Here is a 216,202-nt window from a genome sequence, read left to right as displayed (position 1 = left end):
GACTTGATATTTTTTTGTACCCGAAGGTACTTGAGATATCAATCCTGCGAGTGCCCACACAGATTGTCTGATAAATTGTTAAAGAGCAGTGAGTTAGGCGCTTTCGCTTGCTAACTCGAGGTGGCGTATATTACGCTTTCCTCTTTCAGAGTCAACCCTTAATTTCAGGATATTTGACTCTCATCGCCGCCGTTACTCTGTGATGTTGTTCACATGTTCCGTGTCGATGGAGGCGCATTATAGGGAGTTATCCGGAGGCTGCAAGCCTAAATATACGTTAATTTGACTGACTGCTGCAATCCCCAGCAAAACCCCGCCTTATACGCAGTTACACACAAAGTTATCCACAAAACTGGCCAGCATCCCATTCATTTGCCCACCGCAATGCTACTAATCTCTTCATCAGCAACATAAGGAGTCACGTTTTTATAGTAAACGGCTCAAAAGTGTTCTTAGTAAGCAAAGCCGAGTTTATAGAGTTCTGCCGCGAGTTTGCCGTCCCCGAAACTTCTTTCTATATATAGAAGGAACAATAAGCTTGGCGCAATGGTCGTACCCGAATTGAAACTACATAAGGTTCCTGAAGACGCGATTCGCTGAACCCATGCTAAATAAAGGAAGCGTTGCAAAGTATCAGTGCGATAAAATATTTGACCTGCACGCTATGTGCCAGCTATCTACATTTACTGTAGCAATGTTCGCAGTAGGTGACTGCCGTTCAACGTGTCTCCAATTGGCGCGCCTATCTACTGTCCACGGCTTTGGCGTTTTTCCAGAACAACCGCTCGGATTCAATCAGTGTCAAACCACCATTATATAGATGAGGTATGAGCTGGCTGTAATGTACCGGGTTGTTTTTGAGGGAATAGCTTTGTGCAAACCCCAAGCAATAAGACGTTATGGAATCTGCCTATTGGGAATTGCTGCGCTGGGCGACAGTCGATGAGCATAACCAGATTATGGCGGTGAGGAACAGTCAAATAGTAATAGATTGGTTTTGAGGTAACCTCTTTGATGAAAGCCTGTCCGGTAGTCTCATCGTAGGCAGAGACACTTCCATCTTTGTTCCTTTTTGTAAGGGGGTTTCCAAATATCCAGTTGTTACCCATTAGATTCACCTGGAATTTCTGTACGAGGTCTCGAACAGACACCTTCATTTGCGGCGTCGGCGAACACTACGTCCAGAACCGCTGCGACAAGTACATTTTCATAGGGCCCACAATAGGCTGCTGTTTCAGGGTCAAGCCAGCAGCTAAGTGAAGTTGCTTGAAATAGTGAGTACCGATTCGTATCTTCAGAGCCAGTTGGAAAGCGTCGGCTTTATGGTTAATCTGAGTCGCAAGTCACGTTACCAGGCCAGAACCCGCATGCCTGATTCGAATGGGTAACAAATAATTCAGTTAAATTTGCTAAGCCCCTTATATTAAAGGTGAGCAGACGTTTTATATTACTGTTGAATATATAACGCTCATATTTAACAAAGGGCGAAGAATCTTTAATAACACCTAACAAAGAAAGGTGATTACTTATGGGTATCGAACAGAAAGAAAACGGTAATTACGTAAGCAGCCATGAACCTTTTAAGGAGCATAGCTACGAGTGGCAGGCTCAAAATGCCCGTAATGACTCTTATCGAAATTCAAGCGCAACTCCTGAAACTAAATCTCCTCCCCTCACCCCTCTCACCAGTAATACAGGAGGACATTCAGCACCAGTTGCGATGCCGCTTCTACTATCGGCCACAAAGTTTTATTTCTTTTTCATTGTCGCGATTTGGTTGGTCAGCATACCAGCCTTTAGATCGATGACTATCATGACAGATGCATACGGGTGGGTTTTCCCTGTATCGCGCTTTTGCGTCTTCATTCTTAATACGATTAATAGCACCTTCATGTTCCCAGTGAATGCCTTAACAGAGTATCTGAACAGTTCAGGCTTCTCTTTATTTCTGTGGCCTTTCCTCTACATCACCTTTGCATGTGGGCTGCTCAAGAAATTCTGGCCGAAGATTAAAAAAGTCTTCCTTGTGTTTGCAATCTTCTATATCGGGATTGGCTATGTCCCGATTATTCAGAACTGGCAACTGAATACGCCGGGGGATGTCTACATCATGCAATGCAATGCCAAGTACACCTGTTAATCGAGTCTTTGGTGGGCCAGCACCGGCTGGCCGGTTCCATCGTCACTTCATCCCGTCACCCGAGGAGCTTTATTCAAGTGTTATCACTTATCGGCTTACAGGAAACATGATCGCCAACGAACATCAGCTCACGGCCTCCATTCAGATTTTGGATCTTTTCTAGAATGGTGAGAGCCTGCAGGAATAAAGGGGCGAGATGAAGAATACAAGCTATATGAGTATTTCATTCTGTAATGGCCATCGTTTTCAAGTTTTCCCAGTATCGATTTTCCGCTCCGAACAGCTCAACCCCCGAAAGCTGGACAAGTATTCATCTGGGCGGCTGATTGTTAAGCAAAGTGGTGCGCTCCTGAACGAGTATATTTGTACTGGCACAATGCCAGGAACCGGGAGTGTGGTGACGACGGATATTGCGAAGCCGGGGATTTATGCAGAGAACCCGGCTCATTGATTGTGGATAGTTATGCCAAGTAGCAAGCCTCGCGCCTCAGCTGTATTTCAATTTACTCTGGATGAACGAATCCGCATGTTCATTTCAGGGACGTTGATCGTGACTTGCATCTTGTACGTCGGAACAGACATTTCGCAGGAGTACGCCCACGCGGCGGTGAACTCCAATATTCCAGTTCCAGAAGGGATAACTGAAATTACCAATATTGTCGGAGGTGCCACACCCCCTGTCGGTTGGCTGGCTGTCAAATTCGGCGAGTTATTTAGCTGCGTACCTTAGGTCAGAGCCGCTAACTCAAATAGAGGAAAATACCCTACTCTTTATTTATGATTAACTACTTCAGGAAAAATTTTAAAGAAAATCGCCATCAGTAATCTTTTCTAAAATCAGACATTAATGCCAACCTTTTCATCAATCATTTAGTTTTAGATTCATTTATGTTCATCTCCATTTTGTTTTTTTATGAAAATGGAATTAACATTACGATCACGCTAATAATATACCACTTCCATAAACCATTTATCGTCATTGCTCTTTTCCCTTAGGTACATTAACTTACAAAATCCTGCGTATAATGACCTCTCCACCGAATGACGAGCTGTTCATTATAATGGTATACATGCGTTCATTTCCTGGTATTTCCCTCCGTCATATGAGTCGCTATAACTAACCTCATAAAGGCGCCAACATATCTTCGAAGGAGTGGATCATGAAAGTGCTCAATAAAAGACAAATATCTCTGGTGAATTGTTTAGCTCAGGAGAACGGTTGGCTAAGTACGGCCCAGGCAGCAAAATTCCTTGGCATTTCAGTGAGCACGCTTAGACGGGACGTAGATGCGATTAACGACTTTTTCGCTGATAAAGATAATTCCATACTCTGCAAACCCGGCTTGGGCATGAAACTGGATGCTCACCGAAGAGTGTCTTTACCGGTCGCATCCCCAGATGAACATGTTGCTAACATACTAAAAAGTAAAAGACTCGTTGGCATCACTACTGATTTACTGACGCACTCGCCAACGCCATTATCCATTAGTTTTTTGTCAGAAAAGTATTTTATTAGCCGCTCTTCTATCGTCGAGGACTTAAATAAAATTGATAAATGGTTGGGCAGTTTTTCCCTATTGATGATAAAGAACCATACGGGAACGCATGTTGAAGGTAATGACTATGATATTCGCATGGCTCTTAAGGAGATCATAACGCATAGTGTTTTATGTAATTATCAGATGACCGATAGTCGAATAGACAGATTTTCTCGCGTACAGCTCATAAAAGAGTTTGGTAGAGAAAACGTCGCAAACTGTATAAACCTAATCGTTTTTATAGAAGATGAATTAGCATGTGCAATCAGCGAGCCATATTACACTAATCTTTTTTCACACTTGCTGGTCACGATCAGACGTATGGAGAAAGGTCATCATATAGCCAATGATCGTGTTCAGACTCATGATAATAAGGAATGGCAGGTTGCCCTAAAAGCAATAATCTGGCTTGAGAAAAGATATACATTTTGCTTTCCAGAGATCGAAATCAGCTACATTTACCAGTATCTGATTTCATCCGGAAAGCATCCGGCCCAGGCCAACCTTCCGGATATAGGTTTTCAAGACAAGGAAGCTATAAGTTATGCCATAAGCCTGACCAGTGACCTCTCTCAGTCGCTTAAATATGATTTGATATCAGACAAAGCGCTGTTGAACTCTCTGGTCATGCACATCAAGCCAATGCTAAACCGGCTAACTTACCGAATAATTATTCATAATCCTCTTCTTGATGAGATCAAAAAAGAATTCGCTGAAGTTTTCACTGCTGTCAGAAATGCAACTATGAAAATAAATAATTACTGTAAACACGATCCCCCTTCAGAGAATGAGGTCGCTTATTTAACCGTTTATATTCAGGCCGCAATAGAAAAGGTTAAAGAGAACAAAAAAATTATTCTTGTCTGCTCCAGCGGAGTCGGCACATCGCAACTTCTATATAGTCGGATCACCAAAGCATTTCCAGACTGGGAGATCATCGATATCGTACCCGGGAACAGGCTTAAAAAAACGTTATCTGAAAAGAAGTGTGACTTAATAATTTCAACGATACGGATAGAGGAAATGATGATCCCAGTGGTCTATGTATCCGCTCTTTTTTCAGCAAAAGATATCATTCGTGTAACGGAAACGTTGTTCATCGAACGTAACCCTCAGGAGAAATAGCATGTTAGATAAAATAGTTTTAAGCGATCTATTAAATAAAGCTTGCGTGATAACTGACATGCAGGCGAATAGTAAGATGGATGTCATTGAACAACTGACACAGTCTTTATGCGAGCAAGGCATAATCGATAATAAACAAGGTTTTATCGATGACGTACTTGCAAGAGAAGCCCTAGGTTCAACGGGTTTCGAAAATCAGATTGCTATTCCACATGGTAAATCCCGATGGGTTAAAGAAACAAGAATAGCCGTAGCCAAGCTGAAGGAAACCGTCGACTGGGAAACTATGGACAGCTCCGATGTACGGCTGGTGATTCTTTTTGCCGTCAAAGAAGTCGACAGCGGAGCGGGGCATATAAAAGTCCTAGCCAGAATTTCTATTGCATTAGGAGATGACGACATCGTTGAAAAATTACTTAATGCCAACTCACAAGAGGAACTTTACCGGTTAATTATAAGTAATACCCGGGAGTAGCATCTTCACAAGGAGAACAAAATGAAAATAATTGCAATTACCGCCTGTCCAACTGGCGTTGCACATACATACCTTGCAGAAGCAAACCTTAAAAAGAACGCCTGTAAAAAAGGCATCCCTTTACTTGTTGAAACTCATGGTGCTGTTGAAAGTGAATATACCTTTACGGATGATGATATTAGGCAGGCAGACATTGTTTTAATTGCTGCCGATAAGGTTATTGACACCTCACGCTTTAATAATAAAAACATTATTCGCGTCTCGGTGACGCGTGCAGCGAAAAATGCATCCGGCTTACTGGATGATATTGTATCGGGCAAGTTACAGCCCGAACGGCATATTGAGTCAGCTATAACGGAAAAACAGCCCCAAAAGAATACGGATAAATCTTTCGTTTCTCAGATTTATATACATCTTATTACTGGGGTTAATCTGATGATCCCATTCGTGGTTGCCGGAGGCATACTGATTGCCCTGAGTTTCTCATTTGGCATCACCGCTGCAACGCCAGGTGATCTAAATTTCAGCCCTGTTGCAAAAATGCTTTCTGATATCGGGGGCGGCGCCGCTTTTGCACTGATGCTTCCCATTCTTTCGCTTGGCATCAGTAAATCGATTAGCGGCAATATGGGCATGGTATCAGGGGCCGTTGGCGGCATGATGGCGATACAGACGGGTTCGGGATTTCTCGGAGCATTACTAGCCGGATTCCTGGCTGGATATATCACGCTGCTTATCGTGAAATATATCAATCTCCCTAAATCCGTGGCAGGCCTGAAGCCGATACTGATCGTCCCGTTACTGAGCGTTTTTATTACTGGTGCGCTTATGGTGCTGGTGATTGGCGAGCCCATTAAGTTTCTTCTCGACTCGCTAACCTTATTCCTTCAAAACCTCGGGAATACCAACGCGACCATTATGGGGCTTTTGATAGGCATGATGGTGGCCTTCGACATGGGTGGACCGCTGAATAAAACCGTATGTATGTTTGCTATCGGCCTGATGTCGACAGGTATCTATGAGCCGATCGCCGCCTGCATGGCAGCCGGCATGGTACCGCCGTTAGGCATTGCGCTCGCCACCACGCTGTTTGGTCGTAAATTTACCCATCAGGAAAGAGACACCGGCAAAGTCACCTATGTCCTTGGCTTGTCTTTCATCACGGAGGGTGCAATCCCTTACGCAGTAGCGGATCCGCTACGCGTCATCCCCGCCATTGTTGCAGGATCCGGGCTCGCAGGTGCCCTCTCTATGGCGCTGGGATGTGCGTCACGAGCCCCGCACGGCGGCGTATTTGTCATGTTTATTCCGAATGTGATTACCAATGTTGTTGGCTATATCGCTGCCATTGCTGCAGGCGCGTTACTGACTGCCCTTATTCTTCGTTTTATTAAGAAAGACAGCCCTGAAACTGTCCAGGAGATGTAACCATGCTTATGAATATGAAAGATGTTTTATCCGTAGCTCAGCAAAATAAATTTGGCGTTGGGGCGTTTAATATTGCCTCTGCCGAGTTCGCCAGGCTCGTCATTCAGGTTGCAGAAAAACTTCGTTCACCCGTCATTCTTGAAGTTCATCCTGATGAGCATGAATTTACCGGGGATGATTTTATTTACTATCTCCGCGAACTTGCTATTAAGGCAACGGTACCCGTCGTTATCCATCTGGACCACGGGCAGACACTGGAACAGGTTATGCGGGCCATACGCACCGGCTACACATCCGTCATGATCGACGCCTCAGCCCTTCCACTTGAGGAAAACATTGCGATCACCCGTCATGTAACCGAAGTGGCTCATGCTGCCGGAGTATCTGTTGAAGCTGAACTAGGTACCATTGGCGTGGCAGAAGGCAGCAGCGAAGGCGGGCATGCTGAAATCCTTTATACCGATCCACAGCAGGCTGAACAGTTTGTGAGAGAGACAGGGATTGATACGTTAGCGGTTGCGATTGGAACGTCACACGGGTTATACCCAGCAGGAAAACAGCCGAAACTGGATATCGAGAGGCTGAAAGCCATTAAGCAGCGTCTAAGCATCCCTCTGGTCCTGCACGGTGGTTCAGGTAATAAGGATGCTGAGGTGGCAGAATCTATCCAGCACGGTGTTGGCAAAATCAACATTTCCAGCGATATGAAAAAAGCATTCTATGTTGCTCTTGAAGAAGAACTGAAATCAGGAAGTCACGAACCTAACGCTTTATATCTTAAGCCAATTGACGCTGCGAAGGAGATTGTGGTTCACAAGATGGATTTATTCTCCTCCATCGGTAAGGCGGCCCTTTACAGCTAAGAATTCGGGGCGATTCAATAAGGGAGCCTTTACAGGCTCCCATCGGGATCACACTTTTCATTCTTGGGCATTCACTTACAAAAATCAGGTATTATCATTTCCCCTGTTAATACCTTTCAACTCGCCCCGAGGCTTAGATGCTGGAGAATGTAATCATCCGATAATCAGTTTCCCGACCTTTTCAGGCCGGACTGATTATCAATGCGCCGAAATCGAATGCGGACACCGCTGCGTGTTTGCACGTTTTGCACATGATGATTAAACAGATTTTCCAGTATGAGTTTATCCCGTCAGGAACAACGTTCCTTACACGTTCTCGCCAAAGGTGGACGTTTTACGCATGTCCGCGATACCTCCGGCCGCATCACTGTCGTTGAATGCTACAGCCGCGAAGGGCTGCTGCTCATCGGTGAACCGTACTAGCATCAGGTCTCCGCGACGGAAGAGATCACCCAGGCCTGTGGCGTCTAATCTGTGGCTGACTTCCTCACCCTGCCCGACCTTATCGTGTAAGTATCCCTGTAATCCGTGCCATTCACTTTTAGAGATCTTCCGACATACTGATTATGTCACCTGTGGAGATCGCTATGCGTAAGATCCGATTCGAAGTACTCCTCCAGCATAGGCAATACTTTATTTCGCATAATCCGCTTGAGCCTTTCGAAGGCCAGTTCTTCGTCCTCTTTAGCCTGTACAACTGGAATGAAAAAGGCATGGCCCAAGGTATGTTCTCTGTCGTACAACACCTGAATGCGGTCATTAAGGGTCTGCAACAGTAGTGGTAGATCAATGCCTTTGACGACCGTCTCTTTCAGAACCGTGATATCAGGCAGCATCGCTTCAAACTCGAATCGGCGACGAAGGGCGGTATCCAGTGCGGTGAGCGAACGGTCAGCGGTGTTCATGGTGCCGATTAAATAGAGATTGTTCGGTACGCTGAACGAGGTAGAAGAGTAAGGCAGCATCACGCTAAGCGCCTCCGGTTCCCCGAAACGTTTAGAGGTTTCTATAAGGGTGATCAGTTCGCCGAAGATTTTGGAGATATTGCCACGGTTAATTTCGTCAATAATTAGAACGTAGTTCTGACGTTTTTCAGATACAGATTCCTGTGGGTTGGAAGGCAAACCTTCCTGTTTAATCAGATAATTAAGGATACTTCGTACATATGACGGATTGTGTACCTTTGCCTGAGGGTTTTGGTAAACCAGACTGATATTCTTGAGGTATGCATTGTAACCCTGCCCTAAATCCTCTTTTTTCGATTGCGACGGAAAGATACCAAAGGTGGTCTGGCTCTTGTAAGCCAGTTGGAAGGCTTTACCCTGCTGCGTTTCAAGGGTAATGCTTCCACTCTCAACTAAACGTTCTTGTAGACGGGCAAGCGCCTCGTCAAGCTTCTGCTGAACACCGGCGTGACCAAAAGCAGCATCTTCACAAATTTGCTTAAAAATGCCCGCTTTGATTTCGTAGCGCACATTGCCGTCGTCGGTGGTCTCTGCTCTTAGCCCTTCGATAAACTCTTCATAGCCAAAACTCTGATGGAAGGTAATAAAACGCACACGCTTTTCGGCAATCAGGCGGTCATAAATCTTTTTCAGCTCGCGGCGTTTTTCGTTCTCATCTTTACCTTCCTGCAGCGAATAGGCTACTGGTTCAACTGAACAGCGTTTCATGGGCAAGCAGCTGGTTCTGGTTATTGAGGTACAGCACGATAAATTCCTCGCGCTCAAGGGTTCCCATCTTGAGCCTGAGCCAGTCGCGAGCAGCCTGTGTGGAGGTGAATGCCACACCCGGTTCGCGCAGATGGTGGTCAAGCAGACTCAGGGCTCGCTTAATGGTGCGCTGTGAGGTCAACGGTAGTTCTGGCGTAAACAAGGTCAGTTGTTTCTCCATGGCAAAACTCCTAATCAATGGTAGTAAGGATGGCACTGGATTCGGTACGGAGACGTAATGGGTGTATTCGAGCAGGCAGATGGCAATACCTGTGCGAAATGTATGAGGATACGAAGCCAGTAATGAACCAGTGGTTCATACCCAATCAGAGTGTTAAAAATAAAAAATCCCGCAATCCAGTGAGGATGCGGGAGAATGCATAGGGATAATATCTATCTGTAATTATTTAGAAAAATGGATATTTATCGAATTCTATAATGAGATTTATCCCTACAAATACTTCTTGGATATGATCGTCCGCCTTGTGCTGTGAGTTCAACCGATGGATTCAATATTCAGTTGTTGGAAAATCTTGAAATGTAAGTGATGCAATAATGCGGTGTCCGGATTGACCACCGCACTAAAATTACTCGGTAATACGTGAAACATGTTCCGCTGCAGCTTCATTCGCGCGTAGACAAGCTTGCGCCAGACTTTCACCTTGTGACAGTGCGTTGCACAACACGCCAACAAAACAATCCCCCGCTCCGTGAGTACTGACTAATACGACAGGAATCGCTGAAAGGGAGCTGGCGGGCTCGCCCTTCAACCCAAATGCCACACCGTGCTCACCGGCAGTAACCACCACTGCAGGAAAACGTTCGCACAATCTCTCCGTCGCGGTACGTGCAGAAGCCAAATCAGTCACGTCAATTCCGCTCAAATCCCGTGCTTCCACGCCGTTAACAACCAGAATATCGATGTTACTTTCCAGTTCCTGGTTCATCATTCGCGCGGGGGCAGCATTCAGACACACCAGAACATCATGATGATGGGCTTGTTGTGCGGCGCGAACATTTACAGATTCAGGCACTTCATTTTGCAGAATGAGCAGTTGAGTCTGATCCCATAATGCTGAATCACAAAAAGCGCTTTCAGGAATATGATTGTTAGCGTTAGAAACCACCACTGCGCCATAATCTCCTTCGGCATCACTAATGGCGACACTCATTCCAGATGGAACCTGTTCAATGGTTGCCAAGCGACTGATATCAATGGCATTGTCCTTGAGGACATCGCTTAAAAATATTCCATTAGTATCAGCCCCAACCGCGCCTACAAAAGCAACCTGTGCGCCGGCCCTTGCAGCGGAAACAGCCTGGTTCCCACCTTTACCGCCGAATTTATAGTGGCAACCACTGCCAATAACGGTTTCACCTTTTTCCGGGCGATGGTGCGCCTGTAACATAATGTCGTAATGCAGACTGCCTGTGACTACTATTTTGCTCATGCTAGTACTCTCTTAAATCCTTGACCGCTTGCTGCGTTTTCATCAGGTTTCTTTCCGCTTTCTTCAAATCCTTTTTGGCGATAGCGACAAACAGCGCGTCCAGGATATTGAGCTGCGCAATACGCGATGCGGCATTTTCCCCGAGCAGATGCGATCCTTGTGATGTGGAGTTGAGCACCACATGCGAATTGTGCGCAATAGGTGACTCAGCATAGTTAGTAATGGCAATTGCTTTGGCACCGTTGCGGGTAGCCAGTTTAATCGGGTCATTCACGGCACGTGTGGCACCGGAGTGACTAATTGCAATAACCACATCATCGTCAGACAAAATAGCGGCAGACATCAGCATGGTATGAGCATCGTCATGCACTGACGATTTAATACCAATTTTCAGAAGCTTATGCGACAAGTCACGTGCGACGGTGGCCGAACCACCGACGGCGTACATATCGATATAGCGCGCTTTGAATATGATATCAGCCGCACGATCGAAAGCCGCAATATCGAGTATTGAACTGGTTTCCTCGATTGCCTGGATTGATGTCCGAAACACTTTTGCCAATAATTGTTCCGACGAATCCTCAGGCTCAATTTCCGCATGTAGATTAGCTACTTCAGAATGGTTGTAATAAATCAAACTGCTTCTGAAATCACGAAAACCGGAAAAGTTAAGTTTCTTGGCAAGTTTTACTACCATCGCCTCAGAAACATTATTCTCCTGAGCAATTTCTTTTAACGACGTTTGCTCAGATAAATTGGTTTTTAGCGTGATTGACTCCACAACCTTTTTCTCCAACGGAGTCAGATGGGGCAATCTCATACGAATTTGAGCACCAATCGCTCGTGGGTCCAGGTTCATTATTTGCCTCGTGTCGCTCTGTCAATCAACATCGCTATGATAATAATAAGGCCTGTAGCAAGCAATTGATAAAAAGCCTGGATATTCAACAATGTCAAACCATTACGTAATGCCCCGAGAATTATTGCCCCGATAATTGTACCGAGTACGCTACCTTTGCCTCCCATTAATGAAGCACCACCAATCGCAGCCGCAGCAATAGCATCAAGCTCCCATAAATTTCCTAACGTAGGTTCAGCAGCCCCCAGGCGTCCAATTAAAATAAGTGCAGCGAGTGAAGCTAATACACCAGAAAGAACATATACAGTGACTTTTGTTCTTTTTACCGGCACGCCTGCCACACGCGCAGCTTCTTCATTCCCACCCACCGCAAGAATATACTCACCCAGAGGGGTCTTATTCATAACCACCCATAAAATAAACGCGATAGCCACCACGATAATAATTGGCATAGGAATACCAAATACCAGTCCATTTATGACATTGCGGAACTCCACTGGAATACCAAATATTGGGTTACCATCGGTGAAAATCAGTGCAATAGCACGAAACAGTGACAAACCACCCAGAGTTACAATAAAGGGTTGTAAGCCAGCATAAGCGACAAGTGTTCCGCTGAATACTCCACATAATGCGCCGATACCTAACGTCGCCATTACGGCTAACGGAACCGGAACACCCGCGACCATCAGTGTAGCACCCAACACTGCTGATAGTGCAGCTGCAGGGCCAACTGACAAGTCGATACCTCCTGAGATGATAACCAGCGTCATGCCGAGAGCGATAATGGCGTTAATTGACGACTGTTGCAGAATGTTAAGCAAATTGGGTAAAGTAAAAAATACCGGTGATAGAAAAGAAAAGGTGACAATAATAATTAATAAACCAATAAGCGTCCCGGCATCACGCACGTTAAATTTAAAATGTGATGTAACTGGGGTCGCTGGCTGTGTATTACCTTGTGTCATCATGATGAGTAACCTTAAAGATAAAAGGGAAAAATTAATTTTTTACGTCCAGATCGTTGATGGCGAATCGGGCAATATTTTCCTCTGTAATATCCTTGCCATGTAATTCTCTGGAAATTCTACCTTCGCGCATAACCAATACGCGGTCAGAGATGCGGATTATTTCCGTCATTTCAGATGAGACAACTATTATCGCCTTTCCCTGCTGAGCCAGCTTTTCAATCAGATTATAAATTTCTGATTTGGCACCAATATCGATACCACGGGTAGGCTCATCAAAAAGAAATACTCTGGCGTCGGCGGCAACCCAGCGACCAATAATCACTTTTTGCTGATTGCCTCCGCTTAGTGTGCCAATCGGCTTTTCAATATTCAGCGGGCGTAACTTTAAGTCAGTCATTACATCAGTCGCGACCTGATTTAATTTACTTTTCTTAATCAGCCCACCTACAGAGAATTTTCGCATTGACGGTAGGGCGACATTCATTTTGACCGCACGTTCTTTAATGATGCCTTCCTTTTTGCGGTCTTCTGGTACCAGCCCGATACCAGCACGAATGGCATTGGCGATAGAGAGTTTTCCCAGCACTTTGCCTTCTATTGCTAACTGCCCACTGGTGGATTTATCGATACCGGCAATCAGCTTCAAAAGCTCAGTGCGTCCAGCACCAACCAGTCCGGCAATGCCCAACACCTCGCCCGCGTTAACCTTAAAACTGGCATTGACGACGGCTTTATCTCGACCAAGGTTTTTGACTTCCAGCACCAGCTTTTCAGTAGCATAAGAATTGTGCTGTACCTTCTCAATTTTACGTCCCACCATTTTGGTGACGATGGTCTCTTCCGTTTCATCGCAAATGTTAACCACGTCGACCTGCCTGCCATCACGCATAATGGTTGCACGGTCGCAGACTTTAAAAATCTCATTCATTTTGTGCGACACGTAAATCAGCGCCACATTCATAGATTTGAGATCGGAAATCAGCTCCGCCAGCCGGTCAAATTCACGTGGTGTCAGGCTGGATGTTGGTTCATCCATGGCGATGATTTTCGCATCATCAAGCAGTGCGCGGGCAATTTCCACGATCTGCTGTTGGGATACTTTGAGATTCTTAATCGGTTCGTTGGGATCGATCGTGGGATCGAGGCGTTTAAGAATCGTCATCGCCCTTGCGTACTGGGCTTTCTTGTTAACGAACAAACCTTTGTATCTGGTTAATGGTCGGCCTAAAAACATATTCTGCGCAACGGAGAGTTCAGGAACGTGCTGCAATTCCTGGTGGATCATGGCAATACCAGCATGGCGCGCAGACAGCGGGCTTTTCATCTGAATAACCTGACCTTCAACACAGATCTCACCGCTATCCGCAGCCCTGACGCCGGACAGGATATTGAGCAATGTCGATTTCCCAGCGCCATTTTCGCCAATTAGCGCATGTACTTCCCCACGTTTAACTGAAAAATCAACGTCCTGAACAGCAATGGCATTGCCATAGGTTTTGGTGATACTGCGCATCGTTAAACAAAACTGTTCCATACACCCTCCGTTGCCTGGCTTTATTGCTGTTTCAGCAGTTCACGTAGTTTGTTGTTATCTTTGGTGGAGAATGCATCTGCATTTTCTTTAGTGATGAGCGCCTGCGGAGTTGAAACTACACGAGAGATTTTCTGCCCATCAATCAGACGCAGCATCACTTCCATGGCAACTTCACCCGTCAACACCGGGAAGCTATCCACCGTGCCAGTCAACTCTCCGCGCTTGATGGATGCATAAGCATCAGAAATGCCGTCAGTGCCGAAGACCGCAACCTGGGCAGATTTATTAACCGAGCGCACGGCTTCAACGACACCCAACGCCATGCCGTCGTTATTTGCGTAAAAGCCAATTAAATCAGGATGCTGTTGCAAAATAGTGGCGGCGGCATTATAGGCACGCTCGCGGCTCCAGTTTGCCGGAATACTGGCGACAAGCGTAAATTTACCGTTGGCGGTAATAGTCTCACGAAAACCGCTGGTGCGCTGGCCTGCGGCATATACACCCGGTTGCCCTTCGATAATGGCTACTTTGCCACCTTCAGGGTGGTGTTTGATGAACCAGTTCGCGACCCGGACACCGTTATCTTTCTGCACATTGCCCACATACCATGCAGCAGTTGGCATGACAGCATCGTTCACGTTGACGACAGGAATTCCTTTGCTTTTCGCGGTTTCCCAGGCAGGTTGCAGATTGGCATCAGTTTGCGGTGACACCAGCAGGCCATTAAAACCTTGAGAGAGAAGGGTTTCGGCAATTGAAAGCTGACCTAGCTGATCGTCTTCATTTGCCGCAGCCTGATAAGCGACGGTAAAACCATTTTTTTTCGCTACGTTTTTGTAGCCTTCACCCAGCGAGCGCCAGTATTCATTGGTTAATGTTTTCGATACGCCGCCAATTTTCAGCTTACTGTCGACGGCGGGCATCGGGCCATATTTGCTGGTAAGCTCTGTCCAATCTGTACGATCAGGTTCGGTATCAGAATGCAGTGGTGGAAGTTCCGCTGCGTAAAGGCAAGAGCTGAATAAGGTAGAGGCGAGTACAGAGAGTAATTTTATTTTCATCTTTTGACCTTCAATGTTTTTGTAGGGGTATAACACCGGTAGCTTACGAATCAGCGAGCCAGCATGATGTCATTCACTATTTGCTGTGATGTAACAGCATCCTGACGCGCGATCGCATCTGATAGCTCCGGGTTGTTGTTGAGTTTTTCACTCAGTTTTAAAAAACGTTTGACGGTCGCGATATTGGTTTCAGCTTCGCGTACCGGATCAAGACCACTAGCGTCCGGGAAGGTATCGAAGTAATACGCACCCTGATAACCATCGCGCTGCATTTGCCAGATAAATTCCAGTGTTGCACGAGGATTGACTGAGCCAACCATCAGACCATCGTCACGTTTTCCCCAGCCGTCGTTCAGATCAAGACCCAATAAACGTGAGCGACGTGCAACCATTGCGGCAGCGTAAGCCGGGATTTCGTTGGCGAAAAGTACGTGTGCAAAATCAAGCGTAATGCCCAGATTTGGTGACCCCGCTTCTTCTACGGCTAACAGGCAGGTAGTGACGTTCGGGAAGATACTGTATGCACGAGGTTCATTGGGCTTATATTCAATGCTGATATCAACATCCGGTGCGTATTCCGCTACTTCACGTACTGCGCTGACGGCATCTTCCCACATCTTTTTGTAATCAGCCTGGAAGCAGTAATCAAAGCCATCCTGACCCATCCAGAGTGTCATTAATTTGGCCCCAAACTCGCGCCCTGCATCAATACCTTGTTTAGTCAGCTCAATGGCTTTGCGGCGAATTTTTGCATCCGGGTGAGTAAAGGCACCGATTTTGAATTCAGGAGCATCCCAGCGCATTTGCATTCCGTTAACCGCAAGGCCAGCAGCTTCAATGGCCTGGCGCATGGTTTTAACGTCAGTTGTCATATGCTGGGGATAGTTTAAATCCAGGTGAGTCAAGCCTTGCACCGTTCCGGCGCGTTCAATCATTTGCAGTACCGACGGTTTACCCTGCAAATCAGGCCAGTAAATATGTGGTCCGGAGGCAAAAGAGTTCAGGCGTGTAGCAAATTTCAATTCTGACATGGGAAGTCCTTCCTAAATTGAACTGTAAAGTACTTTCTTTCTTCACAATAATTCGTAAAGTAATGATTTACTATCATTGGGAGACTGCTTCCGCAAGTTAATTACGTCGTGGGGGAGGAATTTTGCGATGCTATTCACGAAATCAGAATGGCTGGGGGAGGCTTTGACGAGGCGTAAGGCTCGACTGAATATCTAAGTCTTATGATTTTTAAAAACTATAGGATATTAGTGCGAGAGATTCTTTATCGATGCTGTCGAAATGAGCTACGCCCCGGCCACAGATACACAACAAGCAATCGAGCTCATTCTGTAAGCATACCCATTTTAGTTCCACGCACTTTTTGAGATTTCCGGTTTCTCAGCCATCAGCCGGTACTCTTCCGGTGTCAGGTTATTCAGGGATTCATGGGGCCGCTCACTGTTGTATTCGTTCAGCCAGCGTTCCGTTATTTCCCGTGCTTCGTTCAGCGTTCTGAACAGATAAAAATCTAGTATTTCGGTCCGGTATGTTCGGTTAAATCGTTCGATAAACGCGTTCTGCGTCGGCTTACCCGGCTTGATAAATTCCAGCATCACACCATGCTCTTCAGCCCATTGCGCCAGAGTCAGTGAGATCAGTTCCGGCCCATTATCCATCCGCATCTTTAGCGGATATCCACGGTTTGCCACTATCCTGTCCAGCACACGGACGACGCGCTGCGCCGGGATATTCAGGTCAATTTCGATAGCCAGAGCCTCGCGGTTAAAATCATCCACGACGTTGAAAGTCCGAAAACGTCGGCCACATGTCAGTGCGTCGTGCATAAAATCGATGGACCAGCTCTGGTTCAGAGCCTCCGGCGTGGCCAGCGGAGCCGGATTGCGTACCGGCAGACGTTGTTTGCCCTTGCGAGGAAAATTCAGTTTCAGCAGACAGTAAATACGGTGCACGCGTTTGTGGTTCCAGACGAGCCCTTGTCTACGAAGCACCTGAAAAAGCTTCTTAAATCCGTATCGCGGATAGCGTTCTGCCAGTTCAGTCAACGCCAGGATCACCGGTTCATCACGCCGGGTATCGGGCTGATAAAAATACACCGTCCTGCTCAGCGAAACTGTCCTGCATGCCTGGCGGATGCTCATGGAAAATTGTGCAGTCAGATAGCTGACAAGCTCCCGCTTTATCGCTGGTTTTAGAGCTTTTTTTCGATAACGTCCTTCAGCGCCCGGCATTCCAGACTCAGATCGGCAAACATCTGCTTCAGACGACGATTCTCGTCCTCAAGATCTTTGAGTTTTTTAATATCAGCCGCTTCCATCCCGCCATATTTCGCCTTCCAGTTGTAGTAGCTGGCTTCGGAAATAGCGGCCTCGCGACACACATCTTTGACGGTGCGCCCGGCTTCGACAGACTTCAGAACGGCGATGATCTGGTGCTCGGTGAATCGGATCTTACGCATAGCGATCTCCACAGGTGACATAATCAGTATGTCGGAAGATCTCTAAAAGTGAATGGTACGGATTACAGGGATACTTACAGCCTCACCTGTCGCTTCAGCACGCAGTTCCACAATTACTTAATTCCTCACTCATTCAACCCGCGTTATTTTCGCCCTCCCCCTTCCAGCCTGACGGTCGAACTCCCGCGCCTTCATGCCCCATCGAGCGGGGTATCGCCGGGCCGGGGCTGCTGGCCCGTGTGCTGAGCTCAAAGTATGCAGAGCATACCCCGCAGTATCGCCAGTCAGAAATATACGGTCGCCAGGGTGTGGAACTGAGCCGTTCACTGCTGTCGTACTGGGTGGATGCATGCTTCCGGCTGCTGTCACCGCTGGAAGAGGCGCTTCAGGACTATGTCCTGACCGACGGCAAACTCCATGCCGATGATACCCCAGTGCTGGTGCTGTTGCCGGGTAATAAGAAGACGAAGACCGGGCGGTTGTGGACATACGTTCGTGATGACCGCAACGCCGGGTCAGCGCTGGCACCGGCCGTGTGGTTCGCCTATAACCCGGACAGAAAAGGCATCCACCCGCAGACCCATCTTGCGAAGTTCAGTGGTGTGCTGCAGGCGGATGCATACGCCGGGTTCAACGAGCTTTAACGCAATGGCCGGATAATGGAAGCCGCCTGCTGGACTCACGCCCGCCGTAAAATCCACGATGTGCATGTCCGAACGCCATCGGAGCTGACGGATGAAGCCCTGAAGCGTATCGGCGAGTTGTATATCATCGAGGCGGAAATAAGGGGAATAGCGGCAGAACAGCGCCTTGCCGAACGTCAGCAGAAAACGAAGCCACTGCTGAAATCACTGGAAAGCTGGCTGCGTGAAAAGATGAAAACCCTGTCGCGACACTCAGAGCTGACGAAAGCGTTCGCATACGCCCTGAACCAGTGGCCGGCCCTGACGTACTATACAGAAGATGGCTGGCGGAAGCAGATAACAACATCGCTGAAAATGCCCTGCGGATGGTCAGTCTGGGGCGTAAAAACTGGCTGTTATTCGGTTCTGACCATGGTGGTGAGCGGGGAGCACTGCTGTACAGCCTGATCGGGACGTGCAAACTGAACGACGTGGATCCAGAAAGCTACCTTCGCCATGTGCTTGACGTCATAGCTGACTGGCCGGTCAATCGGGTGATGAACTGCTCCCCTGGCGCATCTTACTGCCAACTGAGTAGCCCTCGTTCGTCAATACGGTTCTCGCTGTACGCTTACGTTTTGTCATGAGTCACCTCTGGTTGAGAGTTTACTCAGTTAGTCGTGTGTCCACTATTCGCGGGTAGGATCAAATTTAGTCTCCAAGATTTCCGGTGCGATCCACTCGCCATTGAAGCGAAAAGATGTCTATAAATCACACACTACAGAGTTACTTGTAACATGTAATACAAGCGCCGCCCCCTTCTGCTAGATCGTACATCGCGTCCATATCTAATGTGTCTATGAGCATGCTTTCATCCACCATCGCATGCATACCTAGTCGACGTTTCCGTTCTCGTTGTTTTTTCTTTTCGAAACGAGCTTTTACCTTCTCGTGGTTTTCCTTGATTTGCTTGATGCGCTCTGGGTCTTCCAGTGTTTCTAATGGTTCATTCGGTCCCATCCAGAAAAAAGTTTCGCCATTCGCGCTAGTCTCAGCTCTTTTTTCATAAGACTTAGCTTCTTCAAAGGCTTCTGGATGCTCTTCACGTAGGCGTACCCATTCGATTTTTCGTTGGAAGAAGCAGAATGTGCAGCCAGAACGAGAACGCCATTCATAGTATTTCGGCAAACCAAGTCCAGCACTCTCGAGTATGTCGAGTACGCCCTGCTTTTTGATGCCGTCCTCAGCAAACGGCATTTTGATGATGAGATCTTTTTGATTCTCATTGGGGCGATAACCATCACGCCAAGGTTCATCCGCGCGAATACCGACATAAGAAACAACCTCATAACCATCGGTGAGGAAAGGTCGAATCCATTTCTCAAATGGTTCGAGTTTCATACGGATGGTACACCACCGTTGCTGTCCTGCGGGTAGAAAATTATTGTGTTGCTCTAACCAATAATCGAAACCTTTTTTATCGTTAATATGCAAAATCGGTTTACCTAGCACAATTTCGAGTTGTTCTAGGTACTCATAAACTTCAGGTAATTCTTTGCCTGTATCAGTAAAGAAATACTCCATATTGAGTTCAGGATAATTCCTTGCCATGTAAACAGCGAGAGCAGCACTGTCCTTACCTCCTGAAAGACCAAGGACATGTTTTACCTTCCGTTCATTACTCATGAGTGATACCTACGTAATTTAACTTTTCGCTTCGAGCGACTTTCTTAGTAATTTCTGTAAGATATTGATCTTATAGAAATCATCCAGATCAGAAAGTTGGTTTTCAATGGTGTTCATGGTGCTTTGCAATTCATCTGTTTCAATAACTCTAACTTCTCGTTTAAATGAAGTCAGCTTGCCATCGTCATCTTCTAATACCAGAGAGACCAGTTTTGTCTTACCAGAGTTAGCGGTATTTCCGTTGCTATGCTGCGACTTCACTACGGTCAAAAAGTCTTGTGCGTAATCACTGATTTTGTTTGAGGCAGTTTGAAGAATACCTTCGTTCCAGTTCTGTTTTCCGCGTCCGATGACGATTTGAATCATGCTCTCTAACCACTGTAGCAATCCAGTATCACTTTTAGCGAGTTCCCTAGCGAAAGCTTTTAAGCGCAAGTCACCTGAGTTTTGCTCTACGTATTGGCACATTTGAGCTAGTTCTTCACCATTTTCCGGAAAAATAGTTTTTACTTTCGTCTTTATTACAGCCAGCATTTGCTCGTGCTTTTGTCTGAGAGTCTTAAAACAGTCTTCCAATAGATCAATTTGACTAGTGAAGTCATTAGCCCCAAAGGTTATCAACTCTTCACGCAAATCTTTGATAAGTAAAGTGTGTGGATCATTAGCTTGTAAAAAAAGATCTCTTATTCTCAAATAGGTTTTATTGCGCTTATCATTATCTGGAACTATATGGTGCGCGTTTTTTACCCACTGTGGCAGGTTATGTATGGTTGTCACCAATGGTGTTGCGACAGATAAAATGTTATTTGAAATGTTCCGGTTGGTTTCTGCTGCAGCGAAAATCGCGAGGTTTTGCAGCCACTCTTTTTCATCGTTTTCCAATACAATGTATTTCGCGGCAAGATCTCCAGGGTTCTTAATCAATTTATGGACATAGTCACTATCTGGCTTTGCGATAAAGGAAAATTCGCCAGACATATCTTTTTCATAGTATGCGATTTGCTCGCCCATTGATTTCAAGAAAGCGAGCAGGAAGATCGGAATAACCCCTCTAGTTAAACCAAAGGGGGCTCTTGCCCATAATTCGGCGATTTCAGATAAATTGGCCCCACTGCCCTTGCGATCTTTCAATCGTTGTTCCGCTGCGGCGAACAGGGCATTGAGCTTTTTATCCAAGTGATCTCTGAACCAATGCTCCCCATTTTCACCTTCAGCCGAGTGAATCGAAGTGTTTTTTAAGCAACTGATATACATGGACTTCTCTGGCGGGAAACCCTCAATACCTAAATCTTCGCTATCCTCTTTATCAAGCATGGCTTCAAGGAGCTTTTTCAACGCAGAAACTGCGGTGCCCGACAATTTGTTGCGGTTTACAAGCTCGTTGAGGATTTTAGGCGTTTGGTGAAATATGCTATCAGCAGCAATGGTTGCTATTTCACTGATGGTCTCTTTGTCAAACACCACACCATTGTGAATCCAAAGCGCATTATTGAATGCAGAAGTTAGAGCACTTTCTAAGGTAGACTCGGCATTAAATGTACGTGCTCTAAACTCTTCCCGAGCAACTTTATCGTGTGTAAGGGCAGCCCCGGTTATTTTGTCACTTTTGATGAGATCTAATGCGTATTTTTCATTTGCCAGGCTAATGATTTCACTCGCATTAGGTGCGCATGCGATAATCAGTGACTTGTCATTTCGCGTCAGTTCCATCAGTCGCTCTTCCGATTCTTCTTTTAGTAACAATAAGAAGTCTGCGAATTCACCATTTCGAGAAGTGATCAGCGTATTAATCTCGATATGGCTGAGTTGCACTGCTACCGTTTGAGCAGCCCATCGCAACGTACCAAATTCATGGTAATGGCCTTTAGCAATAACTTGGGAGCTAAAGTTGATACGCTCAATCGCTTCGTGGCTGTTATGAAGTTGATCAATTTTTTCCTCAACTAAACCAGCAATATCAAGATCAGAACCTTCAAATACTACCCACGAAGATAGGTATTTTCTAAATACAATACATGAGGCTTCTTTTAGCTGTTGTAAACACACATTGAGCTGTTCTTGCTCTGTGATCTCGGTTGCGGTTAGCAGTAGCTTCTCAGTTGCTGTCAGGTTTGCAGGCTTACCAAACAGGGTAATCAAAGCGATGGCTTTGATTAGTTGGATACATTGCGGTGAAAAGTCTTGCTTCAAGGCTTTTCTGATCGCATCAGCCGCGGTCGCCCAAGCATGGCCATCAGGAGATCCCAAAATAGCGTGCTCCATATTGGCTTCTAGATAATCCCATAGATGGCTAAGATCATATCGAGCGTTTTGGTCACTTGTTTGCTGTAAGAAAAGTTGAAAACTGAACTGTTCGTGAGAATTCAAAAAACTAAAAGTACTGCGTTCGTTTTGACTAAATCGTCGCTTGGCGATAGGTCCTAATAATAAAGCTGTCAATGGGTGAAGCGGAGTACATTGTTCCAGTCGGCTAAGCAGAAGCTCTTTACGCTGTTGCTTATCGTCAAGAGCATCTAGTACGCATTGAACTAACTGATCACTACTGCTTTGCGGCAATGTTGTTTTTATCGAGTTACTAATCAGTGCAACCGTTTCATCGGTTGATACGTTATATAGGATGTCGCTATAGCGCCCCTGAATCTTAGCCCATTCGTCCTGGAGTTTAGTGCCACGTTCTTTAGCGTATTCACTAAATGCCTGGTGCAACAAACCTAGAAAAATAACCGGTGTGTCGATTCGGGATAGCTCTTCTGCAATATCTTGGAATAAGTGTAAATCACCACCACTTCGATTAATGTACTCTAAGCTTTTACCCATCTCATCTGCGATGATGAGTACACCATCGACGTATGGAGCAACATCTTCAAAAAGCGCTTTCCATGTCCTAATGAGCTCCCTGTCACTTTCAACGTTCGCATTGCGGTACTTTTCCAGTAGTACACTGACTTTAAATGTCTTAGGGTGTTCTTCGAGAGCTCTAAGAGTCGCATTCCAAAAGGATTCGATCGGACCACTCACTCCACCTACGGAGCGTATTTGCAACCAACCCTCTTGGTAAGGGGGGCTCTCTTCTAATAGCGTTTTTGACTCATCATTAATGGCATTGAGTGCTGAACTACGAATATCAGCGTCAGCATGGAGCAAGCCAGCCAAAAGCAGTGCAACTGTCGATTTACCAGAACCGTAGGCGCCTGTAAGTGTGAAGGCGCTTTGTCCAGTTTGTCCGTACTGCCGAAAGAGTGTTTCTAAGGTTGCTTGTGCAGTTCCATGGTAGACCAAACCAGGGAAGAAATCGGCGCTCAAATCACTATCGATACGGGTAGAACGTTGGTGGCGTGTAGCGATAGAGTATTGTTTACTAAGAGTCACTCTGATTTTTCCTGTGGTTTATAGTAATTTTCAAGATACTGGCTTGGGTCGATACTTTGGATACTATCGGTCTCGAAAGAATGTTGCACTTGCCTTAAACCTTGGGTATCAGTCCAAGCAATTTTGCCTTCGGTCAGTGTTTCGACTTGATCAAGTTTGTCACTAAGTCCAGCTGAGGATAAACGGAATACTCGCCCCGGAGAGCCTATATCATTCAGTAGTACATCAAAAGACAACGTGTTCACGTTGCTGCTCTTGTGTTTTCGCTTTATGTAGTCAATGAGTGCATAGGTAAAGATCTCAACAGGTAATGAAGGGCGCCGAGAGAGTTCTGCTAGATAGTTTTTTGCATCTTCTTGTTTTAGCAAATCAAGCTCTGTGAAAGGTGAAGCAAAGCTGTCTTCATTGATTTTTTTCGATTGCAATGACTTATGCGCATACATTTGCAACAGACAGTCGATATCTTTATTTAATGTCTCTTCGGTTAGATCTTTTTCGTGATTAGTGAGTGCATCTTTAATTTCATTCGCTAAAAAGTCTTTTTTTACTTTTATTCCATTGAAATAATTGAAGAAAAATCTTTGTGCATTCAGTTCAGCTTTGTCTGAATCGATGGATTGCAGTAGCCAATGTAATAACCAGACCGTCCCGATCTTATCAAGGTATTCGTCATATGCAGTCCGACCGTCTTTATGAGTAAATAGCTGCTCCGCAAGCGCTGTCAGTTTATGAGTTTGTTCTTTATCATCATCGGATGTCACTAAGTTCAGTGCACGGATCCAGTGCCGGACTGAAAGCACCATATTTTTACCCATACCCATTGATTGCATCTGTTGCTCTATATTCGACTTACTTGAGAGGGACTCACCTTTTGCAACTTCTTGAATAATTTTATAAATCCATCCGTAACGGATAGGAAAAGTTTGATGTCCGGAGAATTTCAGTGTCGTAGATTCGATGCTCAATGTAATTACCTTGCTTCTGAATTGGAGATTTCATCCAAACGGATGACTTAATTGTATCAGAAGGTCATTACATCGAATAGCTATAATGCGGGTCCTTTATGTGCACTAAGTAGAGATCTATACACATTAGAAGAGATGGAATTCACTTAGTTTTAGTGTTACAATATATTTATTTTTATATTAAAATCATATGCTTAGGAAGGGAGTTTATGCAAAAGTCTCTGGAAATTTTTAAAGCAGAGCCTCAATCAGTTTTTGATGTCATCTGCACACGAAAAACTACAGGCTTTTATATGCCTGCTTATCAGAGACCATACTCATGGGAAGAAAGCCATATCAGAGATTTATTTTCTGATTGTGAAAACGTGTTTAGAAACCTTCTTGACTCACAAGATGCGATTATTTTCCTCGGTTCCATATTGAGTGTTGATGATAGTTCTGCGCTGACGATTTATCCATTAATCAAAAAAGATAAGCCTACGGAAATCAAACTTATCATTGATGGTCAACAGCGTCTTTCTACTTTGATGTTGATAATTCTCTGTCTCAATGAAAGATTGAGAATTCTTATGCCGAGTTTAAAGAAAGCGATTCATTCAGAACAAGACGAAGAAATCAAAGAGGTTCTTGAGGAATTACGTCAGGTAGTCTCGCAATTAGAGATTGATACATCAAATACGGTTATAGAGACAACTGCAGACCACGAAGCATACAAATATCTGCCTAAAATTATTCGTTCGCAAGTCGATTGCTGGGGAAGAAGTGAGAAGAAGGCGCAATATGATAGTCCTGTAGCTGAATTGTTATATTCCTATCAACGTCACATTGTTGAACAACGCGATAGCTCGGTGTTTAAGCCTTTAGATTTATCATTGATGAGTGCTTCTTCGAAACGTGTAGTAAACAACGTTAAGGAGATTAGGAAGCAGCTTGACTGTGTACAAAAAGGGTTTCAATTTAAATCACCTGACGGTGAAATTGAAGAAAAAATCAATATCAGCGATTTAATTGATCGTGAAACATTAGAAGTATGTCTGGATTTTCCTATCGATCAAGATTTAGCACAAGCTTCTGAATTGCACTCTAAAGTTGCGGAAGTAATTTACATCGTCGCGTTTGCGAAGTTTTTGCTTCACCGAGTTTGCCTTACATACGTCGAAGTCAACAATGAATCTTATGCATTCGACATGTTTGAAGCTTTGAATACTACTGGGGAACCCCTCACCGCCATTGAAACATTTGTACCAAAAGTAGTTGAATTCATCGGGTACCAACGCAGGAACGGAACTCCCGAAGAAGAGCTTGAAGCATCGATGGAGGTTCTTAACTCTATTACTGGGCGCTTTGAAGATATCATTGAAAGTAAAGAAAAAAATCTAAAAACTAAAGCATTAATTCTAGCATTTGTTCGTGCTTATGAGGGTAAAGTAAAAGTCACTAGTTTAAGAGACCAGCGTAATGCAATGCTCAAGAGTTATGAAAACTGCAGAAATGACCTTAAAGATGAATACTTATCTCAACTAGCAACCACTGCGAACTTTTTGTTCGATCACTGGCAAATAGCATTGCCCGATGTTAAGGGTTTAGTGGAGTCCAACTCTCAGGAAATTTCTAATCTGTGCCTTCGTTACCTTGTAGATATGAAGCATGACATCGTTCAAAGCCTATTAGTTCAGTTTGTACTGATTGATGAGAAATATGAAGTAACAGGTACGGAATATTCAGATTTTGCAAAAGTGCTTAAGTCCGTTACAGCGTTTAGCGTTCTGTGGCGAGCAATGAGTGGCGGAGCTGATGGAATTGATACAATTTACAAAAAATTATATGAACGTGGAGTGAGCGCAGATGCGAACGGGTACCAGTTGAAGGACGGTTCACTGACATCGGATCGGTTTAACTCTGATGTCATTAACAAATTTTTCAGAGCAGAACTTACAGAGAAAATTTTAACAAAAGGTTCTCCAAAAGAGACTGTAGATGAAAAATGGCTTGATATCTGTTCGAAACTGCAGACTCTAACAAACCCGAAGAGTATCAAGATGTTGCTCTTAGCAGGTTTGCATGGGGTAGAACTTAAAGGTGTTGATCACCTGATTTCAAATAAACCGAGTACTAACTATCTAACTACCACGATGTGGGAATTAATTTCTGGAAGAAACGCCATTAAGAAGGTTTTCAAGGGTGGTTCTACAGAGGGATGGAGTGATGAGGAAATCGCTAACCCAGAAGTTTACAACAAGATCGGTAACGTATTAATTGATGCACGAGACGGTGTTTCCAGCTCCCCCCCACCGTCTTGGTATAATCTCAAGCAACATTTACTTCAGGCTTTAGCAAACGAGTCGATTAATGATATTGAAGATATCTTATCAGCAGATTGCCATCTTTCTGAGCAGGCTAAACGCCATGCTTCAGTCTTGATGCTGGAGAAAAAATTTGGTGATATTACGTTTGCAGATAAATGGGAAAAACAGCAGATTGATGAACGAAGTTCATTACTACTGATTAATGCATGGCGCAACCTTACACAATGGCTTGATTGGGAGTAATCATGCAGTTTTCAGCCCTTGGACTCAAAGCTAAGTATGACTCAGATGAAGAAAGTATACTGGAATGTGTACATATTCCTTTGCTTGCTCACGCACATCGCTATGACAGAGCAGTGGGTTACTTTTCTTCAGATGTATTAGTTTCGGCAGCACAAGGACTGGATAAATTTGTTTATTCCGAAGGAAAAATGCGCCTTATCATTGGGAATCCGCTATCTGACGATGAGTATGAGGCGGTGATGGTGGGGATATCCAACCCTATTAAAGCTCAATCACTTCAACTAGCAGATTTGTTGCTTAATAGTAAAGAAAGAAACCTGAAGCTGTTAACCTATTTGGTGGCAAAAGGACTGCTTGAGATTAAGTTTGCTTTTACTCACAAAGGCATGTTCCATAAAAAGATAGGGATCTTTTATCAGAATAGCGAAACCATTGTCTTCAGCGGTTCAGCGAATGAAACTATAGCAGGACTGTCTAAGTATAACTCTGAGGAGGTTTCTCTATTTTTCAGTTGGCTTCAATCTTTTGAAGATTATGGTCAAGTAGAAGTCGATAATTTCAATACTCTTTGGAACAATAACAAGAAGCGGTCGAAAGTTGTTGCTATTGATTCAGAAGCTTACCAAAAAATCCAGAACAGTGTTGATCCTGAAGTTTTAAGGAAAGAATTATTCCCAGAATCTCTTCCGCCACAGATAATCAAACCGTTTTTCTCGTACAGCTTCCCAAAATCGGAACAAGAGCTAACAAAACTAAATATTGAAACAAAAACTCCTCGCAAGCCTCTGAAGGTGAAAGGTAGATCGTTTGAGTTATTTCCACACCAAATCGAAGCGATAGATAGCTGGCGAAAGGCTGATTACAATGGTTTGTTTAAATTAGCCACTGGTTCAGGTAAGACATTCACATCCATCTCTGCGATGGTTGAGTTGTATGAAGAGCGTCATAAGAATGGTGACGCAACTTTTGTCATTATCAGTGTCCCTTATATCGAATTGGCCAATCAATGGGTAAAAGAGTTAGCCCCTTTCAACGTCATCCCAATTCAATGTTACGATAGCTCTGATAATTGGGCTGCTGCATTGGATACAAAACTGTTGCGTTTTCGAACTGGAACTTTGGATTTTATCTGTGTTATTGCAGTCAATAAGACTATGGCATCAGAATTGTTTCAGTCAAAGATTGCCAAAGTATCATTCGAAGATATGTTGTTAATTGGTGATGAGTGCCACCACCTTGGTAGCCAAGGCTATTTCGATGCTTTGCCTTCAGCTCGTTATCGAATTGGGTTATCTGCGACGCCTTTTCGAACAGAAGATGATGAGGTCGAAGGGTCGCCTTTCCCTGATACAATCAGACAGAATTTACTTTCATATTTCAAAGGTATTATAAGTGAGTACTCGCTGAGTGATGCCATTAAAGACGGGATACTATCTCCTTACCGTTATGACCTTGTCCCGGTTTATCTTGATGAGCAAGAGCAAGAAGCCTACGAAGATTATTCAGCAAAGATTCAGAAGCTTATTCTGAGAGCAAAGTCGACAAAGTTATCAAGTGATGAACAGTCGATGTTGACCAATCTGTGTGGTGCGCGAGCAAGGGTACTGGCCACGAGTTCAGGAAAGTTACCGGCATTGCTCTCCTATTTGCGGAATCATCCTGCGTTGTCATTAACACACTCGTTAATCTATGTGGGAGAAGGTTCGGCGCCAGGAGATAAAATTCCATATATAACGAAGGTCACCAACTGTCTACATGAGCATGGTTGTAAGGTTTCCAAGTTTACTTCGCAAGAAACTTCGTCAGAGCGACGTAGGATTATGGATAGTTTCAAAGAACAACATATCGATTCTTTAGTTGCCATGAAGGTACTGGATGAAGGGATCGATGTGCCGGTGTGCAGAAGTGCATTTATCTTGGCAAGTACTCGTAACCCAAGACAATATATACAGAGAAGAGGCCGTGTTCTTCGAAAAGCAGTAGATAAAAATGAAGCCTTAATTGTGGACTTTGTTGTTCTCCCTTTACCAGGCGTAGTAAATCAATTCAGTCAGAATTTACGTCGTGCTGAATTGGAGAGAATAGATGACTTCAGGTTAACAGCCATAAACCCCGAAGAAATTGACAAAAGAATCATTGAATTAGGAATCTATTAATGGATCTTAGCGCATTAAAAGTCTTATTAAAGGAAATTGATAAAGATACACAGCTTGCTCATGAGGATTACTCCAATAAGTCCGCTATTCACAAAGCGGCTTTACAGGTCATGCAATTTGAGAAAGAGCTTTATTATGGGGATTTGGTGCAAGGTCGTCATCTCCAGAAGATAAAAGATATTATTGAGATTAATGCGGAAGATATCGTAAATGAAATTAATAAAAGTTGAGATAAATAACTTTCGCCAATTTTATGGTAAACAGGCTATCGATTTTGCCGTGGATCCTGAGCGCGGAGTTACGCTAATTCATGGAGAGAACAATGGTGGTAAGACAGCGTTGCTTAATGCTCTTCGCTGGTGTCTCTACGAGGAAACCACTGAAAATTTACTCGATCCTAAAAAACTTCTTAACAAGCATGCTGAAGCACAAGGTAAGAATACTTTCAGTGTATCTATTCAACTAGAGCATGAAAATCGCTTGCTTGAGGTTAGACGAATTCAGGAAAAAAATAGTGCTAGCAGTAATTTGCATGTTTATGAGATTGAAGATGGTTGTTATGCTGAAAAGGCTGAAGAAAACCCGAATACGTTAATCAATACCTTTTTACCAAAAGAGATGTCTCAATACTTTTTCTATCAAGGCGAGGGTACGGGCACTTTAAGTAGTCAAAATGATTTCTCTCACATCAAAGATGCTATAGAAAAAGTTTTAGGATTGACTGTTGCTAAAACCACACTTAGGCACTTATCTAGTGTAAAAACAAGTTATCAAAAAGATCTCAAGCAGTATGATACAAACAGTGAAATTGAAACTTCTTTGTCAAACAAAGATAATTTGGTTGCAAGTTTAGAGCGCGACAAAGCACTACTAGCACAAAAGCAAAGCGAGTTGGAAGTTGCGGAAAAAGATTATGAAAATCAAGTAGGTAAACTTACTCGTTTTGACAAGACAGCCATTGAAGACAAACTAAAGCTTCGCCAACAAAAATCAGAGTTACTTAATGGCTATGAACGACAGCGAAAGCAGTTATTGTCTGAAAAAATCACAAAAACGCCGGCTTGGGCATTGAGTACATTTAGCCAACAGCTTGCTGCAGCCGATCTTTCAGCAATCAATACTGAAGAACTTAATAAGTCACTACGTTATACCGTAGATAAACAATTATTACGTGAGATTATAGATAGTAACGAATGCATCTGTGGTACTCACATCGGCAAAGACAGCTCGGCAGTATTACTTTTAGAAGAACTTGGCAAACATGCGGTTGACCCTGACCTCAAGCGCCGTTGGGGGTTAGCGGTCAAGTTGCAAGAAAAAATGAGTAATCAATTACTCCCCAAAGCCAGTATGGAAAAGTTATTAGCGGATATTGATAGTCATGAAGACAATATGCAGGAGCTTGAACACAGCATAAAAGACTTAAGTCATACAATTATTGAGTCTGATATTGATGACATTAAGATTATCGAACGAGCAAAAGATTCTGCAAAATCTAAATGTAGCCAACTAAACGGTCAGATTCCGCAGTTGGAACAGAGCATTCGTAAAAAAGAGATTGATATTAAAGATATTGATCGCCGTGTAATTAGCTTGTCATCAACTCAACCTAAGGCTCACAAAGTTCGTGATTTGATCATAGCGACAGAAAAGATAATCGAATTATACGAAGAGGCTTTGAACTCCTCACAACATGGTGTTGAGCAAATTTTATTGAAAAAGATGCAGTCTTTGTTTAGTCAAGTCGCTTTTAACGGTTATACGGTTCAAAAAGATTCTAAAGAATCGGGCGGAAGTTTCACATGGTCAATAGTGGATAAAGAAGGCAAACGCGCAGCCGCGGGTAACGGTTATCAAGCTATGCTCGCGATATCGTTTATTGTCGCGCTAATTGAGTTCTCGAAGGTACGTGCTAATAACAAGCAGCATCTACTTACACCAGGAACAATTGCTCCATTTATTGCAGACTCGATTCTTGCTTTTATTGGTCCAGATAATGGTAGAGAGCTTGTCCGTTACATTGCAGATAAAGTAGAACAATCAATATTTATGTTTTCTCAGGCCCAGTGGACTGAAACGCATACCGACAAGGGAATTCGGCATAAAGTAGGCAAGGAATATAATCTCGTTCAACATACAGTGCTGACCGAGGACGAATTTAAAGGTCAGTATCCGACACAGCTTACAGTGAATGGTAAGGACTATGAGGTTGTGCGCTTTGGCAGTGATTTTGACAAAGTAACCATTGAGGAGATTCCATTCCATGGCTGAAATTATTGACTGGCGTAAGCTATCTGTTCGCCGGGATTCCCGTTTTGAATCCTTAGAAGAGCGATTTTGCTCTACAAAAGGTGCAAAAAATGATTTCCAAGTCTTTGGCACAGTTAAAGAACTAATGGTTTTCGCTGCGTTGGTTGGTTATCAACTTGATGACTATCAGCCACTTGAGTCCAAGGTAAACACAACGCCGATTTTGTTGGATACTTATGCGACGACAGGGCATGACGCTTATATATACCTTATTGCACTAGCGAAAGAACCGTCACTAGACATTCTCAAAGATGAGCATTTAAGGAATGCTGTTGGCATCTTTGAGGCATATTGCAACAGTGGTTTAAAACACATTGATAGCTGGATAATGAATAATATTGGCGAGTCGCAAGTGACCAATATATTATTTAATCAAACACTCGAGTACTTAGTTGAAAATGAATAATTACTTCGACTACGCCGCGTCGACACCGGTTTCTCAGCACACTTTAGAAGCTATGAGACCTTGGGAGACTGAAAATTTTGCGAATGCTTCTTCTGCGCACGAAGCAGGAAGAGCGAGTTTTCAAGCAATCCAACAGGCAAGAGAGCTCATTGCAGATAAAATAGGTGCCCTTCCAAGTGAAATTATTTTTACAAGTGGTGCTAGTGAAGCGAACAACCTAGCGCTAAAGGGTATTGCTTTCAAAAACTTTGATACCAAAGGCCACATCATTACCACAGCAATAGAGCACAAATGTATTCTCAATACCTGTGCATTTTTAGAGTCGCTCGGTTTCGAAATTACCTACCTATATCCTGATCAGAGAGGCCGCATATCACCTTCTTCACTCGCGGCAGAGATACGGAGCAACACTATTCTTATTTCAATCCATCATGTCAATAATGAGCTAGGGACAATTCAGCCCATCGAAGACTTTGGAGTAATAGCCTTTGAGCACAATATTCCTTTTCACACTGATGCAGCACAGAGTTTTTGCAAGTGTGATATTGATGTGGATGATATGAATATCGATATGCTCTCTTTATCCGGACACAAAATCTATGGCCCTAAAGGCATCGGAGCGCTTTATGTGCGTGATGCTCGAGATTCAGAATTAGTTCCTCTTATCCATGGCGGGGGACAAGAGGCTGGGTTACGTGGCGGCACATCACCTACTCCCTTGATTGTAGGGCTAGCAGCAGCAGTAGAATGTTACCCCACGCAAGAGAACCCAATCGAACATCAGTTTCTGGAACTCATAGCGCAATTTGATTTTACAAGAAACGGTGGGGACGCCGTTGTACCGACAACCTGGAGTGTGACATTCCATTCGGATGAAGAGGTAAAGCGCTTTACGAATGATTGTCCCTGGCTTATATCTCAAGGATCTGCATGTAATGCGCTTTCAAATGTGGCCTCTCATGTACTAACAGCAATTGGGATGTCGGAAGAGGTAGCACGGCGAACCTATCGCATCAGTCTCCCACCTTATAAGGTTAGCGATGAATTATCTTAAATCCGGCCACCTGCTTTCTTGCAAGCGCTAATCGCTCTTCAAATACTTGTCTGTGCAAGAAGACCTCACTTGTCACTATTGTCCCCAAGAGCTTTGAAAGTCGATTATCAAAGCTCTTCTGCTTTGCATATTGATCGTGTTTGCTATCAAGTAGCAAATGCTTATTGAGCAGCGGTGGGCAGCGAGATTCATCGTGATAGTAAAAAAAATCTATGTCTTGATCGGACATTTTTATTTTGATTCTTTCTACCAAATAAGGTACCGATTTATAGAAATCATCGTAGTGGGTCAACGTGAGTTTCCCGGAGTTAATATGTATTTTGACCAAGTCGACTCCATCGTCGATCTCTCCGTACAGTTGTAATGCAGCTCCCACGTAAACACGTAATAAAAGTGGTAACATATCGATATAATTCTTATGGAAAATAAGAGAATGTCCCTCATTGAGAATACTTGCGGGCAATTGTTTGTGTGCCTTTATACACTGCTCCCCGATTAACTGCGTATCAGCTATCGCAAAAAGTAGTTCTGTAGCTAGATTATTTGCCGTTCGATAGTCATCAAATAAGGCTTTAATATCACGTTTTAAACTTTCAGGCTGTTGAGTATAAGGTCTTCTTTTCTCAAATAACCCCATAGCAAAGTATATAAGTAGGTCTTCCTTATGAGATTTCTCCGCATTAGTAAAATCACGTATATCAAACATGTCTTGAAGCAAACCGAAGACTTGTTTATGAGACCCAATCAAACATCTCACCTCTTCGGAACGCTCGAACTCATCATTTGCTGGTATACGACCAAGCTCCAGACACACATTCCAAAAGTCACTAAAGAGCTCGCCGTTTTGGGTAATAATAAGTTTTGCTCTATCTTTACTCTCAATGGGCTGAGGAGAACTGAGTTGCTGCCAAGTATGGTGCCTCTGGTATTTACTCTGAAGATAACGTTGTTCTTCTAACTTATCTTTGAACACATAAAAAATGCCAGGAGCTACGGCAATAACATCTTCTTGCAAAGAGCGTTCTAAATATCCCTTAAACTCTGATTGCGCATAATACTTTTGGAAAGTATTTCTGGAAGTAATAACACCATCCTTATAGGGCTGGAACTGTGCGATATACGACTCATTTGCCAACATAATGGATACGACAAGTATCTTGTCCGCTAACTCCCAAGCGCTCAAGAGCGCTTCGAGGCGCTCATCTTGATCCTCAATGACATTAAGAACAAACCCTAAATTCACAATATCAGAAGTTACTTTGTCATTGTCAGGTGAAAATACCGGATCCCAACCTAAAGCATCAAGGCCATGAGCCTCAAGTTCCCTAAGATCATCTCCTCGACCGCATCCATAGTCAAAAATAGAAAACGGGCCATCTAAATAGCCTTGCTTGGCTAACGTCTTCATCGGCCCGGATAACTCATGGCGAACAATAGCGGTCTTATAGCGATCGATGCTAGCTTCTGCAGCGTTAATGCTCAGGAGTTCATCATCTGCTTTTAACAACCGCCCATCGACTAAATGGTAACCTTTTTTCTTAATCAAATTAAGCCAAGAGCGTTTGAATCCTATCGTCCGAGTGTTTTCGTACAAACCAGCTTTTTCCCCTTCTTTTGTAAGAGAAGAGAAGTGCTCATAGTAGTCACTCTCTGGCAAAATCATGGTTTCCTTTCGGTGTAAGATAGGCGGGTTATCAGAAGTGCGATAGCAAGTTACTTTATGACTTAGCTTGCTTAAATCTACATTCAGGCTCTGTTCAAGTGCAGGATACGAGTCACTATAAAAATCGGGATAGTTGAGTAATGATAGGCGAAATTCGTTCTTAAAAAGCTTGATTAGGTTCCATTGATCATCAGGCAAATTCAGTGCTAGGGCAACGGCTGGTATAAATTTTTGCAATTCAGGTGGGAGCTCAAGCATGGCATCTCTGTGCAAGTACAACGCGTCAGGGAGTTGTTTTCCTATTTGCACCTGTTTGATAAGCTGCTTAAATGATTGGAAGTCCATCTTTTAGTAATAGTTCCAGTTTGCAGAGCTAGGTAGATGATTATTTTAGCAGTATTGCTTAATGATTAAACAGAACATGTCAATAATTCTGCGTAACTCCCCCCTCTCGTCAATGAATCACCAACCAGCCTCACCCTAATAAGGCTAGTCCATCAGTTTTAATTAGATAGATATAACAAACAATTCACTCAACATTACCACGATTGGTCTTCGCATAATCAAACGGCGTAATCCCCTTCTTTCTATTAGCATCCAGATACTCAGCCCACCATTGCAACATCAGCCTCCTCTCCCCTAGATGCTCGGCCTTATGAATATAAGCCGCACGCACAGAGTTACGTTCCATATGGCTCATCTGCCGTTCCACCGCATCCCTCGACCACAATCCCGATTCAATCAGCGAACTACACGCCATAGTCCTGAAACCGTGGCCGCAGACTTCAACCTGCGTGTCATACCCCATCACCCGTAAAGATTTGTTAACCGTGTTTTCACTCATCGGTTTACGAGGGTTATGATCGCCAATAAAGATCAGTTCATGATCGCCACTGAATGTCTTAATCTGCTCAAGAATCGACAGAGCCTGTCGGGAAAGCGGTACCAGATGGGGCGTACGCATTTTTGACCCACGCTGCGAGTGCTTTACTCCTTCGATAGCTTCTCGCTCAGCTGGAATCGTCCACATAGATGTTTCAAAATCGATCTCTGTCCAACGGGCAAAACGCAGTTCACTGGAACGAATAAAGACGAGGAGGGTTAGCTCAACGGCAAGGCGAGTTAAAGGCCTACCGGTATAGCTGTCAATTCTTTGAAGAAGCTCAGGGATACGTTTCAATTCAAGAGCAGCTCGATGCTGTCTGTTACTTGAAGCAACGGCACCCACCATTTCCTGCGCGGGATTATAGTCAAGCAAACCGCTCTGAACGGCATAACGCATGATTGCAGTAGTTCGCTGCTGTAGCCGGGAAGCCACTTCTAGTCGCCCCGACAGTTCTACAGCTTTAATAGGAGCTAACAGGTCCCGTGTTTTTAGTTCGGCAATATTACGTTTGCCAATGGCAGGAAAGAGGTTGTCTTCCAGGCTTTTCAGCACACGTCGGCTATGTTCTTCCGACCACTTTTTATTTGTCGCATGCCATTCAACAGCGAGCTCTTCGAAAGTGCGTGCTTCTTCCAGCTCAACCTTATCATTTTTCTTTTTGTCTCCCGGATCGATGCTGTTTGCCAAAAGCTTACGAGCTTCATCGCGACGAGCTCTGGCATCAGCAAGAGATACGTCAGGGTAAACCCCTAAAGCCAGCATTTTTTGCTTTCCGTCAAAGCGGTACTGAAGACGCCAGTATCTTGAACCATTTGGATGGACGAGAAGATGCATACCGTTGCCATCGGTCAGCTTGTATTGCTTATCCGTTGGCTTGGCTGTTCTGACTTTGATATCTGTTAGAGCCATGCTTATCCCCTCCCTGTTGGTACAAGCATTATCGAACCGGAAATACCATCATCTGTACCAACATGTGTTAGTAGATGTACGTTGAAGTCGGTTGACCTTGAGAGAGTTAATATAGCGAGAAAGGTAGGTAAATGCTGGATTTTAGGCATAAAAAAAGACCTCGGTTGAGGTCTATTTACATACATATGGTGCCGAAGGCCGGACTCGAACCGGCACGTCTTTCAACGGTTGATTTTGAATCAACTGCGTCTACCGATTTCGCCACTTCGGCACGAAGAGGTATGCGGAAAACGTTGTGGATTATACCTGTAGCTCATCACCTTGCAAGCCCCATTCTACCTTCTGCGTGCTGAGTGCTGAAAAAAACAACGAATCTTCAGTCTGTTGTACGTTTGAAGCCTCACAAGGGGATTAATTGACCTAATCACAACATCTAAATAACTATTAAATCTGCAACTCCCACCACTGGTTTTCCCCAGGCATCATGATAGTCTTTCAAAGATAATCCCCTTCGGAGATAGCACCCGTTTATGATACGCCTCGCTGTTATTGGAACTAACTGGATCACCCGTCAGTTCGTCGATGCTGCCCACGAGAGTGGCAAATATAAACTCACCGCGGTCTACTCCCGCTCGCTGGAACAGGCGCAAACCTTCGCCAGTGATTATCCGGTGGAACATCTCTTTACCGACCTGGATGCGATGGCGAAGAGTGACGCCATTGATGCAGTTTATATCGCCAGCCCGAACTCTCTGCATTCCCCGCAAACTCTGCTGTTTCTCAGCCATAAAAAGCATGTAATTTGCGAGAAGCCGCTGGCGTCTAATTTGCGTGAAGTGGAAGCGGCGATTGCCTGCGCGCGTGAAAACCAGGTGGTGTTGTTCGAAGCGTTCAAAACTGCCAGCTTGCCGAACTTTATCGCGCTGCAACAGGCGTTGCCGAAAGTGGGTAAGATCCGCAAAGTGCTGCTCAACTATTGCCAGTATTCCTCGCGCTATCAGCGTTATCTCGATGGCGAGAACCCAAACACCTTTAATCCGGCGTTTTCCAACGGCTCGATTATGGATATCGGTTTTTACACGCTGGCGTCAGCAGTGGCGTTGTGGGGCGAGCCGTATTCGGTTCATGCTACCGCCAGCCTGCTGGAAAGCGGTGTCGATGCGCACGGTTCGGTGCAGATGAATTACGGCGATTTTGATGTGAACCTGCTGCACTCAAAAGTCAGCGATTCAACTATCCCAAGCGAGATTCAGGGCGAAGCCGGTTCACTGGTAATTGAGAAAATCTCTGAATGCCAGCGCATCACCTTTATTCCACGCGGCGGCAAACCGCAGGATCTGACGCTGCCACAGCATATTAATACTATGCTTTATGAAGCCGAAGTCTTTGCTCGTTTGGTCAATGACAACGAAGTTAACTATCCAGGGTTGATCACCTCACGCTCCACAGCGTTACTGAGTACGGAGATCCGCAAGCAAACGGACGTCAAATTCCCGGCGGATGATGTCTCTACGCAGTTACCGGCGTAAAGGTGTGTAAAAGCGGGGTAGCAGCATGTTGACGGATTGTAGCAATCGTAATATTTTGTTACCCGCAAAGGGGAGTAACTTCATTGTCGGTTAATCGTCATTACGGTGTGCAAACACCCGGTTACCGAGCAATACGAATGGCTTTTTATACAAAAAACCATTCCGTGTTGTAAGTGAGACCTTGCCGGAAGGCGAGATCCCTGTTGCAAGCATTAGCGGCTGGCGTCTTCCGACGTTGGCCGTTTTTGTTTTTATAGGAATAATTTTATGAATAGTGTCGGCACTCCATTACTGTGGGGCGGTTTTGCCGTCGTGGTCGTCATCATGCTGGCTATCGACCTCCTTCTTCAGGGGCGTAAAGGCTCGCACACCATGTCCATGAAGCAGGCGGCCGTCTGGTCCCTGGTCTGGGTTTCGCTTTCTCTGCTGTTTAACGCAGCATTCTGGTGGTATCTCACCGGGACATCTGGCCGTGAAGTGGCGGATACACAAGCTCTCGCCTTCCTCACTGGTTATCTGATTGAAAAAGCGCTGGCGGTGGATAACGTCTTCGTCTGGCTGATGCTGTTCAGCTACTTTGCTGTACCTGCTGCGTTGCAGCGCCGTGTGCTGGTTTACGGTGTGCTGGGCGCGATTGTGCTGCGTACCGTTATGATCTTCGCGGGTAGTTGGCTGATTTCCCAGTTCGAATGGCTGCTTTATGTCTTTGGCGCGTTCTTACTGTTCACCGGTATCAAGATGGCACTGGCGAAAGAAGATGAAGGCGGCATTGGCGATAAACCGCTGGTGCGCTGGATCCGTAGCCACCTGCGCATGACGGATAAAATTGAAGGTGAGCACTTCTTTATTCGTAAGAACGGTATTTTGTTCGCCACGCCGCTGCTGCTGGTGCTGATTCTGGTTGAACTGAGCGACGTGATTTTCGCGGTCGACAGTATCCCAGCAATCTTCGCAGTCACGACTGACCCGTTCATCGTGCTGACGTCGAACCTGTTTGCAATCCTTGGGTTGCGTGCGATGTACTTCTTGCTGGCTGGCGTGGCTGAGCGCTTCTCGATGCTGAAGTACGGTCTGTCGATTATCCTGGTGTTCATCGGCGTGAAGATGATGATTGTCGATTTCTACCATATCCCAATCGCTATTTCGCTTGGCGTGGTGGGCGGTATTCTGGCGTTAACGTTAATTATTAACGCTATCGTGAATTACCGTAACGATCAGAAAAACATGGCGAAGTAACCCTTCCCGGAATGAGAGAACCCCGTCAATGGCGGGGTTTTTCTTTTTATAGCGCCAACTGTACGAAGTGTTGCTAATGTCACATATTTGTTAATATTTGGTTATAAAATCTAGCCTGCACCGAAATAATCAGTGATTACTACTTACTACCTTGCGACATTTCCTTATACTCGGCCAGGCAAATACATTTCTTTACATCCGGTCAGAAAAGTACCTCAGAGTACAGACACAGGATGGGACGACATACAACACAGGAAGGTTATTCATGGCTACACAATCTCCGGGTATTCTTAAACGCCTGGCACAAGGCAGTCTGGTCAAACAAATTCTGATCGGACTGGTGCTGGGTATCGCACTGGCGGCAATTTCAAAAACTGCGGCAATCGCCGTCGGTCTGCTCGGGACATTATTCGTTGGGGCACTGAAAGCTGTCGCACCGGTTCTGGTTCTGATGCTGGTGATGGCATCTATCGCGAACCATAAGCACGGCCAGAAAACCAGCATCCGTCCGATTCTGGTGCTCTATCTTCTGGGAACATTCACTGCCGCGTTAACTGCTGTGGTTGTCAGTTTCGTGTTCCCTTCTACCTTGCATCTGGTGACCGGCGCTACCGATATCACGCCACCATCAGGCATTGTGGAAGTTCTGCGCGGCCTGTTGCTGAGCATGGTTTCTAACCCCATTGATGCATTGCTGAAAGCCAACTACATCGGGATTCTGGTGTGGGCTGTGGGTCTGGGCTTTGCTCTGCGCCACGGGAATGAAAGCACTAAAAACCTGATTAATGATGTTTCTGATGCGGTGACGTTCATCGTTCGTGTCGTGATTCGCTTCGCCCCAATCGGTATTTTCGGTCTGGTGGCATCAACACTTGCAACGACGGGCTTTGAAACGCTGTGGAGCTACGCACAACTGTTGCTGGTATTGGTTGGCTGTATGTTCGGCGTGGCGCTTGTCATCAACCCACTGCTGGTGTTCGTAAAAATCCGTCGCAACCCGTACCCACTGGTGTTCGCTTGCCTGCGTGAGAGCGGCGTAACTGCTTTCTTCACCCGTAGTTCTGCGGCTAACATTCCGGTGAACATGGCGCTTTGTGAGAAGCTGAATCTGGATCGCGATACTTACTCGGTTTCCATCCCATTGGGCGCAACCATCAACATGGCGGGTGCAGCAATCACTATTACCGTGCTGACGCTGGCTGCGGTGAACACTCTGGGCGTGCCAGTTGATTTACCAACCGCACTGCTGCTAAGTGTGGTGGCGTCGTTGTGTGCTTGCGGAGCTTCTGGTGTGGCAGGTGGTTCGCTGCTGCTGATCCCACTGGCATGCGGCATGTTTGGCATACCGAATGAGATTGCCATGCAGGTGGTTGCAGTCGGCTTTATCATCGGCGTGTTGCAGGATTCTTGCGAAACCGCACTGAACTCCTCTACCGACGTGCTGTTTACCGCAGCGGCTTGCCAGGCAGAAGATGCACGTCTGGCAGACAATAATCCGTTACGCGGTTAATACTCAAAGCTCCCTGCCCTTCGTGGCGGGGAGTTATCCCTCTTGTTGCTGGACCTCTTTTTCAACCTTAAACGGGTCAATGCCCCGCCGTTGCATCCGCCAGAAACGAATGATATTCAGGCCGTTCATCACCAGAAAACTCCCTTCGATTAACGTTCCGCCAATCGACCCTAGCCAGAAATTATGTGTCACCCAACAAGCCGTGGAGCACCACATCACACAACGAGTGGTTAGCCCTTTGCAGCGGAATAATGCCCAGGTACTGGCTACGGTTCCGGCAATCGGCAGTAATTCCATCGCATGGTTAAATTTAGCCAGACCCAAACCCAGTGTTAACGCAATGAAAATGCTCATCACCCATAGGCTCCGCGTACGCAGGGAGATAACGGTACGGATTGCGTTGAGTTCAGCACTCATGCCTGCCGGGCTGGCGCCCATCAAGAAGAAGTGAATACCGATGATGGCGCTGTAACCCGCCAGTTGTAGCTTGAAGCGCCGCTCGTCGCGGTTAATGAACGTGGTAATACCAACCACAAAGGCGAGAACCCCGACGCCCTGGGCAACCCAATACGCGGTCATGACAAATCCTTGTGAGTAAAAACGAGGCGAAAAAAAACGGCATTTCGAATATCAAAATGCCGTTTCATGGTAGCACCTGAGACGCTATTTACAACGTAACGCCGCTCTTAAAGATGGCTAATTCGCGGAAATCATTACGTTCATTACAGGTCTTTTTGCCGTTAGCGATATCAACAATAGTGTCGATAAACTCTGTCAGCAGTGTATTCATGTCGCTGCCGTGCAGCAGTTTGCCTGCGTCAAAATCAATCCAGTGCGGCTTTTTAGTGGCCAGTTCACTGTTGGTTGCGATTTTAACTGTTGGCACAAAACCGCCGTATGGTGTGCCACGACCGGTGCTGAACAGCACCATATGGCAACCTGCTCCAGCCAATGCACTGGTAGCAACCGCATCGTTACCCGGTGCGCTTAACAAGTTCAGGCCAGGCGTTTTCAGGCGCTCGCCATAACGCAGGACATCGACAACCTCGCTCTCACCGGCTTTTTGCGTACAGCCGAGGGATTTTTCTTCGAGCGTGGTGATACCGCCAGCTTTGTTCCCTGGTGATGGGTTCTCGTAGATCGGCTGGTTGTGTTCGATGAAGTACTGTTTGAAATCGTTCACCATGGTGACGGTTTTTTCAAACGTTGCTTCATCGCGGCAGTGGCTCATCAGAATGCGTTCAGCACCAAACATTTCCGGGACTTCTGTCAGCACAGTTGTGCCGCCGTTAGCCACCATAAAGTCAGAGAAACGGCCCAACATTGGGTTCGCGGTGATGCCAGACAGGCCATCGGAACCGCCGCACTCAAGGCCGAACTTCAGTTCGCTGATTTTACCAGGTTCACGTTTGTCGTGACGCATGACTTCGTACAGCTCTTGCAGTTGCTCAAGGCCGGCTTCAACTTCATCGTCTTGCTGTTGGCAAACCATAAACTTCACGCGGGATTCATCGTACTCACCCAGCGTTTCACGGAAGGCGCTCACCTGGTTGTTTTCACAACCCAGGCCAATCACCAGCACCGCACCCGCATTTGGGTGATGCACCATGTTTTGCAGCATGGTACGGGTGTTAACGTGATCTTCACCCAGCTGTGAACAACCGAACGGATGGCTGAACAGAAACACGCCGTCAATATCTTCGGCGTCGTGATTCTGTTTCAGGAAACGGTTCTGGATCTGACGCGCGATGCCGTTTACACAGCCCACGGTTGGCAGGATCCACAACTCGTTGCGCACGCCTACTGAGCCGTTTTCACGACGGTAAACGCTCACATCGCGGTCCGCAGCCTGGCTTGCCAGAGACTGGAAATCAGGTTGATAGCTATACTCATCCAGATCGTTCAGATTCGTACGCGCATTGTGTGAGTGAATGTGCTCACCGGCTTCAATCGTTGCCAAAGCATGGCCAATTGGTAAACCGTATTTAACGACGTTCTCACCTTGCGCAATGGTAACCAGCGCAAATTTATGGCCACGAAGCACCGGCTGGCGCAGAGTCACCTCTACACCTTCAACGGTAACCACTTCACCTTCAGCCAGGTCCACTAACGCAACAGCGACGTTATCTTGCGTATGGATCTTAATGTATTGCATATCAACCTCAGAGCCTGATTAGTTCAGTTCAATGCCAAAGTAGTCTCGGGCGTTGTTAAAGCAGATGTTTTCCACCATTTGGCCCAGCAGATTGATGTCAGCTGGAGCTTCGCCCGCTTCAACCCAACGGCCAATCATTTGGCACAGGATGCGACGGAAGTATTCGTGGCGGGTGTATGACAGGAAGCTACGGCTGTCAGTCAGCATGCCAACGAAACGGCTCAGCAGACCCAGTTGCGCCAACTGCGTCATTTGACGCTCCATGCCATCTTTCTGGTCGTTGAACCACCAACCGGAACCAAACTGCATTTTTCCTGGCATACCTTCGCCCTGGAAGTTGCCAATCATGGTGCCCAACACTTCGTTATCGCGTGGGTTCAGGCAGTACAGAATTGTTTTTGGCAGTTCGTTGTTTTCGTTTTGCTTGCTGAGCAGGCGAGAAAGTTCTTCAGCCATTGGACGGTCGTTGATGGAGTCAAAGCCCACATCAGGTCCCAGCAGTTTGAACTGGCGCAGGTTGTTGTTACGCAGCGCACCAATGTGGTACTGCTGAACCCAACCGCGACGGGTATATTCCGCAGCCAGCCAAACCAGAACCGCAGTTTTGAACTGTGCAACTTCGTGCTCGCTTGGGGTTTCACCAGAAAGACGACGCGCAAGGATGCCATCCAGAGTCGCTTCGTCAGCTTCGGCGAACAGCACCACGTCTAATGCGTGGTCGGAAACTTTACAACCATGTTCAGCAAAGTGATCCAGGCGCTTGTTCAGTGCAGTTTGCAGATCAGAGAAACGGCGAATGTCGGTATCAGACACTTCAGCCAGTTTGCCCATGTACTCAGCAAAAGTAGCTTGTTCAATGTTGAACGCTTTATCCGGGCGCCAGCTTGGCAGCACTTTGGTTTCAAACGCGTCGAGCGCGATTTGGCGGTGGAAACGCAGATCGTCAATTGGGTCATCAGTCGTACCGACCATTTTCACGTTCATCTGCTTCATGATGCCGCGCGCAGAGAAGTTGTCCTGAGCCAGCAGTTCATTACATTCGTTCCAGATTTCATCAGCCGTTGTTGGAGACAACAGTTTGCCAGTGATACCGAATGGACGACGCAGTTCGAGGTGAGTCCAGTGATACAGCGGGTTCCCGATAGTGTGCGGAACAGTTGCAGCCCAGGCATCGAACTTCTCGCGGTCAGACGCATCACCAGTACACAAACGCTCTTCCACACCGTTAGCACGCATTCCACGCCACTTGTAGTGATCGCCTTTTAACCAGATGTCATACAGGTTTTTGAAGCGGTAATCTTCAGCGACTTGCTGTGGCTGTAAGTGGCAATGATAGTCGAAAATAGGCTGGTCGGCTGCAAACTCATGATACAAACGGCGGGCAAATTCGGTATCAAGCAGAAAATCTTCAGTCATAAACTGGGCCATTGTAGGGTTCCTCTGTTCATAGCAGTTCGATGCTTGCGCATAATGCAAATAAAGTTATCACACCAATTTCTGGAGGCCGAGTGGATTTTTGTGGTATCCGTCACAAAAACCACACTTTTATTGTTAATATTGTGTTTAAAACAAAGCCGCATCCCGCGCCAGTTCTGGCCTGCAAGCCCCTACCCCCTTGGAGTGAGCTGATCGACACTTTTGTGATATCACTCAACTTTTGAAGCTGTATGACAAGTTATCTTTCTGCCGTCGCAATACAGATGTAATGGAATTACTTCAGACGCTGATATCAATAACAGCGCATCACGGTACGGAAACCGGAATTGCCACAGGCAGTTTTTTACATATGGCAAGGTACGGGTCGTACCGGGTGATACCCCCCGGATATGAACCCCTTAATAGAACAAACGCTCTGGCAGCAGTGCCGGACGTACGACCGCATGATGTGCGGTTGTTTATAAGACGGGATGAAATTCAAAATGCGAAAGATTCAAGGCTTGCGCTGGTACATGATAGCCCTGGTAACCATGGGTACCATACTGGGTTATCTGACACGTAATACGATTGCGGCTGCTGCACCGACTTTGATGGCAGAGCTGCATATTTCCACTCAGCAGTATTCCTACATTATCGCTGCTTACTCAGCTTGCTACACCATCATGCAGCCTGTTGCAGGTTACGCGCTTGATGTTCTGGGTACGAAAGTGGGCTACGCATTCTTTGCTGTCGCATGGGCAATTTTCTGTGGTGCAACTGCACTTGCGGGAAGTTGGGGTGGTCTGGCAATCGCTCGTGGTGCCGTTGGTGCTGCTGAAGCGGCTATGATTCCAGCTGGCCTGAAAGCCAGTAGCGAATGGTTCCCGGCTAAAGAGCGCTCAATCGCCGTTGGTTACTTCAACGTAGGTTCCTCTATCGGCGGCATGATTGCTCCACCATTAGTGGTTTGGGCGATTGTGATGCACAGCTGGCAGATGGCTTTCATCATCTCCGGTGTGCTGAGCTTTGCATGGGCGATGTGCTGGTTGATTTTCTACAAACACCCACGCGATCAGAAACGCCTGTCTGAAGAAGAACGTGAATACATCATCGGTGGCCAGGAAGCGCATCACCAGACTAACAACAGCAAAAAAATGAGCGCCTGGAAAATCCTGCAAAACCGTCAGTTCTGGGGTATTGCTCTGCCACGTTTCCTTGCTGAACCAGCCTGGGGTACTTTCAACGCATGGATCCCATTGTTCATGTTTAAAGCTTACGGCTTTGACCTGAAGCACATCGCGATGTTTGCCTGGATGCCAATGCTGTTTGCTGACCTGGGTTGTATCGTTGGCGGCTACCTGCCACCAATCTTCCAACGCGTATTCGGTGTGAACCTGATTGTTTCTCGTAAACTGGTTGTGACCATGGGTGCGATTCTGATGATTGCTCCAGGTACTATCGGCCTGTTCACCAGCCCGTACGTTGCAATCGCTCTGCTGTGTGTTGGCGGCTTTGCTCACCAGTCACTGTCTGGTGCTCTGATCACTCTGTCTTCTGACGTGTTCGGTCGCAACGAAGTGGCAACGGCGAATGGCTTGACCGGTATGGCTGCCTGGACTGCGAGCACCATGTTTGCTCTGGTTGTAGGCGCACTGGCAGATACCCTTGGCTTCAGCCCACTGTTCGCTGCACTGGCAGTATTCGATATCCTCGGCGCTATCGTTATCTGGACCGTGCTGCAAAACAAACCAATCAGTGAGTTGAACGACTCGAAAAAAGCGAAGCAAGCAATAGCATAATCGGTGTCTCAAATTTGTTTACAAAGCCGCCCACGGGCGGCTTTTGTGTATCTAGAATGTGGAGCCAAACTTTGAAAAGTGGTATAACAAATAAGGTTACCCGCAGGACCTTTCCCGGAGCTACAGATGGAAGTTATGGAACCACGTCGTCTTTATCAGCAATTGGCAGCTGAACTTAAACAACGCATCGAAAACGGTGTTTATCTGGTTGGGGAAAAACTCCCGGCAGAGCGCTTTATTGCTGAAGAAAAGAACGTGAGCCGCACTGTAGTTCGTGAAGCGATTATTATGCTGGAAGTGGAAGGCTACGTTGAAGTACGTAAAGGCTCTGGCATCCACGTAATCGCCAATCAGGCGAAGTACACCAACCTTCCTGATGAACAATTTGAGTTCGCAAGTTTTGGGCCATTTGAGCTGCTGCAAGCTCGCCAGTTGATTGAAAGTAATATCGCGGAATTTGCGGCCACTCAGGTGACCAAGCAAGATATCGTCAAACTGATGGAAATTCAGGAAATGGCGCGTAACGAGGAAAGTTTCCGTGATTCCGAGTGGGACCTTCATTTCCACACTCAAGTCGCGCTGGCCTCACAAAACAGTGCGCTTGCCGCTATTGTGGAAAAAATGTGGAGCCAACGTATCCACAACCCATACTGGAAAAAACTTCACGAGCACATTGATAAACGCACTGTGGACAACTGGTGTGAAGACCACGACCAAATTCTTAAGGCACTGATTCGTAAAGATCCACATGCCGCTAAACTGGCGATGTGGCAACATCTGGAAAATACCAAACAGATGCTCTTTGATGCGACCAGCGATGATTTCGAATTTAACGCCGATCGCTACTTATTTGCAGATAATCCGGTCATTCATCTCGATACTGCCGCAAACGGTCAAAAATAGTTATTTTCCCGCGCGAGGGTAAGCAAACCAACCAATAGTGTCAGCGTTTGTAAATACCCTCGCCAGCCCCTCAGCGAGTCATCAAAATCAATCCTCAACAAAGCGCAAATACTGTGACGCATTAGACAGAGCTTTGTTACAATTAGATGCAATTTCACTGTCGGTGTTAGCTTTGCTAATAACCTACCCAGTCGCATTCACACGGAGTTGTGGCGCGTATGGGTAATGAGCTGTGGATTGTAGGCGGCAACTACACCAAGCATAAATACATCAAGCCGCGTTCTACCAGGCTGACTTTGATCAGCGGTCTTAACCGATGTGCCAGGAACACTGAATGGAACTTCTCTCGCAACTGTTGAACGCTCTCTGGAGCCAGGATTTTGAAACGCTCGCCAATCCAGGAATGATTGGCATGCTTTATTTCGTCTTGTTCATGATTTTATTCCTTGAAAACGGCCTTCTGCCCGCAGCCTTCCTACCCGGCGATAGTTTGTTAGTTTTGGTCGGTGTGCTGATTGCCAAAGGGGCAATGGGTTTTCCGGAAACTCTACTTTTACTGACAACCGCCGCAAGCCTCGGCTGCTGGCTTAGTTATATTCAAGGGCGTTGGCTTGGTAACACGCGAATAGTGCAGAACTGGCTATCGCATCTTCCCGCGCATTATCACCAGCGTGCACACAACCTGTTCCATAAACATGGCTTGTCTGCATTACTGATTGGTCGCTTCATTGCTTTTGTTCGTACCCTGTTACCAACTATTGCTGGTTTATCTGGTCTGAACAATGCGCGTTTCCAGTTCTTCAACTGGATGAGCGGCCTGTTATGGGTACTAATCCTCACCACGCTAGGATATCTGCTCGGTAAAACGCCGGTATTCCTGAAATATGAAGATGCATTGATGTCCTGCCTGATGCTGCTACCAGTCGTGTTATTGGTAATTGGTCTGATCGGTTCGTTGATTGTGCTTTGGCGTAAAAAATACGGTAACCGCAGTTAAGAGGGATAACGATGAAAACACATTTTTTTCGTGGCCTAAGGGCCACGATGTTGATTGGCGCAATTGCCGCAGCCTCGATACTGATATGGTCGGGAATGCAGCGCACTGAGTCCACACTTGAGATTCGCTCCAGCCAACAAGGCATCAGCATGCCTGACGGGTTTTATGTCTGGCATCACCTTGATGCCAACGGCATTCGCTTTAAAAGTATTACGCCTGACAACAATTCGTTATTGATAAAGTTTGATTCGAGTGCGCAAAGCGAGGCGGCTAAAGCCGTATTGTATAAAACGCTGCCGCATGGCTACGTCATCGCCCAGCAAGATGAAGATGACAGCGCCAGCACATGGCTTACGCGTGTGCTCAACGAAAATATCCGCATCGGTTAACCCTTTCCTGCAATCCTAATTTGCTAACGGGGATTGGGTTTTTACTCGATTTCTGACTATGCTTGTTTTGATATAAATCGCTACAAATCATCATATTCGTATAATTTCTGGATTCTATGTGTAGGTTAAACCCTAAATAATTCGAGTTGCAGCCATATGCGGGGTGAGTAAATGCAGTCCCCCAACGGCTTGAAGTATGAAGGGTATAAACGTGCATTCACAATGGAAGGTCTATCATGAACTATCGTACCGTATTGGCTATCGCCCTATTGTCTCTGACGTCCGCAGCGCATGCTAGCTCGCTGTGCAGTGAAAAAGAGCAGGATATTCAGCGAGAAATTGGCTATGCGGAGAAACACCAGAATCAAAGCCGTGTCGATGGGCTTAACAAAGCGTTGAAAGAAGTTCGCTCTAACTGCACCGATAGCAGTTTACGCGCGGCTCACAAGAAAAAAATCAACGAACAAAAAGCTGAAATCAACGAGCGGAAAGCAGATCTTAAGGAAGCTCGCGAAAAAGGCGATGCTGATAAAATTTCAAAACGGGAACAGAAACTGGCTGAAGCTGAACACGAGCTGAAAACTTTGCAGGCTCGTGATTACTAAGTTCAAGGATCAACCTCAAACACCTGGAGAGAACCATGTCAAAAGATACTACATCAGAACATTTGCGCGCTGAGTTGAAATCCCTGGCAGACACCCTTGAAGAGGTGCTGAGTGCATCGACGGATAAGTCAAAATCCGAACTTGAAAAGCTGCGTGGTAAAGCTGAAAAAGCACTGAAAGAAAGCCGTGTACGCTTGGGTGATACCGGTGATGTTATTGCTAAACAAACCCGTGAAGCCGCCGCGAAAGCTGACGACTATGTGCGTGAAAATCCATGGACCGGTGTTGGCATTGGGGCGGCGATTGGCGTCGTACTCGGTGTTCTGCTGACGCGTCGTTAATTATGCCTGAATCCCATCAACCTCAAGGTCCAGGTAAAGGCGTCCTTGGCATTGGCCAGCGCCTTGTCACTATCATCGTTGGGATGGTGGAAACGCGTGTGCGGCTTGCAGTAGTGGAACTGGAAGAGGAGAAAGCACATCTCATCCAGTTACTGCTGATGCTTGGGTTAACCATGCTGTTTGCTGCATTTGGCTTAATGAGTCTTGTGGTGCTGGTTTTCTGGGCCGTCGAGCCGCAATACCGCCTGAACGCCATGATCGCGACAACAGTCGTTTTGTTGGGTCTGGCTTTCATCGGTGGTATCTGGACTCTGCGTAAATCGCGTCAATCCACCTTGCTGCGCCATACTCGTCGCGAGCTCGAAAACGACCGCTCGTTGCTGGAAGATGACAAACTATGAGCAAACGCGAGCTAGATAAACGCAAAGCATTTTTACTCAGCCAGATTCAACAACAACGGCTGGATTTAAGTGCAAGCAAGCGCGACTGGCTTGAAGTGACAGCGACTTATGACAGAAGCTGGAACACATTGATTAGCCTACGCCGGTACGCAGTTGTCGCCAGCAGCGTTATGGCTATCTGGACAGTGCGCCATCCAAGCTTCCTGATGCGCTGGGCAAGGCGCGGGCTAGGTGCCTGGAGTACATGGCGCCTGATTCGCAACACAATACAGCCGCAATCGCATTAGTACCCAACGCCGCCTGAATAGGCGGCGTTTTTATTAATCAGTAATATTGAAAAACATCGACAGTTTTCCTTGCTAACAATCCCTTAACGTCACGTCTATTATCCTCTCCATCAACCGCAGTCACCGGTAACTACCGGAAACTGCAAAGACAAACATCCCTGGGCTGATAGCACCCACAAGAGATTCGCTGGAGAGTAAAATGAAAAAATTAGATGATGCAGGTGTTCTGTTAGCTCGTGTCCTGATGCCGATTCTGTTCATCGTTGCAGGTTGGGGCAAAATTAACGGTTATGCCGGCACTCAACAATATATGGAAGCGATGGGTGTTCCTGGGTTCTTGCTGCCATTGACCATTCTGCTTGAGTTTGGTGGCGGCCTGGCGATTCTGTTCGGTTTCTTTACTCGCACCACAGCAATTATCACCGCAGTGTTCACGATTCTGACAGCGTTCTTGTTCCACGGTGATTTCAGCCAGGGCATGAACTCAACCATGTTTATGAAGAACTTCACCATCGCCGGTGGCTACCTGTTGCTGGCTATCTTCGGACCAGGTGCATACAGCATCGACCGCATTCTGAAGAAAAACTGGTAAGGCTTCTATACTGATTAGAAGTAAAAGCGAAGGTTAATACCTTCGCTTTTTTGTTTTTAAGGCTCACGAGGAGAATGAAATGGGACAATTAATTGATGGCGTCTGGCACGATGTCTGGTACGACACCAAATCCACTGGCGGCAGTTTCAAACGCTCAGAGTCAGCTTTTCGCAACTGGTTGACGGCGGATGGTGAACCCGGCCCAACCGGTAAAGGTGGTTTTGCTGCCGAGAAGGATCGCTACCATCTCTATGTTTCACTCGCCTGCCCCTGGGCTCATCGCACATTAATCTTGCGTGCGTTAAAAGGCCTCGAATCTTTTATCTCTGTTTCTGTGGTTCACCCGCTCATGTTGCAGGATGGCTGGACGTTTGATGATGATTTCCCAAACGCTACCGGTGATGGCTTATATCAGCATGAATATCTCTATCAGCTCTATTTACAAGCTGACTCAGATTACACCGGGCGCGTTACCGTACCTGTTTTATGGGATAAGAAAACGCAGACTATCGTCAGTAACGAATCCGCTGAAATCATCCGTATGCTCAATTCCTCGTTTGATGCGCAGGGTGCTCGCGCTGGGGATTATTACCCGACGGCATTACGTAGCCAGATTGATGAGCTAAATAGCTGGATTTACGACAGCATTAATAACGGCGTATATAAAGCCGGTTTTGCCACGTCTCAAGAAGCTTACGATGAAGCTGTCACCAAAGTATTCGAGTCTCTGGCACGCGTTGAGCAGATCCTCGGGCAACATCGATATTTAACTGGCGACCAGCTTACCGAAGCGGATATTCGTTTGTGGACCACACTGGTGCGTTTCGACCCGGTATATGTCACCCACTTTAAATGCGACAAACACCGCATTAGTGATTACCTGAATGTGTACGGATTCTTGCGTGATATCTACCAAATGCCGGGCATCGCTGAAACTGTCGACTTCGGGCATATCCGCCACCATTACTACCGCAGCCATAAAACCATTAACCCTACCGGGATTATTTCCATTGGTCCCGCTCAGGATTTGAATGAGCCTCACGGGCGCGACGAACGGTTTAACAAGGGTTGATAAAATTCATATGAACTATGATTTACGTAAAATCTATTCACGGCTATTCTTGAAATAGATCGCTTACAGATCAAGTGATTGATAAAAAATCAAGGCGGGCTACAAATGGATTGGTATTTCAAAGTTTTAAAAAATTATCTTGGCTTTAGTGGACGTGCACGCCGCAAAGAGTTCTGGATGTTCATTCTGGTCAACCTTGTGCTCACCGTGGTTTTAAGCATTCTGGACAAGATGTTAGGACTGCGGATTGCAGGGGATGAAGGTCTGCTGACAACGGTTTACGGCGTACTGATTTTTCTGCCTTACTGGGCCGTACAGTTCCGGCGCCTACACGATACCGATCGTTCAGCCTGGTGGCTGTTACTGTTGTTAATACCGTTGGTGGGTTGGTTGATTATTCTGGCGTTTAATTGCCAGAACGGCACGCCTGGCGAAAACGATTACGGCGCGGATCCAAAGCGCCTGGATACACGATTCGTTAGTGAATAATAATTTAAGAATTGTGGCGGGTAGCGCAGCGCTTTCCCACCCAACAAACTCACTAAAATAGGGTGGAGCAGCGCAAAAGCTGCCCACCCTTTTTATTTCAATAATTTTGGAATTTCACGCAGGCACCAGGCTTTTGCTTCGCCCATGCTATCGCGTCGCCACGCCATGATAATGTCAATTTCATTGGTGTATTCAGGGCTCACCACACGTAGTCGCCCTTCAGCAATGTCCTGCTCGACCATCGGATAAGGCATCGTCGCTACACCCAACCCGGCCAGCAATGCCTGGCGTTTGTCTTCCATGCTACTTACCGTAAGACGCGGCTGTTTATCCAGTAACTGCACTGTCAGCACAGGACGTTCCCGTGCGGTATCAGCAACCGCGATACCTCGATACTTCACGCGCGTCACCTCTGAAAGCGGCTCCGGTTCATTATGAATCGGGTGATCAGGTGCCGCGACATAAACGCTCATCACCTTATACAGCTTGCGTGAGTTAATCTCAGATGAAGAACGGAAGTGCATATCCGGAGCAATCACAATATCCGCCCGACCTTGCTCTAAACGTTCCCATGAACCGGCCAGTACTTCAGTAATAATCGACAGCTGCGTGTCAGCTTTACCGGCAAGTTTTTCCACCAGCGGATACAGCTTCGCCGTCGGCACCAGAGCCTCTGTAACAATGGTGAGATGCGTTTCCCAACCACGCGCCAGTGCTTCGGCGTCAGTGGTAAGTTTTTCAGCCGCTTCGAGCAAAACTCGCCCGCGTTCGAGCAACATACGCCCGACGTTAGTAAATTTGGTGCGATGGCCTGAGCGGTCAAACAGCACAACATCCAGCTCTTCTTCCAGCTTCTGCATGGTGTAACTCAGTGCCGACGGTACACGCCCCAACTCATCAGCAGCAGCGGCAAAACTCCCACGCCTATCAATTGCGTCCATGACCCGCAATGCCTCTAGCGTCAATGCTCTCTCTTTAGCCATCTCGTTCTCATTCAGGAAATTTGAACATACCAAGCAGATTAACTGGCTAACAATGCAGCGTCCAGAGCTTTACCATGGGTACAGTGTAAAAAGAGGTCAAGAAATTATGATTACGCCAAGAACTGCCAAACAATGCGGGAAAGCGGACTATGGATGGCTCCAGGCCCGCTATACCTTTTCCTTCGGTCACTATTTCGACCCGAAATTGTTGGGCTATGCTTCGTTGCGCGTACTCAACCAGGAAGTGTTAGCGCCGGGCGCGTCATTCCAGCCACGAACCTATCCGAAGGTTGATATTCTCAATTTGATTCTGGAAGGCGAAGCGGAATACCGCGACAGCGAAGGCAACCACGTTCAGGCTAAAGCGGGGGAAGCACTGCTCATTTCCACCCAGCCAGGCCTCAGTTACAGCGAGCATAACCTGAGTAAAGAGAACTCTCTGACGCGGATGCAGCTGTGGCTTGATGCTTGCCCGGAGCGCGAAAATACGCTGGTGCAGAAAATCACGCTTACTGATGAGTCACAACAATTACTGGCCTCACCGGATGGCAGCAAACAGAGCTTACAACTGCGTCAACAAGTATGGATTCACCAGATTGAACTGGAGAAAGGCCAGCAGCTCAGTTTCCAGCTACATGGCCCGCGTGCTTATTTACAGTCAATTCACGGTACGGTCCACGCTGTAACGTCTGCCGAAGAAAAAGAAGGGCTTACCTGTGGTGACGGTGCTTTTATCCGTGATGAAGCTAACATTACGCTGGTTGCAGATACCCCATTGCGTGCATTGCTGATAGATTTACCGGTCTGACCAGTGTCGACAATGGATAAACAGGAGTCATCAGTGAGTAAGAAATCAACAGCGAAACGAAACGAGAAAATAGCACTACAACCTGCTGTTGCAGCAACTGTTGTGGCAACAAATCCGCAAGCTGAAATGAGCTATGACGATATGCTGACCGAGCTGGAAGCAATTGTCAGCGAAGCTGATATACGTCTGGCAGAAGAAGAAGGCTCTCTCTAATCTCCCCCCGGCTAGCACCGGGGAGTTTTCCCCTCACGAGAGACGGTTTACACAAGTTTCCCCATTCTCAATCCCCAATTGATAAAGCGTAAACGGTGTGTGTTTTTCAATAAGCGTTGCCAGTTCAGGCGAATGGCTGGTGAGCCAGATTTGCGTGTAGCGACTCGCCTCGGCAATCAGACGTGCCAGCGCAGGCAACATCTGCGGATGCAGGCTATTTTCCGGCTCATTTAGTGCAATAAAATGCGGCGGACGTGGGCTTAACAACGCCACGGTCAGGCAGAGAAAACGCAGCGTGCCATCAGAAAACTCAGCCGACTCCAGCGGGCGGTTAATGCCCTGCCGGTGCATCATCATCTGGAAACGTCCGTTACTGTTATCACAGAAAAATGTGCATTCCGGAAATGCCTCAGCCAACACCTCGAACAGTAACTCGCTATCACCAATCTCAACGATGGTCTGGAAGGCAGCGGCCAGATTCAAACCATCGCCAGACAGCACGGGCGAGCGATATCCCACCTGTGGCAAGCGCAACCCGGCTCCTTTCGTGATATCGAACTCATGGTAGAAACGCCAGTTACGTAGCGTTTCGCGGGCGCTGGAAACTTCAGGGTAAAGATGTGGCTCGCCAAGCTGGCCGAACAACGATTCGTTTTCGTAGAGCGTGGCGGCGTGCGTGACTTTCTCACCGTTAACATCGTTGAGAAAAACGGCCTGGTTGCGACGATGCATAATTGACGAAGAAGGCCGGCGGCGAAAACCACTCAGCCAGATTTGCTCTTCTTTTACGATAGGATCGAGATCGAACATAGTTGGGTACGGTAATTTGTCCGGGAAGCCGACCTGCAATTCGTATTCAAAGTCGTCGGTATCTACAGCGAGTGTCATACGCCGTGGCGCACTGGCATATCCTTTGGCGCGGGAGCCTGCCCACATAACCTTTTGGATCCCACCTTCATCAGACAGCCAGTGTGACAACTGCCCCATCGCCGCGCCGTGGATCAAATGGATTGCTTTATAGATATTGGATTTTCCGCAACCATTCGGGCCGAAAACAACATTGAGGCGACCGAGATCGATAGAAAGTTTGCGCACTGAGCGGTAGTTGTCGATGTAGATGGATTTGATCATGGCGGCGTGGAATCCGGTGATGGCAGGAGTCGTATTATGGCAATTGTTCTATATATGCCCTAAATAATTCGAGTTGCATCGCGGCGGCAAGAGAACAAGTGCCGATGAGCTTACTCCAGTAAGCGATTTGGGCGAGTGAGCGTAGCCAACAATGAGGCGGCGCAAAGTATGACGGGTAAAAACAAAAACCCCGCCGAAGCGGGGTCATTGATGAATGGTTGAAGCTGACCGATAAGCCGGGTTCTGTCGTGGACAGTCATTCATCTAGGCCAGCAATCGCTCACTGGCTCAAGCAGCCTACCCGGGTTCAGTACGGGCCGTACCTTGTGAACCCCTATTTGGCCTTGCTCCGGGTGGAGTTTACCGTGCCACGGACTGTTACCAGCCGCGCGGTGCGCTCTTACCGCACCCTTTCACCCTTACCTGATCCCGCTTGCGCGGGCCATCGGCGGTTTGCTCTCTGTTGCACTGGTCGTGGGTTACCCCCCCAGGCGTTACCTGGCACCCTGCCCTATGGAGCCCGGACTTTCCTCCCCTCCGCCCGTCTCCTTCCGAAGAAGGACGACGACGAAGCGGCGACTGTCTGGTCAGCTTCGGCGCGGATTATAGAGGGTTTGCCCCCCCATGTCACGCATGCTTAACGAGTGATGTTCATCCCAATCTCAACGGTTGCTGCAATATCACGCGAAGCACGGTAAATATTATCGAACGCATTTTTCAGCGCTTCTTCCAAAGTACCGATGCTATTGAGCACGCTAAACACGGCATCAATTCCGTACTGATGAACAATAGCGACATCACTGGTCAGCGAACCGGCAATCCCAATCACCGGTTTGTGGTACTTTTTGGCGACCGCAGCCACGCCTACCGGGACTTTGCCGCGGATACTCTGACTGTCCATACGCCCTTCGCCCGTCACCACCAGCGAGCAATCGTGAATATGTTCTTCAAGGCGCAGAGCTTCAGTCACTATCTCGACTCCGCTACGCAATTCTGCGCCGAGAAACGCCATTAATGCGGCACCCATGCCACCTGCCGCACCCGCTCCCGGGGCATTTTTAACATCGATGCGTAAATCTTTTTTTATCACATCCGCAAAATGGGCAAGATTGGCATCCAGCTCAAGAATCATCGCTTCATCGGCCCCTTTTTGTGGCCCAAAAACACGTGATGCGCCGTTGTCACCAATTAATGGATTCGTCACATCACAGGCAACGTTAATCACACAGTCAGCCAAACGGCTATCGAGGCCTGAAATATCAATGCTGTTCAGGCTCATTAAACTGCCACCACCGTGACTAATTTCTTTACCGACAGCGTCACACAGTTTCGCGCCCAGCGCCTGCACCATGCCCGCGCCGCCGTCGTTAGTTGCGCTGCCACCAATGCCGATAATAATATTGCGCGCACCGTTATCCAGTGCCCGTAAGATCAGTTCACCAGTACCGTGCGAAGTCGTAATCAGAGGATTGCGGTTCACGACTGGCACCAATGCAAGCCCACTGGCTTCAGCCATTTCGATAAACGCGGTTTGCCCGTCACCGGACATTCCCCAGTACGCCGTCACTGGCTCGCCCAGCGGCCCGGTCACTGTCGTGGTGATTTTCTTGCCCTGCGTGGCACTGATCATGGCATCGACCGTACCTTCCCCGCCATCTGCAACCGGGACCGATATATATTCCGCATCAGGAAATATTTCGCGAAATCCTTTTTCAATGGCCTGCGCCACATCAACCGCTGAGAGGCTTTCTTTATAAGAGTCGGGTGCGATTACGATTTTCATAATGTGTCCATGCCAAAAAAGTGCCGAGAAAATCGGGCATCCGGGGATGCCCATCTCTTTTATTTGCTGACTTCTACTTTCGCCAGTTTTTCGTAGTAGCACGCGATTGCGCTGTGGTCGTCATTACCGTGGCCATCTGCGCGCAGCGCTTGCATCATCTCCATCACCGCAGCAGTTAGCGGCAATTGCGCGCCGACACCGTGTGACGTATCCAGCGCGTTCGCCAGATCCTTAATGTGCAGATCGATACGGAAACCGGGCTTGAAGTTGCGATCCAGAACCATCGGCGCTTTCGCTTCCAGAACGGTGCTGCCCGCAAGGCCACCACGAATCGCCTGGAAGACTAATTCCGGGTTCACGCCCGCTTTCGTTGCCAGCACCAGTGCTTCAGACATCGCAGCAATGTTCAGCGCCACAATCACCTGGTTTGCCAGTTTGGTCACGTTACCCGCACCGATATCACCGGTATGGACCACAGAACCCGCCATCGCTTTGAGCAGGTCGTAATACTTGTCGAAAATCGCTTTATCACCGCCAACCATGACGGACAGCGTGGCTTCGATAGCTTTTGGCTCGCCACCACTCACTGGCGCATCCAGCATATCGATGCCTTTCGCTTTTAGCGCTTCGCTAATTTCGCGGCTCGCCAGCGGCGCGATAGAACTCATGTCGATAACGACGGTGCCCGGTTTTGCACCTTCGATAATGCCGTTTTCGCCCAGAGCGACTTCTTTAACGTGCGGGGAGTTCGGCAGCATGGTGATAATCACATCACACTGCTCAGCAATTTCTTTTGGCGTCGCTGCAGTTTCGGCACCTGCCGCGATAACTTCAGCAATCACCTCTGCATTACGGTCGGCAACCACCAGCGAATAACCGGCTTTGATGAGGTTTTTACTCATTGGTTTGCCCATGATGCCCAGGCCAATAAACCCAACTTTCAGTGTCATAATTCAGTCTCTCTTTTTAAATGGTGGTTATTTTTTAAAAGAATCAGCCAGTTTCTGTGTTGCTGCGCGGAAGCAACCTAAGTCGCTACCAACGGCGACAAAGGTCGCACCCCATTCCATATAACGGCGCGCATCGGCTTCAGCCGGTGCCAGAATGCCGGCTGGTTTACCGTGCGCTTTAGCACGGGCAAAGATGTGTTTGATGCAATGCTGCACGTCCGGGTGTGAAGCATTACCCAGATGGCCTAATGCCGCAGCAAGGTCACTTGGGCCAACGAAGATCCCATCTACGCCCTCGGTTGCAGCGATGGCATCAACGTTATCAACACCCTGCTGGCTTTCGATCTGCACCAGAATCGTGATGTTCTTGTTGGACTGCGCGAAGTAATCCGGCACGGTGCCAAACATATTGGCGCGGTGTGAAACGGACACGCCACGAATACCTTCAGGTGGATAGCGGGTTGAAGAGACCGCCAGAACCGCCTCTTCCTGTGTTTCCACAAACGGGATCAGGAAGTTATAGAAGCCGATATCCAGCAGGCGCTTGATGATCACCGGGTCGTTGGTTGGAGCGCGAACCACCGCAGCACTTTCGCTGCCTTTAAGTGCCATCAACTGCGGGATAAACGTCGTGATGTCATTTGGCGCATGTTCGCCATCCAGCACAATCCAGTCGAAACCTGCCAGACCCAGCACTTCGGTGCTGATAGGATTGGCGAGCGCAGACCAGCAACCAATTTGAGTCTGATGTGCTGCCAGTGCAGCTTTGAATTTATTTGGGAAAACGTTGGTATTCATCTGTTGCCCTTATTTATTCAGTTATCTGTTGAGAGAATTACTTCTGCAATTCCATACGTTTAATATCGCCAACTACGAACAGATAACAAACCATTGCCATCAGCGCCGAGCAGCCAACAAAGATCAGCGCCGCATTGAAGGAGTGAAGTTCAGAAACCAGGTAACCAATCACCAGTGGAGTCACGATAGACGCTACGTTGCCAAACACGTTGAATACGGCACCGCACAGGCCAACCATCTCTTTTGGCGCGGTATCTGCGATAACCGGCCAGCCCAGTGCGCCGAAACCTTTGCCGAAGAAGGCGAATGCCATCAGCGTGACAACCAGTGCCGTGCTTTCGGTGTAGTTACACAGAATGATGGTTGAAGCGAGCAGCATCCCGAGCACAATCGGTATCTTACGAGCTACGGTCAGTGAGTAACCGCGTTTGATTAACGAATCAGAGAATACGCCGCCCAACACGCCACCGGCGAAACCACACAGCGCCGGGATGGAAGCGACCATGCCTACTTTCAGAATCGACATACCTTTATCTTGCACCAGGTAAATCGGGAACCATGTCAGGAAGAACCAGGTGATGGTGTTAATAAAGTACTGACCGAAGAACACGCCCAGCATCATACGGTTAGTCAGCAACTGCTTGATGTAATGCAGTTTTGGCCCTTCAACTACGGCACCTGGTTTTTTGTGGTCCATATCAACCACTGCGCCACCTTTGGTGATGTAGTCCAGTTCTTCTTGAGACATACGCGGGTGGTCAGTCGGGTTATGGATAAACTTCACCCACAGGAAAGTCAGCACAAAACCGATACCGCCCATCACGGTAAACACATGCTCCCAACCCCATGCAAAGGTCAGCCAGCCAAGTAATGGAGAGAACAGTGCTAATGAGAAATACTGCGCGGAGTTAAAGATGGCAGAAGCAGTGCCACGTTCTTTCGTTGGGAACCAGGCCGCAACAATACGGGCGTTTGCCGGGAATGACGGCGCTTCCGAGAATCCGAGCATAAAACGCATGATAAACATGGAGATACCCGCATACGCCAGCGGTACCATATCAACAAAGCCTTGCATGAACGTAAACAGAGACCAGAAGAACAGACTGTAGGTATAAACTTTTTTCGAGCCGTAGCGGTCAAGTAACCAGCCGCCAGGGATTTGCATTAGCAGGTATGCCCAACCAAATGCCGAGAAAATATAGCCCATTGAAATAGCGCTGAGTTGTAATTCTTTAGCAACTTCAGTACCCGCAATAGAAAGAGTGGCGCGATCGGCGTAGTTAATCGTCGTGACAATAAAGATAATTAATAATATTAAGTATCGTGTGTTCTTACCTTTTTTCGACTCAACTGCTGTATCCAAAATCATTTTCTACATCCTCTGTTGCGGGTACTTAATTCAAGGATTTTTATTTATATAAAGCAGTATTTCACGGATATATTTTCGGGATAATACTGCTCTCTGAAATTAATCTGGTGTTTGTCATTCGCAACACAGTATAGCCAGCACAGAACAAATGGACATTAGGCATACGCCCAATAGATAACACTTTAAAAGCCAAATAATTAAACTTATGCACATGTTTGTGGGGTGTATTGCACAATTTCATAGATAACTCTGCCTGGTGGGCAATGCCTCGTAATATAAAGTGATCTCGCTCACATTTTTATTTCTCACGGCCTGACATTCTTTATTTAGCTTGTGAGAAGTCACGATTAGAAAAAATTCTGGAGAATAGCGGCAATGTCGAATATTGAAATTAAACAACAACCCCCTGGTTCTTTTTATATAAAAGTTCATGAGACAGATAATGTCGCTATTATTGTTAATGATAATGGGCTGAAAGCTGGAACCCGTTTTCCGGATGGATTAGAACTTATCGAACATATCCCTCAAGGGCATAAAGCTGCACTGGTTGATATCCCGGCGCATGGTGAAATTGTTCGTTATGGTGAAGTGATTGGCTATGCGGTGCGTGATATTCCACGCGGCAGCTGGATTGACGAATCATTAGTTGAATTGCCAAAAGCGCCGCCGCTCCACACTTTGCCATTAGCCACGAAAGTGCCCGAGCCACTGCCGCCGCTGGAAGGTTATACCTTTGAAGGTTATCGCAATGCTGACGGCAGCGTCGGCACCAAAAACCTACTAGGCATCACCACCAGCGTGCATTGCGTTGCCGGTGTGGTGGATTACGTCATCAAAATTATTGAACGTGATTTGTTGCCGCGATACCCGAATGTCGACGGTGTCGTGGGCCTGAATCACCTCTACGGTTGTGGCGTGGCGATCAACGCCCCTGCCGCGGTCATCCCTATTCGCACCATCCATAATATCTCCCTGAACCCAAACTTTGGCGGCGAGATTATGGTGGTGGGCCTGGGTTGTGAGAAATTGCAGCCAGAGCGCCTACTGGAAGGCACCGATGACGTGCAGTCGATTAATGTTGGTGATGCCAGCATCGTGCGTCTGCAAGATGAACACCACGTCGGTTTTAAATCGATGGTCGATGACATTCTTAACGTCGCAGAGCGCCATCTGGTCAAACTGAATCAGCGCCAACGCGAAACTTGCCCGGCATCTGACCTGGTTGTTGGTATGCAATGTGGCGGCAGCGATGCGTTCTCAGGCGTCACGGCTAACCCGGCGGTCGGTTATGCCTCTGACCTGCTGGTGCGCTGTGGTGCAACCGTCATGTTCTCTGAAGTGACCGAAGTGCGTGATGCTATTCACTTGCTAACACCACGTGCCATCAACGAAGAAGTGGGTAAGCGCCTGCTCGAAGAAATGGAATGGTACGACAACTATCTTGATATGGGTAAAACCGACCGTAGCGCCAACCCGTCCCCGGGCAACAAAAAAGGTGGCCTGGCAAACGTGGTGGAAAAAGCGCTTGGTTCAATTGCTAAATCAGGCAAAAGCGCGATTGTTGAGGTGCTTTCCCCTGGGCAGCGCCCAACCAAACGCGGCCTGATTTTCGCGGCAACGCCTGCCAGTGACTTCGTCTGCGGCACACAACAAGTGGCTTCAGGCATTACGGTGCAAGTGTTCACAACCGGACGCGGTACGCCATACGGTTTGCTGGCAGTTCCGGTGATTAAAATGGCTACGCGTACCGCACTGGCAAACCGCTGGTATGACTTAATGGATATCAACGCCGGCACTATCGCCACCGGCGAAGCGACAATTGAGGATGTCGGCTGGGAACTGTTCAAATTTATCCTTGATGTGGCGAGTGGCCGTAAGAAAACCTTCTCGGATCAGTGGGGATTGCATAACGCGCTCGCCGTTTTCAACCCAGCGCCAGTGACCTGATACCCATCACACTTCAAGCTGCAGATGCGTTGGCTGCACCCGTGCGCCCCGGTCACATAGTTTACTATGCTCCCGGGGTCTTACGGCTTGGCCGCCTTTCTGCAACTCGAATTATTTTGGGTATTCTTATTACGGCAATGATTGCCTCACCCCGGCACTTTCTCGCGACAAACCTTCAACACTAACTGCCGCAGCCAGCGATGCGCCGGGTCTGCTTCCGAGCGCGGATGCCACATTAAAGACACCGTAATCTCATTGGTTTTCACCGGCAGCTCAAAAACATAAAGCCTCGCTTCACCTGAATTGCCATTCAACCCCGGCTGGTTCAGCAGGAATGTAGCTGGCACCAACGCCACCAAATCCGATGCCTGAGCCACCGCAATCGCCGCGGGAAACCCCGGCACCATTGCCGCAATTTTGCGTTGTAAATTCAGCTCTGCCAGCAGCACATCAACCGGGCCAGTTCCTCGTTCATGACGGGAAACCACTACATGCCCCAATTCGGCATACTTCGCGGCGGTAATATCTTCCTCTTGCTCAAGCGGGTGGCCTTTCCTGACTACGCCGACAAACTTATCCCGATAAAGCGCCGTTAATCGTATTTCTGGGCCCATCTCCCCAAGTACACCGATCTCAAGATCAATTAAACCTTCACGCAGATACTTTGCTGTTTTCTCTGGCTTAGGCATAAAGCGCAGTTGGACTAAAGGCGCGACAGCGGCTACCGCAGCAATCAACGCAGCACCAAATATCTCGATAAACCCGGCGTTAGTACGCAGGGTAAAACTGCGCTCAAGTGTTGCAAGATTAAAAGCATCCGATGAAGGGCGAAGTATCGCTCGGGCTTCAAAGACGGCATTTTGCGTGCGCTCACGAATCTCTTCAGCGTAAGGAGTCAGCACCATATTACGCCCTGCCCGCACCAGTAGCGGGTCGCCAGTGGTATCGCGCAGGCGGCCTAATGTTCGGCTCATTGCCGAGGCGCTTAACCCCAGGCGACGCGCAGCCCCTGACACACTTCCTTCGGCCAGAAGCACATCAAGAGCAATAAGTAAGTTCAGATCGGGTTCAGTCATAAACTCAATACTAGCGCGCGCGTTAAAATGAGAGAAGGCGTTTAGTGCAGGTTATTAATGCAAATGCTGCGCCTTCCGCCTTATCTCTAGTACAGCTATATTTCTGGCATACCCAAGCGAGAGAATTAAAAAATGGCACTATTTTCCGACCAGCCAGGCGATGAAGGTTTGCCTGGCCGTAAGCGTGGCTTAGCGATGGCCGCCGTCATGACCATGACGACCATGGCCGTGTTTGACGGCTCGATGATCAACATTGCCTTGCCGCAAATCGCCCGCTCGCTCGATGCTTCATTGAGTGCCACCGTTTGGGTATCCAACGGATATTTATTATCTGCGGCGATGACGCTGGCAATATTTGCCGCCCTGTCCAGCCGCATCGGATTTCGCTCGATTTTCGCCTTCGGTCTTGGCCTTTTCACGCTGGCCTCTGTGGGATGTGCGCTCTCATCCTCACTGGATATGTTAGTTATCATGCGGGTTTTGCAGGGTATTGGTGGTGCGGCAACATTAAGCATTGGCCCGGCGATACTGCGCTCAGTTTTCCCCAATCGCCTCTTGGGGCGAATACTTGGCCTGAACGCGCTGCTGATTGGCACTAGCACTGCCATCGCGCCGATTCTCGGGGGCACGATTCTTTCCACGTTGAGCTGGCAATGGCTGTTTGCGATTAATATTCCGCTGGGCATAATCGCTTTATTACTCACGCTGCGTGTTATTCCCAATAACCCGGCGTTAAAACGCGAACCATTCGATTATGCCGGAGCCTTACTTTCGGCAGTTGCGTTAGGCGCATTGATTATGGCCGCAGATGCATTTACCCATCCCGGCAACGGTGACCTGACCACTGCTGTGATTTTCGCGAGCATCGCGATTCTCACCGGCCTTGCATTTATCTGGGTTCAGCAGCGCGTGACTAAGCCGTTGCTTCCGCTAAATATCTTTTCCTCTTCGCGGTTTTCGCTGGCGGCACTGACTTCACTGGCTTCGTTTGTCAGCCAGGGCATCACGTTCATTGCCTTGCCGTTCCTGTTCCAGAGCGTTTACGGGTACAGCGCGTTGGTTTCAGCTCTGCTATTCACTCCATGGCCCATCGGTATAATTCTGGCGGCACCTCATGCCGGACGCCTTGCAGACCGTTATTCGGGAGTTATCATCTCAACCGTTGGGTTGTGTATCTTTGCCGTTGGTCTCGCACTGTTGGCGATGCTGCCGGAACACGCTCAGGCGTGGGATATTTGCCTGCGTAGTTTGATTTGCGGAATAGGTTTTGGCTGCTTCCAGAGTCCCAACAACAGAGAGATGCTGTCCAATGCATCGCGTGAAAACAGCGGATACGCCTCCGGCGTGCTGGCAATCATGCGCACCTTCGGGCAGTGCCTGGGCGCCGCGTTTGTCGGTGTGATGATGTCGATTTATGCGCAGAACAGCGCGGTACATTTCAGTTTGTGGATGGCAGTTATCGCAACGGTGTTAGCGATTATGCTGAGTGTGAGCCGCTTACGGGGGTATAAGTTAGCTAAGGTGTAGTCAGATAAGGCCAACGTTCAATTTCGCGTTGGCCTTCAATAACAGATTATTCCCCAACCAAAACCACTTCAATGCCACCTTTACGCAACCCGTTCAGGCTCTCTTCAGGAATACCAGCATCCGTAATAACCATATGAATGCGTTGGGTATCAATGATCTTATGCAAGCTGGAGCGGTTAAATTTACTCGAATCCGTGACCACAATAATACGCTCGGCCACTTCACACATCCGGCGGTTAAGACGTGCTTCATCTTCGTTATGGGTACTAACACCACGCTCAAGATCAATGGCATCCACGCCGAGGAACAGCATGTCGAAGTGGTAGTTTTGCAGCGATTGATCTGCCTGATCGCCATAGAATGACAACGACTGGCGGCGCAGGTGCCCGCCGGTCATCAGCAATTCCACACCTTCAGCTTCAAGCAGTGCATTCGCCACGTTCATGCCGTTGGTCATCGCAATCACTTCCTTATGGTGGCGCATATGACGCGCAATCTCATAAGTTGTGGTGCCTGAGTCAAGAATGACACGATGACCTGGTTTGATGAGATCCGCCGCTGCACGCGCAATGCTGCGCTTGAGCGAAGTATTCAGAGAGCTTTTATCCTCAACGGTCGGTTCAACCGCAGCAGTTCCCGAATCGCAAACTAGCGCCCCGCCATAAGCTCGCACCGCAACGCCTTGCTTTTCCAGAAAAGCCAGATCGTTACGGATCGTCACCGTCGAGACACCAAAAAATGAGGATAGATCATTAACCTGCACGCTCCCTTGTTGGCGAAGACGCTGAATGATCTGCTCACGCCTTTCACTTGTACCTGTTACACGCTTGTCCGTTGCTGCGTCGGTATTATTCATAAATGATCCTTTCATAAAACCTTTCGTTTCATTTCACTTCGCCTATTAACACCTTTCTTTTCGCGGAAAGCAAGCCTTTACATCGCGTGCTGCATTCACTGCTATTGTGTCAAATAGACTTTCATTATGTTTCTTTTGAGAAACAGATCTCAATTCTATTATCTTTCGTTTTGTTTTTATCGCACGATGCATCACTATCAAATGAAACAAATCGAAAGACAAGTAGATAGACAACCCATACGGAGAGGAAAGTGAAACATTTAACCGCGTTTGTGGCCGACCATAAACAGGATTCACGATGTGGCATTTTTGCCGTTTGTTCAGCTCACCCGTTAGTTCTCGAAGCGGCGATGCGCCATAGCCGGGACGAAAAATCTCTCTTATTAATAGAAGCAACGTCTAATCAGGTCGATCAACACGGCGGCTATACCGGAATGACACCGGAAGACTTCCGTGGTTTTGTCGAACAAATGGCAGATAAATATCACTTCCCACGCGAGCAACTCATTCTGGGGGGTGATCACCTGGGTCCAAATCGTTGGCAGGCTCTGCCCGCAGAAGAAGCCATGCGTAACGCGGACGAGCTCATCCGTTGCTATGTCGCTGCGGGTTTCAAAAAGATCCATCTCGACTGCAGCATGTCTTGCGCAGATGATCCGGTTCCGTTGACCGATACCATTGTTGCCATGCGTGCCGCCCGGCTTGCAAAGATCGCAGAACAAACTTGTATAGAAAAATTTGGTGCTTCTGATTTGGTGTACGTTATCGGCACTGAAGTTCCGGTTCCTGGTGGCGCGCACGAAACGCTGGCGGAACTTGCCGTCACTACGCCATCGGCTGCCAAAGCCACACTCGAAGCCCATCGCCATGCGTTTGAATTACAAGGTTTGAGCGACTTGTGGCCACGCATTATCGGGCTGGTTGTCCAGCCAGGTGTCGAATTCGATCACACGCAGGTCATTGATTACCAACCTGAGAAATCACTGTTCTTAAGCCAGATGATTGAAGCCTTCGACACCATGGTGTTTGAAGCGCACTCCACCGATTACCAGACGCCACAAGCCTTGCAGCAACTAGTGCAGAACCATTTTGCGATTTTGAAAGTCGGCCCGGCACTGACCTTTGCACTGCGTGAAGCACTGTTTTCATTAGCCGCTATCGAGCGCGAATTACGCCCGGCACATAAATGCTCCGGGCTTCGCGATGTTCTTGAAAGCGTGATGCTTGAGCAACCTGAATACTGGAAACACCATTATCACGGCAATGACAGCGATCGCCGTCTGGCACGTGGATACAGCTTCTCCGACCGCGTTCGCTACTACTGGCCAGATCATGACATTGGCGAGGCGTATTCAAGACTTCTTACCAACCTGGCTGGTGAATCCATTCCTTTGCCACTGATCAGTCAGTATCTGCCACTTCAATACGCTAAGGTCCGTGAAGGAAAAATCGCGGCAACGCCGCATGAACTGATTATCGACCATATCCAGGACGTGTTGCGCCAGTACCATTGCGCCTGTCTTGGCACACAACAATCCAAATAACACAATGATAATAAGAGGAAAATAATATGCCAAACATTGTATTAAGCCGCATTGATGAACGACTCATTCACGGCCAGGTTGGTGTTCAATGGGTCGGTTTTGCTGGTGCAAACCTCGTCCTTGTTGCCAACGATGAAGTCGCAGAAGACACAGTGCAGCAAAACTTGATGGAGATGGTTCTGGCTGAAGGGATAGCCGTACGTTTCTGGTCACTGCAAAAAGTTATCGACAATATTCACCGTGCAGCAGACCACCAGAAAATCCTGCTGGTTTGCAAAAATCCGGATGATTTCCTGACCTTAGTGAAAGGCGATGTGCCTGTTACGCGGATTAACGTCGGCAACATGCACTACGCAGAAGGCAAACAACAAATCGCGAAAACCGTCTCTGTGGATGAGCAAGATATTGCTGCTTTTAATGGCTTACAAAAGGCTGGAGTAGAATGTTTTGTTCAGGGTGTGCCGACGGAATCCGCTCAGGATCTCTACAAACTCCTCTGAGGTATTTTCTATGGAAATTAGCTTATTACAGGCATTAGCGTTGGGGATTCTGGCCTTTATTGCCGGTCTGGATATGTTCAACGGCCTGACGCACATGCACCGTCCTGTTGTATTAGGGCCGCTGGTTGGTTTGATTCTTGGTGATCTTCATACCGGTATTTTATGTGGCGGTACGCTGGAACTGGTTTGGATGGGGCTTGCGCCACTTGCAGGCGCACAGCCACCAAACGTGATTATCGGCACCATCGTCGGCACCACTTTTGCTATTACCACTGGCGTGAAACCTGAAGTTGCGGTCGGCGTCGCCGTGCCATTCGCCGTTGCGGTACAAATGGGGATTACCTTCCTGTTCTCCATCATGTCAGGTGTGATGGCTCGCTGCGACCAAATGGCGGCGCAAGCTGATACGGATGGCATTGAACGCGTTAATTATCTGGCCCTTCTGGCCCTCGGTACGTTCTATTTCTTGTGCGCGTTTTTGCCCATCTATTTTGGTGCGGAACATGCCAAAACCGCGATCGATGTTTTACCCACCCGCTTAATTGACGGCCTGGGTGTGGCAGGCGGCATCATGCCAGCCATCGGCTTTGCCGTGCTGCTGAAAATCATGATGAAAAACATTTATATCCCCTATTTCATTCTCGGTTTTGTGGCTGCTGCCTGGCTAAAACTGCCGGTGTTGGCGATTGCCGCTGCCGCATTAGCAATGGCGCTGATTGATTTCTTACGCAAAGACCCGGCTCCACAGCAACCTTCCAGCGTTCAGAAAGAGGAATTTGAAGATGGCATCTAATATCCAGACTTTGCCAGATACAGACGTTACGGAAACCTCCCTGACTAACGGCAACGACAACATCTATGAAGACCAGAGCATCGGTGTAGAGTTAACCAGAAAAGACATCAATCGTGTGGCATGGCGCTCCATGCTATTACAAGCATCATTCAACTATGAACGTATGCAGGGGTCCGGTTGGCTATATGGCCTGCTACCCGCACTCAAAAAAATCCATACCAATAAAAGCGACCTGGCGCGTGCCATGAAAGGCCACATGGGGTTCTTCAATACTCACCCTTTCCTTGTGACCTTTGTTATCGGCATTATTTTGGCGATGGAACGCTCAAAGCAGGATGTGAACAGCATTCAGAGCACGAAAATTGCCGTGGGTGCACCGCTGGGAGGGATTGGCGATGCGATGTTCTGGCTGACCTTGTTACCTATCTGCGGCGGTATCGGGGCGAGCCTTGCCTTACAAGGTTCAATACTCGGCGCTGTTATCTTCATCGTGCTGTTTAACGTCGTGCATCTCGGCCTGCGTTTCGGTCTTGCGCATTACGCTTACCGCATGGGTGTGGCCGCCATCCCGCTAATCAAAGCCAACACTCGCAAAGTCGGTCATGCCGCGTCTATTGTTGGGATGACGGTGATTGGCGCGCTGGTTGCAACTTACGTTCGCCTGTCCACTACGTTGGAAATCACAGCGGGTGATGCGGTGGTGAAACTGCAAACGGACGTTATCGACAAGCTGATGCCGGCCTTTTTACCACTGGTTTATACCTTGTGCATGTACGCGTTAGTGCGCCGTGGCTGGAGCCCGTTGCGCCTTATCGGTATCACCGTCGTTCTGGGTGTTGTTGGGAAGTTTGCCCACTTCCTGTAAGTAGCATCCTGTAAGCGAGATAAAACAATATGTTAAGTATTATTTTAAGTGGCCACGGTGGTTTTGCCTCCGGGCTGGAAAAAGCGATGAAACAGATTCTTGGTGAGCAAGAGCAGTTTATCGCCATCGACTTTCCAGAAACCTCTTCAACGGCGCTGCTCACTTCGCAATTTGAACAGGCTATTGGCGCATTAGATGACAGTGAAGGGCTGGTGTTTTTAACTGATTTACTCGGTGGCACCCCGTTCCGCGTCGCTTCCACCATGGCATTAGAACAGCCGGGCCGCGAAGTGATTACGGGTATCAACCTGCAACTACTTCTGGAAATGGTACTGGAACGCGACGGTCTGAGCAGTAAAGAGTTCCGCCTTCAGGCGCTGGAATGCGGCCATCGCGGATTAACCAGCCTGGTCGATGAAATGGGGCGTTATCGCGAAGCAGAGGCGGTCGAGGAAGGAATATGACCAGGCTACTGCGAGCCAGGCGCGTTCTCACCGAACAAGGCTGGCTGGACGATCACCAGTTACATATTGATAACGAAACGATTGTCGCCATCGAACCCATTCCTGCGGGAACGATGGCGCGTGATGCTGAACTGTTGTGCCCGGCGTACATTGATATTCACGTTCACGGCGGCGACGGGGTTGATGTGATGGACGACGATCCTGGCGTCCTTGCACGGCTTGCGATGCACAAGGCACGCCAAGGTGTGGGCGGCTGGCTGCCCACCACCGTCACAGCACCGCTTGCCAACATTGAAAGCGCGTTGCGGCGGATCGCAGAGCGCTTTTATCACGGCGGGCCTGGTTCAACCGTGCTGGGCAGTTATCTCGAAGGGCCATACTTTACGCCGCTCAATAAAGGCGCTCATCCGCCAGAGTTGTTCCGCGAGCTGAATATTGCCGAGTTGGACAGGCTAATCGCCGTGTCGCAAAACACCTTACGAGTGGTAGCACTGGCACCTGAAAAACCGGAAGCACTCGAAGCAATTAAGCACCTTAAAAACCGGGATATACGGGTCATGCTTGGCCACAGTGCCGCCAGTTACGAGCAAACCCTTGAGGCATTTGATGCCGGGGCCGACGGGCTGGTGCACTGCTTTAACGGCATGACAGGCTTGCATCACCGTAACCCTGGTATGGTCGGAGCCGGGTTAAGCGATAAACGGGCCTGGCTGGAACTGATTGCCGACGGGCATCACGTTCACCCTGCCGTCATGAATATTTGTTGTAGCTGCGCGAAACCTCGCGTTTTGTTAATAACCGATGCCATGAGTGCAGCAGGTATGCCTGATGGCGACTACTCGATTTGCGGATACCCGGTGACAATGCGTGAGGGGATCGTACGCACTGAAAGCGGAGGGCTTGCGGGAAGTACGCTTTCGCTTGATGCCGCGGTGCGAAACCTGGTGAATGACGTGGGCGTTTCTGCCGAAGATGCCATTCATATGGCGTCGCTGCACCCCGCAAAAATGCTCGGTTTAGATAACGATCTAGGTTCGCTGGTGGTGGGAAAACGCGCCAATATGATTGCGCTTAATTCCCAGTTAGGTCTTCAAAATATCTGGATTAATGGCCAGGTTCTCCCCCTGTAGTACTTTCGTTGCTTCTCACTTTTGTCTGTCGCCTGCCCCGCGACAGACCTTTCTTTTCCTTTCGTTTAAAATCATCCCAACTATCCATTATTTAAAAATAATCATTTAAATCAATAAAATAACCAAAATGGATCGTTTTTCGGATCACATTTTTCGTTTTATTGTTTTTCTTACATTGACCTTTCGTTTTCTTTTCTATAGATTTTATTTAAGCATAAAGTTGAGTAAATGAAACAAAACGAAAGATTGTCCTGTACTGCTTTGTGCTACTTCCGATGATCTTGCACTGCTAAGGACTGAGTAATGAGCGAAACCCAATCAGCCTGTCTTTCCGGCACATTAACCTGGACTGAAAAAGAGATCCGCCAACAGCCGGAAAGCTGGATCCGATCGTTAAAAAATATCGGTAATCAACGTAGCAGCATCAACGCATTCCTTGATCCTTTGCTGCAAAACACCTCGCTAAAAATTATCCTGACGGGTGCAGGAACCTCCGCATTTATTGGCGATATTATTACGCCGTGGCTATCGCGCCACACCGGGAAAAACTTTGTTGCAGTACCGACCACCGACCTTGTCACCAACCCGCTTGATTACTTATCCGAGCAGGAACCGACGCTACTGGTTTCTTTTGCCCGCTCCGGCAACAGCCCGGAAAGTGTGGCGGCGGTCGATTTAGTCAACCAGGTGGTGAAGGATTGCTATCACCTGATCATTACCTGCAATGAAGCCGGCAGTCTGTACCAGAACGCCGCGACCAGCGGTAACTCACATGCACTGCTGATGCCACCGGAAACGCACGATCGTGGCTTCGCCATGACCAGCAGTATCACCACCATGATGGCAAGCTGCCTGGCCGTGTTTGCACCGGATGTTATCAACAGCAGCACTTTCCAGGATGTGGCTAAGCGCTGCGAAGAAATCATTGCTTCACAAGGTGACTTAAGCGAAAGCGTGTTCGGTGATTTGCCTTTCAAACGTGTCGTCTACCTCGGCAGCGGCGGCTTGCAAGGTGTTGCGCGTGAATCTGCACTGAAAGTTCTGGAACTCACTGCAGGGAAATTGGCGGCATTTTATGACTCCCCAACCGGGTTCCGTCACGGTCCTAAATCACTGGTTAACAACGAAACGTTAGTTGTGGTCATGATTTCAAGCCACCCGTATACCCGCCAGTACGACCTTGATTTACTGGCTGAGTTGCGCCGCGACCAACAGGCCCTGCGCGTCGTTGCTATCTGCTCGTCACCTTGCCCGGAAGTCGAGTCGGGGCCACATATCTGGCTGCCACCTTCCCGCGATTTCATCGACGTTGAACAGGCTTTCTGTTTCCTGATGTATGCGCAGATTTTCGCGCTGACGGAATCCGTCAAAGCGGGCATTACCCCTGATACCCCTTCCGCAAGCGGCACGGTAAACCGTGTTGTGAAAGGTGTCGTTATTCATCCGTGGAAAGGCTGAGAGGATTACAACATGAGCATTATCTCCACCAAATATCTTCTGCAAGATGCGCAAGCCCGTTGCTACGCCGTCCCTGCGTTTAATATTCACAACGCAGAAACTATCCAGGCGATTCTGGAAGTCTGCAAAGAGATGCAGTCGCCAGTGATTCTTGCGGGCACTCCGGGCACTTTTAAACACATTGCTTTTGAAGAGATCTTCGCATTGTGTGAAGCCTATTCAGAAAGCTATGACATGCCGCTGGCACTGCATCTTGACCACCATGAATCACTGGCAGATATCAGCCGTAAAGTGAACGCCGGGGTGCGTAGCGCCATGATAGATGGCAGCCACTTCCCGCTTGCCGAGAATGTGCGTCTGGTGAAATCAGTAGTCGATTTTTGCCACCGCCATGATTGCAGCGTGGAGGCAGAATTAGGCCGCCTCGGCGGTGTGGAAGACGATATGGATGTCGACGAAGAAAGCGCCTTCCTGACCGACCCACAAGAAGCACGCCGTTTCGTCGAACTCACCGGTATCGATAGCCTCGCGGTTGCCATCGGCACGGCACACGGGCTTTATACCAAACGCCCAAAAATTGATTTCCAGCGCCTGGCTGAAATTCGTGAAGTCGTGGATATTCCGCTGGTTCTGCATGGCGCAAGCGATGTGCCGGATGAATACGTCAGACGCGCCATCGAACTGGGCGTGTGCAAAGTGAATGTCGCGACCGAATTAAAAATCGCCTTTGCCGACGCCGTGAAAAAATGGTTTGCCGAGAATCCGGAAGGCAACGACCCGCGTTACTACATGCGCGTCGGAATGGACGCGATGAAAGAAGTGGTGCGCAGTAAAGTCACCGTTTGCGGCTCTGCAAATAAATTAATTCCTGAAACTGAAACAACGCTTTAAATCCTTTCCCTTCAGGGCATTGCCTGCAAATGCGGGTAATACCCTACGTTTGAAAACACCCTGACAGGAAACTCAGATGAATAGAATGATTAAAAGCTCGTTATTACTTTTACTGGTCAGCAATGGCGCATTTGCTTCCGAATATCTGCTCAATAACAACAATATCTCCATCTCATTTGACGACACCAATTCTGCGGTTTTAATTAAAGACAAACTTACCCAGAGTAAACTCGCCCCCAAAGAGTTGTTCTTTCTAACACTACCGAATGAAGATGTTATTCACGCGGCGGATTTTAAAATTAAAAGCGTCAGCCAGAAAGATGACTCTATTCATATCGAATATGACCATAAAGATTTCGCCGTCAGCGTGGCGTTGAATGTCCTTAAAGGAAAATACGCCAGTATCGACTACACGATCAAAGCGAAAGGCAAAGCGCAAGATGTCGCGAAAATAACCTTCTTCCCGACAAAAGGGCAATCACAAGCGCCTTATGTTGATGGCGCGATTAATAGCTCACCGATTATTGCTGACAGCTTCTTTATACTGCCGGAAAAACCTATCGTTAATACCTACGCGTATGAAACGACAACCAACCTGAATGTCGGCCTGAAAACGCCGATTAAAACCGATGCCCCCGTTACCTTTACTACCTATTTCGGAACCTTTGAGGCGACAAACCAACTACGTCGAAGCTTCAATGAATTTATCAATGCCATGCGCCCGCGCCCCTATAAGCCCTATCTGCATTACAACAGCTGGATGGATATTGGTTTCTTCACCACCTATACCGAAAAAGATGTGCTTAACAGGATGGATGCCTACGCTGATGAGTTGATTAAAAAGCGTGGCGTAAAACTCGATGGCTTCCTGCTGGATGACGGCTGGGACGATCGTACCGGCAAATGGCTATTTGGCCCGACGTTCAGCAATGGTTTTGGTGTCGTAAAAGATAAGGCCGATAGCCTGCATACTTCCGTAGGTCTTTGGTTATCACCGTGGGGTGGCTATAACAAACCGCGCGACATTCGCGTTTCTCACGCCAAAGAAAATGGCTTTGAAACCGTCGACGGGAAATTTGCGCTCTCTGGACCGAATTATTTCCGTAACTTTAACGAGCAGATTATTAAGTTAATCAAAAATGAACATATTACCTCGTTCAAACTTGATGGCATGGGCAACGCCAATAACTGGATTAAAGGCAGCCAGTTTGCCTCTGATTTTGATGCGTCGATTGAACTCATCAAAAATATGCGAGCGGCGAATAAAGACCTGTTTATTAACCTGACCACCGGCACCGATGCCAGCCCATCCTGGCTGTTCTACGCCGATTCAATCTGGCGCCAGGGCGATGATATTAACCTGTACGGCAAAGGCTCACCGGTTCAACAATGGATGACCTACCGCGATGCTGAAACCTACCGTTCCATTGTGCGTAAAGGTCCATTATTCCCGATAAACTCACTGATGTATCACGGGATTGTCAGCGCGGAGAATGCCTATTTCGGCCTGGAAAAAGTGCAAACCGACAGTGATTTCGCCGATCAGGTCTGGAGTTACTTTGCTACCGGAACCCAGTTACAAGAGCTGTATATCACGCCATCAATGTTGAACAGCGCCAAATGGGACACGCTCGCTAATGCGGCTAAATGGTCGCGGGAAAATAGCGCAGTACTGGTCGATACCCACTGGATTGGTGGCGACCCAACGGCACTTGAAACTTATGGTTGGGCATCGTGGAGCAAAGAGAAAGCTATCCTCGGCTTACGCAACCCGTCAGACAAAGAGCAAAGCTATTATCTGGATTTGACGAAGAGCTTTGAAATCCCGGATGGCGAAGCGACAAGTTTCACGCTCAAACCGGTCTATGGTGCGAATGCCACACTTCCAAGTGATTACACCAAGCCTGTTATTGTGACGCTGAAACCGCTGGAAACACTGGTCATTGAAGCCACACCGGTTGCCGCGAAGTAGGGTTTGTTATTGTGCATAAAACAAAAAACCCGCGAAAGCGGGTTTATTAATTTGAGAATGTTAGGGTCTCGATTTTGCGCTTATCTTCAGCAATCAGCACGATACCAAAATGCTCAACATCTGGATGAACACTCCAGATTTTTTCTTCAGGGATGCTGATCCCATCATAAATAGCTTTCGTCCCGTCATAAGGGAAAAAGAGGCCTGCATCGGAGTCGAGAATGAATACGGACAGAGCATTCGAACTTTTCGCAATCTTCTGCCACAAAGCTTTCCCGCCTTCATACTGTGTATTATCACTCATTAAAATGACACCGCATTTGAGAACCAAAGCTTCATATAATTGCGTAGCGAAGCCAAGTTCCTGATAGCGCCTATCAACACAAACGCCTTCCACTTGAAGTACGCTTGAATCTTCCCAAAAGCGCTCTACTGAAATGACATTATCACCAATAGCTTTTTGGTTGTTCAATTCCAACATAGCAACGGCAACATGCCGGGGCTCGCCACTCACATCTTCTAATTCAGCTTTCACAATAGAAGCGCGAGGTGTTTTTTTATCGAAGATAATAAGGTAACGCTTTTCAGCGATGGTTATTTCTTCAATCACTTCAAACGAACGCGCAATCGCTGAGGCACTATAAGAAAGAGGCATCACTATCATGTTTGAATCCCCACGAATCAACACCGGCATAATTTGCTCATCCTGAACAGACTAAAGTATGAGCAAACTACCATCGCTTATTTAAACCACACTAACAATACTGATACCTGTAATGACAGAGTGCGAGCCTGCTCGGGAAACGCTATTTCTCGCTGTTTTCTAAAGCATATTTATACAGTGCATTTTTCTTCACACCGTGAATTTCAGCCGCCAGTGCTGCAGCCTTTTTCAGAGGCAGTTCGGTTTGCAGCAGAGCCAGAGTGCGCAGCGCATCGGCTGGCAGTGCGTCATCGACAGGGGCTTTGAAGCCTTCGACAATCAACACCATCTCACCTTTGCGGCGGTTTTCATCTTCTTTAACCCAGGCAGCCAGCTCACCAATCGGTGCGCCGTGAATCGATTCCCAGGTTTTCGTCAGCTCGCGCGCCAGCACCACATAGCGTGATTCACCGAGCACAGCGCATATATCGTCTAAACTATCGAGCAGGCGATGCGTAGACTCATAGAAGATGAGCGTACGTGGTTCTTGCTCAATGGCTTTGAGTGCATCGCGACGGCCTTTGGATTTTGCAGGAAGAAAACCTTCGTAGCAGAAGCGGTCAGAAGGCAAACCAGCTGCACTTAATGCAGCAATCGCGGCACATGGACCTGGCAGCGGCACCACGCGAATACCAGCTTCGCGACACGCACGCACCAGATGGTAACCAGGATCGTTAATTAATGGCGTTCCTGCATCAGACACGAGCGCGATGCTTTGCCCTTCTTGCAGCTTTGCCAGCAGGGTTTCTGCTTTTTGTTGCTCGTTATGATCGTGCAATGCGAACATTCGCGCATTAATCGCAAAATGTTGCAGCAGCAAACCGGTATGGCGAGTATCTTCGGCGGCAATCAGGTCAACGCTTTGCAACACGGCTAATGCCCGCTGTGTGATATCGCCGAGGTTACCGATGGGTGTCGGAACGATGTAGAGCGTGCTGGCAGAAATAGCCGCCGTTTCGAGTTGTTTCATTGTTTCATCCGTATTGCCGATTTAATATTGAACACTGAGATAAAAATTACACTGGATACAGAATGGTACCGTCTAAATTTATTCGTTCTAAAGCCGGGCGTTGTCTGCCTGTTATGTTGGCCGCGCTCATATTCGCCGGCTGTACAACTAAAGCACCAGACCAGTCTGCTGCCCATGTTCAGGGCGAGGCGACTGCTGATTCAGCGTATTACCTGCAACAAATGCAGCAAAGTAGCGATGATAGCAAGACCACCTGGCAATTACTCGCCATTCATGCGCTGTTAAAAGAAGGCAAAACTCAGCAAGCCGTTGATCTCTACAATCAACTGCCAAAAGAGATGAATGAAGAACAGGTGCGTGAGCAGAAGTTACTAGCAGTCGAGGTGAAAGTTGCCCAGAAGGATTTTGCTGACGCCAACGCGCGCCTGAGCAAAATCGAGCTTTCTACACTCAATAAAAACCAGCAGACTCGCTACTACCAGGCGGTTATCGACGCAAGCCAGAACCGCCCGTCGCTTGACCTGCTGCGCGCGTATATTGCACAAGAGCCAATGCTGACTGGCCCTGCGCATCAGAAGAATATCGACGGTACATGGCAGGCACTGTCTCAGATGACCCCGGAGCAGATGAATTCGCTGGTCATTAATGCCGACGAAAACACGCTGCAAGGCTGGCTGGATCTGCAACGCGTCTGGAACGATAACCGTAACGATCCCGAAATGCTGAAAGCCGGTATTAAAGACTGGCAAACGCGTTACCCGCAAAACCCAGGTGCGAAAACGCTGCCAGCTCAGCTCAGTAATATGCAGAATTACAAACCTGCCTCTACTGAAAAAATCGCCCTGTTGCTGCCATTAAGTGGCCAGGCCGCTGTATTTGGTCGCACTATCCAGCAAGGTTTTGAAGCGGCGAAAAATATGGGCTCCGCACCAGTCGCACAGACTACGGCTCCGGCGCAGGTTGCTGATACCAACGGGCAACCGGTTGACACCACTCAGGCCGCATTGCCGAAACCTGCGGATCCAAATATGGTTGCAAGCCCGGCTGCGGCATCGGTTGATGATTTAACTCAACAGCCTGACGCAACGCCAACAGCTCCGGCCCCGCAAGCGGCTGCGCAAACACAGCCAGCTGCCGCTGCCGCAGCTCCAGCCAATCCGGCTGCGGAAATTAAAGTCTACGACACCACCACACAACCGCTGGCTCAGATACTCGCTCAGGCCCAGCAAGATGGCGCAACGATTGTTGTCGGTCCATTGCTTAAAAACAACGTCGATCAGTTAGCAACGACAACTTCCCCGTTGAATATCCTGGCGCTTAACCAACCAGAAAACGTGCAGAACCGTGCAAATATCTGCTATTTCGCCCTGTCGCCAGAAGATGAAGCGCGTGATGCAGCCGACCATATCTGGCAGCAAGGCCACCGTGCTCCGCTATTGTTGGTTCCGCGTAGCGCCCTCGGCGATCGCGTCACTAAAGCTTTTGCCGATGAATGGCTGAAACTCGGTGGTGGCACGGTACTACAGCAGAAGTTCGGTTCAACTGCTGAGCTAAAACAAGGGATTAACAGCGGTTCAGGTATCGCGCTGAGCGGCACTCCGGTTAACGCCGCAGCCGCTCAACCGGAAGCTGTGACCATTGGTGGGCTGACAATTCCGGCTCCACCAACAGATGCACAAATTACGGGTGGTACTTCCGGCGGCGTAGATGCAGCCTACATCGTTGCAACGTCAGACGAAGTCGCATTGATCAAACCAATGATCGCCATGCGTACTGGTAGCCGCAGCCCAGCGCAACTGTATGCCAGCTCGCGTAGCTCTCAGGGTGTAAGTGGCCCGGATTTCCGTCTGGAAATGGAAGGTTTGCAGTTCAGTGAAATCCCGATGCTTGCCGGCAATAATCCATCGCTGATGCAGCAAGCACTGGGTAGCGTAAATAACGATTACTCACTGGCACGTCTTTACGCCATGGGCGTGGACGCGTGGTCACTGGCAAATCACTTCTCTCAAATCCGCCAGGTCCCTGGCTATCAGGTGAATGGCAATACCGGCACGCTTTCTGCAACCCAGGATTGTGTCATTAACAGGAAGTTAAATTGGCTGCAATTCAGTCAAGGTCAAATCGTTCCGGCATCCTGACCCGACAACAAGCTGGCGCGCGCTACGAATTAGAAGCGCGCCGCTTTCTTGAACGCAATGGACTGCGTTTCATCGCCGCAAACGTCCATTCTCGCGGTGGCGAAATCGACCTCATCATGAAACACGGCAGCGTTATCGTCTTCGTAGAAGTGCGATACCGCCGCTCAAACCACTTCGGTGATGCCGCCGCAAGCATCACTCGCCGTAAGCAACAAAAATTATTACACACTGCTTCGTATTGGTTAGCCCGCACATCAGGAAGTTTTGATACTGTGGATTGCCGTTTCGATGTGTTAGCCTTCACCGGCAATGAAATAGAGTGGTTAACCAACGCGTTCACCGCAGATGTTTAAAGTAACCAGGTAAACTAACGTGCTCGAAAGAATCAAAGTCTGCTTCACGGAAAGTATTCAAACCCAGATTGCCGCAGCGGAAGCTCTGCCAGATGCTATCTCCCGTGCAGCAATGACACTGGTTCAGTCTCTGCTTAACGGCAATAAAATCCTTTGCTGTGGCAACGGCACGTCTGCGGCCAACGCCCAACATTTTGCCGCCAGTATGATCAACCGCTTTGAAACTGAGCGACCGAGTTTACCTGCTATTGCACTTAATGCTGATAATGTGGTCTTAACCGCGATCGCAAATGATCGTTTACACGAAGAAGTGTATGCAAAACAAGTACGTGCCCTCGGTCAAACCGGTGATGTTTTACTCGCCATTTCGACCCGCGGAAACAGTCGTGATATCGTCAAAGCGGTAGAAGCCGCCGTCACGCGCGATATGACTATTGTTGCACTAACTGGTTACGATGGCGGGGAATTGGCCGGGCTATTAGGGCCACAGGATGTGGAAATTCGCATCCCTTCTCACCGCAGCGCGCGCATTCAGGAAATGCATATGCTGACGGTAAACTGCTTATGCGATCTGATTGATAATACGTTATTCCCTCACCAGGACGATTAAGGAGTACAGATGAAGGCATATAAGCCACTTGCAGTCCTTATTACCGCACTACTTCTACAAGGATGTGTTGCTGCCGCAGTCGTGGGTACCGCAGCAGTCGCCACTAAAACGGCGACAGATCCGCGCACAGTCGGTACTCAGGTTGATGATGGTACGCTGGAATTGCGCGTAAATAGCGCGCTCGGCAAAGACGAGCAAATCAAGAAAGAAACGCGTATCAACGTGAGTGCGTACCAAGGCAAAGTACTGTTGGTTGGGCAGTCGCCTAACTCCGAACTCTCATCGCGTGCCAAACAGATTGCGTTAGGCGTTGATGGCACCACAGAGGTGTATAACGAAATCCGTAACATGGCGCCAATTGGCCTGGGAACGGCGTCTAACGATACCTGGATAACGACCAAAGTGCGCTCGCAACTGCTGGCAAGCGACCAGGTAAAATCGACGAATGTGAAAGTCACTACCGAGAACAGCGAAGTGTTCCTGTTAGGTTTAGTCACTGACAGAGAAGCCAAAGCTGCGGCAGATATTGCCAGCCGCGTCAGCGGTGTGAAGCATGTGACGACCGCGTTTACGATGCTGAAGTAATCCTCCACGGAAGCTGTCTCTTGGTCATATCTCTGTGAGTCGCGAGACAGTTCCGTTCACCCGATATTCCGTGTTTCATATAGCCACTGTACCGGTGAACGTCTTAGGGTGGCCGCCGTCGCCACCCTAAGAACCCGGACTCCCGGCAAATCAATCGCCGCAAGCGGTAAACCTCCATTTTGCCTCCGTGTCAGGGTCGGTTGCGATTCGTTCCCGACGATCGCGCCCTCCAGCCGTTCCCGACGGCTGGACCCTGCCACCTGGAGTCAAAATGGAGGCGATTGAAGCCGGAACCAAAGGTCAACGTCAAAGGATAAAAACCACACCGAGCCGGTTTTGACCTTGTTCCCGGTATAAATTGCCCCAGTGTTCTCCATAAGTCAGGGTGGCGCCGTCGGGAACGGCGCCAGTGAGCGATCGTCGGGAACGTGTCGCGAACGGCCCTGATGTTGGGGATAAGCTGGGGTTTACCGCGCAGCGGCAATTTAATCACCGGGCGACGGGGTCGCCAGGGGGATGTCGTTATCCCACTGGCACGTTCACCGTTTGCAGGAATGAAAGAGATAACTGAACGCACAGGTGAACGGAAAATCAACGAGGCTCAAAGATCTCACCCTAACAAAATGCCCGGGTGAGTTGTGACCAAGAGACCACTCCCATACGGGAGAGGCTACTCCCCTTAAAACCTGCTCAAACAATCCATTGCCACGGCTTTAAACTCCTCAAAATTCTTACTATCGCGTAAACGCGGCATCGCCCTTTCGCGCAGAAACGTGACAAACAGATCGTAAATCGCCATCGCCTCTTCATACTCACTTTTGCTGATTGCTAGCAGGAAGATGACGTGCGCCGTCTCATCTCCCCAGCGAATACCTTGTGGTGCAAGCACGGTGTACACCACGGTTTTGTTCGCCATCAGCCCCAATGAGTGAGGCAGTGCAATCCCCTCACCCAGCACGGTGCTGACAATAGCCTCGCGCTCGACCACAGACGGATAAAAATCAGCCGCAACATAGCCTTCTCCTTCAAGCTGCTGGCAAAGCGTGCTGAACAACTCCTGCTGAGTCATCGGCTCATCAACAACGCGGAAATGGCTGGCATCAAAGAATTTTTCCAGCATGTATGGGCGCGTGCGGTCCACCAGCACCAGTTTGCCCAACTGCTCAAGTTGATACTCTGTCGGGAATGGCGCCACCACCACAGTGGGCTTTTGTTTATCGCTAATGCGCGCCGTGGAAATAACAAAATCCTCTTCCACGCCGTCGAGTTGTTCATAATCTCGCAGGGAAATGATCCGCGTGACCTCAATTTGGGGATATTTACGCAGCAGCATCGCCTGAATCATGCGTACCGTTGAGTTCCCGGTATCACAAACCAACAGCACGCGTGGATGGCGCTGATAACCAATGTTGTAGTGCCGCTCAAGCCCCACCCCAATATGCAGCACCAGGAAACCAATTTCGTTTTCGCTAATCACATAAGGCGTGTATTTCCCCCAGCTCGACACCGCCGCAAGCGTCATGTCATAAGCCATCGGGTAGTGCTGTTTAATATTGCCTAGCAGGGGATTAGGAATATTTATCTGATAGCGCACACGGGTAATCATAGTTTTGATATGCGTGAGCAAATCAGCATGAAGCTGCTTATCGGTTAGTAGGTTGTAGTTATAGTTGTTGTTGATAAAGCTCAGAATGTAATTCACCAGCGCTTCATCGTCGTCAGCACTGATAGCGCTCGCCGCTACCGCTTGTACCTGGCGCGAGGCAATATGAACTTGCAGCCATTGTTCTTCCGCCTCGGAAAGCGCTTTACCGGCAAGCTTCTGTAACAGTACGGTGATTTGTTTTGCGGCTTCACGCACAGCTTCGTCTACATTGTCGGCGCTAAATTCCGGCAGCGGGTAACCTTCGCTGATACGGCGAACCGCAACGGCGCAATATAAACGGATAAACTGTTCACCTTCGTCAGTCAGGCGGATACGGCAGCGCGTAAAACAATTGTGCAGTTCTGCCGCCAGTTGTTCTGGCACGCCTGCATTGAGCACTTCTTCAGTCAGCAGTGGATTTTCGCAATCTTCCTGCGTGAGTTTCCAAAGTAGATCGGTCAGACAAGCACGCACCGACATTTCACTGCCAAACAGCTTCATTCCGTGGCGCGGGCGGGTTTCAATCGTCAGGTTGTAGCGCGCCAGCCAATCACGAACCTCAGCCATATCGCTTTGCAATGTCGCACGGCTAACAAACCACTCCTCGGCCAGATCCTCGAGTTTTAATGAGAAGGCAGACGTCAGAAAACGAACTACCAGATAGCGCACACGCTCCGGTGAGTTGCGCGGAATACGCAGCTGGCGTGAAGGCTGCTGCTGGAGTTCTTCATACAGCGCCGGATCTGCAATATTGAGCTGATACCCCGCTCCGCGATTGAGGACAAACTGCGCGCCATGCCCGACCATCAGCGCATTTAAAGCGGTGATATCCGCGCGCACGGTGCGGGTAGAAACCGATAATCGCCGCGCCAGTTCATCCTGGAGCAGCGTCTCGTTTTGCAGCATTTCAAACAGTTGGGCCAGACGTTGGTTTGGGAATCTCACTGCCGTTTCCTTTCGTTAATCGGGCGCAGCACCTGTCAAAACCATCTGTGACGGGCTGCCAACCGCAATGTAATCCTCAACAAAATTCAGTTTTCCAGTCGGCTGCGCCACGCTAAAACGCGCGATGTTATCGCTGCGCTGATTCATCACGTACAGATACTTTTCATTATGGCCGAGCGTTAGCGTGCGCGGGTAATCACCCCGCGTCCAGACGTGCTCCACAAGCTCCAGCCTGCCATTCGCGGCAACGCTGAAATGGCCGATGCTGTTGTGCAAACGGTTCGCCACATATAGCTGTTTCCCGTCTCTACTTAGCACCAGACCCGCAGCAAAGTTGGTTCCTTTGAACCCCTTAGGTAGTGAGGAAATGCTCTCGCCCTCGGTTAGAGTTCCTTTGACTACATCAAGTTGGTAGTGGTAAGCGTAGAAGCCTCTTCGTTAATCAGCCACAGGCCATCCCCTTGTGGGGTGAACACAAAGTGGCGCGGACCGGATCCTTTCGATGAAGACTCAATGAAGGGAGGATCGTTTGGCGTGAGTTTGCCGTGGGTTTCATCGAAACGATATTGATAGATCCGATCGAGTCCAAGATCGGTAGTAAAGACGAATTTACCACTGGGATCGGCGGCGATCATATGTGCATGCGGGCCACTGTGGCCGCTGGCCGCAAAACTGCCTTCCACGGCGGCTTCTGGTTTTTTGGCGCCAGTAGGCCCCGTATCCTGTTGAATATCCGTGGCCTGGTCCAAGTTGCCATCGCCCTTCACGGGCAATACGGCGACGGAACCGCTGCCGTAATTCGCCACCAGCAAATGCCGCTCGTTCGGCGTGAGCGTGAGATAGACCGCCCCCGCGCCGCCCGATGAAACCTGATTAAGTTCAGTAAGATTGCCATCATCCCCAACACGCAATGCTGCAATCACACCGTTTTCAGTTTCGCATGCCACATACAGCGTTTTACCCTCTTTCGAGGCGGTGAGCTGCGCGGCATTTGGCAGTTTACTGACCAGCGTTTTGCGGGTCAGCGCACCGGTTTCGGCATCGACATGAAAACGGTAAATTCCTTCACCATTTGGGTTGTAGGTACCTACCCAGGCGAATTGCGTTTGTGTTGCGGGCATTGATGATCCTCATTGTTATCAGGTTTTAGCCAACTAACTTCTTCGTCATATCCAGCAAAGTACGCACATCTTCCGGACGCGTATTACCGCTCGCTTTATCAATAATTGAGCTGTAAATATGCGGAATGATCTTACTCACTCCCGTATCCAGCGCGATCTTCAGGATTTCTTCGTAGTTCTCAAGATCGATCCCACCAGTCGGCTCCAGCCAGAAATCGTGTTTTGCACAAGCCAGCGCTACCGCGCGGAACTCATCACGGTATTTCAGGCCATCCATCGGGAAATATTTGATTGAGCTGCCGCCCATATCTTTAAGCAACGCGATAGCGGTATCTACCGGCACAATCCCGTCAGAGGAGACTGAGCTTAGCGGACCGGTGGATATTTTCACCATCCCTACCATTCCCGTTGGAGAAACCAGGCCATTGACCACGCTTTCATTTTGCCCAAGCAACGCGCGGCTTGCACCCACGCCGGTAAACACCTGGTTTACATGCTGCGGCTGCACATGGCGGGAGATTTCACTCACCATTGCCGACTGGTTTGGGTCACCCGCGCCGAGGCCAACGGACAACGCATTGTCGATAAGCGCCGCATACTCGCGCATATCCGCCACGGCAGTTGCCACATCCGGGTAATTTTTAGAAAGCACGCCGACCAACACATGGCCTTCTGCGGCGTCATAAATCTCTTTCGCGTTCTCTTTCGAGCCAGCCAGCACGTTCAGGCATACACGGTCGCGGTAAAAATTCGGGGTCAGTTTCATGACTGCTTCTCCTTGCTTACCAGTGCGTTAATGCAGTGATAAATGATCTCTAACTGCTGCGGGCTGACGCTACGCACATCGGCTTCGATAATCCCTTCGTTGGCTTTGTAGCCACGGAAGAAAATCGCATAATCGCCCTGTTTCAACGCGCTCACCAGCTCGCTGGTGCTGATGCCGATAACCGCTTCATCGAACTTAATCTCGGTACGCGCAATATCTCGCCCTGCAGCATCCCACACTACACGTGCACTCACGCCATCAAGGGTGTTGAGGCTCTCGATAAACGGCGTCATTTTTTCGACCATCTGTGCGCCGCTTTCTTTGGCTGCCGTTAAATAGTGTTCGATGGCGCAGGTCAGGCCAAGAATGCCCTCTTTGCCGACTTTCATGGCGCGCCCAATGCCGCCGGTTTGCAGTTTCACCCATTCAACGTACTGCGCTTTACCAATCACCAGGCCGCTGGTTGGCCCTTCAATCGCTTTCGCACCGCTGTAAATCACCAGATCCGCACCTGCACGGTAGTAGCACTGCAAATCTTCTTCTGCGGCAGCATCAACAATCAGCGGCAGGTTATGTTTGCGCGCCACGACCACGGCCTGCTCAACGCTAAGCATGCTTTTCTGTACCGAGTGGTGCGATTTGATATACAGAATGGCGGCGGTGCGCGGGGAAATTGCCGCTGCCAGTTGGTCGGCTGAACATTCGTTGGCGTAACCCGCTTCAACCACTTTGCCGCCACCGAGATTCACCATGGTGCCAACCGGTGCGCCGAAGTTCACGTTGTGGCCTTTCGGCAGCACGATCTCGTTGTTTTGAAGGGGTGCGGCGTGCAAGTTTTCAATCAGCCAGGCGTTGTCTTTTACCAGTACAGCCGCCACGGATTGCGCGATCCCCGCTGATGCACAAGAGACAACTGTCGCGCCTTCTACATCGAGCAATTTAGCAATGTATTCCCCGGTTTTGTTCACCAGGTCTTTCATTTCAAAGTAATGATTCATGCCGGTGGTCACAGCTTCGACCACTTCCGGGCGCGGGGTAGAAACACCGAGCGCCGTCATGCGGCCGGAGGCATTAATGACTTGTTTTAAATTGTATTTCTCATAAATCGAAGACATGTTCTTCCTTCCCTTGTTCGGTAACAAACCACTTCCCGGCGCGAACGGCGGCAAGTGCCACCAGCAGTTGTTCACCCTGGAGAGTCTGGCTTTCTGAGTCGGTAAAGACCGTCGGCTGGCGGCGTTGAGTAAAAATGGTCAGGTCGCCATCAAGGCCAACGGACAAGCGCCCTTTACTGGCCAGGCGTAAACCATCGGCGGCATGAGCGGTAACACAACCAATTACTTGTGGAAGTGACATACCAATGGAGAGGAATTTAGACATCACCACGCCAAGGCTATGCACCGGGCCGTTAATGCGGTTGCGGCAGTAAATATCGGAGCTAATGGTGTGTGGCAGAATCCCTTTGCTGATGGCGATTTTCGCCACTTCAAAGCTGAAACTGGCGGAGCCGTGTCCCACATCGAGACGTACGCCACGTTGTATAGCGTTGGAAATGGACGCTCGCAATTCACCGGCAGGCGTCAGAATGCGGTTCGGTTTGCCGTTGTAGCAGTGGGTAATGATGTCGCCAGTTGTCAGCAAATCGGCAATTTCGTCGAGGTCTGGCGGGTTATTACCAATGTGTACCATCAGCGGCAAATCACCGTTTTCGCGCTGAATTTCTTTCGCGCGCTCCAGCGGTTTAATGCCGTTGGCACCGACGACGCTGCTGCTCATGCGCGCTTTGATGCCGACGATAAAACCAGGGTGGCGCTTTACCGCGTCACGCACGGCGACTTTGTCGATATTCGCCATATCCGACAGTTCGTTCTGCGCAATCAGCCCAACGCGGGAAATGTTCAGTAACGCGTAAACATCCGTCGTGGCTTTGCGAGTCAGCTCGTAAAACTCATCAATATCATCAGCACCCGTGCTCCCGGCATCAACAACCGTAGTGACGCCAGTATTTATACCGATGCTGTCAGGGTCGTCGTGATAAATCGGGGATTTTTGGTAGCAGTGGACGTGAGAATCAATCCAGCCTGCACTGACATAATATTCGCCATTGAGCTGGCGCACTTCTTTCGCCTCACCCATGATTTCGCCAAGTGCGGCAATTTTTCCGTCCTTGAGCGCGATGTCGATAACGGTGTCATCCACCAGACACGCGTTGCGCAGGATTAAGTCGAACATGGTTTTCTCCTTCAGAAAGATCCCGTAGCCGATTATTAGGGGAAGTTCAGGGAATTGGTTCCCGGAGGGATGCCAAGCCCTGAAATCGCCCCGGGTATCTCCAGCCCCCGCTTCGGCCTACAAAGCAATCGGGAAGAATGCCCCAAACAGCATTGCGCCAAGAATCGCACCGCCGGTAATCGGCTTGTTCCACAGATAAAACAGCAGAGAACCAATCAAGGATCCGATACCAATCGGAATAGAAGCGGTCATTGCGCTGAGGATAATCAACGGGCCAAGGAAGCGGCCGGATGCGTTACCCGCGCCCATCATGACGTCTGCCCCGTAGGTTGAGTTGCTCTGGTTGACGGTGAATTTACGCGCCAGAATAATCAAATAACCAATCGCCAGGCCAATCACCAGCCCCGTCACCAGCGATGCCGCAAAGTTTGCGACCGGGAAGATAATGCCCGCGCCGAGTAACAACGCCGGAACGCCAAGACCTACGCCGGTTTGAATCGCCCCGCCGATATCCAGAATCCCGACCAGCGAACCTTCAATGATGCGGGCAAACAGGAAGCTGGCACCAAACGCGGCGACTGCGCCATACACACCGGTATCAATCCCGGCACGCAGCATGGAAACAAACGCCACTTCGTTGAATGCGCCAATGCCGTAGAGGTAATACATGTGTGTCCCGGCGAACACGCCGGAAGAAAGCAGGCCAACGAAAATTGGGAATGACCAGTCGGCGTACCAAAAACCTTTATTCGTTTCCATCACAGGCTCCCTTATTTTCCGCTCATCGAGTTATGGATCAGACTGAGCCAGTCCGGCACGGTCAGATGGAAGGATTCGATCATCTTCATATCGAAGCCACGGAAGAAGCCACTCAGCACAAACAGCGCGATAATCGCCACCATCATCACTTTGGTGACGTGGTTCCAGCCGCTCTCTTCCACGCCTTTACCAATCAGGATGCCCAGCACCAGGCCTGGTACGGCGTTGCCCATAATCAGTTGCGCACAGCCACCGAAAATAGTCGCCCAGAAGCCTGATTTTTTACCGGCATCAATCGCTGCCAGCCAGAAAATCACTGGCATGATGATGGTCACCAGCAAGTTCGCCGCAGGGACCAGCACTTTGACTGCGGTGACCTGTAATGCTGCGGGAACGGCAGACGCGGTAGTGTTAAGGAAGGCCACCACAATCATGCCGATGATGCCGCACGCGACAGCCATCTTGCGCGGATCGTGCAGGGTCTCAGCCACGTTGCGATTTTTCATCATCAGCGCAGCCGCACCCCAGTGTGGGATAATGCGGTGGTCAACGTCCTGAGTGAAAGCACCCGCCGCAACGGACGATGCCCAGGCGTTGAAGAAGAAGCCTAAACCAAATGAGAAGTGTGAAGCCGGGTCGCCTTCGCAGGAGTTCAGCTCGCCGAGGGTACGAAAAGCGCCCATACCTTGCGTGGTCGGCGCATGAAACATACGTGCAGCCCCGGCGCCCACTCCAACGCCAACCAGACCGCCGATGATCAGCGATTTTATTAATATAATTAAGAACATCTGTCTGTCCTTTCTGTGTGATTTTATTGGGGGATGAAGTCTACTTTGTCCATATTGATGGCCGTCACACTGACCGCAACATCCAACTCCACGCTGAACATCTGTTTTTCACGTTTCAGAAAGAAGAACAAAAAGGCCTCTTTCTTGACCTGTACTCGCGCCTGAACAACCTGCACATCCTGTGGCTCAATACGCAGTAAAATGTGGGGAGATGACTTCATAACCGAGCCCTGAACATGATTCAGGGCATCAGCAAAGGCCTTGGCTTTCGTGTCGCCACGACCTTTCACTCTCACCGTTTCGGAGAAGTGTTCTTTCATACTTAGTTACCGTACTTCTTAGCCCAGGCCAGAACTAAGCGCTCGCCCAGCTCTTCTTTATCCATAAAGCCGAAGCCCAGCACGTTGTTGCCTTCGTTGATGGCGGTGACGCCCTCTTCAACTGAACGCATGCCGTATTTGGCTTTGTAACCATGTTTGGTTTGCGCGGTGATGGCACCTGCGCCGCCGCTGCCACAAAAAGAGATGCCGAATGTGGCATTTTCAGCTTTCATCACATCGCCCAGTTTCATATCTGCGGCAACACCAGGAATAACCACGGCACGGCCGCCTGCTTTCTCAATCCCTGCTGCCACTTTCTGGCCTTTACCCAGGCGGTCGCCGATCACTACGGTAATTTGTTCCATTTGAATCTCCTGATTATTCAAAGATTGTCTTTCGCGACTTCGAAATGCACTGACAGCAACCACGCCTCTTCAACCGGCAGATTGCCAAACTGCTCCACGACTGCTTTTGCCATTTCCAGAGAGTCATCAGAAATTTCCTCGAATAGGCTTTCTTCAACTTCTGGCAACGGTTCGCCGGTCAGTGACCGGTGCGCCATGGCGCGAACGTGGGATGTCAGCATCTGTTCCTGAACTGCGTTTGGCGTGATGTTTCGGCCTTCCAGCAGCGTCCTGATAAACGCCAACACTTGCTCCGTAAGTTGTGTGGCGTCGGTACTTCCGGCGTCATTAACCTTTACCGCTCCGTTATTCACACTGCATACCTCGTTTACTGATATGGCTCTAAGGTATCGGCGAGGGTTAGAGGTTTGTAGCGAGTTGTTTTCCACTTTGAAGTGGAAATCCCGGAGGCAAGAGTGATATGCGCCACAAAAAGTGGCCGATTCATGATAATTCGCTGGCTTAATGTGATTACAGTCACGCATTAACGAGGGCGAATCTATTGGTGACAGTGATAGTTTTTGAGCGAAATTGTGATGTGGGGGTGGTTTATGGGGAAATATTGGAAAGAGTTATGGGTGGGGGATTGGGAGTTGGTTGGGTTGGCTGGGGTTAGATTAAGACTGAGATACCCAGGGCAACCACCAGGTTTGGCGTGGGAACCAAATCCCGGTGTTTCCTCTAATTCATTGGCTTTAGTGAATAGCGTTATCCAGGGAATTGTAGGAGAAGGATTTATAGTTCTTTCGATGGATTTGGTAGTACAGGCATAATCAGGGAGTGACAGTCGCTTAAGTCCTGTGAGTTCAACGGGTCGATGCAACGCTATCCTTAAACAAGGGGGGCGTTGCCATGAAACGCAGAACGCGTATTTACTACACGCTACGTGGCAATGCTAACGTCAAACTGATTCTGCTCTGAGGATTCCGACATGACCACCTTTCATCAACTTACTGCCACCAGTCTGCGTGGCCAGCTCATCTCTATGGCTGACTACGCTGGCAAGCTGGTTCTGGTGGTTAATACCGCCAGCCATTGTGGCTTCACGCCACAATACGCAGGCCTTGAAGCACTCTACAAGAAGTACGCCGCCCAGGGTCTGGTGGTGCTTGGTTTCCCCTGCAACCAGTTCGGTAAGCAGGAACCCGGCGGCGCCGACGAAATCGCGCAGACCTGTCATATCAACTACGGCGTGAGCTTCCCGATGTTCGAGAAAGTGGAGGTCAACGGGGCAGCAACGCACCCGTTGTTTCGTTACCTGAAGAATGAATTACCCGGTGTGCTGGGTGGGCGAATAAAGTGGAACTTCACTAAGTTTCTGATCGGACGCGACGGCAAACCACTCAAGCGTTTTGCTCCTATCTCCACCCCGGAGAAAATGGAAGCCGCAATCCTTGCTGCACTTGAAATCAAAAAGCCCCTGTAATTCAAACTATTCCCTTTTAGATATCTTCCCACTGGCATAAAGCCGAAATTATTGCCTCGCTGCATAAGAAAGGCTTTTCGCTGGATACTCTCTCAAGAAATTGACGAAAATACTGAAAAACGAGGTGTGATATGAGCTTTTTTGACGACCTGAAAGCGTCCCTTGAAGAAGCGGTCGACATTAAAAATGGCGTTCAATCTCCCGCCCGTGTCACCCGTTATGAGATCGCTGATGTTAAGGCAATCAGGGAACAGCTGAATGTATCGCAGAGTGAGATGGCCAAGGCACTTGGTACTAGCGTTGATACAATCAAAAGCTGGGAGTCCGGAAGGCGTAACCCAACCGGGCTTGCTGCAAAAGTGCTGGCAACTATCCAGGCTAACCCTGCATTCTTCCAGGAATTAGCTGCGCATTAGTGATTGGCGGGGAAAATCCCCGCCAACTTTAATCTATTTAACCAGACCCATGCTCTGTGGCAGTGCCATGGTGATAGCCGGTAAATAGGTTACCATCATCAGAACAATCGCAATCACCGCAAAGAATGGCAGCAACGGTTTAATCACGCGCTCAATCTTAATATCCCCCACCTTACAGCCGGTAAATAATATTGGCCCTACCGGCGGCGTAATTGTGCCAAGCGATAAGTTGAACACCATCATGATACCGAAATGTACCGGGTCCATTCCAAACTGCATGCAGATTGGCAGGAAGATTGGGGTGAAGATTAATACCGCAGGTGTTGGGTCCATAAAGGTGCCCACCAGCAGTAATACCAGGTTCATAATCAGCAGAATAACGATGAAGCTATCTGTTGCAGAAAGTAAACCGGAGGCAATCAGCGCAGGGATTTTGGTAAACGCCATGACCCACGACATAATCGACGATGCCGCCAGCATGAAAATAACAATCGCCGTCATTTTCGCGGTCGCGAGGAATATCTTCGGCAAATCATCCATTTTGATATTGCGGTAAATAACGCCGAGCACCAGCGAATAAACCACCGCAATTGCCGAGGCTTCTGTTGCGGTAAACACGCCCCCCAGAATGCCGCCGATAACCACAACAATCATCATCAGGCTTGGAATTGCATCAAACAGAATGCGTAACGTTTTGCCTTTATCCGCAGAACGGTCGGCTACATAACCCCGGCGTTTTGCAATAACCCCGGCGACAATCATCACCCCCAGGCCCCACAGAATGCCAGGCACATAACCCGCCATAAACAGCGCGGAAATAGACACGCTGCCTGCAACCGTTGCATAAACAATCAAAGAGTTACTAGGTGGGATCAGCATACCTGTTGGTGCAGAAGCGATATTCACAGCGGCACTAAACGCCGGGTCATACTGCTCTTTTTTCTGAATTGGCGACATGATGCCACCGACCGCTGCCGCAGATGCCACGCCTGAACCACTGATGGAGCCAAACAGCATGTTGGCGACGACGTTGGTTTGCGCCAGAGGCCCCGGCAGGAAATTACTGATCAATTTTGCACAGTTAATTAAACGAATGGCTATCCCGCCATTGTTCATTAAATTCCCGGCCAGAATAAAGAAGGGAATGGCTAATAAGGCAAAGGAGTCGAGGCCGACAAAGACGCGCTGGGCAGAGGTTAATATCGCGCCATCGAACGGTAAAATAAGACACATCGCGGCGAAGGATGAGATCCCAATACTAATACTAATTGGCGTTCCCGCTAGCAGCAGAATAAATACGCCGCTAAACATCACCAGAGCAACAATAATTGCAATATCCATATCGACACCCAATCAATCTTGTTTCGAAGAGAACTTTCTGAACAACCCATATTGGTTATACAGACAATAGAACAGCGTCAATGCACCGCTCAGCGGAATCGCAATGTAGATAATGCCGATAGGGATTTGTAATGCGGAGTCGAGCTGCGCCATCTGGCGGCTCATACCGATATAACCACCGATAGTCAGCACCAGTAATGCAAATACTGAAGTGGCTAACTCGCCAACAATTTCCAGAGAAAGGCGCAATTTACGCGGCATTTTATCGCGCATAAACGTAATAGCCATATGCTCACGCAGGCCAAAAACATATGCCCCGCCAATCAGCACCAGCCAGATAAACAAATAACGCGCCAGTACTTCACTGACCGCACTCGGGCTATTAAACAAATAACGCGACGCCACCTGCCAGGTCACCAGTAACGTCATTAAACCAACAATCAGAATACACAGATAAGACGCAGCTTTATCCACGGCCTGTTTTACTCGTGTGACAAGCGAATAAAAATCAGATTTGGATGCGGGTGCTGAGGGGGCGGATTGAGCAACTTTCATTTTTATCTCCACGGGGGACCCGAAGATCCCCCAAACTTCAAACCTTATTACTCGGCCATCTCACGAATTTTTTCGTACAGCGCTTTTTGTTCCGGGGTGGTCAACATGGCTGATTGCAGCGGTTTGCAACGTTCCTGGAATGGTTTGATGTCCACTTCGGTAAAGACTGCGCCGTTGTCTTTCGCGGTTTGGCGTGCGCCATCAAGGGCTTTGTCCCACAGCTCAAACTGAGTCTGGGTACTCTCTTTAGCCAGTTTGCGGAACAGCTCGCGGTCGCTTTCATCCATCTTGGCGATGAAGTTTTCATTAGCGACTAGCAAATCAGCCACCATGACATGACGCGTTGCTGAGAAATACGGAGCAACTTCGTACTGCTTCAGGTCGGCATAAGTGATCTCGTTGTTTTCAGCACCATCCAGCACGCCTTGCTGAATCGCTGAATAGACTTCACCTTGCCCCATCGGCACACCGGTTCCGCCCATGCAAGACAACATTTTGATCATGGTGTCAGACTGCATTACACGGATCTTTTTACCCTGCATATCGGCCGGGCTGGTGACTGCGGCGCCTTTGGTGTAAATACTTCGCGCGCCTGCTGTGTACGCGGTAATAACTTCAAAACCGGTGCCTTTGGTGGAAGCAAACAGGTTATCGAGCACGCCAGAGGTAAACACTTTGCGCTGATGTTCCGGGTTGTCGTAAACGTACGGCATCGCCAGAACAGAGAAGTTTTTATTGAAGTTTTCGACCAGTGGGTTGGCGACGACCGCCATCTGAATCGCGCCAGACTGAACCAGTTCCAGCGAAGCACGCTGGTCACCTAACAGTTCGTTAGGGTGAATTTCAAGTTTGTAGCGGCCATTAGTCGCCGCTTCCAGTTTATCGCTGAAAGAGACTAATGCTTTGTATTGTGGGTTGTTTTCAGACTGGTTAAACGCTGTTTTCAGGACTACAGGGCCTGTTGGCGCTGCGTCATCTCCACATCCGCTCAGTAAAATTGTCGCCGCAACGGCGGTAGCAACCAGCGAAATTTTTGGCAAAACATGTTTGAAATGCTGCATCCTTCAGACTCCCTTATCCATGATTTCGGTTCGGTATTATTCCGTTTGGAAATCATTTACACACCAAACCCACGCAGAATGAAACGTTATTTTATTTAAAAAGAACTTTTGATTCATTTTGCTGATGAGATCTCAAAATTGCAGAATTTTACGCTCAAAAATCGTACGATTAATGAACTATTTTCGGAAGGATAAATGGCGACTGCCAGAAACAAGGCGAGCACAGACAAGATCTGAGTCAGTGAAGCAGCAACGGTTTTAGGGTACTTTATGGCAATCTCGCTGGGTGAAACATTCGGAAACTTAATGAAAATAGATGCAGAAATCACCTTCCGTAAACTCGAGATTTTTATGGCGTTTATGGAAAAGGGGAATATCGCCCGTACCGCTGAAACGCTCGGTATTAGTGGTGTAAGCGTCCATCGCGCGTTGCATACGCTTGAAGAAGGCGTGCGCTGTCCGCTGTTTATCCATAAAGGCCGCAACCTTGTGCCACTGCCGTCGGCTTACACTCTGCTAGAACACAGCCAGGAAGCGGTGGCATTGATGGCACGGGGTATTGCAGAAACGCGCCAGGCAGCGGGGGTTGGGCAAGGACGATTGCGCATCGGTACGCTCTATTCGTTGACGCTCGAAACCGTTCCGCGCCTGATTATGGGGATGAAACTGCGTCGCCCTGAGCTGGAGATGGACCTGACCATGGGCTCCAACCAATTGCTACTCAACATGCTCGAAGACGGCGTACTCGACGCAATTCTGATTTCTATTTCGGAAAGCGAAATCGACCGTAACCGCCTTGAAGTACTCCCACTTTTTCATGACGATATTTTCCTCGCGGCGACCTCTTCTTTCCCGCTCGATACCAGCAAGCTGGCAGATTTACGTGATTATCGTGATGAGAAGTTTGTTTCGCTCGCGGAAGGTTTTGCCACCTACAACGGTTTCCAGGAAGCGTTTCACATTGCCGGTTTTGAGCCAGAAATTGTTACGCGAGTGAACGATATTTTCTCGATGATAAGCCTGGTGCAGGCGGGTGTGGGGCTGGCGTTAATGCCGGGACGTATGAAGAAAGTGTATGAAAATTCGGTGCAGTTGCTCAAACTTGCCGAGCCGTATCAAATGCAGCAGTCCATCGCGATTGTCTTTGCCCGAAACCGCGAACTCGATCCAAACTTGCTGGCGCTCGCCGCCGAAGGGCGCATGTACGCCCGTTCGTTTATAGATACGCCTAACGCGCCGCTTTAACGCGCTCGGCAAGACGTTGAATCAAGGCTACATTGCTTTGCTCACGGCACAACATATCCCCTTCGCGGAATGCCTGGCGGGTCAAACCTGTCAGCACACTTCCCGGCGGCATTTCGATTGCCAGACGAACATCGCGTTCGTTAGCGGCGATCATCGCATCGCGCCAGCGCACGGTGCGCGACATATTTAGCGCCAGATCATCTGCGATCTGTTCCGGTTGCCATAGCACGCGCGCGGTGCTGCCGCTAAGGTAAGTACAACGCGGGCGAGTCAGTGTTACATCAGCAAAAGCCTGCTGTAGTTTGAGTGCCGGTTCATGCAGCAATTCGCAGTGCGATGGCACGCTAACTGCCAGCTGTTTGGCTTTTTGCGCACCCGATGCCAGCGCTTTGTGCGCCACGGCAGCCATCTCGTCATCGCGCCCGGCAATCACGATTTGCTGCTCGGCGTTAATATTAGCGATAAACGTTCCGCTACCTTCCACCAGCCGCTCAACCTGGCTCAATTGCAGGCCGGTGATTGCAGTCAGGCCATAACCTTGCGGGTACGCCTGCTCCATTAAATCACCACGCAATGCCACTAAACGCAGCGCATCTTCAAAACCTAACGCCCCTGCGACAACCGCCGCCGGAAAAGCACCAATGGATAGCCCGCAGACCATATCTGGCGGCACGCCGTTATTCTCAAGTTCTTGTGCCCACGCAACGCCTGCAATCAGCAAGCAGAGTTGGACTGCACGGGTATGCTTAAGGGATTCAGGGGCATCAAGCCAGTCGGTTTCATCGCCTAAAACTGTGCGAACTCGCGCTAAAATGTCGCCATCTTGCGGTAATGCCTGCAACATGCCAACACGTTGTGTTCCCTGCCCGGGAAAGGTGAAGAGAATTTTCATGCTTATCCCTTTTGCATCCATGGGTCACTAACTAACTGCGGCCCGCTGCTTGCTTTCAACAACACACGTCCGTCACGCAGCCATTCTGCCAGCGCAAACGCACCCTGCGGCGTTTCGATTTGCGTATCGGCGCGGCACAATAATTGGCCGATAACCTGCTGCCATTCGAGCAGCAATTTGTGCTCGACAGGCTCAGGGCAACGAATGATTAAATCGAGATCGCTATCCGCATGCAGCACCGGAACTTCCGTTGCCAGCGCATAACCAACACTGCCGGTAATGCCCCAAACCCAAGGCCACTCACGCAGTGCCAATTGAATAGCCCCCTGAACAGGCGGCATTGAAACAAACGGGGATTTGACTAAGAGTTCGCGTGCAGCCAGTGATTCTGGGGAAACGACGCGTTTAATCTTTGCGGCATTCACCCAACCGGCTGCACGCTGGTCGCGGCGCATTCCACGAACACCTACCGGAATGCGCCCTTCATGATTCACATCACGCCGCACCACCACTGGCAGAGCTGGCCGCCACTGGCTTGCAACCCACTCTTCACTCACGCCTTCAAGCGCGTTGCTTTCGCTAAGCCAGAGTAAGTCGTGTGGGCGTGGTGTGTCCATGTTTTACATTCCTGAAGTCAGAGAGATAAACAGCGGTAAAGACAGGATAGAGAGCACGGAGCTAAGCAGCAATACTGCCTCTGCATCCGGGGACTGCACACCGAAACGGTTGCCGAACACCACGCCGAAGAAACCCGCAGACAGTGCAATCATCAGGATCGCGGTGATAGCAATCGGGCCGCTCAGACCCAACGCCATCACGATACCCCAGGCGATGAATGGCTGAATCAGCAGTTTGGTGATAGTCGCGGTGCAAACCACGGTGTTGATTTTCAGCTTACGGGCAGAAAGGATCACACCGGTCAGGAACAGCGCCGCAGCCGTTGCTGACATGCCTAATGGTTTGATAGACGACAGCAGCAAGTCAGGCATACGAATGCCGATTGCTGACAGAATCACACCCAGCAGCGGGCCCCAGACGATAGGTTTTTTCAGCGAACGCCACATCAGAACAGGCAGCATCGCCAGTGTTGAACCAGCAGCTTCGCCAGCAGCACGCGCTTTTTCACGCTCCAGAATCATCAGGCAGAACGGTGTCATCAGTACGGAACCGCAGGCGATAGAAACCGCAACAGACAGCGACGTTGATGGGCCTTCACCCAGCACGCTACCCAGAATTGGCAGGCCAAGTGCAGCATAGTTTGGCAGTGCTACGGTCAGCGTCAGTACCGCCGCATCTTGTGGCGATTTTTTGAATACTTTGGTCGCCATGAAATAGATGGCAGCGTAGGTGATCCACATCGCCAGAACCAGCACCACACTCATTGGTGACTGTTTAACGATACCTTCCCAAGGGGTCTGAACCGTTGCGCTAAACAGCGCAGCAGGCAGGGCGAAATCCATGACAAAGATATTGAGCAGGGAAACATTTTTGTTATCGACCATCTTTGCTTTGCCGGCGAAAAAGCCGAGCAGCATGATGACAAAAATAGGAGCAAGAGCATGAACGATCACGTAAGTCATAACTTCACCTGTAGTTAAAAAAGAATTCAAGCACGTTCGCGATAGTTATTATTTTTCAGACGGTTATTTTTTAGTTGGGCACATCAAGTGTGCCCATTATTGACTGTCTGGCAGGTCTGTCTGTAATACGTTGGTGATTTACCAGGCCGCGCGCATACGCTCACGAACCAGTGCCGAACTGTGGCGATTTTTCGCATTCAGTCGGTTTTTCAGCGTGTTATCCGTGCGAGCTTCGCGGACTGCGGTAGCCAGCGCTTCATTCACTTTGCCCATATCGCCTGCTTCTGGCGCTTCAGGGTTCGCGATATCAAGTAACGCGGATAACAACCCCAGGGTTTCGTAGTTGCTGATGTCGTACGCCATCGGAGGGATGGTCGCCGCCAGTTTTTCCAGCGCCTCAACGGTACGCAAGGTGATGCGTGCCGCAGACTCTTTGCCCATTGCGTGGATCATCACGCCGGAATCGTTGAACGCAATCAGGCGGTTAGCCTGGTAGCCGTGTGCCAGGAATGCACCGGACATCGCTTTGCCAACAATCAGGCCAACAACCGGGTGACCTGCCAGACGTGCATTGGCGTAGGCCGCTGCGGCCCCCGCTAATGCCTGGTGGATACCAAACGCTTCTTCGCGACGGCCATAAGCCTGGCTCGGTACGTCGATAACCGCCACAATGGCGCGTTTCTCTGACTTTTCAGCATCTTCAGCGATGGTTTCGCTTACGACTTTCGCCAGCGTCCAGCCTTCGAGCAGACCGACTTCACCGCCTTTCGCGCGCGGGTAGTGGTTGCTTTCATCTGGCACGACTGCGATAAAACGTGCAGCCTGGCCATCAACAGCGCCATCAGCCACTTGCACAGACGGGCAAAGGCCAGCCATACGCGGTGCGTTTGAAGTCAATTTATCCAACCAAATGGCGGCGCGATTCAGTTTCTGGCTCATGCGCGTTTCTCCCCAAAAAGCTGCTTAATCTGTTCGGAATCAGCCTGTTTAGTGGTGTCGAAATTGTTCAGGCGATCGAGATACCAGTCATAGTTATCGGTACGATGCTTAGCCGGAACACCTTTGGCGAGAGCTTCGTTCACCGCTTGTTTAACCGCGTTAACGCCATCACCTACCAGCGCTTCCACCAGACCGCTCTCAAAGCGAACTTCACCACCGGTCATGCTCCAGATAAACGGACGGTTACGTGAATCGTATTCGTCGATACCCGCTTCTTGTTCGATAACCTGTGGGCCGTTCAGGCCAAGGCGCGCTTCACGCGTCACAATCAGGTAGCTGCAAAGTGCGGCAGCGATAGACATTCCGCCGAAGCAACCTACGGTTCCTGCCACCACGCCGATAACTGGCGTATAACGGCGCAGGTCTACAATGGCTGCGTGAATATCGGCAATCGCTGCGAGGCCAAGGTTTGCTTCCTGTAAGCGCACGCCACCCGTTTCGAGGCACAAAACGGCCTGAGTCGGAATGCCGTTACGGTTATCTTCCGCTGCCAGTTCAAGGGCCGCGGCCATTTTCGCACCGGACACTTCGCCCATGCTGCCGCCCTGGAAAGCGCCTTCGATAGCAATCACTACCGCCGGGCCGCCATTAATGGTGCCTTTGGCAACAACCATGCCGTCGTCTGACTGCACAACGATGCCCTGAGCTTCTAACCATGGGGACACAATGCCTTCGAACGGATCGAGCAATTCGCGGAAACTGCCGTCATCAAGCAACAGGCGAGCACGTTCACGCGCTTTGAGTTCGATAAAGCTGCTGTCGTTACGCATGAGTCACCTCTTCAAAAACTTGTTCGATGCGGATACGAGCCACACCTGGCGTCGCGCCAAAGTCGTGGATCTGCATCTGACCGGCAGGCAGGCTGGACAATGCGCCAAGGCGTTCGAACAGCGCCTGCCAGCGTTGCTCGCTGTTATCAATAGACGTGGTGATGTCGATAGTCAGCGTCTCGCTTTGAGCCGCAGTAAACAGGACTTCCATATCACCGGAGCCAACTACACCCGCCAGCGCTTTGCCGCTAACGGTACGAGTTGCCGGAAATGACAATGTAATGTGTTCCATAACACCCTCTTAAAAGTGTGAATGTTGCGGTAATGGGGTAAGCGTCGCGTCGTCGCAGGCGATACGGTCAATCAGCAGCGTGGCGGCCAGCAAATCTGCGGCTCCACCTGGTGAGGCATTGAGTGCCAGCATCTGCTCATCAAGCCAGGCAAGTGCTGCACGGCCTTCAACCTGAGCTGTGCCACCTGCTACCAGCACGCTACGCGCACCGCTTTGCATGGTTTCCAGCCCTTCAAGCCCGGCACGTGAAAGCACGCAGGTATCGCTAAGAGTCGTCATGATGGCCATCAGCGCATCAAGGCGAGCCTGCTGTTCCGTGGCACCCTGCAAACGGCTGCGGCGCAGTTGCGGCAACGCCAGTTGCATGATGTGCGGGAAGCCAAGTTGCGCTTCTTCGCGAGCACCGGGAACGCTATAACGCCGTGTCGCGAGCAACCCCTTACTGAAAACTTTTGGTGCTGAACTGTCTGGCAGACTGGCGAGTTTTGCGGCAGTTGCCGCAATCTCTTCACTGCGGCCTTCAAGGCCGTGCATCGCAGCAGCGCTGACCAACAAACCGAGTGCCCAGATGGCGCCCCGGTGAGTATTCACTCCGCCTGTAGCTGCCATCATCTGCGCCTCACCTTCACGACCTAAACGGCCGACGAGTTGACGCAGAGCGATGTCTGCCGGGCGCTGCCAGCTTTGCAATGCCAGCGCATGAAACGTCGGGGAAAGGCTGTGCGCAGAGCGCTCCATCAATTCCAGCGTCAGGTCATGATGTGCACCACTTCCCCGACTGTCCACAAGACCAGGTTTCGGGCTTAAGCGTGCTTCTGTGATCAAGCTTTGGGTGGCAACCCTTGCAAGCCATGCAGCGCTGCCTTCACTCCCAATCTGTGGCTGTAGTTTCATTACCAGCTCCGGAATTTCGCAGGTGGGTTATACAGACCGTCAGACCATTCCACTAAGTCCGCCACGCTGCCGGCAGCCAACAGAGAACGGGTTGCGTCGGTGCGACGAATGCCCATGTCTTCCGGGAAGACCACTTTGCCGCTTTGGCGCAATGCAGCAACGCGTTTAGCATCCACGCCCAGACCGATATCAGTGATACCTGCAACGGATGCCACCATAGCGCGGCGCTCTTCCATGCTTTCAGCACGATACAGATACGCGATGCCTTCTTCGGTCAGCACGTGAGTCACGTCGTCGCCGTAAATCATCACCGGAGCCAGCGGCATACCGGAGGATTTAGCCACTTCAACCGCGTCGAGTTTTTCCACGAACGTTGGTTTAACACCAGCCTGGAAGGTTTCGACCATCTGAACAACGAGCTTACGGCCGCGCTGCATCAGATCTGGTTGAGCCTGCATTGCAAGCCAGGCAGCCGTTGCATGGCGACGACCATGTGGGTCATGGCCCATGTTTGGCGCACCGCCGAAACCGGAAAGACGACCGCGCGTCACGGTTGAGGAGTTGGCATAGCCATCAACCTGCAATGTGGAGCCGATGAACATGTCCACTGCGTATTGGCCTGCTAACTGGCAGAACGCACGGTTGGAGCGCATTGAGCCATCAGCACCGGTAAAGAACACATCCGGGCGAGCGCGCACGTACTCTTCCATACCCAGCTCGCCACCGAAGCAGTGCACGGTTTCAACCCAGCCACTTTCGATAGCAGGGATAAGCGTTGGGTGCGGGTTCAGCGTCCAGTGTTTACAGATTTTGCCTTTCAGACCGAGCTGTTCGCCGTAGGTTGGCAGCAGCAGTTCGATAGCGGCGGTGTTAAAGCCGATACCGTGGTTGAGCGATTGCACCTGGTGTTCAGCGTAGATGCCTTTAATCGCCATCATCGCCATCAGGATGTGTTCTTGCTTGATAAGACGCGGGTCGCGGGTAAACAGCGGTTCGATAAAGAACGGCTTGTCAGCCACCACCACGTAATCAATCCACGAGCCTGGAATATCAACACGCGGTAAATCACATTCGTCATCAACCAGTTCGTTAACCTGAGCGATAACAATACCGTCGTGGAATGCCGCCGCTTCAACCAGTGCTGGCGTATCTTCGGTGCTGGCGCCGGTATACAAGTTACCTTTGCGGTCAGCTTTAAAACCGGCAATCAGTGCCACGTTTGGCGCGAGATCCACATACAAACGGGAATAGAGTTCGATGTAGGTATGAATGGCACCAATCTCTAACTGACCGTCTTCGAGCAGTTGCGAAATACGCAGGCTCTGGGTGCCAGAGAAGGAGAAATCGAGCTTGCGGGCGATACCTTTTTCAAAAATATCAAGGTGTTCGCTACGCCCGACGCTCGGCATAATCATATGCAGGTCGTGAACTTTGGATGGGCTAACTTCAGCCAACATGCGGGAAAGGAAATCCGCCTGTTTTTGGTTATTGCCTTCAAGCACCACGCGATCGCCGGGAGCGATCAGTTTTTCCAGCATATCGACAAGATCTTCGGTTGGAAGCACCTTGCCCTGCACGTTGGTGGAAGCCATACGACGCAGTTTCTCAGTGCGGCGTGTGTTCCACTGGCGTGCTGGCTTTTGGAAAGCCGTCATTTTAACCTCCTGATTCAGCCAATCATTCTGATTTGCTTTAGCTTGGTTAAATTGTGCGCCTCACTGGTTAGACCATCAATTAAGCTCGGGGAACAATCATTAGCCTTAGAGTAATAATGAACTTTTGGTTTTGTGATCGGGGTGGAAGGCGATCATTGAATTGATGGGCTAGCGACTTACCTAAAAATCCAACTTACGAGAAAGGCCGCATCGTGTAGCTGTGAAAATAGGATGCTGGCAGCTAGTTTGTAGAATGCGCTCGATTCTTCACGAGAAAGCGCAATTTTCATTTCGCTTTCTTTTAAGTTCATAGCTAAAAGGCTATGATTGAATAATAGCCTTCTGGCTATGGGATAAAGTGATGTGGAACGTTCTGACAACGGAAGTTTTTGATCAATGGTTTTTAGCGCAAAACGAAATGCTCAGAGAAGATGTCCTTGCGATGATGGGGTTCCTTGAAGAGTTTGGTCCGCATTTGGGTCGGCCGTATGTCGATACCTTAAAAGACAGCGTATTTCCCAACATGAAAGAACTTCGTATTCAGCATGCCGGAAACCCGATACGTGCCTTTTTCGCTTTTGACCCACAACGCCAGGCCATCATTTTGTGTGCTGGTGATAAAACAGGGAAAAACGAGCAGCAATTTTATCGCAGTATGATTCTGCGGGCTGAATCAGAGTATCGTAATCACTTGGCAAAACTGGAGAGGTAATATGTCTACTTACAAAGAGTTACTTTCACAACAAAGCCCTGAAAGCCAACAGCGTATTGCTAAAAAAATCGAAGTTTTACGCCAGGATTTAATACTCAGCCAGTTGCGTGAAGAGCTCAATATTTCACAGACTGAACTGGCCCGAACCATTGGTGTATCACAACCTACGCTCGCAAAAATTGAGAAAACCGGCAATGACCCACGGTTATCAACTCTTAAACGTTATGTGGCAGCGCTGGGTGGGAAACTGAGTATTGATATCACTCTCCCTGACGGAAAGCGGGTGGCATTTCACCTTTGATTGAAAAAATTCTCCTCTTCCCCACGATGCAGAAAGAGGAGTTTATGCATCAGCTATTATGATTTAACCGGGTGGGCAGTGATTTTGATTGAGTCGGTGTAAGTCACACGCACGCTTTGGTTCACTTTCAAGTCTTTCAATTTCGCCTGAACTTTAGGGTCTTCAACGGTTACCGTTTTTTCCTGACCTTTTGGCCCTACGAAGGTGATTTCATTCTTTTTCAGATCGATGTGTTTAATTTTCAACTGAACGTTGACCTGGCGGAAGGCTTCGTGCTCAGGTGAACCACTGGTCGCTTTTTCCATCCCTTTGGTGGTTGAAGCCGTAGGTGCGGCTTTATCAACGTTGGTATCAAAAGCAATGGCTACGGAACGCGTAACGGTAGTATCAACGGTATCGCCCGCTTTGATATTCGCCAGCGTACCGGCTTCTTCTGGAACGTTGAGAGAGACTTTATTTCCTGCTTCCCCTTCCAACACCACGACATGATTTTTTTGATCAACTGAAACCACTTTCGCGGAAAAATGATCGGCCTGGAAATCACCTGCTACAGGCAGGACGGTGGCATTGGCGGACATAATGCTGAATGCCAGTAGGGAAACAGTAGCAGCACCTTTGATGAAGGTTTGAATCGGTTTCATAAATCAGATGTCCTTATAAGATAAACAGATATGTTCCGGCCCCTTAGGGTTTAGGGGCCAGTATGAGCTTAGCGGTATTTTTTATGGTAGGCATTGCGAGTGGTTTTAAATTCTTCTGCTGCTGCCTGCGCTTCTTTCACTTTGCCTTCGTTGGCAAGCTTCAGCGCACCGTCAATCTGTCCAACCAGTAAATCCAAACCGTGGCGATAATCTTTCATCTCGGCACTATCTGCCGCTTTGTTCTCGAGCTTTGGTGGTGTGCCCTTTTGCGCATCCAGCGCTGCGGTACGCATATTATTGAGCGAGGTTTTTAACTCTGCCGCGTTATCGGTCTTCAACACGGTTTTGTAATTTTCAGCGATGGTATCCATATCATCGCCAACATCTTTCGCCATTACAGCGCCAGTAAATAACACGGACGATACTGCCAACATTGCAATTAATTGCTTACGCATTAACTCACCTTTTTTATTAGAAAGGCGCGGCAGGACGCGCCTGTTACGGTTAACTACTGCCCAGCAATTTTCATTTCTGGGAGTAACACTGAACCACATTGAATATTACTGCGCTTCTCAATATCACTACCAATTGTGACCATTTCACGCCACATATCTTTCAAGTTTCCAGCGATAGTGATTTCGCTCACCGGATATTGAATTTCGCCGTTCTCAACCCAGAAACCGGACGCGCCGCGAGAGTAATCGCCAGTGATGCCGCTTACACCCTGACCCATCAACTCGGTCACCACCAGGCCGGTGCCCATCTCTTTAAGCATACCCGCGAAATCCAGGCCTCGCCCTTCGATACGCCAGTTGTGGATACCACCCGCATGGCCGGTGCTTTTCAGGCCAAGTTTGCGCGCGGAATAGTTGGTCAACAGCCACTGCTGCAGGACACCGTCTTTGATAATGTCGCGGCGTTCTGTACGTACACCTTCGCTATCGAACGGCGTTGAAGCCAGGCCTTTGAGCAGATGCGGGTGCTCTTCAATGGTCAGCCATTCCGGCAGAATTTGTTTGCCAAGAGAATCGAGCAGGAACGTGGATTTACGGTAAACCGAACCACCCGCAATCGCGCCAACCAGGTGACCGAACAGACCGGTCGCCGCTTCAGCGGCAAAAATAACCGGCGCTTTCATGGTAGACAGTTTGCGTGGCGACAGGCGCGCAAGCGTGCGGCGAGCACATTCGATACCCACGGATTCAGGGCTGTCGAGATCTTCCATCGCGCGGCCAATGGTATAGGCGTAATCACGCTCCATTTCACCGTTAACTTCGGCGATAACGCAGCTGGAAAGCGAATGGCGCGTTGAACAGTAGCTTTGCAGCATACCGTTGCTGTTACCGAAAACTTTAATGCCGTAGTGGCTGTTAAAACTACCGCCTTCGGTATTGTTGATGCGCTTATCGACGTTCAATGATGCATTTTCAGCGCGTGCTGCCAGTTCAATCGCGCGGTCTGCGTCCATTTCCGTTGGGTGGAAAAGGTCCAGGTCCGGCGCGTCATAAGCCAGCAATTCTTTATCTGCCACACCCGCAAACGGGTCTGGTGAGGTGTAACGGGCGATATCCAGTGCCGCCTGCACGGTACGCGCTACGGCATCCGGGCTAAGGTCTGTTGTGGATGCACTGCCTTTACGGTTTTGATGATAAACGGTGATGCCTAACGCACCATCGCTGTTAAATTCGACGTTTTCCACCTCACCGTATCGGGTACTTACGCTGATACCAGTGGTTTTACTGACGGCAACTTCTGCGCCATCGGACTGAGCGGAAGCCAGTTCCAGCGCCTGAGATACCGCTTGTTCCAGAACCTGACGTTGTTGTGCTACTTGCGTGTTTACTTTCATCGCTACTGCCATAATGTAAGGTGAGTGAATTAAGTCTAACCCAGAACAGAACAATTTCGCAGTGAACAGGCTTTACTGGTAGAATTAGCCACTTTTTTTAAGGAGCCTAATATGACTAAGCAGCCCGATGACTGGCTCGACGACGTACCAGATAACGAAAATGAAGACGAAGATGATGAGATTATCTGGGTCAGTAAAAGCGAAATTAAGCGTGATGCCGAGGAGTTAAAACGCCTGGGTATGGAACTGATGGAATTGGGCAAAAATGCGCTCGACAAAATCCCTCTTGATGAAGATTTGCGTGCCGCTATTGATTTGGCTCAGAAAATCAAAAAAGAAGGCCGTCGCCGTCAGGTTCAGTTAATTGGCAAAATGATGCGTTCGCGCGACATGGATCCTATCCGCGTAGCGCTCGATAAACTGAAAAACCGTCACAACCAACAAGTCGCACTGTTCCATAAACTGGAAGCACTGCGCGATCGTTTGGTTGAGGAAGGCGATGATGCAATGAGTGAAGTGTTAAGACTTTACCCAGAAGCTGACCGCCAGCAATTACGTGTACTGATTCGTAACGCACAAAAAGAAAAGGCAGCAAATAAGCCGCCAAAATCTTATCGCCAGATTTTCTCATATCTGCGCGAACTGGCTGAAACCCAGGCCTAAAACGAAAGTGGCTTAATGAAATTAGCCACCCATAAAAAAACCCGCATTTGCGGGTTTTTTTATGTCTGTACGATTACTGGTTTTCTGATTTTTTAGCCAGCGCATCCAGCAGCTTCTGGTGAATACCACCGAAACCACCGTTGCTCATCACCAGAATATGGTCGCCAGGTTGAGCCGTTTTCACCACCATATCCGCCAAAGTGTCGACATCTGCACTCCAGTAAGCAGGCTGAATACAGGCTTCAGCCACTTCAACCACTTGCCATGGAATATGCGGAGGCTGGAGCAAGAAGACTTCGTCTGCACGACCTAAAGAAGGTGCCAGATCATCTTTGCTCAGGCCCATTTTCATGGTGTTAGAGCGTGGCTCAAGCACTGCGAGAATACGTGCGGTGCCGCCAACTTTGCTACGCAATGCCGAAAGTGTTGCCAGAATCGCCGTTGGATGGTGAGCAAAATCGTCATATACCGTCACGCCGTGCGCTTCGCCACGTAATTCAAGGCGACGACGTGCATTGATGAAGCTATCCAGGGCTTTCGCGGCATCTGCTGGTGTAACACCCACATGGCGTGCTGCGGCAATCGCCATCAGCCCGTTATGCATGTTGTGTTCGCCAACTAGCTGCCAGTGGACTTCACCGACACGCTCGCCATCCAGGTAAACTTCCCAATTAGATGCATCAGGATTAAGCTTCTTCGCCTGCCAGTGGCCTTGCTCGCCCACCAGCTCTTGCTCGCTCCAGCAGCCCATTGCCAGCGTCTGCTTAATGTTGGTGTCGTTCTCAGGCCAGATGATTTTCCCCTGCCCCGGAACAATACGCACCAGATGGTGGAACTGTTTCTGAATCGCTTTCAGATCGTCAAAGATGTCCGCGTGATCAAACTCAAGGTTATTGAGGATCAATGTACGAGGGCAGTAATGCACGAATTTGGAACGCTTATCGAAGAACGCGCAGTCGTATTCGTCAGCTTCAATCACGAAGAATGGGCTGTCGCCCAGGCGTGCAGAAACATCGAAATTACCCGGTACGCCACCGATCACAAAGCCAGGCTTGTAGCCACAGGCTTCCAGAATCCACGTTGCCATACCTGCAGTGGTGGTTTTACCGTGTGTACCCGCCACAGCCAGCACCCAACGGTCGCGCAGCACAAAATCGTGCAGCCACTGTGGGCCAGACATGTAAGGAATACTTTTCTCAAGCACCGCTTCAACGCACGGGTTTCCACGCGTCATTGCGTTGCCGATGATCACCAAATCCGGCTGTGGATCGAGTTGGCTTGGGTCGTAACCTTGAATTAATTCAATACCCTGCTCTTCAAGCAGAGTGCTCATTGGAGGGTACACATTGGCATCCGAGCCCGTAACCTGATGGCCGAGTGAACGAGCCAGCATAGCAAGGCCGCCCATGAACGTGCCGCAAATACCCAAAATATGAATACGCATAAAACTATCCTTTTATTATTTGGCGCACATTCTAACCGTATGTTGGATGCTGGCAAATCGCATTTAAGTTAATTCCGCATTTTGCTGGCGCGATTCACCTGTACGCTACTATTTGAAAGTTTGTTAGGATTGTTGCAGTCGTTTCATTTAATTAACAGAAGCAGGGAAAGTGTTATGAAAACGTTAGGTGAATTTATTGTCGAAAAGCAGCATGAGTTCTCGCACGCAACCGGTGAACTGACTGCCTTATTGTCGGCAATAAAGCTCGGCGCAAAAATCATCCACCGTGATATCAACAAAGCAGGTCTGGTTGATATTTTGGGTGCCAGCGGAGCTGAAAACATTCAGGGCGAAGTGCAGCAAAAACTTGACCTGTTCGCAAACGAAAAACTGAAAGCAGCACTGAAAGCCCGAGGGATTGTGGCCGGTGTTGCTTCCGAAGAAGAAGATGACATCGTTGTTTTCGAAGGCGCGGAACATGCCAAATATGTGGTGCTGATGGACCCGCTTGATGGTTCATCAAACATCGACGTGAACGTATCAGTTGGTACCATTTTCTCTATCTATCGCCGTATCACGCCGGTAGGCACTCCTGTCACCGAAGCCGATTTCCTTCAGCCAGGCAACCGTCAGGTCGCGGCAGGTTATGTGGTTTATGGCTCTTCAACCATGCTGGTTTATACCACCGGCTGTGGCGTTCATGCCTTCACCTACGATCCTTCTCTTGGCGTGTTCTGCCTGTGCCAGGAGCGTATGCGCTTCCCGGAAATTGGCAGCACCTATTCTATCAACGAAGGGAACTACATCCGTTTCCCGCAGGGTGTGAAAAAGTACATTAAGTTCTGCCAGGAAGAAGATTCAAACACCCAGCGCCCGTATACCTCGCGTTATATCGGTTCTCTGGTTGCCGACTTCCACCGCAACCTGCTGAAAGGTGGGATTTATCTTTACCCAAGCACCGCAAGCCACCCGCAAGGGAAGCTGCGTTTGCTGTATGAAGGCAACCCGATGGCGTTCCTTGCGGAACAAGCTGGCGGTAAAGCGAGTGATGGCAAAGAGCGTATTCTGGATATCATCCCGGAAACCCTGCACCAGCGACGTCCGTTCTTCGTAGGTAACGAACATATGGTCGATGATGTAGAACGCTTTATCCGTGAGTACCCGGACGCATAAGTTTCTGCCCTCCCTCGATCCTCTCCCACGGGAGAGGATAAATAGCGCTCCATACCCTAAATAATTGAAACTGCATCAAGGCGGCAAGTGAGCAAATCCCGATGAGCTTACTAGAGTAAGTGATTATTAGGCCCATTCATGGGCCTACCCCTTCGGGCCGCTGCTAGCAGCGTTCAAATCTGCTTTCAGCAGATTTGTCGGGTGCGTGAACGCAGCCAACGCGGATGCGGCTTCAAGTATGACGGGTACACCTGAACGTTGCCATCGCAGCCACCAAGTGCTGTGACTGCTCCTCAAGCGAACGCGTAGCCGCTGTTGATTCCTGAACCAATGCCGCATTCTGCTGCGCTGCCTCATCCATCTGGCTCACCGCGATATTCACCTGCTCGATACCATAGCTTTGCTCGTTTGACGCATTAGCGATTTCACTCACCAGACGGGTCATACGCATCACTTCTTCGGCGATTTCATCCATCGTTTCCCCGGCTTGCTGCGCAAGTTCACGACCTTCGCCAACATGATTTTGCGAGTCCGAAATCAGCGTACGGATCTCTTTTGCGGCGTCAGCGCTGCGGCTTGCCAGGATACGAACTTCGCCCGCTACCACCGCAAACCCGCGCCCTTGTTCACCTGCACGCGCTGCTTCTACCGAGGCGTTCAGCGCCAGAATATTGGTCTGGAAGGCGATGCCGTCGATAACACTGAGGATGTCGGCAATACGGTCGGAACTACTGGAGATATCACGCATTTTTTCAATCACATAGCACACCATTTCGCTGCCACGATCGGCGGTATCAGAAACGTCTTTTGCTAATTTATGTGCTTGCTCGGCGTTGTCGGCGTTCTGTTTCACGGTCGCGGTGATCTGCTCCATGCTGGCAGCCGTTTGCTCAAGAGAAGTGGCGGTTGATTCAGTGCGTTGGGCAAGGTTCTGGTTGCCTGCGGCCAGTTCGCGGCTGCCGGTATCAATTTGCGAGCTGGCATCGCGCACGCGGCTTACCGATTCCATCAAGGAATCTCGCATGATGGTAATTGCCGTCGCCAGGCGGCCAAATTCGTTGTTACCAGCAGGTGGCAACGTCTGAGTTAAATCGCCCCTGGCGACAAACTCCAGCTGCTCAATCGACTGATTCAACGGCTTGAGCAGTAAATGGCGGAGTGCCAGCCACACCAGCACGATAATTCCGGCGGTGAGCAATGCGGCGATAATAATTAGCGTAAGGACGATTTTCTTATGCAATTGCACCGCTTCAACTTCGCTGTTGCCGCGCGCCTCGCCCCACTGCTTGAAAATCTCCACATCGGTATCAAACTTTTGCGACAGCGGAATCAGCGTCTTTTCCAGCAGATCGTAGTAATCATCGGGGCTTTGTTTGGTGAGCGCTGCGAGCATCGGATTGATGCCTTTTGCGAGGTATTCCGCATAGCTTTGCGCTAAGTTTTGAATCAGTCGATTGCCTTCTTCATCGCTCACGCCGCTGTCGATAAACTCTTTTAGCTGCTGTTGAGCCGCTGCCACATCACTGGCAACGTAATCGGTAGATTTGGTGGCATCTTCCAGCAGGCCAATTTCCATCTGGCGAACCGCCTGCCCTGCACCGTTACGCGCGCGTAGCAACGAAACATAGCCATCAGACAAGCGCACCATCTGCTCGCCCTGTAGGCGATTAATATTCTGGAGTGAGGTTGAGCTTTGTTGAAGAGCAAAAATGCCCATGCCGCTGACAAATAACAACAGGAAGGTCATGACTGCCAGCAATGTCAGCAGCCCCGTGCGAATAGACAAATTTCTCAACATGCTCTTTTCCCGGTGACAGAACGATAGAAACGATTGAAGTGTTATCGACCATCACCGAAGAAAGTTTAGACAAAGCGATTCAGCTTTGACCAGGACGCACGCTAATCCGCTTCACTGGCGAGCTTTGACGGTTTTCCCACAACACCGTCAAACCGCGCTGTAGGGCGATGAAAATAAACAGCAAAATGCCGATGGCGATTTTCGTCCACCACGAACTGAGCGTACCATCGAAGTTGATATAGGTCTGAATCAGCCCCTGAATCGCCACGCCAAACAGCGTGCCCAGCACCGTCCCAACGCCACCACTTAACAGCGTGCCGCCGATAACCACTGAGGCAATCGCATCCAGCTCAACACCCATTCCTGCCAGCGCGTAACCTGCTGAGGTATAGAGCGAAAAGACAATACCGGCGAGTGTGGCAAGCCCGGTTGAAAGCATATAAATGCGCACTGTAGTGCTGCGGGTGGAAATCCCCATCAGGTTTGCCGACGCTGCGTTGCCGCCAATCGCATAAACCTGGTTACCAAAACGGGTGCGGTGCGCAAGGAAAATACCAATCACCACCACGGCCAGCATCAGCAAGCCCATGGCACTCAAACGCCCACCGCCGGGAATGCGCCAGGCAAGGTTTGAAAGCGTGTCGTAAATCGGGTGGTTAATGGGAATGGACTCTTCCGAAACCAGGTAGCTGACCCCACGCAGGAAGAACATCCCAGCAAGGGTGATAATAAAGGCTGGGATTTTTAGCGCGTCGATAAGCAAGCCCATAAACGCGCCAAACGCGCAGCCCATCAGCAGCACCAGCGGGAAGGCCACCAGCGGCGACAATCCCCAGAAGCCAATCGCTTTAGCGAGGAACACCCCGGTAAAGGCGATCACTGAACCGACAGAAAGATCGATGCCGCCGGAGAGGATCACAAAGGTCATGCCAACGGCAATAATCCCCAGGAACGCGTTATCAGTCAGGATGTTGCAAATTACCCGCGTTGAGGCAAAACCGGGGAATTGCGTCAGACAGTACAGATACCCCAGCACAAACACCGCCAGGGTAATCATCAACGGCAAGTTACGTTTGATCATGGCGACGTAGTCCTTTGAGCAAAGCAATAAAACGTGGCGACTGAACAATCAGCACGCACATCACCACCACCGCTTTCACCACCTGGTTAAGCTCAGGCGGAAAACCGGAAAGCAGGATGCCGGTGTTCATCCCCTGAATAATCAGCGCACCAATTACCGAAAGCGCGATGTTAAAGCGCCCGCCCATCAACGAACCGCCACCGATTACTACCGCCAGAATGGCGTCCAGTTCCAGCCACAATCCGGCGTTGTTGGCATCAGCACCACGAATATCGGCGGTAACAATAATCCCGGCGATGGCCGCGCACAGGCCGCTCAAAACGTAAGTCAGCATCACCACAATGCGCGTATTGACCCCGGCGTTTTTCGCCGCGCGAATGTTAATCCCGACCGATTCGATAAACAGGCCCAACGCCGTTTTGCGGGTAAACAGCCAGAAGACCAGCAGCGTTGCCAGCACAATAATCACGGGCGTCGGGAAGAAGAACAGCGAACCGCTGCCCAGATACGAGAGGTTTGGGGAATCAAAAGTAACGATTTGCCCGGCGGTGATAAGTTGCGCCACACCACGCCCGGCTACCATCAGGATTAGCGTGGCAACAAATGGCTGAATCTTAAGGATGGCCACCAGAATGCCGTTCCACAGCCCCGCCAGAACCCCCACGCCGAGTGACGCCAGAATAACTACCGTCAGACTGTGCCCGTCGACAGTTAACGTCGCCGCCGTAGCGCCAGCAATCGCCATCACCGCGCCAACGGAAAGGTCAATGCCACCAGTGGCGATCACCAGTGTCATGCCGATTGCCAGTAATGCGACCGGTGCCGCACGGTTGAGAATATCTATCGGGCTGCCAAACAGCCGCCCGTTTTGCACCACAATATCAAAGAAGTGATTGGCGACCAGGCTATCAACTAACAGCACCAGCACCAACGCGACCAACTGCGGAATACCCGGCGGCCAGCGGAAATTTCTCTTTGGCTTTTCGGCATCCGTTTGCGGCAATGAACGAGGCATCACGTGTTACTCCTTATGCCGCAATGGCATTCATAATTGCCGACACGGAAAGCTCCGCGAGCGGGATCTCAGCCACTTGCTGCCTGTCACGCATGATGATCACACGATCCGCATAGCCCACCAGTTCCTCCAGTTCAGAGGAGATAACTAACAGCGCCAGGCCATCGGCACACAGCGTTTCGATCAAACGGATAATTTCGGCGTGTGCGCCAACATCGATCCCGCGCGTCGGTTCGTCGAGGATCAGAAACTGCGGTTTGGTCAACAGCCAGCGCGAGAGCAGAACTTTTTGCTGATTACCGCCGGAGAGAAACTCGATCGGTTGATCGGGGCCAGGCGTACGGATCCCTAACTGGCGAATAAACCGTTCGGCTATCTGATACTGCTCACGCTTAGGGATGGGGCGCAGCCAGCCGCGTTGGGCCTGTAACGCCAGAATGATATTTTCACGTACTGAAGCGGCGGAAATAATGCCGTCAGTTTTGCGATCTTCCGGGCAAAAACCAATACCCAGCGACGAAGCTTTATGCGGCGATCGAAGTGATTGCGGCTTGCCTTTGATCCACGCATTGCCCTGGTCCGCGGGCTTGATCCCAAATATCACTTCGGCGGTTTCGGTGCGCCCGGATCCTAATAAACCCGCCAGACCAACGATCTCACCCGGACGGACTTCAAGATTGAACGGGTTGATCACCCCTTTCTTACCAAAATCTTTAAACGCAGCGACCGGTTTATCGCTCAGTAAAGTGCGGCCCGCACGGTTAAGTGCATTAGTTTCCAGCTCGCGCCCCAGCATCATTTTCACCAGATCTATCTGCGGCAGATCTTTTGTATTTCTCGTGCCAACAAACGATCCGTTGCGCAGAACAGTGATCCTGTCGGTGACTTCATAAACTTGATCGAGGAAGTGGGTAACGAAGATCAGGCTTACGCCCTGATCGCGCAACTGGCGCATCAGGGTGAACAGCATTTCAACTTCTTTGGTGTCGAGGCTGGCGGTAGGTTCATCGAGAATCAGCACTTTGGCCGAAAGATCGATGGCCCGGCAAATCGCAACGATTTGCTGCATCGCGACAGAATAGCGGTTGAGCGGTTCGGCGACATCCAGCGAGAACCCGTAGGATTCCATCAGGAGGGCGGCGCGTTTTTCCATCTCTTTGCGTTGTATAAACCCAAAGCGACGCGGCTCGCGGCCGATAAACAAGTTATCCGCCACCGACATATTGGGCAGTAGATTGACTTCCTGATACACAGTACCGATGCCGAGTTGTTGGGCATGGGCGGTATTCTTCGGGGAAATCTGTTCCCCTTCGAGATAAATATTGCCGCTATCGCGCTGATAAACACCGGTTAAGGCTTTGATAAGCGTTGATTTCCCTGCTCCATTTTCACCCAGTAATGCCATGATTTCACCCCGATTGAGGCTGAAATCCACTTTGTCGAGCGCCTTAACCCCTGGGAAATGTTTCGATAAGCCTTCCGTGCGCAGAATTTCCTGATTGTTATTTGTGTTCATGAACGCACTCCTGCCAACGCACAACTGTAGGGTGAGATAAGCGCAGCGCCCTCGATCTGGCCCGTGCCTTAATGGCGGATGACGCTACGCTTATCCGCCCTACATAAAACAGCCCTTCCGTTTCGGGAGGGGCATAACTCATCAGTAGCCCATCGATTTCTTCTTCTCGAGCTCTTCTTTCGCGGTATCCGGGAGGTATAGCGTTGATTTGGTGATGGTCACTTTTTCAGGCATGGTGCCATCTTTCTTGAACTTCTCGAGTGCATCGAACGCAGGTCCTGCCATGTTTGGCGTCAGCTCAACACTTGCGTTGGCTTCGCCATCGATCATCGCTTTGTAGATATCCGGCACGCCATCAATTGAACCGGTCAGAATGTCTTTGCCCGGTTTCAGACCCGCTTCTTTGATTGCCTGAATCGCACCGATCACCATGTCATCGTTGTGCGCGTAAACCATGCAGATGTTTTTGCCGTTGTTCTCAGCTTTGATGAAGCTCTCCATCACTTCTTTACCTTTACTGCGGGTAAAGTCACCAGACTGAGAACGAATGATTTTCACGTTGGATGCTTTAGAAATGGCGTCCGCAAAACCTTTCTTACGGTCAATTGCCACGCTCGCGCCTACGGTCCCTTGCAGTTCAACCACGTTACATTGCTTACCATTCAACTCTTTAAGCAACCATTCACCAATCAACTGGCCTTCCAGCACGTTGTTAGCGGTGACGACGGTCATGTACAGCGATTTATCTTTCACATCGATATTACGGTCGAGCAGGAATACTGGGATTTTGGCCTCTTTTGCTTCTTGTAATACTGGCTCCCAACCCGTGGCGACGATTGGCGCAATGAAGATTGCGTCTACGCCCTGGGCGATAAATGAACGTACGGCTTTAATCTGGTTTTCTTGTTTTTGTTGGCCGTCTGCGATTTTCAGCGTGATGCCGCGTTTCTCGGCTTCACTCTTCGCAACCGATGTTTCAGCTGCTCGCCAGCCGGATTCAGAACCTACCTGCGAAAATCCGACCGTTAACGGAGCAGCTATTGCCATAGACGACATGGCTGCGGAGACTGCAGAGACCAAAAGTAAGCGCTTCCACATAGGGACATCCTCGTAGGGTTATTGTTGGTTAAAATCTGGGCGTCGAAAAAACTATAGACGACGTGTGGTGTAACAGAATGAGTTACATCACAATTCCAACAAGTCACGCATAACCTTGTAACCGCTTACATAAGTTTATAAAGAATACGGCTATGTTTATGGATTTTCCCGTTGTCGGAAGGTTCTGGAAAGGGATGTGGGAGAGAAATGAAGGCAAAAAGAGGCGAAGACATTTAAATCGAGTTAGCTATAATACGCGGCACTTGAATGACACCAGTTTAAAGGAAAAAGACATGAGCTTACTCAACGTCCCTGCGGGTATTGATCTGCCAGAAGACATCTACGTTGTTATCGAAATCCCAGCAAACGCTGATCCTATCAAATATGAAGTTGATAAAGACACCGGCGCTCTGTTCGTTGACCGTTTCATGTCTACCGCAATGTTCTATCCGTGCAACTACGGTTACATCAACCACACCCTGTCTTTAGACGGTGACCCGGTTGACGTTCTGGTCCCAACTCCATACCCACTGCAACCAGGTTCTGTTATTCGTTGCCGTCCAGTTGGCGTGTTGAAAATGACTGACGAAGCTGGCGAAGATGCCAAGCTGGTTGCGGTTCCGCACACCAAACTGAGCAAAGAATACGATCACATTAAAGATGTGAACGACCTGCCAGAACTGCTGAAAGCGCAGATATCCCACTTCTTCGAGCAGTACAAAGCTCTCGAGAAAGGCAAATGGGTTAAAGTTGAAGGCTGGGACAATGCAGCAGCAGCTAAAGCTGAAATCGTTGCTTCCTTCGAGCGCGCTAAGAAGTAATTCTCAGCCTCGCTGAATGCTTGTGAAAACACCGCCATCTGGCGGTGTTTTTTTATGTCGAAAGTATATATACCCAAAATAATTCGAGTTGCATCGCGGCGGTAAGAGAACAAGTCCCGATGAGCTTACATAAGTAAGTGATTCGGGCGAGTGAACGCAGCCAACAAAGATGCAGCTTGAAGTATGACGGGTATAACTAGAACTGATCTTTATCCAACCAGTCTCCGCTTTCTATGCGGGTTAATCCATCCACCGATCGTTGGTACACGTACATCCATGCACTGCCGTAAGGTGTCTGAATTAGCTGACGTTTATACTCGCCACCTTTAGTGCGCAAAGCGTCAAGCTCAGAGAGTGTAGAAGCATCAATACGATACACTTCACCCACCACAGAACCTTCACCCGGCACTACCCCCGGATAATGGCCAAGGCTGTATAAAGCGTAATTTTCAACATGATGATCCCCAAGCCACTGGGCGTTGGTCATCCAGTGACTGTTACCTTGCTTGCGTCGTAAACTGCCGTAAACAAAAATTCGCATAGCTAAAACTCAAACTGATAAAGCAGATCAAGTGCCTGATCGATACCAGACACCGCTTCCAGATACAGCTTAGGCATCAGGCGATAACGCAGTGTTAGTGTCGCCAATGAGTCAAAAATACCCACTCCATATTTAACCTGGAGACCTGGCAGTACATAGCCACTGACCACCACTTGTGAGGAATCCCCCACCCCTGCGGTATCAAGCGCCAGATTGCTTACGCCAAACGTCTCGCCGATTTTACCCACAACCTGACCACTTTGTGCAACCCCCAAGCCAACAAGCATTGATGTCATGGCGTTACCATCGTCGCCAGAATTGTCCAAACCCTGCCCGCGAAGCAGGTAGGACAAGGCTTCTTGCTGTGACATGGCCGGATCAGAAAATATCTCAGCTTTCGGCTCATCTGCTGTTCCCGTGACACGAACACCAGCTATTACGTCGTTTTCTGTCGCTTCTGGGTTACGAATCGCTTCGATATTTAATAATGGCTGGTCTGGTGGACCTGAGAATAACAGCTCGCCTTTACGCACGATCAGATCCTGTCCGTACGCATGGAAACGCCCTTCAGGAATATTGATCTGCCCGTTCAGGCCGAGACCCTGACGGTCCTGCACCATTTTTAAATCACCATTCAGACGCGCTTTCAAACCAAACGCATCCAGGCGCACGTTGTTACCAACGTGAATAACCAAGTTACTGTTGATAGGAATGCTTGCCGTTTGCGGTTTAATCGGCTTCAGATTTTTATCCAGCATCACTTCATCACTGGACACGCCCACTGAGCTTTCCGGAACCTCGTGCACCACGATACGTGCCCACGGGATGTCTACACTACCATCAAGCGTGAACAAGCTCGGAGTCGCAACAAACTCAACGTCAGGCGAAACATCAAGGCGCACCATCGGCGGCACAGTAATGCGCACCTTATTGCCTTTCGCCGCCACACGCGCGCGCCAGTTGTCGATTTGCGTCCAGTCAGCATCGCCACTCAGAGCAATATCACCCTGCTTCGTACGCACTGTTCCGGCAAGTGTCGAGTTCATACCGTTAAAGTTCATTGCCAACTGACTTGGCTGCATATCAAACGGCATAAAGTTGCCGTCGATATCCACGCCGTTAACTTGCAACTGGCCGAAGACTTGCGGGCGCTCCAAATTCCCCGCCAGACGTAAGTTAGCGTTAATCTTGCCAGCGGCTTTTTCTCCGCGTGAGAACACCGAATTGGCGATAGCCAAATCAAAGTTGCGCATATTCACATTCCCCGCCAGGTTGCGGCGGTTTTGTGGATCGCTAATTTGAACCTGACCATCGAACTGGCCATTTTGAGCAATGCGAATCAACCAGCCTAGTTTGGCCTGGTTGTTTTTAAGCTCGGCATTGAGATTAAGCGTGTCGAACGCCACCAGCAGCGGGCTGTCGTTCACCATTTGCGTGACTTTCACGCCGTTGCCCGTGAGCGTAACTGAACCTTGTGGCAAGCCTTCAGATTCCGCATCCCAGCTCACATCCGCACGGCCACTAAATGTTCCCACCGCTTGTGTATCAGCTGGCATAAACGGTTTTAGCATCGCCAGATCAAAGCGGTTCAGATTGACCAGCGCACGGCCTTTCACACCTGCATCAATCGGCTGCGGTACACAAAGTTCGGCATTCGGGTTAGTCCAGCAATGCACACCGATATTGATTTTCTGCTCTTTATTGCGGTAATCGAGCGCCAATGAACGGTTAAGTGACCATGGGCCAACTGGCGTTTCAAATCGCGTATTGCTAAGACTGCCACGCCAGCGCTCCTCCGCACGGTCGAAGCTGCCGCTCAAATCAAGCTGCCCGGACACGGGTTCGCCCTGAATGCGCAGTTTTAGCTGGTGCTGTTTTTCGGAGCCTTTTGCGTCAAGCGTTACCAGGCTGAGATCGACACCTGGCTGGGAAATACGCTCAACACGCAGATCCAGATTCCCGGCGATTTGATCGGTGGATTTCACATCCCCTTTCAGCAAGACTCGCGCAATCGACAGCTCCTGCCACCGGAGGTTATTCGCGGTAAGGTCTGCCAGCAGCTGCGGCGCTTTCACATCGCCACGCACTTTAATCGTGCCTTTCGCTGTGCCGCCAAGTCCCGGTAAAGCATTGTCGAGATTCGGTGCATCGATGGTGGCATCAAGCTCCAGATCTTTCGGCCCTAACTCCCCTTTAACATCAGCACTGTTGCGCCCCAGTTCTATATGCAGCCCAGGAGTTTTCCACTGCATGTAACTGTTGCCGTTGAGCTTGCCGGTTACGTTTAGTTTGTTATTTTTGACATTCCCGGCAAGTTTCAGCTCGGAGACATCCACCTGCCAGCTGCCGCCATACAAACTGCCGCTGGTTTTCACCAGACCGTCGAGTTTCGCAGGCCAGTCCGGGAATTGCTTCGCCGTATTGATATCGTCGAGTTTCAGCTCGCCACGCCAGCTAATGGCTTTGCTCCAGTCGAGCACCGCTTTCAAGTCAGTGTTGCCCTGCAACGCAGCGACACGCAGCTTGTCGAGATTAAGCTGTTGCTCGTTGCCTGCCGCATCCAGAGTGATGGTGGCTGGCGGAATTTGCTCGCCTTTCACATCGCTACGGAACGACAATTTATAGTCGGTCATTTTGCCGCTGAATTTCAGTTTCAGGTTGTTGGCCTGGTACTCTTTCTTCCCGGTAAATGGCCAGTAAAGTTGCTTACTGACCACTTCAAGATTGAGCGGCAAGCCTGCTTCAGCAAGCTGAGTTTGCGCAGTGAGTTCAAGATCAACCGGGCCTGAGAGATTCATGCCCACTTTCAGCACATCCCGCAGCTCCCCACCAATCTTCATCTTCACCTTTTCACCTTTGATTGGGTCGATATTCAGCGTGGTGTTTAAGGTTAAGTCGACCGGCCATTTATCGCGTAATTCCGCGCTACCAGTAGCGTTGACCAGCCCTTGCGAGGAATCCACATCCAGTGCATCAAGCTTAAGAGAGCCATCAATACTGCTGACTTTTAGCAACAGGCTGCTGACCAGTAAATCGGTGTCGCCAGTCAGGCGTAAGTTCGCCCCACGGAATTCCTGAATATTCAGGTTCAGCGGCAAATGCACATCGGTCATTTCAGGCAAAACTGGCTTTTCAAACAATTGTTTGAGCGTTTCGCCCAGCGGCAACTCTTCTGGCTGCGGGTTCTGGATCTTCGGCTCAACCACCTGTTCCTGAGCAACTTTGGCCACTTTCGGCAATGCAATCAGCAAACCTTCGAGATTGGTTGGCGTAACGGTCACGTTGCGTTCTTGCCAGTTCAGGCCGGAAGTAAACTCCATCACCGAAACAGTGGTGTTATCAATCTTGATATTGACGTTATTAAGCGCCACGCGACTTAGGGTAATCGGATACGGCGTGGTGAGATTGAGCGGGCCGGTGTCTTCTTCCTGAACCGGTGCTGCCGGAGGCATTTTTTTGCTGTCGATAACGACATCAATGTCTTTAAGCGAGAGATTATTCACGCACAGGCTGCTATCACGCAGGCAGCCTAGTTTCACAGCCAGATTAATTTCGCCGGCATTCACATCAACGCCAGGTTGTTGGTAGCGCAAACCTTTGATGGTCAAATTGCGCCAGCCGCCCGTGACGCTTGCGATATCCAGCCCCGGCACCCAACGGTTTGCGGCGTTAAATAAGACGTGCAGCCCGGTGGTAGTCCCCACCAGGAAACCCACAGCACCAATCAACAGCACCACAAAAACCAACACCGCGAGGCTTATTTTCTTCCAACGACTCATAGTTCAGGCCCCAAACCGATGTAAAACTGTAAACCATGCTCATCTTTATCAGCCACCGGGACCGCTAAATCGAGTTTGATGGGCCCAACCGGCGACTGCCAGCGTACGCCAAAGCCTGCACCCGTTTTATAGTTACTCTGTTTGATATCGTTGACTGCTTCGCCAGAATCGACGAACACCGCCCCCCACCATTTCCCGGTAACGTTGTATTGATACTCCAGCGATCCGGTAATCATTTTTGACGCACCGGTCAGTTCGCCTTTGTCGTTTTCAGGGGAGATGGATTTGTAGGAATAGCCGCGAATACTGCGGTCACCACCGGCAAAGAAGCGTAAGTCTGGCGGCACTTTGTCGAAGTTATTGGTTTCAATCCAACCCACATTGCCACGCACCACAAAACGGTGTTTTTCCTGCAACGTTCGAATCCAGACTTGCTGCGCCTGGAATACCCCGAAATCGACGTCCGAGCCCCATGAGGTATCGGAAATATCAATCGAATAGCGTTGGGAATCGCCCCAGGTTGGCATCAAACCACCACGCGAACGGGTACGGTTAAGGCTCAAACCCGGATAAAGCAGCATCGTGGTGTTGGTTACGTCTGCCTGGGTAAAGTGATCGAGACTCCAGCGCAGGTTAATGGCGTGCTGCCAACCGCTGGATAAATCCCAGTATCGTGAGACCGCAAGGGTGCTGGAGTCGGACTTAGTATCGTTCAGATCGGTCGCTTTAAAGCCGCCCTGCACCAGATAATATTGTTCCAGCGGGTTTTTAAGCAGCGGCATTTTGTAGCTGAAATCAACGATCTGTTCTGGTGCGGAAAGGCTGATGCTGCTGGTCAGGCTGTGGCCGTAAGAGTTCATCCACGGTTTTTTCCACGTCGCTTTTACGCGCGGCCCAACATCGGTGGAATAACCCACACCGGTTTCGATGGTGTTCTCAGTACGTGGTGAAACAACACCATGCAACGGTAATACTTTGGTTTCGCGAGACTTGTCGAATTCCGGCGCAACCACCACCGAATTAAACCAACCTGTCGCTGATAAACGGCGGTTTAACTCCGCCAAATCTTTCGACTGGTAGTAATCACCCTGTTTGAAAGGCACAAGATTTTGCAGGTACTCTTCGCGAATTTGTGAGCCTTCAAAAGTCACGGCACCAAAACGATAACGCTCGCCGCTGTTGTAATCGATGTCCCAGAACGCCTGGCGGCGCTCAAGCGAAACACCTAGCTGGCTTTTAAGGAATTCACTGTCGAAATAGCCCTTTCGCACCGCAATGTTGGAAAGGTCTTTTTTGAAGCTGTCGTAATCGTGATGATTGAGGATAGTGCCAATCTTCGGGCGCTCACCGAGCAGCGCGATGTAGTCTTTATCGTCACGTGCTCCGCCGCGCAGAATCACATCGGTGCCGCCAATCAGCACTGGCGGGCCGGGATCGACTTTGGCAATCAAAACCTGGCGTCCTTTGGCTGGTGGTGGCCGCAGGTCGAAATCAATGGTTGGCTCATAATAGCCGAGCGCTTTCAATCCATTACGGATAGCGTCATCCACACGCGCACGGAAACGCCTGTCTGGCGTAACTTCATCACTCTGGATAGTTGAAAGCTGAGCGCGAACGTTTTTTTGCAGTTCACCGCTTAGCCCTTCCACCTGTAAACGCACGTTGGCAGCGCTGGCCCACGTGCTTACCAGGCATAGGCAAGCCGAGCAAATAGTACGGAATCGTGGCACGTTTTCTCCTGAATATCCTTGTTCCCACCCCTGGAAGGAAACGTCTTTGTTACAAAACCCCAACAATTGGGGTTGAAAACTGCACAATAACCCAAATAATTCTTATATGTACTGTAGTCTCATCCAGAGGAGTTATTGTCTGCAATAACACGCCTCGTTACAACCGCATGGCGGTTGTTGTTAAATTTAGCCAACATCGGGAGAGCATGACTGATGAAATTATTTGAGAAAACCCATCCCGTAACGCAGTCAGAAGCGTTGCCTGGTCGCAATACCCCGATGCCAATCGCCTCTTTACATGCGGTAAACGAGCATTCCATGACAAATGTACCAGATGGGATGGAGATCGCTTATTTCGCAATGGGTTGTTTCTGGGGTGTCGAGAGAATGTTCTGGAGAATTCCGGGGGTTTACAGCACCGCCGCAGGTTACGCCGGGGGCTTTACGCCTAACCCAACCTATCGCGAAGTGTGTAGCGGAATGACCGGGCACACAGAAGCGGTGCGTGTGGTTTACGACCCGCAAGAGGTAAGTTACGAACAGTTATTGCAAGTGTTCTGGGAAAACCACGATCCAGCACAGGGAATGCGCCAGGGTGGTGACGTTGGTACACAATATCGCTCCGCAATTTACCCATTAACGCCAGAACAGGATGCCGCTGCCCGCGCAAGCTTCGCACGCTTCCAGGAGGCGATGACTCTCTCCGGCGACGAGCGCCACATTACGACTGAAATTGCCAACGCCGGTCCGTTCTACTATGCCGAGGACGACCACCAGCAGTATCTGCACAAAAATCCATACGGCTACTGCGGCATTGGTGGAATTGGTGTGTGTTTACCGCCACAGAGTTAAAGCATTTGTACAATCGGTTACCCTCGTTTCGTTTACGGGTAAATGAGGGCTGTGATATGTTATATGGTAACATTTAAACTCCAATAACGACTCCATGCAGCCCTCCCAATTTTCTGAACCAACGGACTCTTCACCGTTAACTTCTCAGGCTCGTGACTCTTTAGCGTCATCGCAGGCGAAGCTGACTGCAAGATTAGTCTTCGGATTAAGCGCGCTAATTTTTTTGATGATTGTGGTGGCGCTGATTGTCAGCATTATCGAGTCATCTTCACGCTGGACGGCCTTATTAAGCAGCCAGGCCGCCGTGCTCACCTTGCTAGCTACCGCTATCTACAATGCACAGCGAATTTGCCAATGGCGGGCAGAAAAGTTCTCACCAGTGCTTCAATCCGAAACGGCTCCTACTGAAACAGAACCTCCACCGACAATTTATCAACGGCTTGGCGCACTCATTCCCATCAACTTTGAACGCATCAATGCGTTACTTAAGAGTGATGGTGTCTGGCTGGCCTCGATGGCGGCACTCGTGTTATTCGTCACACAGGCAGGCTGGGGAACCAATTATGTCTCGCTGGATGAAGACAACCTGCGCTGGGTGGCGGTCGGTACTATTGCATTGGCGATGTTTGTCACACTGGTTGCGGAGCGCCATCTGGCAGCTACATCAAACGAAGCCTGGCCGGAAGCTAAATTCATTGCGCCGATATTACGCCTGACTCTCGCGGTGCAATTGCTCTCTTTGCCCGCACTGATATTCCCAACAACAAATCTCTCATTGTTGGTCAATCTGCCTGCGATCCTTGTGTTGTTGGTAGCGATTGAGTTTCTGCTGCGCGGCCTGTTCTCACTATTCACACCACCAGGTGAAGAAGGCTGCGAACCCAAGTTCCTTGCTCAAAGCCAATTGGCAGCACAACTCGTCTGGCCGCCACGCCCGCTACTTTTTTTACAACGCGAGTTGCACCACCACTTTGGAATTGATTTACGCCAGCTATGGGCATTCACGGTATTGCGGCGGGCATTTTTACCAGTGCTGGCAGTCATGCTGTTTTGCGGCTGGCTGTTGACCGGGATGCAGCAAGTTTCCCCAACCCAACGCGGTATTTATGAACGCTTTGGCAAACCGGTTGCCGTGGTGCCATCGGGCCTGCATTACGGGCTGCCATGGCCTTTTGGCCAGGTGATACTGGCGGAAAATGGCCAGGTCCATGAGTTAGCTGCTGGAGAAGAAGCCGATACACCTGCGGAGCCGCTGGCGAATGCCGAAGGGAATGCTCCGCAAAGCGCCGATCGCCTGTGGGATGCAATTCATAGCTTTGATAAAGCGCAGATTATTGCCAGCCAGAGCGGTAACCAGCAAGGTCTGCAAATTATTAATAGCGATGTCCGTTTTATGTGGCGCGTTGGCTTAACCGATAACGCAGCACTGGCGGCAACCTATAACAGCGTGAATTTGCCAGAATTGATTCGTAGCACTGCAAACCAGGTAATGGTGCATCAGTTTTCCTCGCTGACTCTTGAGCAAGTTTTAGGGGAACAGCGCATCGAGTTAGCAAGCCAGATTAAGCAGGCAGTGCAGCAAAAACTCGATGGCCTGGATAGTGGTGTAGAACTGCTCTCGACCGTCGTCGAAGCTATCCACCCTCCAGCAGGGGCTGCTGATGCCTTCCACGGCGTACAAGCCGCGCAAATTTCAGCTCAAGCGCTGGTTTCACGCGAACGTGGGCATGCGGCAGAGCTGGCCGCCAGCGCACAAACTACGGCTACCGCGCGCCAGAACCAGGCACAGATGAATGCTACCGATGTGACCAGTAAAGCGCAGTCAACGGCTGTGCGTTTTGCCGCACAGAAACAAGCAGTGGCGAAATCCGGCCAGGTGTTTGTCGATGAATTATGGTTTAGCCAGTTGCACCAGACTTTAGGCAAAAGTCCGTTGTTAATTATCGACCACCGTATTGGCGCAACCTCGCAGCCCACTATCGACCTGCGCGAGTTTCCCTCGTTAAGCCAGGCAGCACGCAACGATGCACCTTCCAAACCGACACAGGAGTCTTCCCGTTGAGCCATTCACATCATCATGGTTGCAGTAACGGTTGCCACCACAGCCACCATTCTGACGCTCCTGTAACTAAAGCCTGGAAGCGCATTGCTGGCGCAAGTGCGCTGGTGCTCATTCTTGCCGCCGCCGCAAGCCTTGTGCAGGTTCGCTCTGGTGAATCGCTGATTATTACTCGGTTCGGTAATCCGGTACGCGTACTGCTCAATCCAGGTCTTGCGTGGCGCCTGCCCGCACCTTTTGAAATGTCGACCGCCGTAGATCTACGCCTGCGAACGACTTCGAGCGGATTGCAGGATGTGGGTACGCGGGACGGGTTGCGCATCATTGTGCAGTCATATGCGGTCTGGCAGGTTGATAATACCCCTGAGCATGTGCAGCGCTTTATGCGCGCGGTACAAAACCAGCCCGATGAAGCAGCACGGCAAATTCGTGCTTATCTCGGCTCGGCACTCGAAACTACCGCAAGTGGCTTTACGCTCTCTCAACTGGTCAATACCGACAGCAAACAAGTGCAGTTAGACCAGTTTGAATCGCATCTGCAGGCGCAAATCAGCCAGCCATTATTGGAAAGCTACGGTATCCGGTTGGTGCAGGTTGGAACCGAACGCCTGACCCTGCCCGCGGTAACGCTTAACGCCACAGTCGATCGAATGCGTGCCGAGCGCGAAACCATTGCGACTGAACGCACCGCTGAAGGCAAACGCGCCGCGGCTGAAATTCGCTCGGCGGCAGAGCGTGATGCCCGCATTGTGGAGGCGACAGCCCAGGTTCAGGCTGCCGATATCGAAGCGCAATCTCAGGCGCAAGCCGCCGAAATTTATGGCAAGGCGTACGCCAGTTCACCTCAGCTATACAGCCTGTTACGCCAGCTTGATGCGCTCAGCGGCGTAATTAATTCCAGCACCCGTCTGGTGTTACGCACTGATGCCGCACCGTTCCGCCTGCTGGTAGAAGGGCCAAAGCTGGATACAACTCATGAATGAGCATCAAAAAAATAAACCTGCGGGCCCGTGGACACAGTCGATACGCCTCGCATTTTACGCACTGTATGCACTGACACTGCTGGCAGCAGCGTCGTGGTTGTTTTCAAATATTCGCCAGATACCCGCAGACAGCCGTGCCGTGGTGCTTCACTTCGGCGCGCAGCAGCGAATTGCCGAACCGGGTTTATTGCTCACCTGGCCGAAGCCGATTAACGATGTGGTGATGGTTCCGGCACCTGACCGCGTGATTGAACACCACGTTACGGCGCTATTACGCTCGAATGATGCGCTGCATGCAGATGCTCGTGGCGATAACAGCAGCGATGCACTGGCGGGTTCCGGGTATCTGCTTACTGGTGACTCAGGCGTGGTGCAGCTGGATATCAGCGTGTTTTACCGTGTCGTCACGCCAATGGCGTATGTATTGCAGGGCGAACATGTGATTCCGGCTCTCGACCGGCTGGTTGAGCGTGCTGCCGTGGCGGTATGCGCCGCGCGCGATCTGGATACTATTCTTGTCGCCCGCCCGGAAATGGTCAGCGGCGATTTAAATGTCGCCCAGCAACGCGAACGCCTGCGTGCTGATGTTCAGCACAACGTCGAGCAAAGTTTGCAGCGCCTGGCACAATCAGGCAGTGACCTGGGGATTACGCTTGAGCGGGTTACTGTGCAATCCACCTTGCCGGAAACCACAGTCACCGCATTCAATGCGGTATTAACTGCCAGCCAGCAAGCGTCACAGGCAATAGCCACCGCCAATACCGACGCATCTTTAATTCGCCAGAAATCCACTCAGCTTGCCGACCAGACGCGCCAGACCGCTCAGGCGCAGGCCCGCGAACGAGTGGCGAAAGCTCAGTCCGACACGGCAATGGTGAATCGCCTGGCTAACAGCCCGCACGACCCTGACTTGTTAGCGCGAGTTTACCGCGAACGCATTGCGGCAATTCTGGCACAAGCTGAATCCGTCATTACCGTCTCTCCAAAAGATGATGCGAATTTGATCCTGCAAGCGGCCGGGCAAAAGGAACCTTCTAAACCATGAGTACCCACACTGTTAACCCCGGCGGCGCACTGAGCCATCAGGAACAACGGCAGATTACCCGGCAGTTGATCCTAGCGCTGGTTGCCAGCGGCACGTTAATTCTTGGTTTGCTGTGGCGCTGGCTGGCACCCGAACAAGTCGCGGTGGCCGATATCTTACTGGGTGCTGCATCGCTGATGGTCGGCATTCCGGTATTGCGCCACGCCTTTTACAGCCTGCGTTACCCGAGCTTGCATGGTATTACCGACCAACTGGTTGCGCTGGCGCTAATTGGCTCGTGGGCAATTGGGGATTTGCTCACTGCCGCATTGCTGCCGCTGATTATGATCGTCGGCCATATCCTTGAAGAGCGCAGTATGATTGGTTCGCAAGAAGCGATTGAAGCGCTCAGTAAATTGACCCACAGCCGGGCGCGACGCTTTGATGCAGACGGTAATCTCCATGAAATTGACAACCATGAACTGGTGGCTGGTGACATCGTCGAAGTGCGCGCAGGCGACCGGTTACCTGCTGACGGGCGCGTGCTGGAAGGAACGGCAAGCCTGGATACCGCACCGATCACGGGTGAATCCGTACCGCTGGAAGTGAAACCGGGCATGAACGTTTACGGTGGCGCAATCAATCTTGATGGGCGGTTGCGAATTGAAGTGACGCACATCGGCGAAACCTCAACACTCGGTCGCGTAGTGGCATTAATGCAAAGTGCCGAGCAAGCCAGCCCACCGATTACTCGCCTGCTTGAACGTCACGCGGCGCGTTATCTTCTGCTGGTTTTATTGATTGCCGCGAGCACCTGGTTTTTGACGCAAAACGACCAGGCCATGTTGGCGGTATTAGTAGCGGCCTGCCCATGTGCGTTGGTGCTTTCCGCGCCTGCAACATCTATTGCCGGGCTAACCGTTGCTGCTCGCCACGGTATTTTGATTCGCGGTGCGGCCTTCCTCGAAGAATTAGCCGAACTGAATGCGGTGATTATTGATAAAACCGGCACGCTCACACACGGCAAGCTGCAACTTCATGAGCTGATTCCTGAAGCGGGAGAATCGCCGGAAGTTCTGTCTGCACTGGCAGCAAGTCTTGGGGCCACCAGTAACCACCCGGTCAGCCGTGCGCTGGTCAATATCGCCCCGCAAAGTATGTGGCCTGCACTTGAAAATGTGCATGAACACCAGGGGTTGGGTATTTCTGCCACTACAGCGGCGGGCGAGGCTTATCTCGGCCGACATGAGCTGTTAAAAACTCAGGTTGCTGATTTACCGGAAGAACCGCCACACGACGGGCCGATTGTCGGCCTGGTGCTGGCAGGGCGTTTCCGTGGCTGGATTTTACTGGCCGATAGCTTACGCGACGAAGCGGCCAGTGCAATGGCGGAGCTGCGTGATCTTGGGCTAAACCATCAACTATTATTGACCGGCGACCGCGAAGCCGTGGCACAACGCATCGCGAAGAACGTGGGGATTAACGACGTTATAGCTGGGGCATTACCTGCTGACAAACTCCACCACGTCAGTGTGCAAATCGACAATGGCTTCAGGCCAATGGTAGTCGGCGATGGGATCAACGATTCCCTGGCAATTAAAGCGGGTGTGGTTGGCGTTGCGATGGGTGCAGGTGGCTCTGATATCGCCATGGCATCAGCCGATATCGTGTTGATTGGCGGTGACTTGCGCCGCCTCGGCACATGCGTGCGTTTAAGCCGCCTGTGCCGTCGCACTTTACAGATGAACGTGCTGATTGGGCTGGGTTGGACGCTAGTGATTGTCGTCGCCGCCGCTTTCGGTTGGCTGGGTGCATCAGGTGCGGTGATCGCTGCGATACTGCATAACCTAAGCACCCTGCTGGTACTGGGAAATGCGGGAAGGATATTAAGGTTTGAAGAAAAGTTGAGCGGGTGATGGAAATAAGGCCCAGCAAAATTTATACTATTTGTAAGAACAAGTCTTACATAGGGAAATTTTGATGGCTCGAACAGTAACGGTCGATCTCGGTGACGAACTGCGTGACTTTATTGATTCATTAGTCGATTCAGGAGATTACCGAACACAAAGTGAAGTGTTGCGAGATGCTTTACGGCTGCTGAGGGAAAAACAGGCAGAATCCAAATTACAGCAGTTACGCGACCTGCTGGCTGAAGGCATCAGCAGCGGAGTCCCACAAATCTGGGAACAAGATACTTTTCTAAAACGGATGAAAGAAAAGGCGAAATCAAAGGATGAGAACAGTTGAACTGACACCGAAAGCGCAAGAGGATCTTGAATCTATCTGGTTATATAGCTTTGAACGCTATGGAGAAGCAAAAGCTGATTATTACATCACGCGGTTTTCAGATATTTTCAGTGTTCTTTCAGCGCACAACCTGGGCACATTACGACCCGAATTAGGTGACGGTATCTGTTCGCTGCCAGTTGAGCAGCACGTCATTTTCTTTCTCTACGCCAGGACCAGTATTACGGTCATTCGTATACTCAGCCATGCGCAGGATGCGACCCGGCATCTTTCCTGGTATTAGTGATTAGCAGCCCAAATTATGCCCTCTGGCAGCCTCACACACCCTTACGCTATACTACCCGTTGAAATTGCTGGCCCAACCTCCACGGACTGGCAGTCAAAACGTTTTAACCCTTAGATTTTCAACTACCCTTCCGAGGCTCTGGCTCAAAGCCGGATAAACTATGTTAAACAGTATTTTATTAATACTTCTTCTTATTTCCGTCAGTGCATTCTTCTCGATTTCGGAGATCTCACTGGCTGCTTCCCGCAAAATTAAACTCAAGTTGCTGGCTGATGATGGCAACCTTAACGCGCAACGCGTACTGAAAATGCAGGAAAGTCCTGGCATGTTCTTTACCGTGGTGCAGATTGGCCTGAACGCGGTGGCGATTCTCGGCGGTATCGTCGGTGATGCGGCGTTTTCCCCAGCCTTTAAAGTACTTCTGGAGCGTTTCTTCTCGCCAGAAATGGCTGACCAACTGAGCTTTATCACCTCCTTTACCCTGGTCACCAGCTTGTTCATTCTGTTTGCAGACCTCACTCCGAAACGCATCGGTATGATTTCGCCTGAATCTGTTGCATTGCGAATCATCAACCCGATGCGCTTCTGTCTGTTTATCTTCCGCCCGCTGGTGTGGTTCTTTAACGGCCTGGCAAACGTCATTTTCCGCATTTTCAAACTGCCGATGGTGCGTAATGACGACATCACCTCTGATGATGTTTACGCCGTGTTCGAAGCCGGAGCGTTGGCTGGCGTGTTGCGCAAGCAAGAACATGAGCTGATTGAAAACGTATTTGAGCTTGAATCGCGCACCGTGCCTTCTTCCATGACGTCGCGTGAAAACGTCATCTGGTTTGATTTGCATGAAGATGAGCAAAGCCTGAAAAACAAAATCGCCGAACACCCACACTCCAAATTCCTGGTGTGTAATGGTGATATCGACCATATCGTCGGCTACGTTGATTCCAAAGAGTTGCTGAACCGTGTGCTGGGCAACCAGAGCATGGCGCTCAACAGCGGTGTGCATCTGCGTAATACGCTGATTGTGCCGGATACGCTGACGCTATCCGAAGCGCTGGAAAGCTTTAAAACGGCCGGAGAAGACTTTGCGGTGATCATGAACGAGTACGCGCTGGTGGTAGGTATCATCACGCTGAACGACGTCATGACCACGCTGATGGGTGACCTGGTCGGCCAGGGTATGGAAGAGCAAATCGTAGCGCGTGACGAGAACTCGTGGCTGGTTGAAGGCGGTACGCCGATTGACGATGTCATGCGCGTGCTGGATATCGACGAGTTCCCACAGTCCGGAAACTACGAAACCATCGGTGGCTTTATGATGTTTATGCTGCGAAAAATCCCGAAACGCACCGATTCGGTGAAGTTCTCCGGGTATAAGTTCGAGGTAGTGGATATCGATAACTACCGCATCGACCAGTTGCTGGTGACGCGTATCGACAATAAGCCGACACCGTTGACGCCAAAACTGCCTGATGCAGACGATCAGAACGCAGCGTAATTCTCAAAACTCAGAAACACTAACGGCACCCTCGGGTGCCGTTTTTGGTACTTCTATTTAATATCCTAAATAATTCGAGTTGCAGAAAGGCGGCGAAGCCCACGAATTTCCAGGAGCATAATCCTTTATGTGACTGGAGTAAGGGGGCAAGCCAACGCATCTGCGGCTTGAAGTATGACGGATATTTATGCCATGTCAGCCTGCATTCGCAGTACCTGGCGGTTTACTTCAGACATAACAGATAGATGCTGCTTATCTTTCACTTTTGGGATAAGAATCTTGCCCTTATCAAATTCAAAAGCGCCAACGTCCTTGATGTACAACCGTCCACGGAACAGGATTTTCACGTACTTCGCCACCTGAAGCGGGTTGTACCGTTGGAAAATTTTCATTCTTTTTTTCTCCTGCAGTGTTAACACCCCTGCGGTTCCACATTTGGTCCGACAAAACGAGGCGAAAAATTTGGTGCCTGGAAACTATAGTCCATATACAAACCGACACCTAGTTTGCACAATCTTATTTACGGTTTGATTACAATTTCTCAGAATATTCTTTGCAAATGTAAACAAAACTTAGTCTAAGCCTTCAAATTCCAGGGATATGTGCGGTCGCCCGCAAACTGGCATCGTTGTTGCGGGACAGATAGCTATTCAGCACATATGATTAAAACGTCATAATAAGTGGTCCGATCACCTGCATATAATAAGGAGTCATCATGTCCCTACGTACTACCCTTGCGCTGACCTTGCTGTTGTTACCCCTTGCGGCATCGGCCCATACTTTTGAGAAAAATCAGCGTGTCTCACCTATCGGTATTACGGATAAAGGTGAGTTGATGCTCGACAATGATAAGTTTAGCTACAAAAACTGGAATAGTGCGCAATTGGTGGGAAAAGTGCGAGTGCTCCAGCATATTGCCGGCCGTACCAGCGCCAAAGAGAAAAATGCCGGGCTGATTGAGGCAATCAAAGCGGCAAAATTCCCACATGACCGCTACCAGACGACCACTATCGTAAATACCGATGACGCGATTGTGGGCACCGGAATGTTTGTGCGCAGCAGCCTTGAGAGCAATAAAACCCAATACCCATGGTCGCAATTTATCGTCGATAGTAATGGCGTGGCGCAGAAATCCTGGCAGCTGGAGACGGGCAGTTCGGCAATTGTGGTGCTGGATAAACAAGGTCGCGTGCAGTTTGCCAAAGATGGGCCGTTGACGCAGGAAGAGGTGCAGCAGGTGATCAGCCTGCTGCGAGAACTGTTGAGTAAATAGTTGCTTAGTAAATAGAAACGCGGAAGCCTGGGTTTAAGAATGACTCGCGCGGGGTGTAGTCGAGAGACTTGCCCTGCCAGTCATGAACGTGTGCTCCTGCCGCGGCCGCCACGGCATGGCCTGCTGCGGTGTCCCAAATGTTAGTTGGTCCAAAACGCGGATAAAGCTGCGCCTGCCCTTCTGCCACCAGGCAAAACTTAAGCGATGAGCCAATAGATGTGGTCTGGTGCTCGCCCAGTTGGTGCAGGTACTCTTTCAGCTCATCATCGCCATGCGAGCGGCTTATTACCACCAGCGGCGGACGGGCATCACGTACGTGGATCTGGTTACGTACGCCATTTTCTTCTTTCCAGGCTTTGCCTTCTGCTGCGCTGTACATCACGTTCAGCACTGGCGCATACACTACGCCCAGCACCGCTTTGCCTTTTTCGATAAGCGCGATGTTGACCGTGAATTCCCCGTTACGTTTGAGGAACTCTTTGGTGCCATCCAGCGGGTCCACCAGCCAGTAACGATCCCAGCTCTGACGGGTTTCCCAGGTCTGCGGATCTTCTTCTGAGAGTACCGGAATCTCCGGCGTCAATGTTTGTAGCCCTTGCAGTATGATGGTGTGAGCCGCGATGTCTGCTGCTGTTACGGGTGAGTCATCGGATTTGTGGGTCGCCTCCAGCGGCTTTTGCCCATCATAAACCTGCATGATGGCAACTCCAGCCTCCCGAGCCAGTTGGCAAATTTTATCTAACATTCTCCACCTCATGTTGTGTCGTGCGATTAACCTGTTGTTTTACTTATATCTCATCACGCCTGGTTGCGCTATCTGTGAACCCATTCCGGTTTACTTCGCCCTTTTTCTGGCACACTTCACACAATTGTAAGCAACAACGTTTATATACATAGCCTTTTGCGGCCTATCTCTAAAAAGGACCTTTAATCATGATCAAGTTTAGCGCAACGATGCTCGCCATGCTGGTTGCTACCAGTGCTCATGCGGCAACCGTTGACCTCCGTATCCTGGAAACCAGCGATCTCCACAGCAATATGATGGATTTCGATTACTACAAAGATACTCCAACGGAAAAATTTGGACTGGTACGTACGGCAAGTTTAATCAATGCCGCACGTGGCGAAACGGTAAACAGCGTGCTGGTCGACAACGGAGACCTGATTCAGGGCAGCCCGCTGGGCGACTACATGGCGGCGAAGGGTCTGAAAAAAGGCGACATCCACCCGGTTTATAAGGCGCTGAATACGCTGGATTATGCGGTGGGTAACCTCGGCAACCACGAATTTAACTATGGCCTTGATTACCTACATATGGCGCTATCGGGGGCGAAATTCCCCTATGTGAATGCCAACATTATTGATGCCAAAACTAATAAGCCGCTGTTCACGCCTTACGTCATCAAAGAAACGGTAGTGAAAGATAAAGACGGTAAAGAGCAGACGTTACGCATCGGCTATATCGGTTTTGTGCCGCCACAAATTATGACGTGGGATAAAACCAATCTGGAAGGCAAAGTGACGGTGAAAGATATCACCGAAACCGCTCGCCAGTACGTGCCTGAGATGCGCAAGCTTGGGGCAGATTTAGTGGTCGTTATCGCCCACTCCGGCCTGTCCAGTGACCCTTATCATGCGATGGCGGAAAACTCGGTTTACTACCTCAGCGAAGTTCCAGGCGTGGATGCCATTTTGTTTGGCCACGCTCACGCAGTCTTCCCAGGCAAAGACTTCGCCAATATCAAAGGTGTCGATCTTGAGAAAGGCACGCTGAACGGGATTCCGGCGGTGATGCCTGGTATGTGGGGCGACCATTTGGGTGTGGTCGATTTAGTGCTCAACAACGATAGCGGCGCATGGAAAGTCACCAGTAGCAAAGCTGAAGCACGTCCGATTTACGACAGCGTAGCGAAGAAAGCGCTGGTGCCTGAAGATGCCAAACTGGTGGAAGTGATGAAGCATGATCACGATGCCACTCGCGAGTTCGTCAGCAAGCCAATCGGTAAATCTTCCGACAATATGTACAGCTACCTGGCGTTGGTTCAGGACGATCCAACCGTGCAGGTGGTGAATAACGCGCAGCTCGCCTATGTTGAAAAATACATTCAGGGCGACCCGGACCTCGCGAATCTGCCGGTACTTTCCGCAGCAGCACCGTTTAAAGTTGGCGGGCGTAAGAATGATCCGGCCAGTTTTGTCGAAGTGGAAAAAGGCCAGCTTACCTTCCGTAATGCCGCAGATTTGTATCTCTACCCGAACACACTGGTGGTGGTGAAAGCTACGGGCAAAGAGGTCAAGGAATGGCTGGAATGTTCCGCCGGGCAGTTTAACCAGATTGATGTGAACAGCACGAAACCCCAGTCGCTGATCAACTGGGACGGTTTCCGCACCTATAACTTTGATGTTATCGACGGCGTGGATTACCAGATTGATGTGTCACAACCGGCACGTTACGACGGCGAATGCCAGATGGTTAACCCGAAAGCCGAGCGTATCAAAGGGCTGACGTTCAAGGGCAAGCCAATCGACCCGAACGCGACGTTCCTGGTCGCAACCAATAACTACCGTGCCTACGGCGGCAAGTTTGCCGGAACTGGCGACAGCCATATTGCGTTTGCATCGCCAGACGAAAACCGCTCGGTGCTGGCGAACTGGATTACCGCAAGCAAAGAGATCCACCCGGCCGCTGATAACAACTGGCGCCTGGCGCCGATTCACAGCAGTCAGAAATTAGATATTCGCTTTGAAACGTCACCGGGCGACAAAGCGGCGGCCTTTATCAAAGAGAAAGGCCAGTATCCGATGAAGAATGTGGGTAATGACGAGATTGGGTTTGCGATTTATCAGCTGGATTTAAGTAAGTAAACGTAGGGTGGATAAGCGTAAGCGACATCCACCCGCTTAGTGTTAGCGTTCCGAACGGGACGCTAACACTCTTGGCAAATTCCCTTCGATCCAATCGGCAAGTTCAGCCACTTTCACGGCCACTTCACAACCCAGTGGCGTCAGGCTGTATTCCACATGCGGCGGCACAACCGGATACGATTTACGATTTACAAAACCGTCGGCCTCAAGCCATTGCAGCGTTTGCGCGAGCATCTTTTCACTCACACCACTCATCTTGCGGCGCAGGTCGCTGAAACGATGAGTCCCATCCTGCAAGGCCACCAGAATCAACACGCCCCAGCGGCTGGTGACGTGCTTTAACACATCTCGTGACGGGCACTGCTCGGCAAATAAATTGCCATCGCGCATTTGCTCGGTTAATGACTGCGGGCGGGTTTCAATCTCACTCATTTCATACTTACCTTTTTGTGCGTACTTACTTTAAGTTAGTGCTGGTGATAGTGTGGCACAACTTAACCAGAACACCCACAGGAGATTTACCATGATCGCGATTACCGGAGTTTCCGGCCAACTTGGCCAACTCGTTGTTGAAGAATTACTGAATACCGTTGCGGCTGACCAACTGGTTGCCATCGTGCGTAACCCGGCAAAAATTAAATCATTTGCTGACCGTGGCGTTCAGGTTCGTGCTGCCAGCTATGAAGATAAAGCGGCTTTGGTGCAAGCACTGAATGGCGTGGAAAAACTGCTGCTTATCTCTTCAAGCGAAGTGGGCCAGCGCGCGGTTCAGCATCGCAATGTGATTGATGCGGCTAAAGAAGCGGGCGTGAAGCTGATTGCCTACACCAGCCTGTTGCATGCTGATTCCTCGCCACTGGGCCTGGCAGATGAACATATCGCCACCGAAGAAATGCTAAAACAATCCGGCATTCCATTTGTGCTGCTGCGCAACGGCTGGTACACCGAAAACTATCTGGCTAGCGTACCGCCCGCTCTGCAACACGGTGTGTTTATTGGCAGCACCGGCGAAGGAAAAATCGCGACGGCTGCACGTGCTGATTACGCCGCTGCCGCTGCGAAAGTCATGACACTGGATAACCAGGCGGGCAAAGTTTACGAATTAGCGGGCGACCACGGCTGGACCCTGGCTGAATTGACCGCAGAGCTAACGAAGCAAAGTGGTAAAACCGTGGTGTATCAGAACCTGCCAGAAGCTGATTTTAAAGCAGCGCTGCTGGGAGCTGGCCTGCCAGAAGGGTTAGCTGCAATGCTGGCAAACTCTGACGTTGGCGCATCCAAAGGTGGTTTGTTTGATGACAGCCACCAGCTAAGCGCCCTGATTGGCCGCCCAACCACTCCGCTTGCAGAGAGCATGCGCGCCGCGCTGTAAATGTTAACTTTCCGTTAAAGCTGAAGATCCTATATCCTTAATAATTCGAGTTGCAGGAAGGCGGCAAGAGAGTGAGTCCCGATGAGCTTACTGTAGTAAGTGATTCGGGCGAGCAAACGTAGCCAACGCATCTGCAACTTGAAGTATGAAGGAGATTGACGTGCAAGGCGTACCTGAACAATTCACTGATGAAAAAGACAACGCTCAATTCCGGCATTTACCGCAACTGCCCGGCGTTGAGCTTTATCACGCCCATATTTCGCGTTACGCCTTTGAACCGCACACTCACGAAGCCTTTGGTATCGGCACGGTCACCTGGGGCGCTGAGCGCTTTCGTTATCGTGGTGTTCAGCATGTCGCCGTCACAGATTCGTTAGTGTTGATGAACCCTGATGAACTGCATACTGGCGAAGCAGCAACCGAAGACGGCTGGCAGTACCGCATGATTTACCTCGAACCGGAAATTCTTGAGTCGGTTACCGGCTCACGCAACTGGTCGTTTAATGATGTGGTCAAACACGACCCGCTGCGTGCAGGGCGCATTTCACAACTGATCAATGGGCTATGGCGCGAAGATGACTCACTGGCGCAGCAAGGGCTGTTGCTCAATCTCATCGAAAATTTCCAGCCATACGCTCGTCACTTACCATCCGGGCCGAAAGAATCGGCGCACCGCTTCGAGCAAATTCGCGATTATCTGCACGATAATTATATGCACCCGGTAACCCTCGACGATCTCGCCGCGGTGGTTTCGCTTAGCCCTTATCACTTTCAACGCATGTTCAAAGCGCACTTCCACGTCACCCCCCATCAGATGCTAATGGCGATCCGTCTTTGGCACGCTAAGCGATTACTGACGAATGGTATGCCGGCTGCTCAAGTTGCCGCAGCCAGTGGCTTAACCGATCAGGCGCACCTAACACGCGCCTTTTCACAACGTTATGGCATCACGCCCGTGCGCTACCAGAAACAGGTCGCCCTGCCTTAAAATAGTAAAACCGCAAGCTGATACAATATTTTCCCCTGCGCCATGCCTACACTCAATCCAAAGCAATAAATGGAAGATGAAGATGTTAACTGGTGTGTTGTACGCCCTGCTGGCAGGGTTGATGTGGGGGCTGATTTTCGTCGGCCCGTTGATTGTTCCTGATTACCCTGCGGCCATGCAATCGACCGGGCGCTACCTGGCGCTAGGGCTAATTGCGCTCCCTCTGTCCTGGCTTGGCCGTCAACGGCTGCGCCAATTGTGCCGTGAGGACTGGTTCACCGCGCTAAAACTTTCCACCGTCGGCAATCTCATTTATTACGTTTGCCTCGCCAGTGCGATTCAACGCACCGGTGCGCCGATTTCAACCATGATTATCGGCACGCTTCCCGTTGTGATCCCGGTATTCGCCAATCTGCTTTATAGCAAACGCGACGGCAAACTCCCGTGGCACAGACTCGCCCCAGCGTTGGTCATTATCGCTCTGGGTCTGGTGATGGTGAATACTGCAGAATTACGCACCGGGCAGCTCGATTTTAGCTGGTGGCGATATATTAGCGGCATCAGCCTGGCGTTTATCTCGGTTGCCTGCTGGGCTTGGTATGCACTGCGAAATGCCCGCTGGCTACGTGAAAATCCAGACAAAAATCCGCTGATGTGGGCGACAGCGCAAGGGCTCGCGATCCTGCCATTTTCACTGCTGGGTTATCTTGCCGTTTGCCTGTGGATGTCACACACCGAGAGCAACTTTGCCCTGCCCTTTGGGCCACGCCCGGAAGTATTTTTGACACTGATGCTCGCCATTGCACTGTTTTGTTCATGGCTCGGCGCGTTGTGCTGGAACATTGCCAGCCAACGTTTACCCACGGTTATCGTCGGCCCGCTGATTGTCTTTGAAACGCTGGCTGGTCTGGCCTACACCTTTATGCTGCGCCATAGCTGGCCGCCTCTGCTGACATTGCTGGGGATTGTTTGCCTGGTGATTGGCGTGGTGATGGCCGTGTTGACCAAACCGCAGAAAAACACGCTCGCTGAGGTGGTAGTCGCCGCTGATAAGTAACATCTTACCTCGAAATAGTCATAGCGCTGACTTAAAGATGCATTTAATATGCATCTTATATTATCGACAACGAGGTATTTGCTCATGGCCTTCCGCGACCAACCTTTAGGTGAACTGGCTTTAACCATTCCGCGCGCTTCTGCGCTGTTCCGTAAATTGGATCTCGATTTCTGCTGCGGTGGTAAGCAGACGCTTGAGCGTGCTGCAACGCGCAAAGAGTTGGATCTCGATGCGATCGAAGCCGAGCTTGCTGCTCTTGCTGAAGAACCCATTGAGAAAGAGTGGCGCGAGGCATCGCTTGCCGAAATCATCGACCATATTCTTGTGCGCTACCATGACCGCCACCGCGAACAGTTGCCTGAGCTGATTCTTCAGGCCACCAAAGTTGAGCGCGTGCATGCCGATAAACCTGATGTGCCGAAGGGGTTGGCGAAATATCTCACCATGCTGCATCAGGAACTGAGCAGCCATATGATGAAAGAAGAACAGATCCTGTTCCCGATGATCAAACAAGGCATGGGCGCACAGGCGAACGGTCCGATTAGCGTGATGGAAAGCGAGCATGATGACGCGGGTGAATTGCTGGAGGTTATCAAGCACACCACCAATAACGTGACGCCGCCGCCGGAAGCCTGCACGACCTGGAAGGCGATGTATAACGGGATTAATGAGTTGATTGACGATTTGATGAATCACATTAGTCTTGAGAATAACGTGCTATTCCCGCGGGCTTTGGCTGGGGAATAAAGGTTAATCCCCCTCACCAGTGGCGAGGGGGATTATGATTACTTACGTATTTCCGCGATGCGTTTCTTGCCGATAAACATCCAGCACACACCCAACAACACAAACCACAATGGCGTCACGATCAGCGCCTGGCGGGTATCGGTTTCCAGCGTCAGCAACACAATCACAAACACGAAGAACGCCATACACATCCAGCACATGAACTTGCCGAGCGGCATTTTGTAGATGGATTTTTCATGCAGATGCGGACGCTGTTTGCGATACACCAGGTACGAACACAGAATAATAGTCCAGACGAACATAAACAGAATCGCCGACACAGTAGTGATCATGGTGAACGCTGCAATCACGTTGGGGTTCACGTAAAGCATCACCACGCCGCCCAGCAGGCAGATACAGGAGAAGGTCAAACCCTTCGCCGGTACAGCGCGCTTAGAGAGTTTGGCGAACGCCTTCGGTGCCATTCCATCTTGTGCCAGGCCAAACAGCATCCGGCTGGTTGAGAACACTCCGCTGTTGGCGGAAGAGGCCGCAGAAGTCAGCACCACAAAGTTGATGATACTCGCAGCCGCAGGCAAGCCCACCAGCACGAACAATTCAACGAACGGGCTTTTATCCGCCACCACAGAGCGCCATGGCGTGACGGACATAATGACGATCAACGCGAACACGTAGAACATAATGATGCGGATCGGAATCGAGTTGATGGCGCGTGGCAGCGATTTTTCCGGGTCTTTGGTTTCAGCAGCCGTCGTTCCCACCAGCTCAATACCCACAAAGGCAAATACCGCTATCTGGAAGCCGGCGAAAAAACCGCTGATGCCTTTCGGGAACCAACCGCCGTCATTCCACAAGTTGTTGATGGAAGCCTCTACACCAGACGGGGAATGGAAGTGGGTCAAAATCATCACCAGGCCGATAACGATCAGCGCAATGATGGCGACAATTTTAATCATCGCAAACCAGAACTCCATTTCGCCGAACATTTTCACCGTGGCGAGGTTCAGGCTCAGCAGCAAGACAATCACGGCGAGCGACGCTACCCAGTCCGATAAACCAGGGAACCAGAACTGCGCGTAGGCGGTTATCGCGACGACGTCCGCCATGCCGGTGACCACCCAGCAAAACCAATAAGTCCAGCCGGTAAAATACCCTGCCCACGGGCCGAGTAAGTCCGCTGCGAAATCGCTAAATGACTTGTATTCGAGGTTTGAAAGCAGCAGTTCACCCATCGCTCGCATCACGAAGAACAGCATAAAGCCGATAATCATATATACGAAGATGATGGATGGGCCCGCGAGGCTAATCGTTTTACCGGATCCCATAAACAGGCCGGTTCCGATAGCGCCACCGATGGCAATAAGCTGAATATGGCGATTGGTTAAATTACGCCGCAGAGACTGTTCTGACGGCTCTTCAGCAACGTCAGAAACCTTTATCTGATCTACCATGTTGTATTTTTCCTGTACCTGTCTGTTGTGTTCAGGCTCTACCGGCCTTTATAAAAATTAAAATAGTGAGGATGTGATGTTGTTGTTCCGGGGAACTCAAAGATAGTAGGGAAGAATTGGCAGGATGAATACTAAGAAAGAAATTATTTGTTAATTTAATGTTTGTTTTGAGTGCAAAATCACGCCTATAAAGTGAGCGACATCACAAAAACACTCAGGACGGTAGCGTTTACCAGATAAAATCACGCTAATTTTGTTAACCACCAAATAAAAACCCCGCCGAAGCGGGGTCGTTTGAACGCTTACAGAATTTCCAGCAGTTCAACTTCAAAAACCAGAGTGCTGTACGGAGGTATTGACGCACCAGCGCCACGCTCACCGTAAGCCAGGTTATGAGGAATAGTCAGTTCCCACTTTGAGCCAACTGGCATCAGAGTCAGAGCTTCAATCCAGCCTGCGATAACGCCGCTGACTGGGAATTCAGCTGGTTCGCCACGTTGCACGGAGCTGTCGAACACGGTGCCATCAACCAGTTTGCCGGTGTAATGCACGCGAACGTGATCTTTACGCGCTGGGATTGGGCCAGTACCTTGAGTCAGAACGCGGAATTGCAGACCCGTTTCGGTGCTGTTCACGCCGTCTTTCTTAAGGTTTTCTTCGAGGAATTTTACGCCTTCAACAGCCAGTTCTTTCTGGCGTTCCTGGCGAACGGCGTCGGCACGCTCGTGAACTTCACGCAGTGCGCGATGCACTACATCAACCGGAACTGCCGGGGCATTCCCTTCCAGCGCATCACGCAGACCAGCTACCAGTGCTTCTGGCAGCAGGCCTTGCAGACCAGATTCACTCAGTTGTTGACCTACCTGTAAACCAATACCGTAACTTGCTTGCGCTTCGACGCTGTCAAAAGAAGGGGTCGTCATGGGATTTCCTTTAATGGTATTTAAAAGCAAGCCCGCAGCATAGCAGCGTCAACCTGACGGGTAAAATGCAAAAGCGGCAAAGGTGACAAATGCAGACGAAACAGGAACAATGGTTTAAGTGAGCGTGAAATTGCGGTTGAGAATCACGTTACGCGGGATTATTCAGCGCATCAAACAGTTAGCGTTCTATAATGGAGTGGGTAAATGTACAGAGCACGTTGTGTGGAAATGAGGAGTGTTGCCGATGCGATTCGCTGTTAAACCCTGGCTTGCGCGGATTTGGCATGCACCCGATAATTTCCGGTTGATGGATCCACTGCCGGTGATGCACCGCCGTGGCATTATTATTGCGGCGATCGTGGTTGTACTCGGTTTTCTGTGGCCTACACCTGATTCCCCTACTCAGCCAGTTACGCGCGATGCGCAACTTTCCATTGAGTCGCAATCCCCAATTCGAGCCCACTTAGTCAACCCGCCTGAGAACTCTGCTCCCGTCGAACCGTCACGTGTTGAAGAACAACCACAGGCAGAAACGCAAGCTCCTGTGCCGCATGAGAATAACGATATTGACCAGCAATGGCGCTCTTACCGCGTTGAGTCCGGGCAAACTATGGCGCAGCTGTTCCGCGATCATAATTTACCGCCCGCTGATGTTTATTCGATGGCGCAGGTAGAAGGCAGCAACAAACCGCTGAGTACTTTGCAAACCGGGCAGATGGTGCAGATTCGCCAGAATGCGAATGGTGTGGTGACGGGGCTGACGATTGATATTGGTAACGATCAGCAGGTGCTATTTACACGCCAGCCGAATGGCAGCTTTGTGCGTGCTCGCTGATTTTTTGCGACTTCAGAAATGCAAAACGCCGGCACGAGGCCGGCGTCTTAACGTATAAACTTCAGCGTAAATTACGCTTCAGCAACAACGTTTACAATCAGTTTAGCGAATACTTCGCTGTGAACCTGGAAGTCCACTTCGTGCTCACCAGCGGTACGCAGAACGCCGTTCGGTAAACGAACTTCACTCTTAGCCACTTCAACGCCAGCTGCAGTTACAGCGTCAGCGATGTCACGGGTACCGATGGAACCGAACAGTTTACCTTCGTCGCCAGCTTTAGACGCGATAGTAACAGTTTCGAGTGCGTTGATCTTCGCAGCGCGAGCTTCAGCAGCAGCCAGAACGTCAGCTAATTTAGCTTCCAGTTCTGCACGGCGTGCTTCGAAGAATTCAACGTTTTTCTTGGTAGCAGGAACAGCTTTGCCCTGTGGTACCAAGAAGTTACGAGCATAACCCGCTTTAACGTTAACCTGATCACCCAGGCTACCCAGGTTTGCTACTTTATCAAGCAGAATAACTTGCATTACCTTATCCTCTCAAAGTCATTAATGGACAGTGGCCGATTACTGATGACGATCAGTATATGGCAACAAAGAAAGGTAACGAGCGCGCTTGATGCAGCGAGCCAACTGACGCTGGTATTTTGCACGAGTACCGGTAATACGGCTCGGGACAATTTTACCACTTTCAGTGATGTAGTTTTTCAGTGTAGCGATATCTTTATAATCAATCTCTACAACGCCTTCCGCGGTGAAACGGCAGAACTTGCGACGACGGAAATAACGTGCCATTAGGCTAGTCTCCAGAATCTATCAAATCAATCTGCTCGGCATGCAATACCACTTTGTTCAGACCATTTTTTGCCTGATGGCAACTAATGAAACCTTGAACTGTGAGTACCGTGCCGACCGTTATACTTTGAGTAATGGCTGAGTGTGCGTGCCCGCTAATAATAACTGGCATACGACACCACGCCTGCCGATCTAAACCGGCTTCCTTTTGCACAGAACGGTGCTCAAGCACGAACTGGCAATGAGGAATTCCTGACGGGCTAACCTTGCGAAGGGGCGTCTTGCACACTGTGCCAGATAACACCAGGCGGTTGACCGTCATTGGAAATTACTCTTCAGAATCCCCAGCATCCGCATCATCAGCAGTTTCGCTAGCGAAGTCATCGCGACGATCACGACGTTCGTCTTTAGCTTTAACCATTGGTGAAGCTTCGGTTACAGCGTGCTTAGTACGCATAACCATGCTACGGATAACGGCGTCGTTGAAGCGGAAGTTAGTTTCCAGCTCATCGATCACTTCCTGCGGAGCTTCAACGTTCAGCAGAACGTAGTGTGCTTTGTGCAGTTTGTTGATCGGGTAAGCCAGTTGACGGCGGCCCCAGTCTTCCAGACGGTGGATCGTACCTTCTGCTGCAGTGATTGCAGTAGTGTAACGTTCGATCATACCCGGAACCTGTTCGCTCTGGTCAGGATGGACCATAAAAACGATTTCGTAATGACGCATCGAATTGCTCCTTACGGATTATTCAGCCTCCTGTCAGGGTCAGCCGCGGCCCATGGAAGCAAGGAACGTGGTTATAAAGGCGGCTGAAAAATTGACGCGTAATCATACAAGCGGAGCCCAACAAACTCAAGGTTATATGGAAATTAATTCTTTTGCATGAAGGCTAAATTCAAACAATACGCTAACTCAGTGAAAAGTATCACTTTGACCTGGATAGCTTAAAATTTTTGACCAACACCATCAGAAATGGTCGCTTTTTATTCAACCTTGAGGGTTTACACTTATTGTCATAGGCCGCCACTATTTATTAACAGGAGCGACGACCACAGCTGACACATTAAGTTGTAGTGGAGCGGATTATGAAAATCACAGTTCTAGCCTTTGTAGCGGCGCTTTTGCTTAGCTCAAATGCGACTGCCGCGATCAAGATTGATGGCCGTCAGGCACAAAATATGGACGATGTGATGAGCCTTGGGGTTATTTATATCAACCACAACTTCGCGACAGAACAGGAAGCTGAAGTTGCTATCCATGAGGATGCAGATCAGCACAATGCAAAGTACTACCACACTATTTTGATGAGAGAGCCCGGTAGTAACGGCAATATGCGCGTAAGCGCTGACATCTACCGGTAGCAGAATGCAATGAGGTAATGAAGTAAGGCGTTAACACCAGGAATACCACAACGACATAGAAAGCCAACGTTTGACTTGCCCCCGCTTGCGGGGGCTTTTTTATCTATCCAATTACAGATGTTCGCTAAAAAATCGGCTTGTCGCTTCAAGCGCCGTAGGAGTAATACGGTGTTTTACGCCCGCTTCCCGTAAACAGATCATCTGTTTATCCAACCCTTTATCGATGAGGACTTGCTGCAAACGCCATGTCTCAGCCGCCGGGACAACATCATCTTCCTCGCCGTGCCACAGTAAAAGTGGCCGATTACCGATGCTTTCCAGCTGATGGCTGATGTCATATTCGGCGAGTGCGTTGAGTGATTCAGCCTCTTCCGCTCGTGGCGCGAATAGCGTTTGCCCAAGCGACATAAAATATCCCGATCCCATCAGGCATGCCACGCAGCGAACTTGCGGGTTACGCGCCATAATTCCAAGAGCCGTCATGCCTCCCATTGAAGCACCACCCACAGCAACTCGTCGCTCATCTACGGGATAGCGTTCGGATAAAGCCTGATAAAGCGGCGAAAACTCATCAATGTTGTGTTTAAGAATCGACCAGAATTGATACAACCGCGCGCTGTCATCACCATTAAATCGCGCACCGTGTTGATCGGCATCGGGCATAATCACACGCATTGCAGCCTGAGCAAGAGCGACCGCAAAGTAACTGTAAACCAGTTTAGATGAAGTAAACCCATGATAGAAAAATACCACCGGGAGTTTGCACTCTTTTTTCCCAGAGGGCACAGCGTGGAGAACTTCAATACCCGCAAGCTGTTCGGTATATATTTCAATCATGATATTAGCCCTGTATCGGAGTGATATATCCTTTGTATGTCAGCGCCCTGTGCATGGCAAGTCATTGATGGATTGTGATTATTGTTCACTATGAGATCTGCTTAGCGATTTTCATTCGAAAGTGATTAAAAAGCGCGGGGAAGCTAACAAAATGGGAACATTCCCTCTTCTCAGAAAAAAACCGGGGCTACACTATGGCTATTAAGAGACGAGAAACGATCATGCGATTGCTATCAGCTGTGTTACTTGCGACCACGCTCAGTGCTTGTAGCGTGTTACAAGGGACACCACAACCAGCGCCGCCTGCAACCGGAACCCCTCAAGAAATCCAGCGTTACCAAACGCAGGGTTTGACCAAAATAGGGACGGTGACAGCACTTGAGCACGGCTCTCCGATGGACGCAGAACGAGCGCTAGAAGAGAAAGCTGTTGCAGCCAAAGCGGATTATTACGTCATCGTGCTAAACGATGAGACGGTAGTACCTGGCCAGTGGTATGCCCAGGCGATTTTGTACCGTAAGTAATTTAGCGCCGTGTTTAATTTATGCATATTTACATAGCTTTGCGTCAATTGATCGTTTGTTATGCACAATGAACCTCAGCCAACGGACAGGTCTGAAGTTCACCCACGCGAAGGAATGCCCTGCTGATTTAGGGTAAGTATTAAAGGAGTTAATTATGAAACGATCGCTTGCCTTAACCTCATTACTGCTGTCCGTGGGGCTAATCACAACGTCGGCACAGTCGGCAGAAGATGTTGCCGCAGATTGTGTGACGGGTTTGAATGAAATCGGCATGATTTCAGTAAATGGTATTGCCGGTAGCGTGCAAGATGTGGAGAAAGTCATTGCCCTGAAGGCTGACGAACATGGAGCATCATATTATCGAATCGTTAAAATGCAGGAAAACCAGCTTGCTGAAGGTTGGCGTGTACAAGCCATTATTTATGCATAAATAAGCCAGCGGCCATTTATATCCACCCTTATGGCGCTGGCTTTTTTGTTCTATCCTGTGCGACCTGTCGCTCTGAGCAGTACATCAATAAGCACTTGATTCGGTAAAACACTTTCCCCCCGCGAGTCCAGCATCATACGGCACCAGGCTTCACCTAACGGTGGAGAGAGATGCTGTAAAACCTGGGTACCTGTCGCCAGAAGAGCCAGCATTCGAGTAACTTCCCTGCCCCATTCCTCTTGTGGCTTATGAAGTCGCTGTTGCAACTGCCGCCAGCTACGATCGAAATGCCGGTTTTGCCCTTTCACTTCGTCAAACTCAGCATGCAACATCTCCATCGCACCAGGTTGTTTTGCCAGAACTCGTAGTACATCGAGGCTCATAATATTGCCCGCCCCTTCCCAGATACTGTTCACCGGCATTTCACGGTAAATACGCGGCAACTCGCTGTCTTCGCAATAACCGATGCCCCCAAGCACTTCCATCGCTTCAGCCACAAACGGTATTCCTGATTTGCAGACACTAAACTTGGCGGCTGGGGTAAACAGGCGACTATAAGCCAGTTCATGCGGATTACCGGGTGATTCCCAGGCGCGGGCCAGACGAAACAGAAACGTCGTTTGCCCTTCAAGTTGCAAAGCCATACGCCCAAGTACCTGGCGCATAATCGGCAGGTCGATAAGGGTTTTGCCGAATGCCTGCCGTTGATGGGCGTGATACAACGCGACGGAAAGCGCACGGCGCATCAAACCATGGCTGCCAAGCACGCAGTCAAAGCGCGTGTAGCCGCCCATTTTAAGAATCGAGCGAATCCCCTCACCTTCTTCACCGATAAGCCAGGCTGTCGCATCACAGAACTCCACTTCACTGCTGGCATTAGAACGGTTGCCGAGTTTCTCTTTAAGGCGCTCAAACCGAACATGATTACGTTGCCCGTCGGGTAAAAATCGCGGCAGGAAGAAACATGAAAGCCCACCTTTCGCTTGCGCCAGTATCAAATGTGCATCGCTTTGTGGCACCGAGAAAAACCACTTGTGACCGACGATACGATACATTTCGCTGGAGCCGCGTTTGTCGATAGGTTCAGCGCGTGTGGTGTTGCTAAGCACATCCGAACCGCCTTGTTTCTCGGTCATCCCCATACCAATCAGCAGGCCACGTTTTTGCGCCCCAGGCGCAAGATGTGCATCGTAGCGATCGCTGAGCATGGGTTTCAGCCATGAATGAAACTCTTTGGGCAGATGTTTTTGCAGTAAAGGAATCGCACCAAACGTCATGGTTATCGGGCAGAGCGTGCCTGCTTCAACTTGTGCATGCTGAACGAAGCGAGCAGCACGGGCGACAAACGAGCCCTGGCGCGCATCTTCCTGCCACGGCAAGTTATGAACCCGATTGGCACACAGCCCTTGCATCAGTAAATGCCAGGCCGGATAAAAGCGCACATCATCGAGCCGCTCACCGCTGGAGTCATAACGCAGTAATTCTGGAGGATTGGCATTCGCCAGGCGGCCGAGTTCGAGTGATTCAGCCGAACCCAGTTGCTGGCCAATACTTGCCAGAAGTTCTGCATCCCAACCCGCACCTTCACGAGCTACAGCCTCGGTTAACGAGATATCAGAAAGAAAAAGGTTACTGTTGTTGAGGGGTATTGGTTGGTTAAAAACGGTATGAGTTTGCCAGCGCATCGTGTTCCCTCCCATTAATGGCAATGCCATTAGTATGGACGGTGACAGCACTTATGCATGGAGAGGGATCACAAAGCGGGGTGCGACTGCACCCCGTTGAAGATTAACTGCGTTGACGAACCGCTTCGAACAGGCAAATACCGGTCGCGACGGAAACGTTCAATGAAGAAACGGTCCCGGCCATTGGGATGCTAATCAGCTCATCGCAATGCTCACGCGTCAGACGACGCATACCTTCACCTTCAGCGCCCATCACCAGCGCCATTGGGCCGGTCATTTTGCTCTGGAACAAGGTGTGGTCTGCTTCACCCGCAGTACCAACAATCCACACGTTCGCTTCCTGCAACACACGCATGGTGCGTGCGAGGTTGGTCACACTGATAAGCGGAACGTGCTCAGCAGCACCACAGGCCACTTTCTTAGCAGTCGCGTTCAGTTGCGCAGAGCGGTCTTTCGGTACGATAACCGCATGCACGCCAGCAGCATCTGCGCTACGCAGGCAGGCACCGAGGTTGTGCGGATCGGTAACGCCATCGAGAATCAGCAAGAACGGCTGGTCGATGCTCGCAAGCAGATCCGGAAGATCATTTTCCTGATACTGACGGCCTGGCTTCACACGAGCAATAATGCCCTGGTGCACAGCGCCTTCAGATTTTTCATCCAGCCATTGGCGGTTTGCCATTTGAACCGGCACCCCCTGGGCTTCCAGCGCATGAATTAAAGGCATCAGACGTTTGTCTTCACGGCCTTTAAGAATAAAGACTTCCCGAAAACGCTGGGGGGCGTTATCAAGTAGCGCCTGGACGGCGTGAATGCCGTAAATCATTTCACTCATTACTGTTACTCATTTCAGGTGCTGATGCACCAGTGTTAATTTGCTCGTAGATGTCGGATGTCGCTTACGCTAATCCGACCTACGAAAAGCAGTGTCAGGGTGGATAAACGAAGAACCATCCACCCTTTCAAGGCTAGCTCGGCTGCTTTTTCGCTGCCCGCTTAGCTTTCGTGGCTGCCGCTATCTTACGAGTTTTATCCGATGGCGTTTTTGGTTTCTTCACCTTCGGTTCGGCGGTTTTCTCGATTTTTTTGTCAGCTTTCGCTTTCTTCGGCTTCGCAGGACCTTTCTCTTTACGGAAAGCACTGTCTGACTCGAAGTTTACGCGTTTGCCAGCTTGACGACGTTTCGGTCCGTTGCCGTTAGCGCCTCTTTTCGCTTTGTCTTTCTCAGTTTTACCCGCACCGCGAGGTACGCGAGTACTAGAGAGCAAAGCAAAATCAATCTTGCGCTCATCCATGTGGACGGCTTCAACACGCACTTCTACACGGTCACCCAGGCGATAAGTCTGACCACCGGATTCACCAATCAGGCGTTGCCCAACCTGGTCAAAGCGATAGTAGTCGTTATCAAGAGTAGAAACGTGCACCAGGCCGTCGATAAACAGATCGGTCAGGCGTACAAAGAAGCCAAAACCGGTGACGCTTGCGATGATGCCAGTAAAGGTATTACCGACCTGATCCTGCATAAAGTCGCATTTCAGCCAGTCGGCAACGTCGCGTGTAGCTTCATCGGCACGGCGTTCAGCCATAGAACAATGCTGGCCAAGTTGCAGCATCTCTTCCATGTCATAGTGCCAGCCGCCAGACTCGGTGCTGTTGCCCTTATGGCCCTGCTCTTTCGCCAGCAGATACTTGATTGCACGGTGTAACAACAAGTCCGGATAGCGTCGAATCGGCGAAGTAAAGTGCGCATAAGATTGCAGCGCAAGGCCAAAGTGCCCACGGTTTTCTGGATCGTAAACCGCCTGTTTCATCGAACGCAGCAGCATAGTTTGCAGCATTTCATGATCCGGACGATCGGCAATCGAGTTCAGCAATTCTGCGTAATCACGCGGTTCAGGTTTCTGCCCGCCAGGCAATTCCAGGCCCAGTTCAGCCAACACCGAGCGGAATGAAGTGATCGCTTCGTTGGTTGGACGATCGTGATCGCGGAACAGTGACGGTTCGTTATGTTTTTCAACAAAGCGAGCGGCTGCAATGTTCGCGAGGATCATGCACTCTTCGATTAGCTTGTGTGCATCGTTACGCACAGTTTGCTCAACGCGCTCGATGCGGCGTTCAGCGTTGAAGATAAACTTCGCTTCTTCACTTTCGAACGAGATGCCACCACGCTCAGCGCGGGAAACATCCAGCACTTTATACAGGTTGTGCAGCTCTTCGATGTGCTTAACCAGCGGCGCATACTGCTCACGCAGTTCCTGATCGCCCTGCAACATGTGCCACACCTTGGTGTAGGTCAGACGCGCATGGGAGCTCATTACCGCTTCGTAGAATTTAGAACCTGTCAGACGACCCGTTGCAGAGATAGTCATTTCGCAGACCATACACAGACGGTCAACCTGTGGATTGAGCGAGCACAGGCCGTTAGACAGCACTTCCGGCAGCATCGGGATAACCTGCGACGGGAAGTAAACTGAGGTACCACGGTTACGCGCTTCTTTATCCAGCGCGGTTGGCGGGCGAACGTAATAACTTACGTCAGCAATCGCAACCCACAAACGCCAGCCGCCGCCACGTTTTTTCTCACAGAATACGGCGTCGTCGAAGTCACGCGCATCCTCACCATCAATGGTCATGAGTGGCAGGTCACGCAAATCTACGCGGCCCACTTTGGCCTCTTCTGGCACTTGCTCCTTCAGGGAAGCAACCTGGGCTTCAACTTCTGGTGGCCAGATATAAGGGATTTCATGGGTGCGCAGCGCCATATCAACGGCCATGCCGGTGCCCATGTTGTCACCAAGAAGCTCAACAATTTTACCTACCGCTTTGGTGCGGCGAGTTGGACGCTGGGTGAGCTCAACCACCACCACAAAACCCATACGCGCGCCCATCACGCCTTCTGGCGGGATAAGGATATCGAAACTCAGACGGCTGTCGTCTGGCACCACGAAACTGATACCTGCATCGGTAAAGTAGCGGCCAACAATTTGCCCGGTTCTTGGCTCCAGCACACGCACAATACGCGCTTCGCGACGGCCTTTACGGTCTGCACCCAGCGGCTGTGCCAACACGATGTCGCCATGCATACACATTTTCATCTGTTCAGATGAAAGGTAGAGATCGTCTTTACGGCCTTCTACACGTAGGAAACCGAAGCCATCGCGGTGACCAATGACTTTGCCTTTTAGCAAATCAAGACGTTCTGGAAGGGCATAGCACTGGCGACGGGTAAAGACCAACTGTCCATCGCGTTCCATGGCTCGCAGACGGCGACGCAGCGCTTCAAGTTGTTCTTCACCGGTAATATTCAGTTCTTCAGCCAGTTCGTCACGATTGGCTGGTTTTTCACGTTTGGACAGATGAGCGAGAATAAACTCCCGGCTTGGGATCGGGTTTTCGTATTTTTCGGCTTCTCGTTCCTGAAAAGGATCTTTTGACATTGCGGTTCCTCCGTTGTCATTTGCTGAGGAAATCGTGATTTATTCCACCAGCAATAATTTGTAGAGCGGTTGGTTTTGGTCCACCAAATCGGCCAGCGTGTGCTTATCCAGCTCTGTTAGAAAGCTTTGCACCGCCTGAGCCAGTGCCTGTTTGAGGCGACATGCGGGGGTAATATGACAAAACTCACTGCTACAGTTCACCAAAGATAGCGGTTCCAGCTCGCGCACCACATCACCCACACGAATTGTTTGCGCAGGTTTGCCGAGGCGAATACCACCGTTTTTGCCGCGCACTGCCGTCACATAGCCCGCGCGACTGAGTTGATTGATGATTTTCACCATGTGGTTACGTGATACTCCGTACACTTCTGTTACCTCAGAAATGCTCGTCATTTTGCCTTCCGGCAAAGACGCCATATAAATCAAAGCACGTAAACCGTAATCAGTAAAACTCGTTAACTGCACATCAACCTCTAGGGTGGGAGGGGAAACGCTTAATAGCTGTAAATACTATACCCTAAATAATTCGGGTTGCAGCCAGGCGGCCAGCTCAAGAATCCCCGGGAGCTTACTTAAGTAAGTGGCTGGGGTGAGTGAGTGCAGCCAACGCCGCTGCAACGTGAAGTATGACGGGTATAGATTGATGATAAACCAGCCATAAGGTTGCCAGCTAATTTATTTAATAGGGGAAGGTAGATAAAACGGCAGGATAAAACAGTTGGGGTGCGCTAAGCACACCCCATCACATCATTATGCGTCGAACGGATCGCGCAGAATCATGGTTTCAGAACGGTCTGGACCGGTAGAAATAATGTCTACTGGTACTTCAGTCAATTCTTCAATGCGCTTGATGTAGTCCAGCGCTGCTTGCGGCAAACCACTACGCTCTTTCACACCGAAGGTCGTTTCGGACCAGCCTGGCATGGTTTCGTAGATTGGCTCGATTCCTTCCCAATCGTCAGCAGCCATTGGAGTGGTAGTCACTTCACGGCCATCTGGCAGACGGTAGCCTACGCACAGTTTAACTTCTTTCAAGCCGTCCAGAACGTCCAGCTTGGTCAGGCAGAAACCTGACAGGGAGTTAATCTGCACTGCACGACGCACAGCAACGATATCCAACCAACCTGTACGACGACGACGACCAGTGGTCGCACCGAACTCGTTACCTTGTTTGCACAGGAACTCGCCGATATCATCAAACAGTTCAGTTGGGAACGGACCTGCGCCAACGCGAGTAGAGTACGCTTTGATAATACCCAGAACGTAATCAACATAACGTGGACCAATGCCGGAACCTGTTGCCACGCCACCCGCGGTGGTGTTGGAAGAGGTCACGTACGGATAGGTACCGTGATCGATGTCCAGCAGTGTGCCTTGAGCACCTTCGAACATGATGAAGTCGCCGCGCTTACGTGCCTGATCCAGCAGATCGGACACGTCAACTACCATGCTGGTCAGAATGTCAGCAACTGCCATGACATCGTCCAGAACTTTCTGGTAATCAACCGCTTCAACTTTATAGAAGTTAACCAGCTGGAAGTTATGGTATTCCAGAACTTCTTTCAGTTTGTCTGCAAAGGTGGCTTTGTCGAACAAGTCGCCAACGCGCAGGCCACGACGGGCCACTTTGTCTTCATATGCAGGACCGATACCACGACCGGTAGTACCGATAGCTTTCGCACCACGAGCTTTCTCACGAGCCACATCCAGCGCAACGTGATAATCAAGGATCAGTGGACATGCTTCAGATAACAGCAGGCGCTCACGTACCGGAATCCCACGGTCTTCCAGTTCTTTCATCTCTTTCATCAGTGCAGCAGGAGACAGCACAACGCCATTACCGATGATGCTGGTAACGTTATCACGCAGAATACCTGATGGAATAAGATGAAGAACGGTTTTTTCACCGTTGATTACGAGAGTATGGCCTGCGTTGTGACCGCCCTGGTAGCGCACAACATATTTAGCCCGTTCAGTCAGAAGATCTACGATCTTTCCTTTACCTTCGTCACCCCATTGGGTGCCCAGTACGACGACGTTGTTACCCATTTTTCAAAATCACCGTTTGCTTAAAAAAGGATTCTACCATCGGTTTCCCCGATGATCAGCCCTTTTAGTATACAAAATGGTAATCAGCCACCTCAACGTGACTTAACCGCCGCTTCGACTCAACATGTAGTAGACAACGACACCTGCAACCACTAGTCCGCCGCCAAAACGACGCAGCGTGTTATCGGGTAATTGGATTAAAGCGGCTATCATACGACGCCACATACGCGGATAAAGCATCGGTCCGAGTCCTTCGAGCACTAAAACCAGTGCTAATGCCATCCAGATTGTCGAATTCATAATTTCCTCTAGCACCCATAAAAAAAGAGCCGGTCAGACCGGCTCTTGATAAAACGCTTGCGAATATTAACGTGAACTGTTCGCTGGTGTTTTCATATAGCGGAAGAAATCGCTATCTGGGCTTAACACCATAACGTCCTGACCAGAATTGAAGCTCGCCTCGTAAGCACGCAGGCTACGAATGAAGGCATAGAAATCTGGATCCTGGCTGAATGCGTCAGCAAACAGTTTGGCAGCTTCTGCATCACCTTCACCACGGCTGATTCGGCCCATACGCTCGGCTTCTGCCAGAGTACGAGTCACTTCGTAGTCGGCGGTAGCACGCAGCTTCTCAGCTTCTTCCTGACCTTGTGAACGGTGGCGACGAGCAACCGCTTCACGCTCTGCGCGCATACGGTTGTAGATAGCCTCAGACACTTCAGCTGGCAGGTTGATCTGCTTGATACGCACATCGACCACTTCAATACCCAGCGCTGCCATACTGTTCGGGTTAACCACTGGCACTTTACCTTTGGTTTCCGCCGTTACACGCGCCGCTGCTGATGCAATCGCATCATCCGCCGCAGGTGTTGACACTTCATCGTCAGTACCTGCAGAACCTGAGTTCAGCGCATCACGAACGTCCAGAGTCAGACGACCGCGAGAATCGGTCACGATGTCTTTCACATCAAGACGACCAATTTCAGAACGCAGACGGTCACTGAACTTACGTTTTAACAGCACTTCAGCTTGAGAAACGTCACCACCACCGGTTGCCAGGTAGTAGCGGCTGAAATCACTGATACGCCATTTGATATAGGAATCAACGATCAGGTCTTTCTTCTCTTTGGTTACAAAGCGATCGGCCTGGTTGTCCATCGTCTGAATACGTGCATCAAGGGTTTTAACCGACTCGATAAACGGTACTTTGAAATGCAGACCTGGCTCGTAGACCACCGGCTTGTTTTCGTCATCACGCAACACTTTACCGAAGCGTAACGTAATTCCGCGCTCACCTTCCTGTACCACGAAGACCGAGGTAAACAGCACTACCAGCACGATGATAATTAAAGCAATGACTGACTTACGCATCGTTATTCACTCCCTACGCGCTGGTTATCAGTGCGCTGTGCGTCGGCACGGCGCTGATCCATGATATCGCCCCGGCTTGACGAGGACGGTGTGCTGGCGCTGCCGCTGCTTGAGCTGGATGCAGGTGGCAGACGCAACAAGCTGTTCGCACCACTAGTATCGCTCTTCGCCGCAGGCTGTGAACCACCTTTAAGCATCTGATCCAGAGGAAGAACCATCAGGTTGCCGCCTTTGTCGTTAACCAGAACTTTACGGGTATGGCTAAGCACTTTTTCCATGGTTTCGATATACAGACGCTCACGGGTAATTTCCGGCGCAGCCTTGTATTCCGGCAACAATCTGGCAAAGCGAGCAACCTCACCCTGAGCTTCTAACACAGTCTGTGTTTTATAAGCGCGAGCTTCTTCAAGAATACGCTGCGCCTGACCGTTAGCACGCGGCTGAACTTCGTTGGTATAGGCTTCTGCTTCACGGATGTATTGCTGTTCGTTTTCACGCGCAGAAATCGCATCATCAAATGCAGCCTTCACCTCTTCCGGCGGACGAGCAGCCTGGAAGTTGACGTCCAGCAGGGTAATACCCATGTTGTACGGGCGAATGGTTTCTTCCAGCTCGCGCTGAGTATCGTTACGAATAATGGTACGACCCTCGGTGAGGATCTTATCCATGGTGTATTTACCAATAACACCACGCAATGCGCTGTCGGTTGCCTGACGCAGGCTATCGTCTGCGCTGGTTACGCTAAACAGATAACGACGCGGATCGGTAACACGGTACTGGACGTTCATTTCGACGCGAACGACGTTCTCATCGGAAGTCAGCATCACACCGGAAGCCGCCAATTCGCGAACCGCTTCAACGTTTACCGCTCTGACACTATCAATGAATGTCGGTTTCCAGTTCAAACCCGGCTCAACCAAATGGCTGAATTGACCAAAACGAGTCACAACACCACGTTCAGCTTCTTTAATGGTATAGAACCCAGTCGCTGCCCAAATAACAACAGCCACGGCAGCAACGATGCCAACCATGCGGCCACCAATATGAGGACGTGGAAGCTGCGAAGAACCACCACCAGAACCGGAGCCGCCGCCTTTACCGCCGCCCAGACCACCAAGTTTCTTACTTAATTTTCGGAAGATATCATCCAGATCAGGTGGCCCCTGATCCCGCCCTCCTTTGTTACCCCCAGAGTCGCCGCCAGGTTTGCTGCTTCCCCACGGGTCGCGGTCCTGTCCGTTATTACCGGGCTGATTCCACGCCATGTTTATGCTCCATATTTGTTGTGCGGTGATATCCCCCGAAGGGGAAAAAGTCTTCAGGACATTCCCTTGACTTGCTAGACGATGTAGTCAGCGAGTGCCGGTTCTTGTTTACAGAGGCGACGCCAGTCAACAATAGGCATACGAATTTGTAAGCCAACACTGCCGTCTTCCTCCATCCACTCTTTTTCTATTGCCTGAAGCTGATAAAACCGGCTCCGCAGTCGGCCTGCCTGGGGGGGTAAGCACAACGTATGCTGTGCAATTTCACCAGATAAACGCTCTGTCAAAGCCTGGAAAAGCAGTGGAACACCGTCTCCGGTCTGGGCAGAAAGCCAGACCCGAATCGGCATATTTTCCTCATCTCTGTCGATACGTGGGACGAAATCATCCAACATATCTATTTTATTCATCACCAGGAGCGTTGGAATTTCATCAGCCTCAATCTCTTCGAGAACGGTATCTACCGCGGCAATGTTTTCCTCAATCCTGAGGTCGCTTGCATCAATGACATGTAATAACAGTGTCGCCTGGCGAGTTTCCTGCAAGGTTGCCTTAAACGCCGCCACTAAATCGTGTGGCAGGTGACGAATAAAACCTACTGTATCTGCCAGTATGGTTTCACCAACATCCGTAACGTTAATGCGACGTAATGTTGGATCAAGTGTGGCAAACAACTTATCTGCAGCATAAACGCCAGCTGCAGTTATCTGATTAAACAGGGTAGATTTGCCAGCGTTGGTGTAGCCCACCAGAGAGACGGTTGGGATATCAGCCTTGGCACGCGATCTTCGACCTTGTTCACGCTGTTTTTCGACTCGTTCTAAGCGACCAAGAATCTGCATAATCCGGTTGCGCAGTAAACGGCGGTCGGTTTCGAGCTGAGTTTCCCCAGGGCCTCGTGAACCTATCCCCCCTCCCTGACGCTCAAGGTGGGTCCAGCCGCGCACAAGACGAGTTGCCATGTGACGTAACTGAGCCAGTTCAACCTGCAACTTACCTTCATGGGTACGTGCACGTTGAGCAAAAATATCTAAAATCAGGCCGGTTCTGTCGACGACGCGACATTCACACAGCGCTTCGAGGTTACGCTCCTGAGCAGGAGACAACGCATGATCAAATAAAATGACCGATGCCCCAGTGGCTTTCACTGCATCGGCAATCTCAATTGCCTTACCTTCACCAACAAAATACTTCGGGTGAGGAGCTTTGCGGCTACCAGTAACCACCTGTAACGCTTCGACACCAGCTGAAGAGACCAGAGATTCAAACTCCTCCAGATCTTCTTTGTTTTTGTCTTGCGTAAAATAGATGTGTACTAGTACCGCATGCTCACCGGCATCATAACGGTCAAACAAGCGTATAACCTCTCAAAAAGACCAGCGGGGAACCCATCATCCCTGGTTCCCCGGCTTGGAAAAACAACGTTATGCCTTATTCAGCGTCTTCGTTGTCTTGTTGTGGCGCAGAACCTTGCGCGCTGCCGCCATGGTGATAGCTGCCAGAACCGCTAGTACCGGTGTTATTACTGTGATGAGATACCGGACGTGACGGAACAACAGTTGAAATCGCGTGCTTATAGACCATCTGGCTGACCGTGTTTTTCAACAGGATCACAAACTGATCAAAAGACTCAATCTGCCCTTGCAGCTTAATACCATTCACCAAATAAATAGAAACTGGAACACGTTCGCGACGCAGTGCGTTCAAGAACGGATCTTGTAATGATTGCCCCTTAGCCATTCTATCTTTTCCTTATATGCTTGTTGTTTGTAACTCAAGAACCCTGAGGCTCTGAAAAACTGCGTAAGATACTGCGCACCATAACGATTCAATTGTACACATTCATTGGTGCTTCGCACTAACAACCTGTACTACATCGTTATAAGATTGAGACGGATTCTCACTGTCTAACCAGTGAACACCTTCCCAACCTCTTAACCAGGTCATCTGGCGCTTAGCCAATTGTCTCGTCGCGCAAATACCACGATAAACCATTTCATCATGTGGAATTTCACCGGCCAGATAAGACCACATCTGCCGGTAACCCACACAACGAATGGAAGGCATATCCGTATGCAAATCACCACGGGCAAAAAGAGCCCGTACTTCAGCTTCAAATCCAGAAGCTAACATCTGATGAAAACGCTGCTCAATTCGTTGATGGAGCAGTTCACGGCTCGCCGGGGCGATGGCGAACTGATGCACCTGGTAAGGCAGAGCTTCTCCTGACGTTTTCGTCAGTTCCGTTAAAGTTTTACCCGAAATGAAAAAAACTTCCAGTGCGCGGGAAAGCCTTTGTGGATCATTTGGATGAATACGTGCAGCGGCGACAGGATCAACCTGTGCTAACTCACGATGCAACGCCTCCCATCCTTGCTCTGCAGCCTGTTTTTCTATCCGATCCCGAACTTCTGGATCGGCAGATGGCAACGGTGACAAACCTTCTAACAATGCCTTGAAGTAGAGCATCGTTCCCCCAACTAACAAGGGGATACGCCCGGCTGCGGTAATATCTGCCATTTCAGCTAACGCATCGCGCCGGAAATCTGCGGCGGAATAAGCCTGTGCAGGGTCGAGAATATCAAGTAACCGGTGCGGGGCCTGGGCAAGTTCTTCCACCGTGGGCTTTGCTGTACCGATGTCCATCCCTTGATAGATAAGGGCCGAATCGACGCTTATCAACTCTACCGGCAACGTTTTACGCAAATTAATCGCGAGCGCCGTCTTACCAGAGGCCGTTGGCCCCATTAAAAAAATTGCCTGTGGCAGGTTTTGCTTAACTTCAGTCATGTTTCAGGGCGTTCATCGCCAATTGTAAATCAACAGGTTGTAACAAACCGCCAGGTGGTGATTTCACCAGCTGCGGACAAAGGCGCTCTACATCAGCCAGCAAGGCAATTGCCTGTGCCAGATTCCATTGTTCATGAAAGCCCTCCATTTGACGAGCAAACCATTGAGCAATCTGTGTTGCGTTAACCTCTGTCTGTTGCGCCAAGTATCCTGGCAGTTCGTGAATCAAGATTTGTAAATTTTGTTTACGTAAAGGTAAAGGTACGGTGCGAATTGTTATCTGACGCGACTCTGCGACAAATTCGATACCCATTTCCAATAAAAGCGACTGATATTTAACCAGAACGTCCTGTTCTTCTTTCGTCACTTTCAGGCGTACAGGGATCAGCAATGGTTGCGCCCGCGCACCTTCACTACCTGGTACTAACTGCGCCATTTTCAACCAGCGTTCAGCCACGGTTAATGAAAGCAGCATAATTTTGCCGTCGCGTTCCAGCAATGCCATGTCTGGTGCAAGCACCGTCAGTACACGGCCAAAACTTTGTGCATGGGCGTCTAATACTTCGTTGGTTTCAGGTTCAGCTGCACGATTTTTTGGCGTTGGGGAAGCTTGCGTATTCAGAAGCTCGCGATACAGCGCCCCTTCTTTCTTCTGGAAACCTGGTGCTGCATGAGGCCATAAAGGTATGTTTTTGCTGGCACCGCCGCTGCTATATTCACCACCATTTGGCGAAGAACTGCGAGGCGATGATTCGCGAACAGCAGAAGAAGTGGGTGCAGGTGTTGAAAACTGGTTACGTCCAGATGCAACGCGATTTTCCGGCTGCCAACTCTGTTGCGGTTCTTCGTTTGTTTCTTCTAGTGGCAAACGGTTTTCTGTCTGCTGTTGCAGCACGCTCAACACGCCCTGATAGATAAAGTCATGCACCAGACGCGATTGATGGAACCGCACTTCGTGTTTGGCCGGATGCACATTCACATCCACCTGATGCGGATCGATCTCCAGATAGAGCACAAATGCCGGTTGCTGATCGGCTCCGAGCTTATCTTCACAGGCCTGGCGAATGGCGTGATTTATCAAGCGGTCACGCATCATGCGGCCATTGACGTAACAATATTGAATCTCTGCGAGTGCAGAAGTCGTCGCACTTGGTTCAGCCACCCACCCACGTAAAGCAAGATCGCCGTGCTGCCATTCAATGGACAGAGCTTGTTCGAGGAACTGCGTGCCACAAATCGCACCCAGACGACGTTCACGAGGCGCGCCTTCTGCGACCGCACGATATTGACGAATGACTTTGCCGTTATGCGTCAAATTAATCGACACATCAAAGCGTGCCAGCGCTATACGCCTGACAATCTCATCAATATGGTTGAATTCGGTTTTTTCAGTGCGCATGAATTTGCGCCGGGCAGGTGTGTTGTAAAACAGATCCAACACTTCAAGCGTGGTTCCGACTGGATGCGCTGCGGGCTTCACCGTCACATCTTGTTCACGGCCTTCGGCATAGGCCTGCCACGCCTCGCTTTGATCGACGGTACGTGACGTTAACGTCAGACGGGCAACCGAGCTAATACTGGCTAACGCTTCGCCACGAAAACCAAGGCTGATAATCGCTTCAAGGTCATCAAGTGAAGCAATTTTACTGGTGGCATGGCGGGCCAACGCAAGCGCCAGCTCGTCTTTTTTGATACCACAACCGTTGTCGCGGATACGAATGAGCTTGGCCCCACCGCGTTCGATATCAATATCAATACGAGTAGCGCCAGCATCCAGACTGTTCTCAACCAGCTCCTTCACCACCGATGCGGGGCGCTCTACCACTTCGCCAGCAGCAATCTGGTTGGCAAGTTGCGGCGGCAGAACCTGAATCGGCATGAAATTTCCTTATTGAGTAATCGCGACCTGATCGAGACCCGCACCTTGCGAACGTGCGGTTTGCCCCGGGGCAGGTGCTGATTGTAACGGATGCGTCTGGAAATAGTCCCTCAAACCTTGATAAATGGCTTGGGCAATTTTTTGCTGATAATCATCGCTATCAAGCAGGCGCTCTTCCGAGTTGTTACTGATAAACCCGGTTTCCACTAGCACTGAAGGGATATCTGGTGAGCGTAATACTCCAAGGCTTGCATGCTCAGGGCGACGCTTGTGTAACGCGCCGACACGTTGCATTTGAGCCAGCACTTTTGTCGCCACATCATACCCGACACGCTGGGAATGGCCGAATTGCAAATCCAGTACCGCCTGGCTCAGATACGGGTCAGCCTGGCTATTGGCCAGTACATCACCTGCACCACCCAGCAACTCGGATTGTTTCTCGTGCTGTTCGAGCCAGCCCGCCATTTCGCTATTTGCACGGCGGTTTGACAGCACCCAGACAGATGCTCCCGTCGCGTCGCGGTTTGGTGCAGCATCGGCATGAATAGAAACCAGAATATTGGCGTTCTGTTTACGCGCCACATCCGAGCGCCCCATCACCGAAATGAAATAGTCGCCATCACGGGTCAGCACGCCTTTAAACATCGGGTCGTCATTGAGCAAGGAACGTAGTTTACGGGCAATAGAAATAGTGACGTTTTTCTCTTTCGTCCCACCCGGACCAATCGCACCCGGGTCTTGTCCACCATGTCCAGCATCAATCGCCACAACCACGGTATCAGACTGAGTAGTGGTGCGTTGAGTTCGCGCAGGATGCATCGCCGTATTCGAACTGACTGCGCCAGTAACGGTTTGCGGGTTAAACGGATTTTTTGCCGGGTCTGTCGGGCGGGTAACTGGCGGGGCTTCCACTTGTTTGGCAACAACCGGTGGTGGTGGAGGCGGCGGTGGCACATCGGCGTTAATGGTAAACACGACCGTGTAATTAGAACCATTTTGCTGTTTCACCGCGCGAGTTTTGCCAGGCTCAGTGAGATCAACCACCAGGCGTAAGGAATCGCTATCTTTCGGTTGCCCTGAACGAATGCTTTTCACCAGGTTATTTCCACTGAACAACAGAGGTAAACCTCGAATCACACCCGTTTGTTTAATATCCAGGGCTACGCTTTTTTTATCATCCTGAGAGAATGCATATTCAGGGTCACCAATAAAACTAAAGGTGATTCGCGCCTGAGAATCACCATTTGATACCTGAATATCCGCTAAACTCGCGGCACCCGACTGTGCCGTAAGCAACAGTAAGCACGCCGCCATCAACCAACTTTTCACGCGAAAGATCATCCCGTCGTCCTTGTTATTAGGCAAACCGCGCCAGTAACGACTCACCAGATGAGGAAACTGCTTTCAGGCACGCCTCGCGCCCTTCGGCCTGGTAACTTAGGTGTATTTCGACATCCGGTTCCGGCAGCACACCCTGGCCTTTTTGCGGCCATTCCACCAGACTAATTGCGTCATTGGTAAAATAGTCACGAATTCCCATAAATTCGAGTTCTTCTGGATCAGCAAGGCGATAGAGATCAAAGTGATACACCATCAAATTGCCAAGTTCATATGGTTCAACCAACGTGTAAGTTGGGCTCTTAACATTGCCTTTGTGGCCCAACGCTTGCACAAAACCACGGCTGAATGTCGTCTTGCCCGCACCCAGGTCACCATACAGATGAATCACGGTGGCACCGATACAGGCTTTTGCCAGACGCGCACCCAATTCTAAGGTCGCAGTTTCATCAGGTAATGCGATAACTCGATTAATCATTTTCTTTGCTATTCAAATCCGGGTTAACAAAAGGGTACATCGTCGAGAATAAGTCGCTTGCTAACATACCGCGTGTACCGAAGCGCTGAGCCAAGACATCAGCAGCAGCGCCATGTACAACACATCCAGCACATGCCGCATCATACGGGGTTAACTTCTGTGCCAGCAATGCTCCGATGATCCCGGATAGCACATCCCCCATACCGCCACTCCCCATCCCGGCATTTCCCACATCAATGAGTGAGCATTCGCCGTTTTGACTGGCAACAACCGTACCGGCACCTTTTAAGACCACAATTCCGCCATAACGTTTTACAAGACGGTCTGCGGAAAGTAAGCGGTCACTCTCAATTTGTGATACTGCGCAATTTAACAGCCGGGCGGCTTCGCCAGGATGCGGCGTAATGACGCGATTCTGACGTTTATCGGGATTGATTGCCAGAAGGTTCAACGCATCTGCATCCCACAGCATCGGTTTACGGCAGTTCTCTACTTTTTCCAGGGCTTTTTTGCCCCATTCATGCATCCCAAGCCCAGGACCAATAACCACCACATCTGCCCATTCGAGACATTCATCAAGTGAATTTGATGTGAGTTCCTGAACCATCAGTTCCGGTCGGGCGGTAATAAGCGGGGCAATGTTTTCTGAACGAGTTAAAACCTTGACCAACCCCGCTCCAGCGCGTAGCGCAGCCTCGCCGGTCATGCGAATCGCTCCGGCAGTACCGTGGTCGCCACCAATGATCACCAGCCGCCCATTAGTCCCTTTATGCGACGTAGGTTTACGCGGAGGCAACCATCCCGCTAGTTGCGCGCTATCTACGCGAGATATCGGTGCAACTTGCCTCTTTAACCAGTCTTCAAGACCCAACGCATTGAAATGCAATTCGCCCACGACATCGCGAGCTTTTCCGGTCAGAAGCCCGGGCTTAAGGGCAATAAAAGTGATGGTGTGAGAAGCGTTGATCACCGCTCCAGGCGTTGCACCGGTTTCTGCAAGCAAGCCGGAAGGGATATCCAGCGCGACGACAGGTGCCGCATGCTGATTGCACTTTTCTATCAGCTGCGCTGCAACATCTCGGGGAGCACTGTTAAGCCCGGTGCCAAGTACGCCGTCAATCACAAGATCGATATCGTCTGCCCAGACATGTTCCGGGGCATGAATCACACCTGCTGCATCCAGCCACGCATCACGCGCGCTGGCCGCTTCTTCAGGCAAAGGCTTGTCACTTTCGAGTGCCAATAACGTGACACGAATACCCGCCGCTTGGGCAAGGCGCGCCACCACATAGCCGTCACCGCCGTTATTGCCATGGCCGCACGCAACCAGCCAGTGTTGGGTTTGCGGATAGACTTCGCGGGCAAGATTAAATCCCGCAGCCCCTGCCCGCTGCATCAATTCGTATAGCGTTAACCCTAGGTAATCTGCCGCGTGTTTCTCAGCGGTGCGCAGCCAGTCTGCGGACCAGACTGAATGTGGTATACTTTTGGCGGTTATTTTTAGGCTCAGGTCCGTCATGTCACAGCCCCTCGATCTCAATCAATTAGCGCAAAATATCAAGCAGTGGGGTATCGAACTCGGCTTCCAGCAAGTGGGAATTACCGATACCGATCTCACCGCCAGTGAACCTGCGCTCCAGATATGGCTGGATAAACAATACCACGGCGAGATGGACTGGATGGCTCGTCATGGCATGATGCGTGCCCGACCACACGAATTGCTCCCCGGCACCTTGCGCGTGATTAGCGTGCGGATGAACTATCTCCCCGCTAACGCAGCCTTTGCTTCAACGCTTAAAAATCCCAAAATTGGTTATATCAGCCGTTACGCCCTTGGGCGCGACTACCACAAACTGCTGCGTAATCGACTCAAGAAACTGGGCGAAATGATCCAGTCTCATTGTTCCACGCTGAATTTTAGACCTTTTGTGGATTCAGCGCCGATTCTTGAGCGACCACTTGCTGATAAAGCCGGGCTCGGCTGGACAGGTAAGCACTCACTAATCCTCAACCAGGAAGCAGGATCGTTCTTTTTCCTCGGCGAACTGTTGGTCGATATTCCGCTGCCAATTGATAAACCTGTCGAGGAAAAGTGTGGGCGCTGCGTGGCCTGTATGACTATCTGCCCGACAGGCGCGATTGTTGAGCCCTACACAGTTGACGCACGCCGCTGCATTTCTTATCTCACTATCGAGCTTGAAGGTGCAATACCGGAAGAGTTCAGGCCGCTTATTGGCAACCGTATTTACGGCTGCGATGACTGCCAGCTGATTTGCCCGTGGAACCGTTTCTCCCAATTGACCACCGAAGAAGACTTTAGCCCGCGCAGCAAATTGCATGCACCGGAACTGGCTGAGTTGTTCACCTGGAGTGAAGACTATTTCCTGCGCGTGACAGAAGGTTCGGCTATTCGTCGAATTGGCCATTTACGTTGGCTGCGAAATATTGCAGTGGCATTGGGAAATGCACCGTGGGATGAGGCGATTCTGGAAACGTTGCAACAACGAAAAGGTGAGCACCCACTTCTTGATGAGCACATTGATTGGGCGATTGCGCAACAATTAATCAAGCGAAGCGAGGAGGCTACAGAAGTCCAACGCCCACAGAAACAGCGTCTGGTTCGTGTGATTGAAAAGGGGTTAAAACGTGATGCGTGACATGTCCACAGGATGTGAATAAAAATTTGAACACCTTGTCCTGCAAACGAAAAAAAAACTGCAAGCGATCCGCTCAACATTCTCAAATATTAAAAAAATGATATTAATCAAATGATTAAAATATTCTTATAAAATTTAAGAAATAATTAGCGATCTAAGTGAATAGACGAAGGCTGTGGATAAGTCTGTTTACAAGATTTTATCGCGAACGTAAAAACCACCACCGACGCTGGTTAGCGTTGTGGATAATTTGTACTGGATATTAGAATTTGGAGCGGGAAACGAGACTCGAACTCGCGACCCCGACCTTGGCAAGGTCGTGCTCTACCAACTGAGCTATTCCCGCTTGGGTGGTGCGTGGCTTATAAAAGCCAATCAAATTTTGGAGCGGGAAACGAGACTCGAACTCGCGACCCCGACCTTGGCAAGGTCGTGCTCTACCAACTGAGCTATTCCCGCATATTCTTCGTCTTTCAAGCTGATGCTTAAAAGCCATCGAATTTGGTGGTACTGCTGTAATCAAATTTGGAGCGGGAAACGAGACTCGAACTCGCGACCCCGACCTTGGCAAGGTCGTGCTCTACCAACTGAGCTATTCCCGCTCTGTGTAACGCTGCAAATTCTGCATCGGTACGGGAGGCGCATTATACGAGAAATCGTTTTAGTCGCAAGCCCTCAAACGATTTTTTTCGCTATTTTTGTTTGAATGCTGATTAATTCGACAAAATGATTATTTTCCCAGCGAATATCAGGAAAATCTCTCGATCCTGCCTTTTTTCGGGTTAGTGAAAAAAACAGGACCGAGGCTAACAACTTCTTATAGCTTGATAAAGTTCTCGCGGTAGAACGCAAGTTCCGCCACTGACTCACGGATATCATCCATCGCCTGATGGGTACCCTGCTTTTTGAAATCAGCCAAAATTTCAGGTTTCCAACGGCGCGCCAGCTCTTTCAGAGTGCTGACATCCAGATAACGATAGTGGAAGTACTCTTCAAGTTCTGGCATGTACTTAAACAGGAAACGACGATCCTGGCCTATGCTGTTACCACAGATTGGAGAACTATTAGCGGGAACCCACTCTTTCAGGAACTCAAGTGTTGCCAGTTCAGCCGCACGGTCGTCCATGGTGCTTGCTTTCACGCGTTCTACCAGCCCGCTGCCAGTATGGGTACGCACATTCCAGTCATCCATCAACGCCAGCTGTTCGTCAGACTGATGAACCGCAATCGTTGGCCCTTCGGCAAGGATATTCAAATTGGCATCGGTAACCAGAGTGGCAATTTCAATTATGCGATCCCGCTCGGGGTCCAGGCCGGTCATTTCTAAATCAATCCAAATCAGATTGTTTTCATTTCCACTCATGCTATTTTCCACCCTTCTTGTGCGTAGCCCACCGTTGTCGATGGGTTAATTCGTATAAAATAGTGTGTATCATAGAGGTTTTGCCCACCACGGGCGACCAGGAGCCAGTAAGATTGAGCAAAAATAAACTCTCCAAAGGACAGCAGCGCCGGGTTTCAGCAAACCACCAGCGTCGGCTTAAACAGACTGTGGAGAAAGCCGATCCTGACGACTCTCAGTTTGGCGAACCGCGCGATGGTCGCGTCATTAGCCGTTTCGGCCAACATGCCGATGTTGAATCACCAGGTGGTGACATTCACCGCTGCAATATTCGCCGCACCATCCGTTCGCTGGTAACCGGCGACAATGTGGTCTGGCGCCCAGCCAAAGAAGCTGCGGCTGGCGTAACCATAAAAGGCATTGTTGATGCGGTGCACGAGCGCACAACCGTCCTGACACGCCCTGATTTCTACGACGGCGTGAAGCCCATTGCCGCCAACATCGACCAAATCATTGTGGTTTCCGCCATTCTGCCCGAGCTGTCATTAAACATTATTGACCGTTATCTGGTGGCGTGCGAAACCCTGGACGTTGAACCACTGTTGGTACTGAATAAAACCGATCTGCTCGACGAAGAAGGCCTGAAATTCGTCAATGAACAGATGGATATCTACCGCAAGATTGGTTACCGCGTGTTGATGGTTTCCAGCCATAAAGTAGAAGGCCTGAAAGAGCTTGAAGAAGCCCTGATCGGCCGCGTCAGTATTTTTGCCGGGCAATCAGGTGTGGGTAAATCGAGCCTGCTCAATAACCTGCTCGGGTTCAAAGAAGTCCAGATTCTGGTGAATGACGTTTCTGACAACTCAGGTTTAGGCCAGCACACCACCACTGCATCCCGTCTGTACCACTTCCCGGGCGGCGGTGATGTTATCGACTCCCCTGGTGTGCGTGAGTTTGGTTTGTGGCACTTAGAGCCGGATCAAGTCACTCATGGGTTTACTGAATTCCACGAATATTTAGGTCGTTGCAAATACCGTGACTGCAGCCACACCAACGATCCAGGCTGCGCGTTGCGCGAAGCCGTTGAGCGTGGGGAAATCGCCGAGACGCGTTTCGAAAATTACCATCGCATACTGGAAAGTATGTCCGAGGTAAAATCGCGTAAAACCTTTTCCGATACTGACCGCTGACAATTAAGCTGGGCATCGCTAAAATCGCGCTCCTTTTTGTGTATGCCCGCTAATATGGGTACTTAGCCAGGAGGCTATCTTGTTAGACAACTTTAAACTTTCGCTCCAGTACATTCTGCCTAAACTATGGCTGACTCGCCTGGCAGGTTGGGGTGCAAGCAAACGAGCTGGCTGGTTGACCAAACTGGTTATCGACCTGTTCGTTAAATACTACAAAGTCGACATGAAGGAAGCTCAGAAGCCGGATACCGCCAGCTATCGCACCTTCAATGAATTCTTCGTGCGCCCACTGCGTGACGATGTCCGTCCAATCAATACCGACCCAAATGTGTTGGTGATGCCAGCAGACGGCGTAGTTAGCCAGTTGGGCCCGATTGAAGAAGACAAAATCTTGCAGGCAAAAGGCCATAACTACAGCCTCGAAGCCTTGCTCGCCGGTAACTACTTAATGGCCGATTTGTTCCGTAACGGCAGTTTCGTTACCACTTATCTGTCACCACGTGATTACCATCGTGTACACATGCCGTGTAACGGTATCTTGCGTGAAATGATTTACGTGCCGGGCGACCTGTTCTCCGTAAACCATTTAACCGCGCAAAACGTGCCGAACCTGTTTGCCCGTAACGAACGTGTTATCTGTCTGTTCGATACTGAGTTTGGCCCGATGGCACAAATCCTGGTGGGTGCCACCATTGTTGGCAGCATCGAAACCGTCTGGGCTGGCACTATCACGCCACCGCGTGAAGGCGTAATTAAACGCTGGACGTGGCCTGCGGGTGAAAGCGAAGGCTCCGTTGCGCTGCTGAAAGGCCAGGAGATGGGCCGCTTCAAACTTGGCTCTACGGTCATCAACTTGTTCGCGCCAGGTAAAGTGAACCTTGCTGAACAACTGCAAAGCTTGTCTGTCACCAAAATTGGTGAACCGCTGGCGGTTTCTACCGAGCCTGTGATTGAGCCAGAAATCCCGGTAAGTGAGATTCTGGAAGTCGAAGTTGCGGCTGAACAACAAACCAGCCCGTCTGTGGAAAACAAAACCGAAAGTTAACCTGCTCTCCCCAGCCCTCGTGACACCGCTACGAGGGCTGGTTCACTTAAAGGTACTGACGTGCGCCTGATAATCACACTTCTGATGGCCTGGTGCCTAAGTCTTCCGGCGTATGCCGCCACCGCCCCCGACGCCAAACAAATCTCCCAGGAACTCGAACAAGCTAAGTCTGCAAAAGACAAACCTGGCAGCCCTGAAACCGTGGAAGCACTTCAGACCGCGCTCAACGCGCTTGATGAGCGCAAAGTCTCGCTGGAACGAGCCACGCAATACCAACAAGTTATCGATAACTTCCCCAAACTCTCTGACACCTTGCGTCGGCAGATAAATAACCTGCGCGATGAACCGCCAAAAGTGCCAGAGACCATGAGCACTGATGCGTTAAATCAGGAAATCCTGCAAGTTAGCAGCCAGTTGCTCGATAAGAGCCGCCTTGCGCAGCAAGAGCAGGAACGCACCAGAGAAATCACCGATTCGCTCAGCCAACTGCCTCAACAGCAAACCGATGCGCGCCGCCAGTTAAACGAGGTGGAACGTCGGATGGGTACCCCGCCTGCTAGCAGCACACCGCTAGCGCAGGCACAAAATCTCTCTTTACAGGCTGAATCATCACGTCTGAAAGCCCTGGTCGATGAACTGGAACTGGCACAGTTGTCAGCCAGTAACCGCCAGGAACTCGCGCGTCTACGGGCAGAACTGGCACAAAAGCAGAGCACGCAGCTGGATGCTTATCTCCAGGCATTACGTAATCAGCTGAATAATCAGCGCCAGCGCGAAGCTGAAAAGGCCCTGGAAAGCACAGAGTTGCTAGCTGAAAGCAGCGCCAACCTGCCATCAGGTATCGTTGACCAGTTTAAAAATAACCGTGAATTATCCCAGGCGTTGAATCAACAGGCTCAGCGTATGGATTTAGTGGCCTCTCAGCAACGCCAGGCCTCAAGCCAGACATTGCAAGTGCGTCAGGCACTCAACACGCTGCGCGAACAGTCACAATGGCTTGGCGTGTCGAATGTGTTGGGTGAAGCCTTACGCGCTCAGGTGGCTCGTTTACCTGAAATGCCAAAGCCACAGCAACTGGATACCGAACTTGGCCAGTTGCGTGTACAGCGTCTGCATTATGAAGACCTGATGAACAAGCAGCAGCAATTACGCCAGATTCGTCAGAACGATGGTCAGGAGCTTACCAGTGAGCAAAATCGTATTCTGGAAGCGCAATTGCGCACCCAGCGCGAACTGCTCAATTCCTTGCTGCAAGGTGGCGATAACCTGATTCTCGAGCTAACCAAACTGAAAGTGGCGAATAGCCAACTGGAAGATGCGTTAAAAGAGGTCAACGAAGCAACACACCGCTACCTGTTCTGGACCTCAGATGTCAGCCCGATGGGCATCACCTGGCCGGTGGAGATTGTGCAGGATTTGCGTCGTCTGGTATCGATGGACACATTCAGCCAGCTTGGCAGTGCCACCATCATGATGCTCACCAGCAAGGAAACGCTGCTGCCGCTGTTCGGTGCATTGATACTAGTGGGCTTTAGTGTCAGCTCCCGCCGCCATTTTTCTGCCTTCCTTGAACGATCGAGCGCCAGGGTCGGTAAGGTCACGCAGGATCATTTCAGCTTAACCTTGCGCACCGTGTTCTGGTCGATTCTGGTGGCGTTGCCTCTACCGGTATTATGGGCAACGCTCGGCTACGGGCTACAAGCTGCCTGGCCGTACCCGCTCGCAGTCGCTATCGGTGATGGCGTGACCGCCACGGTGCCATTGCTGTGGGCCGTGATGATTTGCGCCACGTTTGCTCGCCCGAATGGTTTGTTCATCGTGCATTTTGGCTGGCCGCAGCCACGCGTCGCCCGTGCCATGCGCTATTACCTGATGAGCATCGGCATGATTGTACCGCTGATTATGGCATTGATTATGTTCGATAATCTTAATGACCGTGAGTTCTCAGGCTCACTCGGCAGACTGTGTTTCATGTTGATTTGTGGCGCGATGGCCCTGGTGACCTTGAGTCTGAAACGCGCAGGCATTCCGCTGTATCTGGATAAACAAGGTAATAGCGAAAACATCGCTAACACCATTTTGTGGAACCTGCTGCTCGCGGCTCCATTGCTCGCTATTCTGGCAGCGGCAGTGGGTTACCTGGCAACCGCACAGGCCTTGCTGGCGAGGCTTGAAACGTCGGTGGCTATCTGGTTCTTGTTACTGGTGGTTTACCATATCTTCCGTCGCTGGATGCTGATTCAGCGCCGCCGTCTGGCCTTTGACCGCGCCAAACATCGCCGTGCTGAAATCCTGGCCCAGCGTGCACGTGGTGAAGAAGAAGCCGCACATAGCCACAGCAACGAAGGCTCGTCGGAAACCATCGAAGAACCTGAAATCGATCTGGATACCATCAGCGTGCAATCACTGCGCCTGGTGCGTTCGATTCTGATGCTGATTGCGCTGTTGTCGGTCATTGTGTTGTGGTCAGAAATCCATTCTGCATTTGGTTTCCTTGAGAACATCACCCTGTGGGATGTGACCTCAACGGTACAAGGCGTGGAAAGCATTGAGCCGATAACCCTGGGTTCAGTGTTAATTGCCATACTGGTGCTAATTATCACCATGCAACTGGTACGTAACCTCCCTGCACTACTCGAACTTGCGCTCTTACAGCATCTGGATTTGGCACCAGGCACCGGTTACGCCATTACCACCGTCACCAAATATCTGCTGTTACTGGTCGGCACGTTAGTTGGCTTCTCGATGATTGGCATTGAGTGGTCGAAATTGCAGTGGCTGGTTGCAGCCCTCGGTGTTGGTCTGGGTTTTGGTTTGCAGGAGATCTTCGCCAACTTTATTTCCGGCCTGATTATTCTGTTCGAAAAACCGATTCGTATTGGTGACACGGTGACGATTCGCGATCTCACTGGCAGTGTCACCAAGATCAACACCCGTGCTACCACTATTAGCGACTGGGACCGCAAAGAGATAATCGTGCCAAATAAAGCGTTTATCACCGAGCAGTTCATCAACTGGTCGTTGTCGGATTCAGTAACGCGTGTGGTGCTAACTGTTCCAGCCCCGTCTGATGCAAACAGCGAGGAAGTCACGAAGGTGTTGTTGCAGGCAGCCGAGCGCTGTTCGTTGGTCATTGATAACCCACCGCCAGAAGCGTTCCTTGTGGACCTGCAGGCGGGCATTCAAATATTTGAGCTGCGTATCTACGCCGCAGAGATGAACCACCGTATGCCGCTGCGCCACGAAATTCATCAGCTCATTTTGCAAGGCTTCCGTGAACACGGTATCGAGCTGCCATTCCCACCGTTCCAGATGCGTCTGGATAGTCTGGGTGGGCAACGGAGTAGTAAGACGCTGACATCGTCGGGGAAAGCGGGAAGAACGCCGGGGAGTTTGTAATAAAAAGCGGGTGAAGCTAAACGCTTACCCGCTCTATTTTTACATCGCATAGGGTGGATAAGCGCAAGCGTCATCCACCGTTTTTTTAAGCCCGGTCTACCGGGAACGCCAGCACGTCGGCCAGGCTTTCAGCCTTCAGCGCCAACATAATCAAACGATCCACACCTAGCGCAACACCTGAACAATCAGGCAATCCCGCCTTCAGCGCTTCCAGCAAATTCACATCAATTGGCTGCTGTGGCAAACCGCGAGCGGCACGTTTGCGATTATCCTGCTCGAAACGCTGCTGCTGCTCACGCGCATCGGTTAATTCGTGGAAACCATTCGCCAGCTCAATACCTCGGAAGTAAACCTCGAAACGCTCCGCGACGCGGTGATCCTCGGTGCTGATTTGCGCAAGGGCGGCCTGGCTTGCCGGGAAGTGATAAACAAACGTCGGTTTGTCTTTACCAATATGTGGCTCAACACCCATGCTGAACAGCAATTGCAGCAAGGTATCGCGGTCTTCTTCCTGATCGGCAATGTTGCTTAGATCGAGTTTTTTCGCCACTTCGCGCAACTGCGTTTTGTCCGCAGAAAGTGGGTCAATCTCCAGGTGGCGCTGGAAAGCCTGCTGATATGAGAGAGACTCTGCCGCATCTGTTTCCAGAACCTGTTGCAGTAAATCATCAACTTCATTCATCAGACGATACATATCGTAGCAAGGACGGTACCACTCCAGCATAGTGAACTCTGGATTATGGTGGCGGCCCATCTCTTCATTACGGAAGCTACGGCACAGCTGAAATACCGGGCCGATGCCTGCCGCCAGCAGGCGTTTCATGTGGTATTCCGGGCTAGTCATCAGGTACAAATTCACGCCCTGAGCATGGCCTGGGCCAACAAAACGGGTTTCAAACGGGAACAGATTAATGTCCGTTACCGTAGCCTGACTCATGCACGGTGTTTCCACCTCCAGTACACCGCGGTCGGCAAAAAAACGCCGAATGACTGCCATGATCGCAGCGCGTTTTAACAGGTTGGGGATGGATGCGCTCGGCTGCCAGGTGGCCGTTTCGCTCATGGTGGAGTCTCCGTATTCAAACAAGGCCGAGAAGTCTACCCGCATCGCATATTGGAGACAAATTTTGCGCAGTAAATTTTCATCGTTGCTGAAACCACTATGACGCGAAGAATCCTAATTTCGTGACGTAACTCATCACTACTACTAATTAATTGCTGAACTGAACAGCAAAAAAATCGAACACGTCAAATTTCCTTAAAAAGCCTGCGGCTATAATCCGCTACCTACAAAGGAGCAGGGATAACCCTTTCGCTATAGCTGGCGCCGTATTGGTGAACTACCTTTGGTTAAATTAGCTATGCGAAATAACTAAAATCTGGAGGAATGTCGTGCAAACCTTTCAAGCCGATCTTGCCATAATAGGCGCTGGCGGAGCGGGCTTACGAGCAGCCATCGCGGCGGCACAAGCCAATCCACAAGCCAAAATCGCTCTGATTTCCAAAGTCTACCCAATGCGTAGTCACACCGTGGCCGCCGAAGGGGGTTCTGCTGCCGTTACGCAGGATCACGACAGTTACGAATACCATTTCAACGACACCGTTTCCGGTGGCGACTGGTTGTGTGAGCAGGATGTAGTCGACTACTTCGTGCATAACTGCCCAACCGAAATGACACAGCTTGAGCAATGGGGTTGCCCATGGAGCCGCCGCCCGGACGGTTCAGTGAACGTTCGCCGTTTTGGTGGCATGAAGATTGAGCGCACCTGGTTTGCCGCAGATAAAACCGGCTTCCATATGCTCCACACCCTATTCCAGACCTCATTACAGTTCCCGCAAATCCAGCGTTTTGACGAGCACTTCGTGCTCGACATTCTGGTTGATGACGGCGCTGCTCGTGGCCTGGTCGCCATGAATATGATGGAAGGCACGCTGGTACAAATCCGCGCCAATGCCGTTGTTATGGCAACCGGCGGTGCGGGTCGTGTTTATCGCTATAACACTAACGGCGGCATCGTGACCGGCGATGGTATGGGCATGGCGTTGAGCCACGGCGTACCGTTGCGTGATATGGAATTTGTGCAATATCACCCAACCGGCCTTCCGGGTTCCGGCATTCTGATGACGGAAGGCTGCCGTGGTGAAGGCGGTATTCTGGTCAACAAAGATGGCTATCGTTATCTGCAAGATTACGGAATGGGCCCTGAAACTCCGCTGGGCGAGCCGCGTAACAAGTACATGGAACTTGGCCCGCGTGACAAAGTTTCTCAAGCCTTCTGGCACGAATGGCGCGCTGGCCGCACCGTTCCGACGCCACGTGGCGATGTGGTTTATCTCGACCTGCGCCATCTGGGCGAGAAAAAACTTCTCGAACGTCTGCCGTTTATCTGCGAACTGGCAAAAGCGTATGTTGGCGTTGACCCGGTTAAAGAGCCGATTCCAGTTCGTCCTACCGCGCACTACACCATGGGTGGTATCGAAACTGACAGCCAGTGCGAATCACGCATTAAAGGCCTGTTTGCCGTCGGCGAATGTTCGTCCGTTGGCCTGCATGGTGCAAACCGTTTAGGTTCGAACTCTCTGGCAGAGCTGGTGGTGTTTGGTCGCCTGGCGGGTGAAAATGCGATGAAGCGTGCGAACGAAGCACAGCCTGCCAATGATGCTGCACTGAACGCGCAAGCGGCAGATGTTGAAACCCGTCTCAAGAAATTGGTGAATCAGGAAGGCAGTGAAAACTGGTCGAAGATCCGCGATGAAATGGGTCTGTCGATGGAAGAAGGTTGCGGTATTTATCGCACCCCTGAACTGATGCAGAAAACGAAAGACAAGCTGGCTGAGCTGCAGGAGCGCTTCAAACGCGTTCGCATTACTGACACATCCAGCGTGTTCAATACTGATTTGCTATACACCATCGAGTTGGGCCACGGCCTGAACGTTGCGGAATGTATGGCGCACTCAGCAATGGCACGTAAAGAGTCTCGTGGTGCGCACCAGCGTCTGGACGAAGGTTGCACCGAACGTGATGACGTGAACTTCCTGAAACACACTCTCGCCTTCCGTGACGCCAATGGAACTACGCGTCTGGAATACAGTGATGTGAAAATCACCACCCTGCCACCGGCAAAACGCGTCTATGGTGCGGAATCAGAAGCGGCCGACAAGAAGAAGGAGGCGTCTAATGGCTGATGCGATGAAGACCCTGAAGATTGAAGTGGTGCGCTACAACCCGGAAACGGATAACGAGCCGCACAGTGCAATCTATGAAGTGCCTTATGATGAGCAAACCTCGCTGCTGGATGCGCTGGGTTATATCAAAGACAACCTGGCACCAGACCTGAGCTATCGCTGGTCATGCCGTATGGCTATCTGCGGCTCTTGCGGCATGATGGTCAACCGCGTGCCTAAACTGGCTTGTAAAACCTTCCTGCGTGAATACACCAAGGGTATGAAGGTTGAGGCGCTGGCAAACTTCCCTATTGAGCGCGATTTAGTAGTCGATATGACCCACTTTATCGAAAGCCTGGAAGCGATTAAGCCGTACATCATTGGCAATACGCGTACACCAGACCAGGGGCCAAACACCCAAACTCCAGCCCAGATGGCGAAATACCATCAGTTTTCCGGCTGCATCAACTGTGGCCTGTGTTATTCCGCATGCCCGCAGTTTGGTTTAAACCCTGAGTTTATTGGCCCGGCTGCAATCACGCTTGCTCACCGTTACAACCTGGATAACCGCGACCATGGCAAGAAAGAGCGTATGGCGCAGTTAAACGGCCAGAACGGCGTCTGGAGCTGTACTTTCGTGGGCTACTGCTCCGAAGTGTGCCCGAAACACGTCGATCCCGCCGCTGCCATCCAGCAGGGTAAAGTCGAAAGTTCGAAAGACTTTTTGATTGCCACCCTGAAACCACGCTAAGGAGTGCAAAATGACTACGAAACGTAAGCCATATGTGCGGACGATGACCCCAACCTGGTGGAAAAAACTGGGTTTCTATCGTTTTTATATGATTCGTGAAGGAACCGCTGTGCCTACCGTTTGGTTCAGCATCTTGTTGCTGTGCGGCCTTTTCTCTTTGAAAAGTGGCCCGGAAAGCTGGTCAGGGTTTGTCAGTTTTCTCCAGAACCCTATCGTGGTTATCCTCAACCTGATCACGTTAGCGGCTGCGTTGTTGCATACGAAAACCTGGTTTGAACTGGCACCAAAGGCCGCCAATATCATCATCAAAGATGACAAAATGGGGCCGGAGCCAGTGATTAAAGGGTTGTGGGCGGTGACGGTTGTCGCCACGGTCGTCATTCTGTTTATTGCACTGTTCTGGTAAGGGGGACGTCATGATTAATCCAAATCCAAAACGCTCCGACGAGCCAGTATTCTGGGGTCTGTTTGGCGCAGGCGGCATGTGGGGTGCAATCATTGCTCCTGTCATCGTGCTGCTGGTTGGCATCATGCTGCCGCTGGGGCTTTTCCCGGGCGATGCATTAGGCTATGACCGTGTGCTGGCATTCTCACAAAGCCTGATTGGTCGCCTGTTCATCTTCCTGATGATTGTGCTGCCACTGTGGTGTGGTTTGCACCGTATCCACCACGCAATGCACGACCTGAAAATTCATGTGCCATCTGGCAAGTGGGTGTTCTACGGTCTTGCAGCCATTCTGACTGTTGTGACTTTTATTGGTGTCATCACTCTCTAAAGTTAAGCATTCCAGTAAAAAGGCCTGCCATGTGCAGGCCTTTTTGTTTGTATCTTCCCGCCTGCCACGTAAACATATTCGCTAAGACACCCCTGAGGACTGATGATAAATTGAGTCGTTCAGGGCATGCTGTCGTGTCACTTTATGGAAGCTATTCAATGATGAAAAAAACACTTTGCGGTGTGCTAATGCTCACGGCCTCCTGCTCAGCGCTTGCTGCAACGAAAGCGTTGACCGAACAACAGATTGCTCAGACAGTCAATCAGACCATTGAACCGCTGCTCAAAGAGCAGAATATACCCGGCATGGCCGTCGCCGTTATTTATCAGGGAAAACCCTATTACTTCACGTATGGTCTGGCTGATATCGCCAAAAATTTACCGGTCACGAAAGAGACATTGTTTGAACTCGGCTCTGTCAGTAAGACCTTTACCGGTGTTCTGGGTGGCGATAGCGTAGCCCGTGGGGAAATAAAACTAAGCGACCCGGCAACGAAATACTGGCCTGCACTCACCGGTAAGCAATGGAAAGACATTAACCTGCTGCAACTTGCTACCTATACCGCAGGTGGCTTACCCCTACAGGTTCCTGATGAAGTCACAAGCCAGGCTTCCTTGCTCCACTTTTACCAGAACTGGCAGCCACAATGGGCTCCAGGCTCCACTCGACTCTATGCTAATGCCAGCATCGGCCTATTCGGTGCGTTGGCGGTGAAGCCGTCAGGAATGAGCTTTGAAGAAGCAATGTCCAGACGCGTATTCCAGCCGTTAAACCTTGTGCATACATGGATAAAAGTGCCCGCATCTGAGGAGCACAACTACGCATGGGGCTACCGTAACGATAAGCCAGTGCACGTTTCACCGGGCATGCTGGATGCAGAAGCCTATGGCGTGAAAACTACGATTGAAGATATGGCCAGTTGGCTACAGGCAAACATCAAGCCTGAACAGGTCGATTCTGCAACATTACGTAAGGGAATTGAGCTCGCACAATCACGCTACTGGCGAATTGGCAGCATGTATCAGGGCTTAGGTTGGGAGATGCACAACTGGCCGGTTGATGCCAAAACCGTGGTGAATGGCAGCGATAACAAAGTGGCGCTATCGCCTCAAACGGCGACAGCCATCGAACCGCCGGCACCTGTTGTTAAGACATCCTGGGTTCACAAAACAGGCTCAACCGGGGGCTTTGGGACTTATGTAGCGTTTATTCCCGAGCAACAACTTGGCATCGTGATGATGGCAAATAAAAGCTACCCAAACCCAGAGCGGGTTAAAGCCGGGTACAAGATCCTCGCAGCATTACAGTAATGCATACCGGCCTGCTCAGCAGGCCTTTATATTTCTGCCCGCATACCGCTTTTTTCCTGCTGCCATCTACACTTAGCTAAAAACAACAGAAGGAATTAGCTATGCGCATCTGGCCGATTATCACCACTATTGCAGTTGCGTTTCTCGTTGTTGCCTGTAGCTCCCCAACCCCTCCACCAGGTACTACGGTGGTCAATAATTTTGAAGCAAAACGCTATCTCGGCAAGTGGTATGAAATTGCCCGTCTTGACCACAAATTTGAAAGCGGGCTAGAACAAGTAACTGCCACATATAGCACCATGGATGACGGTGGCATTCGTGTGATAAACAGAGGATTTAATCCCGACAGGCAGATGTGGCAGCAAAGTGTCGGCAAAGCTTACTTCACTGGAGACCCAAGTCGCGCAGCACTAAAAGTCTCATTCTTTGGGCCGTTTTACGGTGGGTATAATGTGATAGCCATTGATAAAGATTACCGGCACGCACTGGTATGCGGGCCGGATAAAGACTATCTGTGGATATTGTCACGCACCCCGACAATCAGCAGTGAAGTGAAGCAACAGATGCTTAATATCGCGACACAACAGGGCTTCCCGGTAGAGAAGCTACTGTGGATTAAGCAACCCACCCGTTAATGAGTGCTAATTTTCAGGCCAATAATCCCGACGACAATCAAAGCCAGGCTCGCAATGCGGGCCAGGTTTGCTGATTCGCCTAACAGCAAGATACCTGTGGTGGCAGCACCTACGGCACCAATTCCTGTCCAGACGGCGTAGGCCGTTCCGGTCGGCAACGTTTTCATTGACCAGGACAGCAGAGCGATGCTGACAACCATAGCAACTACTGTGATAACGCTTGGCCACAGGCGGGTGAAACCATGGGTATATTTCAGGCCGACAGCCCACACAACTTCTAATAAACCGGCGATAACAAGAATAAACCAGGCCATATACAGCTCCATTATTGGGGCCGTCCCCGGAAATCAAGAAGCGCAAATGGGTCGTCCCATAAGGCTGGTGAGGGCGCTATTTTAACAATCAACCGCAGACAAAAAAGTCCAACAGGACTTTCTTATCATAAAAACCAGTAAAGTTTTGTTTCCATGTCTGGCGGGAGTTTTGACATTAAGCCGAGAAATGAACGCAATTTAACCCGTAAATCCACAATTCATTTCAGGTGGTTTCTTCATATTATAATGTTTTATTTGGCATTCAGAAAAGGCTGTAATAGTGAGTCACGTGAACGGTAATTATGCATAAGATATTGTTAATTGACCGCTGCCATTATACCCGGCAGGGATTCAAATATTGGCTCAGTCAAAACACTGCTTTTTCTATTTCTGAAACTGACAATTTACTTTTAGCTCGCGAGAAAATAATACAATGGCGGCCTAATCTTGTTATTGCTGATTTCACCAGTTTCGCCAGCACTCTACATAATATCCAACAGCTCTCATCTATTTATTCTGCCTGTGGCACATCAATTCGATTAATGTTACTTAACAGCATCCGTCACGAAAAGATTGAAGAGTACTGTCTGGCCCAGGGCTCACGCTCGCTGTATAGCAAATCGGTCCCACTAGCGGAGCTTTACGACACTATTCAGAAGCAACTTAGTGCCCGCCCACCTTTTCATCCGGTAAGGCAGTACACCTCTCCTCTTCTTACTTTGCGTGAGGAGCGTATATTAAAGTTGTGGACCGATGAGGCCAATAATGATTTTATCGCCACAATAATGGGGATTAGTACCAAGACGGTTTATACCTATAAGCGGAATATCCGTATGAAGTTAGGGATTAATAATCGCTATTCATTGTTTATAGAACAACAGCATTAACAAAATTAATTACGGTACGGCAATCATACCGTACCGTCAGTGATACTTTAATTCTGTGCTTTTGTTGCCGCACCAGAAATCGCCTGACCACCATCCTGAATATCTTCACCCATACCTTTGGTGGTATTACACGCAGTGAGTAACGATGAAAGCACTATGAGAGAAAAGAACGCTGCAATAGTTTTCTTAATCATGACCGTTTCCTTTTTTGACCATATTGTTTGTGTATAGCAGTTAAAGCATAGACAAAAATTGGCAAACTGAAGGAAAAAGCGGATTTTTAGGAGTGTTGGAAATTACTTGTTTGCTGCACGTTCGATGGAGCCGCCAAGGTGCTTGAGATCTTCACCAAAGCCGCGGGTGGTATTACAACCGGCGAGAAACGAAGTTAACAACGTGATGAAAAGTAAATGCTTAATCAAACGGTTCATCTTCCCTGCCTTTTGTAAGCTGCGGTGAAGCGAAAAACCGCCTCACCGCAAATCTTCACGTATTACTTAACGCGAGAAACGTATTCGCCAGAGCGAGTGTCAACTTTGATCACTTCGCCAGTCTGAACGAACAAAGGTACTTTAACCACAGCACCAGTAGACAGTTTTGCAGGCTTACCGCCAGTACCAGCAGTATCACCTTTCAGACCTGGATCGGTTTCAACGATTTCCAGCTCAACAAAGTTTGGTGGTTGTACGGCGATTGGACGGCCGTTCCACAGGGTTACGATACATTCGGCCTGATCCAGCATCCACTTAGCATTTTCGCCAATGGCTTTTTCATCAGCTGCAAGCTGCTCGAAAGTTTCGTTGTTCATGAAGTGGTAGAACTCACCGTCGTTGTACAGGTAAGTCAGGTTCATATCGATAACGTCTGCGCCTTCAGCGGAGTCGGTAGATTTGAAAGTTTTTTCTACGCGGGTGCCAGTCAACAGGCGGCGCATTTTAACGCGAGCAAAGGCTTGGCCTTTACCTGGTTTAACGAACTCACTGGATTCAACCGCGTAAGGTTCGCCTTCGAACATGATTTTAAGACCGGCACGAAAATCGTTGCTAGAATAAGTCGCCATAAGGCCCTCTGAAATTGTTAATTGGTAGCTTAGCCAAAAAATGGCACACATTGTAACCCTAAATCCCCCCCGCAGAGAAGATTGGTTAACGCAACTTGGCGATGTTATAACCGATCCTGACGAACTGCTGCATATTTTAGAGCTGGACGCTGACAAAGATCTGTTAGCGGGACGTGATGCACGCCGACTTTTTGCCTTGCGCGTGCCGCGAGCTTTTGTCGCTCGCATGGAAAAAGGCAATCCAAACGACCCACTATTACGCCAGGTGTTAACTTCAAAAGAGGAGTTTATTGCCGCTCCCGGCTTTAGCACTGACCCTCTTGAGGAGCAGCACAGCGTTGTGCCGGGGCTGCTGCATAAATACAGCAACCGTGCGCTTTTGTTAGTTAAAGGTGGCTGTGCAGTCAACTGCCGCTACTGTTTCCGCCGCCATTTCCCCTACTCCGATAACCAGGGAAACAAGCGTAACTGGCAGGCAGCCATTTCATACATCAGCGATCACCCTGAACTCGATGAGATCATTTTTTCTGGCGGCGATCCGCTTATGGCAAAAGATCACGAGCTGGACTGGCTGATCGGTGAACTGGAAGCCATCGCGCATATTAAACGGTTACGTATTCACAGCCGTTTGCCGATTGTCATCCCGGCACGTATTACAGATACGCTGGTAGCGCGTCTTGCACGCTCACGGTTGCAGGTGATTCTGGTAAACCATATCAACCATGCCAATGAGATTGATGATGAGTTCAGAGCGGCTATGGTGGGCTTACGCCAGGCCGGCGTCACATTGCTTAACCAAAGTGTCCTGCTGCGCGATGTGAACGATAACGCACAGACTCTCGCAAGCCTGAGTAATGCATTGTTTGATGCGGGCGTGATGCCGTATTACCTGCATGTGCTCGATAAAGTGCAGGGTGCGGCGCATTTCATGGTGAGTGATGATGAAGCCAGAATGATTATGCGTGAGTTACTGACGTTGATTTCCGGCTATATGGTGCCGAAGCTTGCGCGTGAGATTGGCGGTGAGCCGAGTAAAACACCATTGGATTTGCAGTTACGGCAAAGCTGATTTCAGTAGCTTAAAATGGTGGATGACGCGGGGCGCTTATCCACCCTACACAACTGAAGAGTTTGGTTGGTCGGGTAAGCGCAGCGCCACCCGACATCATAAAGCGCCCCCTAAATCAGTTCGGGCACTTATAAACCTGACCAGTCATTTTGCTGGCAGTAGGAGCAAAGCTCGACAACAAGTTTTGAGTTGGGCTGCTCACGCCATACAGCACGTTACCACCCATCGCCGCTGCGTTATTACGCAGAGCATTAGCCGCACCGCGCATAGAACCACCTTCATCACCATGTTGGCCTGACAACCAGTTGCTTTGCTCGCCGGTTGCGGTGCCAATCAGCTGGCATTCAGTGCCTGGCTTCTCTTCAACGAAACGAACGCTCTGGCCATTAGTGCTTAACTCATTGCTGGTGCTACATCCTGCCAGCAGCAGCGCTGCCACAGCTATTCCTGCTGAAACTTTAATGCGCATGTTCTTCCCCGTTATCAATGCCGTCTTGAATAGTAGCGGGCAGTCATCGCCCGGTGAGATCTTATACCAGAGTGCGACCAAAAAGAAAAAACCCTCAGACATTTCTGCCTGAGGGTTTTCTTAACACGGTGTAACTTCACACCAGGTGTTGGGGCAAATTACATCATGCCGCCCATGCCACCCATACCGCCCATACCTGCGCCACCTAAGTCAGGGCCGTCAGATTTTGGCATATCGGTAATCATGCACTCAGTGGTGATCATCAGGCCAGCCACAGAAGCTGCGTACTGCAGAGCAGAACGAGTTACTTTGGTTGGATCCAGGATACCCATGTCGATCATGTTGCCGTATTCTTCAGTTGCTGCGTTGTAACCGTAGTTACCGTCGCCCGCTTTCACGTTGTTAGCAACAACAGATGGCTCTTCGCCGCAGTTCAGAACGATCTGACGCAGTGGAGATTCCATTGCACGCAGTGCAACTTTGATACCCACGTTCTGGTCTTCGTTCTGGCCACGCAGTTCAGACAGTTTAGAAGCTACGCGAATCAGCGCAACACCACCACCGGCAACCACACCTTCTTCAACCGCAGCACGGGTAGCGTGCAGGGCATCTTCAACGCGTGCTTTCTTCTCTTTCATTTCAACTTCGGTAGCAGCACCGACTTTGATTACTGCAACGCCACCAGCCAGTTTAGCTACGCGCTCTTGCAGTTTTTCACGGTCGTAATCAGAAGTTGCTTCTTCAATTTGCTTACGAATCTGAGTTACACGGCCCTGGATCGCATCTTCTTCACCATTACCATCAATGATAGTCGTGGTGTCTTTGTTGATAACGATACGTTTAGCAGTACCCAGGTCTTCCAGAGTCGCTTTTTCCAGCTCCATACCGATCTCTTCAGAGATGACGGTACCGCCAGTCAGAGTTGCGATGTCTTGCAGCATTGCTTTACGACGGTCGCCAAAGCCAGGTGCTTTAACAGCAGCAACTTTCACGATGCCACGCATGGTGTTAACCACCAGGGTCGCCAGCGCTTCACCTTCAACATCTTCAGCAATGATCAGCAGTGGTTTGCCTGCTTTCGCAACGGCTTCCAGAACTGGCAGCATTTCACGGATGTTGGAGATTTTTTTGTCAGCCAGCAGAATGAACGGGCTTTCCAGTTCGATAGAACCAGTTTCAGGCTTGTTGATGAAGTACGGAGACAGGTAGCCACGGTCAAACTGCATACCTTCTACAACGTCCAGCTCGTCTTGCAGGCCAGTGCCTTCTTCAACGGTGATAACGCCTTCTTTGCCTACTTTCTCCATTGCTTCAGCAATCAGAGTACCAACAGTTTCGTCGGAGTTAGCAGAGATAGTACCAACCTGAGCGATTGCTTTAGAGTCAGAGCAAGGAACAGACAGTGCTTTCAGCTCTTCAACAGCGGCGATAACAGCTTTATCGATACCGCGTTTCAGGTCCATTGGGTTCATGCCCGCAGCAACAGCTTTCAGGCCTTCAGTGATGATGGACTGAGCCAGCACGGTTGCAGTGGTAGTACCGTCGCCCGCAGCGTCGTTCGCTTTAGAGGCAACTTCTTTAACCATCTGCGCACCCATGTTTTCGAACTTGTCTTCCAGTTCGATTTCACGCGCTACAGAAACACCATCTTTAGTGATAGTCGGTGCACCGAAAGATTTATCCAGAACAACGTTACGACCTTTAGGACCGAGGGTAACTTTCACTGCATCTGCCAGTACGTTAACGCCACGCAGCATTTTCACACGAGCGTCATTACCGAATTTTACGTCTTTAGCTGCCATTCTTAACTTTCCTTAAATTCGTTTATGTTCGTTCAGTTTTTGCGCGGATTACGCTTCAACAATTGCCAGAATGTCGCTTTCTGCCATGATCAACACTTCTTCATTGTCGATCTTCTCAGATTTCACGCCGTAGCCATCGTTGAAAATTACGATATCGCCGACTTTAACGTCCAGCGGTTGTACGTTACCGTTTTCCAGGATGCGGCCTTTACCGACAGCGATGATTTCGCCACGAGTTGATTTGCCTGCTGCGCTGCCAGTAAGAACGATGCCGCCCGCAGATTTAGATTCAACTTCTTTACGCTTGACGATAACGCGGTCATGTAATGGACGAATGCTCATGTGATAGCTCTCCTTTGAGAAAGTCATTATCAATTGTTTAGGTAACGCCGGCCCAAAATGGGTTATCGGCTGGTGACCTGAGAGATGGGGATGAGCCTTCCCCCCTTCAAGGGGGGAAAACAAAAAAATTTTCGATTTTTAACGATTGTGACGATCATCGTTATCGCGGTCATCTAGCTGTTTGGGAGCATCGTCTTTACGTTGATACTCACCGTCGAACGTTGAACCACCGCCAGTACCCGCGCTAAAACCACCACCTGGAGTACGCGAGAAACGTAGATGTGGCATCAGTTTCAGCGTCAGATGCTTCTGTACTGGTGGCAGTAACAGCAACAAGCCCAGGAAGTCAGTGAAGAAACCTGGCAACAACAACAGCAAGCCTGCGATGATTAACGAAACGCTTTTAATCATCTCAACTGCCGGGCTTTCACCCGCTGCCATTTTCTGCTGCATCAGCATGAAGTTTTTAAAACCCTGGTTGCGAACCAGCGACATACCAATTACTGAAGTGAATATCACCAGCACAAGCGTCAGGAAGACACCCATAACGTGGGCGACCTGAATAAACAATGAAATCTCTATGTATACATAGAGAAAGACGGCAATTAACGGTATCCAGCGCACCGTACACTCCTGTAGTTGGAAAAGCCCGTAGTAAAACCGGAGCAATTGTAGCAAGCGCCATCAAGCACTTGCGAAAATAGGTTAGCAATTATGCACAGTCAAAGAGATGGCGACTCTATAGTCAAAAATCAATCTAAGCGCCTTATTATTTTTTTGGAAGTTTTCAACAATTGATCAACATCACATATTAATAAATGTTATGTGAGCAGACCTTTTAATAAGTGATCCAGATTACTGCTTTTCGCTATCATCAGCATATCATCACGGCACGCAGACCGAATATGGACATAATCGTCGGTCTATTCATCGCACAACCGTAGATCCTGTGTGTGCAATGATCAATCAATGGCAGCTTTAATTAAGAAGGTTCACATGTTAAATAACATTCGTATCGAAGAAGATTTGTTGGGTACCAGGGAAGTGCCAGCGGATGCCTATTATGGTGTTCATACTCTGAGAGCGATTGAAAACTTCTACATAAGCAACAGTAAAATCAGTGACATACCTGAATTTGTGCGCGGTATGGTCATGGTTAAGAAAGCAGCGGCAATGGCGAACAAGGAGTTGCAAACCATTCCGAAAAGCATCGCAAACACCATTATCCAGGCCTGTGATGAAGTGCTGAATAACGGCAAGTGCATGGACCAATTCCCGGTGGACGTTTACCAGGGCGGTGCCGGTACTTCCGTCAACATGAATACCAACGAAGTGCTCGCCAACATTGGGCTTGAGCTGATGGGCCACCAGAAAGGTGAGTACCAGTTCCTGAACCCGAATGACCACGTAAACAAATGCCAATCCACTAATGATGCCTACCCGACAGGTTTCCGAATCGCGGTGTACGCCTCTATTTTGAAACTGATTGATGCTATCAATCAATTAGGCGATGGCTTCCAACGCAAAGCGGTTGAGTTCGAAAATGTCCTGAAAATGGGCCGTACTCAGCTACAAGACGCCGTACCAATGACGCTGGGCCAGGAATTCCACGCTTTCAACGTGCTGTTGAATGAAGAGACCCGCAACCTGCTGCGCACCGCAGAACTGCTGCTGGAAGTGAACCTGGGCGCTACTGCAATCGGTACTCGCCTGAACACCCCAGAAGGTTACCAGCAACTGGCAGTTCAGAAACTGGCTGAAGTCAGCAACCTGCCATGCGTTCCAGCTGAAGACCTGATTGAAGCGACTTCCGACTGTGGCGCGTACGTCATGGTTCACAGCTCGCTCAAACGCCTGGCAGTGAAAATGTCGAAGATCTGTAACGACCTTCGCCTGCTCTCTTCCGGCCCGCGTTCTGGCCTGAACGAAATCAACCTGCCAGAATTGCAGGCTGGTTCTTCCATCATGCCTGCCAAAGTAAACCCGGTAATTCCAGAAGTAGTGAACCAGGTCTGCTTTAAAGTGATTGGCAACGACATCACCGTAACCATGGCTTCCGAAGCCGGTCAGCTGCAGCTGAACGTAATGGAACCCGTGATTGGCCAGGCGATGTTCGAGTCTATTCACATCCTGACCAACGCTTGCTACAACCTGCTGGAAAAATGTATCAACGGCATCACAGCCAATAAAGAAGTGTGTGAAAGCTACGTCTACAACTCAATTGGTATCGTGACTTATCTGAACCCATTCATTGGCCACCACAATGGCGACATCGTTGGGAAGATTTGTGCCGAAACCGGAAAGAGTGTGCGTGAAGTTGTTCTGGAACGCGGGCTGCTCACCGAAGCCGAGCTGGACGATATCTTCTCCATCAACAACTTGATGCACCCGGTCTATAAAGCGAAGCGTTACACCGATGAAAGTGAACAATAGTCCTTTCTGGTAGTCATTAAAAGGCACGTCCATTGGACGTGCCTTTTTCATTTGTACCACCAACAAAAACACAACAAAAAATTATCAATCATCACACACAAGGAAGGAAATCATGTTTGGAGCTGAACTCGTTATCGTGCTTTTAGCGATATACCTCGGTGCCAGGCTCGGCGGCATAGGCATTGGCTTTGCTGGCGGTTTTGGCGTATTAGTTTTAACCCTGATTTTCCAGGTCAAACCGGGCGCTATCCCTTTTGATGTAATCGAAATCATCATGGCAGTTATTGCCGCGATTGCCGCCATGCAGGTAGCAGGTGGAATGGACTATCTGGTCAGCCTTGCAGAAAAACTACTGCGTCGCCATCCGAAATACATCACCTTCCTCGCTCCGCTCGTGACATGGTTTATGACCATTCTTGCGGGAACCGGTCATACTGCATTTTCCACGCTTCCGGTAATTACGGAAGTTGCGAAAGAACAAGGCATTCGCCCATCGCGCCCACTGTCTATTGCTGTTGTCGCCTCGCAAATCGCCATTACTGCTTCACCGATTTCTGCCGCAGTGGTGTTCTTCTCCGGCATTCTTGAGCCAATGGGCATCAGCTATCTGACTCTACTGAGCATCTGTATTCCGGTTACGCTGGTAGCCGTTATGCTGACAGCGATTGTGTGTAACTTCCTGGGCAGTGAACTGAAAGACGACCCGGTTTATCAGGAACGTCTGGCTAAAGGCGAAGTAAAACTGCGTGGGGCCAGCGTGTTTGAATTAAAACCTCATGCAAAACGTTCGGTGCTACTGTTCCTTATCGGTATCGTTGCCGTCATGCTGTACGCCACCGCCATCAGCGACACCGTTGGCTTGATTCAAAACCCAATCCTGCCGCGTAACGAAGCGATTGTAGTGTTCATGCTGACCATCGCCACGCTTATCTGCCTCACTTGTAAAATTGATACTGGCGAAATCCTTAATGCCAGCACGTTCAAATCGGGCATGAGTGCCTGTATCTGCGTACTGGGTGTAGCCTGGTTGGGTGATACCTTCGTTAAAAACCACATCCAGGATATTCAGGCCGTTGCGGGTGACTTGCTGCAAAGCTATCCGTGGTTGCTGGCTGTAGTGCTGTTCTTCGCAGCCACTTTGCTTTACTCCCAGGCGGCAACCACTAAAGCACTGATGCCAGCGGCATTAATGCTCGGTGTTAGCCCGCTGACCGCCATCGCATCTTTCGCCGCCGTTTCAGCGCTGTTCGTGCTGCCAACCTACCCAACCTTACTGGCTGCGGTAGAGATGGATGACACTGGCTCTACGCGTATTGGTAAATACGTGTTTAACCACGCGTTCTTAATTCCTGGCGTTATCGCTATTACGCTGTGCGTGATCCTCGGCTTCATTGTCGGCGGCTTGGTTCTGTAAATCTTTTAAAACACGGGTCGCACTGCGGCCCGTTTAACGCCCCCGCTCACTCCCACATGCTATAGTCAACCGCGAATCCACCAGATACGAGGTTAGCTATGCCGACTACCCAGGCTGTTGTCATCCTTTGTACTGCCCCAGATGAAGCCACCGCTCAGGAACTTGCCGCCCTTGTGCTGGCTGAGAAACTGGCGGCCTGCGTCACCTTATTGCCCGGTGCGACATCGCTCTATTACTGGGAAGGGAAAATGGAACAGGAGTATGAGGTGCAGATGCTGCTCAAAAGCGACATTGAGCATCAGGAAGCGCTGCTCGCTTGCCTGAAATCGCATCACCCATATCAAACCCCTGAATTACTGGTTCTGCCAGTTACCCACGGAGATAGTGAATACCTCTCATGGCTCTACGCATCTTTGCGCTAATTTTTGCGCTATTCAGCTCACATGCTTTTGCAGGTCTTTTCGACAACCAAAGCAAATCTCAGTTTGTGCCGGTCGACCAGGCTTTTGCATTTGATTTTCAGCAGTCTGACCACCAGCTCAACCTTAACTGGCAGATAAAACCCGGCTACTACCTCTATCGCCAGCAAATAAAAGTGAATCCGGCTCAGGCCGAACTCGCCCCGCCAGAGTTGCCAAAAGGCACCTGGCATGAGGACGAATTCTACGGAAAGACTGAGATCTATACCCAGCAGCTTAATCTATCGATAACGATTGAGAAGGCGACCAAAGGGGCAACTGTTAGCGTGACGTATCAGGGCTGCGCCGAAGCGGGCTTCTGTTACCCGCCTGAGACGCGCGTGGTGCCACTTAGTGAAGTACTGCCAGAGGCAAATTCATCAGCGCCCGTAGCTGTTGTGCCAAAAACACCAGCAGACGCTACAGATACTAAAACCACCCAACTGCCGTTCTCTGCACTTTGGGCGTTCTTAATCGGTATCGGTATCGCGTTCACGCCTTGCGTGCTGCCGATGTACCCATTGATTTCCGGCATTGTGCTCGGAGGTAAACAGCGTTTATCGACTGCTCGTGCCCTGCTGCTGACCTTTGTCTATGTGCAAGGAATGGCGTTGACCTATACCGCGCTGGGCCTTGTGGTTGCGGCGGCTGGCCTGCAATTCCAGGCAGCTCTTCAACATCCTTATGTGCTTATCGGCCTGTCAGCACTGTTTGTACTGCTCGCAGCATCCATGTTTGGGTTGTTCACGCTGCAACTGCCGTCATCGCTTCAAACGCGCCTTACGTTGATGAGCAATCGCCAGCAAGGCGGTTCCGCGGGTGGCGTGTTTGCGATGGGCGCATTAGCCGGGCTGATTTGCTCGCCTTGTACTACCGCACCGCTGAGTGCCATTCTGCTGTACATCGCCCAGAGCGGGAACATGTGGCTCGGAGGCGGCACGTTGTATCTCTACGCGCTAGGCATGGGCCTGCCACTGATGCTCATCACCGTATTCGGTAACCGTCTGCTTCCAAAAAGTGGCCCGTGGATGGAAACCGTCAAAATCGCATTTGGTTTTGTGATCCTTGCACTGCCGGTTTTCCTGCTGGAACGCATACTGGGAGATAATTGGGGTATTAGGTTATGGGGTTTGCTCGGCGTAGCGTTCTTCGGCTGGGCGTTTATCACCAGCCTGCAAGCGACTAAATCGTGGATGCGCGTGGTGCAGATAATCCTGCTCGGTGCGGCACTGGTTTGCGCTCGCCCGCTGCAAGACTGGGCATTCGGGAGCACGGTAACCGCCAGCCAGGCACATCTCAATTTCACCAAAATTGCTAACGTTGAGCAGCTCGATGCCGCACTCGCCAATGCAAAAGGCAAACCCGTAATGCTCGATTTGTACGCCGACTGGTGTGTGGCTTGCAAAGAGTTTGAGAAATACACCTTTAGCGATGCGCAGGTACAGCAACAGCTGGGAAATACCGTTTTACTCCAGGCTGATGTTACCGCCAACAACGCGCAAGATGTGGCGCTGTTAAAGCATCTCCAGGTTTTAGGGCTACCAACGATTTTGTTCTTTGATACACAAGGGCACGAGTTGCCAGAAGCACGTGTGACCGGTTTTATGAATGCTGACACCTTCCGTACGCATTTGCAGAAACTGACGCCGTAAACAACACTCATTGTGGGAAGTACACTAAATAATTCAGCTTGCATCGAGGCAGCTTGAAGTATGACGGGTACAACGGAGGAGATAACCGTGCAACGCGAAACAGTACTAGAGCACGCCTTACACGTACTTGAACGTGAAGGAATTGCCAGCACCACCCTGGATATGGTCGCCGCAGAGGCAGACTATCCGGTTACAGAGATCAGCAATTTCTGGCCAAACAGTGAGGCATTACTCTATGACGCCCTGCGTTATTTGAGTCAGCAAATTGATGTCTGGCGCCGTCAGCTCGCGCTTAATGAAGAGTTGTCGCTCGAGCAGAAACTGTTGAAGCGCTACGAAGCGTTGACCGAATGCGTCAACAACCATCGCTATCCGGGATGCCTGTTTATTGCGGCCTGCACCTTTTACCCGGATGCATCGCACCCGATTCACCAACTGGCCGATCAGCAGAAAAAAGCCGCCTGGGAATTCACTCATGAAATGCTAATGCAGCTGGAAGTGGATGACCCAACGATGGTGGCGCATCAAATGGAACTGGTGCTGGAAGGCTGCCTGAGCCGTTTGTTGGTGAAACGCAGCCAGGCCGATATCGAAACTGCCCGTCGACTGGCCGAAGATATTCTGCGATTTGCCCAGTGCCGACAAGGTGGCGCATTGACCTGATGAATTGTTTTCTCGCCATTTTGCATGAAAAGAAAGCACTTAAACGCATTTAGCCCCTTTTTTATGACAAAGCCGTTGACGCCTAACGGCCTTTACGGTTTAATGCGCCCCGTTGCCCGGATAGCTCAGTCGGTAGAGCAGGGGATTGAAAATCCCCGTGTCCTTGGTTCGATTCCGAGTCCGGGCACCACTATTTAAAGAAACCAGCCTAAGGGCTGGTTTTTTGCTTTCTGAGATTCGGACTCTCCATCGAACTTCGTTCGATTACTCGTCGCCTCCCTGCGACTCGCCCTACGGGCCAGCGCAAGCGCTGTTCAAAAACGTTCCCGACGTTTTTGTCCGAGTCCGGGCACCACTATTTAAAGAAACCAGCCTAAGGGCTGGTTTTTTGCTTTCTGGAATCCGGTAAAGTTCTGGTAGTTCTTACTACAGATACCGCTACCTTACTTCTTGCGTCCTGTCTGAACATTTCCCCCCTGCAACACGCTTTATCCTCCGTCTGCTTACCTTAATGCCACCTATAAGCACGATATTAAAGGTTCATCAGTTGCACAAAGAGAGAAATGCCTCATGACCAGTATTTATATTTTTTTACGGACTGGATTAAGCCGTGATGTCCTCAGGCCGGAAAAATGGTGCGCACCAGAGTGAATTGATCAATGAGTAACACAACGGTGAAGCGTGGAATGCTCAACGATATTGTCGCGTTTGTTTAGTCATCATCTCTTCGATATCCCGCACATTCGGAACATAAGCCAGATATCTTCGAACATACCGAGCGATAATATCGACGGGGTAAAGCAGTCGACTGAAGGCGTTCGGATAACAGCTAAGATCAGATAACATCACAAAAAAAACAGTATGTTATATGTCTATACCTTCACACGATATAACCTAAACTCAATCGACGCCATGAGCGATAGATATGTGGTATTCACGATTTTAAAGAGTCAGGATGCCGCCAGTGCAATTGAGGAGATAAGGCGCACTGGCGTTCTTCAGGCTGCTGTTCATTGATAAGACCAATCACAACGTCAAAACAGTGCATCGCCAGCTCACGGCAATCCTGAGCTACAGTGTCAATTTTCACCGATAGCGAGTCGTAGAGGTAATGATCGTCAAAACTGCACAGATGTATGTCACTTTCCAATAGCTTATGTTGGCTCAGATAGCGCAGAACCCCTTCCATCAAACCACAGGAGGCAACATAAAGCGCTTTTGGCGGGCGTCCGAGACGTGCGCAGAGTTTAGCGAACATCTCATAGCCAGAGCTGGGATGATAATTTCCGTACATGATCCACTCAGGTTTCAGCGTCACACCTGCGCGTTCAAGGCCCAGCTGATATCCGGCCAGGCGGTCACGTGTGGGAGAGATACGCTGCTGCCCGCCAAGAAAATAAAATTCATCCGGATGATTTTTTGCCACGCGGGCGACCAGCTCAGCGGAAGACTCAATCGCTTCGCACACCACCAGCGGTAGCTCTGTGCCAGGCATATGGCGGTCGAACAGTACCACCGGTAGCTGCTGGCTGATTTTGACGTATTCCGCATCATTGAGCATGCTCGATGCCACAATCAGACCATCAACCTGGCGCTGGATAAGATTATTCACCACCATGTTTTCCTGGCTGGTGTTTTCATCAGTACAGGCGATAAGCAACTGCATACCATTTTCGCGGCACAACGTCTCCAGCTCGTTAGAGCAGGCTGCAAAACCGTAGTTGGTCATTTCCGGTACCACTAACCCCAGCGTATAACTGCGCACCTCGTTGAGCGACCGCGCGTGAATACTCGGCTGATAATGATGTTCAGCGGCCACAGCCATCACGCGATTACGTGTGGCATCGGAAATGCGAAACTTTTTACTGTGTCCGTTAAGCACCTGGCTGGCAGTCGATTTCGACACGCCAGCCAGTTCGGCTATGCCACTGATAGTGATGCGTTTGGTCTTTTTCACTGCGCCATGTTCTATAGTCTGGGAAGACTTTTATTCTATCACGCAATCAGCTAACGACCAGCGACGCAGCACAATCAGCTGTTTTCCGCTGAAGGTTAATTGTGCAGGCAAAACAGGGAAGTAGCGCGAAGACATTACCGCCTGGCCATCATTGATAAAAATCTCCACGCTGGAGGTGTCGCACATGAGGGTCAGATGGCGTAAAGCCCCACGCCATACGCGTTGTTCTCGCTCGCCGCTACGACGGTTGTTACGTGAAAGTCGCAGCCATTCTCCATCCCATGCCAGCTCAAGTTCTCCTCCAATATCGACGTGGAACGGCCGATCTGTGACGATTTCAACTTCAGCGTGCGTAATATCCCAGACCGGTGCTTCCTGCGCGATACCCTGCCATAGCTGCACTTCACCACGAAGCTGGCATAGCTCACGCGCCGGGCGCTGAATGATTTTACCTGCCTCGAGCGTCAACTCACGTGGGCAGGTCATAGTGTGGATCCAGCCATGTTCAACCGTTGGTTGATAAAACTCATCGCCGTCCGGGATACCCATCCAGCCGATCAGCAGGCGGCGATTATCATCGGTCAATGTAGTTTGCGGTGCATAAAACTCAAAGCCCAAATCGAGTTCATGGAAATCTCCGTGTGAAAACTGTCCTTTATCGTAATCCAATTGTCCGACGAAATACCCCGACTGGAAGGTATTAAGGTAGTGATCAGATTCCGCTGGTAACCCTTGCGGACAACAGATAAGAACGTCTGCGCCGGATAAGTTAAACAGATCAGGGCATTCCCACATATAGCCGAATGGGCCCAGCCCATTCAGACCAGAACCGGCGATTTCGCCCAGCAACTGCCATGTCAGCAAGTCGCTGGAACGCAGCAATAGCACCTTACCTTGCAGACTTAGATCCTGTGCACCCAGCACCATGTACCAGTAGTCGTGGTGCTGCCACACTTTCGGGTCACGCACATGTCCGGTGTAACCGTTCGGTAAGTCCAACACCGGCCCTATTTTATCAAACTCACCTTCCGCATTTTCCCGCGCCAGGCATTGAAATGCGGTACGGCTTCCGTCTGGGTGTTTAACATTGCCGGTATAGATGAGCATTAGGTGGCCGTTGTCCACTATTGCTGAACCGGAATAACAACCGTGTGATTCATAAGCTTCTGCCGGGGCTAGTGCCAGCGGCTCATGCCGCCAGTGCAGCAAATCAGCGGAACTCCAGTGTCCCCAGAATTTTGCTCCGTGCTTGCAGGCGAGCGGATTCCATTGATAAAACAAATGGTAGCGCCCCTGATGTTGAACAAATCCATTTGGGTCATTGAGTAAACCTACCGGCGGTGCGAGATGCCAGTTGGGGCGCCAGGTATCGGCGGCGGCTTTCACTTGCCCAGCCACCACACTGCGCAACGCCTGTTTTAGTAAACTCGCCTCCGTCATTATTCATTCTCCGTTTTGTATTTCAGCACCAGGGAAAGCAAGAATGCCGAGCCAAAAGCGATAACTAATCCAACCAGATAGCTGAGGATTGAACTGGCCTGCACAATGGCCAGGCCTGGAATTCCTGTTAAACCTACAGCTGTCATATTCACGTGCATTGTCACCACCCACGCGCCACCCAGTGCGCCACCGACAAGAGCTGCAATAAAGGGTTTCATAAAGCGCAGATTGATACCAAAAATAGCCGCTTCGGTAATACCCAACATGGCGGAGAAGGCAGAAGGCACAGCAATGGCTTTAATTTTTGCATCACGGGTTTTGAAGTACACCGCCAAACAAGCACCACCCTGTGCCACGTTAGCCATTGACCAAATCGGCAGCAAGAAATTCACACCTATATTCGGATTGCCCAGCAAACCGGCTTCAATAGCGTGGAAACTGTGATGAATCCCAGTAATAACGATAACTGAGTAAAGACCGCCAAAGAGCAGTCCGGCAATCCAACCTGCGTGGGTTATCAATGTGCTAAGAATAAAGGAGATGCCGTCACCTAATGCACGCCCTGCAGGGCCAATAATCAGGAAGGCAATGAAACCGGAAATTATCACTGTCAGGAACGGGGTTAGAATCAAATCCAGCGCGTCGGGAATGACTTTGCGCAGACGTTTTTCAAGGAAACTCATAAACCAGACAGCAAGCAGCACCGGAAATACAGTGCCCTGGTAACCAATCATCGCGATATCCAGCCCAAAAAAATTCATGGTATGGAATCCACTGGCGACGCCCCAGGCATTGGTCAATGCGGGATGGGTAAGAATACCGCCAAGTGTTGCCCCCAAGAATGGGTTACCCCCAAACTCGCGGGCGGCGGTGAATCCGATAAGGATAGGCAGAATAATAAAAGCTGCCGAACTGAACATGTCGAGCATGATAAAAATCGCGCTTTCAGGGTTCGCCCAGCCATAGGTTTTCACCATGCCCAACAACCCCATCAGCAGGCCGGATGCTACGATTGCCGGAATGATGGGAACGAAGATATTCGATAATACACGGGCTATACGCTGGAATGGGTTGAGTTTCTGCGCTGCGATATTAGCCGCTTCGGATTTACTCGATTCACCAATACCCGCCACCTTAATAAACTCGGCATGGACTTTGTTCACAAGGCCGGTACCAAAGATGATTTGGATTTGTCCTGCATTGCTAAAGCAGCCTTTGACACCTTCAACTTTTTCGATGGCGCTTTTGTTGACCAGGCTGTCATCTAACAGCACCAGGCGCAGACGTGTTGCACAGTGTGCCGCACTGGCAATATTATCTTTACCGCCCAGCAAGGGCAGCAGTTCAGTCGCAATTGCTTTGATATTCATAGTGTTCCTTTTATTTCCCTGAACGACAGAGCCCGAGCAACTCAGGCGCGTCATAGCGATTAAAAACCTGCTTTTTAGAACCAAGTTTCCATCTGGATACCAAAGTTCCACTGCCCGCCTGAGGTAAAGCCATCGGTTCCGAATGCATCGCTGGAAGAGTAGTTATCGAGTTTATGACTCCAGTCCATATAGCTTGCGAAGAAACGGATTTCAGGACGGCTCAGCATATTGCTGATATCTCCGACTTTGAACGTTGGCGCAAACGTCAGCTTGTAGAAGCCCCCTTTCACCTTGTTGTTATCTTGGTAACCTTGAGGATCGAGATCCATATACTGATAGCTACCTTCATAAGCCAGCTCAAAGTTTTCGCTGATCTGCTGAATGAGACGGGCGTTGAAAGTCATCCACTGGTAATCATCCCCCGAGACATAACGATCTTTGCTCTGCTGGGCCAGGATTGCCGGTGCGATGCTCCAATTTTTGCTCAGAGGTGTTATGCCATAGGTCGCAAGGCGCACGGTGGTGGCGTCATCGGTTAGATGCCCGTCTGAGCCAATTGCTTTTACTTCAGCACCTAAGCCGTGACCATACAGAAGCGCGGTTTTTGATGTCCCTTCGCGCAGGCCGTAGAAGTTGTCTCCATGATATGCCAGCGCCGTGTGGAAGCCTGTGTCAGCCGCTTTGCTGATCCCATGGGCACCCACATTTTCGCGATCCTGATTATTCTTGGCACGCAGTCCGCTGACCATCAACTGTAACGGCCCGGCGTAGTTATTTGCTGTAACAATATAATTCTCAATGCGCGTGTCGTTATTGCTGTCATTGTTGTTATCAAGATCGTCAAAGTTGCGTCCGTAAAGCGAGAAATTGCTTTTCAGGTTATCGCTCCACTTCACGTCATAGATACCGCCGCCGGTTCCGGCGAGGAAGATCACATCGGAATCCAGCCAGTGAATATCAAAGTTGTCGCGATCAAATCGCTTACCTGCCCATAGCGTCGAGTTTTTCCACGGACCGGTGAAAGTCGGTAATGAGCCTAACTCAACAAATGCCTGACGAATATTGAGATCGCTGGTCGCGCCGGTCCAGTCGTTATAGCTGCGTTGTCCATCAGCCAACATCACTTTGTAGCGTGAGGTCGCGCCGCTTGCCATGGTCTGATTATGTTCCAGATTTAACTCAACATAAGTGTTGTTTTCGTTACCCAGACGACCTACAGCTCCGCCCGTTTGTCCGGCAGGCGTGACGTAAGGACCGCTTTGAGTCGAGGTTGCGGAATCACTCATGATTACCCCAGAACGTGCATAACCGGAGAATTTGAAACCACTATTATCGCTGTCACTTTTTTTACTGCTGGCTAACGTTTCAGTGCGTTTAGCCACATCGGCAGTTTGCTGCTGGGTTATTTCAGCCGTCTTCGCCACCTGGCGAGTTTGTTGTTCATTGCTTGCCGTTCGAGTTTCAAGTTTTTTAACTTGTTGTTCTGCATCCCTGGCGCGGGCTTCAGCTTGGGTGGCGCGGCTTTCAGCCAACTGGAGACGTTTTTCCAGCGCATCAAAGCGCGCTTCGATGGAGCTGGCAGATATATCGGCGCTTTGCACCGAAGCTGAAACAATAAGTCCAATAACAACAGCAAGATAGCGAGGTTTCATCATCATTTTTATCACCCAGAGGAAGTCTAATTGTTACAAAGAAAATAATTTAGCTAAAATGCTAAACTGGTTTTTCTTGTGACAATATGCACTACAAATTAATTATGGCAATGAATCTATTCGATATTTTATTCGAACTGTGATCTTACTGGCAATTCATTAATTGAAGATAAAAATTAAATTGTACTTTATTTGCTAAACCGGTTCTTCTAGTCTGTAAATAAGCATTTATCAGGATTTTATTGAAGAGAATGAAGATGAAAAATCGGGTTTGGGTGTTAGGCGATGCCGTTGTTGATTTGATCCCTGAAGAGGATGGCCGTTTACTGAAGTGTCCCGGTGGCGCACCTGCAAATGTTGCCGTGGGCATCTGTCGTCTTGGGGGAAACAGCGCATTTATCGGTCGTGTGGGTAACGATCCTTTTGGTATTTTTTTGCGTAAAACACTAAACGATGAAGCAGTGAACACGGAGTTTATGCTGCTCGACTCTCATCATCGCACTTCCACAGTAGTGGTTGAAAACGATATCCACGGTGAACGATCCTTCACATTTATGGTGCTTCCAAGTGCCGATCTTTTCCTACAACCCACTGACATACCGACATTTAAATCAGGCCAATTCTTGCATCTGTGTTCTATATCGCTGTCCGCCGAACCCTCACGTTCTTCAGCTTTTTTAGCCATTGAACGGATGAAAATGGCCGGAGGGATTGTCTGTTTTGATCCCAATATCCGCCACGATTTATGGTCGGATGATCAACAGTTGCGAGAATGCCTTAGCCAAGCGATGTCGAGTGCTGATGTGATAAAGCTGTCTGAAAATGAACTTGAGTATCTGACCGGGGAAACACAGTTGTCGGAAGGTATTAAACAACTTTGTCAGCGCTATAACCCGGAACTGCTGCTGGTCACCCAAGGCAAAAACGGCGTACTGGCGTACCGGAGAAAAAATGCGTCATTGGTGCAGCATTCGACACCCAAAGTGACCGCAGTGGATACCACGGGGGCGGGGGATGCATTTGTTGCAGGGTTACTGACCGGGCTTGCACAAAATTGGCCGGTAGATTCGCAGGAGACGTGGCATCGTCTGCTTAGTCAGGCCATGGCTTGTGGTGCGCTGGCAACAACGGAAAGAGGAGCAATGACTGCATTGCCGGATGCTGGAGAGTTAGCCCGATTTTGTGCTCAGACTCTTTGAGAGAGTGATGGCGTATAAGAAATAGCTAATACAATTGATAGATTATTTGTATTAGCTTTATTAGCTGTATTAACCGCGACTACATCAGACTCGAGTTTTGAAAATCGCCGTGTCCTTGGATCGATTACTTGTCGCTTCCCTGCGACTCGCCCTGATATAACAATTACCAGAAGTACTTCACACCCGCGCTGGCAGAAAAGGCCTGGTCATTCGCCGTGCTACTCTGCATTCCGGCAAAAAGCTGCACGCTATTCAAAAGAACGTAATCAATATCTAAGCCGTAATCGAAGCTATTTCGGTCAAACTCTGGCGAGTTCAGCGAAATTTCCTGCCCGCTCATATTGGTCGTCAGTCTCATATCGCTGATATCACGCGCCACGATCTTGCTGGCCTGCGCCCAGGCTGACAGATGAAGTTCATTGCTCACCATATAATTAAAGCGAGAGCCCAGCGCCACGCTACTCTGGCGCCCTTTCATGCCACTGACACTCACACCCTGTGGGTTTCCTTCATCGATACTATCGGTATTAGAACGATCGTATTCAACGCCGAGATAGGGCGTGATATCGGCTTCATGCGGTAAATGAAATGCGTAGCCTGATTCAAAGTAAAGGCTCGCGCTGCTCATATCCGTATTCGACTTCTGGCTACTTTGCGTGCCATTGCCGATAACCGGACGTTTAATGTCTGCATCACCACGCTGGTAACTTGCCAGACCGTTCAGATAAAACGCGCCATCGTTGAACTGCCCATAAGCGCCAATACCATTCTGACTCCCATCAAGACTCCCACCGTTTCTGTCCAGTTTGGCAGTGATATTATTTTTATTAACGAAGCCACCCAGCAGCAAGGCATTACTAACACGACCATCCATCCCCACAGAGGTGTTATTAGTGGTGCTGCTCACCTGGTTCCATCCATCAGGCTGATACTGGTTTTTCATATAATCATAAGAAGTCCACACGCCAGGGGTAACTTTACCCATGCCATACATGGCACTTAAACGATTCACGACAGTTTGCGTAAGGCGATTTTGCTCCGCCAGCAACACGGAAGGTAGTTCGGAATAAATGACGCCAGAATGGCTATCCACAATGCGCTGAACACCATCTCCTGAACGAGTAGATTGTAAGCCCGCGGAATAATCCAATAATTGCTGCTCGTCTACCGTCAATAATTCACCGTTGTACTGCTTTAATGCAATGTCATTAGCAGCAGCAAAAATGCTGTCTACCGCTTTGGCGCCCGCCATTGACAGAGAATCTCCATTACTGACGGCATTTTGCGCAGAGACTTGTTCCACATCGAGATTGACTTGGTCAGGCGTGTAATTAACATGATTAATCTTCAGGAATTTGCTGCCATTGACCTGGCTAAATTGCCCCTGAATATTTTGCGCATGCAGAATGTCGTACGTCCCGTTAACCACGTAATTCTGATTAACCACGTTGACCGTGCCATCCAGCGCCGCGTTACCGCTAATATCAAGCTGATTATCAATGTAGGCATTAAGTATGCCGTTATGGCTCTGTGAATAATCGCCTTTCACTTTCAGTGAGCCGTTAGATAAATCTATCGTCCCATTGTTATAAGTCGAACTCACTGAACCAGAACCCGTTAATAACCCTCCAGGGGAAATGTTCACCGAGCCACGATTAATACTGCCACTAACCCATAGTGTGCCCTGATTTATCGTCGTATCGCCGCTATAGCTGTCATCCCCTGCCAGTTCCAGAGTGCCGTTACCGTTTTTAACCAGACCAGCATCACCGGATATATCATTACTGAAGATGTAATGCGAATCGGGTACTTGAGCATTAAAGTCGCCAAAGAGAGAAGAAAAAAGCATTGGGCCATTTTCTGCACGCAGAGCATTTAACTCACCCCAACCATAGGTCGCGTTATAATGTGCCCCTTGTGGGGAACCAACAGGCAGATAGGTTGCGGTCGTTAATATTGTCTGTTTTACCTGCTTTGCGGTCATCCAGGGATATTTTTGCCATACATTTGCTGCCGCTGCCGTAACTTGAGGTGCGGCACCTGAAGTACCGTAGAAATAAACATGACCGTTGTTATTCTCGCTGAGCAGTGGCCCAACGACATAATCGCCAGCAAGACACCAGGCCGCAGCCCTTCCGCAAGCATTACTGCCTTTAATTACACCGTTTTCGTCATACTCACTATAGAGCTGCTTATTACCATCAAGACCCACTACCGTGATTAATCCATTTTCGATAGAGCGATCAATCAACGGGGTCAGGTTTTCTGCGGAGGGTTCATTAAATAAATCATTCCCGGCAGAAAAAACTATCAAACCATTGCTATTAACCAGATATTTTAATACTGATGTAATCGGTGAATTTGCATCGTAATGATTATAACTCCCCCATGAGGCATTAAATAAATTGACCCCATAATGCTGATGCAGATCCATAATTGCAGCAAGTTGATCATCAATCATTGAATGGCCAAGAGGGTCATCGGTCGTTTTCGCTTCATAAAGCTGAATGTCCTGGCTACCTACATATGTCCCACCACTCCCCGTACTGGCAAGGATTTGAGAGACATAGCTACCATGTCCAGAAGTATCCATATCAGCCAGTGCCAGCGATGCTGTAATATCCTCGGGAGTAAATGCTCCTGAGCCAAGGTTCTTCCCCTGCCCGACATAATGCAAAATAATGGCAACCTTACCGGTTATATTGCTGAGGCTTTTATTAATACCTGAATCCAATACCCCAACTTTGACTTTATTATTATTTTCCGCAGGAGTTTGCACGTCGGGTTTTATCGCTGGAGTATTTATTGCTTGAGGAGAACCTGAGCCACTACCACCACCGCCTCCACCACATGCCGTTAACAAAAGAGGAATAAAGAACGCGATCTTTTTTAACTTTAATATATTCATTGTCTCAGTAATGTCTTTTTTTGGATATTTATTATGTGATTCATGTGGGTAATAAACATTACTTAATCGCTGTGTAAAAATCAAACACATTATTGAGAGGCAATTCATTCAATCATTAATATAAATAGATAAATTGAACACTCATAATTTCGGGAAAATAGAGCTAAATATTACGATTAAAAGCTATGATTACTGAATGAGAAAAAAGATGAAGTAGGGATTAGGCCAATAATTAAAGGGAACATCGCGAAATTCGATGTTCCCTTTAATTCATAGTTTTAAAATAGTCGCCAGGCCAAAAGGCTCAATCCTACTTTTGGGTAGCCTTACGTTAAACCCGCTATAAAACCAACATCATAAAGCGGCTATTGGGGTCGAGTTGATAATCAGCAAACGGCTCACAATCGACAAAGCCATGCTTGAGATAAAGCTGATGGCAAGCAGCAAAGCCCGGCTGAGTCCCGGTTTCTAAACTCAGACGCAGGAAGCCACGCTCACGCGCAACTTGCAAAATGTGCAGCAAAAACTGGTTTGCCACACCACGGCGTAAAAAATCCGCCGCGGTACGCATTGATTTCAACTCACCATGCCCATCATCGAGCATTTTCAGTGCACCAATTCCGGCTAATTGCTCCCCTTCCCACGCAGACCAAAATGTCACAGCCGGGTCACGGAGTTTTTGCACATCCAACGCGTGGCTGCTTTCTGGCGGTGATTGTTCCAGCATGCCGGAAATATGGTAGGCCACTAATGTCTGCACCGCCGGATGCGAAAGATCGTCAATTTTGATTGTGAACATACGAGGTTTCCAAATGTTGGGTAGAGAGCAAGTAACATATTTGCAACATCAAAACGAACAATTACCTGTACGTCCAATAACGATTACTTATAGCCCTCATTTCTTCATTTGCTGTAGCTGAATCTGATCCGCGTATTTGGCCTGTTCTGCCAGCGATGAAAACTGTGCCGGAAGATAAAAACTCTCCGGTACCTTAAGCCCACGCATGTCGCTGCCAGTGTGGATTTGCAATTCTCCAAGCTGACTTATCGTCACCCCGGCAACGGTTTCAGGCATCACCAAGCGATAGGGCTTCGCCTTTTCAAATGGGACAGGAGTCGGGTAACGGTTCTCGCTGAGATCATAATTACGGTTGAGCACCAAAAATTTATCCGGCACCCGGCGCTTGCTGTTCCACCAGTCGCCGTCCACTTCGCGGAATTTTCTTTCTGATTCTGTTTTGCTGACCGCGCCAAGTTGTACCAATGCCTTGTGTAACGCCTTGTCTATCGCATGATCGTAAGACTCAATTGACCTGGCGTGTCCGTGCAAAATCACGTTTATCGCAAGCCTTGCGCCCAATAAATTGGAATAGAGATCTTCGGGCGAAAAAGCAGATATCTCCTCAGAAAATCCCGGAACCGACTGGAATCCATACCACTGAGCAATCTCATGCCATTGCGCAAGCTGGAAGGCAAGATGCCCCGCAAGCCAGGCCGCAATCGTATAGCGTTCAACCATGGACGCGGGTGGATTAAACGCATGAAGCTGAATGCGTCGGACACCCAATTCTTCGCTATAGAACAGCCGCCAGTCCTGGCCAAGCCGTGAGTAGATCTGCGTGAAAAGGTAGAAGGTATTATCAGCAGTATCACGCACGTGGGCGATATCAATAAAACCCCCACGGCGAGTGTAAATGAGGCCACTTTTCTCCTCACTCAAACCAACAATATTTTTGACTGCTCCCAATGCGCTATCGTTGTAACGATGATGACCAAGGGTGGTAAGCGTCAGAATATTACCAATCTGGTAGACCGGAATGGGTACACCGACGGCTCGTACTTGCAGGTCATATCCAAAGGCACAGCAAGGTCGTAAAGACTCAGGAGCCGTGAGCTCTTGTGTTATTGGCCATACTCGCCTCGCCTTCTCAATGGGCAAGATATCTGCTGATTTCGGTGACGCGCCAAAACTCAGGGATGCCACACCAAGCAGCAGAGAAAAAATCCAGCGCTGCATTAAAATGCCTCCGCAACTTGAAAGTAAAACCCGGCACTCTCTTTGCCAAACCCCAGGTCGAGGCGAATATTCATGTCAGGCTTAACCTCGAAGCGGTAACCCGCGCCGATGGTAGGTAACAGCGGGTTATCTGAAAGATTATGCGGGCTGTCACCCAATGCGCCCGTGCCAACCCACAACACATAACCGTGCCGCCAGTTAAGCTTTTTACGGTATTCCAATTGTGTGCTGACCACGTCTTTATCGCGATAACGCCCCTGGTAATAGCCACGCATTCGATTATCGTCCCCGGCCTGCGACAAGCGATCCCATGGCACATCACCACGCGCAAAACGCCCCCAAAGATCGAACGCCAACACATCCTGATTGTTTAGCGGAAGGTAATAATTATATTGCAGCTGCAAAACGGTGAAGTGGTTATCCGAGCCAAGGGCAGGATCAAAAAGGCTGTATTCGGCACTAAAGAACTGCCCGTGTTGCGGCCGGGTTATCACATCCCGAGAATCATAGTTGATAGCCGCCGTGATACCCGAACTCAGCGAATTTCCTTTCACGTTGTAGCGGGAGAAGTTATCACCGGGATGTTGATCATCAATACTTTCAGCGTCATACGTTGAAAAATCCCAACCCAAACCGGCATACAGATCATCAACCACCTGGCGCATGATCTGCGGTTGAAGGCTAATCGATTGTTGCGTGTATTTCTGCTCATCACCCTGCGCCGCATCGTAGCCAATGCCCCAAAAACCGGTCGGGATCTTCGCAAGCGATCCATCGACAAACAACCGCCATTCATCCCCCGAAAAGAAGGTGTAATTCTTCATGCCAAGCCCTAACGCGCCGCTAGTACTCACAAAACCGGTAAATGACACCGACGAGTTTTGCGTGACATGATCGTTGGGATCAACGCGGTACACTCCCGCGATGGCAGTCCCCAGGCCCAGTTTCAACTCCGGGGTATAAAACGGCCCAGGCAACACGCTCCAGTCAATGCCTTTACTGGGGTCATACTGATTATCAGCCCCCAGCTTTCCCAGAAAACCGTCAATCTCCTCGCGCGTCATGGCAACCGCGTCCGTCGGTGTATTCATCAGGCTTAATAAGCCCAAAAATAGCGCGCCACGTTTCTTCATCAGAATCGATATTCACCTGCGAGGAAGAAGCTATTACGCTCGTTAAAACCAATCTCCGTCAGCACGTTAAAGTTTTGCGTGAGTTCATATTGTGCACCAATCAACGTGTTCCATGGCGAAGTGAGATGCTGTTTAACATCAAAACGCCCATCGTCATCTTTATTTACCGAATTGATCAGCGGCTGAAGTTCGGCAGGCATATGCAAGTCAGATAGATTGCCTTTGAACTCCTGCTGGACGTCCTGATACATCGCGCCTATCCACACGCTTAAATGTGATGGCCCGGAAATTTGCGGCATATCGAAACGATACCCGACGCGTGGCGATATGGTCAGGGCTGAGATTTTGCCGTCCAGAATATCGAAATTGGTACGCGTGTAGTTGGTGTCCACCAGCGTAAACCAGTTTTTATACCCGCCCGCCAACGTAACGCCGGTGCCATAAGTGACGCCTTCAAAATCGAGCGTGAAATCGATGTTCTGTAAATCACCGCTCTGGTTCAGGCTGTGCACCGACGAGGCAATAATCCGGTCAATGCCGGTATAACGCGACGGGTCAGCATCCACCGATACGTTCGAAATCGACGAGCCTTTGGTGTACCCCATCAGCCCATAAATATTTAAAAACGGGAACACCCACATATCAAGACGCAGGTTTTCAGTCTTACTACGCTCACGCGTATGGCCGACATCAATGGCAAACATATCACTGGGAATGGGATGCGTGCCAAGCTTCAACCCGGAGAAGGTAATACTATCAACGTCGACATTCTGGCGAATATTCATATAGCTGAGGTTCACACCAAACGGTAGCGGAATAGAATATCCGCGCGCACGCGCTTCATCTCCCCAGATGGGAAACGTGCTGCTGTCTGTCGCAGTGTCCGTCGTCGCACCAAACGCCGCACCGGATAAAAACAGTAGCGGTAGCGCAATCACCCGGCACTGTTGCACACTCCTTTGGATTTTCTTCATGGCGTTCTCTTAGATATTTGCATTGTCAGTCAGGCGGCAAATTCCCTCTATAGCCCCGCCCCCACATTGAAATAAACGGCTTGTTCGCTATCACTAAAGGCGACATCAATCCCGGTATGCAATCCGAACTTGCGCGCAATCAGGTAGCGAAACCCACCGCCATACGCCACTTCGGTTTTATTAAAGAGATCGTCGGCTTCTTTGCTGGCGCTTCCTGCCCCCACAAAACCCTGCAACACCCAGCGCGGCGTCATTTGCCATTCAAGCTGGGTTTGCGCGGTGCTGACATAATCTCCCTGATAGCGATACTGCGAGATGCCTCGCAATTTGATATAGGGCCGTGCCATCGGTGGCAAATGCCGGTCATGGTTTGAAAGTGACTGATAATTCCCGGCCAGCACCAGCGTGAAATCGGTGCCGAGCGGTTGGAAATATTTACCGTCCAGCGTCAACATGTCGTAGCGATAATCACCACCGAGAAAGCTGCTATAAAACTGGTATTCCGCCGTGGCTGATAACCCGTTGTGCGGGTAGAAAAAGTTATCGGTGGTGTCATATTCCATGACCAACCCAAGTGCTGATGAAGCGCTCTCCTCACCCAAAACACGCTGCAATGCGCGGCTAATAACCGGGTTATCCGCAGAGATTTTGGTATCTGCATAAAACTGTGAAGCGCCGATAAAAAATGGCGTATCTGCTACTCGGAACTGCAATTTTTGCATACCGCCGTAGCCTTTGGTTTGCGTACTGATGCCCTTTCCTCGAGAGAACCCCGCAATGTCACCTGAATAAATATCAAGATTTACATCGGCATAACCGAGTGCGACCAAATAACGGATGCTGTCATTGTTCCAGGTGTGGCGATGTCCACCGCCGACAAACCAGGTGCCATTTTGCGTCGCACCCCCGCCGAATGCCGTGACTGCAGGCGGGATAGTTTTTGCGCCGGGATGGTTTTTCCCGGCTTCACTGTCCGGCGTATCATGCAAGAACAGGCCAAACAGTCCGCCGCCGTAACCTACCGCAGGCTCGGTTATCACCACCGGGACCGGCAAAAAGCCGTAACGGTTGTCACTAAGGTATTCGCTCATATCCAGCATACCGTCCACCTCATCAATCAGCCCGCTGGCAGTGGCGACCAATGGCTGTGCTAGCCCCACGCTGAACAAAAGAACCAACGGGTAGCCGGGCTTCATCACGACGGTTTCTCAGGCTGCACAGCAGGCGCAGCAAACCAGTTATCACGCGGCACCATCACAGCACCTTCCGGCTGGTTAACAAAATTCGGCGACATAATCTGCACGTTGAATTCGTTAAACACATCCTGAATATGGCTGTGCAATTCACTCTTCACGCCAGCCAACGATTCACCCACGCGTAATTTGACCTGTAATTCGTATGCGATGTACCAGTCCATCAAATTGAGCTGTCGAACCAGCGGTGGCGTGCTGGGATCAATACCTTGTGTGCGTTTAGCGGCCAGCTCCAGCATGGCGTGAACCTGCCGCCAGGGCGTGTCGTAACCGATAGTGACGCTGGTTGTCAGATTAACGCCGGAACCTGGATTCTGAGCGCTGAGGTTGGTGATTTTCCCGCTCACGACCACTGCATTCGGCACCGTGACGATGTAGTTTTCGCGCGTGAGGATTTTGGTTGCCAGCATACCGACTTCATTCACCAGCCCTTCGTTATCGCCGATGCGAATGACATCTCCTTTGCGTAGCGCACGAGAATAGGTCAGCACCAGGCCACTCATGGCGTGGTTCATCACCCCTGCCGAGCCGAGTGTTAGCATCAAACCGAAGAAAACGCTGATCCCCTTAAATGCCACCGAGTTAGCACCGGGCAAGAATGGATACGCCGCTGAAAGCGCAAATAACCAGACCATCACGGAAATCAGTTTACGTGTGGCTCCCACCGTTTCCGGGTGCAGGCCTGGCACCATCATTCTTCTGCTTTCAACGCGCGTGAGGAGAATTTTGAGCAACTTGAGAATAAATGCGGTGATTAAAAAGATAATCATCACAATCAACAATCCGGGAAGCGCTGAAACAATCGATAACGCAATTTTCTGGACAACATCAATAGACCAGTCACCCAGCGACTCCCCCCAGACTCGCGTCCACGGGAATAACCTGAAGATCCAACTCAGCCAGACATAAAATGCCGCAATGCCTAAGAGAATCATTAATAAACCATAGAGATAGCTTTCCACCGCCCCAAGGAATTCGCGCCACTTAGCCGGTATAAAGCCTTTTTTACGACTGATTCGTGCTTCAAAGTATTGCTTAACTTTTTTCCAAGATTTGAACGCGCCATAAAACAGCAGCCCTAAAACAACTGTTCCCGCTAAGGTTTTTACAACTGCAGTGGCAAGGTATGACGAGGAGTACTGATCTTTCAAGGAAGTGCGTTGCTCATCCATACGAGCTAACACTCGTTGCGCAGCTTGATCGAGCGTCAGATCATCACCTTCATCTAAATCACCTTCTGCTAATAACATCAGCATCTTACCGTTGACCGTAAATAAGCGGCCTTGCTGGTTATAGCGTGTGACAGGGGTAATTATTATCGGCTGGCGAATGTCTTCTTCACTCAGAGAGCGTAAGGTTCGGCGAATGCGCAGCACGCGTTCCTCAGGCGTGGTCAGGCCAAATTTTGCCTGCAACATAACAATCGGGTGATGAAAGATTGAGATCGTGCGTGCTTGATCTTGTTCGGAAGGTAGTTGCCTGGGTTCCGCCGCATGCAGCCCACCTGCGGTTATCAGAGGTATCCATGCCAACAGGAATAGCAGCGCCCTAATCATATGTTTCACCCAAAAGGAATGATTTTGTTTTATTTTTCAATGACACGAGTAATGCTCTGCCGAGTCATATCTGATTTGAGCATAGACCAGCATCAAGCATATTCAAGATAACAGGAGTGATATTAAAGGCTTGGTGAACAAGGATATCTAGGGTGGTATAGGTAGGGTGAGCACGGTATCATTTAATAAATTTATTAAAGGAGTGTTATTTGTGGACATTAATCACAACACTGGCGAAAACGTCATTACCAGTACCAAAGGCTATATGTGGTTTTTGTCTCTGAATATAATATATTGTTTCTGGTTATTATTACGCAGTGCTCATCGCAGTGATATTGATATACTCCCATTGGCATTACAAATATTGTGTGGCTGCATCATTACACTTTCAGTCATCAATCTTATTATCACACTCAAAATAAAGAAGAATATTAATGATGGTTTCTATCACACGGTGCTTCCTTATGTGGTATTAACCTTTGGAGTATTGTGGTCAATACTGTTTTTAAATTTCACTCTTTATTACCAAAACCAGCTGATGACGTTGATGTTGACCGTCTCAGTATTATTACCGGCCACGATTACGTTCTACATTTCAGGACGGCTGTTGCTGCTGTTCTCGGCACCGCTGGTTTTGTCATTGATGTATGTCGAATTCTTCTTGCTGGAGAAATTCAGCGTGGTGCAGTTTGGCGGTGTCATCATCATGCTGCTGGTTATCTATTCTGCCCGTTACATTCTGCTTGAGTGGTATCAGCGTGTTCAGCGCAGTGAATATGAAAAAAATATCCTGATCAAAAAGCTGGTACAGCAGGCGCACTACGACGCATTAACCGGGCTATTTAACCGCCTGAGCCTGACTCGCTTCTTTGAAGAGTGCGTCATCTCTCTCGCCGGAAACAAAAAAAAGCTGTTTATGATTGTTATGGATATCGATTATTTCAAACAATACAACGATGTGTATGGCCATGTTGCAGGTGATAAATGCCTGATCAAAGTCTCGCAATGCATTGAAAAATCACTAAGAAAAGAGAGTGATAGTGCGTTTCGTTTCGGTGGTGAAGAGTTTGTTGTACTGACGGTGTGTGATGATATTTCTCAGGTCAAAGCGATAAGCCACAGGATTCAGCAAAATATTGCTCATGCCCATATTCTTCATAAGGGTTCTGACGTCTCTTCTGTGCTAACCATCAGCCAGGGTATTGCACAATGGCAAGAAGGAATGGCGCTGGAAGCATTGGTTGAACAAGCAGACCAGCAGCTTTATAAAGCTAAGAAAAGTGGTAGAAACCGTGTTTGCTATTAAATGTTAATAGTCACATGAAAAAACCAGATCCAATTATGTGATATATCTAAGTTTTATTGATTATTCTAAACCGAGCAAAAACAATCTTTGCTCGGTTATTCCTGTTGATTCCCTCATGAGCCCCACATTATTTTTAGCTATAACGTTTAAAAATAAATAAACCCCTACGAATCTATCTAATACAGAATGGTAATGTATATAGCACCATTTATTAAATTTCAATTAGTTAGCCAGTCCCTCTTGTTTTTTTCAAATTGATAATATTCTTAACTATCTTAATTAGAAGTTTTCTTGGTAATTCATAATGTAATAGCAAGTTTCTACCCTTGACTATACTCATTCAGTCCCTTCAATGAACGGAGTTACAACGATGCTAAACAAAGTCCCTTACAAAAGGACAATGATAGCCAGCATGCTCGCATTGATGTCTGGTGCCGTGTCCGCTGCTGATGCAGCCCCCGCGACAACCGCTCCTGAAAACGCAGCAACGCAAGACACCTCAAAACCAAATATCGTGGTTATTTTCGGTGATGATATTGGTTACTGGAACCTGAGCACCTATAACCAAGGAATGATGGGCTATAAAACGCCGAACATTGACAGTATTGCCAGTGAGGGTGCCAAGTTTACCTCCTATTATGCAGAGCAGAGCTCCACCGCTGGGCGTTCTTCGTTCATTACCGGACAAATGCCTTTCCGTACCGGGATGAGTAAAGTCGGCATGCCAGGTGCTCCGCAAGGCCTGCAAAAAGAAGACCCAACCATCGCCAATATCCTCAAACAACTTGGCTATGCCACCGGGCAGTTTGGTAAAAACCACCTTGGCGATCGTGACGAATTCCTGCCAACTGCGCATGGCTTCGATGAATTCCTCGGCAACCTTTACCACCTCAATGCCGAAGAAGAACCTGAAAACCCGGACTACCCGAAAGACCCTGAATTCCGTAAACAATTTGGCCCGCGCGGCGTCATCAAAAGCACCGCCGACGGCAAAATTGAGGACACCGGCCCGCTCACCATCAAGCGTATGGGGACGGTTGATGAAGAAACCCTCGCTGCCAACAACGACTTTATGGAACGCCAGAGCAAAGCCGGCAAACCATTCTTCACCTGGTTTAACACCACACGTATGCACAATAAAACTCACCTCAAAGACGCCAGTAAGGGTGTGACGGGGCTTGGGGACTATGCAGACGGCATGGTTGAACACGACAAAATGATTGGCGAGGTGCTGCAAAAGATTAAAGACCTCGGTATCGAAGACAACACCATCGTGCTGTACACCACCGATAACGGCCCGATGACCGCAACCTGGCCTGATGGCGGTATCACACCGTTCCGTGGTGAGAAAAACACCGGCTGGGAAGGCGGCTTCCGCGTACCGGCGATGATCAAATGGCCGGGCCATATCAAGCCGGGCACGGTGATTAACGACATCTTCGGCAGTAACGATTGGTTCCCGACGCTGGTTGCAGCAGCCGGTATTCCAGATATCAAACAGCAACTACTCACGGGCTACAAAACGCCATCCATCACCTACAAAGTACATCTTGATGGCTATAACCAGCTCGACTTCATCCAGGGCAAAGGCGAAGACCCGCGCAAAGAGTTCTTCTACTGGAGTGATGACGGCGACTTGCTGGCGATTCGTTATGGCCGCTGGAAAGCGCACTTCATGATTCAGGAACACACCGGTATCGATTTGTGGCGCTATCCGTTCACTAAACTGCGTGCGCCGATGATCTTCGACCTGGAAGTGGATCCGCTTGAAAAAGGCTCCGACGGCATGGGCTATAACACCTGGTTCTACGACCGTCTGTTCTTGATGGGCGGCGCGCAGAAATACGTCACAGAAATGCTTGATACCTTTAAAGAATTCCCACCACGTCAGAAACCGGGTTCCTTCACCGTTTCCGATGCGGCGGCAATGATTGAACAAGGTGCCAACGCGAATAACTAAACCCGTCTTCCGGGTGGGAAACCGCCCGGTTTTCAGGAACGCTTCAGAGGGTCAGCCATGAAATACAGCACTACATTGCCGGTTAAAGCACTACCGTCAGCAGAAAAATATGATGGCAAAGGCCCTGAATACAAACGCCGTTTCCACGTCATGGCGAAACCGACTGGCTCAACCTGTAATCTCGATTGCTCCTACTGTTTTTACCTGCACAAAGAAGAGTTACTGCATCAAGACCGCCACACCGGCATGAGCGACGAAGTGCTGGAAAACTTCATCCGTCAGTACATTGACGGACAAGATGGTGAGCAGGTGGTCTTCTCCTGGCAAGGTGGCGAACCCACATTGATGGGGCTGGAGTTTTTTGAAAAAGTCGTCAAATTCCAGAAGCAGTACCAAAAGCCCGGCCAGCGCGTCGAAAACGACCTCCAAACCAATGGCGTGCTGATTAATGACAAATGGGCTGAATTCCTCAAAGAACACCGTTTTCTGGTGGGTTTATCGATTGATGGCCCACGAGAATTACACGACCGCTATCGCGTCACCCGCAGCGGCAAACCGACTTTCGATTTAGTGATGAAAGGCGTTGAAGCGCTAAAAAAATACAAAGTCCCGTTTAACGCGCTTGTCACCGTCAACCGCACCAATGCCCGCTTCCCGCTGGAAGTGTACCGCTTTGTCACCCGCGAACTGGGCGCAACCTACGTGCAGTTCAACCCGTGCGTCGAACCTGTAGATTTCAAAGTCACCGCCCCACAATTCTGGCGCGATGACACCATCCCAATTACAGGCACGCGTCGTGCTAGACCAGGCGATCTGGACTCTATCGTCACCGATTGGTCAGTCGACCCGGAAGACTGGGGTACGTTTCTGAAAACGGTATTTGAAGAGTGGGTAAATAACGATTTAGGCCGCGTGCAGGTCAACCTGTTCGAAACCGCCGTCGCCCAAACCATGGGCATGCCCGCGCAAATTTGTACCGCGTCTGAATTCTGCGGCAAAGGGCTGGCCATTGAAAAAAATGGCGATATCTATTCCTGCGACCACTACGTTTACCCCGAATACCAGATTGGCAATATCGAAGACACCAAACTCGCGCACCTGGCCTTTTCTGAGCGCCAGAAAGCATTTGGCATGGGCAAAAAAGATACCCTGCCGCAATACTGCAAGCAGTGCCCATACCTGAAATTGTGCTGGGGAGAGTGCCCGAAAAATCGCCTTGTCCGTACACCAGACGGAGAGCCAGGCCTTAACTATCTCTGCCCCGGCATTAAAACCTTCTTCAATTACGCCGAGCCGATTCTTGTCGGGCTTGCCACTCTTTTGAAACGCGACTTTGCAGGATTACGCAAATGACTAACAGAGAGAAACTGCTTGAACTTGAGCAGCGCATGAACGAACAAGTTATTGGGCAAGAGTCACTGGTACGCATGTTGATTGTTGCCTTGCTGTGTGACGGGCACGTTCTGCTCGAAGGTCTGCCAGGACTTGCCAAAACACGTGCGGTACGGGAACTCGCTCGCCATGTTGAAGGGGATTTTCGCCGTATTCAGTTCACTCCTGACCTTCTGCCATCTGACATTACCGGCAGTGAGATTTACCAGCAAAACGCCACGCGTGAAGAAGACCAGTTCCGTTTTCGCCCAGGCCCGGTGTTTGGCAACATCATTCTTGCCGATGAGATAAACCGCGCTTCCGCACGCGTACAGTCAGCATTGCTTGAAGCCATGGAAGAGCGCCACGTCACCGTTGCCGGGAAAACCTGGCCATTGCCGGGTGTTTTCATGGTGCTGGCAACACAAAACCCGGTCGACCAGGAAGGCACATGGCCGTTGCCTGAAGCCCAGCTCGACCGCTTCCTGATGAAAGTCCTGGTGGATTACCCATCCAAAGCGAACGAACAAAAAGTGATGCAACTGGTGCGTGATGAGCAGCAGAAAAAGTACCAGGTAGGCTCGGTTGAGGCTGGGGAAAAACAGCCGGAAACGCTGATGTTATCGCAACAGGATATTGCTACCTGCTGGCAGCAAATCTCTGCGATTTACGTCGCCCCTACTATTGAAAACTACATCGTGAACCTGGTGGATATGACTCGTCATCCGCAAGGGGTTAGCGATACCCTCGCCAGTTACATCACCTTTGGCGTCAGCCCGCGCGGCACACTGGCACTCGACCGATGTGGCCGTGCGTTGGCCTGGCTTGAAGGCCGCGATGCAGTATTGCCAGAAGATATCAAGCTCGTCGCCCCGGCAGTGTTACGCCACCGCCTGATGCTAAGCTACCAGGCCAACGCCGATAATTACTCACCAGATGATGTGATTCGGATGTTGCTTGATGCAGTGGTAGCGTGATGGACAACGCATTGCAGGTGGACAGAAAAACCCTGATGGCCCTGGCAGGCGAAGCGCGACTGCTATCAAACCCGCCGGGGCAAATCCCACCGGGGGCGCTTGCAGGTGAACGCGTATCACGCCAACAGGGGCGTGGGCTCAATTTTGACAGCCTCAGGCGCTATCAACCCGGCGATGATGTGCGGTTGATCGACTGGCAAGCAACAGCGCGCCTGCGATCGCCATGGATCAGGCTCTACAACGAAGAGCGCGAGCGCCCGGTTTTCTTGATAGTCGACCAACGGTTAGATATGTTTTTTGCCACTCGTGGGCAAACCAAATCCGTCGCCGCCGCCAAAATTGCTGCTCTGCTGGCATGGCGCAGTTGGCACGACGGCGATCGTCTGGGTAGCGTGATTTTCAGCGATACCCAATACAGCCTGCAAAAGTGCCGCTCTCCGAAGAGCAATCTCCCTGCCGTGCTTGATGATGTGCTGCAATACAATCAACAGTTACCCGAACGCTATCCTGATGAAACGCCCGCCTCTGTCACGTTGACTCACGTGCTACAACACGCAATTCAGCTGATCCCCAGCGGATCGTGGGTGGCAGTCATCAGCGATTTCCACGATCTGGATGCGCCGAGTGAGGCATTGCTTGCAGCCCTGAGACGACGCTGCGAGATAAGCGCCTTTGTGATCCTCGACGATCTCCATCTTAAACTGCCCGAGCAAGGTGATTTAGCCGCCAGCTATCAGGAGCGTGAGGCGGCATTTTCTCTTTCATCCCGCTTGAAAGATGAGATTGCACAAAGCACAACTTCTAGACTTTCTGGCCTGCAAAACCGGCTCACACGACTTGGGATCCGCGTAAATCAGATAGTGGTCGCGCAGGATCTTCTCAAGCAGCTACAAAAGGGAGTCTGAATGCTGGAGAAAGGATTTAGCGTGCCGGACCTAATAAACCCAGCACTTCCGCAAAGTATCTCCTGGCTTCCATTACCCCCAGGTTGGTTTGT

General features: G+C 49.7%; 196 protein-coding genes, 5 tRNA genes, 1 other RNA gene and 7 pseudogenes (1 of these 209 only partly in view). 97 read left to right on the top strand and 112 right to left on the bottom strand.

Translation table 11 applies throughout. The features are described 5' to 3' along the window. Nucleotides 1-1,528 precede the first annotated feature (1,528 nt). The 8 genes and pseudogenes from EDF88_RS18950 to EDF88_RS18915 all read left to right on the top strand — a co-directional run. Nucleotides 1,529-2,140 carry a hypothetical protein gene (locus EDF88_RS18950; RefSeq protein WP_134186412.1) on the top strand — a complete coding sequence of 204 codons (612 nt, stop codon included), beginning with the start codon at nucleotides 1,529-1,531 and terminating at the stop codon, nucleotides 2,138-2,140. Between the two features lie 196 nt (nucleotides 2,141-2,336). Further along, nucleotides 2,337-2,591, top strand: coding sequence for a hypothetical protein (locus EDF88_RS18945; RefSeq protein ID WP_134186410.1), 255 nt, complete (start codon nucleotides 2,337-2,339; stop codon nucleotides 2,589-2,591). A gap of 72 nt (nucleotides 2,592-2,663) precedes the next feature. Continuing rightward, nucleotides 2,664-2,870: pseudogene (locus EDF88_RS18940) on the top strand (PTS galactitol transporter subunit IIC); the annotation flags it as partial. 430 nt (nucleotides 2,871-3,300) lie between these two features. Then, nucleotides 3,301-4,803, top strand: coding sequence for a PRD domain-containing protein (locus tag EDF88_RS18935; protein ID WP_134186408.1), 1,503 nt, complete (start codon nucleotides 3,301-3,303; stop codon nucleotides 4,801-4,803). Between the two features lies 1 nt (nucleotide 4,804). Next, nucleotides 4,805-5,278 (top strand): PTS sugar transporter subunit IIA, encoded by a 474-nt coding sequence (locus EDF88_RS18930; RefSeq protein WP_134186406.1) that lies wholly within the window; start codon nucleotides 4,805-4,807, stop codon nucleotides 5,276-5,278. Between the two features lie 21 nt (nucleotides 5,279-5,299). Next, nucleotides 5,300-6,706, top strand: a complete 1,407-nt coding sequence (locus EDF88_RS18925; RefSeq protein WP_134186404.1) for a fructose-specific PTS transporter subunit EIIC — start codon at nucleotides 5,300-5,302, stop codon at nucleotides 6,704-6,706. A gap of 2 nt (nucleotides 6,707-6,708) precedes the next feature. Beyond that, on the top strand, nucleotides 6,709-7,569 hold the full coding sequence (locus EDF88_RS18920) for a ketose-bisphosphate aldolase (protein ID WP_134186402.1): 861 nt from the start codon (nucleotides 6,709-6,711) through the stop codon (nucleotides 7,567-7,569). Nucleotides 7,570-7,845: 276 nt separating this feature from the next. Continuing rightward, nucleotides 7,846-7,974 (top strand): annotated as a pseudogene (locus tag EDF88_RS18915) (YjhX family toxin); the annotation flags it as partial. Between the two features lie 191 nt (nucleotides 7,975-8,165). On the opposite strand, the pseudogene EDF88_RS18910 reads toward EDF88_RS18915, so the two are convergent. The 9 genes and pseudogenes from EDF88_RS18910 to EDF88_RS18870 all read right to left on the bottom strand — a co-directional run. Beyond that, nucleotides 8,166-9,224 (bottom strand): annotated as a pseudogene (locus tag EDF88_RS18910) (AAA family ATPase); the annotation flags it as partial. A 1-nt stretch (nucleotide 9,225) separates the two neighbouring features. After that, a pseudogene (locus EDF88_RS18905) lies at nucleotides 9,226-9,462 on the bottom strand (JAB domain-containing protein); the annotation flags it as partial. Nucleotides 9,463-9,868: 406 nt separating this feature from the next. After that, nucleotides 9,869-10,732, bottom strand: a complete 864-nt coding sequence (locus EDF88_RS18900; protein WP_134186398.1) for a ribokinase — start codon at nucleotides 10,730-10,732, stop codon at nucleotides 9,869-9,871. Nucleotide 10,733: 1 nt separating this feature from the next. After that, nucleotides 10,734-11,591: a MurR/RpiR family transcriptional regulator gene (locus EDF88_RS18895; RefSeq protein WP_134186396.1), complete on the bottom strand. Its 858-nt coding sequence runs from the start codon at nucleotides 11,589-11,591 to the stop codon at nucleotides 10,734-10,736. Continuing rightward, entirely contained in the window at nucleotides 11,591-12,562 is a 972-nt protein-coding gene (locus EDF88_RS18890; RefSeq protein ID WP_134186394.1) for a ribose ABC transporter permease, read from the bottom strand. Before EDF88_RS18890 ends, EDF88_RS18895 begins: the two co-directional genes overlap by 1 nt. A 31-nt stretch (nucleotides 12,563-12,593) precedes the next feature. Further along, entirely contained in the window at nucleotides 12,594-14,096 is a 1,503-nt protein-coding gene (locus EDF88_RS18885; protein ID WP_134186392.1) for a sugar ABC transporter ATP-binding protein, read from the bottom strand. A gap of 20 nt (nucleotides 14,097-14,116) precedes the next feature. After that, nucleotides 14,117-15,157, bottom strand: coding sequence for a substrate-binding domain-containing protein (locus EDF88_RS18880; RefSeq protein WP_134186390.1), 1,041 nt, complete (start codon nucleotides 15,155-15,157; stop codon nucleotides 14,117-14,119). A 50-nt stretch (nucleotides 15,158-15,207) separates the two neighbouring features. Next, nucleotides 15,208-16,188, bottom strand: coding sequence for a TIM barrel protein (locus EDF88_RS18875; protein WP_134186387.1), 981 nt, complete (start codon nucleotides 16,186-16,188; stop codon nucleotides 15,208-15,210). Between the two features lie 324 nt (nucleotides 16,189-16,512). Continuing rightward, nucleotides 16,513-17,624, bottom strand: a protein-coding gene (locus EDF88_RS18870) for an IS3 family transposase (RefSeq protein ID WP_166671994.1) whose coding sequence is annotated in 2 segments (ribosomal slippage) — nucleotides 16,513-17,372 and nucleotides 17,372-17,624 — 1,113 coding nt in all. Because the reading frame shifts where the segments join, the coding sequence is not laid out codon by codon here. 182 nt (nucleotides 17,625-17,806) lie between these two features. Between EDF88_RS18870 and EDF88_RS18865 the strand changes: the two are divergent. Then, a pseudogene (locus EDF88_RS18865) lies at nucleotides 17,807-18,845 on the top strand (IS66 family transposase); the annotation flags it as partial. 188 nt (nucleotides 18,846-19,033) lie between these two features. On the opposite strand, the gene EDF88_RS18860 reads toward EDF88_RS18865, so the two are convergent. From EDF88_RS18860 to EDF88_RS18850, 3 genes are read right to left on the bottom strand one after another with little or no spacing between them, the layout of a single operon-like run. Continuing rightward, a complete protein-coding gene (locus tag EDF88_RS18860; protein WP_134186383.1) occupies nucleotides 19,034-19,933 on the bottom strand; it encodes a phosphoadenosine phosphosulfate reductase family protein in 900 nt (299 codons plus the stop codon). An 18-nt stretch (nucleotides 19,934-19,951) separates the two neighbouring features. Next, nucleotides 19,952-23,302, bottom strand: a complete 3,351-nt coding sequence (locus EDF88_RS18855; protein ID WP_134186381.1) for a hypothetical protein — start codon at nucleotides 23,300-23,302, stop codon at nucleotides 19,952-19,954. After that, nucleotides 23,299-24,267 (bottom strand): DUF4007 family protein, encoded by a 969-nt coding sequence (locus tag EDF88_RS18850; RefSeq protein WP_134186379.1) that lies wholly within the window; start codon nucleotides 24,265-24,267, stop codon nucleotides 23,299-23,301. Before EDF88_RS18850 ends, EDF88_RS18855 begins: the two co-directional genes overlap by 4 nt. A 209-nt stretch (nucleotides 24,268-24,476) precedes the next feature. Between EDF88_RS18850 and EDF88_RS18845 the strand changes: the two genes are divergently transcribed. The 6 genes from EDF88_RS18845 to EDF88_RS18820 are packed head-to-tail and all read left to right on the top strand — an operon-like array spanning nucleotide 24,477 to nucleotide 32,742. Continuing rightward, a complete protein-coding gene (locus tag EDF88_RS18845) occupies nucleotides 24,477-26,816 on the top strand; it encodes a DUF262 domain-containing protein (protein ID WP_134186377.1) in 2,340 nt (779 codons plus the stop codon). 2 nt (nucleotides 26,817-26,818) lie between these two features. Continuing rightward, the gene (locus tag EDF88_RS18840; RefSeq protein ID WP_134186375.1) at nucleotides 26,819-28,972 is read left to right on the top strand and encodes a DEAD/DEAH box helicase family protein; all 2,154 of its coding nucleotides are present in this window, start codon (nucleotides 26,819-26,821) and stop codon (nucleotides 28,970-28,972) included. Next, nucleotides 28,972-29,202, top strand: a complete 231-nt coding sequence (locus EDF88_RS18835) for a CxC ATPase DNA modification system associated small protein (protein WP_134186373.1) — start codon at nucleotides 28,972-28,974, stop codon at nucleotides 29,200-29,202. The genes EDF88_RS18840 and EDF88_RS18835 overlap by 1 nt, the downstream gene beginning before the upstream one ends. After that, a complete protein-coding gene (locus EDF88_RS18830; RefSeq protein ID WP_134186370.1) occupies nucleotides 29,183-31,243 on the top strand; it encodes an AAA family ATPase in 2,061 nt (686 codons plus the stop codon). The genes EDF88_RS18835 and EDF88_RS18830 overlap by 20 nt, the downstream gene beginning before the upstream one ends. Next, nucleotides 31,236-31,688, top strand: a complete 453-nt coding sequence (locus EDF88_RS18825; RefSeq protein ID WP_134186368.1) for a hypothetical protein — start codon at nucleotides 31,236-31,238, stop codon at nucleotides 31,686-31,688. Before EDF88_RS18830 ends, EDF88_RS18825 begins: the two co-directional genes overlap by 8 nt. Further along, complete coding sequence (locus EDF88_RS18820) at nucleotides 31,681-32,742, top strand: cysteine desulfurase family protein (protein WP_134186440.1); 1,062 nt, start codon at nucleotides 31,681-31,683, stop codon at nucleotides 32,740-32,742. The genes EDF88_RS18825 and EDF88_RS18820 overlap by 8 nt, the downstream gene beginning before the upstream one ends. Here EDF88_RS18820 and EDF88_RS18815 read toward each other — a convergent pair. From EDF88_RS18815 to EDF88_RS18805, 3 genes are all read right to left on the bottom strand, one after another. Further along, nucleotides 32,723-34,750, bottom strand: coding sequence for a DNA phosphorothioation-associated putative methyltransferase (locus EDF88_RS18815; RefSeq protein ID WP_134186366.1), 2,028 nt, complete (start codon nucleotides 34,748-34,750; stop codon nucleotides 32,723-32,725). The genes EDF88_RS18820 and EDF88_RS18815 overlap by 20 nt on opposite strands. A 184-nt stretch (nucleotides 34,751-34,934) precedes the next feature. After that, nucleotides 34,935-36,200 (bottom strand): integrase arm-type DNA-binding domain-containing protein, encoded by a 1,266-nt coding sequence (locus EDF88_RS18810; RefSeq protein ID WP_134186364.1) that lies wholly within the window; start codon nucleotides 36,198-36,200, stop codon nucleotides 34,935-34,937. Nucleotides 36,201-36,386: 186 nt separating this feature from the next. Further along, a tRNA-Leu gene (locus EDF88_RS18805) sits at nucleotides 36,387-36,471 on the bottom strand. A gap of 259 nt (nucleotides 36,472-36,730) precedes the next feature. Between EDF88_RS18805 and EDF88_RS18800 the strand changes: the two genes are divergently transcribed. From EDF88_RS18800 to sstT, 3 genes are all read left to right on the top strand, one after another. Continuing rightward, nucleotides 36,731-37,729, top strand: a complete 999-nt coding sequence (locus tag EDF88_RS18800; RefSeq protein ID WP_134186362.1) for a Gfo/Idh/MocA family oxidoreductase — start codon at nucleotides 36,731-36,733, stop codon at nucleotides 37,727-37,729. A 267-nt stretch (nucleotides 37,730-37,996) separates the two neighbouring features. Next, complete coding sequence (locus EDF88_RS18795; RefSeq protein ID WP_134186360.1) at nucleotides 37,997-38,965, top strand: TerC family protein; 969 nt, start codon at nucleotides 37,997-37,999, stop codon at nucleotides 38,963-38,965. A gap of 265 nt (nucleotides 38,966-39,230) precedes the next feature. Then, entirely contained in the window at nucleotides 39,231-40,475 is a 1,245-nt protein-coding gene (sstT, locus tag EDF88_RS18790) for a serine/threonine transporter SstT (protein WP_134186358.1), read from the top strand. A 33-nt stretch (nucleotides 40,476-40,508) separates the two neighbouring features. Here sstT and EDF88_RS18785 read toward each other — a convergent pair whose 3' ends face one another. The 3 genes from EDF88_RS18785 to uxaC all read right to left on the bottom strand — a co-directional run bounded on the left by EDF88_RS18785 (nucleotide 40,509) and on the right by uxaC (nucleotide 44,058). Next, nucleotides 40,509-41,054: a YgjV family protein gene (locus tag EDF88_RS18785; protein ID WP_064515943.1), complete on the bottom strand. Its 546-nt coding sequence runs from the start codon at nucleotides 41,052-41,054 to the stop codon at nucleotides 40,509-40,511. A gap of 88 nt (nucleotides 41,055-41,142) precedes the next feature. After that, the gene (locus tag EDF88_RS18780; protein WP_064515942.1) at nucleotides 41,143-42,630 is read right to left on the bottom strand and encodes an altronate dehydratase family protein; all 1,488 of its coding nucleotides are present in this window, start codon (nucleotides 42,628-42,630) and stop codon (nucleotides 41,143-41,145) included. An 18-nt stretch (nucleotides 42,631-42,648) separates the two neighbouring features. After that, nucleotides 42,649-44,058, bottom strand: coding sequence for a glucuronate isomerase (gene uxaC, locus EDF88_RS18775; protein ID WP_064515940.1), 1,410 nt, complete (start codon nucleotides 44,056-44,058; stop codon nucleotides 42,649-42,651). A gap of 491 nt (nucleotides 44,059-44,549) precedes the next feature. On the opposite strand from uxaC, the gene EDF88_RS18770 reads away from it, so the two are divergent. The 11 genes from EDF88_RS18770 to EDF88_RS18720 all read left to right on the top strand — a co-directional run bounded on the left by EDF88_RS18770 (nucleotide 44,550) and on the right by EDF88_RS18720 (nucleotide 51,921). Continuing rightward, on the top strand, nucleotides 44,550-45,845 hold the full coding sequence (locus EDF88_RS18770) for an MFS transporter (protein ID WP_064515938.1): 1,296 nt from the start codon (nucleotides 44,550-44,552) through the stop codon (nucleotides 45,843-45,845). Nucleotides 45,846-45,971: 126 nt separating this feature from the next. Next, complete coding sequence (gene exuR, locus EDF88_RS18765; RefSeq protein ID WP_034461334.1) at nucleotides 45,972-46,748, top strand: transcriptional regulator ExuR; 777 nt, start codon at nucleotides 45,972-45,974, stop codon at nucleotides 46,746-46,748. Nucleotides 46,749-47,082: 334 nt separating this feature from the next. Beyond that, entirely contained in the window at nucleotides 47,083-47,745 is a 663-nt protein-coding gene (gene yqjA / locus EDF88_RS18760) for a DedA family general envelope maintenance protein YqjA (protein ID WP_064515935.1), read from the top strand. Nucleotides 47,746-47,756: 11 nt separating this feature from the next. Beyond that, a complete protein-coding gene (mzrA, locus tag EDF88_RS18755) occupies nucleotides 47,757-48,134 on the top strand; it encodes an EnvZ/OmpR regulon moderator MzrA (RefSeq protein WP_034461332.1) in 378 nt (125 codons plus the stop codon). A gap of 236 nt (nucleotides 48,135-48,370) precedes the next feature. Beyond that, on the top strand, nucleotides 48,371-48,739 hold the full coding sequence (locus EDF88_RS18750; protein WP_064515933.1) for a DUF1090 domain-containing protein: 369 nt from the start codon (nucleotides 48,371-48,373) through the stop codon (nucleotides 48,737-48,739). A gap of 35 nt (nucleotides 48,740-48,774) precedes the next feature. Further along, complete coding sequence (locus tag EDF88_RS18745) at nucleotides 48,775-49,080, top strand: YqjD family protein (RefSeq protein ID WP_034461328.1); 306 nt, start codon at nucleotides 48,775-48,777, stop codon at nucleotides 49,078-49,080. A 2-nt stretch (nucleotides 49,081-49,082) separates the two neighbouring features. Further along, entirely contained in the window at nucleotides 49,083-49,481 is a 399-nt protein-coding gene (locus EDF88_RS18740) for a phage holin family protein (RefSeq protein ID WP_064515930.1), read from the top strand. Next, nucleotides 49,478-49,768 carry a YqjK-like family protein gene (locus EDF88_RS18735; RefSeq protein ID WP_064515928.1) on the top strand — a complete coding sequence of 97 codons (291 nt, stop codon included), beginning with the start codon at nucleotides 49,478-49,480 and terminating at the stop codon, nucleotides 49,766-49,768. Before EDF88_RS18740 ends, EDF88_RS18735 begins: the two co-directional genes overlap by 4 nt. A gap of 199 nt (nucleotides 49,769-49,967) precedes the next feature. Then, entirely contained in the window at nucleotides 49,968-50,360 is a 393-nt protein-coding gene (locus EDF88_RS18730; protein ID WP_064515925.1) for a DoxX family protein, read from the top strand. A gap of 79 nt (nucleotides 50,361-50,439) precedes the next feature. Next, a complete protein-coding gene (locus EDF88_RS18725; protein WP_134186356.1) occupies nucleotides 50,440-51,432 on the top strand; it encodes a glutathione S-transferase family protein in 993 nt (330 codons plus the stop codon). Nucleotides 51,433-51,537: 105 nt separating this feature from the next. After that, a complete protein-coding gene (locus tag EDF88_RS18720; RefSeq protein ID WP_134186354.1) occupies nucleotides 51,538-51,921 on the top strand; it encodes a DUF805 domain-containing protein in 384 nt (127 codons plus the stop codon). A gap of 92 nt (nucleotides 51,922-52,013) precedes the next feature. Here EDF88_RS18720 and EDF88_RS18715 read toward each other — a convergent pair whose 3' ends face one another. Further along, nucleotides 52,014-52,904: a LysR family transcriptional regulator gene (locus EDF88_RS18715; protein ID WP_034461321.1), complete on the bottom strand. Its 891-nt coding sequence runs from the start codon at nucleotides 52,902-52,904 to the stop codon at nucleotides 52,014-52,016. Between the two features lie 106 nt (nucleotides 52,905-53,010). Between EDF88_RS18715 and EDF88_RS18710 the strand changes: the two genes are divergently transcribed. After that, nucleotides 53,011-53,712, top strand: coding sequence for a pirin family protein (locus EDF88_RS18710; RefSeq protein ID WP_064516008.1), 702 nt, complete (start codon nucleotides 53,011-53,013; stop codon nucleotides 53,710-53,712). Between the two features lie 33 nt (nucleotides 53,713-53,745). Then, nucleotides 53,746-53,925, top strand: coding sequence for a hypothetical protein (locus EDF88_RS18705; protein WP_134186352.1), 180 nt, complete (start codon nucleotides 53,746-53,748; stop codon nucleotides 53,923-53,925). A gap of 33 nt (nucleotides 53,926-53,958) precedes the next feature. Here EDF88_RS18705 and EDF88_RS18700 read toward each other — a convergent pair whose 3' ends face one another. The 6 genes from EDF88_RS18700 to EDF88_RS18675 form a co-directional block, all read right to left on the bottom strand. Beyond that, nucleotides 53,959-55,056 (bottom strand): AAA family ATPase, encoded by a 1,098-nt coding sequence (locus EDF88_RS18700; protein ID WP_134186350.1) that lies wholly within the window; start codon nucleotides 55,054-55,056, stop codon nucleotides 53,959-53,961. Between the two features lie 216 nt (nucleotides 55,057-55,272). Then, nucleotides 55,273-55,651, bottom strand: an RNA gene (rnpB, locus tag EDF88_RS18695) — RNase P RNA component class A. A gap of 42 nt (nucleotides 55,652-55,693) precedes the next feature. Beyond that, nucleotides 55,694-56,839, bottom strand: coding sequence for a glycerate 2-kinase (gene garK, locus EDF88_RS18690; RefSeq protein ID WP_064515914.1), 1,146 nt, complete (start codon nucleotides 56,837-56,839; stop codon nucleotides 55,694-55,696). A 59-nt stretch (nucleotides 56,840-56,898) separates the two neighbouring features. Next, the gene (gene garR, locus EDF88_RS18685; protein WP_134186348.1) at nucleotides 56,899-57,789 is read right to left on the bottom strand and encodes a 2-hydroxy-3-oxopropionate reductase; all 891 of its coding nucleotides are present in this window, start codon (nucleotides 57,787-57,789) and stop codon (nucleotides 56,899-56,901) included. 27 nt (nucleotides 57,790-57,816) lie between these two features. Then, complete coding sequence (gene garL / locus EDF88_RS18680) at nucleotides 57,817-58,587, bottom strand: 2-dehydro-3-deoxyglucarate aldolase (protein ID WP_134186346.1); 771 nt, start codon at nucleotides 58,585-58,587, stop codon at nucleotides 57,817-57,819. Between the two features lie 37 nt (nucleotides 58,588-58,624). Further along, entirely contained in the window at nucleotides 58,625-59,956 is a 1,332-nt protein-coding gene (locus EDF88_RS18675) for an MFS transporter (RefSeq protein WP_134186344.1), read from the bottom strand. A gap of 375 nt (nucleotides 59,957-60,331) precedes the next feature. On the opposite strand from EDF88_RS18675, the gene garD reads away from it, so the two are divergent. Next, nucleotides 60,332-61,903 (top strand): galactarate dehydratase, encoded by a 1,572-nt coding sequence (garD, locus tag EDF88_RS18670; RefSeq protein WP_134186342.1) that lies wholly within the window; start codon nucleotides 60,332-60,334, stop codon nucleotides 61,901-61,903. Between the two features lie 146 nt (nucleotides 61,904-62,049). On the opposite strand, the gene EDF88_RS18665 is transcribed toward garD, so the two are convergent. Continuing rightward, nucleotides 62,050-62,979, bottom strand: coding sequence for a LysR family transcriptional regulator (locus EDF88_RS18665; protein ID WP_134186340.1), 930 nt, complete (start codon nucleotides 62,977-62,979; stop codon nucleotides 62,050-62,052). Nucleotides 62,980-63,111: 132 nt separating this feature from the next. On the opposite strand from EDF88_RS18665, the gene EDF88_RS18660 reads away from it, so the two are divergent. Beyond that, entirely contained in the window at nucleotides 63,112-64,506 is a 1,395-nt protein-coding gene (locus EDF88_RS18660) for an MFS transporter (protein WP_134186338.1), read from the top strand. A gap of 46 nt (nucleotides 64,507-64,552) precedes the next feature. Here EDF88_RS18660 and EDF88_RS18655 read toward each other — a convergent pair whose 3' ends face one another. Further along, nucleotides 64,553-65,362: a DeoR family transcriptional regulator gene (locus EDF88_RS18655; protein ID WP_064515900.1), complete on the bottom strand. Its 810-nt coding sequence runs from the start codon at nucleotides 65,360-65,362 to the stop codon at nucleotides 64,553-64,555. Between the two features lie 251 nt (nucleotides 65,363-65,613). Between EDF88_RS18655 and kbaZ the strand changes: the two genes are divergently transcribed. The 9 genes from kbaZ (at nucleotide 65,614) to EDF88_RS18610 (ending at nucleotide 74,979) form a co-directional block, all read left to right on the top strand. Further along, complete coding sequence (gene kbaZ / locus EDF88_RS18650; RefSeq protein WP_134186336.1) at nucleotides 65,614-66,906, top strand: tagatose-bisphosphate aldolase subunit KbaZ; 1,293 nt, start codon at nucleotides 65,614-65,616, stop codon at nucleotides 66,904-66,906. Nucleotides 66,907-66,932: 26 nt separating this feature from the next. Then, nucleotides 66,933-67,406 carry a PTS N-acetylgalactosamine transporter subunit IIB gene (gene agaV / locus EDF88_RS18645; protein ID WP_134186334.1) on the top strand — a complete coding sequence of 158 codons (474 nt, stop codon included), beginning with the start codon at nucleotides 66,933-66,935 and terminating at the stop codon, nucleotides 67,404-67,406. A 10-nt stretch (nucleotides 67,407-67,416) separates the two neighbouring features. Beyond that, nucleotides 67,417-68,199, top strand: a complete 783-nt coding sequence (gene agaW, locus EDF88_RS18640; RefSeq protein WP_064515895.1) for a PTS N-acetylgalactosamine transporter subunit IIC — start codon at nucleotides 67,417-67,419, stop codon at nucleotides 68,197-68,199. Further along, nucleotides 68,189-69,064, top strand: coding sequence for a PTS N-acetylgalactosamine transporter subunit IID (gene agaE, locus EDF88_RS18635; RefSeq protein WP_064515894.1), 876 nt, complete (start codon nucleotides 68,189-68,191; stop codon nucleotides 69,062-69,064). The genes agaW and agaE overlap by 11 nt, the downstream gene beginning before the upstream one ends. 29 nt (nucleotides 69,065-69,093) lie before the next feature. Next, nucleotides 69,094-69,528, top strand: coding sequence for a PTS galactosamine/N-acetylgalactosamine transporter subunit IIA (gene agaF, locus EDF88_RS18630; RefSeq protein WP_064561909.1), 435 nt, complete (start codon nucleotides 69,094-69,096; stop codon nucleotides 69,526-69,528). Further along, complete coding sequence (gene nagA, locus EDF88_RS18625) at nucleotides 69,525-70,658, top strand: N-acetylglucosamine-6-phosphate deacetylase (protein WP_134186332.1); 1,134 nt, start codon at nucleotides 69,525-69,527, stop codon at nucleotides 70,656-70,658. The genes agaF and nagA overlap by 4 nt, the downstream gene beginning before the upstream one ends. A gap of 303 nt (nucleotides 70,659-70,961) precedes the next feature. Beyond that, entirely contained in the window at nucleotides 70,962-72,116 is a 1,155-nt protein-coding gene (locus EDF88_RS18620) for an SIS domain-containing protein (RefSeq protein ID WP_134186330.1), read from the top strand. Nucleotides 72,117-72,128: 12 nt separating this feature from the next. Beyond that, nucleotides 72,129-73,007: a tagatose-bisphosphate aldolase subunit KbaY gene (kbaY, locus tag EDF88_RS18615; protein ID WP_064515885.1), complete on the top strand. Its 879-nt coding sequence runs from the start codon at nucleotides 72,129-72,131 to the stop codon at nucleotides 73,005-73,007. A gap of 76 nt (nucleotides 73,008-73,083) precedes the next feature. Beyond that, nucleotides 73,084-74,979: an enterotoxin gene (locus tag EDF88_RS18610; protein ID WP_134186328.1), complete on the top strand. Its 1,896-nt coding sequence runs from the start codon at nucleotides 73,084-73,086 to the stop codon at nucleotides 74,977-74,979. A 46-nt stretch (nucleotides 74,980-75,025) separates the two neighbouring features. On the opposite strand, the gene EDF88_RS18605 is transcribed toward EDF88_RS18610, so the two are convergent. Further along, entirely contained in the window at nucleotides 75,026-75,673 is a 648-nt protein-coding gene (locus EDF88_RS18605; RefSeq protein ID WP_166671993.1) for a hypothetical protein, read from the bottom strand. A gap of 112 nt (nucleotides 75,674-75,785) precedes the next feature. After that, nucleotides 75,786-76,652 carry a 16S rRNA (cytidine(1402)-2'-O)-methyltransferase gene (gene rsmI, locus EDF88_RS18600; protein WP_064515879.1) on the bottom strand — a complete coding sequence of 289 codons (867 nt, stop codon included), beginning with the start codon at nucleotides 76,650-76,652 and terminating at the stop codon, nucleotides 75,786-75,788. A gap of 62 nt (nucleotides 76,653-76,714) precedes the next feature. Between rsmI and EDF88_RS18595 the strand changes: the two genes are divergently transcribed. Genes EDF88_RS18595 through dolP form a run of 4 tightly spaced genes read left to right on the top strand, consistent with a single transcriptional unit; the run spans nucleotide 76,715 to nucleotide 80,338 of the window. Next, nucleotides 76,715-78,790, top strand: a complete 2,076-nt coding sequence (locus tag EDF88_RS18595) for a penicillin-binding protein activator (RefSeq protein WP_134186326.1) — start codon at nucleotides 76,715-76,717, stop codon at nucleotides 78,788-78,790. Next, nucleotides 78,748-79,143, top strand: a complete 396-nt coding sequence (locus EDF88_RS18590) for a YraN family protein (protein ID WP_064515874.1) — start codon at nucleotides 78,748-78,750, stop codon at nucleotides 79,141-79,143. Before EDF88_RS18595 ends, EDF88_RS18590 begins: the two co-directional genes overlap by 43 nt. A gap of 19 nt (nucleotides 79,144-79,162) precedes the next feature. Next, nucleotides 79,163-79,753, top strand: coding sequence for a DnaA initiator-associating protein DiaA (gene diaA, locus EDF88_RS18585; RefSeq protein WP_034461282.1), 591 nt, complete (start codon nucleotides 79,163-79,165; stop codon nucleotides 79,751-79,753). Between the two features lie 9 nt (nucleotides 79,754-79,762). After that, nucleotides 79,763-80,338, top strand: a complete 576-nt coding sequence (gene dolP / locus EDF88_RS18580) for a division/outer membrane stress-associated lipid-binding lipoprotein (RefSeq protein ID WP_064515872.1) — start codon at nucleotides 79,763-79,765, stop codon at nucleotides 80,336-80,338. A 679-nt stretch (nucleotides 80,339-81,017) separates the two neighbouring features. Here the strand turns inward: dolP and EDF88_RS18575 are convergent. The 10 genes and pseudogenes from EDF88_RS18575 to EDF88_RS18530 all read right to left on the bottom strand — a co-directional run bounded on the left by EDF88_RS18575 (nucleotide 81,018) and on the right by EDF88_RS18530 (nucleotide 89,632). Continuing rightward, nucleotides 81,018-82,928, bottom strand: a complete 1,911-nt coding sequence (locus EDF88_RS18575) for a PRD domain-containing protein (RefSeq protein WP_134186324.1) — start codon at nucleotides 82,926-82,928, stop codon at nucleotides 81,018-81,020. A 15-nt stretch (nucleotides 82,929-82,943) separates the two neighbouring features. Further along, nucleotides 82,944-84,049, bottom strand: a pseudogene (locus tag EDF88_RS18570) (lactonase family protein). Between the two features lie 25 nt (nucleotides 84,050-84,074). Then, nucleotides 84,075-84,815, bottom strand: coding sequence for a KDGP aldolase family protein (locus EDF88_RS18565; protein ID WP_134186322.1), 741 nt, complete (start codon nucleotides 84,813-84,815; stop codon nucleotides 84,075-84,077). Then, the gene (locus EDF88_RS18560) at nucleotides 84,812-85,930 is read right to left on the bottom strand and encodes a DgaE family pyridoxal phosphate-dependent ammonia lyase (RefSeq protein WP_134186320.1); all 1,119 of its coding nucleotides are present in this window, start codon (nucleotides 85,928-85,930) and stop codon (nucleotides 84,812-84,814) included. The genes EDF88_RS18565 and EDF88_RS18560 overlap by 4 nt, the downstream gene beginning before the upstream one ends. Further along, nucleotides 85,914-87,047 carry an amidohydrolase/deacetylase family metallohydrolase gene (locus EDF88_RS18555; protein ID WP_134186318.1) on the bottom strand — a complete coding sequence of 378 codons (1,134 nt, stop codon included), beginning with the start codon at nucleotides 87,045-87,047 and terminating at the stop codon, nucleotides 85,914-85,916. The genes EDF88_RS18560 and EDF88_RS18555 overlap by 17 nt, the downstream gene beginning before the upstream one ends. Nucleotides 87,048-87,164: 117 nt before the next feature. Next, nucleotides 87,165-87,806: a DUF4310 family protein gene (locus EDF88_RS18550; RefSeq protein ID WP_134186316.1), complete on the bottom strand. Its 642-nt coding sequence runs from the start codon at nucleotides 87,804-87,806 to the stop codon at nucleotides 87,165-87,167. 11 nt (nucleotides 87,807-87,817) lie between these two features. After that, nucleotides 87,818-88,594 (bottom strand): DUF4311 domain-containing protein, encoded by a 777-nt coding sequence (locus EDF88_RS18545; protein ID WP_064515860.1) that lies wholly within the window; start codon nucleotides 88,592-88,594, stop codon nucleotides 87,818-87,820. A gap of 23 nt (nucleotides 88,595-88,617) precedes the next feature. Beyond that, nucleotides 88,618-88,914, bottom strand: coding sequence for a DUF4312 family protein (locus EDF88_RS18540; RefSeq protein ID WP_134186314.1), 297 nt, complete (start codon nucleotides 88,912-88,914; stop codon nucleotides 88,618-88,620). 2 nt (nucleotides 88,915-88,916) lie between these two features. Continuing rightward, on the bottom strand, nucleotides 88,917-89,279 hold the full coding sequence (locus EDF88_RS18535) for an SFCGS family glycine-rich protein (RefSeq protein WP_064515856.1): 363 nt from the start codon (nucleotides 89,277-89,279) through the stop codon (nucleotides 88,917-88,919). 17 nt (nucleotides 89,280-89,296) lie between these two features. Beyond that, nucleotides 89,297-89,632, bottom strand: coding sequence for a glycine dehydrogenase (locus tag EDF88_RS18530; protein WP_064515854.1), 336 nt, complete (start codon nucleotides 89,630-89,632; stop codon nucleotides 89,297-89,299). A 617-nt stretch (nucleotides 89,633-90,249) separates the two neighbouring features. On the opposite strand from EDF88_RS18530, the gene EDF88_RS18525 reads away from it, so the two are divergent. Then, complete coding sequence (locus EDF88_RS18525; protein ID WP_134186310.1) at nucleotides 90,250-90,744, top strand: glutathione peroxidase; 495 nt, start codon at nucleotides 90,250-90,252, stop codon at nucleotides 90,742-90,744. A gap of 131 nt (nucleotides 90,745-90,875) precedes the next feature. Continuing rightward, nucleotides 90,876-91,160 carry a NadS family protein gene (nadS, locus tag EDF88_RS18515; protein WP_134186308.1) on the top strand — a complete coding sequence of 95 codons (285 nt, stop codon included), beginning with the start codon at nucleotides 90,876-90,878 and terminating at the stop codon, nucleotides 91,158-91,160. A 33-nt stretch (nucleotides 91,161-91,193) separates the two neighbouring features. Here nadS and EDF88_RS18510 read toward each other — a convergent pair whose 3' ends face one another. Genes EDF88_RS18510 through EDF88_RS18500 form a run of 3 tightly spaced genes read right to left on the bottom strand, consistent with a single transcriptional unit; the run spans nucleotide 91,194 to nucleotide 94,117 of the window. Then, nucleotides 91,194-92,501 (bottom strand): TRAP transporter large permease, encoded by a 1,308-nt coding sequence (locus EDF88_RS18510; protein WP_064515848.1) that lies wholly within the window; start codon nucleotides 92,499-92,501, stop codon nucleotides 91,194-91,196. A gap of 12 nt (nucleotides 92,502-92,513) precedes the next feature. After that, nucleotides 92,514-93,056: a TRAP transporter small permease gene (locus EDF88_RS18505; RefSeq protein WP_134186306.1), complete on the bottom strand. Its 543-nt coding sequence runs from the start codon at nucleotides 93,054-93,056 to the stop codon at nucleotides 92,514-92,516. Nucleotides 93,057-93,103: 47 nt separating this feature from the next. Beyond that, on the bottom strand, nucleotides 93,104-94,117 hold the full coding sequence (locus EDF88_RS18500) for a TRAP transporter substrate-binding protein (RefSeq protein ID WP_064515842.1): 1,014 nt from the start codon (nucleotides 94,115-94,117) through the stop codon (nucleotides 93,104-93,106). 306 nt (nucleotides 94,118-94,423) lie between these two features. On the opposite strand from EDF88_RS18500, the gene EDF88_RS18495 reads away from it, so the two are divergent. Beyond that, nucleotides 94,424-95,362, top strand: a complete 939-nt coding sequence (locus tag EDF88_RS18495; protein ID WP_064561978.1) for a LysR family transcriptional regulator — start codon at nucleotides 94,424-94,426, stop codon at nucleotides 95,360-95,362. Here the strand turns inward: EDF88_RS18495 and mdcH are convergent. The 8 genes from mdcH to mdcA all read right to left on the bottom strand — a co-directional run bounded on the left by mdcH (nucleotide 95,346) and on the right by mdcA (nucleotide 102,444). Then, on the bottom strand, nucleotides 95,346-96,254 hold the full coding sequence (gene mdcH / locus EDF88_RS18490; RefSeq protein ID WP_134186305.1) for a malonate decarboxylase subunit epsilon: 909 nt from the start codon (nucleotides 96,252-96,254) through the stop codon (nucleotides 95,346-95,348). The genes EDF88_RS18495 and mdcH overlap by 17 nt on opposite strands. Nucleotides 96,255-96,256: 2 nt before the next feature. After that, nucleotides 96,257-96,871 (bottom strand): malonate decarboxylase holo-ACP synthase, encoded by a 615-nt coding sequence (locus tag EDF88_RS18485; RefSeq protein WP_134186303.1) that lies wholly within the window; start codon nucleotides 96,869-96,871, stop codon nucleotides 96,257-96,259. Between the two features lie 3 nt (nucleotides 96,872-96,874). After that, a complete protein-coding gene (locus EDF88_RS18480) occupies nucleotides 96,875-97,834 on the bottom strand; it encodes an AEC family transporter (protein WP_064515834.1) in 960 nt (319 codons plus the stop codon). A 138-nt stretch (nucleotides 97,835-97,972) separates the two neighbouring features. Continuing rightward, nucleotides 97,973-98,773 (bottom strand): biotin-independent malonate decarboxylase subunit gamma, encoded by an 801-nt coding sequence (gene mdcE, locus EDF88_RS18475; RefSeq protein ID WP_134186301.1) that lies wholly within the window; start codon nucleotides 98,771-98,773, stop codon nucleotides 97,973-97,975. Further along, the gene (locus EDF88_RS18470; RefSeq protein ID WP_064515827.1) at nucleotides 98,770-99,603 is read right to left on the bottom strand and encodes a biotin-independent malonate decarboxylase subunit beta; all 834 of its coding nucleotides are present in this window, start codon (nucleotides 99,601-99,603) and stop codon (nucleotides 98,770-98,772) included. The genes mdcE and EDF88_RS18470 overlap by 4 nt, the downstream gene beginning before the upstream one ends. Beyond that, entirely contained in the window at nucleotides 99,596-99,895 is a 300-nt protein-coding gene (gene mdcC / locus EDF88_RS18465; protein WP_064515824.1) for a malonate decarboxylase acyl carrier protein, read from the bottom strand. The genes EDF88_RS18470 and mdcC overlap by 8 nt, the downstream gene beginning before the upstream one ends. 9 nt (nucleotides 99,896-99,904) lie before the next feature. Then, nucleotides 99,905-100,789: a triphosphoribosyl-dephospho-CoA synthase gene (locus EDF88_RS18460; protein ID WP_064515821.1), complete on the bottom strand. Its 885-nt coding sequence runs from the start codon at nucleotides 100,787-100,789 to the stop codon at nucleotides 99,905-99,907. After that, nucleotides 100,789-102,444: a malonate decarboxylase subunit alpha gene (gene mdcA / locus EDF88_RS18455; protein WP_134186298.1), complete on the bottom strand. Its 1,656-nt coding sequence runs from the start codon at nucleotides 102,442-102,444 to the stop codon at nucleotides 100,789-100,791. The genes EDF88_RS18460 and mdcA overlap by 1 nt, the downstream gene beginning before the upstream one ends. Nucleotides 102,445-102,805: 361 nt before the next feature. On the opposite strand from mdcA, the gene EDF88_RS18450 reads away from it, so the two are divergent. Next, nucleotides 102,806-103,156, top strand: coding sequence for a type II toxin-antitoxin system RelE/ParE family toxin (locus tag EDF88_RS18450; protein WP_134186296.1), 351 nt, complete (start codon nucleotides 102,806-102,808; stop codon nucleotides 103,154-103,156). Nucleotide 103,157: 1 nt separating this feature from the next. Next, complete coding sequence (locus tag EDF88_RS18445; protein WP_134186294.1) at nucleotides 103,158-103,457, top strand: helix-turn-helix domain-containing protein; 300 nt, start codon at nucleotides 103,158-103,160, stop codon at nucleotides 103,455-103,457. Between the two features lie 56 nt (nucleotides 103,458-103,513). On the opposite strand, the gene EDF88_RS18440 is transcribed toward EDF88_RS18445, so the two are convergent. The 3 genes from EDF88_RS18440 to pmbA all read right to left on the bottom strand — a co-directional run bounded on the left by EDF88_RS18440 (nucleotide 103,514) and on the right by pmbA (nucleotide 105,959). Then, nucleotides 103,514-104,098: a hypothetical protein gene (locus EDF88_RS18440; RefSeq protein ID WP_064515812.1), complete on the bottom strand. Its 585-nt coding sequence runs from the start codon at nucleotides 104,096-104,098 to the stop codon at nucleotides 103,514-103,516. A 68-nt stretch (nucleotides 104,099-104,166) separates the two neighbouring features. Further along, nucleotides 104,167-104,553, bottom strand: coding sequence for a cytochrome b562 (gene cybC, locus EDF88_RS18435; RefSeq protein WP_034461367.1), 387 nt, complete (start codon nucleotides 104,551-104,553; stop codon nucleotides 104,167-104,169). 53 nt (nucleotides 104,554-104,606) lie between these two features. Further along, nucleotides 104,607-105,959: a metalloprotease PmbA gene (gene pmbA, locus EDF88_RS18430; RefSeq protein WP_064515806.1), complete on the bottom strand. Its 1,353-nt coding sequence runs from the start codon at nucleotides 105,957-105,959 to the stop codon at nucleotides 104,607-104,609. Nucleotides 105,960-106,058: 99 nt separating this feature from the next. Here pmbA and yjgA point away from each other — a divergent pair, with 99 nt between their 5' ends. Continuing rightward, entirely contained in the window at nucleotides 106,059-106,610 is a 552-nt protein-coding gene (gene yjgA, locus EDF88_RS18425) for a ribosome biogenesis factor YjgA (protein ID WP_064515802.1), read from the top strand. A gap of 73 nt (nucleotides 106,611-106,683) precedes the next feature. Here the strand turns inward: yjgA and mpl are convergent, their stop codons facing one another. Further along, complete coding sequence (gene mpl, locus EDF88_RS18420) at nucleotides 106,684-108,054, bottom strand: UDP-N-acetylmuramate:L-alanyl-gamma-D-glutamyl-meso-diaminopimelate ligase (protein ID WP_064515800.1); 1,371 nt, start codon at nucleotides 108,052-108,054, stop codon at nucleotides 106,684-106,686. Nucleotides 108,055-108,228: 174 nt separating this feature from the next. Here mpl and fbp point away from each other — a divergent pair, with 174 nt between their 5' ends. Beyond that, nucleotides 108,229-109,227: a class 1 fructose-bisphosphatase gene (gene fbp, locus EDF88_RS18415; protein WP_064515797.1), complete on the top strand. Its 999-nt coding sequence runs from the start codon at nucleotides 108,229-108,231 to the stop codon at nucleotides 109,225-109,227. Nucleotides 109,228-109,459: 232 nt separating this feature from the next. Here fbp and EDF88_RS18410 read toward each other — a convergent pair whose 3' ends face one another. From EDF88_RS18410 to ytfQ, 5 genes are all read right to left on the bottom strand, one after another. Further along, the gene (locus EDF88_RS18410) at nucleotides 109,460-111,025 is read right to left on the bottom strand and encodes a methyl-accepting chemotaxis protein (protein ID WP_064515794.1); all 1,566 of its coding nucleotides are present in this window, start codon (nucleotides 111,023-111,025) and stop codon (nucleotides 109,460-109,462) included. A 79-nt stretch (nucleotides 111,026-111,104) separates the two neighbouring features. Further along, nucleotides 111,105-112,106 (bottom strand): galactofuranose ABC transporter, permease protein YjfF, encoded by a 1,002-nt coding sequence (gene yjfF / locus EDF88_RS18405; RefSeq protein WP_134186292.1) that lies wholly within the window; start codon nucleotides 112,104-112,106, stop codon nucleotides 111,105-111,107. Next, nucleotides 112,093-113,124 (bottom strand): galactofuranose ABC transporter, ATP-binding protein YtfT, encoded by a 1,032-nt coding sequence (gene ytfT, locus EDF88_RS18400; protein WP_134186290.1) that lies wholly within the window; start codon nucleotides 113,122-113,124, stop codon nucleotides 112,093-112,095. The genes yjfF and ytfT overlap by 14 nt, the downstream gene beginning before the upstream one ends. 10 nt (nucleotides 113,125-113,134) lie before the next feature. Further along, a complete protein-coding gene (gene ytfR / locus EDF88_RS18395) occupies nucleotides 113,135-114,637 on the bottom strand; it encodes a galactofuranose ABC transporter, ATP-binding protein YtfR (RefSeq protein ID WP_134186288.1) in 1,503 nt (500 codons plus the stop codon). Nucleotides 114,638-114,778: 141 nt separating this feature from the next. Continuing rightward, nucleotides 114,779-115,735 (bottom strand): galactofuranose ABC transporter, galactofuranose-binding protein YtfQ, encoded by a 957-nt coding sequence (gene ytfQ, locus EDF88_RS18390; RefSeq protein ID WP_064515782.1) that lies wholly within the window; start codon nucleotides 115,733-115,735, stop codon nucleotides 114,779-114,781. A gap of 293 nt (nucleotides 115,736-116,028) precedes the next feature. On the opposite strand from ytfQ, the gene ppa reads away from it, so the two are divergent. After that, nucleotides 116,029-116,556, top strand: a complete 528-nt coding sequence (gene ppa, locus EDF88_RS18385; protein ID WP_064515779.1) for an inorganic diphosphatase — start codon at nucleotides 116,029-116,031, stop codon at nucleotides 116,554-116,556. Nucleotides 116,557-116,752: 196 nt separating this feature from the next. Here ppa and EDF88_RS18380 read toward each other — a convergent pair whose 3' ends face one another. Genes EDF88_RS18380 through tamA form a run of 3 tightly spaced genes read right to left on the bottom strand, consistent with a single transcriptional unit; the run spans nucleotide 116,753 to nucleotide 122,606 of the window. Then, nucleotides 116,753-117,097 carry a gamma-glutamylcyclotransferase gene (locus EDF88_RS18380; protein ID WP_064515775.1) on the bottom strand — a complete coding sequence of 115 codons (345 nt, stop codon included), beginning with the start codon at nucleotides 117,095-117,097 and terminating at the stop codon, nucleotides 116,753-116,755. 2 nt (nucleotides 117,098-117,099) lie between these two features. Next, nucleotides 117,100-120,876 carry a translocation/assembly module TamB domain-containing protein gene (locus tag EDF88_RS18375; protein ID WP_064515772.1) on the bottom strand — a complete coding sequence of 1,259 codons (3,777 nt, stop codon included), beginning with the start codon at nucleotides 120,874-120,876 and terminating at the stop codon, nucleotides 117,100-117,102. Beyond that, on the bottom strand, nucleotides 120,873-122,606 hold the full coding sequence (gene tamA / locus EDF88_RS18370) for an autotransporter assembly complex protein TamA (protein WP_064515769.1): 1,734 nt from the start codon (nucleotides 122,604-122,606) through the stop codon (nucleotides 120,873-120,875). Before tamA ends, EDF88_RS18375 begins: the two co-directional genes overlap by 4 nt. 213 nt (nucleotides 122,607-122,819) lie before the next feature. On the opposite strand from tamA, the gene msrA reads away from it, so the two are divergent. The 8 genes from msrA to EDF88_RS18330 all read left to right on the top strand — a co-directional run bounded on the left by msrA (nucleotide 122,820) and on the right by EDF88_RS18330 (nucleotide 131,555). Next, nucleotides 122,820-123,458, top strand: coding sequence for a peptide-methionine (S)-S-oxide reductase MsrA (gene msrA, locus EDF88_RS18365; RefSeq protein WP_064515767.1), 639 nt, complete (start codon nucleotides 122,820-122,822; stop codon nucleotides 123,456-123,458). 94 nt (nucleotides 123,459-123,552) lie between these two features. Then, on the top strand, nucleotides 123,553-125,520 hold the full coding sequence (locus EDF88_RS18360) for a protease modulator HflK (RefSeq protein WP_064515765.1): 1,968 nt from the start codon (nucleotides 123,553-123,555) through the stop codon (nucleotides 125,518-125,520). Further along, nucleotides 125,517-126,500 (top strand): protease modulator HflC, encoded by a 984-nt coding sequence (locus EDF88_RS18355; protein ID WP_134186286.1) that lies wholly within the window; start codon nucleotides 125,517-125,519, stop codon nucleotides 126,498-126,500. The genes EDF88_RS18360 and EDF88_RS18355 overlap by 4 nt, the downstream gene beginning before the upstream one ends. Next, entirely contained in the window at nucleotides 126,493-127,545 is a 1,053-nt protein-coding gene (locus EDF88_RS18350; protein WP_134186284.1) for an SPFH domain-containing protein, read from the top strand. Before EDF88_RS18355 ends, EDF88_RS18350 begins: the two co-directional genes overlap by 8 nt. Further along, nucleotides 127,542-129,440, top strand: coding sequence for a cation-translocating P-type ATPase (locus EDF88_RS18345; RefSeq protein ID WP_134186282.1), 1,899 nt, complete (start codon nucleotides 127,542-127,544; stop codon nucleotides 129,438-129,440). The genes EDF88_RS18350 and EDF88_RS18345 overlap by 4 nt, the downstream gene beginning before the upstream one ends. A 64-nt stretch (nucleotides 129,441-129,504) precedes the next feature. Continuing rightward, entirely contained in the window at nucleotides 129,505-129,771 is a 267-nt protein-coding gene (locus tag EDF88_RS18340; RefSeq protein ID WP_064515754.1) for a type II toxin-antitoxin system ParD family antitoxin, read from the top strand. Beyond that, nucleotides 129,758-130,054, top strand: coding sequence for a type II toxin-antitoxin system RelE/ParE family toxin (locus EDF88_RS18335; protein WP_064515751.1), 297 nt, complete (start codon nucleotides 129,758-129,760; stop codon nucleotides 130,052-130,054). The genes EDF88_RS18340 and EDF88_RS18335 overlap by 14 nt, the downstream gene beginning before the upstream one ends. Nucleotides 130,055-130,217: 163 nt before the next feature. Further along, on the top strand, nucleotides 130,218-131,555 hold the full coding sequence (locus tag EDF88_RS18330) for a hemolysin family protein (protein WP_064515749.1): 1,338 nt from the start codon (nucleotides 130,218-130,220) through the stop codon (nucleotides 131,553-131,555). A gap of 185 nt (nucleotides 131,556-131,740) precedes the next feature. Here EDF88_RS18330 and EDF88_RS18325 read toward each other — a convergent pair whose 3' ends face one another. Further along, nucleotides 131,741-131,947, bottom strand: a complete 207-nt coding sequence (locus EDF88_RS18325) for a DUF1107 domain-containing protein (RefSeq protein WP_064515746.1) — start codon at nucleotides 131,945-131,947, stop codon at nucleotides 131,741-131,743. Between the two features lie 323 nt (nucleotides 131,948-132,270). On the opposite strand from EDF88_RS18325, the gene EDF88_RS18320 reads away from it, so the two are divergent. Further along, complete coding sequence (locus tag EDF88_RS18320; RefSeq protein WP_064515743.1) at nucleotides 132,271-132,828, top strand: YtfJ family protein; 558 nt, start codon at nucleotides 132,271-132,273, stop codon at nucleotides 132,826-132,828. Between the two features lie 4 nt (nucleotides 132,829-132,832). Here EDF88_RS18320 and cysQ read toward each other — a convergent pair whose 3' ends face one another. Next, nucleotides 132,833-133,573 (bottom strand): 3'(2'),5'-bisphosphate nucleotidase CysQ, encoded by a 741-nt coding sequence (gene cysQ, locus EDF88_RS18315; RefSeq protein WP_064515740.1) that lies wholly within the window; start codon nucleotides 133,571-133,573, stop codon nucleotides 132,833-132,835. 188 nt (nucleotides 133,574-133,761) lie between these two features. Between cysQ and EDF88_RS18310 the strand changes: the two genes are divergently transcribed. Then, nucleotides 133,762-135,693: a bifunctional 2',3'-cyclic-nucleotide 2'-phosphodiesterase/3'-nucleotidase gene (locus EDF88_RS18310; protein WP_134186280.1), complete on the top strand. Its 1,932-nt coding sequence runs from the start codon at nucleotides 133,762-133,764 to the stop codon at nucleotides 135,691-135,693. Nucleotides 135,694-135,735: 42 nt separating this feature from the next. Here the strand turns inward: EDF88_RS18310 and EDF88_RS18305 are convergent, their stop codons facing one another. Then, nucleotides 135,736-136,125 carry a helix-turn-helix domain-containing protein gene (locus EDF88_RS18305; RefSeq protein ID WP_064515735.1) on the bottom strand — a complete coding sequence of 130 codons (390 nt, stop codon included), beginning with the start codon at nucleotides 136,123-136,125 and terminating at the stop codon, nucleotides 135,736-135,738. 91 nt (nucleotides 136,126-136,216) lie between these two features. Between EDF88_RS18305 and EDF88_RS18300 the strand changes: the two genes are divergently transcribed. From EDF88_RS18300 to ytfE, 4 genes are all read left to right on the top strand, one after another. Continuing rightward, nucleotides 136,217-137,065, top strand: a complete 849-nt coding sequence (locus EDF88_RS18300) for an SDR family oxidoreductase (RefSeq protein ID WP_134186278.1) — start codon at nucleotides 136,217-136,219, stop codon at nucleotides 137,063-137,065. A 160-nt stretch (nucleotides 137,066-137,225) separates the two neighbouring features. Next, complete coding sequence (locus EDF88_RS18295) at nucleotides 137,226-138,053, top strand: AraC family transcriptional regulator (RefSeq protein ID WP_134186276.1); 828 nt, start codon at nucleotides 137,226-137,228, stop codon at nucleotides 138,051-138,053. An 82-nt stretch (nucleotides 138,054-138,135) separates the two neighbouring features. Beyond that, entirely contained in the window at nucleotides 138,136-139,110 is a 975-nt protein-coding gene (locus EDF88_RS18290; protein WP_134186433.1) for a DMT family transporter, read from the top strand. A gap of 84 nt (nucleotides 139,111-139,194) precedes the next feature. Next, the gene (gene ytfE, locus EDF88_RS18285; protein ID WP_134186274.1) at nucleotides 139,195-139,857 is read left to right on the top strand and encodes an iron-sulfur cluster repair protein YtfE; all 663 of its coding nucleotides are present in this window, start codon (nucleotides 139,195-139,197) and stop codon (nucleotides 139,855-139,857) included. Nucleotides 139,858-139,895: 38 nt separating this feature from the next. On the opposite strand, the gene cycA is transcribed toward ytfE, so the two are convergent. Beyond that, nucleotides 139,896-141,308: a D-serine/D-alanine/glycine transporter gene (cycA, locus tag EDF88_RS18280; protein WP_134186272.1), complete on the bottom strand. Its 1,413-nt coding sequence runs from the start codon at nucleotides 141,306-141,308 to the stop codon at nucleotides 139,896-139,898. 302 nt (nucleotides 141,309-141,610) lie between these two features. Continuing rightward, nucleotides 141,611-142,231, bottom strand: a complete 621-nt coding sequence (gene fklB, locus EDF88_RS18275) for an FKBP-type peptidyl-prolyl cis-trans isomerase (protein ID WP_064515716.1) — start codon at nucleotides 142,229-142,231, stop codon at nucleotides 141,611-141,613. Between the two features lie 238 nt (nucleotides 142,232-142,469). On the opposite strand from fklB, the gene EDF88_RS18270 reads away from it, so the two are divergent. After that, nucleotides 142,470-143,066, top strand: a complete 597-nt coding sequence (locus EDF88_RS18270; RefSeq protein WP_064516001.1) for a LysM-like peptidoglycan-binding domain-containing protein — start codon at nucleotides 142,470-142,472, stop codon at nucleotides 143,064-143,066. A 71-nt stretch (nucleotides 143,067-143,137) separates the two neighbouring features. On the opposite strand, the gene rplI is transcribed toward EDF88_RS18270, so the two are convergent. Genes rplI through rpsF form a run of 4 tightly spaced genes read right to left on the bottom strand, consistent with a single transcriptional unit; the run spans nucleotide 143,138 to nucleotide 144,581 of the window. Next, a complete protein-coding gene (rplI, locus tag EDF88_RS18265) occupies nucleotides 143,138-143,590 on the bottom strand; it encodes a 50S ribosomal protein L9 (RefSeq protein WP_064515713.1) in 453 nt (150 codons plus the stop codon). 39 nt (nucleotides 143,591-143,629) lie between these two features. After that, the gene (gene rpsR, locus EDF88_RS18260; protein ID WP_002210155.1) at nucleotides 143,630-143,857 is read right to left on the bottom strand and encodes a 30S ribosomal protein S18; all 228 of its coding nucleotides are present in this window, start codon (nucleotides 143,855-143,857) and stop codon (nucleotides 143,630-143,632) included. Nucleotides 143,858-143,861: 4 nt separating this feature from the next. Continuing rightward, on the bottom strand, nucleotides 143,862-144,179 hold the full coding sequence (gene priB / locus EDF88_RS18255) for a primosomal replication protein N (protein WP_134186270.1): 318 nt from the start codon (nucleotides 144,177-144,179) through the stop codon (nucleotides 143,862-143,864). A gap of 6 nt (nucleotides 144,180-144,185) precedes the next feature. Next, a complete protein-coding gene (rpsF, locus tag EDF88_RS18250; RefSeq protein ID WP_064515710.1) occupies nucleotides 144,186-144,581 on the bottom strand; it encodes a 30S ribosomal protein S6 in 396 nt (131 codons plus the stop codon). 359 nt (nucleotides 144,582-144,940) lie between these two features. On the opposite strand from rpsF, the gene yjfY reads away from it, so the two are divergent. Continuing rightward, complete coding sequence (gene yjfY, locus EDF88_RS18245) at nucleotides 144,941-145,216, top strand: DUF1471 family protein YjfY (RefSeq protein ID WP_134186268.1); 276 nt, start codon at nucleotides 144,941-144,943, stop codon at nucleotides 145,214-145,216. Nucleotides 145,217-145,327: 111 nt separating this feature from the next. Here the strand turns inward: yjfY and yjfP are convergent, their stop codons facing one another. Continuing rightward, entirely contained in the window at nucleotides 145,328-146,053 is a 726-nt protein-coding gene (gene yjfP, locus EDF88_RS18240) for an esterase (protein WP_134186266.1), read from the bottom strand. A gap of 194 nt (nucleotides 146,054-146,247) precedes the next feature. Between yjfP and bsmA the strand changes: the two genes are divergently transcribed. Continuing rightward, a complete protein-coding gene (gene bsmA, locus EDF88_RS18235) occupies nucleotides 146,248-146,577 on the top strand; it encodes a biofilm peroxide resistance protein BsmA (RefSeq protein WP_064515702.1) in 330 nt (109 codons plus the stop codon). Between the two features lie 154 nt (nucleotides 146,578-146,731). After that, a complete protein-coding gene (locus EDF88_RS18230; protein ID WP_034461185.1) occupies nucleotides 146,732-147,007 on the top strand; it encodes a DUF1471 domain-containing protein in 276 nt (91 codons plus the stop codon). Nucleotides 147,008-147,057: 50 nt separating this feature from the next. Here EDF88_RS18230 and EDF88_RS18225 read toward each other — a convergent pair whose 3' ends face one another. The 15 genes from EDF88_RS18225 to nnr form a co-directional block, all read right to left on the bottom strand. Continuing rightward, nucleotides 147,058-148,692 carry an isovaleryl-CoA dehydrogenase gene (locus EDF88_RS18225; RefSeq protein WP_064515699.1) on the bottom strand — a complete coding sequence of 545 codons (1,635 nt, stop codon included), beginning with the start codon at nucleotides 148,690-148,692 and terminating at the stop codon, nucleotides 147,058-147,060. Nucleotides 148,693-148,795: 103 nt separating this feature from the next. Then, nucleotides 148,796-149,527: a 23S rRNA (guanosine(2251)-2'-O)-methyltransferase RlmB gene (rlmB, locus tag EDF88_RS18220; protein ID WP_064515697.1), complete on the bottom strand. Its 732-nt coding sequence runs from the start codon at nucleotides 149,525-149,527 to the stop codon at nucleotides 148,796-148,798. Between the two features lie 133 nt (nucleotides 149,528-149,660). After that, entirely contained in the window at nucleotides 149,661-152,129 is a 2,469-nt protein-coding gene (rnr, locus tag EDF88_RS18215; RefSeq protein ID WP_134186264.1) for a ribonuclease R, read from the bottom strand. A 39-nt stretch (nucleotides 152,130-152,168) separates the two neighbouring features. After that, complete coding sequence (nsrR, locus tag EDF88_RS18210; protein ID WP_034461180.1) at nucleotides 152,169-152,594, bottom strand: nitric oxide-sensing transcriptional repressor NsrR; 426 nt, start codon at nucleotides 152,592-152,594, stop codon at nucleotides 152,169-152,171. A 285-nt stretch (nucleotides 152,595-152,879) separates the two neighbouring features. Continuing rightward, entirely contained in the window at nucleotides 152,880-154,178 is a 1,299-nt protein-coding gene (locus EDF88_RS18205; RefSeq protein ID WP_034492792.1) for an adenylosuccinate synthase, read from the bottom strand. Nucleotides 154,179-154,280: 102 nt separating this feature from the next. Next, entirely contained in the window at nucleotides 154,281-154,478 is a 198-nt protein-coding gene (locus tag EDF88_RS18200; RefSeq protein WP_034461177.1) for a DUF2065 domain-containing protein, read from the bottom strand. A gap of 66 nt (nucleotides 154,479-154,544) precedes the next feature. Then, entirely contained in the window at nucleotides 154,545-155,549 is a 1,005-nt protein-coding gene (hflC, locus tag EDF88_RS18195) for a protease modulator HflC (RefSeq protein WP_034461175.1), read from the bottom strand. A 2-nt stretch (nucleotides 155,550-155,551) separates the two neighbouring features. Continuing rightward, the gene (gene hflK / locus EDF88_RS18190; RefSeq protein ID WP_134186262.1) at nucleotides 155,552-156,814 is read right to left on the bottom strand and encodes an FtsH protease activity modulator HflK; all 1,263 of its coding nucleotides are present in this window, start codon (nucleotides 156,812-156,814) and stop codon (nucleotides 155,552-155,554) included. Between the two features lie 74 nt (nucleotides 156,815-156,888). Further along, a complete protein-coding gene (hflX, locus tag EDF88_RS18185; protein ID WP_064515691.1) occupies nucleotides 156,889-158,169 on the bottom strand; it encodes a ribosome rescue GTPase HflX in 1,281 nt (426 codons plus the stop codon). Between the two features lie 76 nt (nucleotides 158,170-158,245). Beyond that, the gene (gene hfq / locus EDF88_RS18180; protein WP_034461169.1) at nucleotides 158,246-158,554 is read right to left on the bottom strand and encodes an RNA chaperone Hfq; all 309 of its coding nucleotides are present in this window, start codon (nucleotides 158,552-158,554) and stop codon (nucleotides 158,246-158,248) included. 102 nt (nucleotides 158,555-158,656) lie between these two features. Beyond that, the gene (miaA, locus tag EDF88_RS18175; protein WP_064515687.1) at nucleotides 158,657-159,604 is read right to left on the bottom strand and encodes a tRNA (adenosine(37)-N6)-dimethylallyltransferase MiaA; all 948 of its coding nucleotides are present in this window, start codon (nucleotides 159,602-159,604) and stop codon (nucleotides 158,657-158,659) included. Further along, entirely contained in the window at nucleotides 159,597-161,483 is a 1,887-nt protein-coding gene (gene mutL, locus EDF88_RS18170) for a DNA mismatch repair endonuclease MutL (protein ID WP_134186260.1), read from the bottom strand. The genes miaA and mutL overlap by 8 nt, the downstream gene beginning before the upstream one ends. 9 nt (nucleotides 161,484-161,492) lie before the next feature. Beyond that, nucleotides 161,493-162,824: an N-acetylmuramoyl-L-alanine amidase AmiB gene (gene amiB, locus EDF88_RS18165; RefSeq protein WP_134186258.1), complete on the bottom strand. Its 1,332-nt coding sequence runs from the start codon at nucleotides 162,822-162,824 to the stop codon at nucleotides 161,493-161,495. A gap of 16 nt (nucleotides 162,825-162,840) precedes the next feature. Next, nucleotides 162,841-163,299, bottom strand: coding sequence for a tRNA (adenosine(37)-N6)-threonylcarbamoyltransferase complex ATPase subunit type 1 TsaE (gene tsaE / locus EDF88_RS18160; RefSeq protein WP_134186256.1), 459 nt, complete (start codon nucleotides 163,297-163,299; stop codon nucleotides 162,841-162,843). Further along, nucleotides 163,292-164,818, bottom strand: a complete 1,527-nt coding sequence (gene nnr / locus EDF88_RS18155; protein ID WP_134186254.1) for a bifunctional ADP-dependent NAD(P)H-hydrate dehydratase/NAD(P)H-hydrate epimerase — start codon at nucleotides 164,816-164,818, stop codon at nucleotides 163,292-163,294. The genes tsaE and nnr overlap by 8 nt, the downstream gene beginning before the upstream one ends. Here nnr and queG point away from each other — a divergent pair. Next, complete coding sequence (queG, locus tag EDF88_RS18150) at nucleotides 164,817-165,956, top strand: tRNA epoxyqueuosine(34) reductase QueG (protein WP_134186252.1); 1,140 nt, start codon at nucleotides 164,817-164,819, stop codon at nucleotides 165,954-165,956. The genes nnr and queG overlap by 2 nt on opposite strands. Before the next feature lie 270 nt (nucleotides 165,957-166,226). Here queG and EDF88_RS18145 read toward each other — a convergent pair. The 4 genes from EDF88_RS18145 to orn form a co-directional block, all read right to left on the bottom strand. Then, nucleotides 166,227-166,302: transfer RNA gene (locus EDF88_RS18145), tRNA-Gly, on the bottom strand. A 37-nt stretch (nucleotides 166,303-166,339) separates the two neighbouring features. Then, nucleotides 166,340-166,415 (bottom strand) — tRNA-Gly (locus EDF88_RS18140). Between the two features lie 67 nt (nucleotides 166,416-166,482). Beyond that, nucleotides 166,483-166,558 (bottom strand) — tRNA-Gly (locus EDF88_RS18135). A 215-nt stretch (nucleotides 166,559-166,773) separates the two neighbouring features. Beyond that, complete coding sequence (orn, locus tag EDF88_RS18130; RefSeq protein WP_034461152.1) at nucleotides 166,774-167,319, bottom strand: oligoribonuclease; 546 nt, start codon at nucleotides 167,317-167,319, stop codon at nucleotides 166,774-166,776. A 113-nt stretch (nucleotides 167,320-167,432) separates the two neighbouring features. On the opposite strand from orn, the gene rsgA reads away from it, so the two are divergent. The 3 genes from rsgA to mscM all read left to right on the top strand — a co-directional run bounded on the left by rsgA (nucleotide 167,433) and on the right by mscM (nucleotide 172,932). After that, on the top strand, nucleotides 167,433-168,488 hold the full coding sequence (gene rsgA, locus EDF88_RS18125; RefSeq protein ID WP_064515645.1) for a small ribosomal subunit biogenesis GTPase RsgA: 1,056 nt from the start codon (nucleotides 167,433-167,435) through the stop codon (nucleotides 168,486-168,488). A gap of 79 nt (nucleotides 168,489-168,567) precedes the next feature. After that, the gene (asd, locus tag EDF88_RS18120; protein WP_134186250.1) at nucleotides 168,568-169,533 is read left to right on the top strand and encodes an archaetidylserine decarboxylase; all 966 of its coding nucleotides are present in this window, start codon (nucleotides 168,568-168,570) and stop codon (nucleotides 169,531-169,533) included. 60 nt (nucleotides 169,534-169,593) lie between these two features. Further along, a complete protein-coding gene (gene mscM, locus EDF88_RS18115; RefSeq protein ID WP_134186248.1) occupies nucleotides 169,594-172,932 on the top strand; it encodes a miniconductance mechanosensitive channel MscM in 3,339 nt (1,112 codons plus the stop codon). Nucleotides 172,933-173,017: 85 nt separating this feature from the next. Here the strand turns inward: mscM and epmA are convergent, their stop codons facing one another. Next, entirely contained in the window at nucleotides 173,018-173,995 is a 978-nt protein-coding gene (epmA, locus tag EDF88_RS18110; RefSeq protein WP_064515625.1) for an elongation factor P--(R)-beta-lysine ligase, read from the bottom strand. 329 nt (nucleotides 173,996-174,324) lie between these two features. On the opposite strand from epmA, the gene frdA reads away from it, so the two are divergent. The 6 genes from frdA to EDF88_RS18080 all read left to right on the top strand — a co-directional run bounded on the left by frdA (nucleotide 174,325) and on the right by EDF88_RS18080 (nucleotide 179,569). Further along, a complete protein-coding gene (frdA, locus tag EDF88_RS18105; RefSeq protein WP_134186246.1) occupies nucleotides 174,325-176,118 on the top strand; it encodes a fumarate reductase (quinol) flavoprotein subunit in 1,794 nt (597 codons plus the stop codon). After that, nucleotides 176,111-176,848: a succinate dehydrogenase/fumarate reductase iron-sulfur subunit gene (locus EDF88_RS18100; protein WP_064515621.1), complete on the top strand. Its 738-nt coding sequence runs from the start codon at nucleotides 176,111-176,113 to the stop codon at nucleotides 176,846-176,848. The genes frdA and EDF88_RS18100 overlap by 8 nt, the downstream gene beginning before the upstream one ends. A 10-nt stretch (nucleotides 176,849-176,858) precedes the next feature. Next, entirely contained in the window at nucleotides 176,859-177,254 is a 396-nt protein-coding gene (gene frdC / locus EDF88_RS18095; protein WP_134186244.1) for a fumarate reductase subunit FrdC, read from the top strand. Nucleotides 177,255-177,264: 10 nt separating this feature from the next. After that, nucleotides 177,265-177,624 carry a fumarate reductase subunit FrdD gene (gene frdD, locus EDF88_RS18090; protein ID WP_034461132.1) on the top strand — a complete coding sequence of 120 codons (360 nt, stop codon included), beginning with the start codon at nucleotides 177,265-177,267 and terminating at the stop codon, nucleotides 177,622-177,624. A 158-nt stretch (nucleotides 177,625-177,782) separates the two neighbouring features. Then, nucleotides 177,783-178,934: a CMY2/MIR/ACT/EC family class C beta-lactamase gene (gene ampC, locus EDF88_RS18085; RefSeq protein ID WP_134186242.1), complete on the top strand. Its 1,152-nt coding sequence runs from the start codon at nucleotides 177,783-177,785 to the stop codon at nucleotides 178,932-178,934. Nucleotides 178,935-179,035: 101 nt separating this feature from the next. Beyond that, on the top strand, nucleotides 179,036-179,569 hold the full coding sequence (locus EDF88_RS18080) for a lipocalin family protein (protein WP_134186240.1): 534 nt from the start codon (nucleotides 179,036-179,038) through the stop codon (nucleotides 179,567-179,569). Here the strand turns inward: EDF88_RS18080 and sugE are convergent. Further along, nucleotides 179,566-179,883, bottom strand: a complete 318-nt coding sequence (gene sugE / locus EDF88_RS18075) for a quaternary ammonium compound efflux SMR transporter SugE (RefSeq protein ID WP_134186238.1) — start codon at nucleotides 179,881-179,883, stop codon at nucleotides 179,566-179,568. The two genes, EDF88_RS18080 and sugE, sit on opposite strands and share 4 nt — an antisense overlap. A gap of 302 nt (nucleotides 179,884-180,185) precedes the next feature. On the opposite strand from sugE, the gene EDF88_RS18070 reads away from it, so the two are divergent. Then, complete coding sequence (locus EDF88_RS18070) at nucleotides 180,186-180,770, top strand: LuxR C-terminal-related transcriptional regulator (protein WP_134186236.1); 585 nt, start codon at nucleotides 180,186-180,188, stop codon at nucleotides 180,768-180,770. Between the two features lie 47 nt (nucleotides 180,771-180,817). On the opposite strand, the gene ecnB is transcribed toward EDF88_RS18070, so the two are convergent. The 3 genes from ecnB to efp form a co-directional block, all read right to left on the bottom strand. Continuing rightward, on the bottom strand, nucleotides 180,818-180,964 hold the full coding sequence (gene ecnB, locus EDF88_RS18065; RefSeq protein WP_034492730.1) for a lipoprotein toxin entericidin B: 147 nt from the start codon (nucleotides 180,962-180,964) through the stop codon (nucleotides 180,818-180,820). 102 nt (nucleotides 180,965-181,066) lie between these two features. After that, nucleotides 181,067-181,192 carry an entericidin A/B family lipoprotein gene (locus EDF88_RS18060; RefSeq protein ID WP_083962946.1) on the bottom strand — a complete coding sequence of 42 codons (126 nt, stop codon included), beginning with the start codon at nucleotides 181,190-181,192 and terminating at the stop codon, nucleotides 181,067-181,069. A 71-nt stretch (nucleotides 181,193-181,263) separates the two neighbouring features. Beyond that, nucleotides 181,264-181,830, bottom strand: a complete 567-nt coding sequence (efp, locus tag EDF88_RS18055) for an elongation factor P (protein ID WP_064515606.1) — start codon at nucleotides 181,828-181,830, stop codon at nucleotides 181,264-181,266. Between the two features lie 40 nt (nucleotides 181,831-181,870). On the opposite strand from efp, the gene epmB reads away from it, so the two are divergent. Continuing rightward, a complete protein-coding gene (gene epmB, locus EDF88_RS18050; protein ID WP_134186234.1) occupies nucleotides 181,871-182,899 on the top strand; it encodes an EF-P beta-lysylation protein EpmB in 1,029 nt (342 codons plus the stop codon). A 115-nt stretch (nucleotides 182,900-183,014) separates the two neighbouring features. Here epmB and EDF88_RS18045 read toward each other — a convergent pair whose 3' ends face one another. The 4 genes from EDF88_RS18045 to EDF88_RS18030 form a co-directional block, all read right to left on the bottom strand. Then, the gene (locus tag EDF88_RS18045; RefSeq protein ID WP_034461360.1) at nucleotides 183,015-183,368 is read right to left on the bottom strand and encodes a DUF4156 domain-containing protein; all 354 of its coding nucleotides are present in this window, start codon (nucleotides 183,366-183,368) and stop codon (nucleotides 183,015-183,017) included. 158 nt (nucleotides 183,369-183,526) lie between these two features. Continuing rightward, nucleotides 183,527-185,170 (bottom strand): chaperonin GroEL, encoded by a 1,644-nt coding sequence (gene groL / locus EDF88_RS18040; protein ID WP_064515601.1) that lies wholly within the window; start codon nucleotides 185,168-185,170, stop codon nucleotides 183,527-183,529. 48 nt (nucleotides 185,171-185,218) lie between these two features. Continuing rightward, on the bottom strand, nucleotides 185,219-185,512 hold the full coding sequence (locus EDF88_RS18035; protein ID WP_034461121.1) for a co-chaperone GroES: 294 nt from the start codon (nucleotides 185,510-185,512) through the stop codon (nucleotides 185,219-185,221). Nucleotides 185,513-185,650: 138 nt separating this feature from the next. Then, nucleotides 185,651-186,136: an FxsA family protein gene (locus EDF88_RS18030; RefSeq protein WP_064515596.1), complete on the bottom strand. Its 486-nt coding sequence runs from the start codon at nucleotides 186,134-186,136 to the stop codon at nucleotides 185,651-185,653. A 372-nt stretch (nucleotides 186,137-186,508) separates the two neighbouring features. Between EDF88_RS18030 and aspA the strand changes: the two genes are divergently transcribed. The 6 genes from aspA (at nucleotide 186,509) to EDF88_RS18000 (ending at nucleotide 192,322) form a co-directional block, all read left to right on the top strand. Then, on the top strand, nucleotides 186,509-187,945 hold the full coding sequence (gene aspA, locus EDF88_RS18025; RefSeq protein WP_064515594.1) for an aspartate ammonia-lyase: 1,437 nt from the start codon (nucleotides 186,509-186,511) through the stop codon (nucleotides 187,943-187,945). A gap of 112 nt (nucleotides 187,946-188,057) precedes the next feature. Next, entirely contained in the window at nucleotides 188,058-189,359 is a 1,302-nt protein-coding gene (locus EDF88_RS18020) for an anaerobic C4-dicarboxylate transporter (RefSeq protein WP_134186232.1), read from the top strand. Nucleotides 189,360-189,457: 98 nt separating this feature from the next. After that, complete coding sequence (gene cutA / locus EDF88_RS18015; RefSeq protein WP_034461116.1) at nucleotides 189,458-189,781, top strand: divalent cation tolerance protein CutA; 324 nt, start codon at nucleotides 189,458-189,460, stop codon at nucleotides 189,779-189,781. Then, complete coding sequence (locus tag EDF88_RS18010) at nucleotides 189,757-191,469, top strand: protein-disulfide reductase DsbD (RefSeq protein ID WP_134186230.1); 1,713 nt, start codon at nucleotides 189,757-189,759, stop codon at nucleotides 191,467-191,469. The genes cutA and EDF88_RS18010 overlap by 25 nt, the downstream gene beginning before the upstream one ends. Nucleotides 191,470-191,556: 87 nt before the next feature. Beyond that, nucleotides 191,557-192,132 (top strand): transcriptional regulator, encoded by a 576-nt coding sequence (locus EDF88_RS18005; protein WP_064515586.1) that lies wholly within the window; start codon nucleotides 191,557-191,559, stop codon nucleotides 192,130-192,132. Nucleotides 192,133-192,246: 114 nt separating this feature from the next. Continuing rightward, nucleotides 192,247-192,322: transfer RNA gene (locus EDF88_RS18000), tRNA-Phe, on the top strand. A gap of 475 nt (nucleotides 192,323-192,797) precedes the next feature. Here the strand turns inward: EDF88_RS18000 and EDF88_RS24970 are convergent. The 5 genes and pseudogenes from EDF88_RS24970 to EDF88_RS17980 form a co-directional block, all read right to left on the bottom strand. Beyond that, nucleotides 192,798-192,978, bottom strand: a pseudogene (locus EDF88_RS24970) (IS6 family transposase); the annotation flags it as partial. An 88-nt stretch (nucleotides 192,979-193,066) separates the two neighbouring features. After that, nucleotides 193,067-194,089, bottom strand: coding sequence for a LacI family DNA-binding transcriptional regulator (locus EDF88_RS17995; RefSeq protein WP_134186228.1), 1,023 nt, complete (start codon nucleotides 194,087-194,089; stop codon nucleotides 193,067-193,069). A 30-nt stretch (nucleotides 194,090-194,119) separates the two neighbouring features. Beyond that, a complete protein-coding gene (locus tag EDF88_RS17990) occupies nucleotides 194,120-195,529 on the bottom strand; it encodes a sucrose-6-phosphate hydrolase (RefSeq protein ID WP_134186226.1) in 1,410 nt (469 codons plus the stop codon). After that, nucleotides 195,529-196,899: a sucrose-specific PTS transporter subunit IIBC gene (locus tag EDF88_RS17985; protein ID WP_134186224.1), complete on the bottom strand. Its 1,371-nt coding sequence runs from the start codon at nucleotides 196,897-196,899 to the stop codon at nucleotides 195,529-195,531. Before EDF88_RS17985 ends, EDF88_RS17990 begins: the two co-directional genes overlap by 1 nt. A 74-nt stretch (nucleotides 196,900-196,973) precedes the next feature. Beyond that, nucleotides 196,974-198,557 carry a carbohydrate porin gene (locus EDF88_RS17980; RefSeq protein WP_134186222.1) on the bottom strand — a complete coding sequence of 528 codons (1,584 nt, stop codon included), beginning with the start codon at nucleotides 198,555-198,557 and terminating at the stop codon, nucleotides 196,974-196,976. Nucleotides 198,558-198,808: 251 nt separating this feature from the next. On the opposite strand from EDF88_RS17980, the gene EDF88_RS17975 reads away from it, so the two are divergent. Beyond that, nucleotides 198,809-199,750, top strand: a complete 942-nt coding sequence (locus tag EDF88_RS17975; protein WP_134186220.1) for an aminoimidazole riboside kinase — start codon at nucleotides 198,809-198,811, stop codon at nucleotides 199,748-199,750. A gap of 163 nt (nucleotides 199,751-199,913) precedes the next feature. Here the strand turns inward: EDF88_RS17975 and EDF88_RS17970 are convergent, their stop codons facing one another. From EDF88_RS17970 to EDF88_RS17940, 7 genes are all read right to left on the bottom strand, one after another. Then, entirely contained in the window at nucleotides 199,914-202,658 is a 2,745-nt protein-coding gene (locus tag EDF88_RS17970; protein WP_166671991.1) for an autotransporter domain-containing protein, read from the bottom strand. Nucleotides 202,659-202,998: 340 nt separating this feature from the next. Continuing rightward, nucleotides 202,999-203,457, bottom strand: a complete 459-nt coding sequence (locus EDF88_RS17965; RefSeq protein ID WP_064515582.1) for a GNAT family N-acetyltransferase — start codon at nucleotides 203,455-203,457, stop codon at nucleotides 202,999-203,001. A gap of 96 nt (nucleotides 203,458-203,553) precedes the next feature. Continuing rightward, a complete protein-coding gene (locus EDF88_RS17960) occupies nucleotides 203,554-204,675 on the bottom strand; it encodes a DUF4056 domain-containing protein (protein WP_134186216.1) in 1,122 nt (373 codons plus the stop codon). After that, entirely contained in the window at nucleotides 204,675-205,808 is a 1,134-nt protein-coding gene (locus EDF88_RS17955) for a BamA/TamA family outer membrane protein (protein WP_134186213.1), read from the bottom strand. Before EDF88_RS17955 ends, EDF88_RS17960 begins: the two co-directional genes overlap by 1 nt. Then, nucleotides 205,808-206,782, bottom strand: coding sequence for a porin family protein (locus tag EDF88_RS17950; RefSeq protein ID WP_166671990.1), 975 nt, complete (start codon nucleotides 206,780-206,782; stop codon nucleotides 205,808-205,810). Before EDF88_RS17950 ends, EDF88_RS17955 begins: the two co-directional genes overlap by 1 nt. A gap of 47 nt (nucleotides 206,783-206,829) precedes the next feature. Continuing rightward, nucleotides 206,830-207,978: a BamA/TamA family outer membrane protein gene (locus EDF88_RS17945; protein WP_134186430.1), complete on the bottom strand. Its 1,149-nt coding sequence runs from the start codon at nucleotides 207,976-207,978 to the stop codon at nucleotides 206,830-206,832. Further along, nucleotides 207,978-209,591 carry a mechanosensitive ion channel domain-containing protein gene (locus EDF88_RS17940; protein WP_134186211.1) on the bottom strand — a complete coding sequence of 538 codons (1,614 nt, stop codon included), beginning with the start codon at nucleotides 209,589-209,591 and terminating at the stop codon, nucleotides 207,978-207,980. Before EDF88_RS17940 ends, EDF88_RS17945 begins: the two co-directional genes overlap by 1 nt. Before the next feature lie 265 nt (nucleotides 209,592-209,856). Between EDF88_RS17940 and EDF88_RS17935 the strand changes: the two genes are divergently transcribed. From EDF88_RS17935 to EDF88_RS17910, 6 genes are all read left to right on the top strand, one after another. Continuing rightward, the gene (locus EDF88_RS17935; protein WP_243839638.1) at nucleotides 209,857-210,897 is read left to right on the top strand and encodes a membrane-associated sensor domain-containing protein; all 1,041 of its coding nucleotides are present in this window, start codon (nucleotides 209,857-209,859) and stop codon (nucleotides 210,895-210,897) included. A 370-nt stretch (nucleotides 210,898-211,267) separates the two neighbouring features. Further along, nucleotides 211,268-212,857, top strand: a complete 1,590-nt coding sequence (locus EDF88_RS17930; protein ID WP_064515569.1) for an arylsulfatase — start codon at nucleotides 211,268-211,270, stop codon at nucleotides 212,855-212,857. Between the two features lie 57 nt (nucleotides 212,858-212,914). Next, a complete protein-coding gene (locus EDF88_RS17925) occupies nucleotides 212,915-214,210 on the top strand; it encodes an anaerobic sulfatase maturase (RefSeq protein WP_134186207.1) in 1,296 nt (431 codons plus the stop codon). Then, a complete protein-coding gene (locus tag EDF88_RS17920; protein ID WP_134186205.1) occupies nucleotides 214,207-215,205 on the top strand; it encodes a MoxR family ATPase in 999 nt (332 codons plus the stop codon). The genes EDF88_RS17925 and EDF88_RS17920 overlap by 4 nt, the downstream gene beginning before the upstream one ends. Then, nucleotides 215,205-216,110, top strand: a complete 906-nt coding sequence (locus EDF88_RS17915) for a DUF58 domain-containing protein (protein ID WP_134186203.1) — start codon at nucleotides 215,205-215,207, stop codon at nucleotides 216,108-216,110. Before EDF88_RS17920 ends, EDF88_RS17915 begins: the two co-directional genes overlap by 1 nt. Then, nucleotides 216,111-216,202, top strand: the 5' portion of a protein-coding gene (locus tag EDF88_RS17910) for a DUF4381 family protein (RefSeq protein WP_134186201.1). The gene runs 349 nt beyond the window's last position; the window shows 92 of its 441 coding nt (coding positions 1-92); it begins with the start codon at nucleotides 216,111-216,113; its stop codon lies beyond the right edge, outside the window. It abuts the gene before it with no gap.

Origin of the sequence: Buttiauxella sp. BIGb0552 (assembly GCF_004366275.1) — a bacterium.
Classification (GTDB): Bacteria; Pseudomonadota; Gammaproteobacteria; order Enterobacterales; family Enterobacteriaceae; genus Buttiauxella; species Buttiauxella gaviniae.
This window is presented reverse-complemented; position numbering and strand designations above follow the sequence as displayed.

Coding starts and splice junctions, on each gene's coding strand:
- EDF88_RS18660 (WP_134186338.1), top strand. CDS start 63,112: ATGGCACTATTTTCCGACCAGCCAGGCGATGAAGGTTTGCCTGGCCGT.
- agaE (WP_064515894.1), top strand. CDS start 68,189: ATGGCATCTAATATCCAGACTTTGCCAGATACAGACGTTACGGAAACC.
- yjfP (WP_134186266.1), bottom strand. CDS start 146,053: ATGATTGAAATATATACCGAACAGCTTGCGGGTATTGAAGTTCTCCAC.
- EDF88_RS17970 (WP_166671991.1), bottom strand. CDS start 202,658: ATGAATATATTAAAGTTAAAAAAGATCGCGTTCTTTATTCCTCTTTTG.
- EDF88_RS18290 (WP_134186433.1), top strand. CDS start 138,136: ATGTTAACTGGTGTGTTGTACGCCCTGCTGGCAGGGTTGATGTGGGGG.
- EDF88_RS18225 (WP_064515699.1), bottom strand. CDS start 148,692: ATGCGCTGGCAAACTCATACCGTTTTTAACCAACCAATACCCCTCAAC.
- EDF88_RS18885 (WP_134186392.1), bottom strand. CDS start 14,096: ATGGAACAGTTTTGTTTAACGATGCGCAGTATCACCAAAACCTATGGC.
- EDF88_RS18675 (WP_134186344.1), bottom strand. CDS start 59,956: ATGATTTTGGATACAGCAGTTGAGTCGAAAAAAGGTAAGAACACACGA.
- yqjA (WP_064515935.1), top strand. CDS start 47,083: ATGGAACTTCTCTCGCAACTGTTGAACGCTCTCTGGAGCCAGGATTTT.
- ytfQ (WP_064515782.1), bottom strand. CDS start 115,735: ATGTGGAAGCGCTTACTTTTGGTCTCTGCAGTCTCCGCAGCCATGTCG.
- EDF88_RS18710 (WP_064516008.1), top strand. CDS start 53,011: ATGATTACGCCAAGAACTGCCAAACAATGCGGGAAAGCGGACTATGGA.
- EDF88_RS18605 (WP_166671993.1), bottom strand. CDS start 75,673: ATGCCGGTGTTGATTCGTGGGGATTCAAACATGATAGTGATGCCTCTT.
- EDF88_RS18380 (WP_064515775.1), bottom strand. CDS start 117,097: ATGCGAATTTTTGTTTACGGCAGTTTACGACGCAAGCAAGGTAACAGT.
- EDF88_RS18045 (WP_034461360.1), bottom strand. CDS start 183,368: ATGCGCATTAAAGTTTCAGCAGGAATAGCTGTGGCAGCGCTGCTGCTG.
- mzrA (WP_034461332.1), top strand. CDS start 47,757: ATGAAAACACATTTTTTTCGTGGCCTAAGGGCCACGATGTTGATTGGC.
- EDF88_RS18350 (WP_134186284.1), top strand. CDS start 126,493: ATGAATGAGCATCAAAAAAATAAACCTGCGGGCCCGTGGACACAGTCG.
- yjfF (WP_134186292.1), bottom strand. CDS start 112,106: ATGATCAAACGTAACTTGCCGTTGATGATTACCCTGGCGGTGTTTGTG.
- EDF88_RS17920 (WP_134186205.1), top strand. CDS start 214,207: ATGACTAACAGAGAGAAACTGCTTGAACTTGAGCAGCGCATGAACGAA.
- ytfE (WP_134186274.1), top strand. CDS start 139,195: ATGGCCTTCCGCGACCAACCTTTAGGTGAACTGGCTTTAACCATTCCG.
- EDF88_RS18540 (WP_134186314.1), bottom strand. CDS start 88,914: ATGAAAGAACACTTCTCCGAAACGGTGAGAGTGAAAGGTCGTGGCGAC.
- agaV (WP_134186334.1), top strand. CDS start 66,933: ATGCCAAACATTGTATTAAGCCGCATTGATGAACGACTCATTCACGGC.
- mdcH (WP_134186305.1), bottom strand. CDS start 96,254: ATGAAAATTCTCTTCACCTTTCCCGGGCAGGGAACACAACGTGTTGGC.
- aspA (WP_064515594.1), top strand. CDS start 186,509: ATGTTAAATAACATTCGTATCGAAGAAGATTTGTTGGGTACCAGGGAA.
- EDF88_RS18620 (WP_134186330.1), top strand. CDS start 70,962: ATGAGCGAAACCCAATCAGCCTGTCTTTCCGGCACATTAACCTGGACT.
- epmB (WP_134186234.1), top strand. CDS start 181,871: ATGGCACACATTGTAACCCTAAATCCCCCCCGCAGAGAAGATTGGTTA.
- EDF88_RS17930 (WP_064515569.1), top strand. CDS start 211,268: ATGCTAAACAAAGTCCCTTACAAAAGGACAATGATAGCCAGCATGCTC.
- ecnB (WP_034492730.1), bottom strand. CDS start 180,964: ATGATTAAGAAAACTATTGCAGCGTTCTTTTCTCTCATAGTGCTTTCA.
- rnr (WP_134186264.1), bottom strand. CDS start 152,129: ATGTCAAAAGATCCTTTTCAGGAACGAGAAGCCGAAAAATACGAAAAC.
- EDF88_RS18780 (WP_064515942.1), bottom strand. CDS start 42,630: ATGCAATACATTAAGATCCATACGCAAGATAACGTCGCTGTTGCGTTA.
- EDF88_RS18825 (WP_134186368.1), top strand. CDS start 31,236: ATGGCTGAAATTATTGACTGGCGTAAGCTATCTGTTCGCCGGGATTCC.
- rpsR (WP_002210155.1), bottom strand. CDS start 143,857: ATGGCACGTTATTTCCGTCGTCGCAAGTTCTGCCGTTTCACCGCGGAA.
- EDF88_RS18735 (WP_064515928.1), top strand. CDS start 49,478: ATGAGCAAACGCGAGCTAGATAAACGCAAAGCATTTTTACTCAGCCAG.
- cysQ (WP_064515740.1), bottom strand. CDS start 133,573: ATGTTAGATAAAATTTGCCAACTGGCTCGGGAGGCTGGAGTTGCCATC.
- EDF88_RS18930 (WP_134186406.1), top strand. CDS start 4,805: ATGTTAGATAAAATAGTTTTAAGCGATCTATTAAATAAAGCTTGCGTG.
- EDF88_RS18445 (WP_134186294.1), top strand. CDS start 103,158: ATGTCTACTTACAAAGAGTTACTTTCACAACAAAGCCCTGAAAGCCAA.
- ppa (WP_064515779.1), top strand. CDS start 116,029: ATGAGCTTACTCAACGTCCCTGCGGGTATTGATCTGCCAGAAGACATC.
- cybC (WP_034461367.1), bottom strand. CDS start 104,553: ATGCGTAAGCAATTAATTGCAATGTTGGCAGTATCGTCCGTGTTATTT.
- EDF88_RS17955 (WP_134186213.1), bottom strand. CDS start 205,808: ATGAAGAAACGTGGCGCGCTATTTTTGGGCTTATTAAGCCTGATGAAT.
- fbp (WP_064515797.1), top strand. CDS start 108,229: ATGAAAACGTTAGGTGAATTTATTGTCGAAAAGCAGCATGAGTTCTCG.
- EDF88_RS18815 (WP_134186366.1), bottom strand. CDS start 34,750: ATGGACTTCCAATCATTTAAGCAGCTTATCAAACAGGTGCAAATAGGA.
- EDF88_RS18330 (WP_064515749.1), top strand. CDS start 130,218: ATGTTAAACAGTATTTTATTAATACTTCTTCTTATTTCCGTCAGTGCA.
- EDF88_RS18545 (WP_064515860.1), bottom strand. CDS start 88,594: ATGTTCTTAATTATATTAATAAAATCGCTGATCATCGGCGGTCTGGTT.
- EDF88_RS18325 (WP_064515746.1), bottom strand. CDS start 131,947: ATGAAAATTTTCCAACGGTACAACCCGCTTCAGGTGGCGAAGTACGTG.
- EDF88_RS18550 (WP_134186316.1), bottom strand. CDS start 87,806: ATGGAAACGAATAAAGGTTTTTGGTACGCCGACTGGTCATTCCCAATT.
- mdcE (WP_134186301.1), bottom strand. CDS start 98,773: ATGAGCCAGAAACTGAATCGCGCCGCCATTTGGTTGGATAAATTGACT.
- EDF88_RS18410 (WP_064515794.1), bottom strand. CDS start 111,025: ATGTTGAGAAATTTGTCTATTCGCACGGGGCTGCTGACATTGCTGGCA.
- EDF88_RS18535 (WP_064515856.1), bottom strand. CDS start 89,279: ATGGAACAAATTACCGTAGTGATCGGCGACCGCCTGGGTAAAGGCCAG.
- EDF88_RS18800 (WP_134186362.1), top strand. CDS start 36,731: ATGATACGCCTCGCTGTTATTGGAACTAACTGGATCACCCGTCAGTTC.
- uxaC (WP_064515940.1), bottom strand. CDS start 44,058: ATGGCCCAGTTTATGACTGAAGATTTTCTGCTTGATACCGAATTTGCC.
- EDF88_RS18320 (WP_064515743.1), top strand. CDS start 132,271: ATGTCCCTACGTACTACCCTTGCGCTGACCTTGCTGTTGTTACCCCTT.
- EDF88_RS18375 (WP_064515772.1), bottom strand. CDS start 120,876: ATGAGTCGTTGGAAGAAAATAAGCCTCGCGGTGTTGGTTTTTGTGGTG.
- EDF88_RS18035 (WP_034461121.1), bottom strand. CDS start 185,512: ATGAGCATTCGTCCATTACATGACCGCGTTATCGTCAAGCGTAAAGAA.
- EDF88_RS18450 (WP_134186296.1), top strand. CDS start 102,806: ATGTGGAACGTTCTGACAACGGAAGTTTTTGATCAATGGTTTTTAGCG.
- EDF88_RS18750 (WP_064515933.1), top strand. CDS start 48,371: ATGAACTATCGTACCGTATTGGCTATCGCCCTATTGTCTCTGACGTCC.
- EDF88_RS18920 (WP_134186402.1), top strand. CDS start 6,709: ATGCTTATGAATATGAAAGATGTTTTATCCGTAGCTCAGCAAAATAAA.
- EDF88_RS18745 (WP_034461328.1), top strand. CDS start 48,775: ATGTCAAAAGATACTACATCAGAACATTTGCGCGCTGAGTTGAAATCC.
- EDF88_RS18740 (WP_064515930.1), top strand. CDS start 49,083: ATGCCTGAATCCCATCAACCTCAAGGTCCAGGTAAAGGCGTCCTTGGC.
- cycA (WP_134186272.1), bottom strand. CDS start 141,308: ATGGTAGATCAGATAAAGGTTTCTGACGTTGCTGAAGAGCCGTCAGAA.
- garR (WP_134186348.1), bottom strand. CDS start 57,789: ATGACACTGAAAGTTGGGTTTATTGGCCTGGGCATCATGGGCAAACCA.
- pmbA (WP_064515806.1), bottom strand. CDS start 105,959: ATGGCAGTAGCGATGAAAGTAAACACGCAAGTAGCACAACAACGTCAG.
- EDF88_RS18875 (WP_134186387.1), bottom strand. CDS start 16,188: ATGTCAGAATTGAAATTTGCTACACGCCTGAACTCTTTTGCCTCCGGA.
- rpsF (WP_064515710.1), bottom strand. CDS start 144,581: ATGCGTCATTACGAAATCGTTTTTATGGTCCATCCTGACCAGAGCGAA.
- sstT (WP_134186358.1), top strand. CDS start 39,231: ATGGCTACACAATCTCCGGGTATTCTTAAACGCCTGGCACAAGGCAGT.
- EDF88_RS18895 (WP_134186396.1), bottom strand. CDS start 11,591: ATGAACCTGGACCCACGAGCGATTGGTGCTCAAATTCGTATGAGATTG.
- EDF88_RS18880 (WP_134186390.1), bottom strand. CDS start 15,157: ATGAAAATAAAATTACTCTCTGTACTCGCCTCTACCTTATTCAGCTCT.
- EDF88_RS18555 (WP_134186318.1), bottom strand. CDS start 87,047: ATGTTCGACTTAATCCTGCGCAACGCGTGTCTGGTGGATGACACCGTT.
- epmA (WP_064515625.1), bottom strand. CDS start 173,995: ATGAGCGAAACGGCCACCTGGCAGCCGAGCGCATCCATCCCCAACCTG.
- nadS (WP_134186308.1), top strand. CDS start 90,876: ATGAGCTTTTTTGACGACCTGAAAGCGTCCCTTGAAGAAGCGGTCGAC.
- EDF88_RS18100 (WP_064515621.1), top strand. CDS start 176,111: ATGGCTGATGCGATGAAGACCCTGAAGATTGAAGTGGTGCGCTACAAC.
- EDF88_RS17985 (WP_134186224.1), bottom strand. CDS start 196,899: ATGAATATCAAAGCAATTGCGACTGAACTGCTGCCCTTGCTGGGCGGT.
- EDF88_RS18335 (WP_064515751.1), top strand. CDS start 129,758: ATGAGAACAGTTGAACTGACACCGAAAGCGCAAGAGGATCTTGAATCT.
- agaW (WP_064515895.1), top strand. CDS start 67,417: ATGGAAATTAGCTTATTACAGGCATTAGCGTTGGGGATTCTGGCCTTT.
- EDF88_RS18725 (WP_134186356.1), top strand. CDS start 50,440: ATGGGACAATTAATTGATGGCGTCTGGCACGATGTCTGGTACGACACC.
- kbaY (WP_064515885.1), top strand. CDS start 72,129: ATGAGCATTATCTCCACCAAATATCTTCTGCAAGATGCGCAAGCCCGT.
- rlmB (WP_064515697.1), bottom strand. CDS start 149,527: ATGAGTGAAATGATTTACGGCATTCACGCCGTCCAGGCGCTACTTGAT.
- hfq (WP_034461169.1), bottom strand. CDS start 158,554: ATGGCTAAGGGGCAATCATTACAAGATCCGTTCTTGAACGCACTGCGT.
- mdcC (WP_064515824.1), bottom strand. CDS start 99,895: ATGGAACACATTACATTGTCATTTCCGGCAACTCGTACCGTTAGCGGC.
- EDF88_RS17935 (WP_243839638.1), top strand. CDS start 209,857: ATGTGGTTTTTGTCTCTGAATATAATATATTGTTTCTGGTTATTATTA.
- frdD (WP_034461132.1), top strand. CDS start 177,265: ATGATTAATCCAAATCCAAAACGCTCCGACGAGCCAGTATTCTGGGGT.
- EDF88_RS18835 (WP_134186373.1), top strand. CDS start 28,972: ATGGATCTTAGCGCATTAAAAGTCTTATTAAAGGAAATTGATAAAGAT.
- EDF88_RS18510 (WP_064515848.1), bottom strand. CDS start 92,501: ATGGATATTGCAATTATTGTTGCTCTGGTGATGTTTAGCGGCGTATTT.
- EDF88_RS18890 (WP_134186394.1), bottom strand. CDS start 12,562: ATGATGACACAAGGTAATACACAGCCAGCGACCCCAGTTACATCACAT.
- EDF88_RS18305 (WP_064515735.1), bottom strand. CDS start 136,125: ATGAGTGAGATTGAAACCCGCCCGCAGTCATTAACCGAGCAAATGCGC.
- EDF88_RS18925 (WP_134186404.1), top strand. CDS start 5,300: ATGAAAATAATTGCAATTACCGCCTGTCCAACTGGCGTTGCACATACA.
- efp (WP_064515606.1), bottom strand. CDS start 181,830: ATGGCGACTTATTCTAGCAACGATTTTCGTGCCGGTCTTAAAATCATG.
- EDF88_RS18070 (WP_134186236.1), top strand. CDS start 180,186: ATGCATAAGATATTGTTAATTGACCGCTGCCATTATACCCGGCAGGGA.
- EDF88_RS18945 (WP_134186410.1), top strand. CDS start 2,337: ATGAAGAATACAAGCTATATGAGTATTTCATTCTGTAATGGCCATCGT.
- EDF88_RS18795 (WP_134186360.1), top strand. CDS start 37,997: ATGAATAGTGTCGGCACTCCATTACTGTGGGGCGGTTTTGCCGTCGTG.
- EDF88_RS18900 (WP_134186398.1), bottom strand. CDS start 10,732: ATGAGCAAAATAGTAGTCACAGGCAGTCTGCATTACGACATTATGTTA.
- mutL (WP_134186260.1), bottom strand. CDS start 161,483: ATGCCGATTCAGGTTCTGCCGCCGCAACTTGCCAACCAGATTGCTGCT.
- EDF88_RS18935 (WP_134186408.1), top strand. CDS start 3,301: ATGAAAGTGCTCAATAAAAGACAAATATCTCTGGTGAATTGTTTAGCT.
- exuR (WP_034461334.1), top strand. CDS start 45,972: ATGGAAGTTATGGAACCACGTCGTCTTTATCAGCAATTGGCAGCTGAA.
- EDF88_RS18715 (WP_034461321.1), bottom strand. CDS start 52,904: ATGGCTAAAGAGAGAGCATTGACGCTAGAGGCATTGCGGGTCATGGAC.
- miaA (WP_064515687.1), bottom strand. CDS start 159,604: ATGACTGAAGTTAAGCAAAACCTGCCACAGGCAATTTTTTTAATGGGG.
- dolP (WP_064515872.1), top strand. CDS start 79,763: ATGAAGGCATATAAGCCACTTGCAGTCCTTATTACCGCACTACTTCTA.
- EDF88_RS18020 (WP_134186232.1), top strand. CDS start 188,058: ATGTTTGGAGCTGAACTCGTTATCGTGCTTTTAGCGATATACCTCGGT.
- EDF88_RS17975 (WP_134186220.1), top strand. CDS start 198,809: ATGAAAAATCGGGTTTGGGTGTTAGGCGATGCCGTTGTTGATTTGATC.
- EDF88_RS18785 (WP_064515943.1), bottom strand. CDS start 41,054: ATGACCGCGTATTGGGTTGCCCAGGGCGTCGGGGTTCTCGCCTTTGTG.
- EDF88_RS18230 (WP_034461185.1), top strand. CDS start 146,732: ATGAAACGATCGCTTGCCTTAACCTCATTACTGCTGTCCGTGGGGCTA.
- EDF88_RS18345 (WP_134186282.1), top strand. CDS start 127,542: ATGAGTACCCACACTGTTAACCCCGGCGGCGCACTGAGCCATCAGGAA.
- EDF88_RS18470 (WP_064515827.1), bottom strand. CDS start 99,603: ATGCGTAACGACAGCAGCTTTATCGAACTCAAAGCGCGTGAACGTGCT.
- EDF88_RS17940 (WP_134186211.1), bottom strand. CDS start 209,591: ATGATTAGGGCGCTGCTATTCCTGTTGGCATGGATACCTCTGATAACC.
- hflC (WP_034461175.1), bottom strand. CDS start 155,549: ATGCGTAAGTCAGTCATTGCTTTAATTATCATCGTGCTGGTAGTGCTG.
- EDF88_RS18565 (WP_134186322.1), bottom strand. CDS start 84,815: ATGAAACTGACCCCGAATTTTTACCGCGACCGTGTATGCCTGAACGTG.
- EDF88_RS18500 (WP_064515842.1), bottom strand. CDS start 94,117: ATGCAGCATTTCAAACATGTTTTGCCAAAAATTTCGCTGGTTGCTACC.
- EDF88_RS18770 (WP_064515938.1), top strand. CDS start 44,550: ATGCGAAAGATTCAAGGCTTGCGCTGGTACATGATAGCCCTGGTAACC.
- tsaE (WP_134186256.1), bottom strand. CDS start 163,299: ATGATTAATCGAGTTATCGCATTACCTGATGAAACTGCGACCTTAGAA.
- agaF (WP_064561909.1), top strand. CDS start 69,094: ATGTTAAGTATTATTTTAAGTGGCCACGGTGGTTTTGCCTCCGGGCTG.
- EDF88_RS18700 (WP_134186350.1), bottom strand. CDS start 55,056: ATGATCAAATCCATCTACATCGACAACTACCGCTCAGTGCGCAAACTT.
- EDF88_RS17990 (WP_134186226.1), bottom strand. CDS start 195,529: ATGACGGAGGCGAGTTTACTAAAACAGGCGTTGCGCAGTGTGGTGGCT.
- sugE (WP_134186238.1), bottom strand. CDS start 179,883: ATGGCCTGGTTTATTCTTGTTATCGCCGGTTTATTAGAAGTTGTGTGG.
- nnr (WP_134186254.1), bottom strand. CDS start 164,818: ATGACGGACCTGAGCCTAAAAATAACCGCCAAAAGTATACCACATTCA.
- orn (WP_034461152.1), bottom strand. CDS start 167,319: ATGAGTGGAAATGAAAACAATCTGATTTGGATTGATTTAGAAATGACC.
- EDF88_RS17945 (WP_134186430.1), bottom strand. CDS start 207,978: ATGAAGCCCGGCTACCCGTTGGTTCTTTTGTTCAGCGTGGGGCTAGCA.
- EDF88_RS18860 (WP_134186383.1), bottom strand. CDS start 19,933: ATGAGTAATGAACGGAAGGTAAAACATGTCCTTGGTCTTTCAGGAGGT.
- EDF88_RS18810 (WP_134186364.1), bottom strand. CDS start 36,200: ATGGCTCTAACAGATATCAAAGTCAGAACAGCCAAGCCAACGGATAAG.
- EDF88_RS18480 (WP_064515834.1), bottom strand. CDS start 97,834: ATGACTTACGTGATCGTTCATGCTCTTGCTCCTATTTTTGTCATCATG.
- priB (WP_134186270.1), bottom strand. CDS start 144,179: ATGACGGTCAACCGCCTGGTGTTATCTGGCACAGTGTGCAAGACGCCC.
- EDF88_RS18360 (WP_064515765.1), top strand. CDS start 123,553: ATGCAGCCCTCCCAATTTTCTGAACCAACGGACTCTTCACCGTTAACT.
- mdcA (WP_134186298.1), bottom strand. CDS start 102,444: ATGACGGCTTTCCAAAAGCCAGCACGCCAGTGGAACACACGCCGCACT.
- frdC (WP_134186244.1), top strand. CDS start 176,859: ATGACTACGAAACGTAAGCCATATGTGCGGACGATGACCCCAACCTGG.
- EDF88_RS18505 (WP_134186306.1), bottom strand. CDS start 93,056: ATGAAAGTTGCTCAATCCGCCCCCTCAGCACCCGCATCCAAATCTGAT.
- cutA (WP_034461116.1), top strand. CDS start 189,458: ATGCCGACTACCCAGGCTGTTGTCATCCTTTGTACTGCCCCAGATGAA.
- EDF88_RS18665 (WP_134186340.1), bottom strand. CDS start 62,979: ATGACTGAACCCGATCTGAACTTACTTATTGCTCTTGATGTGCTTCTG.
- EDF88_RS18300 (WP_134186278.1), top strand. CDS start 136,217: ATGATCGCGATTACCGGAGTTTCCGGCCAACTTGGCCAACTCGTTGTT.
- mpl (WP_064515800.1), bottom strand. CDS start 108,054: ATGCGTATTCATATTTTGGGTATTTGCGGCACGTTCATGGGCGGCCTT.
- groL (WP_064515601.1), bottom strand. CDS start 185,170: ATGGCAGCTAAAGACGTAAAATTCGGTAATGACGCTCGTGTGAAAATG.
- EDF88_RS18080 (WP_134186240.1), top strand. CDS start 179,036: ATGCGCATCTGGCCGATTATCACCACTATTGCAGTTGCGTTTCTCGTT.
- queG (WP_134186252.1), top strand. CDS start 164,817: ATGTCACAGCCCCTCGATCTCAATCAATTAGCGCAAAATATCAAGCAG.
- EDF88_RS18560 (WP_134186320.1), bottom strand. CDS start 85,930: ATGTCTTCGATTTATGAGAAATACAATTTAAAACAAGTCATTAATGCC.
- nagA (WP_134186332.1), top strand. CDS start 69,525: ATGACCAGGCTACTGCGAGCCAGGCGCGTTCTCACCGAACAAGGCTGG.
- EDF88_RS18845 (WP_134186377.1), top strand. CDS start 24,477: ATGCAAAAGTCTCTGGAAATTTTTAAAGCAGAGCCTCAATCAGTTTTT.
- EDF88_RS18310 (WP_134186280.1), top strand. CDS start 133,762: ATGATCAAGTTTAGCGCAACGATGCTCGCCATGCTGGTTGCTACCAGT.
- EDF88_RS18820 (WP_134186440.1), top strand. CDS start 31,681: ATGAATAATTACTTCGACTACGCCGCGTCGACACCGGTTTCTCAGCAC.
- yjfY (WP_134186268.1), top strand. CDS start 144,941: ATGAAAATCACAGTTCTAGCCTTTGTAGCGGCGCTTTTGCTTAGCTCA.
- EDF88_RS18495 (WP_064561978.1), top strand. CDS start 94,424: ATGAAAATAGATGCAGAAATCACCTTCCGTAAACTCGAGATTTTTATG.
- EDF88_RS17965 (WP_064515582.1), bottom strand. CDS start 203,457: ATGTTCACAATCAAAATTGACGATCTTTCGCATCCGGCGGTGCAGACA.
- garD (WP_134186342.1), top strand. CDS start 60,332: ATGTCGAATATTGAAATTAAACAACAACCCCCTGGTTCTTTTTATATA.
- EDF88_RS17980 (WP_134186222.1), bottom strand. CDS start 198,557: ATGATGATGAAACCTCGCTATCTTGCTGTTGTTATTGGACTTATTGTT.
- EDF88_RS18460 (WP_064515821.1), bottom strand. CDS start 100,789: ATGAAACTACAGCCACAGATTGGGAGTGAAGGCAGCGCTGCATGGCTT.
- rplI (WP_064515713.1), bottom strand. CDS start 143,590: ATGCAAGTTATTCTGCTTGATAAAGTAGCAAACCTGGGTAGCCTGGGT.
- hflK (WP_134186262.1), bottom strand. CDS start 156,814: ATGGCGTGGAATCAGCCCGGTAATAACGGACAGGACCGCGACCCGTGG.
- EDF88_RS18485 (WP_134186303.1), bottom strand. CDS start 96,871: ATGGACACACCACGCCCACACGACTTACTCTGGCTTAGCGAAAGCAAC.
- rsmI (WP_064515879.1), bottom strand. CDS start 76,652: ATGAAACAACTCGAAACGGCGGCTATTTCTGCCAGCACGCTCTACATC.
- EDF88_RS18720 (WP_134186354.1), top strand. CDS start 51,538: ATGGATTGGTATTTCAAAGTTTTAAAAAATTATCTTGGCTTTAGTGGA.
- EDF88_RS18610 (WP_134186328.1), top strand. CDS start 73,084: ATGAATAGAATGATTAAAAGCTCGTTATTACTTTTACTGGTCAGCAAT.
- EDF88_RS17960 (WP_134186216.1), bottom strand. CDS start 204,675: ATGCAGCGCTGGATTTTTTCTCTGCTGCTTGGTGTGGCATCCCTGAGT.
- ytfR (WP_134186288.1), bottom strand. CDS start 114,637: ATGAACACAAATAACAATCAGGAAATTCTGCGCACGGAAGGCTTATCG.
- EDF88_RS18950 (WP_134186412.1), top strand. CDS start 1,529: ATGGGTATCGAACAGAAAGAAAACGGTAATTACGTAAGCAGCCATGAA.
- EDF88_RS18595 (WP_134186326.1), top strand. CDS start 76,715: ATGGTACCGTCTAAATTTATTCGTTCTAAAGCCGGGCGTTGTCTGCCT.
- yjgA (WP_064515802.1), top strand. CDS start 106,059: ATGACTAAGCAGCCCGATGACTGGCTCGACGACGTACCAGATAACGAA.
- garK (WP_064515914.1), bottom strand. CDS start 56,839: ATGAAAATCGTAATCGCACCCGACTCTTATAAAGAAAGCCTCTCAGCG.
- EDF88_RS18440 (WP_064515812.1), bottom strand. CDS start 104,098: ATGAAACCGATTCAAACCTTCATCAAAGGTGCTGCTACTGTTTCCCTA.
- EDF88_RS18730 (WP_064515925.1), top strand. CDS start 49,968: ATGAAAAAATTAGATGATGCAGGTGTTCTGTTAGCTCGTGTCCTGATG.
- amiB (WP_134186258.1), bottom strand. CDS start 162,824: ATGATCTTTCGCGTGAAAAGTTGGTTGATGGCGGCGTGCTTACTGTTG.
- msrA (WP_064515767.1), top strand. CDS start 122,820: ATGAAATTATTTGAGAAAACCCATCCCGTAACGCAGTCAGAAGCGTTG.
- EDF88_RS18525 (WP_134186310.1), top strand. CDS start 90,250: ATGACCACCTTTCATCAACTTACTGCCACCAGTCTGCGTGGCCAGCTC.
- garL (WP_134186346.1), bottom strand. CDS start 58,587: ATGAATACCAACGTTTTCCCAAATAAATTCAAAGCTGCACTGGCAGCA.
- ampC (WP_134186242.1), top strand. CDS start 177,783: ATGATGAAAAAAACACTTTGCGGTGTGCTAATGCTCACGGCCTCCTGC.
- EDF88_RS17915 (WP_134186203.1), top strand. CDS start 215,205: ATGGACAACGCATTGCAGGTGGACAGAAAAACCCTGATGGCCCTGGCA.
- EDF88_RS18010 (WP_134186230.1), top strand. CDS start 189,757: ATGGCTCTACGCATCTTTGCGCTAATTTTTGCGCTATTCAGCTCACAT.
- EDF88_RS18830 (WP_134186370.1), top strand. CDS start 29,183: ATGAAATTAATAAAAGTTGAGATAAATAACTTTCGCCAATTTTATGGT.
- EDF88_RS18205 (WP_034492792.1), bottom strand. CDS start 154,178: ATGGGTAACAACGTCGTCGTACTGGGCACCCAATGGGGTGACGAAGGT.
- EDF88_RS18200 (WP_034461177.1), bottom strand. CDS start 154,478: ATGAATTCGACAATCTGGATGGCATTAGCACTGGTTTTAGTGCTCGAA.
- EDF88_RS17925 (WP_134186207.1), top strand. CDS start 212,915: ATGAAATACAGCACTACATTGCCGGTTAAAGCACTACCGTCAGCAGAA.
- EDF88_RS17950 (WP_166671990.1), bottom strand. CDS start 206,782: ATGAAGAAAATCCAAAGGAGTGTGCAACAGTGCCGGGTGATTGCGCTA.
- fklB (WP_064515716.1), bottom strand. CDS start 142,231: ATGACGACCCCTTCTTTTGACAGCGTCGAAGCGCAAGCAAGTTACGGT.
- EDF88_RS18340 (WP_064515754.1), top strand. CDS start 129,505: ATGGCTCGAACAGTAACGGTCGATCTCGGTGACGAACTGCGTGACTTT.
- EDF88_RS18840 (WP_134186375.1), top strand. CDS start 26,819: ATGCAGTTTTCAGCCCTTGGACTCAAAGCTAAGTATGACTCAGATGAA.
- EDF88_RS18655 (WP_064515900.1), bottom strand. CDS start 65,362: ATGAATAATACCGACGCAGCAACGGACAAGCGTGTAACAGGTACAAGT.
- bsmA (WP_064515702.1), top strand. CDS start 146,248: ATGGCTATTAAGAGACGAGAAACGATCATGCGATTGCTATCAGCTGTG.